Raw genomic sequence first — 230686 nt, 5'->3', positions numbered from 1 at the left:
CGCCGTACGCGCGCTCGCCCTGCACCCGCTCACCGGCTCGGTGCGCACCGCCTCCCGCATTCTGGACGCCTCGGGGTGGAGCGGCCGCGCTGTTTAGGGTGGCGGCATGATCCGTACAGCCGTACCGACCGACGTTCCCGCTCTGCACGCGATGATCCGCGAGCTCGCCGAGTACGAGAAGGCGCCGGAGGAGGCCAGGGCCACCGAGGAGCAGTTGCGCGAGGCGCTGTTCGGCCCGCGCCCGGCGGCGTACGCGCACATCGCGGAGGACGCGGAGGGGCACGCGGCGGGATTCGCGCTGTGGTTCCTGAACTTCTCGACCTGGCGCGGTGTGCACGGCATCTACCTGGAGGACCTGTACGTGCGGCCCGAGCACCGCGGCGGCGGGCTCGGCAAGGCCCTGCTCCGCGAGCTGGCCCGCATCTGCGCCGAGAACGGCTACGAGCGCCTGGAGTGGTCGGTCCTCGACTGGAACACCCCCTCCATCGCCTTCTACGAGTCCCTCGGCGCACGCCCCCAGGCCGGGTGGACGGTCTACCGCCTGACCGACGAGCCGCTGCGCGCGCTGGGGTCGTAGGGGCAGCCGCGCGCGCTGGTCCGTGACAACCGTCGCGCGCACCGGGTTCGCGGGAACGGGCCGCCCGGGGCCTCCGCCGCCCTAGGCTCGGCCGATGGACTGGAGCCTCGAAGTGGTGGCCGTTCCCGTGTCGGACGTGGACGCGGCCCGGGATTTCTACGCGCGGCGGCTGGGCTTCCGTGTCGACCACGACACCGGGGGCGAAGGAACGGGGGCCGTGCGCAGCGTGCGGCTCACCCCGCCGGGCTCGGCCTGCGCGATCGTGATCGGCGACGGGCTCTCGCCGCTGGAGCCCGGCGCGCTCAGCGGCCTCAGGCTCGTGGTGGAGGACCTGCGCGCCGCCCGCGCCCTGCTCCTCGAACACGGCGTCCCCGTCAGCGACTTCGAGCTGGCCGGCCCGGAGGGACTGCGCCCCGCGCGCGGCGACGAGAGCCATGCCGAGCTCGAGACCGTGGGCTTCCTGCACTTCGCCGACCCGGACGGCAACGTCTGGGCGGTGCAGCAGATCAGCACGGGGAGCTGAGCGGACGCTGTACGGGTCCCAAGCCCGGGCCCCGGGCCCCAGCTAGGGCCCCGTACCTCGGTGCCCCCGTGCGCGGCATCAGCCGTCGTGCGCGGCCTCAGCCGTGGCCGAGGGAGAAGATCAGGCCGAAGACGGCGAGCAGCACGCCTACCGCGGCGCCGCCGGTGCCCGGCCTGGTCCTGCGGACCAGGCAGCCGACGAGGATGCTCAGCAGGATGCCCCAGGCCACCGCGTACAGGCTCCAGCCGACGCCGTCAGCGACCCTGGGCAGCTTGAAGGAGATCCAGGCGGCGATGACGAGCGTGGCGGGAATCCCGTACAGGTTGTCGAGCGCCTTCTGGGCCCGGGTGTTCACCTGGTTCCCCCTGTGCGGAAGTCGTGCGTCGCGGTGCGCGCCTGCGGTCGGTCGTGGCGTACGCGCGCGCCGGGTGCGTGCGCGTACGGGCCCCGCCTGGTCGTGGCGGGCGTCCAGACCCTAGGCAGAGCACACCGGACGCGGCCAGCCAGGGCCTCGGCCTGTGAACTTCTTCACCGAGTTGATCACGCGGCGATCACGTTCGGGACAAGGCTTCGGGACGACGGCAACCGGAGCGGCAACCGCTGTGGGGCACACGGCTGTTGGGTCCCGCGCCCGCCTCCGCGCCGACGGGGCGTGCGCGTGCTCACGCCCCGGCGCTGCGCCAGGCCGGGCTCAGGGTGGGCAGCCGCAGGCCGTAGCGGATCGCGCAGAGCCGCAGCAGGAAGACCACTCCGGCCGAGGCGATGGTGGTGGGCGTGTCCGGGACGCCGAGCAGGTTCATGCACAGGAAGCAGAGCGCGCCGACGGCCGCGGCGGTCGCGTAGAAGTCCTCGCGGAGCAGCAGCGGCGGGCTCTCCCCGCACAGCAGGTCGCGCACGATCTCGCCGGTGACGCCGGTGAGCACCGCCAGGATGACCACGGCGGGCGGGGTGACCCCGGCCTCCAGCGCGGCCCGCGCGCCGATGACGGTCACGACCGAGAGGCCGAGCGCGTCCACCAGCAGCAGGGTGCGGTGCGGGAAGGAGCGGCGGTGCGCGAGGTAGAGGCCGGTGAGGACGGCGACGCCCGCGATCACCGCGAGCAGCACCCAGTCGTGGGTCCAGTAGAGGGGGCGGCGGTCCAGCAGCACGTCACGCAGCGTGCCCCCGGATATCGCGGCGGCGAAGCCGAGGACGAGGCCGCCGAAGGGGTCCATCCGCGCCTCGTGCGCGGCCAGCACGCCGCTGGCGGCGAACGCGGCGATGCCGATCAGGTAGAGGACATGCAGCACCAAGGCGGGGCTCCGGATTCTCGCGGGAACGGAAGCCGGGCATGCGGCGGCGACGCTCGGGGCGTTGCGGCATGCGCGGCGCGGTCGTTTCCCGCTCTGTCATGGAGCCTGAGAGTTTCACCGCCGCACCGTGCGCGTTCTCGCTGCGCGTGCGCGTGCTCGGCGGTTTGCCCCGTGGGCGCGGCATCGTCGTCGGTGCCGCTTTTCAGAGTCGCCTCGTCCGTACGGTAACCGGCCTGAGAGATTCCGGGAGTGTTGCTCCTTCGGCACCACGCGGCACTGGGCGCCCGCCGTGGTTCTCCCGCACGGGGTCATCGGCCTGTCTTCACTTGTCAGCCGATAAGGCTAACACGCGCCTCACCGGCACCATTCCGCACGGACGCCCCCGGTACCGGCGGCCGTCCGGTCCGGGGGCGTGCTCTGCTCACGGCGCTCAGCGAGCGGGGCTCAGCGCCGGTCGTTCAGCGCTCGGTGCTCGGCGCTCAGAAGGCGAAGACAGAGGACGTCTGCTTCTCCATCTCGCAGGTGTTGCCGAAGGTCTTGGTGTAGTGCACCAGACGCCCGTCCCAGGTGCCTTGGACGGTGACGGTCACCGGGCGCCAGTCGGTGGTGCAGGCCGTGCTCGGCTCGCCGACGGCGGCGGGCAGCGCCGCGGGGTCGCCCCCGGCCTTGTTCAGCGCGGAGCACGCGTCGGCCGCCACGGGGTGGTCGCCGCCGACGGGCAGACAGCGCAGCATCACGGCGCGCTCGACGGGGGCGTCGGCGCCCTGGCTCTTGGTGAGGACGAGCACCGACGGGGCGTACAGGCTCTTGGCCGAGGGGGCAGCAGAGCCGGCGGGCGGCGTCGCGGCGGTCGCGGCGGGAGCCAGCCCGATGGCCAGGCAGGCCGCGGCGGCCGTCCCCAGAACCAGGCTCTTGATGCGTAACACGGCAACTCCTCGGGTTGGAGGTTTCGGTTGACGCCCCAGAGCCTGCTGTGCCGACGTCCGGATTACACAATCGGCACATCGGATTGCGGACAGTATCGGAGGCCGCACTATGGCCAGTTGCCGCCTTCCGTCCCAGGAAACCCACCCCGCGCACACTCCGCCCCCTCGCCCCCGTACGGCCGTTGTGACTGCTGGGAGCGGAGGGGGATTCCGGAGCCAATCGGACGCTCCAGGCATCTACGACACGCTTTGCGAAGCAAGCGATGCAACCTGGCCATGCATGGTCAACTGAATTGCAGGGCCCAACCTCCAAAGTCATACGGTTGTTGTTCCTTTGATTACCTGACAAGTGCCGTCGGGGTCCAGGGGTGTGCAGCGGTGAGTCTTCAGAGCGCCAGGGCCGTGCGGGCCAACCCCTCGGCCCGCACGTGGAGTTCCTCCACCCACTCCTCGTGCTCGGGCTTCATCAGCACGCTGCGCAGGATGCGCCCGCCCTCCGCGTCCGCCTCGACGCGGTGCCCCCGTACGGCCAGGGCCTCGGGCGTCACCCCGTACGTGGCGAGGAAGACGGACTCCGCCGGCGGCGCCGACATCCCCGCCTCCATCACCGCGGCCGAGACGCGGTCGGCCTCGGAGAGCCGTGCCGTACGCGGGAGGAAGGCGACGATGTCCAGCTCGGGCCGCTGATAGGGCGTCAGCACCTCGGAGCGCTCCAGCAGTTCGGCCCACCGCAGCGCGGCGCGCCGCCCGGGGCGCAGCACCGCGCCGAGCCCGTCGGCGGTGAGCGGCAGCAGCCGCAGGGTGAGCCAGAGCGCGGCGGCGGCCGCTCCGGCGCGGGAGCACTCCAGGGAGATCTCGCCGAGGTGCAGTTCCTCGGAGGTGAAGTACGTGTAGGGCGAGTCGTGCTGGTAGAAGCGGCCCACCGAGGGGTCGGCGAACAGCACGGCGCCGCACCCGTAGGGCTGGAGCCCGTGCTTGTGCGGGTCGACCACGACGGAGTCGCAGGCGGCGATCGCCCGGTAGGGCGCGGCCGCGACGCCGTCCGCCGTGTCGTCGGCGATGAGCGTGAAGAAGCCGCCGTAGGCGGCGTCCACGTGCAGCCGCACGCCGTAGCGCTCGCGCAGTTCCAGCGCCTCGTGTACGGGGTCGAGCGCGCCGAGCCCGGTGGTGCCCGCGGTGAGCACCACGGTGCCGATCCGCCCCGTACGCAGCAGCTCTTCCAGGGCGTCGAGGTCCATGCGGCCCGCGGCGTCCACCGCCACCGCGTGCCCCTGCACGCCCAGCAGACGGCACATTCTCCCGTGGGTGTAGTGCGCGTCGGCACTGTAGGCGACGCCCTTGTCCGGGTGCAGCTCCCTGGCGACGAAGAGGGCCTCCAGGTTGGCCACGGTGCCGCTCGTGGTGAGGTGCCCGAGGTGCTGCGGCAGCCCGAACATCGCCGCGAGCCGGTCCACCGCCTCGCGCTCCATGCGCGCGGTGGCCGGACCGCCGTCGAGCGCGTGGTTGTTGGGGTTGATCAGCATCGCCGTCAGGTGCCCGACCACCGCCGCCGGGTGCGGGGGCTTGAGCATCTGGCCCGCGTAACGGGGGTGGAAGAAGGGGTAGTTGTCGCGCAGCCGGTCGCCCAGTTCGGCGAAGGCCGCGCCGAAGCGCTCGTCCCCGATCTCCAGCGCGGGGTGCCGCGCGAACTCCCCGTACTCCGCCTGCCACTTGCCGATCTCCTCGGCCGCCGCGCCGAGCCAGTGCCGCAGATCCATCGCGCCTCTCCCTCGCCTCGTGAGCGGTCATTCCAGCACGGGCGCGGCGCGGGGTCACGGGTCCGTACGCAGGTGGGAGGGCGGGGAACGGGCCACGCGTACACACGATGAGCCACGTACCTCACGGCGCACTCCGCACAAGCAGAGGGCGGGCCGGCCGTGCCCGGCCGCAGGGGCCTGGAGCGGTGCCGGGCACGGCGGGACCCACCCGGCGCGTGACCGTGCGGCCACGCGCCGAGGGCGTCTCCACGCTAGGGGCGGGCGGAAGCGCGGGGCATCCGACCCAGGTCGCACACGACCCCCCGCCGCCCGGCCCCCAGACCCGCTCCCGGCCGACTCCCCCGGGAGCTCCCGCACGCCGACACGCCATCGAGGGGGTCAGTGCACATTTGTCCCTATTTGTCTCTGTACTCTCGCTCACGCCCCGGTACAGGTTTCGTCACGTGCACACAGCTGAGAGGTGTCAACGGTGGTCACCAGGAGGGGTATCCGGCAGCCCTGGGGAGAGTCCCCTCCCGGCCGGGCGCGCGGCCTCGACGGACTGCGCGCCCTCGCCGTGCTGGCCGTGGTCGTCTTCCACGTCGATCCTGGGCTGCTGCCCGGCGGGTGGATCGGCGTGGACGTGTTCTTCGTGATCAGCGGCTATGTGATCACCAGCGTGCTCGACGAGGAGTACCGCCGCACCGGGCGCCTCGCGCTCGGCGCCTTCTGGCGGCGCCGCGCCAGGCGCCTGCTGCCCGCGCTGCTCACCGTCGCGCTGGCGGTCGCGGTGCTGGCCGGGATCTTCCGCGGGCGGCTGTGGTACGGGCTGCGCGGCGACCTGCTCGCCGCGGTCGGCTACGCCAGCAACTGGTGGGAAGTGGCCCGGCACAGCAGCCACTCCGCCGGCCACGGCGACCCCGCACCCCTGCTGCACCTGTGGTCACTGGCGGTGGAGGAACAGTTCTACCTGCTGTGGCCGTTCCTCGCCTGGGGGCTGCTCGCCGCGGTGCGGGCACGCCGCGGACACCGCGCGCGGGGCACGGCTGCGGCGCTCGCGGCGCTCGCCTCCTTCACCGCCATGGCCGTGCTCTACACCCCGCTGCAGGACCCCTCCCGCGTCTACTTCGGCACCGACACCCACGCGGGCGGCCTGCTCCTGGGCGCCGCGCTGGCCTTCGTCCTCCCGCTGGGCCGCGCCCGGCGCCCCGCGCGGACCGGGACGGCCAAGCGCGCGTCGCGCATCGCCGACCTCGCTGGCGCAGCGGGCCTGTGCGTACTGCTGGTCACCGCCTACGCGCTGCCCGGCGATTCACCGCTCCCCTACTGGGGTGGCCTCGTGCTGGTCAGCGCCGCGGCCACCGCCGTGCTCCCCGCCGCGCTCGCCGCGGACGGGCGGGTGCGCCGGGTGCTGTCCTTCCGGCCGGCGGTGTGGGTGGGGCGGCGTTCGTACGCGGTCTACCTCTGGCACTGGCCGCTGATCGCCGTCATCCGGCACCTGCGGCCGGAGTTCGCCGCGAGCACGGCGGGCCGCGCCTTCCTGGTCCTCTTCCCGCTGCTGCTCGCCTCCCTGTCCTGGCGGTACGTGGAACGCCCCGTCCTGCGCCACGGACTGCGCGGCGCGCTGAGCCGGATCGGCCCCGCCTTCCGCGGCATCTCCCGCCCCGCGGTGGGCGCGGCCTGGACGGCGGCCGCCGTGGTGGTGCTGGGCACGGCGGTGTTCGCGGTCGTGCTGTCACCCGCGTACAGCCCGCGCGAGCGCCAGCTCACCGAGGCGGCGGCCCAACGCCCGCAGGAGCAGCGCAAGTTCGTACCGGGAGCGCCGGGTGCGCCGGCGCCCTGGCTCGTACGGACCACGGGCTCGTCGGCGCTCCACGGGCCGGCGCAGGCGCCCGGCAGGCAACAGGCGGCGCGGCACCCGGCCCCGGACCCGGGCCCGGGCCACGGTCAGGCCGACGGGGACCAGCCAGGCCGGGGCCACATCGGCAAGGGCCACGCGGGCAAGCCCCAGGACGGCAAGCCCCCGAAGCCCGCCGCCAAGCGCGAGCCGGGCCGCCGCGTGACCGCCATCGGCGACTCGGTCCTGATGTCCGCGTCCGATCCGCTGCGCGACGCGCTGCCCGGCGTGGACGTGCAGGCCAGGGTCGGCCTCCAGATGGGCGCCGTCCCCTCGCTGCTGCGCGAACTCGACCGCACGGGACGGCTGCGCCGGACCGTGGTCATCGCGTGCGGCGCCAACGGCACCTTCGACGCGCCGGTGCTGCGCGAGGTGCGCGAGGCGGCGGGACCGCGCCGGACCCTCGCGTACGTGACCACGCACTCGCCGCGAGGCTGGCAGGACGAGGTCAACGGGATGCTCAAGCGGGCGGCCGCGCCGCGCGGCGGGAGCACCACGCTCATCGACTGGCACAAGGCGGTCGCCCGCACGCCGGGCCGCCTCTACTCCGACCGCACCCACCCCACCCCTACGGGGGCGCGCCAGTACGCACGCCTCATCGCCGGCGCCGTCGGCCGCACGGCCACCTGAGGGCCCGGTTCCCACCTGAGGGCCCGACTCGCGCCCGGCCGGGCCCGCCGCACCGCACGTTTCCCGCCGCACGCGCCGGGGACCCGCGGAGATGTACGCAGTACGGCGACCGTCCCGTGGCCGCTCCGCAGGGGTGCCGCCGCGTGGCACGGTCCCGTTGGCCGGGTGGCCGGACGGCCGTGAGGAGGTCGCGCCACATGACCGAGCACAAGCAGCAGCACGCGCAGGACAAGCCCCTGCCGCTGCCCGACTACGACCAGCTCCCGGCGGCGAGCCTGGAGCACCGCATCAGGCCGCTGGACCGCGACGGTGTGGAGCACCTGCTGGAACACGAGCGCGGGCACGCAGCGCGCACCCCGGTGCTGGAGCTCCTGGAGGCGCGCCTGCGCCAGCTCGACGCGGGCTCCGAGCCCTCCTCGGGCGATCCCACGGACACGGCGGACACTCCGGGGCACACCCGTAAGGGTTCTCCCGCCTCGCCGGACAGCGCGGCGCCGCCCTCGGCCCCGCTCCGGCACGGGGCCCACGACGTGAGCCCGCACGACGCGTGACCGCTGACTGACCACTGAACGACCGCAGACTGAGCGGCACACGGACGACGCGCCCCGTCGGGACGGAGGGACGGCCCGGCGGGGCGTGGTCACGCTCCTTTGTTCGACACTCGTCGATCGTCGATGTAATGCTGAAGCCCCCGGCCGGTCCCCGACCTCGACCCGGCAACGGCCCCGACTTCGGCCCCGTAAGGAGAACCCGATGGACTTCCTCGTCCGCATCGACACCACCCGCGTCCACGAACTGCCCGCGGACGAGCGCGACGACCTGATCCGGCGGGAACGCGTACGGGGCAACGAGCTCATGGACCAGGGCGTGCTGCGGCACTTCTGGCGGCTGCCCGGGGCCCGCTCCAACATCGGCATCTGGTCGGCGCCGGACGCGGACGCGCTGGTGGAGGCGCTGGACAGCCTGCCGGTCCGGCCGTACGCCGAATGCGACGTCACCGCGCTGGCCACCCATCCGATGGTCGCCGAGCGCGAGGCGGGAGCCGCCCGAGCCTGACGGCCGCCCCGCACCGCGCGTGCGGGACGCGCTCCGAGTGCGGCAGATCACAGACAGTCGTGCGGGCCTGTGGGAGCTTCAACTCCGTTACTCACCAGTAGAGTTGGGCCGGGCCCCCAGTGCGACGCTGTGCGCGGGCCGGCGCGTTCGAGCCGCATCGGAGGCACCCCATGAGCACGCTAGAGGCACCCGGCGCCGCACTCGGCGAGATGGTCAACACCTCCCGCTATCCACTGGCGGATCCGGACGGCGCCGAGGCGAAGGAGATCGTGGCGCAGGCGCGGCGCGGCCTGGAGGCCGACGGCTGCACCGTGTTGCCGGACTTCGTCCATCCCTCGCTGCGCGAGACCCTGCGCACCGAGTGCGCCGACTTCGCGCCCGCCGCCTACACCAGGACCGAGACGGTCAACGTCTACAACATGGCGGCCTCCCCCGACCTGCCGGCCGACCACCCGGGCCGCATCCCCTTCGAGCGCGGGAACTCCTTCGTGGCGCGCGACCGGATCCCCTCGAAGGCGCTGATCAGCAGGTTGTACGCGCATTCGGCCTTCCGCCGGTTCGTCGCCGACTGCTTCGGGCTGCAGGAGCTGCACGAACTGGCCGACCCGTTCTCCGCGTTGGTGCTCAACGTGGTGGAGCCGGGTATGGAGCACCCGTGGCACTTCGACACGAACGAGTTCACCGTCAGCCTGCTCACCCAGGAGGCCGAGGAGGGCGGCGTCTTCGAATACTGCCCCGGCATCAGGTCGGCGCAGGACGAGAACTTCGCCGATGTGCGCTCCGTCATCGAAGGCAGGGGCGACGGGCTGGTGAAGCGGCTGCCCCTGCACCCGGGTGACCTGCAGCTCTTCAAGGGCCGCTATGCGCTGCACCGGGTCTCCGCGGTGCGCGGCGGCACGCCCCGGCACTCGGCGATCTTCGCGTACAGCGAGCGCCCCGGGGTGGTCGGCAGCGTCTCGCGCACCCGCCAGCTCTTCGGCCGCGTACGGCCCGAACACCTGGCGGCCGAGGGCCGGGCGGTGCGCGGCGACCAGCTGCTGGACTGATCCTGACGGCTCCCGACTCGGCGTCGGCGGCGCCGCATCGACCCCCGCTCCCCCTCACATGAGAGGACCGAACCTCCCGTACGACCCGTACACGACAGGACGTTTTCCCCTACGGCGATCCACGGAGGAGCCCACCCCGTGCGTTTCGACACCACCGGAAAAGTCACGCTCGATCACATCTACACGCAGCCCGATCCGCGTGCGTACTTCCGCGAACTGCGGAAGCTGGACTACTGCGTGCCGCAGCTCGCCAAGCCGTACTTCGCCAAGATCATCCAGGACTACCGGGAGCAGCGGCGCGTTCCGGTGCCGCGCATCCTGGACCTCGGCTGCTCGTACGGCGTCAACGCGACGCTCCTGAAGTACGACGCGACCATGGACGAGCTGTACGCGCGCTACGAGGCGGCGGCCGACGCCTCGTCAGAGGCCCTGCTGGCCGCCGACCGCGAGCTGTCCCGCTCGCGGCGCCCCGCCGTCCCCACCCGCTTCGTGGGCCTGGACACCTCTCAGAGCGCGGTGCGCTACGCGCTGGAGGCCGGGTTCCTGGACGAGGGGGTGCACGCCGACCTGGAGAGCGCCGACCCGGACGCGGACCAGCGGCGCGCGCTGTCCGGCGCCGACCTGGTCATCTCCACCGGATGCCTGGGCTACGTCGGCGAGCGCACCCTCACGCGCGTGGTGGCGGCCCAGGACGGGCGGCTGCCGTGGATGGCCCACTTCGTGCTCCGGATGATCCCGTTCGGGCCCATGGAGCGGGCACTGGAAGGGCTGGGCTACCGCACGACGCCGGTGGACGGGGTGTTCCGGCAGCGCCGGTTCGCCTCGGACCGCGAGCAGGCGCAGGTGCTGGACACCATGGCGGCCGCCGACGTGGACGCCGCGGGGCTGGAGGCGGAGGGCTGGCTCTACGCGCAGCTCTACGTCTCGCGCCCCGCACAGAACGATCCGTACGACGAGCTGCACGACGAGCTCCACAACGAGCCGAATCGAGACCGGATTTGAACACCAGCCAAGCTCCAGGAAACACCAGGAACGGCGCGGACGTCCCCGTCGTTCCCACGTTCTCCCAGGAGGAGCAGCTTCCGCGGGTGCCGCTGCCCTCCCTGGAGGACAGTTGCGCGCGCTTCCTCGAATGGTGCTCCCCGCTGCTGACGGACGAGCAGCGGGCGCAGACCGAGGCGGAGGTGGCCGCCTTCCAGCGCCCGGGCGGGCCGGGACGGGTGCTGCACGCCGCGCTGGAGGAGTACGAGGCGAGCCCCGGCGTGCACAGCTGGCTCGACACCTTCTGGCCGTACCGCTATCTGGGCCGCAGGGACCGCATCGCGCTCAACGCCAACTTCTTCTTCCTCTTCCAGGACTCCGGTGAACCCCAGGTGGAGCGCGCCGCGGGCCTGATCGCGGGCGCCGTCGGGCACAAGCGGCTGCTGGACCTCCAGCTGCTGCCGCCCGTGGTGCAGCGCGGGGTGCCGCAGACGATGGAGCAGAACAAGTACCTGTTCTCCACCACCCGCATCCCGGGCGCCGAGCAGGACACCGTACGGGCCCCCTACACCGAGGAGTGGCCGGGTCCTTCGCAGGCGCGGCACATCATCGTCTTCCACGGGGGCGGGATGTTCCGGATGGAGGTGCTCGGCGAGGACGGCACGCCGCACAGCCTGGAGGACCTGGAGGCCGGGCTGCGCGCGGTGCTCAAGGCCGAACCCGCTGGCGCCGACGCGCCGGTGGGGCATCTGACCACCATGGCCCGCGCGGAGTGGGCCGCCACCCGGGAGGCGCTGAAGGCCGGGCATCCGGACAACGCGCGGGCCCTGGAGGACATCGAGACCGCGCTCTTCTGCGTGGCGCTGGAGGACGACAGCCCGGCCGACACCCAGGAGACCTGCGACCGGCTGCTGTACGGGGACCGCGGCAACCGGTGGTTCGACAAGGCGGTCACCTTCGTGGTCTTCGCCGACGGCCAGGCCGGCATCAACTGCGAGCACTGCGAGCTGGACGGCACCACGGTGCTGAGCTTCGTGGACGCGCTGATGGGCGCGAGCGCGCAGGAGCACGAGCACCACTCGGGGGCGCGCGGCCAGGGCCGGCCCGCGGTGGAGCCGGTGGTCTTCACGCTGGACGAGGCGCAGCGGGCCCAGGTGCACGACGCCGCGCGGGCGTTCGCGGAGTACGGCGAGGCCACCGCGACCACCACCGTGGCCTTCGAGGACTTCGGCGCGGACACCGCCAAGTCCCTCGGGGTGTCGCCCGACGCCTTCGTGCAGCTCGCGTACCAGCTCGCACACCGCCGCGCCAAGGGCCACCTCGGCGCGACCTACGAGTCCATCGCCACGCGCCAGTACCGCCACGGCCGTACAGAGGCGATGCGCGTGATCACGCCGCAGATGCAGGCGTTCGCGGAAGCGATGGAGGACCCGGCGGCCGGGGCGGAGACCCGGCGCGCCGCGGCACGCGAGGCGGCGGCCGCGCATGTGACCCGCGCCAAGGAGTGCCAGGCGATCCAGGCGCCCGAACAGCACCTGTGGGAACTGGAGTTGATCCAGCGCAGGCGGGGCGAGGAGCTGGGGGTGCACGAGCAGCCCGCGCTCTACCGCTCCCCCGGCTGGACGGTCATGCGCGACGACTACCTGAGCACGAGCTCGGCGCCGTCGGTCAACATCCAGTATTTCGGCTTCGGTTCGACCAGCAGCCGCTGCATCGGGGTGGCGTACGTCCTCCTGCCGGACCGCTTCAACCTGTACTTGAGCACACCGCAAACGGTGGCCCCGCAGATGCGCGCCTTCGCGGCACGCCTGCGGGAGGCGGTGGCCGAGCTGCGGGAGCTGCTGGGGGCCGGCGGACGCGCGGGGTGACACTCCGTACGACAGCCTGACTCCGTACGACAGCCTGAGCACGGCGACGGGCCGCATCGCCTCTCTGCGTCTGTGACGCGAGGGGGTGCGGCCCGTTCGTGCGCTTCGTACGCTGCGTGCGCTTCGTACGCGGGGCGCGGCCCTCCCGCGCAAAATCCGTGGTTGACCAGCGGTGCCGCGTGGCACTCTGCACGCCGTGACCATCGAACACTCCGGCACCGTGGAGATCATCCCGCTCTCCGAGCACCCCGAAGCTGGGACCGCGTATTGACCTGGGCGTTCGCGGATCTGCGCGTCGGGCGCGCACCGAGCGCCGTCAGCGCGTTGGAGATCACGATCGACACCGGCCACCTGGGCCGCGGGCTCTCGCACCGCATGCTGGGCGCGCTGTGCGAGGCCGCGCGGCGGCAGGGCCACGGCGTGCTGGTCGCCCCGGTCCGCCCGACGCGGAAGCACCGGGAGCCGCGCGTGCCGATGGAGGAGTACGTGCGCCGGGCGCGGCCCGACGGGCTCCCCGAGGACCCGTGGCTGCGCGTGCACGTCCGCGCAGGCGGCCGGATCGCCAAGATCGCGACCGCCTCGATGACCGTCGCCGCTTCGCTCGCCGAGTGGCGGCGGTGGACCGGGCTGCCCTTCGACAGCGACGGACGGATCGAGGTGCCCGGCGCCCTGGTGCCGGTGCACTGCGACACCGCGCACGGGCACGCGGTCTACACCGAGCCGAATGTGTGGGTCCGGCACGGACAGGACCCCGCTGCCAGGACTAGTCCAGGCCGATAACCCATCTCGTTCAACTCGCCCCGGCGCGCGGTGCGTTCACGTCGGCCGGCGCTCCGAGGGCAATCCATTACCGGGGCTTTCCCGGGGGCGAAAAGAGGTGCATACTTCAGGTGGCCGCCCCGCCAGCCCGGGATTCCCGGGCAGCTTTTCCTCCCACCGGCCACACGGCAGGCCAATTCCCCTCCCACGGGGCAAGAGCGGGAACCGGTCAATCATCGCGCGGCGAAGTCCCGCCAGCCTGGCCGGTATTGAGCACCGGCGACCACCTGGTACGACGGTCATCGGAAAAGGCGAAGGTGCTCGACTCCCGCGCGCCGGGGAGAGTTTCGCGCCATCTCCCGCGCATTCCCCTGCCCGCGCGCGAATGGGGAAACCCCTCACAGAATTGCCACGGCCGCGTACCAGGCACCCTGTTCACCCCGTATATCCGTCACCGGTGCCTGGTATTCCACATTGCGCGGGCGTGCAGAGGTGCGAATATTTCCGGACTCCACCGGAATATTGCCCCGTTGTGAACGGCGGCTCACCGGCCGAGCATTGGCGCGGTTTCCACTGAATCCGCCCGCGGCGGGTTCCGCGCCTCCGGCACTCCCGGGAGGGCGCGCGCCCGCGGGCGCACCGTCCCTGCGCGGCCGCACCGCGCAGCATCCGATGTGCCGAGGAGTCCCCCGTGAACGACCGCTTGAGCCTGAGTCCCGATGTCGCACGGCAGTTGGCCACCGCCACCAAGACCCGCCCGCAGATGCGCGCCATCACGCCGCGCTACCTGCTGCGCGCGCTGCCCTGGGTGGACGTCGAGGCCGGTGTCTACCGCGTCAACCGCCGCCGCACGTTCGAGCTGGGCGACGACCGCATCAGCACCTACGCGGACAACGACACGTATCGCGTGGTCACCGAGGACCTGCGCGAGATCCCCTATCTGCGGGAGGCCGACTCCGCGCTGCTCACCGAGCTCGCGGGCTCCTTCACCCAGGTGACCTTCGAGGCCGGTGAGACCCTGGCGACCGAGGGCGAGTCGGCGGGCCGGCTGTGCGTCATCGTCGAGGGCCGCGCCGAGAAGCGCGTGACCGGGCGGTACGGCGAGGACGCGATGCTCGAGGTGGTCGGCGACGGCCAGTTCTTCGACCTCGGCGCCTGGACCAGCAACGGCCAGATGCCCTACTCCGTCACCGCGCTGACCCGCGGCGTGATGCTCTGCGCCGAGCACAGCACGCTGGCCGGCCTGCGCGACCGCGACCAGGACCTGGCGACGGCCATGGACGCGTACCTCTCCGAGGACCGCGAGCACGGCGCCGAGATGGAGGTGGACCTGTCCGCCTGCCACGTCGGCGAGCCGGACCTGCCGGGCACGTACGTGGAGTACGAGGGCCAGCCCCGCGAGTACCACATGACCCTCGCGCAGACCGTGCTCCGCGTGCACAGCCGCGTATCGGACCTCTACAACGAGCCGATGGACCAGACGAAGCAGCAGGCCGACCTGACCGTGCACGCACTGCGTGAGCGGCAGGAGGCCATGATGCTCAACCACCGGGAGTTCGGGCTGTTCAACAACGTCGCGTCGGGTCAGCGCGTACAGCCCCGCACGGGCGCGCCGACCCCAGACGACCTGGACGAGCTGCTGTCCCGCGTGTGGAAGCAGCCCGGCTACTTCGTGGCGCACCCGCGCGCCATCGCCGCGTTCGGCCGTGAATGTACGCGCCGGGGCGTGCCCCCGGTGATGGACACCAGGTTCGGCAGCCCGCTGCTGACCTGGCGCGGCGTGCCGCTGCTGCCCTCGGACAAGGTGCGCTTCACCGGCCCGGCGGGCGCGGGAACCACCGAGATCCTGCTGATGCGCATCGGCGAGGCCGAGCAGGGCGTGGTCGGCCTGCGCCCGGCCAGCGTGCCGGACGAGGTCGAGCCCGGCCTGGCCATGCGGAACATGGGCATGGACCAGAAGGGCATCACCTCGCACCTGCTGACCGCGTACTTCAACACCGCGGTGCTGGTCGAGGACGCCCTGGCCGTGCTCCAGAACGTCGAGGTGTCCAACTACCATGACTACTCCTGAACGCAGCGGCCTGACCGGCCTCTCGGGCCTCTCCGGACTCACGGGCGACCCCGCGAAGACCGGCGCCGGCGCGAAGCGCGAGCCGACGCAGGAGGCGGCGCAGGAAGAGGCGGTGCAGTCGGCTCCGGCGGGTACCCCGGGTACGGGGATGCCCGGCGCGGGAATGTCAGGCGTCACCGGCGTACCGGGGCTCAACGGCGTACCGGGTGTCACCGGTGTACCGGGGGCCACGAGCGTTCCCGGCGCGGGCAGCGTTCCAGGGGCCGGCAGTGTCCCGGGGACGGGTGACGTTCCTGGCACCGGCAGCATGCCGGGCGTCAACGGCGTTCCTGGCATGGGTGGCAGCGGCGTACCGGGGCTCAACGGCACTGGCGGCGCGATGCCTTCGGGCTCCGCCGAGAGCGCCGCGGGCGGCGCGACCTCGGCCGCCTCCCCGCTCACCGCGGGCGGCGCGGCGCCGACCTCCGAACGGGCCGTCGTGGACCAGGGCCTGGGCATGACCCAGCCCGCCGGCCTCGGCTCCCCGGCGGGCATGGGCGTCCCCGCGGGGACGGGTGCGGCGACCGGCCTGGCGACCTCGGCCGGCCCCTCGACGGCCACCGGAGCAGGTGCCCCGCCGGGCATGAGCAGCGCGACGGGGCTCACCACGCCTGCCGGCCCCGACACCCCCGGCGGGCTCGGCGCCCCGGTCGGCCTCGGTGTCCCCGGCGCGCAGCAAGCCGACCCCGGAGCGAACCAACAGGGCATGCCCGGCGGCGACTTCCTCCAGGGCATGATGGCGGGGCTCATGCCCCAGGGCGCGGCCCAGCCCTCCGGCGGCTTCACTCCGGAGATGGCGCGCCGCGACTTCCCCATCCTGGCCCGGCCGGTGAACGGGCATCCCCTGGTCTGGCTCGACAACGGCGCCACCACCCAGAAGCCGCGCCAGGTCATCGAGGCGCTGACCGCCTACTACGGTGCGGCCAACTCCAACATCCACCGCGGCGCGCACACCCTGGCGCGGGAGGCCACCGAGGCGTACGAGCAGGGCAGGTCGGCCGTCGCCGGCTTCCTCGGCGCGCCCTCGTCCGACGGCGTGGTCTTCGTCCGCGGCACCACCGAGGCCGTCAACCTGGTGGCGCAGACCTGGGGCAGGGACAACATCGGGGTCGGCGACGACATCCTGGTGCCCGTCCTGGAGCACCACTCCAACATCGTCCCCTGGCAGCACCTCGCCAAGGAACGGCGGGCCCGCGTGGTGCCGGTGCCGCTGACCCCGGACGGGCGGATCGACCAGGACGCCTTCGCCGATCTGCTCTCCTTCCGCACCCAGTTGGTGGTCATCAGCCACGCGTCGAACGTGCTGGGAACGGTGCCCCCGGTCCGCGAGATGACGGCCCTCGCCCACAGGTACGGGGCGAAGGTGCTGGTGGACGGCGCGCAGGCGGTCGCCCACTTCCCGGTGGACGTCCAGCAGTTGGACGCCGACTTCTACGTCTTCTCCGGCCACAAGCTCTTCGGCCCCACCGGCATCGGCGCGCTGTGGGCCAAGCCGGAGATCCTGGAGGGCATGCGGCCGTGGCAGGGCGGCGGCAACATGATCGACTCGGTGTCCTTCGACCGCACCACCTATGCGCCGGTGCCGCACCGCTTCGAGGCGGGCACCGGCAACATCGGCGGCGTCGTCGGCATGCTGTCCGCGCTGAACTGGCTCACCTCCTTCGACCGTGAGGCCATCGCCGGGTACGAGGCGGCGCTGGCGCAGTACGCACAGCAGGCCCTCGCCACGGTGCCGGGCCTGGAGGTGATCGGCCCCGCGGCCGACCGGATCGCGGTGCTGACCTTCACCCTCGCCGGGACGGAGCCGGGGCAGATCGCCGACTGGCTGGACCGCGACGGCATCGCCATCCGCGCGGGCCACCACTGCGCCCAGCCGGCCCTGGCCCACTACGGGTTGGAGAGCGCGGCGCGCGCCTCGCTCGCGCTCTACAACACCGCGGAGGAGGTGGACCAGCTCACCGCCTCCCTGCGGAACCTCCAGGCCGCGACGTCATAGCGCGGACGTGGCCCCCGTGGGCGGTGCGCTCCGCGCGCACCGCCCACACGCACGCGCTGCCGGCACCCGCCCGGCCTCAGGCCGTGTCCAGCCCGCAGTCCATGAGCCAGCCCATGAGCCTCCCGGCGTCCGCGTTCAGCGTGGTGAAGTGTGCCTCCAGCGGTTTCTCCTCGTTCGTCACCTCGTCGAGCTCGTAGATCCTGGTGGTGATGTCGTTGCCTTCGTGGGCTTCGAGTTCCTCGATGAGGGCCTTGGTCCCCGGCAGCTCCAGCGGCGCCTCGTACTCGTACCGCACCCGCCTGTCGGCGCGCGCCTGCGCTATGCGCACGGGCACGGATATGGAGAGATCGGGGTTCATCTTGGCCAACTGCCTGTCGAACTCCCGCTGATCGTCGTTGGGGGCGGCGGGATAGCTGGGATAGACGGGATTCCGCCTGCGGAACTGCTCGTTGCCGCGCAGGCTGCCGAACGAGTCCTCCGCGTCGCCCAGTTCGGCCCGGCTCCTCTCCCACACCTGGGGCCAGAGCTCGAATCCCCTGGCCGAGAGCACCTGCTCCGGGTCGATGACCTTGATCCACTCCTCGGTCCCCCGGTCCGCGAGGGAACCGCCGATGGCGCCCGCCAGGAACAGCGGGGTGAACGCATACCCGTCGCTCCTGAGGATGTTCACCGGGTCGGCACCGGCGTGGACGATCTCCAGCGGGTGGTTGGCCGGAGCCGTCGCCGCCACCGCGACCAGCCCCTCCACCCGCCCCGGGGCATGGGCCGCGGCGAACAGCGCGGCCTGCCCGCCCTGCGAATGCCCCACGAGCGCGAACCGTTCTGACAGCTCGTCGGGGAACAGACGGCGCGCGGCCGACACGATGTCCAGCGCCGCACGCGCCTCGGACTCGCCGAGCATGTAGGGGTGGAGCTTGTCCGCCGTGCCGGTCCCCAGGGCCTCGTAGTCGGTCATGGCCACGGCCCAGCCCTCGTCCAGGAAACGGGCGAGCAGCGTCCTGGGATAGGCGTTCATGGGCGAGGCGCCCGTGCCCCCGTCGTCGCGGGAGGGCGCGACCCTGTTCGCCACGCCCACCGTGCCGTGGCACCAACTGACCAGCGGATAGCCGCCGTCCGGCACCGGGCGCTCGGCGCGGTTGGGCAGGACGATGATGCCGGAGGTCGCGACCGGGTCCGGATCCCTGCCGGCGCTCTCGGAGCGGTAGAGCACCAGCCAGATCTCCAGGCCCTCCGGGACCTGGGGCACCGCGTAGGCCCTGTCCAACCTGCGCAGGTGTATGGGGTCGCCGGGGACGCGGCCGGGCAGCGGGTCGGGCGGCGTGTAGAACGCGTGCCCTACCGGCGTGTTCTTGAGCAGGTCGTCGATCAGCGTGGCGTCGCTCATGGGCTTCCCCCCTCGGTCGGAGCCCTCGCACCATGTCCCGTCAACATAGCGCGGGGGTCTGACAACGGGCCGTCCCGAGACCGCCGCATGTGGCCTCACCTGCACACTTGCGGCTCACCTCCGCCGCTCGCCGCCTCCGCTCACCTCCTCACCACGCCAGCACCCCCTTCACCGTCGTCACCGCCGAGCCGGTCAGCGCCAGCCACAGCACCGCGCGCCGCGCCGCGGCCGCCGGAACGTGCCGCGCCAGCAGATGCCCACCGCCGATCCCGGCCGCCAACGCCGCGAAAGCCAGGGCCAGTTCGGGTCCGGGCAGGTCGGGCAGCCCCTTGGCGGTCACGGAGGCGGAGCCGACCAGCAGCAGGCACAGCTGCGTCGTGGGGACGAAGCGGCGGTGTTCCCAGCCGGTGCCCAGCGCGTACAGCGCGAGCGGCGATCCGCCCGCGCCGGCCGCCGCGTTCATGAAGCCCGACGCGCAGCCGGCTCCCACCGCCGTCCAGCGTCCGTCCGCCAGCCGCACCCTGCCGCCGAAGGCGACGGAGCACAGCGCCAGCACGGTGACCCCTCCGACGACCGTCATGAGCAGCGGTTCGGGCAGCGTACGGGCGGTGAACGCGCCCAGCGGCACCATCAGCAGCGCGGGCACGGCCAGCGAGAAAGCGCGCCGCAGGTCCACCTCGCGCCAGGTCGCGGCGAAGGTGCTCGCGGCCACCGCGAGGCTGAGCAGGTTCGCCAGCAGCACCCCGTCGTACGGCCCCACGACCAGCGCCATCAGCGGCGCGCTGACCAGCGCGAAGCCCAGCCCCGTCACGCGCTGGCTCCCCGCGCCCGCGAGGATGCCGAGCACCAGCAGCACAGGTCCGGCAACCGAAGAGGTCATGCGGGCTCCGTTCACGCGGGTTCGTGGGCGGGTCATATGCGTTCACAGAGCACTCAACTCGACGCCCGCGCGGGAGGGAACCCGTACGGGAGGGAAGAGCCGGCGGGAAACCCCTGTTGAGCGCGGTACGAGCACCACCGCAGGCCCGCCTGAGGGCAACACCGCACCGACGGCACAGCAGAACAACGCAGAACGACGGAGGCACCGACCGTGCGCCAGTACATGGAGATCGACGGCGAACCCGCAGGCCCAGAGGGACTCGGCACCGCGCTCTCGGGCTACGGCCACTTCACCTACATGCAGGTGCGCTCCCGCCGCGTACGCGGGCTCGACATGCATCTGGAGCGGCTCGACGGCGCCACCCGCGAACTGTTCGGACAGCCGCTGGAGGCCGCGCGCGTGCTGCCGCTGGTCCGGCACGCGCTGGAGGCCGCGGGCCGCGAGGACGCCTCGGTCCGCGTCCAGGTCTTCGCCGCCGACACCGCCGCGCTGCTGTCCGGCGCCCCGGCCGACACCCGCGTACTGGTGATGGTCCGACCCCCGGCCGACCCCGCGGAAACCCCGCTCCACCTGCGTACCGTCACCTTCGAACGCTTCCTGCCGCACCTCAAGCACCTCGACACCATGGGCCTCCTGCACGCGGGACGCACCGCGCGCCGGGACGGCTTCGACGACGCGCTGCTGACCGACCGCACGGGCCACGTCAGCGAGGCCTCCCTCGCCAATGTGGTGCTGTACGAGGGAGGCGCCGACGGCGGTACGGCGGCGGACGGCGACGGCGTCTTCGTGTGGCCCGACGCACCCGCGCTGCCGGGCATCATGCGCGGGCTGCTGCGCCGCGGCATGACCCGGCTCGGCCTCCCGTACGAGGACCGCCCCGTGCACCGCGACGCGCTGCCCCGCTTCCGCTCGGCGTTCCTCGTCAACTCCATCAGCCCTGCACAGCCGGTGACCTCGGTGGACGGCACCGGATTCGGTGCACCCGCCCCCGACGAGGCGGCGCGCCGACTGCTGTTGAAGGCGTACGAGGCCAACCCCTGGGAGGCGCTGGAGGGCTGAATCGGCCGTTGTCAGAGGCGCCGGTTAGCCTGAGATCAGTACGAGCAAGCGGGGGAAGAAACGGGGTGAGCCGGCGTGGCCAAGAGGGTGCGTGCCGCAATCGGTGACAGGTGGGTGACCTGCCAGGTGTGCGGCGCTGAGGAGTTCCGCGAGCGCGGGGTCAAACTCAACAGCACCGGCATGGAGTTCATGAGCCTGGCCTGGGCCGACGAGAGCGCGACCGGGCTCATATGCCTGACGTGCGGCTATGTGCACCTCTTCGCCGGCGGGGCGCTCACGGTGCAAAAAGTGAAGTGAGTCGGGGGGTGAGGGCCCCGGCTCAGGATCGCTCATGCGTCGGGCGTTCCGGGCGCTTCGGGTGGCCTCTCCGGCCCGCCCGCACCGCCTGGGGGATCCGTACCACCCGAGCCGCCTGCGCCACCCGAACCATCGGCCCCGGGAACACCCGGCACACCCGGCACACCCGGTCCGCCGGGCCCCTCAGGACCCGCCGACCCGCCCTCTTCCGGGCCGCCCGCCATGTGCCGTACCACCCGCAGGCAGATGTCCGGGAGCTCGGGCGCCGCGCGCAGCCAGTCGTCCGTGGTCAGGCCCGCGGCGGCGCCGGACGACCAGACGAGGGCCAACAGCCGTGCGGCGAGCCGCAGTTGCGGGTCCGACAGGTCGCCCGCGGTCCTGCGGCGTACGGCCACGGTGGCCTGCTCGGCGACGGAGGGCTCCAGCAGCCAGCGGATCTCCGCGCCCGACTCGGTGAGGAAGCCGGCGTATCCGGCGAGGAAGACCCTCGTGGCGTCGCTGTCCCTCTCCACGTCGGACCTGGCGCGCTCGGTGAGGCGTGCCACCAGCTCCAGGTGCCCGCCCAGCCGGCCCCGCGGCGTGCCCGGCCGCGCCGCGCCGCTCTCACTGTCCATGCCTGATCACCCAGTTCCCCCGTCGCTCCCCCGTACCGTTCCTGCCGCCGTCTCCGTCCCGTCTGTCACAGCGGCCGGCCTCCGCTCCTCAGGTTCCGGGCCCCGCGCCCCGACCGCCCCCGGCCGCGCCGGCGTCCGCCTCCAGCGCAGCAGCGAGGCTGTCGTACACGGGCAGCATTCCGTCCATGCCCACCAGTCGGAGCACCTTGCGCGGCAGGCAGCGGCCCGCCACCAGTCCGACCGGCACCCCGTACGCTTCCAGTTGTTCCCGGAAGTCCTCAAGGACCGCGACTCCTGCGCAGGTCAGCCAGGGTGCGGCCGACCAGTCCACGACCACGCCGCTGACCCTGTGTGGGCCCGCGGCGCCGAGTCGTTCGCGGCACAGGCTCCGCAGCTCCTGCCGCACCGCCTCGGCGTTGGCGATGTCCAGTTCGCCGGGCATGGTGACGATCAGACGGCCGCCCCGCTCAGCGACCCGAAGACCCATGACGCCCGCCCTTCTCCTCGGCCGGGGCGCCCGGCGCCCCGGAGCGCCGCGCCCCGCCGTCGCGCCGCGGCACGTCGCGCCCCGGCGAACCGGCCGCCGTCGGCCGTACATCGGCGCATCCCGCCCTTCACCGCCGCCGGTACGCGGGCCGGTCGCCCGGTACCCGGTACCCGGCGCCCCGGGATGCGGCCACCCGTCCAGAATCCCCGCCCCTCCCCTCCATGTCACCCTCCGCGACCGCCCTCCCCGAAGCGGGCGTTCCGCGGCGGGCGCCGGCAGTCAACTCCCGTGGTTCCGGGCGGCGTACGCGGCAGGATGCGTGTGCGGCCGCGCTCCCTTCGCGCTCCGTCTCCCGTGGCGCCGGACGGCGTTCGCTGCGCAGTCGCGCGCCGCCACGACGCAACGCGGACCCGGCCGCGCTCCAACTCCCGCTCCCCCAGGGAGATCGCCCCGGCAGCCGTCCCCGACGCTCACCTACGACACCCGCAGCGAATCCCCGACACAAACCCCGAAACGCCCGCTGACGAACCGTCTAGCAAACTAGGCTTCGCTACCCGGGGGCCGCCGACGGTGGGCGGCCCCCTCCTCCGGTGCCGCGCCCCGGTTCCCGCCGGCCGCGCCGCCGACCATCGCCGCCATGGAGGCGAGCACACCGGGCACGACGCGGTAATAGACCCAGCTCCCGCGGCGCTGGGACTCCACGAGCCCCGCGTCCCGCAGCTTCTTCAAGTGGTGCGAAACGGTCGGCTGCGACACCCCGAGGTCCCGTACGTCGCCGAGGTCGCAGACGCACGCCTCACCGCCCTCGTGCGAGGCGACCCGCGAGAACAGCCGCACCCGCACGGGGTCGGCCAGCGCCTTGAACATCCGCGCCATGGCCTCCGCGTCCTCGGCCGACAGCCCCGGCGCGGTGATGGCCCCGCCCCGCACCACACCTGCTCCCCCGTCACCCCGCCCGAACCACCGCTCCCTGGGTATCGCCATCCCGCGATATTCACATCCACCACTCCAGCAGCCAAGACATCAGCGAGGCCGCGGGGATCTCCGTACCGCTGATTCCGCCGGTGTCGCCAGTGCCACCGCAGGGGCATTCCGCGTACGGCCGTTCCGCGAGGTCCGGCGTAGGGTGCACGTCCCATGGCCGACTTCGCGACGCGCAGGTTCCCCGTCTCGATCAAGGGAGTGGTGACCGCGCCGGACGCGCGCGTCCTCCTGCTGAGGAACGACCGCGGCGAGTGGGAGCTCCCCGGCGGGCGGCCGGAACGCGGCGAGTCGCCGGAGCAGTGCGTCCGGCGCGAGATCCGCGAGGAGACCGGCTGGGAGGTCGCCGCCGTCCGGATCCTGGATGCGTGGATGTACGAGCCGCTGCCCGACGCGTTCGTGTTCGTCACCACGTACGGGTGCCGGCTCGTTTCCGGTGGTGCGCGGCCTGTCGTGAGCGACGAACACACCATGTTCGGCCTGTTCGCCGAGACAGAGGTCCCGGAGTTGAACATGCCGGACGGCTACAAGCGCTCCGTGCTGTCGTGGTTCGCAGGGCCCGCGGCGGCGCCTGACACTCGCGGCGGCGCAGCGTAGGGCCCGTTGTCAGTGGTGGTCTCTATCGTGACGGCATGGAAGAGACACGTACTGACGACGGCGGGTCCGCGGGGCGCGCCGTGGACTGGAATGCCGAGCTGCTCGACCAGTTGGAGTTCCACTGGGAGCACCAGCTGCGCCCGCGCCTCGACGGCCTCACCGACGAGGAGTACTTCTGGGAGCCGGTGGAGAACTGCTGGAGCCTTCGCCCGGCAGCGGAGAGCAGAACGCCCATGGCGGTCGGCGCGGGCACCCATCTGCTCGACTACGCCTATCCGCAGCCCGCCCCGGTGCCGGTGACCACCATCGCCTGGCGCATGGCCCACATCGAGATCGCCGTCTTCCGCAAACGCCTGGCGGGCCACTTCGGCGGTCCGCCCATCGACTACGACACCGCCGTCTACGCCACCACGGCAGCCCAGGCCCTGGAGCAGCTCGACGAGGCGTACGAGGCATGGCGCGCCGGCGTGCGCAGCCTCGGCGAAAAGGGCCTCGCGGAGCCCGCCGGCCCGGCCGAAGGCCCCTTCGCCCACCGGACGATGGCCACCCTGGTCCTGCACATCCACCGCGAGACGATCCACCACGGCGCGGAGATCTCCCTGCTCCGCGACCTGTACGAGAACCGCGGCTGAGAGGGGCCGCGACCAGACGCACCACCGGCCCGAATTGCGGGCGGCCCGGGCCCGGTTGGTCGTCGTGCCCGGAGATTCCCGGGGAGCCTCGCATGCGGTCCGCGCCCGCCGCAGTGGTTCACGGAAACGCAAGGTTGTACGGAATTCTGCCGATTGCCCTGGTGCGCGCGGTGCCCCTTTCATAAGGGAGCCCCGCGAGGGCGGGGTGAAGAGGGGATTTCCACCTGGGGGGAAAGATGGGGATGTCCATCCGCATGGCCGCTGTGACCACGGTGGCCTCCGCGTGCGCAGCCGCGCTCATGCTGCCCGGCACCGCAGCGCAGGCGGCCCACGCGCAGACGGCCGGCGCACAGACCGCCACCGCACAAACGGCCAAGCCCGCACCGCGCACCGTGCGCGTCAGCACCACCTCCGACGGTACGCAGGCCGACGGCGCCTCCAGCGGCGGGGCGATCAGCGCGGACGCCCGCTACGTCGCCTTCTGGTCCAAGGCTCCGAATCTCGGCGGGGACTTCTTCCACGCACTGCTGCTCAAGGACCTCACCACCGGGGAGGTGCGTCAGGTACCCAACGCCAAGTCGTACGGCGGCGGTTCCGCGGTCATCAGCAACGACGGCCGCTATGTGGGCTACAGCTCGGGCGCCCGGTACGAGAACGCCTGGGTCTACGACCGCGAAACGGGCCAGAGTACGCAGGTCAACCGCAGCCAGATCAGCGGCGTGGGATCGTTCAGCGCCGATGCACGGCTGGCGACGGTTTCCGTCGGAAACCGCACCCCTTCCCAACCGCACACGCTGTTCGTCCACGATATGCGTACCGGCGCCGACGAGCAGGTCGATCCCACGCAGACACCGAGCGGGTTCCGGTCCATAGGGGGCGGGGTGCTCAGCGGCGACGGAAATCTGGTCGCCTTCGCCACCGGCCCGTACGAAATGCGCGACGTCTTCGTCAAGAACCGGCACACCGGCCGCGTCGAACAGGTCGACGTACCTCTGGACGGCGTGCCCGACGAGGGCCGCACCTATGTGACCGACATGAGCGACGACGGCCGCTACGTGCTGTTCGAGTCCACCTCGGCCAACCTCGTTCCCGACCACACCGAGCCAGGCGGCAATTACAGCTATCTCCGCGACCGGCGCACCGAAAAGACCCGGCGCGTCGGCGCGGAAGGCGCGCCGGCCGAGGCGCTCAGCGGAAACGGGCGCAAGGTGCTGCTGCGCGAGAACGGCCGTTTCACCCTGCTGGACATCCACACCGGCAAGCGCACGGACGTGGCGCCCGGCACCTACGCCACCCGCGGTTCGGTCACCCCGCGCGGCGATGCGGTGGCCTTCACCTCCGCCGCCTCCGACCTGGTCCCCGACGACAGCAACAACGCCGAGGACGTCTTCGTACGCCACCTCCGCTGAGGAATTCGTACGCCGCCCCGGCTGAGGAGAACGCCGTCGCCCGGCCGAACCCCACCAGCCGGCGCCCGGCACCCGACGTCCGAGCACCCCACCCCCGACGATGCGATCATGGCCGTACCCGCAGGTCGCAGGCCCGAGGCCACCGCCCCGGGCCGCAGGATCCGTACGAGTCGAGGATGGGCAATGGACGTGCCGCCGCAACCCCCAGCACCCGCAGCACCCCCGCCATCGGTGCTGACGACGATGAGGGCGCAGCGGTGGTTCACCGGGGACCCGGTGCGCGAGGAGGAGCTGCGCCAGGTGCTGGAGGCCGGGCGCTGGACCGGTTCGGCGCGCAACCGGCAGCCGTGGCGCTTCGTCGTGGTGCGCAGCGGCGCGGTGCGGCGGCAGCTCGCGGGCCTCGGCGCCTACGCGGGGCACCTGGCCACGGCGCCCCTGGTAATCGCGCTTGCGGTGCACCAATCGGGCGGCGAGGACGCCCAGTTCGACGCGGGGCGGGCCGCGCAGAACATGATGCTCGCGGCCCACCTCCAAGGGCTCAGCAGTTGCCCGGCCTCGTTCTTCCCCTCGGAGAATGTCGACAAGGCGGGCGAGGTGTGCGGGGTGGAGAGCCCGTGGAGCGTGCGGACGGCGCTGTCTCTCGGGCACGCCGCCCCGACGCCTCGCGGCAAGTCCGCGATCCCCACGGGCCGCCTCCCCCTGAGCGAGCTCGTCATCGAGATCCCCGAGGCGGAGGAGCCGAGCCACGCGTGAGGTGGGGCCGTGACCACCACGGCCCCACCCCTCATTCCCCCGCAGGCACCGGAATCTCCGCCAGCACCGGCAGCAGCTCCCTCTCCTCGTACTCCAGGTGCGCCGTCAATTCCGCGCTCAACGCGTCAAGTTGTGCCAGGAATTCGACATCCTTCGCCGCCTCGATTGCCGAGAGCAGGTCGAGCAGCCGCGCTTGGAGGCGGGCGATCGTACGGTGTTCCGTACGCAGTCGTTCCAGCGCGCCGGCCAAGTGCGGGTGCGCCGTCGCGAGCGCGGGGAGCAGATGCGCGTCCTCGCTGCCGTGGTGGAACTCCAGCGACTGACAGAACGCCAGGCAGTGCTGCCGCAGTTGCAACCCGAGCCCGGGCGGCGAAGCAGATGCCCCGGCGCCTTCGCTTGCGGCGCGCGCCGCGAAGTACGCCTCCGCCTCCTCGCGTACATGACGCAGCTGACCACGCAGCCACGCGTGCACCTCCAGCAGCTTCCCGGCGAGCCCGCTGAACTGGCGGGACTCACCGGCCGCCGGTTCAGAGCGTTCCAGCACCACGACGGGCAGAGTGCGGGTGGTCCGCTGCTGGTAGTCGGCGTACCCGGGTGCCTCGCGCACCACCCGCGCGAACAGCCGCTCGCGGCGAGCGCCTTGAGCTGGCACCGCCACCGCACCGTAGGTCTCGGTGCCGGTCTCGACCCGCACCATGGGGTGGACGAGCAGATTGCGGTACCAGTCGGGATGCCGGGGCGCCCCGCCCGCCGAGGCGACGACCAGCAGTGCGTCACCGTCCCGCACCCGCCCCAGCGGAACGGTGTGCTCGGCCCCCGAAACGGCGCCGGCGGTGGTGAGAAGGATCAGCCGACTGCCCTCGAACGGGCCGCCGACCCTCCCCTGACGTGCGCGGAACTCCTCGATGATCGCTTGATTGAAGGATGCGGTCATGCAGTACGAGACCTCCTGGTCTTCGGGAACATGGCTGGCTTGCCTGGATGTGGCTGGACGAATACGGGAGGGATCCCGGCGAAGGGGACACAGAGCCGCGCGCACGCCGACGTACACCGCACACAGCCGTGCCATCGGCGGAATCGGAACAAGCCGCGCGGCTCAAAGACTCAAACGCTCACAAGCCGCTCGCGGCGAAGAAGGGCGCGCGGGCGCGCTCGGCTCAGGCGCCGGGTGCCGGGTTGATCGGCATGGCATCGCCCCCTGGTGAAAGGTGTCGCCCACTCACCGGCCTGCCCACTGCTCTCCGGCCGGTGCCACACGGCACGCGGGTCAGCCAAGACGACCGCCACCCGCATGTCAATACCCGGTCACGCGACGGCTCGGCCTGCATCATGTGGGCATGGACGGCCAGAGCGAGCTGTTGACCGAGAACGAGATGAACGAGCTGCTCCACGACGACGAGCGCGACGCCGGGTGGGGCGACGAGGACGACCCGGGATACGAGTGGACCTGCTGACCACGCTGCCGGGCACGCGGCGGAAGGCCCGGCGCATACGCACACGCACACGCAAATCCTGACGCCCGGCCCCGCCCCGATACGCCCCGCACACGAAGAAGCCCGTGGGGATCACCGCGATCCCCACGGGCGGATGCCGCCGAGCGCCGAGCCGTGCGCCGGCGCCGCTACGAGTTCAACGGCGGGTGCTCCAGCTGCACTTCGGGCACCGAGACGCTGACGCGCTGGCGCACCTCGGGCAGCTTCGCGTCGCCGAGCGCGCGGGGCAGATCCCCCGCGACACCCCCGACCGTGTCCCCGGCCATGTCGCGTACGCCGCTCAGCGTGGGCTGCTCGGCGGGCGCCGCATAGGCGGGAGCGGCCATTCCCGCGGTCAGGAGGGAGAGGGCCGCGGTCCCCAGTGCTGTGATCGTCTTCATGCCGGGACCAACGGTCAGGTGCCCGGGAGGATGCGAGGACCCGCCGAGTTCGCCACCGGATCGCCGCGAGTTCGCCCGTTCGGCAGACACCGGCAGTCGTACGTGGCAGTCGTACGTGGCAGCCGTACGCCATAGGCGCACACCACAGCCGTACGCGACGAAGGCGGCGGGTGGCCGTCCGCACCACCCACCGCCAACGACCGGACACCCGGCCCACATTCGCAAAAGCTACGCGTGCCGCCGCCCGTACGCCCGCTGCCGCCCGAAGGTCAGCGGTCGTTGCCCTTCGGCGTCTGGAGGGCGAAGGACTTGAAGCGCTCCCCGCCCGGCGCCTGCAGGTTGACCGGCACGGTCTTGCCCTTGCCGCAGGCGCGGCCGCTGCTGTTGAGCGTGCGGCCGCTGGCGAGCTTGCCCCGTACGGATGCGCACTTGCCGTCCACCTTGGGGTCGGTCACCGTGCCCGTGACCCGCTTGCCCTTGTTGCACACCCGCAGCACCGCGTTCACGGCCGGGTTCTTGAACTGCACCTTCGGGCCGCAGGCGCTCTTCGCCGCGGGCTGCGCGGCGGGCGCCTGCTGCGGCGCGGCCTGCAGGGCCGTGGCGGTGCCGGTGCTGCCGAGCAGGGAGACGACGGCCACCGTGGTGGCGGCGAAGGCAGTGCCAATCCGCATGCTGTTTCCTTCCGTTCACATTCGGAGTTTCGGAACAGAATCATCGGGAAGGCCGTACCGAATGCCATGAAACACGTGCGGTGTTCCGGCCAGACCACTCGTACGGACGACTCCGGGCCCCGGAGTGGACGGGCCCTCCCGCACTTCCCCGACCAGACCGCAATCAGGCTTCGGCCGCGTCCCGTCCACCGGTCGAATTTCCTGAGGAATGGCCGAAGTCAGCGTCGCACGGCGTGGGAAGAACGGCGACGACGCGACGCGGTGGGAACGTTCCCGGGAAATCGACTGTCCCGTTGAGAGCGGTTGGAGCGCTGCATGGCGTCTGTGGACACACCCTCGGCTGCGCCGGCGTACGAGGACGAGCCATCGGAGAGGAGGGTGCGGCGACCGGGTGCGGCCGTCGTGGACTGGGTCACCACCACCGACCACAAGAAGATCGGCACCCTCTATCTGACGACCTCGTTCGCCTTCTTCGTGCTCGGCGGCATCATGGCGCTGTTCATGCGCGCCGAACTCGCCCGCCCGGGGATGCAGATCCTCTCCAACGAGCAGTTCAACCAGGCGTTCACGATGCATGGCACGGTCATGCTCCTGATGTTCGCCACTCCGCTCTTCATCGGCTTCGCCAACTGGATCATGCCGCTGCAGATCGGCTCGCCCGATGTGGCCTTTCCTCGGCTGAACATGCTGTCCTACTGGCTGTTCCTCTTCGGTTCGCTGATCGTGATGAGCGGCTTCCTCTCCCCCAACGGGGCCGCGGACTTCGGGTGGTTCGCCTATTCGCCGCTCACCGACGCGACGCACTCGCCGAATGTGGGCGGCGATCTGTGGGTGATGGGACTCGCGCTCCAGGGATTCGGCACCATTCTCGGCAACGTCAACTTCATCACCACCATCATCTGCATGCGCGCGCCCGGGATGACCATGTTCCGCATGCCGATCTTCACCTGGAACGTGCTGCTCACCGGCGTCCTCGTACTGCTCGCCTTCCCCGTGCTGGCCGCCTCGCTGTTCGCGCTGGAGGCGGACCGGAAGTTCGGGGCGCACGTCTTCGACGCGGCGAACGGCGGGGCGCTGCTGTGGCAGCACCTCTTCTGGTTCTTCGGGCATCCCGAGGTCTACATCATCGCGCTGCCCTTCTTCGGGATCGTCTCCGAAGTGATTCCCGTCTTTTCACGCAAGCCCATCTTCGGATACATCGGCCTGGTGGCGGCCACCATCGCCATCGCCGGTCTGTCGGTGACGGTCTGGGCCCACCACATGTTCGTGACCGGCGGGGTGCTGCTGCCCTTCTTCTCGTTCATGACCTTCCTGATCGCGGTGCCGACGGGGGTGAAGTTCTTCAACTGGATCGGCACCATGTGGAAGGGCTCGCTGTCGATGGAGACGCCGATGCTGTGGACGGTCGGCTTTCTGGTGACCTTCCTCTTCGGAGGACTTACGGGCATCATCCTGGCCTCGCCGCCGATGGACTTCCACGTGTCCGACTCGTACTTCGTCGTGGCGCACTTCCACTACGTGGTATTCGGCACCGTCGTCTTCGCGATGTTCTCCGGATTCCACTTCTGGTGGCCGAAGTTCACAGGGAAGATGCTCGACGAGCGGCTGGGCAAAATGACCTTCTGGACGCTCTTCACCGGATTCCACGGCACGTTCCTGGTGCAGCACTGGCTCGGCGCCGAGGGAATGCCGCGGCGGTACGCCGACTATCTGGCGGCCGACGGCTTCACGGCGCTGAACACCGTGTCCTCGGTGAGCTCCTTCCTGTTGGGCCTTTCGATGCTGCCGTTCTTCTACAACGTCTGGAAGACGGCGAAGTACGGGAAGAAGGTCGGGGTCGACGACCCCTGGGGCTACGGCCGCTCGCTGGAGTGGGCGACCTCGTGCCCGCCCCCGCGGCACAACTTCGTGACCCTGCCCCGTATCCGTTCCGAATCCCCGGCGTTCGACCTCAACCACCCGAGCATCGCCGCGCTCGGGGCGGAGAACCACCACGCACAGCCGGCGGCCGTGGCCCCCGGCGACACGCACGGGTGACCGGTCCTCACGTACCGACAAACCGCGCATGACCAGGGAGTTGCGCATGGACGAGACACGCATGGACGCCGCACGCGCACGCAACGCACGGCCAACACAGAACGCACGCCCCACGCGAGACACACCACAGGACGCGCAAGCCGCACAGCCCGCACCGACCCCGCACGAAAACAGCGAGCAGCACACCGCCCACGGCATCGCCCAGTTGGAGGGCTATCTGCTGTGGAACGCGGAGGTCGCCGAAGCGCACCGCCAGGCGCGGGACTTCGCCGACCGGCTGCCGTGGCTGACCAGCACGCAGCGCGAGGAGGTCGAGCGGGTCTACGCCGACGACCGGATCACGGTGTCGCGCGGCGTCCTCACCCGCATCGCCGGGCGCGCCGGTGAGCTGCGGTCCGAATACTCGGCCGCGTACCGGCAGTTGAGGCTCCGCTGCGCGCTGAGCCTGGGCCTCACCGGCACCGCGCTGCTCAGTTTCGCCCTCACCCTGGTGGTGCTGGCCCGGCGCGGATAGCGGCGCCGGGACCGGATCCGGCCCGTACGGAACCGGACACCGGCCCCGCCGGGCAACTCGCTTCGATCTTGTTCCGTCAACCCCCTTTTCTGCGGCCGTACGGTGCGAAAAGCTGGGCGCAAAGGGGCGCTCGCCGCCCCGTCCGGTACCGCAGAACGGAGGGCACGAGGTGGCCAGCAACGGCCGGGCCGGAAACGGCCTCGCGGAGACCGACGAGAACCTGGGCCTCAACAGGCCCCACACGGCGCGGATGTACGACTACTTCCTCGGCGGCATGACCAATTACCGGGTCGACAGGGAGACCGCGGCCGAAGCCCTCCAGGCGTACCCCAACGCCACCGTGGCCGCACGGCAGAACCGCGCCTTCATGCACCGCGCGGTGCGGTACCTCAGTCAGGAGCGTGGGATAGGCCAGTTCCTCGACATCGGTACGGGGGTTCCGACCAGGCCGAATCTGCACCAGGTGGCGCAGGCGGTGCGGCCGGACGCCCGGGTCGTCTACACCGACAACGACCCGATCGTGCTGACGTATGCGCGGGCCCTGCTCACCAGCACCGAGGAAGGGGTCACCGACTACATCGAGGCGGATGTGCGGGACCCGGAGCAGATCCTCGAACACGCCCGGAAATACCTGGACTTCGAGCAGCCCGTTGCCCTGTCCGTGATCGCCCTCTTCCACTTCCTGGACGACTCGGACGACCCCATCGGGCTCACGAAGCGGCTGGTGGACGCGCTGCCCCCGGGTTCGGCGCTGGCACTCAGCCACGCGACAGGCGATCTGGACCCCGGCATGCACAAGCTCGCGGCGGCGTACAACGCGCGCGGCGTCGTCACGCGCATGCGCACAAGGGAAGAGGTGCGGGGCTTCTTCGACGGGCTGGAGCTCCTGGAGCCGGGCCTCGTACCCACCTGCGACTGGCGCCCCGAGCTGGCCGACGAGGAGACGGCGCAGCTCCCCGGCATGATCGACCCCTCCGAGGTCGGCGTGTGGGCGGGCGTCGGCATCAAGCACTGACCATCAGCACAGAGAAGCCCTGATCTTCGGCACGTCGACGCCAAGCCACGCCCGCGCCAAGCCACACCCGCGCCAAGCCCCGTGCACAATTCCAGTGCCCCGTGCACGCGTCTTGTGCCCCGCACGCGGCGTGCCGACGATGAGGGAATGCTGGGCGTACCCGTACCCCGTACCGTTGCGGTAGCCGGGGGTGGCCGATGAGCGCGGAGGCGCGGTCGCCGTACTCCTTCACCCCCGAAGACCCGCACATCCCGCTCCAGTTGAGACTGCTGGAGCAGCTCCTCGACCCGCTCACCGAGCAGCGCCTGGCGCGGCTCGACGTCCCGGACGGGGCGCGGTGCTGGGTCGCGGGGGCGGGCGGCGGTTCCGTCGCGCGGGCGCTCGCGCGCCGCGTCGGCCCCGGCGGCGGCACGGTCCTCGCCACCGATCTGGACACCGCGCATCTGTCCTGGCTTCTCCCCGAGGGACCGCGGCTCGCGGTGCGGCGGCACGACGTGGTGGAGGAGCCGGCGCCGCCGGGCGGCTTCGACCTGATCCACGCGCGGCTGCTGCTCCTCCATCTGCCCAGGCGGCGGCAGGTGTTGCAGGCGATGGCCGGGGCGCTGCGCCCCGGCGGGCTGCTGCTGGTCGAGGAGTGGGACTGCACGCGCCCGCCCCGCGCGCTGGCGGCGCCCGCGCCCGCCGACGCGCGGCTTTTCGCGCGCGTCGCCGACGGCATCCTCGCCGCGCTCAAGGCGAACGGCGCGGGCCTGGACTGGGCTGCGCAGGTGCCGGCGGCCATGCGCGACTGCGGGCTGAGCGGCATCCGTACGGTCGAGCACACCGAGACCTGGCGGGGCGGGGGCGCGGGGTGCCGGCTGCACCGCACCAACGCGCGCCAACTCGCACCCCGGCTGCGCGAGTCCGGCATCCCGGACGCCGATCTGGACCGCTACGCGGCGCTGACGGCCGAGCCCGCGCTGGTCACCCGGTCCTATCCGTTCCTGTCCACCTCCGCCGTGCGGGCGGCGGCGTAACCGGGCCTCCACGGCGACCGGACTCCACGGCGGAATGCCCGATTATCCCGCCTCGCCCGAGCCTCCCGGCTGTCCGGGATAACCGGCATGGCAGTAATACCCCTGCTGCCCCTGATACCCGTATTGGCCTTCTCCGTGCAGGTCACAGCGTTCCGCGGCCGTTGGGTACGTCACCTTGACTTGGTGCACAGCGGCTGAAATCCGCCCTGTCCTCCCCCTGTCGAACTTGCCCGACCCGCCCTTCGAACAGCAGAGTCCCCTACGGCTACCCTGTGCTGCCGCCCCGGCAACGGGGTCGTTCCCGTACCGAGGAGAGGATCGTCGTGAGCAACACCAGTACCGAACACCCGCCCATCTACAGCCAGCTCGTGGACGAGCACGGCGACGTGCCCGCGGAGACCGCCGCGACCGCCGCCACCGTGCTGCACGAGGCACAGCAGGCGATGGCGAGCTTCGGTCGGCGCGACGGCACCTCGGCGGCCGGCCCCGAGTCCGCCGGCTCCGAGTCCGGCGCCTCCGCCGGCGACGAGGACCTGCTGCCTTCGTGAGCGGCCGCCGCACCCGGAGGGCCGGGTGCGGCGCGCAATCGCCTCGCGTGGGCGTGCAGCCGCCTCGCGCACGAGGGCGCGCGTACGAGGCGTACGAGACGTGCCCCAGGCGTACGGGGCGCCGCCGCGCATCAGCCCCCTAGCCCAGCCGCTCCGCCGCGGCGTACAGCGCGCGGATCAGCCGGTCGTTCTCCGGCGCCGGGCCGCCGGGGAAGGCGAAGCGGCGGCGGGAGTATCCGTAGGCGATCCCGTTGCGCGGGTCGGCGAAGGCCTGCTGGCCGCCCGCTCCGCTGTGTCCGAAGGCGCCCTGGCCCAGTACCGGGTACACCTCGGCCGTGGCCGTGAAGCCGAGGCCGAAGCCCTTGTGCTGGCGGGCCACCAGGTCGTAGCCGAGCGAGTGGATCTGCGCGAAGGCCGCCGCGGTGTCCGGCTTCAGGAGCGGCGCCGCACCCTCCACCTCACTGGTCGCGACCGCATACATGCGAGCCATTCCGCGCGCCGAGGCCATGCCGCCGGCCGAAGCAGGACCCTTCGCTCGGATCAGGCGGAAGTTGGGCAGCTGCCACAGTTCCGGGTTCTCCGGGTGATTCCGGTTGAAGGCGATGCCGCTCAGGGAGCGCGGGCCCGTCGCCGCCTGCGCCATGGCCGCCAGCCGCTCCGGCGTCTCCACCATCGGCTGGGTGCTCAGAACCCGGTACTCCTGGTCCTCGGACAGGCCGAGATGGAAGTCCACCTGGCAGGCGTCCCGTACGCGCTCGGCGAAGTGCGCGTGCAGGGTACGGCCGGTGGCGCGGCGCACCACCTCGCCGGTCAGCGCCGCGATGCTCAGCGCGTGGTAGCCGAAGGCGGTGCCGGGCCGCCAGAAGGGGCGCTGCCCCGCGAGGCGTTCGGCGATGATCTGGTCGTCGGCCAGTTCCTCCAGCGTGAAGCCCTCGTCGGCGCCGACCACGCCGACCCGGTGCGCGAGCAGCTCGCGCAGGGTCACCTCGCCCTTGCCCTCGGCGGCGAACTCCGGCCAGTAGTGGCTGACCCGCTCATCCGGATCCAGGACGCCGTCCTGTACCAGCAGCGCGACCACCAGGTGCGCCGCTCCCTTGGTCGCGGAGAACACGCCGATCAGCGCGTCGGGGGTCATCTCGGGCCCCGTCCACAGGTCCACGACCCGCTCGCCGTGCCGGTACGCCGTCAACTGCGCGGCGTAGTCGCCCCCTTCGGCCGCCGCGACTGCGGCCAGCTCCTCCCTTACCGGCTCGAACCCCTCGGCCACGGTCCCCTGCACCGCGCTCTCCACCATCGTCGCCGCTCCCCTCTGCACGTTCGCCCTGGCACCTGATCACTCAGGACACTTGGCGGCGACCCTAACCATGCGGAGATCACCGCCCGCCCTGAGGTCGTACGCGGTGCCCTCCGTCACCGCGTACGCCATCGCGCCACGCCCCGTGCGGTTCACCTCGAAGAACCGGCTGTTCCAGCAGGCGCTGACGCGGTCTCTGGAGACCATGACGTCCCGGCAGCTCGCGGTGCTCGAGGACTCCGGGCGCACCCCCGCCGACCGCCTGCGCGACCTGCTGACCCTCGTGGTCGGCTCGGAGGAGGCGCACCGCGTCGAGGGCCGCCCTCCGGGGTGCCTCGCAGGGAACGCCACCGCGGAATTCGCCGAGAAGGACTCGGCCGTCGCCGCCCCCCTCGACCGCGACCGCGAGGCCAGGTTCGGGGCGCTGGAGGCGGTGCTCGCCGCCGGGCAGCGCGAGGGCACCATCGCCTCGGCCCCGGACACCACGGGAACTGGCTTCTCTCCCCGGCGCGCACAGCCATGTCCACGTCCGGCAGTACGGTCCCGCTGCTGTTGATCGCCTACGGCGCTGCCACCGTGATCGGCAACGCGCTCGTGGGGCGGCTGCCCACCGCCACGCCATCGGCGGCCCGGGTATCTCCGCCTTCGGTCTGCGCGCCCCGCTCCGGCTGGGGGCCGCGCTCGCCGTGTGCGGGCTGCTCACCCTCGTGCCCGAGCTGCGTGGGAAGCGCGCGCCCGCGCCCGTACCGGCCAGCGACGACGGCGTCGCCGATCCGGCACCCGCAGCACCGCAGATGAGCAGGTCGGCGGCCGGCCGCTGACCCGTCGGAAGCGGCGCGCACGGCCCTCGTTGACACCCCCTCACATGTCCAGCACCACTCGCTTCCCCCGGCACCGCGACACGCAGATCAGCATGGACTCGGCGCGTTCCGTGTCGGTGAGGAGGGCGTCGCGGTGGTCCGGGTCGCCCTCCAGCACCCGGGTGCGGCAGGTGCCGCAGAAGCCCTGGGTGCAGGAGTACGGAGTGTTGGGGTATTCGGCGCGGATGGTCTCCAGGGCTGTGCGGTCCGCCGGAACGGTCAACGTACGGCCGGTGCGCCGGAGTTCCACCTCGAACGGGTGGTTCTCCCCGGTCGCGGCGGGCGCGGCGGTGAAGCGTTCCAGGTGGAGGCCGCCCGCGGGGCGCCGGCCCGGCTCCTCGCACAGTGCGGTGACCGCGTCCATCAGGGGAGCAGGGCCGCAGCAGTGGACCGCCGCGCCCTGCGGTGCCTGCGCGAGGGCTGCGGCCAGGTCGGGGTGGCCCTCCTCGTCCTGCGGTACGAGGGTGACGCGGCCGTCTCGTGAGGCGACGGCCAGCTTCTCCAGTTCCCCGGCGAACGGCATGGCAGCGCGCGTACGGCCTCCGTACACCACCCTCCACGGCAGGCCCGCCGCCTCGGCCGCGTACACCATCGGCAGGATCGGGGTGATGCCGATGCCGCCGGCGAGAAAGAGGTACCCGGCGGCGTCCGCGCGCGGGAAGCGGTTGCGCGGACCGCGCACCGTCACGCCGGTGCCCTCGTGCAGCTCCCCGTGCACCTCGCGGGAGCCGCCGCGGCCGCCCTCTTCCTCGGGGATCAGGCGCGTGGCCAGCGTGTACGCGCCGCGGTCCGCGGGGTCGCCGCACAGCGAATACTGGCGTACGGCGCCGGAGGGGAGCTCCAGATCCACGTGCGCCCCGGGCTCCCAGGCGGGCAGCTCGCGCCCGTCCTCGGCGGCGAGCCTGAGCTGTACGACGCCCTGCGCTGGCTCGGTGCGTTCGGCTACCACCAGGCGCAGGCCGACGTCGGCGCGCCCCGAACGGCGTTCCCCCTGCCCCGAGATGGGCTTGTCCAGCGCGGGCATCGGCCACAGCGGCGAGCGCGCGATGCGGCGCCGCAGCCCGCGGCGCGCGAGGAGGGCAGCGCCCCCGGCGATCAGCAGCGTGCGGGTACGGGGCATGTCACGCGCCCCCGCTCGTACGGGCCTCGGCGGCCAGGGCCGCGGGCGAACCGGCCAGGTAGGACACCGCCTGCGCGGTGCTGCCCTCCTGCGTGGGGTGGTATTCGCGACTCAGATAGCGCGGGATGGAGCGCAGCATGTCGCCGGTGGTGGGCAGCACGCCCTGCCGCCCGCCGCGCAGGAATTCGCGGAAGCTGGCCTTGCCTTCGACGAGAGAAGGGTCGTTCTCCATGAAGTAGCGGGTGCCGCGCTGCCACAGGAACACCAGCGCCGAGAAGGCCAGGCCCCAGGTGCGCACGCGGCGCGCGTACGAGCCGTCGACGTGCATGAACAGTTCGAACGCGACCGAGCGGTGCTCGACCTCCTCGGCGCCGTGCCAGCGCAGCAGGTCCAGCATCACCGGGTCGGCGCCCTCGCGGTCCAGGGCCTCGGCGTTGAGCACCCAGTTGCCCAGGAAGGCGGTGTAGTGCTCGATCGCGGCGATCAGGGCGACGCGCTCCATCAGCCACCACTCGCGGGCCTTGCCGGGCGGCAGGGTGCGGTCGTTGAGCAGCTTCTCGAAGAACCAGTCGACCTGCGCGGTGTACGGGGTGGGATCCAGGCCCAACTCCCGCAGGTGCGGCAGCACATCGTCGTGCGCCTGCGCGTGCACGGCCTCCTGGCCGATGAAGCCGACCACGTCCTCGCGCAGCCGCTCGTCGCGTATCAGCGGCAGCACCTGCTTGTAGACGTGCACGAACCAGCGTTCTCCCGCGGGCAGCAGCAGGTGCAGCACATTGATCGTGTGGCTGGTGTCGGGGTCGCCCGGCACCCAGTGCAGGGGCGTGGCGGACCAGTCGAAGGCCACGTTGCGGGCCTTGAGCGGGGTGTGCTCCGCCGCGTCGGGGCGCGGCTGCTTCACGGCCTTCTTCGGCATGGCCTTCTTAGACATGGCGTCAATGTACTTATGGGTAAGCACGCGCGACAGGGTCCTGCACCACAATCCCGCCGAACTTTTCCCGTCGCGGTCCGGTCGCCGGTCCCGTCGCCGATGCCCCTCGCTGATCCCGTCGCCTCACCCGTACGCCGCGTCCGCGCTGCCCGCGCACCGGCCGCCGCTGTGCTGAGCTGGCCGGACCGTATGCCCGCACGGCATCGGCCCACATCGACCCACATAGACCCTGCGCATCCAAGGAGTGAAGTCCCGTGCGTATTCGCCTCGTCGCGGGCGCGGCCGCGCTCGCCGCCGCGGCCGTTCTCGGACACTGCGGCACCGCCGCTGCCGCACCCTCCGTGCCCAGCGGCCCGTGCAAGACGATCGACCTGGAGAAGCTCGGCTCGCACTCGGTCAACGACCCGGCCCTCAAGCCGGGCAACGCGAACGGCTGCGACTGGAACCCGCTGCACTGACCCCGGCAGGGACCGGGCCCGGACCGTCCCGTCGGCCGCGGGTGCGTGGCCGAAAGGGCCCGGGCCCGGTCCGCCTACCGCTCCATAGAATCGCCGGGTGTCCGGACCGGCCGCGGCAGGCGCCGCACCCGCGGGCAAAGCCCGCCCCCTCTCCCAGATCTACCGGGACCTCGGCGAGTCCGAGGCCGCCGAATCCTCGCCGCTGTACGGGCGGATCGCCGTCGCCCTCAGCGAATCCGCCGAGGCGCTGCGCGCCGTCGAGGCGGCCCCGGTACGCAAGCGGCACCCCGCGCTGATCCTCGCCGCGCTGCACGACCTCGCCCTCGCGGGACGCGCGCCCGCGCTCGCGGAGGCGTACGAAGCGGCAGTCAGCGCCGAGGTCGGGGAGGAAAGGGGGCGCGGCGAAGTGGCCGTCGCGACTGCCCTCGACACGCTCTGCCGCATGACCGACGAGGTCGTGGCCCTCGCCGTGCGGCGCAGGCTCCCGCCCCGGCACCGCGAGACCGGGCACTGCGCCGTGCTGTATCCGGCCATCGCCGAGGCGGCGCACCGTTGCGGCGCGCGGGCCGTCGGGCTGATCGACGTGGGGTGTTCCGCCGGGCTCAACCTCAATGTCGACCGCGTGGGCATCGCGTACAGCAACGGCCAGGCCCTGGGTGATCTCTCCTCTCCCGTACGGATATCGGCCTCGGTCGTAGGTGAACGTCCCCTGCCCACGCGGAAGTTCCCCCAGGTCGTCGCCCGTATCGGCATCGACCGCGAACCTCTCGATGTGACCGGGGCCGAGGACGCCCGGTGGTTGCGCGCCTGCCTTCCGCCGGACCAGCTCCGTCTGCCGGAGCGGGGCGGGCGGCTCGACGCGGAGATGGAGTTGGTGTCGACCGCCCCTCCCCTGCTGCTGCGCGGAGACCCCGTAACGCTGCTGTCCGACGCCTTGGCGCGGGTTCCTGCGGACGCCCTGCCCGTGGTGGTCTCGACATGGGAGCTGTCGCGCTTCTCCCATGAACGTCGGCTGCGCTTCGTACGCCGGCTCGAGGAAGCGGCGGCCGAACGGGCGGTGGCGTGGGTGCCGGTGGAGGGCGTCGGAGTCGCGCCGCACATCCCGACGCTGGGCGACCGGCCCGCGTCCGGGCACAGCACCATCGGCCTGGCGATGTTCGAGCGCTCGGTAGCGGACCCTCCCTACGTGTCGCCGACCGCCGAGGCTCTGGGCCGCTGCTGGTCGCGAGGGCGCCTGCTGTCGTGGCTGGTTGATTCCCGATGACCGCCTGTTCCCGATAATCACCTGCGTACGAGGGGATGTCGGCTTAAGCTCAGCGGATGTCTCTGGAATGGGAACAGGTAATCGTCGACGCCAAAGACCCGGTGACCTTGGGGCGGTGGTGGGCCGAGGCGCTGGACTGGGTCGTCGTCGACTCCGATGACGACGTGTTCGAGATCCGCCCGGAGCCGGAACGCGTGCCGGGCCTGCTCTTCGTACGGGTCGGCACGGGCAAGCCGGCGGAGAAGAACCGGCTGCACCTCGACTTCAGGCCCGACGACCAGGCGGCCGAGGTGGCCCGCTTCCTGGCGCACGGCGCACGCCGCGTCGACGTCGGCCAGGGCGAACAGTCCTGGGTCGTGCTGGCGGACCCCGAGGACAACGAGTTCTGCATCCTCGGCCAGCGCCGCGCCGCAGAGGGCTAGCCCGCGGGCGCCCGCCCTCGTTTGCGCTGGTCACCACATGACCGCCTCCACCTCCCTGTCCACCGAGCCGCCCCCGTACCTGCACTGCGGTCGCGGGTACGGGGCGGACGATCCCGTGGGTTGCCGGGGGCACCGCGTCCCGCGCCCACGGGCCGGGGGTGGGGCGGTTGTTGGGGCCGGTGAGGGCGGTGGGGCTGACGGGGCCGACGCCGAAATCGATGGCGCGTCGGAGACCGAGGCCGAGTCTGAGGCGCGGCTGTACGACGCCTGCCTGGCACATCTCGACGTCGCCGACCGCGACGCCTACCTGGATTCGTTGCGCCCCGGCAGCGCGTTGGACCACCGCGGCACGACCTTCGATTCCGCCCTGTGGAGGCGTCTGGCCGGTGCCGTACGCGATCCCGTCGGGCGGCAACCGCTGTTCGGCGGGGCCGACTTCGACGGGGCGGTCTTCGAGGGCGACGTCGCGTGCGTCGGGGCGACGTTCGCGGGGCACGTCTCGTTCGAGGGGGCGGTATTCCGCGGCAGCGCCCGCTTCGACGGCGTGACCTTCGGGGGCTACGCGCGGTTCGAGGACGTGATGTTCCAGGGCTACGCCGGCTTCTACCGGGCGGTGTTCGAGAGGGGCGCCGGGTTCGACGGTGCGGTCTTCGAGGACAAGGCCGGGTTCGACGCGGCGCGGTTCGAGGACGAAGCGCAGTTCGAGTCGGTGCGTTTCGCGCGCGGTGTGCGGTTCTCGCGGGTGCGGTGCGCGGGCGACGCCTGGTTCGACGGGGCGATGTTCGAGGATGCCGCGCTCTTTCTCCAGACGGTGTTCGAGGGCGTGGGCTGGTTCAGGTGGCGGAGTTCCACGGCCGGGCGGGCTTCGAGGAGACCCGGTTCGAGAAGGACGCGCGGCTCGGCGGCGCGCGCTTCCAAGGTTCCCCGCAGCTCGGCCCCCTGGTCTGCCGGGGGACGGTGGATCTCGCCTCCGCGGTGTTCTCCGTCGCGGTCACCCTGGAGCTCGCCGCGTACCGCGTCGACTGCCGCCACACCCGCTGGACCGCCAAGGCCGCGCTGCGGCTGCGGCACGCGGCGGTGAACCTCGGCGAGGCGATGCTGGAGTTCCCCGTGAGCGTCGCCGCCCATCCCCCGTTCACCGTCCAGGATTCCGCGACGGACGACGCCGCGCCACACGACTCCACGCTCGACGAATCCGGGCTCAGCGAATCCATACGCCACGGAAGCGGGCTCGACGAGGCCCCCGTACGCATGGCGTCGCTCCACGGCGTGGACGCCTCCCACCTCGTCCTCACCGACATCGACCTGCGCGAATGCCGCTTCGCCGGCACGATCCACCTCGACCAGCTACGCCTGTACGGACGCTGCACCTTCCCCGGCACGCCCACGGGGCTCCGCCGCCGGGGCCCACTCCCATTGCGCTGGACCTCACGCCAGACGCTGGCGGAGGAGCAGTACTGGCGCGCTTCCCGCGAAGGACCCGAATCCGGTTGGCTGGCCGATCCCGAGGGCCGCCCCGCCGTACGCCCCGAGGCCCTGGCACCGGTCTACCGGGACCTGCGCAAAGGATTCGAGGACGCCAAGAACGAGCCGGGCGCGGCCGACTTCTACTACGGCGAAATGGGTGCGGCCTGAAAGCCGCTCCGGAACCAGTGAAGGCAACCGAGAGGAAGGAGGCCTTCCCCGCCAAGTGACCGACATGGCGGGCCCCCAGCGAGGCGTGCAGGACCGGTAACGGACCTGTGCGAAGCCCTCGTCACCGAAGCTCCAAGGCCACGCAGGCTGCTGCGAGGCACAGGGCCAAGGGGGAGAGCTGAAGGGTGAACGCAAGTGAACCTCTGATGAGGTCCCGTAACCGTAGATGCCGGAGCAGTACAGAACGCCGGCACAGGGCTACTGCTGAGAAGCAAGCACGGCACGACGGTCCCATTTACGTCGCGCGTGGTCACCGTGGCCCCGGGATATAGGAGGCACCCGCCCCAGCTCGCATCTGGACGGAGCGGAACAGGACAATCCCGTAGAGGTCCGGCCGCATGACCGGTAGGCCGATGGCAACAGAAGCTCAACTCCTCTGCGGGCGGGCGAAGGAAGGCCCGAGAAGCAAAGGCCGCTGGGGCGAAAGCCCAGGGGAAAGGGCGGACGACGGCACCTCAGCCGCCGCCTATAACCCGGCGGATACCGGCCAATTGGCTGGGCGCGAAAGCGAGCTGACGCGGGCCTGGTGGACCTTTGAGGATGCCAACGCAATGAGACCGAAAGTCAGGGGACCGGAGTGGACGCGGAGGTGGTGGACGTGACCGTTTCGACGGAAACTGAGACAGCCGACGTGACGATGGCCCTGAGCGACGCCGAGCAATGGCGCAGTACCAACTGGGCCAAGGCGGAGGCGGACGTGCGGCGACTGAGGCAGGATCTTCAAGGCGGCACGCGAAGAAGACCCGAAGAGGGTCAGAAATCTGCAGAAGCTGATGCTGAGGTCACGAAGCAACACGATCGTTTCGATCCGCAGAGTGACCCAACTCAGCGCAGGACGCCGCACTCCCGGTGTCGACGGGGCGGTCGTGGTCGACGAACGGCAACGAGGTCAACTTCTGCGAGAGTTGACCGAGGAGCCGCGGTTTAGGCCACTACCGGTGCGGCGAGTGCACATCCCAAAGGCGAACGGCAAGAAGCGACCACTAGGCATCCCCGCGATCCGGGACCGAGTGGAGCAGGCCAGGGTGAAAAACGCCCTGGAGCCGGAATGGGAGGCACGCTTCGAAGGGCGAAGCTACGGTTTCCGACCCGGACGAGGGTGCCATGACGCGATCGGCGCGATCTTCCAGACACTGGCCCGCAAGGGCGCCAAGAAGCTCTGGATCCTGGATGCTGACCTGTCCAGCGCGTTCGACCGCATCGACCATGACCGCTTACTGGATGCCATCGGCGACTTCCCGGCCTGCCGGGAAGTCAGAGGATGGTTGAAGGCCGGGGTGATGGAGAACGGCAGGTTCGCTCCCACCGAGGAGGGGACGCCGCAAGGCGGGGTAATCAGCCCTCTGCTGCTCAACATCGCACTCCATGGCATGGAAATCGCTGCCGGATACGACCCGAGCCTCACGCAACTGCAGAGGTCGCGGAGAAATATCCCGACGCTGGTCCGCTACGCCGATGATTTCGTCGTCATGTGCGCGACGGAGGCGGAAGCGTGGCAGATCAAGGAGAAACTCACTGCCTGGCTGGAGCCGAGAGGGCTGACCTTCAACGACGAAAAGACCCAAGTGGTCCACGCGTCGGAGAGCTTCGACTTCCTCGGTTTCAACGTCAGGAGGTACGGCGAGAAGCTCCTGATCAAGCCCAGTAAGGCAGCGGTGCAGAAGGTCAAGAGGGAGATCACTGACCGGTGTCAGCGCATGGCAGCGGTCAAAACAACGGATCTGATCCGCAATGTGAACCCTCTGATCAAGGGATGGGCTACCTACTACCGAAGCGCCGTATCCAGTGAGACGTTCAACAAGCTGGATTGGTGGCTCTATAAGCGGGAGTACAGGTGGGCGAAGAGACGGCATGCACAGAAGTCGCGCAACTGGGTCAAGAGCGCGTACTTCGGCCGCTTCAATCCAACCCGGCAGGACAGCTGGGTCTTCGGCGACACGGAGACCGGTGCCTTTATGGGCAAGTTCGGATGGACGAGCATCCAACGCCACGTGATGGTCAAGGGTGCTGCGTCCAAGGACGACCCGGAACTGGCGGAGTACTGGCGGGAGCGAACGCGCAAGCGGAAACACCCGCAGGCGGACGGCAAGTTCGACGTCAATCTCGCAGCCAGGCAGAAGGGGCTCTGTCCGCTCTGCGGACTTGACCTGATCGACGGAGCGACATACGAACCGGACTCAGTCCGCGACTGGGCCAACTGGTTTCATGCTAGCTACCGAACGATTCACAAGCATCATCTGATCTACCGCTCACGCGGCGGATCGGATCAAATGTCCAACCAAGCCCTGGTCCACTCCGACTGTCATCGGAGGCATCACGCGTCCCATGACTACGGTCAAACGCAGAATCAAGTGCTGCCCGAGGGGTCTGCTTGAGCCGTGTGCCGCGACGAGTGGCACGCACGGTTCTGAGGGGGGCCTCGTCCCGAGAGGGACGGGGCCTACCCGACAGATGCGCCGCCACTCCCCGCTCACCCCGCGCCCCGAACGCGCGCTGCTCTGGCTGTACTGGGCCGCCTCCGGCTACGGCCTGCGCGCCTCCCGCGCCCTGGGCTGGCTGCTGTGCGCGATGACCGCGACCGTGCTGCTGATGATGGGCTTCGGCCTGCCGGACACCCCCGCCAGGCCGTTCCCGCCCGGAGCCGGGGTCATCGGACACCAGGACCCCCGGCTGCACGCCCGCTTCCCCGACCGCTTCACCGCGACCCGCGCGCACCAGGCCGCCGATGTCGTGGTCAACTCCGTGGTCTTCCGCTCCAGCGGCCGTGACCTGACCACCGCGGGCCGCTACACCGAGATGGCCTCCCGCTTCACCGAGCCGATCCTGCTGGCCCTGGCGCTGCTCGCCGTACGGGGGCGGGTCAAGCGGTGATCGCGACGGGCGCCGCGCGGGTACGGTTCACTCCCCTATCGGCGCCTCCAGCAGCCGCGTGACCAGGCCGTTCAACGTCACCAACTCCTCGGCCGACAGGGCGCGTACAGCCTGGGGCGGGGTCTCCTTGAGGCGGCGGGCGCGCTCGGCCTTGGCGCGCCCCTCCTCGGTGGCGTGCACCAGCTTGGAGCGCCGGTCGGCCGGATTCTCGGTGCGCTCCACCAGACCGCGCTTGACCAGGTCCTCGACCACGACCGAGGTGTACGGCGCGTCGGTCACCAGATAGGCGGACAACTCGCGCAGCGTGAGGGTGCCTTCGGCGATGCGGCTGAGCGCCTTGGCGCGGATGAAGCTCATGCCCAGCGCTTCGCTGACCTGTTTGCGCCGGTCGTACCGCTCCAGCACCAGCGACCGCAGGTTGTGCCAGACCCGCTCGGCGGCGTCGCTGTCCTCCGAGGTGGGCGGGGGTACGGACTCGGGGCCGGTCGCGCCCCGTTCGGTTTCGCTCATGGTGCGGTCACCGCGTTTCCGGTGGTTCCTGAATTGCCAGTGGTTCCTGACCTGCCGTGGGTGTTGCTCGTACTGCTGGTGGCGTTCGCACCATGCGTGCCGGTCCCCCCATGGGTGCCGGTCGTGTCACCGCTGGCGCTCGCACCATCCGTACCCGTACCGGCCATGCCGCCGGCGCCCGTCACCGCCTCGTCCTCGTGCTGCAACCTTGCCGCCGTGCGCACCGCCGTCCCGTGCGCCCAGCGCCCGGACGTGAGGATGCCGAGTATCAGGACGGCTGCGCCGCACCCTGCCACGATCCACCAGGCGATCCGGTCGCCGCCCGTGCCCTGCGCGTTGGACAGCGGCGTGCCGGAGGCGGCCGCGGCGGCGACCACCGCGCCGATGACCGCGACGCCGAGCGACTGGCCGACCTGGCGGCTGGTGGAGGCGACCGCCGAGGCGACGCCCGCCTGGGTGCGGGGCATGCCGGAGACCGCGGTGTTGGTGATCGGCGCATTCACGGTGCCGAAGCCGAGCCCGAATATCAGGAACGCGGTGAGCAGGAGCGCCACGGGGGTGTGCGACGTGGCGGTGGTGGCGAGCAGCACGGCGCCCGCCGCCATGGCCACGCCGGCGACTATCAGTGGTATGCGCGGCCCGCGCCGCCCGACCATACGCCCGGACAACGGCGGGCACACCAGGGTCATCAGCGCCATCGGCAGCATGAACAGGCCCGCGTGCAGGGCGCTCATCCCCCGTACGTCCTGAAGATACAGCGTCGTGAGGAACAGGAAGCCGCCCAGCGCGGCGAAGGCGCACACGGCTATCGCGGTGGCGCCGGCGAACGGCACGCTGCGGAAGAACCGCGGGTCGATCAGCGGCTCCTCGCGTCGGAGTTCGTACGCGAGGAAGGCGGCGAGTGCCACGAGTGCGAGCACTCCGCAGCCCAGGATCAGCGGCGAAGTCCAGCCCTTGCTGGGCGATTCGATGATCCCGAAGGTCAGCGAGGCGAGGAAGACGATCATCAGCAGCTGCCCGAACGGGTCGGCGCGGCGCGGCTTCGGCGCGCGGGACTCGGGGATGAAGCGGGCGGCGAGGACGAGGGCGATGATCCCGACCGGGACGTTCATCCAGAAGATCGCGCGCCAGCCCGTCGTCTCCACCAGCAGCCCTCCGGCCACCGGGCCCGCCGCCATGGACAGGCCCATCATCGCGCCCCAGGCGCCTATCGCCCGGGCCCGCTCGCGCGGCTCGGTGAAGGTGTTGGTGATGATCGACATCGCCACCGGGTTGAGCATCGAACCGCCCACCGCCTGGAGCGCGCGGAAGCCGATCAGCCACGGCAGGCTCGGCGCCAGGCTGCACAGCAGCGAGGCGAGGGTGAACAGCAGCAGCCCCGCCTGGAACGTGCGGCGCCGCCCGATGCGGTCGGCGGTGGAGCCGGACAGCATGAGCAGCGAGGCCAGGACCAGCGTGTACGCGTCGATGGTCCACTGCAGTCCGGAGACCTCGGCGTGCAGGTCGCGCCGGATCGAAGGCAGCGCGACATTCAGCACCGTGCTGTCCAGGCTGACGATCAGCAGGCTGAGGCAGCAGATGCCGAGCACGAACTGCCGGCGCCGGTAGGAGAGTTCGGGCACGGGGCGATTCCTCGGGTACGGGGGCGGGGCGGGGCAGCACGGGGGCGGCGCTCGCGCCCTTCCGAGCACGCCTGCCTTTGATTGTGCTTACACAACTATTTCGACCGTACAACAACCCCCTTAATGCCCCGGCAAAGCGGAGACCAACCACCCCCAAGGCGCCCTGAGGCGACCGGAGTTGACCCCGAAATCGCCGCCCCGCCAACGGGCCGGCTCCGCCTCGCGGACCGCCCCCGCACTCCCCTTATTCGCCACTGCCCAGCCGCTCCGTCTCCTTCTCCTGGCGCCGCGCCGCCGCCGTCAGGAAATCGGCCACCGTGGCGAGCTGCTCCTCGCTGTAGTCCTCGCACAGCTCGCGCAGGGAGCCGACCAGCCCGCCGAAGTAGGGCGCGACGGCCTCGGCGAACCCCTCGTCGAACTCGACCAGCACCTTCCGCCCGTCCCCGGGATGCGGCACCCGCCGGGCCGCCCCCTTCTCCTCCAGCCTGCCGATCAGCGCCGTCACCGAGGCGGGGACCAGGCCGGTGCGCCGGGCCAGCTCGCCCGCGGTGAGCGGTCCGCCGCGCTGGAGCAGGTCCAGCGCCTTGGTCTCGGTCGCGCTCAGCCCCTGGGTGGCGGCGAGTGCGCCGTGGAAGAGCACGGCGGCGGTACTCAGCTCCCTGCCGGCCAGCAGGACCCTGCCGACCAGTTCCTCTCTATCGCTGCTTGCCATGTCGCCAGTCTACGCTATTCTTTAGTTAGATCGAACGAAATAACTTTCCGTAGATCGTTCTCGATCCGCACGACTCCTTCCGTCACGGAGCGCATCGGAGGCGTTCATGAAGGCACTGATCATCGGGGGCGGCATCGCCGGACCCGCAACGGCCATGGCCCTCCAGCGGGTGGGCATCGACTCCACCGTCCACGAGGCGCACCCCACCGGCGCCGGCGGCGTCGGCGCGTTCCTCACCCTGGGGTCGAACGGCCTGGACGCCCTCGCCGCCCTCGGCGCCGAGGGCCCCGCGCTGGCCGCCGGCTTCCGCACGCCGGGCATCGCGATGTACAGCAGCACGGGCAAGCACCTCGGCACGACCGTCACCAGCCGCCCCGGCGGCGAGGAGCCGGTGAGCCGCACCCTCAAGCGCGCCGAGCTGTACGGACTGCTGAGCGAGGAGGCCTCGCGCCGCGGCATTGCGCTGGCCCACGGCAAGCGGCTGACCAGCGCGGAAGAGACCTCCGACGGGGTGCGCGCGCACTTCGCCGACGGCAGTGAGGAGACCGCCGACCTGCTCATCGGCTGCGACGGCATCCACTCCACGGTGCGCACCGTCATAGACCCGGCAGCACCCGCTCCCCGCTACACCGGCCTGATCGGGCTCGGTGGCTACACCCGGGGCATACGCGTGGACGCCGACCCCGGCACGTACGCCATGGTCTTCGGCCGCCGCGGGTTCTTCGGCCACGCGCTGGCGCCGGACGGCGAGGTGTGGTGGTTCGCCAATGTGCCGCGCCCGCGCGAGCCGGAGCGCGGCGAGGCCGAGGCGGTCGGCGCCGAGGAGTGGCGTGCCGTGCTGCGGGAGATGTTCGCGGACGACGCGGGGCCCGCCGCGCGGCTGGTGGAGGCGAGCGAGGAGATCCTTCCCGCGAGCCCCATGCACGCGATGCCCCCGCTGCCCCGCTGGCACTCGGATCGCATGATCGTGCTCGGCGACGCGGCGCACGCGCCCTCACCGAGCTCGGGCCAGGGAGCCTCGCTCTCCCTGGAGGACGCCGTCGAGCTGGCCCGCTGCCTGCGCGATCGCCCCTCCCCCGCCGCGGCGTTCACCGCGTACGAGGCGCTGCGCCGGCCCCGGGTGGAGCGCATAGCCCGCCAGGCTGCCCGCGTCAACAGCAACAAGGCCGCCGGTCCCGTCGCCCGCGTGCTCCGCGACGCGATGCTGCCCCTCGCCCTCAGGGCGACGGCCAACGGCAAGCAGATGCGGGAGACGTACGGCCACCACATCGAGTGGGAGGCCCGGACGGGAGAGGGGACGGGGGTGGCCGCCTGAGGCTCCTGCGCGCCCGTGCTCCGTGCGCTTCCGACGCCCGGCGGCCGAGGGCGCTTCCGGCGCCGGGATGCGGGGTACTCCGCGGCGACGGAACCTGGGCGTACGTGCGGGCCCAGGCACAGGAGAGAGCCATGACGACACAGCCGCAGTCACAGCCGCAGCAGGATCCACAGCAGGAGACGGAGCAAGGGCGGGGGCGCGAGCAGGAGAGGGGGACGGAGCGGGAGCGGAGGTACGAGGGGCCGGCCATTCTCGTGCTCGACGACGCCGAGACCGAGGTGACCGCCGAGCTCACCGCGTACGTCACCGAGGCGCCGGAGTCGCAGTGGAAATGGTGCGGCCTGGTGAAGACCGACAACCCGCTGGAGGACTTCGCGCACTTCGCGCAGCGCCCCACCGTCATCCGGCTGGCCGGGACGGGCCGCGAGAGCGAGGTGCTGCTGCACGGCTGGGGCAGCCAGTGGGTGCGCGTCGAGGGCAGCGGGGACGTGCCGTTCTGATCTGCGACGGCCCGCTGATGTACGAGGCGTATGAGCTCTTCGGGGTGTGCGAGGTGTCGCAGCGCGTGGGCGCCTCACATGCCCGGCAGCGTGTCCTGGTCGACCTCGTGCTGCGGCGGGCTCGGCGCCGTACGCAGGGACAGCTTGTGGCGGCAGTCGGGGCCCAGGCCCCACAGGCGCGAGGCGCGGTCGCGCAGGGGCTGGCCGCACATGCGGCACAGCACGCGGCGGCCCGTCACCGGGGCGCTGTCGGGGAGGAGTTCGCTCTCCGGCATGGGCACGGGGGCGTCACCGGCCGCGCCCTCGGGGCTCGTTCCGGGCGCGCTCCCGCTCGACGATCCGTCCGGCGTGCCGGGCACGACGCCGGTTGCCGGCCCGGGGGCCGGCTCGGGCGTCGTCTCGGGCTTCGCCTCGGCTCTCACCTGGGGCTTCGGCTCGGCCGTCACCTGGGGCGTCCCCTCAGGCGTCAAAGAGGCGTCGGAAGCTGTCGGTTGCGCGGGCTCGGTCATATGAGTGGTCTACCATCACCGGCCCGCCGGAGCCGACCCGGCGCCCGGGACCGGGGCCCGCACGCCGGGGTGTCCGCTGCGGGGTGTAGCCCGTGCGCAGGTGTACTCCGCCCGCGGTACGCGAAGCCGCGCCCGTCAGACGACGACGCCGCCGCGGCGCGGCGCCATCGTTGAGGACATGAGCCGGATGGCCACCACCCACCGGAGCCGGTCGTGAATCCCCTGGCCGCAGCCGCGCTGCTCCAGATCGTCTCCGCCGTGTGCTACGCCGCGGCCGCCATCGCCCAGGAACATCTGGCCACCACCGTCCGCGCCCAGCACCGCTGGACCCGGCTGCGGCACCTGCTCGCCTCCAGCCGCTGGTGGGTCGCGGTGGCCCTGCAGGGTCTCGGCGCGCTGCTGCACACGGTGGCGCTGGGCGTGGGCCCGCTCACCGTGGTCCAGCCGCTGGGCGTACTGACGCTGGTGCTGGCCGCGCCGATGGCCGCGGTCTTCGTCAAACGCCCGGTGGGCGCGGCCGGTTGGCGCGGCATCCTGCTCACCTCCACCGGGCTCGCCGGGATCCTCCTGCTGACCGGGGCGCAGTCCTCGATGCCCAACGTCCTCAGCGGCAGCGAGCAGGTGGGCCTCGCCGTGGGCGTCGCGATCGCCCTGACCGTACTGATCGCCGCGGGCGCCGCCGCGGGGTGGCGCCTGGTGGTGGTGCGTTCCCTGGCACTGGCCACGGCCTCGGGGATCGCGTACGGGTCGGCCTCGGTGTACGTGAAGACGCTCGCCGACACCTGGAAGAGCCTGGACGCCTTGGCGCTCCTGGCCCTGATCCTGCTGATCGTGGCGCTCGCGGTGACCGGCCTCGGCGCCTCCCAGGCGTCCTACCGCGGCGCGGGCCTGACCGTTCCGCTGGCCACCGCCACCGTGGTCAACCCCGTGATGGCCGCACTGGTCGGCACCCTGATGATGGGCGAGAGCTTCCGCTTCGGGCTCGCGGGCCAGCTGGGGGCGGTGGCCGCGGGGCTGGTGGCCGCGCTGGGCCTGACCCTGCTCGCGGCCAACAGCTCCCGCCCGCGCCGCGACGAGGCCACCCTCTCCCCCGTGGTGATCCACTCGCCGGGCGCGGAGCAGCGGGAACGGCAGGGTCACGCGGGACGCCGCCGCTACCACCCGCTGAGCCGCAGCAAGCCGTAGACCTGCTGCGGTCTTGCTGCGGTCCTGCTGCTGTCGGTCGTGGTGCGTTACGTACTAGGCGCCGCCCTGCCAGTCCGTGTACGGGATGCGGGCGATCTCCCACACCTCGCCGGTGCGGGCCCACTCGTTCTTGCCGAGCCGGGTGAGCGGCTTCATCCGGTGCACGTCCGGGTGCCCGTCCACCATGACCTCCTCGGACACGGCGGCGTGCACCACGCGGCCGAAGACCACGGTCGTGTTGCCGAGCTTGAGGGTGCTGTGGAGCTCGCACTCCAGGGCCACGGGCGACCCCGCGACCCGCGGCGGCTTCACGCGCAGCGCGTTCTCCCGCTCCAGTCCCACCGCGTCGAACTCGCTGACCCCGCGCGGAAAGTCCGTGGCCGTCGCGTTGATCTGCTCGAACAGCTCCTCGGGAGCGAGGTTCACCACGAACTCCCCCGTCTCCTCGACGTTCCGCAACGAGTCCTTCCGCCCCACGGAGGAGAACTGCACGATGGGCGGCTCCGTACAGGCGACGTTGAAGAAGGAGTGCGGGGCAAGGTTCTCCGTATCACTGTCTCGGCTCACCGTCGACACCCAGGCGATGGGCCGCGGCACCACGGTGGCCGTCAGCAGCTTGTAGAAGTCCCGGCCGGACATGGACTGAGGATCAAAGTCAACACGCATGATCCGCAGTATCCCCCGCGGGACAACCGCGCAGGCTAACCGGGGTTTCCCGGCTCCGCCCAACCGCGAAGTCCGACCGAAGGTGCCCGGTATCGGTACACGCCGAGCACCTGGAGCGACCGCCGTTAACACCCGCACCACCCACCGCTGTCTGGGAGGACTTCGAGGTCCCCACCCACGTACGAGGCGGACACGTCACCCTCAACCTGCACGACCACCTGGCCGCCTACGTCCCCCAGCGGCCAGCCGCGTACCTGCGCACCTCCTCCGACCGCTTCGGGCTGGAGGCCGGCGTCGACCGGCAGCTCGAAGACGCCGAGGACTGCCGCACCCGACCGCGCTGGGACGAGTTCGCCAAGGTCCACCGCGAGAACGACACCTCGGCCTTCAAAAAGAAGAAGGTCACCAAACCGGACGGCTCCACGGACTGGGTCGTCGTACAACCCGAGTTCCGCCAGCTCCTGGCTGACCCGCCTGGGCGTTGACTGCCTCGACTTGTGCTACCTCCACCGCATCGACCCCGCTGTACCTTTCCTGGACCAGGTCGGAACACTCGCCGAGCTCCACAGCGAAGGGAAGATCGCGCACATCGGGCTGTCGAAGGTGACCCCGGAGGAGATCGACGCGGCCTTCACCGTCATCAGGGTCGCGGCCGTGCAGAACAAGCTCAGCATGGCCGTCCCCGACGACCTCCCCACCGTCGAGCACTGCCGCAGGCTGGGCATTCCCTATGTGCCGTACGCCCCGCTCGGCGCAGGAGCCCTGACCGGGGACGTCGGCACAGCACTCCGCTGGCTGCTGGACCTCGGCAACCACGTGGCACCCATCCCGGCCACGAGCTCCACCCGACACCTGCACGAGCTGATGCAGGCAGGAGCGTCCGTCACTCGACGCACCGCACAGCCACCCAGGAACGCCCCCGCTGGCCCGCCGAGCACCCCGAAGACGACCACCCCGGTCGCTGGCACCTCGCCCCAGGCCGCCCGGACTTGACCGCTAACCGCGGACCGCACGGTCCCCGACCCCGCCCAGCCCGCGATAGGAGCGACCCTCCGTGACCCCCCATTTCTGCGCCCGCTGCGGCAGCGACCACCCGCACTACGTCGAGCAGAACTCAGGCCCCGGCCGCACCCTCTGGCTGTGCCATACCTGTGCCCCCGCCGTCCGCACGCGCACCTCCACCACCGCTTCGGAGAACGCCGCCTGACGCCGGGCGTTGCGGAGTCCCCCCCCCATCGTGGAAGCGCCGATTGGTGCACGGCGAGCTGCCCTTCGCACAGGTGTGGGTGGACCGGACCTCGGGGCTGGCCTGCTACCGCGATGCCCAGAGCGCGGTGCACCAGCTCGGTAGCGGCCGACTCCTGCACGCCCCCGGCTGCGAAGAGACCGATACCGGCGAAGACGACGGAGTAAGGCGCCGATGTTCGCGATTCCCCCGCCCTCGCAGCGGACCGGAACGGCATCGCCACGGTGGCTCGCGCTCGCAGGACGTGGCCGGGAGACCGGTCCCCGCCCAACTAACGGGCCATACCCGCCCTCAACGACAAGGAGGCGCAGTCCCTGCTGGGCGACACGACACAGCAGTTGAGGCGTCGGGGCCGGTTCACGAGCAAGTCGGCGGCGTAGGTGTGGACCACACGATGGTCGGTGGCGTCGCGACCTCCGACGACGGGGCGGCTCGCAGCAGGTTCTCATGGCGTCGGCTGACTGCGGGGTGGTCGGCGTGGTGTGGATGGGGCTGGCAGAAGCGATGAGGCTGTGGAGGTTAGACGCCCCCGGTGCGCGCTGGCAATGATGTCGTGCGCGGTCGTTGTGCTGCGGTCTTCCGGTGGCCGCGCCGATGCGCGGCGGTGGAAGGGGTAGCCACCGAAGTGCGGTTCTTCGCGCGGCAGCGCTTCGCGTGCGAGCGGATCCGCGTCGTACTCGAAGGCGGCGGCTGGAGGGGATGTGGCACGGTATGCGCCCAATCAGCGGCTGGCCGCGCTGCTTTTGGAGGCCGGATGGACAGCGGCCGAACTGGCCCGCGAGGTCAACGCGGTCGGACACGCGCAGGGGCGGCATCTGAGCTACACCCGGTCCTCCATCGCCCACTGGCTGCGCGGCTCCCGCCCCCGGGCCCCCGTACCCGAACTGGCCGCGCTGGCGTTCAGCCGCCGCCTGAACCGGCCTGTCACTGCCGAAGACACCGGCCTGAGTAAACTCCCCCCGGCTCAGGCGGCGCTGCCGCCCGATTCCACCGGGGAGCCGGCGCCCTTGGATCATCTGCTGTTGCTCACCCGCGGCGACACCGACCCCGCCACTCGTGTTCTGCTGCGCCACCTACCCTTCACCCCGCCTCGGGACGCCACGGCCCGGTGGCCCGTGCAAGCGGCGCCGCTGCCGGCGCCGGTCCGGCACGGCCGCGCGGCGGCCCCTTCGGACACCCATGCCCTCCAGGCCGTGATCCGCACCGTCGTCGACCTGGCCGCAGGCCACGGCGGCGCATACGCCCGGACCGCTGTGGCCGCCTACCTCGCCGACGACGCCTGCCCGCTGCTCATCCAGCGGGCCTCCCGACCGCTCCGGCGCGAGCTGTTCCTCCGTACCGCCCAACTCGCCCACATGCTCGGGGTCATGACCGACGACGCCGGGCACCATGAGCTGGCCCAACGCTATTTCACTGCTGTTCTGGGGCTCGCGCGGCAGGCCGGCGACCGTTCCACCTTCGCCATCGCCCTGCGCGCGATGAGTCTTCAGGCCCTACGCCTGGGCCACCCCCGCGACGCCCATGCCCTGGCAACCCTCGCGGCCGACACCGCGGGAGAGACCGCCGTCGACGCGGTACGGGCCTTCGTCCTCATCCAGCGGTCGCGCACCGCCGCTGGGCGACGGCAGCCGCGTCTGGCCCTGGCCCTCATGGACGAGGCCGTGGGCCATCACGAGCAGGCGAGCGGGACGTCGGACCCGTTCGCCACCTATCCGAGGGCCGGGCTGGACTACCAGCGCGCCGCCGTCCTCAGTGCCCTGGGGCGGCACGCCGACGCCGTGGCCGCGCTGGAGGACTCGACGAAGCACCGCGGCCCCCAGGAACACGCGCCTTCCGCCCTCACCCACGCCCGGCTGGCCGAAACCCACCTGCGCCTGGGGCACTTGGACGCAGCCTGCACCCACTGGCACCACTTTCTGGAGCTCTATCCCCGCCTGCACTCCCGCCGGGCCGACCAGGCCCTCATGGGCCTCCGCCAGGCCCTGCGCCCCTACAGCCTCAACGCCCATGCCCGTAGCGTCCTGCAGCAGGCTCGTCCCCTCGCACCCAGAGCGGGCTGAGAGCGGTCCGCCGTACTGAGGTCACTCCGCTATGGAGGTGCTGTAGGTCCACGTGTAGAGCGGAACATCGATGCCCGAGGCGGACGTCGTGGCATTCGCGGATTCGAAGTGCTGATGGCACCCGTAATGCGGCACTACCACCTTCTGGGCGGTATGCGTCGTACCGACGGTGAGCCGCATCAGGCCCTTGGGCCCGCGAGGAGCGCCGATGAGATAGACGAGGCAATGGTGAGCGTGGTCCTGGACGAGATCGATGACAGGTTCGGCGAATACGGACATCAGGACACTCCCCTCGCGACAGGCTGCATGCCCTCGCTTTGTGAAGTCACCGGTACGGGTGGGGGGGGCAACCGGCGCTCGGCCAGAATCCTCACCCCACCAGGTAGAGGGTCACGATCATGGCGCTGACCAGCGCACACCAGCAGGTGAACACCGCGCGCAGACGGCGGGCCGCCCACTGGATTTCCATGAAGACGTAGCCCACGATCAGCACCTTGACGCCGGTGAGCACGATGATGAGCACGGTGCTCGCCTCGGCCCCGAAACCCCCGTGACTCTCATCGGCCAGGTGCCACGACAGGGCCGTGATGGCCATGAGAGCCGCCCAGGCAAGGAGAATGATCCGAGGGCGCGTGGTGCGTACTGATACAGCCATCTCTCACCGGACCAGGTAGAAGAGCGTGAAGAGGACGATCCAGAGCGCGTCGGTCAAGTGCCAGAACGTGGCTCCGTTTTCGAAGAAGCGCATGTGCCGCGCGTCCGTCGTGCCGCCCGCTCGCATGCGGCGGGCCGTTCGCCACAGGTAGGCGAGCACGATCATCGCGATGATCACGTGCAGAAGATGGATTCCCGTGAGCATGTAGTACATCTGGAAGAAGACATTGGTCTGCGGGGTGTGGCCGGCTCCGGCCGCGCTGCTCCACTCGATTCCCTTGTTCACGATGAAGAGCGCTCCGCAGATCCCTGACCCCAGCAGGAGGCGCCGTACCGTGCGCTCGGCCGATTCCCGTACCGCATGGACCGCGAGGGCGATGCAGAGGGAGGCGGTGAGCATGAGGAAGGTGTTGAGGGCACCGAGGTCGGTGTTCAAGGCCGCGCGCCCCGAGGTGAATTCCCCTGCGTGGTGTGCGCGTTCGTTCAGGAGTGCCGCGAAGTAGGCGCTGAACATCATGAGGTCGGTGAAGACGAACACCCAGATACCCACTTCGCCGGGCAGCCACCGCGCCTGCGGACCGGTGTCGGGCTGTCGGCGCGGGACGAGGACCTTCTTCTCTGTTTTCTCTGCGAGGGTCGACGTGCTGTTCTCTGCGTCGTGCATGGCTCCTTGCCCTTTCTCGCCCGCGACGCGCGAGGCGTCGTCCTGGCTGCTGTCGGGGCGCGCCGTTCTCAGGCGGCCGGGACGCCGACGGTGCGATACACGCCGTCCGCGTCTTCCTCCCGGCACAGCCGCTCCTGGCGGGAGACCGCCTTGAATCCGAGGTAGGTCATCACATGCACCCACAGGGAGAAGGTGCCGAAGATGAGCCACATTCCGGTGAACCCGGAATACGTCCACTGGCCGCCCTTGAAGAAGACGATGACCACGTCCGTGCCCCAGTTCAGACACAGGGCGAGCGTCATGTAGGCGGACCAGCGCGGAAAGAGCTGATGGTCCGGAGGGTTCCAGAGAATTCCCAGTGCCAGCGACACCAACCAGGCGATGAACGGCGGGACGGCGAAGATGAACAGGAACCACCCCATGTCCCATAGCGCCTGAGTGACCTGCGCAGATGTCTGGCCCGCACGGTAGGCGGCAGCCGCCCAGAAGATGTTGACCAAAACGATGATGCACACCCCGCAGCCGAGTGAGATGAGCTGGGTGCCGTGGAGCAGGGGAAAGCGGCTCTCGGTCTTGCGGGTCCACACCGCCAGCGCGGCCCCCCACGGCGCGCAGAGCGTGGCGCCGAAAATCATCACCACGCACGCCAGTTGTACACCGAGCCGATGCTCGACGATCCACGCGCTCAGCCGCATCGCCGACCAGCCGGGACTGGGAGGCGGCAGGAATTCTGCCATCGGGAAGAAACCGATGACATAGGGGATGATCAGTCCAAGGCCCATCCACAGATAGAGCCGATGGGCTTTGGGGGAGAAGCGCTGTTCCATGATGACGGGTCCTTTGTCTTCCCGGGACCGGCTGGGTTCTTGTGGTTCGTGGGCCACGTACGGCGGCTGCGCATCAACGGCCATGCTCGGGTTCCGAGGTCGGTCCGCTGCCATCTGCGTGCGCCCTGCACGGCAGGTGGTCGAGGGCCCGCAGAAGGGGGCCGACGCGCCAGTTGAGGGAGTCCGGAGTGGTGGCCAGCGTCAGGTCGGGGAAATGGCCAAGAAGGGCCGGCAGGGCGATGGTCGCTTCCAGATATGCCAGAGAGCGGCCGGGGCAGACGTGGATGCTGTGTCCGAACGCCAGGAGATAGCCGGGGGTCCGGGTGATGTCGAAGACATCGGGGTCGGCGAATTCGCGCGGGTCGCGCTGAGCGCTGGAGATCATGACTTTCACATGGCTGCCGTCCCCGGGAATGGTGGTGGAACCGAGAGTCAGGTCTTCCTTGGCGAACCGCGGGAAGGGGCTCGGCGCAGGCGGTACGAAACGCAGCGTCTCCTGGACGGCCTGGCCCACCAGGTCCGGATTCCGGCGTAGGAGGCCGAGTTGCTCGGGGTGGGTGAGGAGGCACAGGACGGCGTTGGACAGGAGGCTGATGGTGGTCTCGTGTCCGGCGAGGAGCATCAGGAAGGCGGTGGCGCGCAGTTCCTCGTGGGAGAGCTGGTCGGCGTCCGCTGTCTGCAGCAGAGCGTCGAACAAGTCGGCGCCGGGGCTGCGGCGCTTGTCGCCGATCAGCTGGTCGAAGTACGGGATCAGCTCCTGGCGTGCGGTGATGGCGTCCTGGGGGGCATCGGGGAAGCTGACGCGGTCGGCCCATTCGCGGATGCGCCCGTGGTCGAGGCCGGGGACGCCCAGCACGGTGCAGATCATGCCGAGCGTGAGGGGCGCCGCGAAGTCGTCGATCACATCGAACGGCTCCTGCGGGGGAAGGGCACGGATTAGCCGGGCGGTGTGTTCTTCCACGGTCGTGCGCAGCGCCTCGATGCGGCGGGGCGTGAACGCCTGGGTGGTGGGCTTGCGCAGCCGGGTGTGCTCGGGCGGATCGGAGTTGAGCATGTTGCGGCCGTGTGGGAAGTCCGTGGCGTCGGGGTCCCCCAGGTAGTGGGCACGCCACTGGCGGTTGGCGTGCGCGAGGTCGCTGGAGAGCGCCGGATGGGCCAGTGCCTCCTTGGCCTCGGGGTAGCCCAGGACGAGCCAGGCTTCGGCGCCGTCGGGCTGGACCGCCCAGTGGACGGGGCTCTCCTTCAGGAGCCGGGCGTAGACACGATGCGGGTCGTGACGGAGTTCCTCGGCGTGTGGACGCAGGTCGACGGGCGCGGGCTTGCCGCTGCCAGGTGCGCGGGAGCTGTTCATCAGCGGGTCTCCAAAGGGCTGTCGGATGCGGGTGTGAGGACTTCGTGCAATCCGGGGTTCGTGCGGGCCGCGGTACGCGGCGGCCCGGCGGGCCCCTTCGCGGGGATCGGAGTGGCTCTCACCGCGAGGGGGGCTGCCGTTGTGCTCAGTTACCGTCGGGAAGGGAGTCGGGCCGGGAACCGTCGGGCTGCGGGCCTTGCTGCGGCGGCCCGTTGAGGAAGTCGAAGATTCCGCCGTTGTGCAGCGGCGAGGACCATTTGCGTGCGGTGCGGTAGAGCTCGGCCGCCTGCGCCGTGACCGGCAGCGGGCAGCCGTCGCTCCGTGCCGCGTCCAGCGCGGCGTCCAGATCCTTGAGCAGGTGGTCGCGCGAGCCGAAGTGGTGGGTGTCGCCGGGCTTCATGAGGGGTTGGAGCACGTGCAGGAGCCGCGAGTCGGCGAAGCCGCCTTCGAGGTACTCGGGGAGCCGGCCGTAGTCGATGCCCGAGGCGGCGGCCAGGAGCGTGGCCTCGGCCAGGGCCCAGCAGGTGGCTCCCACGATGACCTGGCTGCACAGCTTCGTCGCCTGGCCTGCGCCGGTGGGCCCGGTCAGGGTGCAGCGGCCCGCGTAGGCGTCCAGGAGGGGCCGCACGCGCTCGAAGTCCTTCTCGCTGCCGCCCGCGAGCACGGTGAGGTTTCCGGCCGCCGCGCCCTGCGGTCCTCCGGACACGGGCGCGTCGAGCCAGTGCGCGCCGGTCTCCTCGGCCAGCCGGGCTGCAAGGGCCCGGGTCTCCTGCGGGCTGATGCTGGAATGGTCGAGGATGATCTTGCCTGGTTCCGCCTCCTCCGCGAGTCCGCCGGGCCCGAAGGTGACCTCTTCCACTGCGTCGCCGTCGCTGACGCACACGACGACCACCGTGCTCTGGCGCATGAGGTCGGCGGGGTGGGCGGCCCGGTGTATTCCGGCCGCCTCCAGGGCCCTTGCCCGGTCCGGTGTCCTGTTCCACACCGCGTGCAGCCGGCCGGAGCCGGCCAGGCGGTGCGCGAGAGCGGAGCCCAGGATGCCCAGACCGGCGCAGCCGACCTCTTCCGCCGCCGGGCCGTTGGGGCTCGCCGCAGGGGACATGGCTGCCTCATGCCTCATGCGGCGCCTCGATCTGACGCAGGACGCTCGCCCTGTCCCAGTGGGACCTCTCCCACACGAACTGGTTCTGGTCGTTGAAGCGGAAGGCGCTCATCCCCTGCTTGGTGAACCGGCTGCCCGGCCGCACGTTGCTGCTCAACTCGGTGAACACGCCCTGGACCTCCGCCGACAGCTCCCACATGACGGCGGAGTGCCCCTCGCCCTCCAACTGCGCGAGCAGCGTGATCTTCTGGTCGACGATCACCTCGAACCAGCGCGCCGCGGCCTCCCGGATGTCGTGCACCCCGCGGGTCTCCATGCCCATGGCGACGTCCTCCACCACCGCATCCGGAGCGAAGCAGGAGACGTACGCCTCCACATCTCCGTTGATGATCGAGTCGGCCCACTTGCGGTACGTGGCCGCGTGCGCGTCGTAGGTCTGCTGGTACGACATGGCTGTCCTCTCGGTCGGTTGCGGGTCGGTACCGATGGCGGCGAGAAGCGGCTCGATGCGGGGAAGGTCCTTGGGCCTGCCCCGTGCCGCGACGTAGCCGTCCGGGCGGATCAGGAGGAACTCCCGGCGGCGCCGGGGCAGATGACGGTGGCTGAGTACGGCGGCGTGGCGCCGCGCCAGGGCCTCGCCGGCGCGGGGCAGGGCGGCGCCGGGCGGGCCGCAGGTGAGCAGGGTGAGCCGGTCGCGCTCGGCAGCGGACGGCGCCGCCCTGCCGGGTGCGGGCAGCCCCGTACCGCGGAATCCGGGCAGGCAGCCGAGCGCGGTCGCCGGGTAGCGGATGCGCTCTCCGGCCACCTTGGCGGCGTACCAGCGCTGGGCTGGCGCGGCCCGTTCGGCGGCTCGCAGGACGCCGTTGCGCAGGCGGCTCCAGGGCGGCCGGACGAGCGCGAGGCGGGTCACGGCGCCGGTGGCCTTGACGATCTGGCGTGCCGCGGCGAGGCGTTCGGGGCCGTAGGTGTCCAGGACGGCCTCGTCCAGCCTGCCGGAGAGGACGCCTGCCAGCTTCCAGGTCAGGTTCCGTACGTCCTGCAGGCCCAGATTCAGTCCCTGCCCGCCGACCGCTGAGTGGGTGTGGCCCGCGTCGCCCACCAGCAGGACCCGCCCGGAGCGCATGCGCTCGGCGAGGCGCTCGGAGGAGCTGAAGGTGGTGAGCGTCTGGATGCCGTCCATCCGCAGGCCGCCTGGGCCACGGGTGTCGAGCATGTCCTGGACGAACCGCGCGGTGGCCTCTTGCCCGTCGGCGGTGCTCCCGGCGACCCGGAAGCAGCCTTCCGGAAGGGGAGCGATGACCATGCCCCCGCGCGAAGTGAAGTAGTAGGCGGGGACGTCGGGCACGCACGCCCCGCTCAGCGGGCCTTCGGCGAGGACGAACGGGGTGGGCAGCTCGCTTCCGGTGAAGGGGATGCCGAGCAGTTCCCGCACCGTGCTGTGCACGCCGTCGGCGCCGATGACCCACGGGGCGCGCAGCCGTTGGTGCCGCCCGGCCGCGTCGCGCACGACGACCTCGACCGTCTCCCCGTGCTGGGTCAGGGACACCAGCCGCCAACCGCGTTCCACCGTGCCGCCCGCCTCGTGCACGGCGGCCTCCAGGAGGGCGTCGGTGCGGGACTGCGGCAGCACCAGCGGCGATTGCCGGGTACTGAGCCGGACGCTGACGAGGCGTCCGTGGTCGCCGTAGTAGTCGAGCCGACCGGGCCGGCGCGCCTGGCCCCTCGCCTCAGCCAGCACCTCCAGGTCGTCCAGGACCGCCTGGGCCGGCGGCCAGAGCATGATCGCGCGGCTGCCGTGGGAGGGCTCGGGGGAGGACTCGAAGAGCCTCACCCGCACGCCGCGGCGCAGGAGTTGGGCCGCGGTGGCCAGCCCGCAGGGACCGGCTCCGATGACCACTGCTTGCGTGTCCGTGTCCATGTGGCACCTCCCCCTGTCAGTCCCGCGCCGAGGCGTACGTCGCGGCATGCGCGTTGGTCGAGGTCTGTTCCTCCGTCGTGGCCTGTGTGTCAGTCGTCGTCTCCGCCTCCGTCGAGGGCTGGGTGTCGGCTAGCAGGCCCAGGAGGTATTCGGTGAGGGCCTCGACCGTGGGGTGGGTCCACATCGCGGTGGCCGCGAACTCCAGCCCGGTGTCACGTTGGATGCGGTTGCGAAGCTGCAGCGCGAGGAGGGAGTCCAGGCCGAGGGAGACCAGCGAGGTGTGGGTGTCGAACTGGTCCGCATCCAGGCGGAACATCTCGGTGAGGTGGTCGGTGACGCACTGGCGCAGCAGTTCGCGGCGCCGCTCGTCCTCGGCACAGGCGGTGAGAGTGGCCGCGAGGTCCGTGCCGCCGTCCCGCCCCTCGGCGCCGATGAGGGGGGCGAAGAAGGCCAGCGCGGCGGTCTCGGGGTGGGAGGCCGTGCGCAGCTCCAGATCCGCCACTCCGTATCCGGTGCGTGTCCTGCCGTGGGCGAGGATCTTCTCCAGCGCCGCGAGTCCCTCCTCGGGCCGAATCATGGTGTAGCCGAGCTGTTCGTTGTAGGCGCCCCGCCCGTGCTCTGCCCAGCCGCCCCAGTTGATGCTGACGGCGGGCAGTCCCTGGGCACGGCGCCAGGCGGCGAACTCGTCGAGCCAGGCGTTCGCCGCTGCGTAGCTGCCCTGCCCGGGACGGCCGAGGAGGGAGGACTCCGACGTGAACGCCACCCACCAGTCCAGCTCCGGCATCCCCGCCGTCGCCTCGTGCAGCCGCCAGGCGCCGGTGGCCTTCGGGGCCCATACGCGGTTCAGGAGGTCGGTGCCGATGTTCGTGGTGACGGCGTCCTCGACGACCGCGGCGGCGTGGATGACACCGCGCAGGGGGTGCCCGCACGACTTCGCCGCTGCGATGAGCCGCTCCGCGCATCCGGGCACGCTGAGGTCGCCGCTCACCACCTCCACCCTGGTGCCGGCAGCACGCAGCTCCTCGATGACCGCACGGGCGCTCTCGGTGGGGGCCGAGCGGCTGTTGAGGACGATGCCGGCCGCCCCGCGGCCGGCCAGCCACCTGGCGATGACGAGGCCGAGCCCACCCAGGCCGCCGGTGATGAGGTAGGAGCCGTCGGCCCGTACGACCTCGACGTCCTCGGGGTTGACGGGCAGGGTGGCGGTGCCCTGCGTGGGCCAGGTGAGGACGAGCTTTCCGGTGTGCTGGGCCGCGGCCATGGTGTGGAAGGCCTCGGCCGCCTCCGTCACCGGGTGGGTGGTGACGGGCAGCGGCGGCAGTTCGCCGCTGCCCAGCGCTTGCCCGAGTTCGCGCACGACGCGGGCGATGAGGGCTGGATCGGTCTGCCGGAGCAGCACCAGATCCACGCTGCTCATGGTGATGTTGCGGCGGAAGGGCAGGAGCCCGATGCGGGAGTCGGCGTAGATGTCACGCTTGCCCAGCTCGATGAAGCGTCCCTGGCGTGCCAGGACATCGAGTCCCGCGGCCTGCGCGGGCCCGGTCAGGGAGTTGAGCACCACATCCACGCCGCGGCCCCGGGTGATCTCGCGCACCTGGTCGGCGAAGTCGGGGTCGCGGGAGTCCAGGACGTGGGTGAGGTGCTGCTCGCGCAGAAAGGCGCGCTTGGCCTCGCTGCCCGCGGTGGCGATGACCTCGGCGCCGTACAGCCGGGCGATGTTCACGGCGGCCAGCCCGGTTCCGCCGCTCGCGCTGTGGATCAACACGGTCTCGCCCGCACGGAGTCGGGACAGGTGCCGCAGGGCGTACCAGGAGGTCATGTAGGCGACGGGTAGGCCGGCCGCGGTCTGCAGGTCCATGCCCTGGGGAACGGGGAGGGCCGCGTCCGCGCGTACGCACACGCGGCGGCTCATCAGCGGATCGAGCCGTCCGTCGTCGCGGTAGACGAGCGCGGCGACCCGGTCTCCCACCCGCACATCCCGTACGTGCCTCCCCACGGCGGCCACCGTGCCCGCGCCGTCGAAGAAGGTGGGCGGCGGCGCCCCGTCGGGCGTCGTGAAGCGGTCGAGGGTCCCCAGGGCCTGGAGGATGTTCCCGAAGTTGATGCTGGTCGCCTCGAAGGCGATCTCGATCTCGTCCGGTGCGGGGGTCTGTCGGGCGCCGGCGACCAGGTTGACGGCGCTGGTGGTCCGCACCTCGCCGCGCTCCAGGGTGACGGTGTCCCGGCTCCAGTCGACCGCGCGGAGCTGCCGCTCGTCCCCTGACATCGGTGTGTTGTGCAGCCGTGCCAGGTAGCGGGTGTGGGCGCGGTAGGCGATGTGGTCCTGCTCGGGCGGGCATGCCAGGAGTTCTTGTGCGAGTTCCCCGGCGGTGGTGGAGCGGTCGGTGTCGACCACGGTGGGCCGCAGTTCCGCGTGTTCGTAGCTGAGGATGCGCGCGAGCCCCTGGAGCCCGGACTGGCCGAGGGAGGGCCGCTCACCGGCCATGACTTCCTGCGCGGCGCACGTGATCGTCCACAGCCTCGTGGGGGTCGCTCCGGCTCGCTCGGGGTCTGCCAGCGACTGGGTCAGGCGGATGAGCCGCAGGGCCCGTTCGCGGGCCCGTGCCTCACTCTCGGAATCCACCGCGGTCTCCTGCGCGGGAAGGTAGACCACGTTCCGCGAGGCCATCTCCCCCTCCTGGAGGCCGTTCTCCACCTCTGGGAGGCCGTTCAGCAGCCGGGCGGCGAAGCCGTCGGTGTCGCCGGACACCTGCGTGGCCGGGTGCGGCAAGGGCAGGAGCGTGACGTGGGCGCCGTGGGCGCCCAGCGCTTCGGCCAAGGCGGCGGCCCGGTCGGCGGCTTCCGGCTCCGGGCACAGCGTCCACGCCGATGTCACCGCCCCCGCCTCGGTCCCCGTCTCCGTCTCCGGCGGGGCCTCCAGGGGAGACTCCTCCCAGAGGGTCTGCAACAGCCTGCTCTCGAAGCGCTCCTCGGGCGTGTGGGAGGGCACCTGGACGAACTCGATGCCGGCGGCCTCGGCCAGCACTTCGCCCGCCACGGTGAGCAGTTGGATGCGCGCGGAGCACCCACGCGCATCGGCGCGGTCGAGTCGTACGTGGCAATGGCTCGCATCGACCACATCGCCGTGGACCCTCAGGCGCCCGATGCGGCGGGGCACCATGCTGCCCGGCTCCACCTCGGTGGTGGCGAACCAGGTGGCGCCGACGGCCTGGAGGCCGACGTCCAGCAAGACCGGATGCCAGTGCAACCGCCGCGCGCCGATGCGCGCCGCAGCGGGCAGTTCCACCGTGGCCAGGGCCGTGACGGGCCTGGTTCCGCTGCGGAGGGCCAGCGCGGTGATGCCAGCGAAGGCGGGCCCGTGCTCGATGCCGCGCTCTTGGCGCATGTGGGCGTAGAGCCCTGAGGGGTCGACGGGCTGGTCGTGGCGGGAGGTCAGCTCCTCCATGTCCCAGCCTGCGGGGCGCTCCTGCCCCTGCTCCTGCTCGGCGAGGTGGAGCTGCGCGGTGGCGTGGCACAGGCCGGCGCCGTCCGGATCGGGCACGGTGAGCTTCCAGTCGCTGCGTCCGGGGCTCCGTGCGGCGGCGGTTGCCGTGACCGCGGTCTGGCCGCGCAGCGGCAGGAAGTGCCGCAGTTCCACGTCGGTGACCTCGACCCGTGTCACCTCGGCGGCGAAGGTATCGGCGGCGGCGCTCAGGGCCATCTCGCAGAAGGCCGCCCCGGGCAGGACCGGTACGGCGTTGATCCTGTGGTCCCCGAGCCAGGGCAGGGTGTCGGAGCCGAGGGTGGCCTGCCACAGGTGCCGGCCCTCACCGTCGGGGTCCAGCACGCACGGGCCGGTCAGGGGGTGGTGGGCCGGGGCCGGGCCCCCGGAGGCGGCGGCCCGTTGCGGGCGGTCGATCTGGTAGGTACGCCGTTCCCAGCTCGTGGGCGGCGCGTCCGTCAACTCGCCCGCGCCGTAGAGGTTCTGCCAGGTCACCGGGTGGCCCGCGCAGTGCACACCGGCCAGGTGGTTGAGGAAGGCGGACTTCTCCGGGGTGTCCCGCAGCAGCGAGGGTACGTAGGTGGTCCTGTTGTGCGTGCGCTCGGAGGCCGTGGAGCGTACGGCCTGTCCCAGGAGGGGGTGCGGGCTGATTTCCATGAACAGCCGGTAGCCATCGTCCACCGCCGCACCCACCGCACGGGCCAGTCGTACGGTGCTGCGCAAGTTGGTCGCCCAGTAGGCGGCGTCGCAGTGCACGGGCGTGCGCGGATCATCCAGAACGGTGCTGTAGAAGGGCAGGGTGGGCTTGTCGGGTTCCACGCCGGACAGCTCGGCCCGCAGTTCATCGAGGATCGGGTCCATCTGCGCCGTGTGCGAGGCGATCTCGACGCTGATCAGCGACGCCATGACGTCCCGCACCTTCCACTCCTCCACCAGGCGCTGGACCTGCGCGGTATCTCCGCCGATGACCGTGCTGTGCGGCGCGGCCTCCACGGCGACGGCCACGCCCTCGGCGCCGGAGCGCACCAGGTCCTCCTCGACCTCGGACCGGGTGAGGTCGACCGACGCCATCACCCCTTGGCCTGCCGTGCGTTCGACCAGCCGGGAGCGGCGGCAGATCACCCGTACCCCGTCCTCCAGGCACAGGGCACCGGCCGTGACGGCGGCGGCCACCTCGCCCATGGAGTGACCGATGACGGCGGAGGGCGTGACGCCGTGGGCGCGCCACACGGCTGCGAGGCCCAGTTGGACGGCGAAGATGACGGGCTGCACCGTGCCCATGCCGGAGATCTCCGCGCGGGAGGAGAGCGTCTCGCGCACGGAGAGACCCGCCTCCTCCTTGATGAGCGGCTCCAGCATGTCGATGACCTGGGTGAACGCGGCGTCGCTGTCCAGTAGTCCGGCGCACATTCCCGCCCACTGGGAACCGTGTCCGGAGAAGACCCACACCGGCCCTGGCCCCGCTTCGGCGACCACCTTGTCGGCCATGACGCCCTCCGCCGACGTCTCGGCCGCATACGACGTGAGGCGTTCGATCAGTTCGGAGCGCCGCTCGGCGACCACGCCGACCCGATGGCGCGCGTGGGAGCGGCGTGTGGCCAGCGTGTGCGCCACATCGGCCAGGGGCGCTGCTGCCCCCTCCCCCTCCAGCCAGTCGGCGAGCCGGCCGGCGGCGATGCGGGTGGCGGGACGGGTCCCGCCGGAGAGCAGGAAGACCCGCTCCCCGTCCGCGCTCCCGCTGTCTTGCGACCCGCCGCCCGCTTCGCGCCGCCCTCCTTCCCTCTCGTGTGCTTCCTCCCCGAATCCGGGTTCCGCCGACTGCTCCACGATCATGTGACAGTTGGTCCCGGAGACGCTGAATGAGGAGACCGCCGCCCGCCGCGGGCCGGGCGCGCCCCAGGCGTGTGGCTCCGTGGGCACGTACAGGCGGGTGTCCGCCGCGTCGATCTCCGGGTTCCAGTCCCGGAAGTGCAGGTTCGGAGCGATGGTCCCCTGGCGCAGACAGCAGACGGTCTTGAGCAGGCTGGCAAGCCCCGCCACCGGCTCGGTGTGACCGATGTTCGTCTTCACCGACCCGACCGCGCAGCTTCCCTCGCCCCGCCCGTACACGGAGGCGATGGCGGCGAACTCCTGCGGGTCGCCCACCGCCGTCCCCGGCCCGTGCGCCTCGACCAGGCCCACCTGTTCGGCCCGGACGCCGGCCCGCTCCAGGGCATGCCGGTAGACGTCGGCCTGGGCGCTCTGCGAGGTCGCCATCAGACGTGAACTGCGGCGCCCGTTCTGGTTCACCGCGGACCCACGTACGACGGCCAGGACCCGGTCCCCGTCGCGCCGCGCGTCTTGCAGCCTCTTGAGGACGACGACCGCGCAGCCCTCGCCGCGCACATACCCGTCCGCCGCCGCGTCGAAGGAGTGGCACTGGCCGGTGGGTGAGAAGAAGGACCACCGCGCGGGCAGCACCGTGCCCTCGGGATCCAGGGTCAGCGAAGCGGCGCCTGCCAGCGCCACCTCCGACTCGCCGCCAAGAAGGCTCTGACAGGCGGTGTGCACGGCCACGAGCCCGGAGGCGCAGCCGGTCTCCATGGTCAGTTGGGGACCCTGCAGGTCCAGCAGGAAGGCCAGCCGTCCGGCGGCCATGCTGTCGGTCCCGCTGTGAATCGCGTACGGGTCGGTGTCCTCCAACGGGCGCTGGGAGCGCAGCAGATAGTCCCTCGAATACAGGCCGAAGAAGGTTCCCACCCGTTCTCCGGCGAGGCTGGTGGGCGGAATTCCCGCGTTCTCGCAGGCTTCCCAGGCGACCTCCATCAGCAGGCGGTGCTGTGGATCCACCCAGGGTGCTTCGTGCTCGCTGATCCCGAAGAAATCGGGTTCATAGGAGAAGACATCGTCGAGGAACGAGCCCCAGCGCATGCGCGCCGCCACTTCGGGCGGGAGTTCCTTGAGGGTTTCGGGGGTCCAGCGGTCGGCGGGCACCGGGCCGATCGTCTGGTTCTTCGCTTCCAGCATCTTCCACAGATCGGAGAGCGAGCCGATGCCTCCGGGAAACCGGCAGCCCACGCCTACGACAGCGACCTGTCCCCGGGGCTGTGTGTCCTCTCGCTCAGGAGGGTGGGCTGCGGGTGTGTTCATGGCCAACTCCAGTTCTGCGCAGTCGGATTGGACAGTGGTCGGCGACTCGAAGGGAATCCGTCCAGCCGCGCCGCATCACACACAGCGGTGGCTGCGGTCGCAATCCAGTGCACCGGCCCTGACCCGAACGACACAAAGGGTTACGGCAGTCGATGCGCTGCAATCGATGCGACCTTGCGCACTTGTGAAAGTCTGCGGAACTCCGGAGGTAGCACACCCCCCGCGGCGTGTTCACAAGGGCACAAGCGATGTACGCGTTCACGCACGGCCCCGCCGAGCGGAGTTCGGGTCCGTCGGCTCAAGGAACGCGACAGTCAGCCGGCTCAGCCGACGGCTTCCAGCTCATCCAAGGAGGGACTCGTGCCCCAGACGCGCAACACCCGGCTTCAGGCACTGCTCCAGGAGGCTGAGTGGAATGGCGCCCAACTCGCCGCCGTCTTACGGACGTTAGCCGCAGAGCACGGACAATCCCTGGCCTGCGACCGCTCGATGGTCTCGCGCTGGCTCGCGGGCACCACTCCCCGGCCACCGGCACCGGCCCTGCTGCTGCAGGCGCTCTCGCGGCGCCTGCAGCGGCCCGTCAGCGCTGCCGAAGCGGGCCTGAGCGGCGCGCCGTCCACGGCCCTCGACCTTCCCTGGGAAACAGACCCGCTGCACCGGCTGACCGCGCTCACCCGCGCCGAGCTGGACCCCAGCAGCCGCCACACGCTCAGCGCCGGGACCTACAGCCTCGCCGTGCCCGAATTATGGCGGTCACCCCATGCGACGACCACCGGCCCACGCCCGAGCGCGGCCGGCATGACGCGCCGGGTCGGGCGGCCGGAGGCTGACGAGATGCACACCATGACCCGCGTCTTCTCCGAGACCTCCCAGCTCCACGGCCCCAGCCACGTCCGTTCCGCGCTGGCCGCCTACCTCCGCCACGACGTGACACGGCGCCTGCACGCCTCCGCCAGTGAGAACGTACGCCACCAGCTGCTCATCGGCGCCGCTCAACTGGCGCTGCTGCTCGCCAACATGAGCGCCGACGGCGGCGCGGACGGACTCGCCCAGCACTACCAGCACACCGCGGCCCAGCTCGCCGTCGAGTCCGGGGACGCGGCCACCTTCGCCATCGCCCTGCGCACCATGTCCACCCACGCGCACGACAAGGGCCACCACACCCCCGCGGTTCTCCACCTGGCCGAACGCGCCGCCGACAGCGCCCGCGATGCCCCCCGGACCGTTCGCGCGTACGCACAGGCTCAACTCGCCGTCATGCAGGCCCACCACAGCAGGCGCGCCGCGCTCGCGGCGCTGTCCGCCTCCGAACGCCTCCTCGAACAGGCCCCCGACGCCTCCCCGGACCCCTTCAGCCACTACCCGGCCGCCGCCCTGCACTACCAGCGGGCCCAGACGCTGGCCACCCTCGGTGACGCGCCGGGGGCCACCCGCGCCCTCACCACGTCCCTGCGCTTACGCTCCCCTGCCGAACGGCAGGCTGCCGCCCTCACCCGCGCCCGACTCGCCGAGAGCTGCCTCGCGCAAGGGCACCTCGAAGCTGCCCTCGGTCACTGGCAGGTGTTCCTCGACACCTACCCCGCCCTGCACTCCTCGCGCGTCGCCCGCCGGCTGAGTGTCATGCGCCGTCTCCTCCACCCTCACCGCCGCCACCCCGGCACGGGTCAACTCCTGACGCGCGCCGCCTCTCTCTGCTGAACAGCGGGCGGTACGGGCGTCACCGCCGCTTCCGCCCAGCGGCTCGCTGACGTCCTCAGCGGTGGCCACGGGAGCGGAAAGCGGCGAAGGGCGAAGAACAACCTCGAAGGGATCCTGCATGGCGCAAACGCTATCCGCCCCCGGGGAACGCGCCAGGGATGACACATGACAAAACCCCGCCCGCTCCACTCGATGCGAGATCAGCGACGTAGCTTCCCAACCCACCCGAAGATCGGCTGCCACAGTGAGGTGCAATGACTCTGGCAGCCCTGCCTGACGGACAAGTTGGGCGTGGTATAGAGGAGGTTGCCTCCCGATGCTCTATCTAGAAACTTGCGTTTGATGCCGTGATGCCGGGTCATGCCAGGAGGTGGCGGCCTCGCCGGTGAGGCGGCGAGCCATCAGAGCTGGCCTACCGGCCACGACGCTGAGCAAACCCATACCGAACGGCAGTGAGCCTGCCGCACCGTGGACTCCCCGACAGACCTTGCAAATGCCGTGACCAGTGAATATTTTCAATCGCCCGATACCGTCTTCGTCAGAACTTCGCAGGTGAAAGGTTGTCGCCATCGCCGTCTCGGCGCCCTGTCGAGACCCACGCGATGGGCCGCGGTACGACGGTGGCGGTCAAGAACTTGTAGAAGTCACGGCCGGACATAGCCTGAGGATCGAAGTCAACACGCATGATCCGCAGTATCCACCGTGCGGTACCTCCGCACGCTAACCGGGGATCCACGGCGCTACCCAACAGCGTCGCTACAAGGAACCCAATCAAGAGTGCCTGTGCCTTCGAGTAGGCGAAGGCCGCCTCGAACCTCCAGTCGCACAGTTCGGCTGTCACATCGTCATTCGTCAAGTTGCTGCAACGCCCGCCCTGCGGGGTGTCCGCACAAGGCCAGACCGTCAACGAGAGCCTGGTAATGGGGCCGTGCCGGTGCGCTCAACTCGGGACGGAGCATGTGCAACCACTCCACCAGCAAATACCCCGGTTCCTCGACCAATCCTTCGGCGTTCACCAGACGCTGCCGTACCCACCGCAGTCCAGGGTCGAGCTGGTGGTACAGGGGCTGAGATTTGAGTAGGCCGATCAGGTGATCCCCGGCGGAGCGACCCACTCCCTTGGCGGTGCTCCATGCTTCGAGGGCCTCCTGCAACGGCGCCAGTGCCAGCCATCGCTCACGCGCTGTGCGAAGAACGCCGTCCACGTTCTGCTCTGCTGCACACACAGTGGGGTTGGGCGCCAGTTCGTCTAGAAGGTTCTGCTCCTGCCACTCTCTCAGGCGGCGCTCTGCCCGACGTGTGGAAGCGTCGTTGTCCACGGGTGCGGAAGGCCGGGTGAGGACCGATTCCATCACCGTGGGCCAGACCTTCTCCAGGGCAGGGATGAGTTCGGTTTCATACGTCGCGGTCAGCTTCAGACCGTGCAGCAGGTGGCTGAGCGCCCCCGCCGAGGGAGCCAACTGCTCTACCAAAGCGGTCAGTACACTGGGCTCGATCGTGGTGGTTCTCAGCAGGGCTGCGCACAGCGCGCTGTCCTCCTCCGGCCGCCGCTCTCTATCCGCATCGCCGTGGAAGCATGCGCTGCGTGCGTAGACCTCCAGCAGCGGCGTTCGCAGGCGGCGCGCGTGGGGAGTGCGGCAATGTGAGGTGACAGCGGCCTCCAGCGCCACCGGCAGCACACTGACCAGCTCCTCCAACACATCCTCATCTCCGATCAGTTGGCTGCAATCCGTCACTGGTGGCCGCTGCGGCTCCTGGGTGCATCGGACCCTGTTGGCCTTTTGCACCGCCAACTCCACGCTTGCCTCAGCAGCCTGCCAGGCCACGGCGTGGTGGCACGTGCCGCCCGCTGCACAGGGAACCGACCACAGCGCGCGTGCCCCTTCCGCAAAGTGGTCGCGCACCGCGCGGGCTGGATCGGCTGCGCACCCGCGAATTACCTCGATGAGCGCCTCGCGCATCGGCGACGGGGCTGCTACTGCGGGCAGAAGTGCCAGCGGCACCGCCAGAGCAGCCAGCAGGCGCTCATCCCACGGCAGTACGACATCACCGGGCGTAGCATCCTCGGCCGCCACCGGTGCGGCGGCGGCAACTATTATCTCCAGCGCCCACCGCACGCCGTCTGTCGACGGCGTGCGACCGCTTGCCGCGACCACGACTACGGCCGCGGCCACCGCACAGACCGCCTCCTGGCCTTCCCCAGCGTGGGCGAGAGCCTGCGCCCTGGCGATGTCAGACTGCAGATGGTCGGAGTCGGCGAGCTCCGGCACCCGCACACGATGCAGCCCACGGGTGCTGAGCGCGTACCGGCTCAACAAGTCATACCGATGGGTCATGCGCGCCGCGCGGGCACGTCGTCTGCCCAGTTCTTCAGCGATTTCCGTCGATGGCTGCGGTGCGATCACCCGACGGTCACCTGCATAACCTGGCGCGTACTGGTCGGGATTCAAATGGTCGGCCCAGTTCCCCAGCGCTACCGGATCTACCGCCTTGCTGCCGACGGCACGCAGCTTCCGGGAGACCTCTTGCAGATGGGCCAAGCGCTCGGCATCTGCGCTCTGTAGCGCATCGGCGACCAACTGCGAGGTCACTCTCCCCGGCGAGGGAATTTCCGCGTCTCCTCCAGTACACAGGCGCGCGTTCTCCATCTCCCACACCTCCGGGAGGGCGAGGAAGTCCACCAATGCGCCGGGATCCTCTTTCCAGTGGCGCACCAGCAACCGGTAGGCCAGGCTGGCTCCGGCAATGGTGCCCACCCGCTCTACCGCCAAGCGCGCGACCGCGCAAACGGGCGCTCCCGCGCCGATGAGTTGCTCCAGCCACGCTTCGAGCGCCATGAGCGCGCTGATGCATGGCTGCGGCCCGTTGAGCGCGCCGTGACACCAGGACCAGGCGGCGGCGTGACCTGGATATTCCCGCAGTCCAGTGCCCAGAAAGTCACCGCAGACCACCAAGGCGGGAACCGCGGAGGAATAAGGCTCCAGCACCTGTTCCAGCAATCGCCGAATCAGCAGCAGACCTGCGTGCGGGGCGTGTTGGAGCAGGGCGAGGAACGGTCCCCGCACCTTGGACGCCCAGCCGTACAGCGGCGGCCCGAGCCGCTCGTGCCGCCGCACCCCCTCGGGGAACAACTTGCCGTAACGCTCTCGCTGCTCGGGAGCCACCAGGTAGTAGCCGAGGGTCAACTCCACCAGTACATCCGGGGCGGTCGCGGCCAGTGCGTACCCCGGGACGGTGCGCTCGATGGCCGGCAGCAGCTCCTGAGGCCTACCCCGCATCACCTCCCGCAGCGCTGCGACGGCCCCCTCGTCCCGGTCGGCGCCCAGCAGCGCCAGTGCCTCTACCCATATCTGCGAAGAGGAGCCGGTCCTTACCGCCTCCAACGCAACGGTGCGTACCGCCGCGCGCAGCGGGCGGTACGCACCTACCTCTCCGCCGCCCACCTCCAGCCACGAAACGCTGCGCAGCCACTCAAGCACCACCGCACTTGCGGCATCCTCCTGCGGTCCGTTCCGCAGGTACCCCTGTTCCACCAGCCATGCCACGACCGGGGCGAGAACCAGCGCGCCTTCCGCAGCATCGCGTGCACATCGCAGTGCGCAGCGCAGCAACTGCTCCACCAGCACCGGCTCGTGGCGCAACCGCATGGAGAGGGCCGAGAGCACCTGCTCGCACCAACCGGCGTGAAGTAGCGCTTCCCAGGGCACCTCCTGCCAACGTGGGCCGTATTCGGCAGCCAGCTCGCTGAACGCCCGGTATACCTCCTGCCAGTTTGCTTCCACACTGCCGCCGCGCGAGGGGTCCAGGCGGACCTGACAGTAGATGCGTCCCGCCCGCACCGCCGTACGTGGGGCACGCCGCCCCAGCAGCGCAATCCCGTCCTCCCACGCCAGCAGTCGGTGGGCGGTCGCGAAGTCCCGGTACACATCGTGGGCGAAGGGATGGCCACCGTGGCCAGCACGCGGCTGATCGAGCGGGGCGAGCAGGCCGTCCGAGCGCAGCGACATGCGTGCCGGCCCCGAGGGTGGCGTGGCGCGCTGGCCGGTCAGTCCTTCTTCCGCCAGGCATACCAGTGCCGCCTCCCGGTCATCCGGCACAGCTCCCTGCACACTCTCGCCCCGGTTGAGGACCAGCGTCTGCCATACGTGGAGGTAGACGTCAGCCTCGCTGACCAGCGTCTGCGGCAGTGCGGCCCCACGGCGTGCGGAGCGCAGCAGCAAGTCGATGAGCAGCACCCGGCGCAGCAGCCAACAGGAGCGATCCTGCCCGGCCAGGTGTGCCAACTGCGGTGCAGCCCGAAGCACTTCGCAGATCTCCGCGTCATCCAAAGGCGGGACGTGCACCTGTGTCACCTTGGCCGCAGCACTGTGCCCACACAGCTCGCTCACCGTCTCCGCGGCGTCGTCCCGGCACACCAGCACCGGCGTGAGGCCGACCGCCACCGCCGCGTCGATCGCCTCCGCACACAGCTCTTTCAACCCCTCCTGGACTGCTTCTGCCCCCTCCACCACCAACAGGCCAGGGCGCCCTTCCACCAGTGCCGCACGGTGTGGAGCCAGCGCCACCTCGAGTATCTGCGCGAGCGCCCCGGCCTGCGGCTGCATCGCATGCAACGCCCCGACCCATACCAGCGCCCCATCCTGTCGCAGCAGGTCGACGGCTCGCAGCACCAGCGCCGACTTGCCCACCCCCGGCTCGCCGCGCACCACCACAGCTGCCTCGCCAGCTTCCTGTACCGCTGCATACAGCGTGCGCAGGGCCTCGCTGCGCTCAAGGCGCAGCGTTTGCCCCTCAGCGATCTCGAGCTCTTGAGGCCGTCGCCGCAGAGACCGCTCCCATTGATCAAACCGGTCCTGCCCCGGTGATGTTGCGGCCTGATAGACGTTCAGGTCCCCGTACTGGACTGCGTAGACGGTGCCTCCGTCCTGCGCACGGTTATTCTGGGCCGCCCCGGGCGACGCCTTCTGCTCTTCGTCGCCGGAATGGCCTGCACTCATCGCTCGGTCGCTCCGGGCCCCAGGTTCAGGTCTCCGTGCTGCACTGCGTAGACGGTGCCCCCGGCCTGCGCGTGGTTGTGTTGCACTGCACCCCGCGCGTGCGACCGTGTCGCCGACGGGTCGTCCGCCACCTCGTTTTCCCCGTCCGCTGGGAGAGCAGCGAGGACCTCCAGACAGGCCGCCGCCGCGTGTCCGGCAGCCCGCTGCTGCCACCCGGCCGCATCAGCCGCCGCCTTGTGTTCGTCGGTGACATCACTGATCCCGCGGATCGCCATGACCTCCACTCCGCCCCGCGTACCTGCCGCGGCGAGGCCGGCACTCTCCATGTCGACCGCGACGGCATCGTTGTAATTACGTCGCAGCCGGTCCTTCAGCTCGGCACTGTGCGAACTGAGCACTGCTTCACCCGAGGCAATCGGTTTGAAGTGCACCTGAGGCGCTTCCCGGCCACCCGCTCGGGGAAGTCGCACCCACCAGGCGCCGCCTTGCAAAGCATGCCGCGCCGTCTGCTCCAGCGCCACGGGCGCTGCACCGCCGTCCGGCCGCACCAGCACTTCGTCACCGAGGTACTTGACCCCGTCGTAGGCATAGATCTTGGTTCCCACCACGACGTCTCCCAAGCGGACCTCAGCCTTGAGGCTGCCAGCCACCCCGACGAAGAAGACCGCACGGGGCGAGAACTGATCCTGGGCACGCTGAACACACAGCGCCGCCGCCAGATTCCCCGGCCCCGTCTGCGCCAATACGACCGGGCACTGCACACCGCGCACGCTGCCGACCAGGAAGCGGATCTCTTCCGCGGGCACCTCCCGCGGGTTCCCCAGATGCACCCTCACCGCCTCGTGTTCGAGGGGAAGGGCCGTCAGCACCACGACCGGTCTGGCACGCTCCAACTCGCCCTCTGCCACGGGACGTTCCTCCTCCTGTCGATACTCACATCTTAGCGGCGCACACCGGTAGAAACGGTTCGCACACCTCGTAAAACACCCGCTGCCAAGCACAACACCCCGGCTGCGCACAATGGCCGCACAGCGCGCACTCCGGTACGACAGGGGAGATACCATGGCAGCAGCGGAAGACATCACCCTCGGCAAGCTTCTCCTAGCCGAGTACGACCGCCTGAAAGAAGAGCAGAAAACCCGCATCGGTTTCCGAGACAACCTTCTCTACGTCACGATGGCCGCCATCGTCAGCGTCCTCATCGGCGCAGCCAACACCCGCCATCCCGTTCTGCTGGTGGTCCTCCCCGCCGCGGTCTGCGCCCTTGGTTGGACCTACCTAGTCAACGACGAGAAGATCAGCGCCATCGGCCGCTACATACGCACCGAACTAGGCCCCCGTCTCGGCACGTTGGTCGATGCAGGCCACAGCCCTTTCGGCTGGGAGGCTGCTCACCGCCAGGACTCGCGCCGCACCCAACGCAAGAGGATCCAGTGCGCCGTCGACCTTGCGGTATTCACCGCCACCCCCGCCACCGCCCTGATCGTCTACTGGGCCAGAGGCCCACTCGCTTCCATTCCCCTGGCTGTATCCGTCCTCGAAGCCATCGCTGTGCTCATCCTGGCGTTCCAGATCATCGCCCACGCCGACACCCGCCCTTGATCCGTATTCGGCGCGGTGCAACTCGCCACCTGAGTAGAAGCGTGGGACGGGCCGGACGGACATCAACCCGCCCGGCAGGATGCTGCACCGACTTACGGGCTGGCCTCGTCAAACTGATCCAGCAGGTCCTGCCCGACATCGGTGATCTTCTTGACATCATCCGCGACTGGTACGCCCCTCGAGGTGTCCGGCCGAGGAGGGAAACCCGCCCGACACAGTCACAGCAACACCGCACCCGGCAGACCAGCTCACGCCCCTCCGAGAGAGGCCCCTCCGGAGGCACTACTTGTTCGACGTCAACACCCCACTCAAAGATCACGCAGCTCCCTGGGTTCTGGCACAGCACCAGTGCCACGTGATATCCCGGCGCCACGCTCAAAGGTCCGTTCTCAACCAGAGGGCTACGACCTGCAGGAAGTAGCCACGCGGCACCACCACACGCGGCAAACTACCCAGATGACCGGTTACCTCCTCCCCGTACTGAAGATCGCCACCTTCCTGGGTGTCTTATATCTCTTTAAGGTGATCAAGCCGCGGATCCGCCATATAGGACGTGCGGGCACGCGCATCTTCCGCCGCAGAGTCGTCGAGCCTTGGAACGACCGCGCTGAGGAGAAGGCCAGACTGCACATACGCCATGCCGTCCTCCACCTGGAAACCCTGGTACCAGGGGTGCCTACACGATCATGGTCAGGCATGGTCACGGCCGTCACGCGCTGGTGCCGATATGCCGAGCTGACAGCCATCTGGCATGCCGTCGTGATGGGATTCTTCGCATGGTGCCTGTTCCAGATCGGGGAAGTCGGAACCGTCATCCGGTACGCAATGAACCACCCGCCCGGCAGCAACCCCCAGGCAGGGCCGGGCTGCTGGATGGCGGAGCATCCAGACGCAACCTCAACTGAACAGTGCAGAACGGACGAACTGGACCCTCTTGCTGCTCTGTGGCGAGCGATACGTGACCTAGTTGAGTGGATGCGAGACACAGCCGTTCCGTCGGCAAGCTCAGCAGTGACCAAACCGCTGGGCGACCCTGCCGGCACACTAACAATCCTCGCTGTAGCGGCCCTGGTGCTGACGCTCCTGAGCGCCCTACGTGCGGCTCTGCCGACCTTTCAAAGCCTCAACAAGAGCCCCCAGAACGCTAATAACCCCGCCAACCAGTGGAATTACAGGGCGGCGCCGCGTTCGCGCGACAAACCCCTCGAAGAGAGACAGTGGCGCCCAGTGGTGGAGTTGCTGTCTGTCTGCGGAACCGTGGGAACGGAGTACAAGAGGCAAGAGTCTCGCCGTCCCCTGGAGTGTCCGGACATCACCCTCAAGGCTGCCGAGCGAGTCGTATGGACCGCTTGGCGCGCTCGGCACGGCCGCGTACGGCGAGAGCGCCGACGGCAGTTGAAGCAGCACGCAGCACAGGTGGTCGGAGCGTTGCGTGCTATGGAAGACCGGCAGTACAGCAGTGCAGACCCGAGAAAGACCCTCGAAGACACCGCCGCCATGCTGTTGAAGATTGCCCAGCGGTACGCCGAGGGCCGCACCCTGGCCCTGCTGGACCCCGCTGATCTGGAGGACATAGAGGAAGCGGTGAATCGGGAGTGGATGCGCGCAACTGCCATGGGCGTGGGAGTAACCGTCATCGCCACCGGGTTCCTGGTATCAGACCTTCCAGAACCGGCAGCAACACCACTGATCGGCACGCTCTCCCTGCTCCTATGGATGGCGCTCTACGGAGGGCGAATCAAGGACTCCTCTCTCATCGACATCATGCGCGGCCAGAGCCGAACGTGATCTCAAGGGGTGTCTGCTCTCGATGCGGTCGTTCCAGGAAATAAGAACTACGGGACTCCATGGAGATCAGTTCTTGAGCAGGGTTCTGTTGACGCTTGATTGTCACCCTGACTCAGCCGAGCGTCATGGTCGACCGGCAAGAGGGGCGAAGCCACGCACACTTCAGCCCAGATTTCCTCAACAGAAATCGATCGTAGCGAGACGGTCTCCGTGTAACCGCTGTAAGCAAGACCGTTATCCAAAACTGGCAGCCAGCCACGGGCGCACCAAGACCCGACTATGGCCTTCTCGACTGATCGAGCGTCACGGCCAAGCGGGAAGCTCATCGTCTTGAGGACGGTCCACCCGTTACGACTGTGCTCGTACAGACGGCTGTTCGTCGGAACGAGTTCGCAGATACCGATCTTGGCTGCAGCCAGAGTCGTCTTAATGACTATGTACAGCAAGGCCGGTCGGTGGGGCTTGAAGCCATGATCGGCACACTCTGCACATGGACCGCCGCTGTACCGCGCGTTCAGGGACGGGTCGCAATAGTGGCCTTTAGCCAGACACCGGCCTGGCCATCTGGACGCATCGTTCGGGTAGGGGACCTCAGGGTCGGGCTCGTAGCCCCATGCACGCGCTATTCGACGGGCCTTGCCATCGGGAAACTTGGCTCTTCCGCCGCAGTGTTCACAACTGCCCTGACCTGAGCGGATGTTGTCCAGGCGAGGGCTGACGACGGTGAGGCGGGACCGACAGCTACCGGGTCACGTCGCGTCGCCTGTGTCGCATGGGCGCTTGGGACTCGGGCGACTGGCGAGCGTCTGCCTCACGCTCGCCGAGCCCGCCAAGCGTGGGGCACACCCCGAATCTATCGAGCAGGCCCATGCTGACCTCGCCGCCGCTCAGACCGGCGAACTCCCCGTGCCGCGGAGGGCGCAGGCAGCGCAGTCCACCCATGACAACCCGCCTGGGATCCTCACTCGCGTTCTCTCATGGACTACAGCTGCTGCGCGGTGCTTTTCGGCGATATCTACTGGAGCCCTTATCGCATGCCAACTGGCGGACGCTTGGCGGCATTCCGCTTTCCTGGGGCAAGTCCTTGCCCCAGGCGCGGGAGGCGGGTGTCATGGCGGGCGAACAGGTCACCTTCGGTCGCGGACGTGAAAAGCCGGGCTCACCGCGGTACTTGCCCCTGGATGCGGTGCGCGACGGCTTCGCGCTGCTGACATCCGGGCCTCGGCCGCTGACGCTGGATTGCCGACCGTTCCCCGCGCTGCCCGACGCGGACGTTCCCCTGGGTGAGCTGCGCGGGCTTCTGCTGCAGCGCAGGTGTCCGCCGCGGTCGCGGGATGCGGTGTGGGCGGCGATGGTGGGCCGCGCCCGGCTGCAGGGTGCGACGTGGACGCTGGCGTGTACGGGGATGGCGCTGCCCGGTCTGGCACGGGTGGTGCGCGCGCTGTCGGTGCGCTGCCCGCAGGAGGCGGGGGATGTGCATGCCGAGGTGCTGGCCGGCTACCTGGCGGCGCTGGCCGAGGCCGATGTGGAGGCGCCGCATGTGCTGGCGCGGTTGCTGCGCGCAGGCCACCGCCACGGGCTCGTTGCCTTGCGTGCGGCCGACTCCGCGCCGCTTCCGCTGCCGCCGGGGGTCGGCTCCACTCCCCCGCCCCGCCCCTGGGGGCACCCGGACTTGGTGCTGGCGCAGGCGGTCCGGGTCGGAGTCCTGACCCGGACCGAGGCAGACGTGATCGGGGCCACGCGGCTCGAGGAGCAGAGTCTTCAGCTGTGGGCGTCGCGGCACGAACGCTCGGCGGAGGCCGCCTACAAGGCGCGGCGCCGTGCTGAGCAGCGGCTGCTGGCTCATTTGGCCGAGTGCGCTCCCGAGTAGGGGGCGGGGCGTGCTCGTGAGGCGGGAGTGCTGCCGGGCAAGGGTTGAGCGGGGGCGCGCAGGGCGGGTGAGCGCGGCGGTTCCAGGGCCGGGGCGGTCTGGGGTGCGCTGCGGATCTGGGCGACCAGTCTGCGGGCGCGGGCCGCGCCGACTCCCAGGTGTTTGCGCAGGGTTTCGGCCGAGATGGGCCGGTGGTGCTCGGCCCAGTGCTGGGCATCAGCTGCACGTGCCTTCCTCACCAGCGTCTCGTCCAACAGCGGCGCGACGGTGGGCGGTTGCCCCGGTATCGGTGGGCGCGAGGAAGACATGGCGCGGGGGTGCTGGGCGGGGGCGTGGGGAGGGGCCGCTGGCTGCGCCCGGACGGCTGGGTCCGGGTCCGGTTCGGGACTGAGTCCGTGGAGGGCCTGGAGGAGTCCGGGTCCGGTCTCGCACCAGCCGATCAGCAGCAGCGGACCGACCGCGTCGAAGGCCGCCTTTCCCGGGTGCCCGGCCAGGAGGGGGTCGGCCACGTTCAGCGCCAGCGTCATCATTCCCGCCGCGCACAGCAGCACCCGCGCGGAGCGCAGCTGTCGGCGGCCCGCACCGTGCAGGGCCAGGCAGCGCACGCCCACCAGCAGTCCCAGCACCGACAGGTCCACCGCCGGTGCCACCAGCGGCGCCACCCACGCGGTCACCCCCAGGCGCAGTGCGAAGCTCCACACGTTGCCGAAGCCGAACAGGAACGACAGCGCGATCACCGTGACCATCACGGTCGTCACGAGGCGCACGGTGATGCGCTGTTGCCCTGGCGTCACCGGACCGCGCAGGTACGAGTTTGCAGGGGTCATCGCCACCACCTCCGGACGCGGGCCTGTCAGTGCCCCCTCACTGGAAAAAGGCCTCTGGGAGCGGCCGTTTTGGACACGGTGGGCGCTGTTCTCTGCCGTTGACTCCTTAGCCGGCGGTTACGGGGCTACTAACGCCCCAGCTCACACTGCCCGTTGCCGCCCCGTCGCGCCCTGCGCCCGGTGTGGGCCGAGTGATCTCTTCCTCGGCAGTGCGGCGCGGCGGCGGGAAATTTCCCCCTTCCTGTGGTGTCCAATTCCGGGGCTCTGGGCGCCCTTTTTGTAGTGAGGAGGTTTCTGGAGAGCCCTCCCGACCGCCTTCACCCAGGAGGTGCGTGATGCACCACCCGTCGACGCCGCGAAGCCACCTCCGCGCTGAGACCCGCCCCGGCCGCAGGGCCGGTCGGCTGTGTGTGCCGGTGCTGGCGACACTCCTCGCGGTGGGGCTCGCGGCGGCCGCCGTGCTGGGCGCGGCCTCGCCTTCCGCCGCGGCCTCGGCGGCCCGCGCGCTGGCGCTGGCAGGGTCGGTGGAGGAGGTGCTCAACAACATCCGCAACTGGATCATGGGCATCCTCGGTGCCCTGGCCACCGTGTTCCTGACCGTGGGCGGGGTGCGCTATGTGATGGCCGGTGGCGATCCGGGCGAGGTGGAGAAGGCCAAGTCCGCCTTCCGCAGCGCCGGTTGGGGGTACGGGCTGGCGGCCCTGGCCCCGCTGGTGGTGGAGATCCTCAAAGGGATCGTGGGCACGTGATGGCCCCCGCAGAGCTGGCCACCGGTCTCCTGCACCGGCGCTGGGTGGGGCTGGTGCTGGGCGCACTGCTGCTTGCCCTCCTTCTCCTGCACGGGGACAGCAGCGCGGCCTCCGCCTCAGGTCACGTCCCGGCCGCGTGGAGCGCCCCGCCGCCGTGCACCGGGCCGGACTGTCTCCCGCAGCCCGACCCCTCGCCCGCCCCGCCCGATGTCCAGGCTCTGGTGTCGCCTCAACTGCCCGACGGCGGCGGGCTCAGCGGGCCCGCGGGGGTGTCGGGCTGGGTGGCTCGGGGCGTGGCGGCAGCCATCGGCTCCTTCTTCCAAGGACTGATCAGCTCCGCCCTCAATCCACTGCTCGATCTGCTCGGCCACTCCCTGCTGGCAACACCGACTCCCTCCTCGCTGCCGCGGGTGGGGCAGCTGTGGGCCGGGTCGTGGCAAATCACGCTGGCCTGTTACGGGCTGCTGGTGATGCTGTCCGGCCTCGTGATGATGACGCACGGCAGCATCCAGAGCCGCTACTCGCTCCGGGAGCTGGGTCCGCGTATTCCGCTGGGATTCCTGGCCGCCGCGCTCTCCCTCTTCTTCGCGCAGAAGGCCGTGGAGCTGGCCAACGCCCTGACCCAGGCGGTGCTGGGCGAAGGACTGGAGAAGAAGTCCGCGGGAGCGGCGCTGCGGGACTTCGTGCTGGCCAACATCGGCGCCAACACCAACATCTTCATGCTGCTGCTCTGGGGCCTGGTGGCGCTGGGCCTGCTGGTGCTGCTGCTCACCTACGTCGTACGCATCGCCCTGACCGTGCTGCTGATCGCCGGGGCGCCGCTGGCGCTGATGTGTCATGCGCTGCCGCAGACCGATGGGGTGGCGCGCTGGTGGTGGCGGCTGTTCGGCGGGGTGCTGGCGATCCAGGTGGTGCAGTCCCTCGCTCTCGTCGTGGCACTGCGGGTCTTCCTCACCCCGGGCGGCTTCAGCCCCTTCGGGCCGACCCACAGTGCACTGATCAACGCGCTGGTGGCACTGGCGCTGCTGTACATCCTGGTCAAGATCCCGTTCTGGGTGCTGCGTTCGGTCCGCACCGGGCGCGGTCACTCCCTGGTGGGTCGGCTGGTGCGGGCGGTGGTCGCGTACAAGACCTTCGGGCTGCTGCGCGGCACGCCGTCGCACGCGCGCGGTCTGCACTCGGCCCCCGGCAGGCAGCCGCCCCCTCCCTCATCGCCCCGGCGTCGCGGCGGCAAGGCGCCCTGGCCGCCCAACCCCGCCCGCCCGGGCTCCGGCCCAGCCCCCGGCGCTGGCTCCGGGACTAGCTCCCGGCCCGGCTCGGGCTCAGGCGCAGGCCCTGGCACCGGCGCTGGCTCTCGGCCCCGCCCCGGCGCAGGCGCACGCCCCGGCTCGAGCTCTGGCTCTGGCGCTCGGCCTGGCGCAGGCCCGGGCTCTGGTCCGAGCAGCGGCAGCGGCAGCGGCAGCGGAGCTCAACGAGGACACGCCGCTTCCCGCTCCGGTCCGCCGCGGGGCCAGGCCACCGTTCAGCCGCCCCCGCCCCGCACCCACAGCCCGCACCCGGCAGGGCGCAGCCAGGCCGCGCCCGCCTCGCACCCGCCGGGACGGACGCCGGGCGGCCCCGGCGCGCCGGGCTTCCGGACCCCACGCGCCGTCCCCGCCCCAGCCCCCGTGGTGCGGCGGCGTCCGCCGGGCCCGCCCCGCTTCCAGGAACCGGTCGTGCGCCCGCCCGTCCGACCGGTACGTGCCAGCGGCCCGCCGCCGCCTGCCCCCTTCCTGGCCCCTCGGCCCCTGGTAACCCCTTCAGGTGGTGACGACCATGCGTGATCGTTTCTCTTCCGCCCGGCAGCCCGGCGCTCTTGGCCACCACAGCGGTGTGGTGGCGGCGTACGGCCTGCTGGCATCGCTGCTGCTGTGCAGCCGCCCTGCCGCCTGGGCCTCCCCGCCTTCCGTGCCCGCACAAGAGGCCGCTATCGGCCAGTTGCCGGCCGACGGGCAGGGCGATGCATCCACGACGTACCCCGGCGCCCGCGCGGACGACGACCACCACGACGGCACACCCCGTACGAGCACCAGCGACGAGCGCACATCAGCGCGCCAGGAGACGGACCGGCAGGCGGACCGCGAGGCGGAGGCGGGGCAGGAGGATGCCGCAGCCGCCTTCCTGCGCGCTCAGGGGCTGGATGCCGCCCAGTGGAGGGTGACCGGCGTGCGCGCCACGCAGTGGACACGGCCCGACGGAAGCCTGGGCACCTCCACCCGCTACACCATCACCCGCACTCCGCCGCCTGCCGCTGTCCCCGGCCTGGAGGAGCTGCTGGCGGCGGTCCGCACCCGCCCGCCGCGCCCCGAGCGGGCGGCGCCGCAGGGAGATCACAGCTTCGTGGTGGCGCTGGGCGACATGCACTTCGGCACCTGCGACGGCGATGCCGCCGAGGGCACCGCGCGGCGCACCCTGGCGTGTCTGGATGCGGCGGCCGACCGACTGGCCGCCTACCGGCAGCGCTTCGCCATCGGCCATGTGCACCTGGCCTGGCTGGGCGATCACATCGAGGGGTTCGTCGCCCAGGGCGGAGCGCAGGCGTGGCGTACGCCGCTGCCGTTGACCGAGCAGATCCGCCTGACCCGGCATGTGATGCTGCACGCGGCGCTGACCTTCGCGCCGCTGGCTCCACGGGTGACGCTGGCCGCGGTGCCGGGTAACCACGGCCAGGCGGTGCGCGTCTCGGGGCGGGGGCCCACCCGCTTCGATGACAATCACGACACCGAGGCGCTGGTGGCCGTGCACGAGGCCCTGGCCCTGGATGCGGAGGCCTTCGGGCATGTGACGGTGCACGTTCCCGCGTCCGATGAGCTGACGGTGGTCGTGGAGTGCTCGGGCACGGTGGTCGCCCACGCGCACGGCCACCAGTGGCCGGCCGGGCAGCACTTCGCCTGGTGGCGCGGGCAGGCCTTCAACGCCTCCTCGCCGCTGCAGCGCGCGGACGTGCTGCTGGCCGGGCACCGGCACCGCGAGTTCACCGACACCGAGGGGCCGCGCACCTTCATCCAGCCCCCGGCCCTGCGCGCGGAGTCGACCTGGCACCGCCACCGGCACGGCACCGCCGGCGCCCCCGGCCTGCTGGTGCTGGTGACCAAGGACGGGCAGGTGCCGGTCAAGGAGGTCGTGCGGTGAGCGCGGAAGCGGCGGGTGAGCGACGATGACGCAGCCGGTGCGCATCCCCGTCGATGTGGAGCGCGAGGACACGGTGGTGGCGAACCTGTCCGCCCGCCAGGTGCTGCTGCTGGCCGTGTCCGGCCTGGCGCTGTACGGGCTGTGGGGCGCGCTGCGCACCCTGGTGCCGCTCCCCTTCTTCCTCCTGCTCGCCCTCCCCCTGGGCGGGGCGGGCGCCGCCTTGGCGCTGGGGCGGCGGGAGGGGACGTCGCTGGATCGTCTGGCGCTCGCCGCGGCCCGCCACCTGCTGTCTTCCCGGGTGCGGCTGTGCGCGCCGGAAGGTCTCGCCCGGCCGCCGCTGTGGCTGGCGCGGCGCGCGCAGCACACGGCCACGGCCCGGGTGACGGCCGTGGCGGCGGAGGAGATGACGCCGGTGCGGCAGGTCTCGGAGGCGGGGCTGGTGGATCTGGGCGCCGAGGGCCTGGCGGTCATCGCGGTGTGCTCAAGTGTGAACTTCGCGCTGCGCTCCCCGGCCGAGCAGGAGGCGCTGGTGGGCGCGTTCGGCCGCTATCTGCACTCCCTGACCGCGCCGGTGCAGATCCTGGTGCGCGCCCAACGCCTGGATCTGCACGGGGAGCTGGCCGAGCTGCGCGAGCGGGCGTCCGCGCTGCCGAATGAGGCGCTGCGCTCGGCGGCGTACGAGCACGCCGGGCATGTCGAGGAGCTGGGCCGCGGCAGCGATCTGCTGCGCCGTCAGGTGCTGCTGGTGTGGCGGGAAGTCCCGCCCGCCCGTACCCGCCCGGGCCGGCGGGGGCGGGAGTGGGGGCGTCGGCGGGCGCAGGCGGCAGCGCCCGCCCTGTCACCGGTCTCGCTGCGCGCGGCCGAGGCGCGGCTCGTGCGCCGCATGGTCGAGGCGCAGGAGCTGCTGGCCCCCTCCGGCATCACCGTGACCCCGCTGGGCGCGGCCCCTGCGCACACCGTGCTCAAAGCCGCCTGCCGCCCCGATGCCTGCCTGCCGCCCTCCCCCGCGCTGGCCGCACCCGAGGAGGTGGTCACCGCCGGGGGCGGCGCACCGGAGACGCTCGGCCCGACCTCGCCCTCTGCCGCCCTCGCTTTCGCGCCCGATGCCCTGGCCGTGGGAAGCCGCCATGTGGAGGTGGGCGCGGACCACATCGCCGCCTTCGCCGTGAGCGGATATCCGCGCGAGGTGTACCCGGGCTGGCTGCAGCCGCTGCTCACTCATCCGGGGCGGCTGGATGTGGCGTTGCACATCGATCCCCTCGATCCCGTCACCGCGGCCTCCCGCCTCAAGCGGCAGCTGGCCCGTCTGGAGTCGGGGCGGCGCTACGCCCAGGACAGGGGACAGTTGCAGGACCCCTACGCCGAGGCGGCGGCCGAGGATGCCTATGAGCTCTCGGCGCGTGTGGCGCGTGGCGAGGGCAAGCTCTACCGGCTGGGGCTGTATCTGGCCGTGCATGCGGGCGGGCGCGAGGAGCTGGGCGAGGAGACGGCAGCCCTGCGCTCTCTGGCCGCCAGCCTGCTGCTGGACGCGCAGCCGCTCAGCTACCGCAGCCTGCAGGGGTGGACCAGCTGCCTGCCGCTGGGCCTGGACGCGGTACGCCTGCGCCGCACCTTCGACACCGAGGCGCTGGCCGCCGCCTTCCCCTTCGCCAGCCCCGACCTGCCACCCGCCGACCCGGTCTCCCTCGCCCCGGGCGGCGGGGTGCTCTACGGCTACAACGCGGGCAGTCAGGGGCTGGTGCACTGGGACCGCTTCGCCCAGGACAACCACAACGCCGTGCTGCTGGGCCGCTCCGGGGCGGGCAAGTCCTACCTGCTGAAGCTGGAGCTGCTGCGCTCGCTCTACCGCGGCGTGCACGCCCACATCATCGACCCGGAAGACGAGTACGTGCGCCTGGCTCGCGCGGTGGGCGGCACCTGCATCCGCCTGGGCGCGGAGGGCGTACGCCTCAACCCCCTGGACCTGCCCGTGCACACGCGCCCCGACGGGCGGCGCGCCGCGCCCAAAGACGCCCTGGTGCAGCGTTCGCTGTTCTTGCACACCCTCCTCGCCGTGCTGCTGGAGGCGCCGCTGGAGCCCGCGGCGCGGGCGGCCTTGGACCGCGCCGCCACCGCGGCCTACGCGCAGGCGGGCATCACCTGCGACCCGCGCAGCTGGAGGCGCCCGGCGCCGCTGCTGGCCGATGTGGCCGACGCCCTCGAGCGCGGCGGAGGGACGGCGGGCGCCGAGCTGGGCGCCCGGCTGCGTCCCTTCACCCACGGGTCCTTCCGCGGCCTGTTCGCCGGGGCCACCACCTCCCTGCCCGAGGGACATCTGGTGGTCTTCTCCCTGCGCGCGCTGCCCGCCGAAGTGAGGTCCGCGGGCACGCTGTTGGCCCTGGATGCGGTCTGGCGGCAGGTATCCAGTCCCGCTCTACGCCGTCCGCGCCTGGTGGCGGTGGATGAGGGGTGGCTGCTGATGCGCCAGCAGGCGGGCGCCGACTTCCTCTTCCGCATGGCCAAGGCCGGGCGCCGGCACTGGGCCGGGCTGACGGTGGCCACCCAGGACACCGCCGACCTGCTCGGCTCGCAGCTGGGGAAGGCGGTGGTAGCCAACGCGGCCACCCAGATCCTGCTGCGCCAGGCCCCGCAGGCCATCGACGAGGTCACCCGCGCCTTCTCCCTCTCCCAGGGCGAGCGGCAGTTCCTGCTCAGTGCCGAGCGGGGCCAAGGTCTGCTGGCCGCCGGGCAGCACCGGGTGGCCTTCACGGCCCTGGCCTCTCCCTCCGAACACCAGCTGATCACCACCGACCCGGCCGAACTGGCCGGCCACGCCGCCTCCCGGGCGCCCGCGCAGGCCCAGCCGGCCGCCCCGGACGGGGACTTCACCTCGCTGTCCGCCGACGCCGAGGGCCACTTCCTGCTCGGCCCCGAATAGGCCCCTGCATGCCCTCACTCGAGAAAGGCGGGGCCCTCATGGCACCGACCGCCCTCCTCCACTCCTCGCACACGGACTCGCCGCTGGAGGAGTTCGTGCGCGACCCGGGCGCCGCGCTGCACGCCACCGGCGCCCGCCTCGCCCACGGGGCCGCCTCCTGGGGGCTGCTCACCGCGGCCCTCCTCCTGTGCGCTGTGACCGCGCTCTTGGGGGTGCGCTGGGGATGCCACCGCCGCCTGCGGCGCACGATGAGCCAGAGCGCGCGGCTCATCGCCCTCCTGCCGCCGCCCGCGGTAGAGCCGGCCGGGGCCGCGGCGCTGTGGGCGAATCTGGTCGGGCTGCTGGGCCCGGCCTGGCGCAGGTGGTGGAGCGGCCAGCCGCATCTGGTGTGGGAGTACGTCTTCGACCGCGAGAGCGTCGCCCTGCGCCTGTGGGTGCCCGGCGGCATCCCCCCGGGCATGATCGAGCGGGCCGTGGAGTCGGCCTGGCCCGGCACCCACACCCGCACCCACCCGGCACCACCCCCGCTCCCCCGTCCCTCCCCTGGCGCGAAGGCGAGGAAGAAGGGGGCGGTGGTGTCGGGGGAGTTGCGGCTGGCGCGGGGCCACGCGCTGCCCGTGCGCGCGGAGTTCCCCACCGACCCGCTGCGCGCCCTGCTGGGGGTTCCGGCCGGGCTCGGCGCCCGCGAGCAGGCCCTCGTACAGGTCCTGGCCCGTCCCGCCACGGGGCGGCGCCTCCAGCGCGCCCGCCACACCGGCGACCGCTCCCAGTCCCCTCGCGCGCCCCGCCTCGTCTTCGCGCTGCTGGACGCCCTCACCCCGCGCCCCCGCAGCCGGCCCAAGGCCCCAACGGCCCCGCACCGCCTGGCGCTTGAGCACTCCGCGCAGGATCGTGCCGTGGTCGCCAAGCAGCGCGGCCCGGCCTATGAGACGCGCATCCGCTACGCCGTCACCGCCTCCCCCACCGCCAAAGACCTCGCCCACTCGCGGGAGCGGCTGCGCGGCACCGCCCACGGTCTGGCCAGCGCGTACGCCGCCTACAGCGACCACAACTACTACCGGCGCACCCACCCGTTCCGCCTCCGGGCCGATCTGGACGGGCGCCGTCTGCGCCGCGGCGATCTGCTCTCGGTGCCCGAACTGGCCGCCCTCGCCCACCTGCCCTGGGATGCGACGGTGAGGGGGCTGGAGCGGGCCGGGGCCCGGGCGATCCCCCCGCCGCCGGGCATGCCCTCCCCGGGCCGGTCGGTCAAGCCCATCGGGCGCGCCACCGCCGGGCGGGCGCGGCGCATCGGGGTGCGCGTGAGCGATGCCCGTCAGCACCTGCACATCCTGGGCGCCACGGGCTCGGGCAAGTCCGAGCTGATGGCGCGCATGATCCTCGCCGATGCGGCGGCCGGGCGCGGCCTGGTCGTCATCGACCCCAAGGGCGATCTGGTCACCGACGTCCTGGACCGGCTGCCCGTGGAGGCGGGCGAGCGCGTGGTGCTCTTCGATGCCGAGAGCACCTATCCCCCGCCCGTCCTCAACCCGCTGGAGGGCGCGGACGCCGCCCACAGCGTGGACAACCTGGTGACCATCTTCTCCCGCATCTACACCGCCTCCTGGGGACCGCGCACCGATGACATCCTGCGCGCCGGACTGCTCACCCTGTGCGCGCTGCCCGGCACCCCGCTGCTGACCGGCCTGCCCCAGCTGCTGGCGATCCCGGCCTTCCGCCACCGGGCCATCGGGCAGCTCAACGACGAGATCCTGCGCGGCTTCTGGGTCTGGTTCGAAGACCTCTCCCCCGCCGGGCGCTCCCAGGTGACCGCGCCGCTGATGAACAAGCTGCGCGGCGTGCTGCTGCGGCCCTTCGTGCGCGGCGCCATCGCCGCCGGGCCCTCCACCGTCGACATGGACCGCGTCCTGGACGGCGGAATCTGCCTGGTGCGCATCGCCCGCGACGCACTGGGCGCGGACACCGCAAACCTGCTGGGCTCGATCATCGTCGCCCGCACCTGGCAGGCCGCCACCCGCCGCGCCCGCCTCCCTCAGGCCCAGCGCCGCGACTGCGGGCTCTACATCGACGAGGCCCACAACTTCCTCCACCTGCCCTACCCCCTGGGGGACATGCTCGCCGAGGCCCGCGGCTACCGCCTCTCCCTCACTCTGGCCCACCAGTACCTGCGCCAGCTGCCCAGGGAGCTGGAGGAGGGCATCAGCACGAACGCCCGCACCAAGATCTTCTTCAACTCCTCGCCCGAGGACGCCCGCCAGCTCGCCCCTCACACCGAACCCCGCCTGGCCGCCCACGACCTGTCGAACCTGGACGCCTTCCACACCGCCGTACGCCCCGTCCTGCACGGCGCCGAGGCACCGGCCTTCACCGCGGTGACCGAACAGCTTCCTCCACCCGTCCACGGCCGTAACCAGCAGATACGAGCAGCGGCCCGACGCAACGCACAGCAGGGCGTCACGCCCGCCGTCGGAGCGCAGCGCAACAAGGGGCCAGACCCTCGCCGCGGCACCTGACGTCACGAAAGGAGTTCACCGTGACCAATGACTTCTCGGCAGCCCAACGCCCCCGTCGCGCTCGAAGGGGGCGGTCTCCAGAACAACGGGCTGCGGTCGGCGTGGAGTTCGTGGCCTTCCTGGCCCCACGGCTGACCGCCCGGGACCGCTGGCTGGCGCACATGCTGTACGAGCACAAGGTCTTCACCAGCACGCAGATCACCCAGCTCGCCTGGCCCTCACCGCGCGCGGCCAACCACCGGCTGCTCCAGCTCTACAAGTGGCGCGTGGTGGACCGCTTCGAGCCCTTCCGCGCTTTCGGCTCGGCCCCCATGCACTACGTCCTCGACACCGCCGGGGCCGCGGTGTTGGCCCGCGAATACGGCCTGGATGCCGGCGACTTGGGATACCGTCACCGGGACTCCCTCGGGATCGCCCACTCGCTGCGGCTCGCCCACGCCCTGGGCACGAACACCGTCTTCACCGGTCTCGTAGCCCTTACACGCCAACCGGGCGACGAGGGCCGGCTCACCAGATGGTGGTCCGAGGAGCGCTGCTTCCGGCACTTCGGCGACCTCGTACGGCCCGACGCGTACGGGCGCTGGTGCGAGGGGCGGCACGAGGTCGAATGGTTCCTGGAGTACGACACTGGCACGGAGCGCCCGAGCACGCGCGTGGCCGCCAAGCTGAACGACTACGCGAAGCTCGCGGCGGCCACCGCAATCACAACGCCCGTACTCTTCTGGACGCCTACTGCGCACCGCGAAGTCCGACTCCGGCATGCGCTGGATGACCAACTGGCTTCACTTAGTAGCCCGTTAAGCGTGCCCACAGCCACCACGTGCAGCGAGACCGCTGGCTCCGCCGCCACAGCACGCTGGCTCCCCCTCGCACCCGGCGGGCGCGGTGAACGGTTACGGCTGGCGGACCTGGCCGCAGCGTGGCCGCAACTCCAGCCGATCGCCCCCGTTCGAGCCGAGGAAACCTCCGGCACCACTGGCCTGCCGCCGCCTTCCCCTCACCCGCCCCCGCCGCAGACCTGGCATCAGAGGGGGTGACCTCCGGTGCTGAAGGCGATCGCCGCGCTCGCCGCCGCGCTGCTGCTGTTCATCGCCCTGGCCGTAGCCGCGGCCGGCGGCCTGTTCTCCATGCTGGCCGGCAGTCCCAGTCGCCCCAGCCACGCCGCGCTCGCCGACATCCCCGCCACCTACCTGCACTACTACGAGGAAGCCGCGGCCACCTGCCCGGGACTGGACTGGTCCGTCCTCGCCGCCATCGGCAAGGCCGAATCCGACCACGGCCGCTCCACCCAGCCCGGAGTCCGCTCCGGGGCGAACGCCGCCGGAGCGCGCGGCCCGATGCAGTTCCTCCCCGCCACCTTCACCGCCGTCACAGCCCGGCACCCCGCCCTCGCCGGACGGCCGTCCTCCCCGTACGCGCCACGAGACGCGATCCAGGCGGCTGCCTCCTACCTGTGCGACTCCGGCGCCCGCAACGGCCGCCACCTCCGGCAAGCGATCTACACCTACAACCGGGCCGACTGGTACGTCACCCAGGTCCTCTCCCAGGCACGCCGCTACCGCAACGCAGCCACCAGCGCTTCGACGCCAAGTGCCGCCGCCGCGCGGGCCGTTGCTTACGCCCGCAAGCAAGTGGGCCTGCCCTACCTGTGGGGCGGCGAAGGCCCACCCGCCGGAGACGCAGGCTTCGACTGCTCCGGTCTCACCCAGGCCGCCTACGCCGCCGCGGGCATCACACTGCCGCGCACTGCCCAGCAGCAGTACGTGGCCGGGCCCCGCATCCCGTCGCAACAGGCGCTCCGCGCAGGCGATTTGGTCTTCTACGGCAGCTCGGAGCGAAGCGTCGATCATGTGGGGCTGTACGTGGGCGGCGCCCGCATGATTGACGCACCGAGCCCCGGCAAGAAGATCCGCTTGGGTCCCTACCGTTATCCCGCAGACCACTTTCTCGCAGCGACACGGCCCACAGCTCACAGTGCCTCATCTGGTCTATGACGTACTGAGCTTGCCCGCCGCCCCGCTCAGCCGACCGGTATAGACGTCCCTGCGGTCGAATGTCTCGGCAGACTCGGGCAGCATCCGCCGAAGGCCGCCAGACCGAGCCACGCTGACGGCCCTGCCTCACCCCGGACGCGGGGCGAGAATTGAGACCTCGCGTTCCAGCGCAGTCCTGACAGCGCACGTCGGTATCGGTAGGCGAACCAGGCATGACGGTGGGCACCGGAGTTCCCCCGTTTGCGACGGCCGACGCTAATCCAACTCCGTGCCCCACAGGAACCGCTGTCGCTCAGACACCCACCAGGCCCTCCTCCCTTTCGGGGAGACGAGCTGTGCCGTTTTCGTGTTGTCCCTCGGACGTGGTGATTGCGGTGCGTGCCCCTGGGTAAGTGACCTCATCCTGATCCCCTCCATGAAGGGAGAGAGTTCCCACCCGCTGCGCTCTGGCGCGCGGAATACAGACAGTGAGGTGATGATCCTGGGTCAGTTCTCCAGCAACCGAACGGAATTCACTAATCCGCTCTCGGCCAGAGGAGGCAGGCATGAGCCAGGCAGACACGCTGAATCACCACTCCCGCCCCGCTACGGCGACGCAGACCGCGTACTTGCACAGCAGCGCCCAGTCCCGGCAGATCGCCCGCGGCTACCTCGCGGTGCTCTCCCCGCCACCCACGCCGGAGACCGTGGACCGGGTCCTGCTGGTGGTCTCCGAACTGGTCACCAATGCCCTCCAGCACACCGAGGGGGTCACCGGCTTCTCCCTCAGCACCTCCGCCCACGAACTGCACGTGGCCGTCAGCGATGCCAGCTCGGCCCTGCCGCACGAGCGCACCCCGGATCTGAGCAGCACTAGCGGGGAGACCGGCGGGTTCGGTTGGCCGCTGGTGCGGCACTTCGCCCGCGAGGTGACCATCCAGCTCGGGGCGGGCCACACCAAGACCATCCGGGCCACACTGCCGCTGTAGCAGCAGCCCGCGCCTGCCGTGCCCGGGGCAGCCCCGTACGTAATGACGCGGGCGTTTGGCCGAACGCCCGGAAAGCGGCCGTGACCGAAGGCCGGCCCCGCCGTTAGGCCCCGAGTGCCCGGCGCCGAAGACCGGCCACTCGGTATGCCTTGAGGAGGCCGACGATGGCCGTACTGGCCTGGTTGTTGATCCCCGTGGGAGCCGCGATAGCGGTCGGCACGTGGGGGTGGTGGGCCGCTCGGCGCGGAACGTGCGGGCCCGACCGGAAGGGCGCGGCCGGCTTCGCGCGCTTCTGCGAGGCCATGGAGCACGCCGAGCACGCCGGACTGGAGCAGAAGTACTCCACCTCCCCTGCGCCGGGGAGGGCGCATGCCACCCCGGCGTAAGGCACCGCGGCCGGCGGGCGGCGGCCGGAGCACGAGTGGCCCCTCACTCCCGCCGCACGCCACCGGTATGGGGGAACATGCCCGCGCCCGGGCCGGGCAGCCGAAGGCGATGCGAACCCTGACAGGCATCGAACGTGCCATGGAACGCTGGACCTCCACCCTGTGGACCGCGGTGCGCAGCCCGCGGCCCAAACCGATGGAGGTGGTGGCCGTCCTGCGCCGGGAGTGCGACGACAACGCGCTGATCATGGAGCGGGGCCGCACCCTGGTGCCCAACCACTTCACCATCGAGCTCCCCGCCGACAGCCACCGCCAACTCGCCGCCCATCACGGCCGGCTGGGGGCGGAGCTGGCCGCGCAGGTGCGCCGGCACGCCGCCGAGCAGCGCTACCGCTTCGCCGGGCCGGTCACCGTCGACCTCCACCCCGGCGAGGGACGGCGGCGCTACCGCGTACACAGCCGCCTGGCCCCGCACCAGGCCCCCACCGCATCCGCGGACCTGACCAAGGCGCTGCCCGTGATCGAAGCACCGCCCGCACCGCGCGTACAGGGCTCGGCGGCCGGGCTGCGCCCCTCCGAGCACCCCCAGACGGGGCGGCTGGCCCGGCTCACCCGCGCGACCGGGCAGGCGGGGGTACGGCCGGGCAGGCTGCCCGTGCCCGGACGAGAGATGTGGCGTACGGGATGGGGGCGCCGGTGAAGGCCAACCGCCGCAGCAGGCCCGGCTGCTGAGTCACCAGCACCAGATGCCCACCGCGCTCGAGAGCGCGGCGGTGGGCGCGGCGCAGCGCAGCCAGCCCAGCCAGGTCGCGGAAGGTCACCCACCGCATATCCACCATCGCCGCGCAGCCGCGGCCGGTGGTCGCCGGATCCAGGCAGTGCGGGGTGAGGCTCAGCGCGGCGTGCAGGTCGAGCTCCCCGGGCACGGTCACCAGGCAGCGGCCCTTCCAGCGGCGGAGGGTGCCGTGCGGGTGGCCGCAACAGGCCGCGGGCTGGATGGTCATGGCCGCATTCCTTCCGCTGCCGCAGGTGCGGGGCGGCGGGCCGCAGGGACAGCAGCACCGTAGCGGGCCCAGGGAAACCGGCGGGGCGCGGTGGAATTGCGGTGGCATCACGCCACCGGGCACGTCTCCCGTCGCGTCGGGGCGGGGCGCTGTGCGGGCAGCTGGGGCGAAAGTCCTGGCTGTGGGGTGGACGTACGGGGGTGGAAGGCGGCAGGCGGGGTATCACCGCTGCACCGTGATGCCACGAGCGGCATCGCCGGTACGGACGAAGGAGGCCGCCATGACCACCACGCCCGCCAGACGGCCCGAGGAGTCCACGGCCCCCACGGTGGAGGGCTATCTGGCGTGCGGGGTGCAGGCCGCCCGCATCGCCTCCGGCTTCCTGCTCACCCTTACTCCGACTCCGCCCCGTGCCTGCCGGATGGCCGTGGAACGGGCCGCCGGCGCACTGGTGGACCACGCCCTGGCGCACTCCCAGACCCCCGATCTGCACCTGAGCGCCACGAGCGAGGCGGTGCACCTGCGTGTCAGCGCCCGCGGCCAACTGCCGCTGCCCTCAGAGAAGTTGCTGCCGCCCGGCCTGGCCGGGACGGTAACCCTGGACCTGCCGCAGACGGGTGGCACCAGCCTGCACGCCTGCGTACCGCGCTGCTGAAGGCTCGCTGCCCGTGAGGCCGCTTCCTTGAGGAGGGGCGGGACGGCCGCCGCCGATTCGGGACGGCGGCGGCCGTCGGGCGCAAAGAGCGGTCCTCCCCTGGCTCGACTCCTCGCGCGGTGTCCTCACCGGCGGCGGAGGCACTGGATGTTCCTCCGCTCTGGAACTCGCCGAGAGGACACGCTGGAGCTGTCAGAACGACGTGCAGCTCCAGCGGGCTCACCGGGATGAAGGTGCCCGAAGGGGCCGATCCGCCCATGCCCGGACGTCATCTACCCCTGCTACCTCAGGGTAGGAACCGATCCCGGCGACCGGAACAGAGGAATTTGGGCCGTGATACCTGCCATTGCGCCTGTCACTCGTCCAGCACTGCGGAATGGCTTCATCCGCTTGTACTGGATAGGTGGAGGAGGTGGGCGTACCACCTGGTAGGGGGTTGCCTACGGCCCCGCCGGGAACGCCCCCATCAGCAGATCCATACCGCGCGACAGGCGCCTCGCGCAGGCCCGGCACGCAGGAAGCGCGCCGATCACATCCTTGGGGGGGGGGGGGGACGTGAGCCTCATGCGCGCGAAAAGAAAGACAGCGCACCATACCGCTCGGATCGAGTGCACCCTCCCGCCGCACCGCACCTCTGCGAGCTGGGCGCGCCGGTTGACCACCGGCTTCCTCACCAGCGACCGCACCCCCGACGCCGGAGCCGGATGCGCGGAAGCCGCCGCTCTGATCGTCTCCGAACTGGTCACCAACGCCGTCTGCCACACCGACAGCCGCTGCCGGCTGCGCCTGACCTTCGGCGGGAACGGGGTGACCGTGGAGGTCGATGACACCAGCCCGCACCGACCGCATCAGCCCGGCCCCAGCAGCGAACGGGAGAGCGGGCGCGGCATGCTGCTGGTCCACGCCCTGGCCCACCGGCTGCACACCACCCGCCACCCGCACGGCGGCAAGACGGTCTGCGCCATCCTGGCTCTGCCCTGACGGCACATCACGATGGGCGGCGTGCCTCGCAGACAGTCAGCCGCGCGTAACCCGAAAGCTCCAACACCCGTTGGAGAAAGCGCGCGCTTCGCCCGGATGCGCCTGCGCAGGTTGGAGACACGCCTGCACGGGCCCGGGGCCTGCGTCGGCAGTGGGCTGGGCGGAGCGCGCTTACGCGGGGGCTCATGGGGGTGCCGTGGGCCACGCGGGTCGGTGGGCAGGCGGGATCGCGCTGAGGGCGTGGCCGACGGTGGGGTAGCAGGAGAAGATCTCCTGTACCTGGACGAGCATCAGCAGGTGCAGCAGCCGGGAGCCGGGGGAGGCCAGAAGGAGCTGGCCGCTGAATTGACGGCAGAGCCACTCCAGCGCCAGCAGGCAGTTCAGGCCGCGCGAGTCGCAGAACCGCAGCGCCGTGACGTCCAGCACCAGGTACCGGTGCCCGCGGGTGACCATGTCCCCAGCCTGGGTGAGGAATTGGTGCTCGCTGCGCACATCCAACTCCCCGGCCAGCCGCATTACCGCACACTCGGGGCCATCGATGAGAGTGGTCAGCCGCAACGGCGGAGTGCTGCCAGGCATACCGCTGCCTTCACCTCCGCAATCTCACTGAGTCCTCTCTGTACGAAGGCCGCATACCCGTTATGCACGAGCTCGCCCGTGCTAAGCGAGTGGCATCTGGATGACATCAACATCAGCGTGGCCGCCAGTTCGGGCGCCGTGGCGCCTCGAACCGTACGCGCCGAGCCAGGTCACCAGCCCCGTTGTGCGGACCGCTCGTGGCCGGAATACCCCCGTACCTTCAACTGCCCCGGATTCCGGTCCTCGAAGTAAGGCCATCGCCCTCGCCCGCCGTGAGGCTGCTGAGCTGACCCCTCGTCCTCTGGGGAGCGGGGCGCCGCCCGAAGTGCAGCGGCAGTTGTCGGTGCAGTCTTCTGCTGTGCGGGAGTGAGATGGACTCCTTCGCCTGCTGGAGAAAATCTGTGATCGCGCGAGTAGACATGAGGCAGTGTCGGGGGTAATGTCTTCCTCGTACTCGCGGAGATCAGAAGGGCGGGGCAGATGACGGAACTGCCCCGCATGCAGGTCAAGGAAGTGAGGGGCCGGCGGTCGAGTGGTGTGGCCGGATGGTGAGGGCTCCACCGCTGACCGCCGGTCCAGGCGACTCCAGGGGTCGCTGGAAGTTCTGCAAGATCGAGCAGTGCACGACAGATCAGTAGAGAAGGAGGACGGCACCATCAGGATCGCCCGGGCAGGAAGGGTCCGCCCGGGAACCGCAGGCCCCGGATTGGAAGGTGGTCCCCGGTCACGCAGCCGCGATCCCCGCGCCTCGCCCTTCCTGGTAGTGGCGCGGACAACGGAACCCGGTGTACATAGCCGGTAGATGGTGTTAATCCCCCAGGGGCCCTGGCGTCGTACAGCGCCAGGGCCCCTCGACGCGCGAACCGAGAGGTGCCAGTGGCCCCAGACAACCCCACCACCTCGTCGAGCAACCTCGACGACGAGGATTACCCCGCCTACACCATGGGGCGGGCCGCCGAAATGCTCGGCACCACCCCCGCCTTCCTGCGGGCCATCGGCGAGGCGAAGCTGATCGTTCCCCTGCGCTCCGAAGGCGGGCACCGCCGCTACTCGCGCTACCAGCTCCGGCTCGCCTCCCGAGCCCGCGAACTCGTCGACCAGGGCACGTCCGTTGAGGCGGCCTGCCGCATCATCATCCTCGAAGACCAGCTCGAAGAGGCCCAGCGACTCAACGAACAGCTGCGCAACCCGGAGACCTCGCCGGACTCCACGGCAGACGCCTGACACTTCCCGATCCCTGCGACGCTCCGGCCTCCGGCTGCCGCCTGCGGGGCCCGGCCCCCGCTCCGCGCCGTGAGTCGCGACCGCGAAGTGACGATGCGCATCCGCTGGGAGGCGTTCCTGTGTGCCGTCCAGGAACGCGGTGAGCACCCCGCTCAGGGAGAGGAGCGGGGTGCTCACCCGCCGCGCTCGCGCTGCTGGGCGCCCACTATGGCGGCCGGGCGCGGGCCAAGGTGGCGGCCGGGCTCGCGGGGACTTCGCGCTGGCGCTGCTCGATCTGCCCAGGCCGCCGCCCTCCCCTCTTCCTCCGGGCGGTTCATCCGCGCCACCGCGGAATGGATTTAAGGGAGCCACCGAGAAGACCGCCGCCTGGGATGTCAGCGCGGTCCTCAGCGTGGTGGCCGACACGCCTGACGACACGCTGATGTGCCAGACCCTGCACCAGGTGCCCCCGGGCTACGACCTGCTCTTCGGCCGACCACAGCCAACCTGCCCCGGCCCTGCCGTCGCGGGCAGATGTACCCGTCGGCGCCGAGCCGGTGGTCAGTGCCGTGGCGTCGGCCCCGCGGGTTGATTCCAATAGCCGCCCGGTGCGGGAAAACTCTTTTCGCCGCTACAGAAGTACGAATAGTGCCCGAGGAGAAGTGTTGCCTTGGCGAATCCGAAACCAAGAAGCATCGCAATAGACGGGGTCACCGTGTTACGGTTACGACCAGTTGCAGTTGTGGTTCCCTAAAACTTCAAGCGCTCCTCCGGGATCCCCGGAAAGAGCCTTGGGTGTTTCCGTTTCGCGGAGGGTTATCATCGCGGCAACTCCGGCTCCCGCGCAGTGCGGGTTCCGGGTACCGCCTTGAAGGAGATGTATTTTGGTTACTGGCACCGTGAAGTGGTTCAACTCGGAAAAGGGCTTCGGCTTCATCGAGCAGGAGGGCGGCGGCGCTGACGTGTTCGCCCACTACTCGAACATCAACGCCACCGGATTCCGTGAGCTGCTCGAAGGCCAGAAGGTGAGCTTCGACGTCACGCAGGGCCAGAAGGGCCCGCAGGCGGAGAACATCGTTCCCGCCTGACGCTGACGCGCACGAGGAGCTGGGGCACGCACCTGCGTGCGGCCCCAGCTCCTCGCATTATTCCCACTCGCCCCCGCAGCAACGGAGACTCTTCCCCCCGGGGCGAGTGAATGGGGACAGGACTGCCTGTCGCACCCCCAGCCGCGGGACAACGTGCCCCCGGCTACCCGGCGCCCATTTATCGGCCAACTTCTCCGTTGATGGCCGGGTGCCTTTCATGACGACCCCGCCGCCTTTACGGCTCCGGAGTGTTTCGTCTTTTTCTTCGGCCCGATCTTGTGAATTTCCATGCGGCTGCGCAAGGCTGCGATGAATTCCTCGAATCGTGCCGCATCGAGGAAGGTTCTGCATGAACCACACCGCTCGCACCACCGCCGGCCCTTCACACCGCGCCCCCGCCGGTGCCAATCGCCGCCCGCACCAGACCAACCGACGTGGCGGGCCGACCCGTACGTCCCAAGGGGCGCGCGCCGGCAAGGGCCGCCCGACCGGCCCGCCGAGGGAGTTCGCCCTCCCCGTCACGCACACCCCGCCGCTGCCGGCCGTCGAGACATTCGCCGACCTGGAGATGCCCGACCGCCTGAAGACCACGCTCCGCGCGCACGGCATGAGCGCCCCCTTCCCGATCCAGGCCGCGACGCTGCCCAACGCGCTGGCCGGCCGGGACGTCCTGGGCCGCGGCCGGACCGGGTCGGGCAAGACCCTCGCCTTCGGTCTCGCACTGCTAGCCCGCACCGCGGGGCAGCGAGCCGAGCCCCGGCAACCGCTGTCCCTGGTCCTCGTCCCCACCCGGGAGCTGGCCCAGCAGGTCACGGCCGCCCTCACCCCGTACGCCCGCGCACTGCACCTGCGGCTCACCACCGTCGTCGGCGGCATGTCCATCGGCCGTCAGGCACGGGACCTGCAATCCGGCAGCGAGGTCGTAGTTGCCACCCCGGGCCGCCTCAAGGACCTGCTCCAGCGCGGCGACTGCCGCCTGGACCAGGTGGCCATCACGGTCCTGGACGAGGCCGACCAGATGGCCGACATGGGCTTCATGCCCCAGGTGACCCACCTCCTCGACCAGGTGCGTCCCGGCGGGCAACGGCTCTTGTTCTCCGCCACCTTGGACCGCAACGTCGACCTGCTGGTCCGCCGCTACCTGAGCGACCCGGTGGTCCACTCCGTCGACCCCTCCGCCGGCGCGGTCACCGCCATGGAACACCACCTCTTGCACGTACACGGGGGCGACAAGCAGGAGGCGACCACGCAGATCGCCGCCCGCGACGGCCGGGTGATCATGTTCCTGGACACCAAGCACGCCGTGGACCGCCTCACCCGGCACCTGCTCGCGGTCGGGGTGCGCGCCTCGGCCCTGCACGGCGGGAAGTCGCAGTCCCAACGCACCCGCACCCTCACGGCGTTCAAGTCCGGCCACGCGAACGTCCTGGTCGCGACCAACGTCGCCGCCCGCGGCCTCCACGTCGACAACCTCGACCTCGTCGTCAACGTCGACCCGCCCACCGACCACAAGGACTACCTGCACCGCGGCGGACGCACCGCACGCGCCAGCGAGTCCGGCACCGTCGTAACCCTCGTTCTGCCCGGACAGCGCCACAGCATAAACCGCATGATGTCGCACGCCTCCATCACGGCCGAGCAGACCCGAGTCCGCCCCGGCGAAGCCGACTTGGGACGCATCACTGGTGCGCAGATGCCTTCGGGCGTCCCGCTCACCGTCGCGGACACCGAGCCGCCCAAACCCGCGGTCCCTGCGCAGCGAACGCGGCGCAGCCGCTCTGCACGCCGGCGACGCCGCCCCTCCGTCAACACGGCCGCATAGCCCCGGCCCTGGCCGTTCCGCAGCCAGTCGGTCATGCATGCAGTCGACAGAAGGAAAGCCCCCGCGACACAGATCGACAGCCAGGCCCTCCCGAAGGCGAGTGCAGTCCTCACTGTCGCCGAGGCGATGGGCGCGCCCGGCCCGCAAGCGGACGAGCACATGATGGTCGACGTGGCCCTCTCCGTCGCGGTCAGCGCCCGTGTCCAGCACCTGGTGCTCCACGACGACGGCCGCTGCTCCGGCCTGGTCACCCACGCGGAACTCACCGCCCACCGCGGCGGCAACTGGTACACCGATCACACCCAGCTTCGCGACATCCCTTGCAACCGGGGACCGTTTCCCTCCACCACGGAACAGCTCAGCGACGTGGAAGCCGGAATGCGGCATCACGCCCTGCACCTATCCCCAGTGGTCGATGAGGACGGATACACCCTCGGCATTCTCGGGCTCATCCCCTGACCAGGAGTTCGACAGTCAGCCTCGGTCGGGTCGAGGTGCAACGCCAGTTGTACAGCGCTCACCGCGCGACCTCGTGTCGCACGGTGAGCGCTGCAGTTTGGCCGATCGGGGGCCGGGTCCTGAGCTGGCTCGTGGACCGACAGGGGTAGTGCCAGCGCCGGCATCGGAGCGACCCAGGATCGTGATGACTTCGGGATCGTAGAGGGGTCTGCACTCACAGAGCGGGCCCCTCTACGAAAGAGGGCGTCGTCATCACGCAAGAACGATGTTCTCGGCCGCAGGACCCTTCTCGCACATCACGATCTCGAAGCTGACTTTCTGGCCTTCGAGTAGCTCAAAACAGTCCTGGACGGCGATGTTCGAGAAGTGGGCGAACACGTCAGCACCGCCGTCCTCCTGCTCGATGAAGCCGAAACCCCTTGCTGCGTTGAACCACTTCACAGTGCCGGACGCCATGTCATGCCTCCTTCTGGTCAACGCGCCGGTATCCGCAATTGCAGATACTCGGTTGCCGAGATGGCGCCCCGCCCGGACGTCGCGACTGGAGACAGAGTTCACTTTCCGGCTACTGAAACACAGGCGACGGCCTTGGGGTTCGGGGACCACTACTGCAACTGGAAGCGACGCTAGCATGCACCAGTAGCCTTCGTATAACTGGTAGTTCCTACTCAACGCCTGGGACAAAAACTCTCGTCGGCCGCGACACCAAACTCTGACCTCGCGGCAACAAATATCAGCCGGTTGCAGTGCAGTATTTCTTGAAATCCCCGTCTGGTGCCCGGCTCCCGCGGAACTGCCCGTCGCATCAGCGTTCTTGTGATCGCGTCATCAGCCCGTCTGCCAGCCCCGGCAGTATGCCCTGGACCAGGTGGGTGCGCTGCGGACAGCGGAAGGCGATACCTCACTCAATACGAGCAGCTAAGGGCTGTCCCGTAAGTGATGTTCCAAGTCTCACGCCCTGACCCGGAAGGCCCATACACGGGTGTTGTGGACGCCAGCTCCCGTGGATCGGGTTGGGATAGGACGTTGTGTCTCGCGGGTTTTCCGCTGGCGGAGTGCCTGGATGGCAGGCATCGGAGTCACGGGGTTCGGTTTCACGCCTCACCTTCCACGCCGGATGCGTCAGGTGAGCAGACCGGCGCTGACCAGCCAGATGTGTTCGCAGGTCGAGGATGCCTTTTGCAACTCCTGGTGGGGCTCTTGCGAGGCGTGGTAGAAGGTCCGCTCGATCATCCAGCACAGGGCGCGTGCCATCGCCGATGCCTGCTGCGGTTCGGTGCCGGCCTCGACACCGGCTCGCTCCAGGACGGCGGTGATCGCCGTGATGAACAAGTCAGCTGTGTGGCTCCAGAGTTCACCGATCTCTGGCACGGTCAGCGAGAGGTCGATCGCGGTGCGCATGACCAGGCCGTGCTCGTTCCACAGTTCGACCGTGCGCCGCATGGCCACCGCGATGGCCTGACGCGGCTCCTCCGCCTCCGCGGTGACCCGGGACCGCTCCCACAGATGCTCGACGGTCCGGGCCACCAGCGCGGTGACCACTTCCTGCTTGGAGCCGAAGTAGAAGTACAGGGATCCGCGGGTGATGCCGGCGCCCTGCGCAATGTCGCCGACGGTCATGGCCTCGTAGCCCTTCTCCGCCAGCAGGGCCTCGCAGGTGTCGAGGATGGCCCGCTCCCGGACATCCCCTTTGCGCTCGGTGGTGCGGCGGCCGCGCCCGGAATGGTGCTCGGGCATCAGAGCTGAGCGCCTTCGGCGAAGTCAGTCGTACGCGAGAGCGCCTCCCACGCGCGGATGTCCTCGTCAACGGCCGTGCGGGCGGCGGCGACCAGCCGCAGCGCGTCCGAGCCCAGGACGAGGTGGGCCGGCGGCTGCTCGACCGAGGCGATGTGCACGACCGCCTCCCCGGCCCTGGCCGGGTCGCCCAGCTGGTTTCCGCTGGCCTTCTGCCGTGCCTCACGGATGGGGGTGAACAGCTCGTCGTAGTCGTCGACGGTCCGCCCGGCGCGCGTCATGGACCTTCCGGCCCAGTCGGTGCGGAAGGAGCCGGGCTCGATCGCCGTCACGTGGATCCCGAACTGTGCGACCTCCTTGCCCAGTGCCTCGAGGATGCCCTCCAGGGCGAACTTGCTGCCGCAGTAGGCGGACATTCCAGGCACGGCCATGAGCCCGCCCATGGAGGTGACGGCCATCAGGTGTCCGCGGCGGCGCCTGCGCATGTGCGGCAGCACCGCCTGCAGCGTGGCCACTGCTCCGAACACGTTGACCTCGAACTGCCGCCGCACCTCGGCCAGCGGGGTTTCCTCGAAGGTGCCCTCCAGGCCGTAGCCGGCATTGGCGACGGCAACATCGATAGGGCCGACGCTCCGCTCCACCTCGGCGACTACTCCGGAGACGGCGTCATCGTCCGTCACGTCCAGCAGGCGACCATGAGCATCACCGGGCCTGAGTTCTTCGAAGGCCCGCAGGTCCTTCTCGGAGCGGACGGTGCCGACGACGGTGTGACCTGCGGCCAGGGCGGCCTCGGCGAAGGCACGCCCGAGGCCCGTGCTGACGCCGGTGATAAGCCACTTCTGCTGCTGCACTACTCCTCCACAAAGGTCGCGTGAGGAGCCGGCCTGCCCCCCTCAACCAGAGAGTCTACACGTCGTCGTTTTTTATCAACGCAGTGTCGATTCTGTAGCCCCAACGGCATCATGCTCAGCCGAGGTCGGCCCCGGCCCCTCGCCGACCGCTCGCCACGGCTGAAACGATCACGGTGTGACTGGAGTGATCACGTCGTCAGTGCCGTCCTGGAGAGGTCCCTTTACGGGACTGAGCCCGCGCTGCTTCGGCAAGTTGGTAGCCGCAGTACGACGTGAGCGGGCCGCTGATCGACCGCGCGGCCGGCCCTGGAGTCTGTCGTTGGAGGATCGCGTCCTGCTGGTCACGGCGTGCTGGCGCACAAACTTGACGATGCGCCAGCTGGCGCCGCTGTTCGAGGGTTCGGGATCTCCAAGTCGGCTGCAGACCGCATCATTGACCACCTCGGTCCGCTGCTGGCACTCCGGCAACGGAGCCGGTTCCGCAGGGACACCGTCCTCATCGTCGACGGCACCCTGGTGCCCACCCGCGACCACTCGGTGGCCGAGCAGTCGAAGAACTATCGATACTCCACGGCCCATCAGGTTGTGATCGATGCCGATACCCGCCGGGTCGTAGTCGTCGGCCAGCCCGTGCCGGGTAACCGGCATGACTCCCGAGGCTGGAAGGAGTCCGGCGCCAAAGCCGCCGTCGGGAACACGATGACAATTGCCGACGGCGGCTATCAGGGCACTGGCCTGGTCATCGCGCACCGCCGCCGCACAGGCGAAGAACTGCCCTCCTGGAAGGAGCAACACAATCGAGAACACAAACAGATCAGGGCTCGCGTTGAGCACGTCTTCGCACGCATGAAGAGCTGGAAGATCCTTCGCGACTGTCGCCTCAAAGGCGACGGCGTCCATCACGCCATGCTCGGCATCGCCCACCTGCACAACCTCGCCCTCACAGGATGGAGGGCCCCAGAGTCGGTGAGCCGTGCCCGAACGCACTTACGGGACAGCCCTTAGTGCGCGTCCGGCGCCATGAGCACGTTCTCTGCGTACAGCTCGTCCGAGACGCGCTCGACGAGCATGCGGAAGTCATGCAGCGGGACGCCACGAATCTGCTTGATCTTCCCTTCAACCAGGAAGGAGGCCCCACACGCGATGCGGCGTGAGGTACCGTGCGCTGAGGGTCTTTGTGCTCCTCACCGCGGAACGGGCGACGGGTTGGCGGACCAGTCGGCAGGCAGGAAGCCACCGCGGCTCATCCACTCGTCCAGAGCCGCGAAGCGTTCGAGCACTTCGCTGAGCTCTCCACCCCAACTACCCTCAGGGTCGGCGTCTACAGCGTCGATTCGCGTAACAGCCGCTCGCAAGAGCTGGAGCCCAACGTCCGGGTCCATGGTGTGAACTCCCTTCACCGGAACGTGAGTTGTCCGCTACCGCGGACGGATGGTGCCCACCCAAATACGGTGACGAACTGCCACCGATTACCGACCACACGGGAGGAAATTCGAATTTCTCGCCACGACCACATGGAAACGGCCCCTGAAGCCACTCAACTTCAAGGCCCGCCCCAAGCCGTGCAGCTCTACCCGGTCACGCCCTCCGAGCACTCCGATACACCAGATCATCGCGCGCGCCGTCAAGCCTCCCCTTCAACGGGCGCCATTCCTTGACCGCAGCGTCATCCGCACGCTGCACTTTGGAGGACGAATTCCGGGGCCCGCCAAACAACCTCTGCGCAACCTGCCCCAGAACTCCGGCCCGCCCCAAGTCGGTTGCGCATGCACCGATTTCGAGCACCGTGCGGAGTACGGGGAAGTCCTCACCATCACCCCACGCCATCCGGAAGATCTCTTCGCTGTGGCTCGCCAGGTACGGCACCGTGGCGAGGGGATCCAGAAGTTCGGGATGATCTTCTCCGCCAGCGATCATATCCGAGGCGTCAGGACGGCCGCTCAGCCGGTAGCCGTTCCGCGCAGCGGCATCCCGCACAGCCCAGTAGCGCACCGTCGCCCGGCTGACCACGATCACTTCTCCGTCACGGCGAACGTACTGCCATGCCATCGGCTCTTGCGTGGCCAGCCAGACCGCTGCCACCTCAGAGGTGGCGATGATCTTCCCTAGGCGCCTGGCGAACAGGAACACGGAGTCCTGCGCCACGTCGTCACTCACGTCGTCCGTCCCGTACGGCGCCTGGCCGCTGTGGGCCACCGTGCCGCTGCCGTTCATACGCTTCCGAGACCGGGTCGCGTCAACGGCACGGCAGTAGCCGCGAGATATCTTGCGGAGTTCCGCGAAGTCCTCCGATGTCACCCGTAACATCTCCTGCCGGGAGACATCCATGATTGAATTGCCCACGATCATTCCCCGATCGCTCCCGATGCGCACCCTTTGCGCTGCATCTCGGCAATTCCATTGTCCCGCAATTCAGTGCCAATTCAATGGGGTTAACGAAAGCGGACGAACTTACGTGCGACTCATCGACACTCCCACCCAATAGATTCCGAAAATCACCATTCAATTTTCCCGCCACCCCTTTCAAGGAAAGAATTGAATGAGCCTCCAATTGAGTAAATCACCCGCTCGACTCAACCACTCTCTAGTTCACAACACCCTGCACCCTCCCAAACTGAGTACAGTGCCTCTACGTACTCGAGTTGCGTCACCCCTAAGAAGGGCGCAGACCGCCGTGGCCTGCAACAACACCGGGACGCCGCCCTTCCGCCCTAACGGGAAAAGAGATAGGTAATGGGGTTGGCATACGGATCGGCAAACGCGTAGGCGGAAGCTCCGCCAAGACGATCACTTCGAACTGGCCGTCACCGGCCGTCGGTTGCCGCCCGCGCCGCCAGAACCGGAATGGATGCGATCTTCGCCGGGTCCAGGTGCTCCCACACCAGCCCGGCCGGCCGGTGCGGCGCCGTACAGGTGATGATCTCGTCGGGGGTGACGATGAGGTCCACGCCAAAGTCGTGCTCGCCGGCCGGGAGTTCCTCCTCGAGGACCTGGAGCGCGTGCACCGTGGTCACCACCACGGTGTGCTCACCGATCAGACCCGCTTCCCGCAGGAAGGCGAGCTCCAGGTCCGAGTAGCCGGCGCCCTTCCCCAACCGGACCCCGGCGCGGTTCACCGCCACGCTGCCGACCACCACCAGGTCCACCGGGCGAAGCTGCTCCACACCGACGCGCGGTGCCACGGTGGCCGCCACCTTGCTGGAGGCGGCCTCCTGCGGCGGCACCGGAAGCTGGGCGGGGTCGAGCAAGTAGAACGGCTTCGGGTCGGCCAGCTTGGGCACCGCCATGAAGACGGTCTTGCCTTCGCTCAACGCCCGCGCCCGCACGGGGAGCTGCGCCTTGTCCGGCACGGCCTTGATGAACTCCGCTCGCGGCCAAAAAAACAGCCCGGCCAGGCGCTCCGCTGCTTGCTCCGCCCCTCGGAAGTTGGGGATGCGGCCATGGGCCGAGCCGGCCTGCACGACCTCGTGCATGTCGAGCAGGTCCCAGACGCGCTCGCGTACGCGCTGCTTGTCCTCGTCCACGGGTGTGGGCACGGTCGACTCCTTCATGCCGCGGTCACGTCGCTTCCATCAACGCCCTCAGACGGTCCTGCGCTTCCTGAACCGCCTGCTCGTTGCGCCAGGGACGCAGTTCCCGGGCCGCTCGGAAGACGAGGTTCATCCCGCCCCCTCCACGTGTGCCGCGCAGTTCGTCCGCGGCGTCGTTGAACGCGGCGAGCGCTGCTTCCAGCACGCATGGCGTTCGATGCCCGAGTCCGCGGCGTGGCCCCCGTGGCCCACCCCCACCTCGCCGGCGTCGACCACCGTTCCAAGGCCCCGCATGCGGAGGGAGGCGCGTCGGCCTGCCTCCCATAGCGACTCGACCGCATCGCACCAGATGTCCAGGTCTGGGGCGGCGCTCAGCTCCCTGGACCGGGCCTTGCCCCGATGGGAGGCGCGGGCCCAGTTCTGGGGGTCCTTGAGGGACATCAGGGCGGGAGTCCAGGCGCTCACGTCGTCGCGGTAGGCGAAGATCCCCGCCTCGCCCAGGGACTCGACGAGCCCGGGCGTCGGGTGAGCGATCACGGGGATGCCGGAGGCGAATGCCTCGATCGCCACCCGCCCCCAGGGCTCGTAGATGCTGGGCATCAGCATGACGCGCGAGCGGCTGTAGACGTGCTCGTGCATGCCCTTTCCCGATACGCCGTCGGCGACTTCGCAGTTGGGCAGCCGGGGCGGCGGCATGATCTGCTGCCCGTAGGCGCCGCGCACGCCGAGGAACTTCCACTTCGGCGTCCACGCGGCGATCTGACAGAACAGGTCGCCGCCCTTGTCTCCGTGCAGGTTCACCAAGGTCGCATGCTCGCCCGGCCCGGTGCGGTACTCCTCCGCGATCGCGGGAGGGCGCACGACGACCGTCCGCTTGGGCAGGAACTCCTGGGGGTAGCGGGCGTAGTAGATCTCGCCGTCCCGCCGGATCCACTCGCTGTTGTAGACCACGAGATCGGCCCCGGCCGCGTTGTGGAAGCTGGCGGCGAAGTTGTCGTGGCAGATCACGATCACGGGTATCCGGCGGGCGGAGGCCAGGCCCGACACGAGGGGCACGTTCTCGAAGTGGGACAGGAGCACATCCGCCTCCTGCACGTGGGCGGCGAAGTCGGCGCCCTCCTGATACGGGATGACGCGCACCCCGTCGATCTCGTAGGTCCTCTCGATGCTCACGAACAGGCACCGCAGGCACGACAGAGCAGGTCACCCCTGCCGCGCATTGCCCGCACAGACCACCCCTGCCGCCCAGGCGCAGGACACGCGGCCCGCCAGCCCCAGGCGCGGATCCGCTCCCGTGACCGGACCACTGCCGATCGCTGAAGTGCGCGGTGCCCGCTGTGGGGCGTGGAAGCTTGCCCTGACACGAACACAGCAGGGCAAGTAGCAGCAGCGCGAACCATCACAAGAACACGTCTTGTGACGATGCTCTACCTCTTCTTCAGTCATCGTTCAACTTCTCCAGCGTGCCATTGGCTCCGGGGACATAGACTCTCCGACTGTTCTTCTCGATCTTGCGGATGACCTCTCCGGCAAGGTCAAGGCCTTGCATTTCGGCGAGTGCGACGAGGTAGAGGAAGATGTCGGCGAGCTCTTCTCCTCTGTCGGGTAGCCCTTTGCGCCATGCGGTGAATGCCTCGCCGACCTCAGCGGTGAGAAGGCCGAACTCAAGCGGGATGTCGCTGGTGTTGAAGCCCTTGGCAGTCTTGTTTTCCCAGGCGAGTTTCTGGGCTTCCGCGATGTCCACTCGTGCTCCCCTCGACGGTGCTGGCGACGTTTCGGGGGAACCCTAGCGATGCTCGGGAGTCGGATGCGGTTTTTTGCGGTGTCCGTCATCCTCCGGTGGAAAGCGGGCGTGTGCTGGTGTCGTAGGTCAGGACCGGGGCGTAGTGGCTCAAGGTGGCGAACGCGCGCTGGTAGGCGCGGTAGAGCTCGGTGATTTCGTGCATGCCGGGGGCACGTCCGTCACGGAGCTGCAGCCGGTGCCGCAGCGTGGTGGAGGGCGCGGTGACGTGAAGGAATATCCCGCCGCGATACTCAACCAGTTGTGCAAGGTCCAGGACCTGACTCCAACTGAGACGGGAGTGGCCGCGATAGAGCGGGCCGTACACGAGTTCGCTGAGGAAGCAGCGGTCGAGCACCAGTCGGCCTGGCCTGGCGAGGAGGTCGCGATAGCGGCTCATCACGTCCTGATGGTCCGGAGTTCGGGGGGAGTGGACAGCCGCGAAGCGGTGGCGGTCCACGAGGACCGTGGCGAAGGTGCTCTTCCCTGCTCCGTCGCATCCGTCGAGCACGACGGTCCGGTGGGCGGCGACGTGCTCGATGGTCACTGGCGTAACCATGCTGCGGCTTCCCCGGTGCAGGTGAACGTCGCGGTGAGGCCGTATTGGACCATCAGGTTGCGGTGGTTGGGTTCGCGGCCAGCGGCGTGAGTGTATGTGGCTCGCGGCAGGTAAGCGGCGACGGGTCGCCCGGTGGCGCAGGCGGCGCCGATAAGCAGGGCGGCGCCGGGCGGCGTCTCGGCACCGCAGACGTCGATGACGATCCGGGGAGCGGTGCTTGCCCGCAGCCAGTCGGCTCGCGCCGCCGATGCGGCGTCAGGATGATTGAAGCGAGTTGGACCGTCTGCGCGGATGCCGTGGGCAGTGAGATCGGTGAGCAGGTTGTCTTCGGCTGCGGCATAGGGGGACGGCTCCACGTACACGGTGTCGTCGGCACGTGCGGGTGACTCGTGCACGCCAGTAGCGGAGGTGGGGAGGTGGAGAATCGCTTCGGTGCACGCACGTACGGCATGGTGAATCTGCAGTTGATTACGGGCGGCGAAAGCGGCGAACCGCGTGCTTCCTGCCGTCCCTGGCACGGGACCGAGTCGAGGCGTGCGGAGGATCTGGGTGGCCACGGCGTCCAGCAGCGGGTCGGGGAACGGGGTGTGCTGGCTGGCGGGTGCGGTGGAATAGTCCTGGAAATCGGTAGTCATCACGACGATGGGCACATGCAAGGCGGCGGCGTAGCCGATTTCCATGCAGACGCCGTCGTCCACGCTCGGGCCGTGCATGATGGCGATCAGGGCGCGGAGGCGGGGCAGCCGGTCACAGTCGAGCTCGAAGACACGTTTGCCTTTGACGTCGGCCACCAGGTCTTCTTCGGCCGTGTCGCAGAAGGGCAGGAAGATCTGGTCTTCGCCGATCTTGAGGGCGAGTTCGTGGGCGAGCTGGGCCGCAAGTGCCCGGTCGTGGGCGGCGAACAGCCGGTGGGCGATGTAGTACATCGGGCCTCCTGTCGTTCGGTCAGGATTGGGGTCGACGTGGAGTGGGCAAGGGCAGCGGCCTTTGGGTGGTGTACCGGGTGGCGGCGCGCACGGCCTGGTCGAGGGAGATCGCGGGTGTCTGGCCGCGGGCGCGCAGGGCCAGGTAGGTGCCGGCCAAGGTGTCTCCGGCGCCGGTGAGTTGCCGCAAGCGCACCGTCGGCGGGGTCACAAGGTGATGCAGGTGTCCGTGCAGGAGGACTCGTGCGGCGCGGGGGCCGTCGCTGACGATGACTTCGCGGCAGGTGCGCTCAGGGAGGGTGGCGGAGAGGATGCGGTGCTCCTCCGCGTTGGCGAAGATCGCGACGGCGTGGTGCAGCCACGCCGCGGCGGCGGGGATCATCTGTGGCGCGCTGGGCAGGTGGAAGTCGAGGCTGAAGGTGCGGCCTTGTGCGGTCAGCGCCTGAAGGATGGCGGGGACGTCGAGTGGCTTCCTGCAGCTGATGTGGAAGGCATCCGGCAGTCGCTGGTTGATGATCTTCAGGGCGTGTTCGGTGAGTTCGGCGCCGATGGCATAGTCCGCGTCCACCGAGCGGATGGTGCCGTGCTCGTCGTAGCGGATGGTGAAGGTGGTCGATGCTCGCGTGCCGCTGTGCACCAGGGACCAGTCCAGCCCGAAGAGGCGTGGGTCTGTGGGCAGATGGGATAGGTCGGGGCCGAGCGCGGCGACGGGCGCAGCTCGATGACCTGCGCGGACAGCGGCAATCGACAGGTGTAACGCGGCCCCACCGAGTTGCCTGCCGGGCAGCTGCCCCGGGCGGTGGATGTGGTCGCGGGAGATGTTGCCGATGACGGCGGTGCGCATCAGGTGCTCCCGGCTCGCGCTGCGGCGTGCTGGCAGTCGGTCACCGCGGCGCACAGGGGGCGGTGCGGACACAGCCGGCCCGGCGGGCGGTTGAGATAGAGCCGCTTGAAGTAGATGAGCGTCAGATGGGTCCACCATGTCGGGGTGACCGAGGCCGGGATGGTCACGCGCCTGCCGACAGCGAGTTGGCGCAGCGTGTCCGCGTGGCGGTCTGCGGCGTCCTCCAACAGTCGCCGGAACTCCTCGTGGGCGGTCGGTCCGGTGGACAGATCGAAGCCCAGCGCGGGTGCGAGCTTGGTGACCATCCCGGAGTCGACCGGGACGATACCGCAGTGGTATCCGCGGGCGTAGAGCACCGCGCACTGGGCTACTTTGAAGGAGGCGCCGTGCACCTGTTCGGCGAAGGCTGCGATCAGCTCGTCGGCCGGCATGGACGTCAGATCAGTGCCCTCGCGGTCCCACCGGGCCAGCGTCTCGGCGAGTGAACGCAGGTAGCTGATGCGGGCGTCAGGCAGGCCGAGCGGGGCGACGAGGTCGCGGGCGTGGTCGTCGTCGATCGTCGCGAGTGTGTCGAATCCGAGAGCCGCGGCGCGACGGAGAACGGTCGTGTAGGTGCCGACCATGCGGTAGTTGATGCGGGTCGACCAGCCGGCGGCCAGCATCCGCGTCCGCCAGTCCCTGATCGCGGTGGGCCACCAGGTGTTGTGATCGTGGTTGGCCTCGACCTCAGCCCGCACATCGGGCAATGCGTTGGCTCGGACGGCCAGGGCGAGGATCTTGTCGGCGGCGTGCTGGCCGGGTTGGGTCACGAGCACGAGCATGCTCCCTGATGGGCGGGAGCTGTGTAGGTGGCAAGGGCGAGATTCGAGGTGAGCACCGGCCGGGACAGTGCGTGGCTCAACAACCGCGCGGCGGCCAGCGTGCGCCATCCGGTACATGACAGCACCAAGGCGTCGCAGGCCTCGACGGCGCCGGGCGGGAAGCTGGCGCACAGCTCGAGAATCTGCCGCGGGGTGATGGACGGGTAGGCCTCCTCGAGGCCCAGACTGGTGTGGGCCAGTACCTGGATGCCGCGCGCCGTGATGGCGTGGGCCTCATGCACCGTGACGGGCTCCGGGTAAGGGGTGGCCAGCAAGATGCGGTGCAGTCGGCGTCCGTGCAGCTGGGAGGTGAGTGCGTCGAACGCCGTCACCACACCGGTGGGCAGGCTGGGGCCGCCGGTGAAGCCAGCGGATGTGCAGGCCAGGAGGGTGGTCTGCAGGGGTAGATGGCGCAGCGATTCGACGGCCTCCGCCGCGGCGGAGCGCAGTTCGTGCAGGAAGGTACGGTCGAGGATGGTGGTGCGGGAGGCTGGCACGAGCCGAGCGTAGTGAAACACCACGTCCTCCTCGGCGAGTTGCGGCAGTTCCTCCTCCACAACCCGGTTCGCCCAGGGCAGCAGCACCCCCACATGCCGAGTCACCCGTGGTTCGAGCAGACTCTCGTGCGCATCAAGCGGCATGATGGCTCCCGTAAAGCACGCGCGGGGCATGGCCGGTGACGGTGATGTTGGCCGGGGTGCCCACCGGGACAACCGCGCCCGGCTCGATGATCTGGATGGCATAGGAGCCCAGGCGGCGGAAGCAGGTGCCGCGCTCGTCGATGAAGTACGCGTGTACACCGGGGATGGCCAGCCCAGTCGGATAGACCCGCTCTTTCATCGGCCGGTCCCAGATCTGGTCGATGTCGGTCTTCCAGGTCTCGAAGTGCGTCGCTGATGGGAGGCCCTCCAAGCTCCCTTCGTCCTCAGCCAGCGGCGTGCCGGGGAAGGCGCGGGCCTGGCGCACGTTAGTGCGGTGGCACTGCAGCCCCGCGTCCAGGATCCGCTGCAGCGCCTTGAGGTTGGCCAGGTGCGTGGCGTGGCTCTCGCCGGGAAGACCGTAGATCAAGTTGAGGCCGGGCAGCAGCTTGGGGAGACCATCCGGGCCGCGCTCGGCGCCGGCCTCGTTCACGTGCTCCACCGCCCGCAGCAGGATCTCCTCGGTGCACGTGAGGTCGTTGCGGTTGATGACGACCGGGTCGAAGGACTCAATGCCCAGGGGTGCGCAGTTGCCTTCGGTGCACAGCTCGGCAACCGTGGCCGCTATGCGCTTGCCCACCGGAGCGGCCACGGCCAGAGGATCGGCGTTGTCGATGTGCAGCATCTCCAGCTCGCCGCACTGCTCACGGATGCCGCCCAGCAGCCGGCGGATCGCCTCCGCATCCCGGTTCTGGTAGGAGAAGAAGCAGGTCTGCTGCCCGATCCGGAAGTGCCGCACACCGGCTGCGTAAAGCTGCCAGACCTCTTCGAGCACGTCTTCCACCGGGCGGTGTACGACGGCTGGCGACTTCGCCGGCTCATTGCAGAAGCGGCAGAAGATCCGGCGGGTGCAGCCGCGGTACAGCTCCAGCTCCGCCACCGGCTGCCACGGAATCTGCTCGATCAGTCCGGCGAAGGACTGCCGGTCGGCGCGCAGTTGCTCGTACGCCGCAGGAACCTGGCTGCCCAGCGCCAGCGATCCGGAAGAGATGGTGTGAGTGTGCACGGCATCGAACAGCCCGGCCCAGGCGGCGGGTTCAGTCAGGGCGTAGGTGGCCATCGGGCCGAGCAGGTACCGGCGTCCGCGCACGCACGCCACCGCGCGGGCGATGTCCTCGGCGGAGCCGTTGACGGCATGCAGGTGCCTCGACGGCACCTTGTCGCCAGCCACCACGACCACCGCCGGGGCATTGCGCAGCAGCTCAATGGCTTTGTCCCGGTTGCCCGTGGTCGAGTACGTCATCCGGTCGCAAAGCGGCGGCTGCACCAGTGGCTCTCCGCCGGTCAGACACCAGCGGACATCGTCGATGGTCACATAGCGCACGTCCGCCGCGAGACGCAGCCGCGTAAGCACCGCGTACGCCTGCCGCACGTATGCCGAGAGGAAGGGCGGTACGCCCAGCCCGCTGGGTTCCACCGTGTAGCAGTCTAAGATCACCATGGGTGCGGTCACTGGGACTCCCTCCTACCGACACCAGCCGAAGCCCACGCGGCACCATGTGATGGGTCCTCACTTCTCAGTGTCCGCGCGGTGGGCGCCATTGAGCAGTGCGCGGAGGGGTGCTGAATGCACCGACCGCTCGTCGATCACGCCTACCACGAAGAAGGGCACCCCACTGTGCCCGTCCTCCGCTGGGAACCCACTGTCAGGGTCGCTGGCCTCCGGGTCCGGCATGGCTGTTGCCCCCTGTCGACGGCATGACCTGGGGGGGGTCACCGAGTCCGAGAGGCGCCGTTGGAGACGCTGATGAGAGCTCCGACTACCGCCTGGCCGGACGCAACGCCCGGCACCTGGTGGGCGGCAGGTCTGCATAACGTGGATGCGCGCACGACGCCAACGCCCCGGCCAGCACCACCCGCTCCCGCTGCGGAGGACGAAGTGAATGACCACGACGACGTAGGCGTCTTCCTGGGCCTGGACGTCGGCACGAGTACCCACCACGGACACGGCCTCACGCCGGCCGGCAAGAAGGTCTTCGACAAGCGACTGCCCAACACCGAACCGAAGTTGCGGGACGTCTTCACCAAGCTGAGGGACAAGTTCGGCACCGTCTTGGTGAGCGTGGACCAGCCGGCCTCGATCGGTGCCCTGCCGTTGGCCGTCACCCGGGCCGCGGGCTGTCAGGTCGCCTACCTGCCGGGACTTGCCATGCGGCGGATCGCGGACCTCTACCCGGGTGAGGCGAAGACGGATGCGAAGGACGCCAGCGGTGATCGCGGACGCCGCCCGCACCATGCCCCACACCCTGCGCTCGCTTGCGCTGACCGACGAGATCACGGCCGAGCTGACCGTGCTGGTCGGCTTCGACCAGGACCTGGCCGTCGAGGCCACCCGCACCTCCAACCGGATCCGCGGCCTGCTCGCCCAGTTCCACCCGTCGCTGGAGCGGGTCCTGGGGCCACGGCTCGACCATCAGGCGGTGACCTGGCTGCTGGAGCGCTACGGATCCCCGGCCGCGCGCTGCGCAAAGCCGGACGCCGCAGACTCGTTGAGGTGATCCGCCCCAGGGCGCCGCGGATGGCCACCCGGATGATCAACGAGGTCTTCGAGGCGCTCGATGAGCAGACCGTCGTGGTCCCGGGCACCGGCACCCTCGACATCGTCATCCCCTCGCTGGCCCGCTCGCTCGGCGCCGTCCACGAACATCGACGGGCGCTGGAAGACCAGATCACAGCCCTGCTGGAGGACCACCCTCTTGCCAAGGTCCTGACGTCGCTGCCCGGCGTCGGCGTCAGGACCGCTGCCACACTGCTGGTCACCGTCGGCGACGCAACCGGCTTCCCGACCTCCGCCCACCTCGCCTCTTATGCCGACCTCGCTCCGACAACGAAGTCCTCGGGCACCTCGATCCACGGCGAACATGCCCCATGCGGCGGCAACCGCCAGCTCAAACGCGCGGTGTTCCTCTCCGCCTTCGCTGCCCTGCACGATCCCGTATTCCGCACCTACTACGACAAATGCCAGGCACACGGAAAAACCCACACGCAAGCCCTCCTCTGCCTGGCCGCCAACGGACCAACGGGCTCTTCGCGATGCTCCGCGACGGCACCTTCTACCAACCCAGAACCCCACGCCTCACTTGACGAAAGACATAGAGGCACCCCCGGACTCACGACGTCGGTTCAGGCCCACACGAAGTGGCGGCACTACACCCTGCACCAACCTCAAGGACATGCCCGGCGGTTTCAACTTCCGCCTCTCCTGCGCCCGTCACGACTTCGGCTATCGCAACTACAAGCACCTGATCAGCAAGAAGGCGTTCCACGGTTCCGCCCATGAGCGCCGCGCAGACAGCGCCTTCCTCTCCGACATGCGCCACAAGTGCCGTACACAGCCGAACAAGACGCCCAAGGAACGCAAGCGCTGCCTGAAGGTCGCCAAGGCCTACTACAACGAGGGCAGCTGAACCCGCCACGCCGCAGTTGGGCCGACGTCGCCGCCAGCTCGGAGATGCCCGGGTCGGTGACGTGACGTCACCCGCAAGCGTGGCCGACCTTCACGGCGGAGCTATCGCAACGGCCGCCGCTCGTCGCAGAACGCGGTGGGAGCGGACAGGAACACATCCGCCTTCACCAGCCCGTAGGCGATGTTGAACGTGTCGAGCCAGTACGACCAGCCCCGGATCCCCGCCGCGCTGCTGAACCTGTAGTTCAGCTGCCAGCGCACCCACTGGCCAGGGAGAAGCCGTACCGCCGGGGGCCGTCGGGGCCGGGGCGGCAGGGCGAACAGCGGCCGTATCCGGGGCAGGACGCGCAGTCGCCCGTCGGCCTCACCGAGCTCGACGTCGACCGTCTGCAGGTCTTCCCAGCCGCCGTGAGGCTCGAAGAGGTCGCGCTCATGCATGCGGATCACATGCGCACCGGGGGCCTCGGCCTGCGGGAGGGCGAAGCCGACCGGGGCCGCGTTCCTGCGCGTGGCGGCCTCCCCGCCCCGGGACTCCTTCGTCCAGGACGTCCGGACCCATTGCACGGTGATCTCCACGGCGCTCCCCTGCCGACGCATCGAACACGTCATCCTATGTCCAGAGGCACGAAGCACCGCGGGAGACGCCAGGGAGTTCGGAAAGTCACGAAGACAACGCCAGCCGCGAGACCAGTTCCGTACGGGAGCCGATGCCGAACTTGGAGTAGGCGTTGCCCAGGCGGTATTCGATCGTCTTCACGCTGAGGACCAGCTCGCGGGCTATCTGCCGGTTCGTCAGGCCGCGGGAGGCCAGGCGCGCCACGGTCAGCTCCTGGGCCGTGAGGACCGGGTGCCGTGGCTCGGACGCGGGGTGGGCCGTGTGCCCGCGGGCCGTCAGTTCTGCGCCGCACCTCTCCAGCCGTGCGCTGACCAGGCGCTCGTGGCTGGCGGCGCGGGCAGCACGGTGGTGCCGAGTAGGCCCACTCTCCGGCCTTCCCGGCGCGCTGCGCCTCGGTGTCCTCCGGCCACTCCTCGTCCAGCTCCTCGTCGGCACCGGACATCGACAGATACCGCATGCTGCTGCGGTCTCCGCTGATGCGTGCCAGGAGTTCTTCCGGCTCGATGCCGTGCGCGAAGATCACGCTGTAGCCGGTGTCGAAAAGGCCGGCCATCCACGCGCCGGTTTCCTGCTCGTTGCTCATGCACGCCACTCTCCTCAGCCGCTCCGACCGGCGCCGCTCATGGCGGTGCCGGGCCCAGGCTTCTCCGGCCGCTGCCGCACGCGGGGGTGGTAGGCACGCATACCGGCCGCACCCTCGTCCTGGCGCTGATACCAGTAGCGGTGGTGGAGCCCGCGAACGCGGTCACCGCATCACGGGGAGCCACGCGGTATGCGGCTGCCCGGTTGGCGAGTTCTTCGGCCTCCGGCGGGGGGGGGTGCGGGCGGGCGAGGTGGTTGGTGAGGTTGGCCTCGTCCCAGTGCCGCGGGTACATCCAGACTGGGAAGATGCCGGCCTCGGATGTGGTTCCCGCGCCTGCGGGGTTGTGTCGTTCTCCTCGCCGGGTCGGGCAGGCCGAGGTCGTGGAGGGTGAGGAGACGGCCGAGGCGGCAGGAGAGGGCGAGGGTGCTGGCATCACGTGACGGCCCCGTCTCCTGGGCTGCTCTCGGCTGCCAGGGCGGCGCGCAGCCGCCCGGGTGGGGTGAGGTGGTGCGGGAAGTGCGGGCCACGCGCCCAGTGCAGGGCGGGCGGAGCCACCCGGTACTCGGCCGGCAGGGTCAGCCAGTCCCCCACCGCATACAGCCGCACCATGCTCGGCCACACCACACCGACGCGCGGGATGACGAGGAAGTACGCGTGCTTGGCTTGTGAGGTCTCGCGACTCTCTTGACCGTCTGGCCTCAGGACGCTCTTGACGCAGCGAAGATCTTTCGGCGTTTGCGGTCTCAGGAGTCGCTTGACGGCTTGGCCGGGTTGGAGTGCCGGGCGTGGACGTGCAGGTGCGTGATCGGTGCCGTGTCGCGGCGGGGTTTGGTGGCGAGTTCTTCTTCGCCGTGCAGGATGCGGAAGTAGGTGTCCTCGATGACGACCGTGACGATCTTCCCGGCGTTGGCTCGGCCGAGCTTCAACCGCTGGCCGCCGACCATGATGCGCCCGGTGGTGCCGACGCGGCGCTGGACGCGGATGGAGCCTGCGGGCAGCGGGGTGGAGACCGTGTGGGCTCCGCGCAGCGTGTGGAGCCGGTCGCTGGTGACGGGACAGGGCCAGGTGGCGGCCAGTACGCCTTGGCTGATGGCGTGTATGAGGTAGCCGTCCAGGCGGAGGGTGATGCGCTCTCCGGAGTGGTTCGGACCGAGGAGGTAGGGGCGTCCGGCCACCAGGACACAGCCGTCGCGGCGGACGTTGCGCTCGATCTCGACCGGTTCGCTGGTGGGCGCGAGTTGAAGACCGCCGCGACGGGGCAGTGCCGGAGGAGCCGACGGCGCGGCTGCGGGGCGGGCGCCGCGCATCGCCAACTGGTGCAGATGGTCGGTGGACAGTCGGGAGGCCACGGTCCGCAGGTGGCGGCCGTCGAGGGAGACATGGATGCTGCGCTGGTCGGCCCAGACGGTGACGATCCTTCCGGCCCATTCGCGGCCGATCCACACGTGCTGGCCGTCCGAGGCGAGTGTGGTCGAACCGCTCGGCGGCACGAGGAGCTCGAACTCGATCGCTCCCGCGGCGGCAGGTGGGGCCGGCGGGGGTTCGATCACCTCCAGAGCGCCGTCGTCCGAGGCGGTGGGGTACTCCTCCGCGGAATCCGCGCTGGGGATGTCGATGTCCGGGCTGGGTGTGTTGGGCCGGAACCGCTCGATGGGCCGGGCCATCTCCAGGGCCTGATGCGGGCGCCGATGGTTGTAGCAGCTCACCCACTCGTCGATCGCCTGCTGAGCCCCGTCGAAGGAGACAAACGGGGCCGCAGCATCCAGGAATTCCTGCCGCAGTGTCTTGTGAAACCGTTCGATTTTCCCCGTCGTGGTCGGAGAGCGAGGCTTGGTGAGCCGGGCGTTGATGCCGTTCTGCCGACAGATCCGCTCGAACATCACCTCCACCGGCAACGGCTTCACATAGCGGCCGGTGAACTGCTTGCCGTTGTCCGTGAGCACCTCGGATGGCACCCCGTAGCGGCGCATCGCGGCGACGAACGCCTCGCAGACCGCCCGGCCGCTAGGCACCGCCACCAGAGCGGAGACCACCACGAACCGGGAGTGATCGTCGATGCCGGTGACCAGCTTGCACTCCCGGCCGTCGGCGAGGAACACCCCGCCGACCAGGTCCAGTTGCCACAGAGACATCGGACCGGCCCGCTGCCAACGCTTGAACTGCCGCTTGTGCTCCTGCTGCTCGGCTGTCACCAGTCCGTTGCGCACCAGAATCCGGTGGACGGTTGCCCGCGAGGGCAGCGGGGCGGCTCCGCGCCGGCCCATCTCGTACCGCAGCCGACGCGCACCCCACCGCGGGTGACGACGCCGCAACTGGCAGACCAGGGCCTCGATGTCGGCGAAGGTTCGCCCCGGGCTACTGCGGGGACGCCGGGAACGATCCACAAGCCCGGTCATGCCCTCCCGCTCGAACCGCGTCCGCCAGGTATGCAGCGACTGCCGCGAGGTCCCGAAGCGGGCAGCCACCTCCCCGATCGGTGACCCCTCCAGCACCTCTCGGACCGCCCGATACCGGTACTCCTGAAGCTCACGCGGTTCCACGCCACCCACCCCCAGCCCGCGACACCTCCACCGCAAGGTACGAGCTGAGGCGGACAAGGATGCGCCGAGACCAGAACAGACCGAGATCCCGAAATCGGTCAAGCAACTACCGAGCACGAACGGTCAAGGAAGTACTGAGTCGTCACAAGCCACGGAGCCCTCCTCCCCGCGAACGCGACCTGCTGCGCACCGAGGTGGAGACCGAACTTGCCGATGCCGAGCAGGCACACGCTCGCGCCGAATACGCAGAGCAGCACATCGCGGCCGTACGCGCCGAGTGCGACGTCATCGAGCGCGAGCAGCACGGGCAGCACGACGAGGACGCCGACGGCATGCGCGAAGCCGTACGCCGCATCCGCGCCGTTCTCAACTGCCCGTCTTGCGCTGACAGGTTGGCGCACGACGGGCACTGCCCCTACCCCGAGACCCACAACACGAGCTGCGGCTGCACCCACGAAGCCGAGAGGAGCGACCGCTGATGCCGCTGACCACGCACACCTGCTTCGTCGTCACCTGCTGCGCATGCGGCACTCCGCTCGTCGTCGACGACGAATACGCGCCGCACTACGACAGTGCGGCGGAGGCGTACTCCGCCGCACGCGATCTCGGGTGGACCGTGCTCCGCCCAGCTTCACTCCCGCCCAGAGGACCACGTGATGCCCGAACAACTCGCGCTCGACGTGCCCGCATCGCCGCGCCCGGACCTGCGGCCCACGACGTACTTCGAGCACCGCGGCCCGCACAACTGTCGGCCCATCCGGCTCGTCACCCGCTACGGGCCCGGCCGCGGCGTCACCCCGCCGCCTTTCCCACTCGTGCGCACCCCGCGAGCACTGGCCGAAAACGTAACCATCCTCCGCGACGACTGCGCTTCTCGGCACTCGAGTTCCGTTCCCAGAGACACGCGGACGTTCGCCTGACGCATCACCACTCGCCTCGGCTTGCCGTCGCCCCGGCCACGGCATCGCTCGCGTGACGATCAGGGCAAGAAAATCTCATTAGTCGAAATCTGCAATTTCTGCGATTTCGGACCGAGTCTCCTCGGCCTCTTTCGTGCACCCGACTTCGTCGAGCATCATAACTTTCATGCCCAAAACGGTAGACATATATTCATTCAGGCTAGCACGCTCGGAGGGTGGAACCTTATAGTACTCCTGAGTTGATTCGCCTGCGAATTTTAGTGCCCTTCTGAGTCCTCCTCGCGCATACCACATCAAAGACAGGGCGGCCAGGGAGCGCATGACGTCTCTGCTATGGTTTGGATTCTCTTGCTCGAGTTCCGAGAAGGTAGCCAGCGCCTCACTCCCGGCGTTAAGCCCTTCATCATGTCGCCTCGATTGCGATAGATGTAGGCCGACTTCACGCAAGGAAGTCGCTACACTGAGGCCGAGAACGGATGAATCTTCCCCTGGCAAGCTCCGGAATATCGCAAGTGCTTCCAGATTGAGGGACAGCGCCTCACCCATCTCGCCAGCTTTCACCGCCAACCTCCCGACCCTATTAAGCACCACACCAAGAAGGAATCTGCGTGGCGAGTCATTCTCTTCTGTCAGCACTCGATACTTTTCCAGTGCTCTGCGTCCTTCTGTCAATGCCTTCTCCGGCTGCCCCGCGACGTCTAGCCAATAGCTAAGAAGGAAAAGCCTGTTGGCATAACTACCCAGAGCGGCCGCTGGGTCAATCAGGTAAGATTGGTTCCCGTCATCAGTGAAGGCCTTAAGGCCACTCTCGAGGAGTCGTACAGCGATATCTGATGCTCCACGAACGTCCTCGGTAGGACTTGACAACTCCTTGGTAACCGCCAAGTGGGTTTCCATGTGGAGACGACGGGGTCCGTTTAGAGCTGCCGTCAAATCGCGTTGGCCGCGTTTGCTCATATCAGACCGGCGGCTCTTCTCGTGGGCTAGAGTGGCCCGAGTTAGAACGGTGATAATCCGCTTCTCTTGTTCTCCAGAGGCGCGCTTCAGAAGGTTATCGAGAGTGGCTGAGTCGATCGTCGCAGTTGCGAGATATTCCGCCACCCTGTCAGGCTGGAAAGATCCCCAGTACTGATTATTTTCGGGCGGGTACAGCGCATGGAGCCACTCGGCGATTTTCACTGCCTCCTGGGATGTGACACCGTGTATTTCTTGTATTGTGGCCTCGGCCTCGGCTTGACTTTCCGCTCCGCACAAGACCGACACTGCGACTGCGTGACGCAACGTAGTGGTACGTACATCACCAAGTTGAAAGGCAGGAGTGGCTGCGGTGTTTTCCCAATAGCGCTGCTCATGGGCGAGGAGAGCTGCCTCGACTGGCTCACCCGGAGTTACGCAAACGGGAACTGAACCTCGCTGCAAGAGGTCCGTTAGGGCGGTCATCTGCAATGTGAGTGCAGAATCGTAGCGCACGTGCTCCAGGTCTTGCGGGGGCTGCACCCTCGCGGCGATAGCTGGCCAACCACCGTCTGGCCGACCTAGTCGGTCAGATAGGTTACTTTCCAGCAGGGATGCGAGATTTTCGGCTGCTCGAGCGAATGCGGCGGCGCGTGTATGAGTGAGCTCTTCACGCGAGTTGAGAGGCGATAGTTCGACGACAGGAGCTGTGCGCAAGATTTCACGCGCGCCAGCGGTGGCACTTAGGTTGTCAGTCCGCCATGCACCGTCAAAGCGGGCTACCAGAAGCATGCGAGTACGGTGTCGAGTGACACGTAGGTGTTCGATCAGTGTGCGGACCCAATAGGGACGCTCTTCGGCATAGTCGATTACCAGTAGAAGTGGGTACGCAGTTTTCAAACTACTCAAGTCTGGGAACTGAGCAGGGCTGTCTGGAAGATGAGAATGAAGGTGTCCGGCGACCCATCCCATGTTGCGGAGTATGCCAGTCAGGTGGCGCGCAAGCCGAGTCTTTCCTTGCCCACCGGGCCCCGTGAGAACCTGCAGCGAGAAAGTATCCGTTTCCTGAAGGCACCATTCCAACAATTCACGCTGCTCCTCCTCCCGGCCGTAGAAGGGGACGGCCTCGACGTCTGCACGCAGGAGCATGGCTGGGGACCGCAGGTCACGTTCCCGAGACGTTGAAGCAAGAAGGCCGGTTGCCTCTGCCGGTTCAAGATGGGGAACCCAACCTGTGTGCTCAGTGACCAAGTCACAGAACTTCTCATCGGTCAAAAGCTCACTTGCACGTGTTGCGGTGAGACGAGTCCCCTTGGTGGCTTGGCGATCTTGCCGAACGACTCCACACAGTAAGTCACCCCCGTTAGGGTCTTCACATATAACGGCAGCCCCGGAAATACCAGACCAAGGAGTTACCTTCCTCCCGGCCGACGGCGCTACAGGAATGAATGGCTCGCTACTGGAAATCTCATAGAGTCCGGCCAGGCCGCCGTCACCCGGGTCGATCTCTCCGGTGAGCTGTTCATCCAAACGGCGCCCCGTAGCTTCCTTTTGCATACGGGGGAAACCTGCAACGGACACAGGGTAGGGGCGTGTGCCAATAAGGTAGCCCCAGCGTTGCGGAGGTCGTATCCGCAGAGTTTCGAAAGATGACGGATCCCAGCCACCTCCTTCGTCCACTTCGATCAGCGCAGCATCGATGACGTCATCTATTCGGCGCCAAATAACTGAGCCTGTGTATTCCTGATCGCGCCTATCCGGTGGAGATACAGTAACCGTACCCCCTTTGAGTCCTGAGGTGTCACTCACTAGGTGGGCAGCAGTCAGCACCAGTCGCGGCGCTAGCAGGTACCCAGACCCAAAGTCCGGTCCTTCTTGTGGAGACGTATGGACGCGGATCCGTACACGTCGTTCGAACTCCATAGCTAGAATCTCTCCTATATCGCTGTGTTTTCTACACGTCTACCTCGACGATTTTATTCCTTGTCACTGACGTCGATGTCACCGCCATCAGGTCGATGCGGGTTCAGTTGCAACGTGACTTTGTGAGTGGCATTTACACTGCCCTCTTTCTTGCCTCCGAGGCTTGCTACGCTGAACCTGAGTCCACCATCGACGCCTTGCGTACGAGTCAACTCCATGCCGAGTTCTAGCGTTATCTCGCCCAGACCGAACAACACGCCTTCTTGATGGTTCTCATCACATTCGGTTGTTCGTGTCTGCGCTTCGATGATCTGCTCGCGCAACAGGGTGATTGCGTCTGCCAGATCCATCCAATCTCCGCCTGTTCCATTTGCCATGGCTATCCTCTGCTTGCACTGTGTCACGCTGATCATATACATCTGCGAGCAACGCGTGGGCCAGTTCGAACAGAAACGAGTATTACGGGCTATGGGTAGCCTCCTGATAAACGCTTCTACGGGCTTATATTCCGCCTCCGCTTCTCGATCTTCGACACCTCTCCGCCATCGAGGGCGACCTCGCCGCGCAGTGCAGAAAGGTCGCTGTTGCGGTGCAGCGCGGGTCGCCCCCGCGGACGCGGCCGACCCGCGCTGCTGTCGCTCCACCTTCAGCGGCCGCTCCGCCCCGCACGACGCAGCCTGGCTCACCGCCCGATTCTCCGGTGAGGCTGGCCCGTTCGCTCCACTGCCCGACCAACACCGGGCCCGCATCCTGCACGCGCTCGGCACCGGGGCCGTCACCGTGCCCATCCCCGACCGGCCGTGCCCCTGGTGCGCTGGGCAACTCATCCTCCGCGGGAGCCCGTTCGGCGACGCGGTCACCTGCACCACCGGGGCCGACTGCACCGCGCCCGTACGGCTCGACGAGGAGGGGCACCGCACATGGGCCGACGGCGAGGACATCGCGGCCCTGCACACCGCGCTTGCTGCGGCCGACCGCCGTCGGCGCCGCCGCGACGCCAAAAGGGAAGGGGTGCGGATCCTGGCTCATACAAGATTTTCGTAGACGTTGATCGTCCGGCTTCCTGAAGGGTGACGCTGGGCGGGGCGCTGGGGCTGTGTGACGAGACGCTGTTACTGCTGATGCCTCAACTGGAGCCGGTGGTGGTCGAGTCGGTCGAGGTGGCCGATGACGTGCTGGTCTGCACCGCGCATACGCGGGAGGCTCCGGTGGCCTGCCCGGGGTGTGGGGCGGTCGCGGACTGGGAGCACAGCCGGTACGTGCGGCATGTTGCGGACGAGGCGGTCGGTGGCCGTCCGGTGCGGATCGATCTCTCGGTGCGTCGGCTGTACTGCGAGAACCCGCAATGTGTGAAGGTCACGTTCGTCGAGCAGGTCGACGGGCTGACCGTGCGCTACCAGCGTCGCACCCCGGGGCTGCAGGCGATGGTGGTTGCCGTGGTCACGGTGTTGGCCGGTACGGCCGGCGCCCGGCTCCTGCACTGGCTGCATCAGAGCCTGAGCTGGGCGGCCCTGCTCGGCTGCCTGATGAGACTGCCCGACCCGCCGGTCCCGCCCGTGCGCGTGGTGGCCGTGGACGATTTCGCTCTGCGCCGCGCCCGCCGCTACGGCACTCTCATGGTCGACGTGGAGAGCCGACTGCCCCTGGACGCCTGGGACACCCGCGAGGGCGAGCCGGTGACCGACTGGCTGCGCGCGCACCCACAGGTCCATACCGCATGCCGGGACGGCTCGGCGGTCTACCGCGGTGCGATCACCGCCGCCTCCGAGCGCATTGTCCACGTCAGCGACCGCTTTCATCTGTGGCAGGGGCTCGGCCGCAATGTCTACGAGATCATCGCGGCCCACCGTGGGTGCCTGCCCGACCCCGCAGCACCAACTACCGCACCGCGCCGCCTCGGTGGCCGTGCGGCCGCCCGCGCCCGCCGCAACCATGCCGAGGTCCACCGGCTGCTGGAGCAGGGAATGGCACTGCGCGCCATCGCCCGCCACCTGGACCTGGACCGCAACGTGGTGCGCCGCATCGCCCGCGCGGCCACCTGGCAGCAGGCCGCTCCCACCTGGCCGCAGCGCGTCGGCATCCTCACTCCCTACCAGGGGCACCTGCACCGCCGGTGGAACCAGGGGCAGCACAACATCGCCGCGCTGTTCCGCAAGCTTGCCGCGCGCGGCTTCGGCGGCAGCGAGGCCACCGTCCGCCTCTACGTGACCGACCACCGCGAGACCCTCGATGAGGGCCTGCCGCCTCCCGCTCCGGCCCGCAGCGCCTTCGAGGTCTCCCGGCTGCTGATGAGCCGACCCGGCCATCTGGCCGAGGACCAGCGCGTCTTCGTCAAGGACCTGCTCCAACGCTGCCCGGAGCTGCATACAACCCACCAGCTCATCCGCGCCTTCGCGGCCGTCTTCGACAAGCGGCGCCCCGCACTGCTCGACGACTGGATCCGCCGGGCCCGCGCCTGCGGCATTCCCCAACTGCGCAGCTTCGCCGCCGGGTTGCTCGACGACCTCGACGCGGTCACCGCGGCCGCGACCCTGCCCTACAGCTCCGGCGTCGCCGAGGGAAGGATCACGGACCTGAAACTCATCAAGAGGCAGATGGCCGGCCACGCGGGCATCCGCCTCCTACGCAAGCGCGTCCCGCTCATGGCCCACGCCCGCCGCACCCCACCCCCGGACGTCACTGACGACCCATGGACGATCAACGCTCACGAAAATCTTGTATGAGCCAAGAACTACACCCAGCTCTTCGAGCAGACCAGCCTGTTCCGCTTCTACTCCTTCCGCATCATCCCCGGCGTTCTGCAAACCGAGGGCTACGCCAGGGCCCTGCTGCGCGCCATCGCCGCCTTCCACGAGGCTCCCGATGATGTGACCGCGGCCGCCGCCGCCCGCGTCCAGCGCTCCCAGATCATCCATCAGCCCGGCCACCGTTTCGTGCTCCTGGTCGAAGAGGCCGCCCTGCACTACCAGTTGGGCAGCGCCGAGGACATGGCCGCCCAACTGGGGCACCTGCTGACCGCCGGAGCCCTGCCGTCGGTATCCCTGGGCATCATCCCGGCCCACCTGCCCCAGCGACCCATCCGCCCGCTGGAAACCTTCCACATCTACGACGACACCCTCGTGGCCGTCGAGCTCCTGACGGCCCGCGTCACCGTCACCCAGCCCTCCGAGGTCGCCCAATATCTCAAAGGATTCGAGGAGTTGCGCCGCCTCGCGGTCCACGGCGCACAGGCACGAGCCCTCCTCGTGAAGGCCATCGACGCACTCCAGTGACAGCCAGCACACCATTCTTGCGGAGCGCTCCTAGAGGCGCCCGCAGAGTCGGGGCGCTCGGGACCGCAGAGCCGTCAGGGCGTACCCACAATGGCGCCCGCCGCGCAGAAACCTTGCCCAGCACGGCGCGGAGCTCCGATCGCGCTGGATGCGCACCTCAGTGCGGGGCCGCCCTCTGTTGTGGGTGAGCCACATCGCCCGAGGCGCGCCAGGTAGTTGGCAGCCGACGTTGAGGGGGCTCGGCATCGTGGGTTCCCGGATACGGACTTGGAGCATCGGGGAGGCCCTGATGGAGGACCAGGCGAGTGGTGGCACCGCCGAGGCGCAGCGATGGCTCATTGAACGGGCCGATGATGCCTTCACCGAGGTGCAGCGGGCCGACACGAAGGCAGCGGCGCTGTGCGGTGTGACCGGGGGACTCTTGGCCCTGGGGGCGACGGTGTTGGGGCAGTCGCAGGATCGCTCGCGGCCTGTGGCGTGGGGGCTGGCTGTAGTGGGTGCACTGCTGATGGGGGCGCTCGTTGCCGCCTTGAGGGCGCTGCGTCCCGCGCTGCCCCCTGCCGGCCTGCACGCAGCACTGACAGCTGAGGCGGGCGGCGAGGGGCTCGAGAGCGTGGCGCCCGCGGAGGCTGATCTTGGATTTTGAGAGGCAACGGCTGGTGAGGGCCAGCCCGCTGATCTTGTCCCGCGAATGATCCATGATCGTGGCCAGGTCAGTCCGCGGCGATCCCCGGATAACAATGCGCGTGGTACCAGTCCGGGGCCACCGGTAGCCACCGTGGCGGGTTGCGGCGCCGCTCGCACAGCCGCAGCCACGCGGTCGGTGCGTGCTGCGGGTCCTCGGGCAGCAGGCGGCACAGGGCACACAGGAGAACCTCCCAGCCGGGCCCGGAGTTGCCGGGGCAGTACACCAGGAGCAGGTCCTGCCCGGGGCCGCAGACCGCGCAGCGCCGCGGTGGTTCCGGCATCATCGCCCGCTCCCCTCGCCTTGACCGCTCTCGGCTGCCAGGGCCGCGCGCAGCCGCTGGGGTGGGGTGAGCCGGTGCGGAAAGTGCGGGCCGCACGCCCAGTGCAGGGCGGGCGGAGCGGTGCGGTACTCGGCGGGCAGGGTCAGCCAGTCCCCGGCTGTGTACCACCGCACCACGCCCGGCCAGGCCGTTCCGCCGCCGTCCATACTGGTCAGGAAGTAGGCGTGTTCGTCGTCGGCCGCCACATCCCCGCACTCTCCCCCGAGCCGCTTGAGCACTCGCCGCGCCAACTCCAGGGGCAGCCGCACCACCTCCCACTCCTCGCCCGCCGGACGCAACAGCATCAGAAGGTAGGCATCCGGCACGAGATACGCCCACTCCCCTACTGGTACCGCTCCCCAACGGCCGGTACAGACTCGTCCTCAACTCCCCCGACACCACTGGTCCTTCTCGACCCGCGCTCAGGCAGGCGGTCAGCGGTGGTGGAGCATCGAACGCACGCCTTTGTCACCGGCCGGGTAGGCCAGGCCGCGCAGCACGACGACGGGGGCGCCGCGTCCGCGCTGGCCGAGGATGAGCCCGGCCGCTGCGGCAATCATGTCGGTCAGGGTCTCTCCCTGCCGCTTGAGGCGGCCGTCGGGCTCGGCGTGCTCGGAGATGCGCAAGGGGGCGACTCCCGCTGCGCCGATGGAGATGACGGTGGCACCGCGGCGGTCGCCGCGGCCGTCGGAGTCGGCGATGACCACGGCAGGGGCGGCACCGGTGTGCTGGGTGACCGCCTCGCGCAGGGCGCGCGCGGAGGCGTCGGGGTCGGCGGGCAGCAGCCAGGCGCCCTCAGGACCGGCGCGGTCGACTCCGGCGGAGGTGAGCTCCAGACCCAGCCGGTGGCGGGCGATGATCGGGCCGGATTCGGTGGCCAGGACGTGGCTGTGGGACTCCTGGAGGATCAGCTCGACCAGTTCGGCGGGTTTGCCGGTGCGGGCGGACAGCTCCAGGGCTTGGGCGCTGGGGGTGATGGTGGCCAGGTCCACGTAGCGGCCCTCGGCGATGGAAACCGGTTTCGAGGCGACGATGAGGACGTCGCCGTCGTGCAGGCGTGTGCCGCTGGCGGACAGCGCTCCGGTGAGGGCGGCGGCGAGGTCGTCACCGGGTTCGATGGTGGGGAAGGGCTGCAGCGCGAAGAGGGAAACGGCGTCGGTGGCGGGCGCGTTCATGGGGCGGGGCTCCCGGAGACGGGTCGGGTCAGGGCGGTCGCCAGCTGGGTGTGGGCGTGGGCCAGGGTGGGGCCGCGCTGGCGGAGAGGGGCCGGTGGCGGTGAGCCAGGCGCGGACCCGGTAGAGGTAGTGCGGCCACAGGAGCTCGGCTGCCTGGTGTGGCGGGGTGCCGTCGGTGACGGTGTGCCAGGCGGCAGCGAGGGCGTGCGGCCACACCTCGTCAGCGTAGCGGGCGGCGGGCGGGGCGAGAGCGCGAGAGTGGAGAGCATCGCCGCGCGGCGGCACAGGCCGAGCCAGACCCCTCCAGTGCCCCGATTCGCTCCTGCTCTCCCTCACCATCCAGCTCATGGCAAAGAGGGGCTATTTGACCGCTATTGTGATCTGAGCCTCGCCAGATCTAGGTGAAGCCCAACGAGTCGCGAGGAGCGCCGTGACGTCCATATACCTGTCCTCCACCACGCCCCACTGGCAGCCCAAGACCGAGGGCGACATCCGGAACGCCGTCGACGGCGGGCTGCTGAGCGAGTCCAGTCGGCTCGACGCGAAGAAGGAGCTGCTGACCAAAGGCGACAACAAGGAGCTGGCCCGCGATCTCGCCAGCTTCGCCATCGACAGCGGCACTCTGATCATCGGCATCGGCGAGGACAAGGAGCAGCGCCGCTTCACCTTGGAACCGCAGAAGCTCGACGGCCTGGCCGAGAAGATCGACCAGGTCGCCCGCACGATCCCGGACCCGCCGCTGAGCATCATCACCGAGGAGATCCCCGCAGCGGACACGACTCTTGGGTACGTGCTGGTGCACATCCCGGCCAACCCGCAGGCCCCGCACATGGTCGACGGCCGCTACTACGGGCGCAACGACAAGACCAAGCACGTCCTCACAGACGCGGACGTGGCCCGCCTCCACGCACGCCGTCGCTCCGGGGAGCAGGACGCGCTCGCACTCCTCGCCCACGAGATGGGCAGCGACCCCATGCGCGGAGTTGGGGACCAGGCCCACCTGTTCCTTGTCGCGCAGCCGCTGGCCGGACAGGAGGACATGCTGCTGGACCTCACCAGTGGACAGGACTGGAACAGCCGCCTGTATCACTTCCTCACCCGGTCCGACACGTCCGAGTTGAGCAAGGTGTTGGACGGGGCCGGAATCGCCCCCGACCTCGGCGACGCCACCAACGGCTCGCGCAGGGCAGGCGGGGCCGCCAGGAGCAGTCCGTGTCTGGCGGACGGGCGGGTCTACAAGTCCGACGGCAGCCTCGCCGCGCAAGACGCAATCGAGGTGCAGGTCTTCGAGGATGGAGGGCTGCGTCTCTTCCAGAGTCGGTTGTCAGCGGCTGGCCACAGCGGCGAGCAAGTGATCCTCGACGCGGCTCCAGTGAATTTGCTCCGCCGGTTCCTCGCTCTGGTCACGGCCGCTGCCGACGAGAGCGGGTACCTCGGCAGTTGGGCGCTCGCAGTCGGCGCGACTGGCCTGCGCGGCAAAGTCGCCCACTCCACCACCAACGCAGCACGTTTCTTCGCGCAGTCCCCGATGTACGACCAGGATGTCTACCGGCGGGCGACGGCGGCGAGCTGGGAGGAACTGACGGCGAGCCCCGGGGGCATCTCCCGCCGACTCATCGGGCCGCTGCTGCGCACCCTCGGGTGCGAGGAGAGGTGGATGCAGGCCCTCACGGACTCCGAGCCATCTGCGTAACCGGGAAACACCGGCGAGGTGCATCATTCGAGGTCACGGCCCGGACCGACCGTCGGGGCCGTGACCTTGAGTGTGTGTATCATCCCTGTCCGCAGTCGGCCGTTCGGTGCGGTACGGCCGACCGCACGCTCCGGTGATCGTAAGCAGCACGCCCGTCTTCCTGACGAGAGGTCCAGGTGCAAATCCTGGCCGGCGCTCTCCCCGACACCCGTCTCAGGGGGCGCCACATGTTCCACGGATCTATCCCGGCTCCCCTTCGCTCGATCATCTACGAGCACGCGGGCGCCTGGCCGGAGACCGACATCTACGTCGGCTGCTCAGGCAACTTCACCATCGAGCGCGTGCTGCACTCGCGGTTCGACAACGCGCGGCCGGTGCACGACAACGACATCACCGCGTCCACCCGAAGATCCCCACCCGCGACCGGCGGGCACTCCTAGCGTGGTGGGCCGACATGCGAAGGACGTCCATCGTGAGGGACTGGCACGCGCTCGCCCAGGGCGACCCGCAGCCCACCGAAGGCGCTCTGGTGTCCGCCGAGTTGCTGCGCATGCTGCGGGACACGAGCACCCCCGTGGAGCCGCAGAAGACGGCCGTTTCGATCGACTCGTCCGGCGGCGGCCGGGACGTGGCCGGCGTCGTCGGCGGCTTCCTGGGCGATGACGGGCGGGGTGTGGGTCACCGACGACGTTTCCGCGGTGATGTCCTCGGCGGACTGGTCGATGGCCGACTGCCGTCTCGCACACCGTACGGAGGCAGCCGTCATCTTGGTGGAGTGGAACTACGGCAGGGACTTGTGTGAGCTGGCTGTCAGAACGTCGTGGGAGACGTTGCAGCGGCAGGGCGAGATTCCCGGCGATGCCCTCATGCCGCAGATCGCGCCGGTTCACGCGAAGCAGGGCAAACTGCAGCGCGCCGAGCCTGTCGCGCAACAGATGGTGCAGGACCGGGTGCGGCTGGCCCGGGTATTCACCGACCTTGAGCGCGAATGGGCGACGTAGATGCCCACCGACCCGGACTCACCGGGCCGGATCGACGCCTCAACGACCCTCGTCTACGGCCTGATCCCCGACGCGAATCAAGGCGCCGTCGTCCACGCCCCGCTGCCGCAGACACCGCAGCCCAGCACTCCCCCACAGCAGCCACAGGCTGCATCCGCGTACGAACGCCAGATCGGCCGTTGAGTGCCCGTGCCCCCCGGATGTGGGCCGGAGACCGTGTAAGTCACTGCGATCCATCGTTGATCCAAAGGTCAGGTTTCCAGTCGAAATTGAGTTCGGAGCGGATCAGCAAGCGGACTAGCTCCTTATTGAGCGCGCTCTCTCTAGACGTGGCATCCGCAAGTTTTCGAGCAAGCTCCGTCGGTGACGGCTGCTTCTCCCATGCCTCGGCGGGGATAGCGGAGAGGTCATCGCCCTCTGCCGGTTTGACGCCGACGCTGCGGAGCACGGCAAGGCTGGAGGTGCACTCACTGAAGGAGAGCAACACGCGCGTCTCCCACACAAAGGCCATCATCAGGCCGAGGTCGTCGGTCGCGACGATGAGCCAGCGAACGGTTGCTGTGGTCCATTCGCTCTCCCCGATGCGGTACGACTCAATGTCTTGGACTGTTCGGGGCCCGATCGTCGTTGCGTCTTCAAGCTTGATGAGACGGGCAAGCTGCCCCGCCCTCGTTGCGCCCACGTAACCGTTGAACGAGGAGGATTCGACCATTGCCGCAGCCTCCCCATCGAGGTCCGACAGGCTGTACTCCAAGGCCAAGGCCCGCTCGACTTCTGCCTCATCGACTTCAATGCGCTCGGTGAAGCGGGAGAAGACATCGTCCAGCGAGGTCAGGTGAACGAACCGGTCGCCCAGCTCGTTGATGTCTCCCCGCAGCGCGGCAGGGTAGGTCTCGCCGTCTCCGAAGTCCCTTGTATTGCCGCTCACGAAGTAGACGGTTTCGTCAGGGTGGTCGCGGGCGAACTCGACAGCCGACAACCAGATCGTGGCGTCTCGGGCCCCTGTCTTGACGTCCTTCTTGTCCCCGCAAGGGGCAATCTTGTTGGCCTCGCGATACAGCGCCTCGCGCATGACGGCCTCGCTGACCGGCAGGACGTCGACGATCTGCCGGTAGAGCCCGCGCCAGTGCTCGCGTACCTTCTCCGAGCGCAGCGGCGGCGGCCCGGCCACCTCCTGCCACGGGGTGGCTTCCGCAAGGGCCTTGGCAGCTTCCTGCGCCCTCTGGTGTTTCGTCTCGTAGGGGATCGTCTTCTGCGCGGCCAGTTCTTCGAGCACCATCCAGGGGACGGCGACTTGGTGTGCGCCGGCTTCCCGGAGTGCCCGGAGCAGGTCGGTGCTCGTGCCGAACCCGCAGCCGCGGAGCACGCACGTATCCAAGATGATCACAAGTCCCCCTCTGTGGAAGTGTGATCAATCGTGGCAGAGCGCCCCGGCCTCGTGTATCGAATATCCGATCATCGCAACCCCCTTGGTATGGGCGGCCCCCGGCGCCGCCCCTCAGAGGGCCCCGCACCCGTAGCGGCAGCCCGATACGGCCGCAAGGGCTGTCTCGGGCCCGAGCTCCCGCTCAGCTCCCAGGACTCGGTGCCGGTAACCGACCAGGCGTGCCTGGATCACCGCTGTGACGAATTAGGGCCCCCAGGGCGCCAACCAGCGCACCCACCTCACCGCATTCACGCGGAGGTGCCGAGCGGCTTACGAGCCGGCGCCCAGCCCATCACCTCGCTCACCTTCGGCTGCGAACTCATGCGCAACTGGACACGCGCGGATGCCGACCGCTGGCGGAACACGGGCTCCTGCCGGGCTTGAACGCCCGCCCATATCGGGGCTGAAAAGTCCGGATCGGCCCGATGAAATCGGCTGGCGCACCCTGTGCGCCGGTGGGCAAGATCGCGTGCAGGCGGATTCCAGGGGCCGTTGCAACACATGTTGGTCAGCTGGCTAGTTCCAGCAGCCTAGCGAGACGCTCGGCTGGGGTTTCCCAGTCGAGCGTTTTGCGTGGGCGGCTGTTGAGTTCGGCGGCCACGTCGTTGAGGTGGTCTCGGGTGTGGACCGTGAGGTCGGTGCCCTTGGGGAAGTACTGCCGCAGCAGGCCGTTCGTGTTCTCGTTGGAGCCGCGTTGCCATGGGCTTGCGGGGTCGCAGAAGTAGACCGGGATGTTGGTGGCGACGGTGAAGGCACCGTGGGCGGCCATTTCGGCGCCCTGGTCCCAGGTCAGAGAGCGCACCAGGTGAGTGGGCAGGGTCTGGACGGTGTCCATGAGGGTGTCGCGGACGTGTTCGGCTCTGCGGCCCTCAGGGAGATGCAGGAGCATGACGTAGCGAGTGGTGCGCTCGACGAGGGTGCCAATGACGGAGCTGCCGTCCTTGCCGACGATGAGGTCGCCTTCCCAGTGGCCGGGAACGGCCCGGTCGTCGGCCTCGGGCGGACGCTCGCTGATCATCACCATCGGGGTGGAGAACCGCGAGGTGCGTTGCTGGGCCTGGCGCCGGGGCTTGCGCCGTGTCCGGCCCGTGCGCAGTGCTCTGGCCAGCTCGCGGCGGAGTTCGCCCCGGCCTTGGACGTAGAGGGCCTGGTAGATGGTCTCGTGCGCCACGTGCATCTCCGGCCGGTCGGGGAAGCGGGCCCGTAGGGCCTGGCAGATCTGCTCGGGACTCCACCGTAGGTCCAGGCGATGCTGGATGAAGTCTCGCAGTTCAGGGTTCTGGCCGATCTTGCCGGGCTTGGGGCGGGGCCGGCGGGTGGTGGAGCGGGCATGGGCGGCATAGGGCCGGTAGGCCCAGCGGGAGTTGTCCTTGCGCAACGGCATCCCGTTGCGGCGGACCTCCCGGCTGAGCGTGGACGGGCTGCGGCCCAGCTCGGCCGCTATCTGCCGGATCGACGCCTTGTCCCGCAGCCGGTCGGCGATGTGGGTGCGGTCGGACTCCCGCAGATACCTCGACGGGCCGTCGGGGGCCGGTGCCGCGTTGATCGGGGCCGCTGCCTTGTCCTTCCCGGAGGCCGCCCGGCCGTTGCGCCACCGCTCAACACTGCCGAACCGGTCAGATCCGGGCGCGAGACGGCCCCGCCCGGGCTCACCATGAACGCGGACCCCTTCGACACCGAGCTTCTGGGCGTCCGATCCGAGGCGCCTCATACGCACTTGGACGTCAGCGGATGCCACCTCAGCCCAGAGACCGCGCATCGACAGTGGGGAAACGCAGACGGACCCCCGAACCGCGGCTCTCCGAATTGGCGGAAGCTAAGAGCTTGGCACTTGAAGCTCCTCGCACAGTCGAATGGTCTGGCTGCTGGGCTGCTCACCTACTTCGCTCAGGGCGCGGGTCAAGAGAGCCAGGGTGCGGGGGATGGCCTCGTGTTGGCCGAGGCGGGCCTGGAGGCGGGCGATGTCGCGGTAGAGGGCTTCGTTGTAGAGGTCCTTCTCGCGGGCCTGCTCCAGCAGCAGGAGGGCTTGCCGGGGCTCATCTCGACTCAGAGCGCGTACGAGTGTGCCGATCGCGTCTAGGTAGTCCCTGCGGAATGATTCGCGCGGGGTTTCTGCCCATTCGGCGGAGACGTCTTCGGCGAAGTCGCCCTCGTAGAGCGTCACGACGCGATGCAGGGCGGCGGCGCGGACCTCTGATCCCGCCCCTGAAGCCCGGGCCGCCGTGAGCGCTTCCTGGAAGTCGCGGACGTCCGAAACGAGTTGGCCGGGGTCGAGGGCGTACTGGGTCTCGAAGTGCTGAATCAGCTCGGTGACGGCATCCTGAGTGACCAGCCGGAGGGAGCGGCGCATCTGGCTGAGAGCGGCGTGGAAGCTGTTGTACGGGCGCTGAGTTGGAGCGTCGGGCCACAGGGTGGCGGCGAGGGCTTCGCGACGTACGCCGGTGGGGCGCAGGATGAGGTAGGCCAGCAGCTCGCGGTGCTTGGGGGCCAGGGCCGTGGTGATGTCCATGTGCGTGTCGGTGTCGGCCGGGCGGTAGGTCAGGCGGACGCGGCCGAAGGCCGAGAGGCGTAGCGGGCGGTCGTCGGCGGGCGAGGGGGCTTCGGGGCGCCCGCCGTGCGGCGGCGTATCCCCTTCTGCGGCGGGTTGTTCTCCAGGGGCCGTGCTCGTGTCGGGCGGGAGGAGTGGCTCCTCCTCTTCGGACTCTGTGGGCTCGGTGGCTGTCGGGGCTGCTTCGGCCAGGAGGCGGAGGAGGTCTTGGGCGTCGTCGGTCGGGAGTTGGAAGAGGCGGGCGTTCTCGAAGGCCTCCGCGTGGGTGGGGCTGGTGGCGGCCACCGTGCCGTCCTCGCGGATGCGCAGGGTGGCGCCGGGGCGCCACTGGCCCAGGAGGATGCCGGCCAGGCCCAGGGTGGAGCCGTTGTCGAGGATGGCCTGCAGTTGGCCTTCCGTGTCCGGGGTGGGGGTCGCGAGCAGGACGACGGGGGCGAAGGGGCCCTCGGTGTCGTCGTCTTCCGCACGGGCGGTGGTTCGGCCCAGGAGCTCGGCTTGGAAGGCGGTGAGGGCCTCGTTGAGGTCTGCTGCGACGCGGATCTGCGGTGGGAGCAGGTCGGCGGTGATGTGTTTGCCCAGCAGGTGGCGCAGGTCCGCGGCCGGGACGACGAGTTGGATGCTCTGTTGTGTGGAGGGTTCGGCGAGCAGGTGGAGGATCAGCGCGCGGGCGGCGGCAGCGGCTCCGGGGCCGAGCAGGCCGAGGCCGCGGCTGCGGGCGAGATCCCAGGCGAGGGGGCGGCCGTCCTTGACGCCGACCGGTGTGGCCGTGGTGGCGTCTGCGCCCCGTTGTTCCGCCTCCGGGGCCGGCGCCTCGGTGGTTGTCCGCGCAGGAGATGCGCTCGTGGCTTCGGTGGCCGGTTGCTCGGTGGTGGCTTGGTCGTGGGCGATGCGCAGTGCCCGTACGACGGGGGCGATGTGGATGTCGTCGCGGTGTCTGCTGCCGGGGCGGTAGCGGATGCGGCGGCGGTGGCGCACGGTCAGGAGGGCGGCGGTGATGGCGGTGGCGAGGCCCAGGCCGACGAACGCTCCGCTGGGCAGGTCGACGCCGGGGCCGTGGCGCTGGTTCTCCTCGTGCGGAGAGGGCGCCGGTGTCTGTGCGGGTGGGGTGGCCGGGGGTGCAGGGGGCTGCGAGGGCCGATCGGGCGGTCGGGGCTTCTTCGGTTCGCGGTCGTTGTCACCGGGTTCCGGGCACGGCTTGGGGAGGCGCAGTGTCCAGCCCGGTTTGATGATGCCGGGGTGGGTGAGGGACTCGCCGTGGGGTTGGGGGCGTCCGCGGTTGAGGGCGTAGATCTCCGGCCAGCGGTGCCCGTCGTTCAGGTGTCGCTGGGCGATGCGCCACAGGCTGTCGTGGATGCCGTGCCGGGGTGGTTGGACGGTGACGACGCGGTCCTGCTGCTTGGGCCGTGCCCGGTCTCTGTCGGGGTCGGTGGGCTGGTGTGGCTTGTCGGTCGGCTCGTGTGGGAGGAGGGCGGTTGCCGCGGCCGGTTTCGCCGGCGGGTTCGCGGTGGGGTGGCGGGTGGAGAGCAGGGCCAGGAGGACGGCGCCGACCAGCCCGGCGGTGAGGGTGCGCAGCGGGCTCGTGGTACGGAGGTGCAACTCCCGTACGCGGGCGAGGCCTTGCACCGCTGTACGGCCGACGTCGAGGACGAAGGCGCCCCACAGGGCCCACAGGATGCAGGCGAGCGTGTTCAGCAGCAGTTCGGTGCGCAGCGGTGAGGTGAGGGCCACGGAGACCTCGGCCCCGGTGGGCAGTTCGTCCGGGAGCGGCCAGCCGATGAAGTGGGCCAGCGCCCAGGGCGTACCCGCCAGGAGCGCGCTCAGGGCGAGAGCCGCGACGGTGCCACGTACGGCCATGCCCGTGCGGCGCAGGCGGGGCACGCGGTGACGCGGCCTGGATGCAGGGTGCGGTCGTACGGCCATGGCCCCGCCTCCTTAGGGCTCGGGGGCTTGCGCGTCACGGACGGGGTGGGCACTGCCGGTGGCGGAGACGGTGAGGGTCTCGAGGCCCAGCAGGCCCAGGAGCTGGGTGGGTTGGCGTGCGGTGACGGTCACGGTGATGGAGTTCGTGCTCGCGCGTATGCGACCGGTGTCGGGTGTGGCGGTGAGGTAAGCGTGGGCTCTCTGGCGGGCCTCGGCGGGCAGGAGTTGCAGGGTGCCGTCGCGGCGGTAGGCGGCCAGGTCGAGGGCCTGGGCTCCGTTCCGTGCGGCCTCTTGAGCTTCGCCAATGGCGCGGACCTTGGCGGCCAGGGCGAGCCCGCCGTCCAGGACGAGCCCGGCGAAGAGCAGGACCGCGGCGGCCAGGACCACAACGAAGGCCGTGACCTGCCCCTCCTCGCCCCGGCCGCGCAGGCGCCGGGAAAGCGTGTGCTCGGCCCGCCTCATGGCGCCGCCTTCCCGCTCTTCTCGGTGGCCGTGCCGCGGTAGGCGTCGACCGGGGAGGTGAAGTGGGCGGTGAGGTTCATGGAGCCGGGGACCTGGAGTGCGGCGAGGTCGTGCAGGCCGACTGCGCAGGTGAGGTGGATGCCGACCGTGGTGCCGGGCTGGATGGTGCCGTCGGTGGTGACCGAGAGGGTGCGGCAGGTGAGGCCCGCATCCCGCAGCGCGGCGGCGGCCGTGGTACGGGCGCCGCTGGCCGCGGCTGCGTTGCTGCGTTGTTGGCTGGCCGCGCGGGCGGCCTGGTGGGCTGCGTCTTCGACGCGCAACCGCGCCTCGGACAGCCGCCCGCAGTAGACGAGGAACCACAGCATCAGCACCAACAGCGGGGCGAGCAGGATGAGTTCCACGGTCACCGAGCCGCGCTCGGCACTGGCGCCGGCCCTCATTGCCCCTCCCGGTCCTCGACTCGGAAGGCCTCGACGGGGCCTGCGGCGCGGGCGCTGACGGTGAGGTGGAGGAAGGGCACCACGCTGCTCGCCGTCCCGGTGATGCGGACCTCGGCGCGCTGGGCGTCGCGGTCGACGGCGAGGTGGGGCCGGCGCAGGGGCCCGCGCCCCAACTGCTGTAGCACGCGCTGGCCTTCGCGCTGTCCGGTCGCTGCGGTGCCGCGTTCGACGCGTGCGGCGGAGAGTGCGTGGGCCGCGGTGGCCTGGGCGATGTGGGTGGCATGGAACCACATGGCCGCCTGTGCGAGCAGCAGGACCAGGAGGAGGGCCAGGGGCAGGACGAGCACCATCTCGGTGGTGGCACTCCCCCGCTCCCCCATCTCCGCCTCCCGGGCCGCTATTTGAACTTCACGCTGTGGGCCGCGGCGAGGATCTGCGGTCCGAAGTAGGCGGTCACGGCCAGGGCGGTGGCGGCCAGGAAGGCGATCCAGATGACCTGTTCGGTGGTCACACCGCGGTCGTCGTGGGCGATGCGGCGTGCGAAGGCCTTCAGGCGGGCCATCAGGATGCGGCGGCGCGGAGACACGGCGGGCGTCCTCTCGGAGCGGTGGGGTGGTCACAGTGAGGCGCTGATCTGGGAGAGGGCCGGGTAGAAGACGAAGAGCACGAAGCCGATGGCCATGAGCATCGCGGGCAGGGCCATGCGTTCGGTGGCCGCATTCGCCCGCCCTTCGGCTTCGGAACCTTCTTTCGCGCGCATGGCGGCGGCCTTGGCCGCCAGAGAGGCGCGGATCTTGGAGCCTTCGGTCCCGGCAAGGGAGAGCGCGGCCGACAGCTCGGTCAGCTCGTGGATGTCGAGTTCCTCGCCGAGCTGTTCCAGGCTGGCCCAGGGGGAGGTGCGGGTCAGGCGGGCGGTGGTCAGGGCGCGGCGCAGCTGCTGGAAGGCCCAGCCGCGGCCGGTAGCCGCGGCGTCGTGGAGGGCCGCGTCCACGCCGGCGCCGCCCGCGAGCAGGATGTGGATCAGGTTGAGGTAGCCGCTGAGAGCGTGCCGGAAGGCGGTGCGGCGCTGCTGCGCGGCAGTACGTACGGTGATGCCGGGCAGCAGGAAGCCGCCCAGTGCGAAGGCGAGGGCCACGGCGGTGGGCACGGGCCACGGGAGGGGCCGTCCACCGAGGACGAGGGCGAGTTCGACGAGTGTGGGCAGCAGCAGCCCGGTGAGGGCGAGGACGGCCATCTCCGCCAGGTGCGTCTCGATCGAGCGCCCCGTGACAGCCAGGTCCTTGCGCATCGCCTTCCCCGGGAGACCGAGGGCGCGGAGCAGGCCGGTGAAGGGGGCCCCGATGCGTACCGACCAGCCGCCTTCGTCCGCGAGGGCGATGGGCGGGCGCGAGGGTACGGCGTGCAGGCGGGCGACCATCTCCGACAGGGGCGCACGGGGCGGGAAGAGGTAGACCACCAGCGCCCACAGTCCGGCCCCGGCACCCGCCGCCAGCAACATCACGGCGATCACGACGTCGCCCCCTCACGCGGCCCGCCGACTCCCACCGCCGGCTCGGTGTCTTCTTCTGTCAGGCTCAGGAAGCGTTCGGGCTCCTCCAGCCGGGCCATGCGCCGCAGCCAGTGGAAGGCCAGCGTGAACAGCGCGCCGATGCACAGCAGCACGAACTGTCCGGCAAGGCTGTCGTAGGGCGCGAGGAAAGCGGGGTTGAGGACGATCAGTCCTCCGGCAAACGACAGCGTCGTCACCACGACCACCCGCAGCGTGGTCCGCGTACGGGCCCGACTGGCATCCACCCGCTGGCGCATCTCCACCTGCGCCCGCGCCGTCGCCGCCAACTCACCCAGCAGCGGCGCGACCTGGCGGGCCTGCTGTTCGGCGGCGAGCACGAGGGCCGCGAGGACGAGGTCGGCACTCGGGTCCTCCAGTTCGTCCGCCAGCTGCCGCAGCGCCGGGGCAAGGCGCTCGCCGTGTTCCAGCCGTTCGGCCAGAGCTTGGATGTGGGGGCGCACCGGCTTCGGCGCGGTGCGGGCGGTGGCGATGACGGCCTGCTCCAGCCCGGCCGCCGCCGCGAGGGTGTCGCGCAGCATCTCCGTCCACCCGGCGATGCCCTCCACCAGCTCCACGCGGCGCTGGTCCGCCGCGCCGATGCCCAGCAGCCGCGGGAGACTCCACACCGCCATGGCCGCCAGCACGCCGCCCACCACCCAGCCGGTGAACGCCCCGGCCACCAGACCGGAAGCGATTGCGGCGGCGAGCCAGCGTCCCTGGTGCTCGCGTCGATGCCGGTTCCGCTGGCGCGCCGAAGCAGCAGCGCCCCGATCTCGTACGGCCCGTACGAGCAGCAGCAGCCCAAGCCCCACGCCCAGGCCGCATAAGCCCGCCAGCGCCACCCACGGGCTCATCCCGCCCACCCCTGCTGCTCTGGCGCCAGCCGGCCCTCGGCGTGGAAGCCCGCCGCCACCAGCTCCTCCAGCGTCTGCGTACGCAACGGCACTCCGGGAACGGCCCGCAGGTCGGGGCCGGGGCGGAAGACCTCGTTGGAGACGACCTGCTTGTCGTCCGCGTCGATGACCTCGCGTACGGAGGAGACCACCCGGCGGCTGTGTTCCCCTCGCGGCTTGTCCAGGTGGACGACGAAGTCGAGGGCGGAGGCGACCAGGAGGTTTGTGGCCTCCAACGGGAGGCGTTCAGGGCCCTGGACGGCGTAAGCGGCCAGGCGGATGAAGGCACCCTGGCTGGTAGAAGCGTGCAGCGTGCCCATGGAACCGTCGTTGCCCTGCGACATCGCGTTGCACATCGGGATCACCTCGGGCCCGCGCACCTCCCCCACGATCACCCGGTCCGGGGACATGCGCAGCGCCCAGCGCACCAGCTCCGCCTGGCTCACGGCGCCCTGTCCCTCGATGTTGGCCTCGCGGGCCTGCATCGCCACCACGTCCGGGTGGGCGCGGGCGTCGGCGTCGAGGCCGAGTTCGAAGACGTCCTCGATGGTCACCAGCCGCTCCCAGGACGGAATCTCCGCAGCGAGCGCGCGCAGCAGCGTGGTCTTGCCCATCGCGGTGCCGCCGGTGACCAGGATGTTCTTACGGGCGCGAACGGCCGCGGACAGGAAGTCCACCAGGAGGCGGTCCAGTGTGCCCACCTTGCGCAGGGTGGAGAGCGGAACGGTCTGGTAGCGGTGACGGCGAATCGACATCGAGGGGCGGGCGGTGACCGCCATGACCGCGAACACCCGCTCCCCTCCGGGCAGTTGGAAGGAGACGCCGGGACTGCCGCGGTCGAAGCGCCGCTCCTCCACACCCGAGCGGGCGGCCAGATCCCGGATGAGGTGGACCAGCTCGGTGTCCGAACCGACCACCGGCGGCAACTGCTCCCGGCGCCCGTCGGCGTAGCGGACGAAGACCCGGTCCCCGGTGATGTTGATGTTCTCGATGTCGCGGTTGCGCAGCAGGGGCTCCAGCCCTGCCAGGCCGAAGACCTCATTGAGCACGGCCGTGACTACGCTCTGCTCCACCGGCGCGGGTACCACCTGCCCGCCGCTGCCCAGGCGTTCGCGGGCGAACTGCTCGGCCGCCTCGGCCACGATCACCTCGGCGTGCGCGCGGCGCTCCTCCTCACTCCACGGACCCCCGCCACTCTGCTCGCTGACCCGGATGCGCTCCGACAGCTGCCGGGCCAGCTCCGCGCGCAGGCGCTGGCGCAGTGCTTCCGCTCCGGCATCCGCGTACATGCCCATCGCCGGCACGGCGGCAGGGTCCGCGGCGGCCGGGCCCAGCGCGGGGTACGACACCGCGGGCCGCGTACCCGCTACCCCTGTCACGGCTCTGCCGTGTGCCTGCTTGCTCATTGCGGCGCTCCGTTGCGGGACTGGGCCACGCCGTACGGCCGAGGCTCTGCGGGCACGCGGAAATGCACGGCCGGTGCGGCCAGTTCGTTGCGGCCGACCGCGGCGTGGGCCCGGGCGGCGGCGCCGTGCTGCAGGTGTGCAGCGAGGGCGGCCAGGGCGCGTCCCAGGGGTGAGCGGGCGGGGGCGGTGCGGCGCCCTACCGCGCCGTTGAGCGTGGCGGCGCCACGTGCGTCCTCCGGGAGGCGGGCAGTCACCTCGATGCCCAGCGCCTGCTCCACCTCGGCGGTGGGGTAACCCTCCCCCACCAGCACGAAGCACGGCCACGCGGACCAGCGCGCCACAGCCTGGACCGTGGTCGCCACATGCGAGAGGGCGTCGTCGCGGGCCCGGGCCAGCACCAGGAGGACGTCGGCCTCCCGTACGACGGAGGCTGCCGGTGAACTCGCCTCCAGACGCCCGCAGTCCGCCACGACCACCGTCCCCGCACGGTCCGCCGCCTGCCGCAGCACCGAGTTCTGCCCGGACACCAGTTGCTCCAGCGCGACGCGCGCCTGCTCCGCGCCGGGCGGGCCGGCCACCACCGACAGGCCGCCGGGCAGGCGCTGAGTGTGCTGCCACACCAGGCCCGGGGTGTTCGGGCGCCGGGTGGCCGCGGCGAAGCCCACCAATCCCGGAGAGGTCTCCAGCCGGAAGCGGGCCAGCAGATCCCCGCCCGCCGCATCGCACTCGACCACCACCGGCTGATGCCCCGCAGGCCAGCCGCTGGCCAGCCCGAGGGCCGCGGTCGTCGCCCCCGGCGACCCCTTCACACCGCACACCGCCACCAGCGTCATCGCGCACCTCCGTGGACGATGACGAGGCGCAGCGCGCCGTCCGGCGCCGCGGCGAGCTCCTCGGCATCCGCGTCGGCCAGCTGCAAGGTCACGGCAGTGAGCTGCTCATCCGGGGGCCGTTGGAGATCGGTGACGGTGGCCTCCCAGGTGGAGGCGGGCTCCTCGCGCTGCTTCGCGCCGGGCTCGGCCTCCTGCGGCGCCGCCACGACCCGTACGCGGTTGCCCGCCTTCAGTCCCGTGGGGAACTGCCCCGTCTTCAGCCCCACCGCCGCCACCGCCATCCCCGCGGGCGGCACCGCCGCCGGACCCAGCACGCTCTTCGTCAGCAACGCCCCGCTGGGGAGGCTGTAGGCCACCGGCCGCCCCACGACCGCCTCGCGAAAGCGCACGGGCAGCGCCGCCAGGTCGCCGTCGCGGGAGATGCTGGCCTCCCGCACATCCCCGGCCTCCAGCCGCTGCCCCACCGACACCGGCCGGTTGAGCACCAACACGCTCTCCCGCTGCCCCAACTGGGAGGCAACGACCACGCCCCCGGCCGCGCAGCCGAGCACCAGCAGGCCGCCCACCAGCAGATACGGCACCCGCCGGCGCCGTGGCGCGCCCGTCATCCGGGCCGGCGCCTTCGCCGCGCCGCTTCCGTGGGCCACATGCGGACCCCCACGCGTAGGCACTCGCGCGCTCATCCCATCCCCTCCCCCGTCACTCGGTGTTCAGCGCCTGGCTCTCACGCACCAGGAAGCCGGCGGTCGCCGTGGTGGTCATCCCGGGAAACGTGCCGCTCTCCCCCGCACCGGACCAGCTGACCGTCCAGTGCACCGTCGCCGAGACCGCGTACGCGCCACCCGGCTGACCAGCCGAGGAAGAACGGTAGGTGTGCCCGCAATCCGGCGACGGCCGCTTCGCGCTCACCGCCGACTTGCCCCCGTACGGCGTGCCCGGCCCCTTACACGTGACCGGGCTGCCATCCCCCAACTTCCACACGACCTTCTGCGGCCGGGCCACCGCCGTCACCGACACCCCCGGCACCGACGCAATCGCCGACCTGCTCCCCCAACTGCCCCGCGCCAGCCACAACCACGTCGGCAGGTGCACGAGTTGCTCCCTCGCCGGACTGGCCCGGATGACCGGAGACGGCAGCCGTAACTGCTCCCGCGCCTGCTGAGCCAACTGCGCCGGTGAAGGCGGAGGCGGCGCGGCCTCGGCAAGCGCGTCCTCGTCGTCAGGGATCCACACCGGAGGCCGGTAGAGCGCATCGCGGGCGGCATTTCCCGAGCACTGGTACTCATACCAAGAGCCCTTCTCCCCGGGGCGAGGAGAGGCGGCAGTGGGCACAGCGGGGACGGTGCGGAACTCAGCCTGCATGACCGGCGGCCTTCCGGTGCTTCCCTTGTCCAGGTAGGACGCCTTGATCGCACCGGCAGGAGGTCGGAAGGTACTTCGCTGGTAGGAGCAGCGCAGCTTCGTCGGGTACTTCACGGCGCCGCCCGCACCGCCGCCGCGGCCTCGGTCAGAAGGTTCTCCGCGCTCGGGCTGCTGCCGGGGGCTGGGATCACCGCGCTCCCTACCACCTTTCCCCGCGCCCAACTCGCAGCCGGGGTAGGGGTTCTGCCCGCACTTCAGCGTTCCCCAGCCGTCATCCGCCACAGCCGGCAGCGCCGCGGTTCCCAGCAAGACCACCGCGGCCCCGGTAGTCGCGAGAGCCTGTCTCAGCATGACCCGACCTCCGCCACCGCGAAGCGGGTGACCTTCCACTGTCCGTTTTCCTGCTTCGTCACCTCGGCTTGGATCGAGTGGCGCCCGCCCGGCTCGGTGTCAGCGAGCTTTCCGGTCTTCTTCCGGTACTTGAGCCAAGCCGTCGAGTCGCCGCAGTCATCGATGCGTACGGTGCTCGGACCCTCGGCAGGTCGTGCCGACGTGACCTTCGGGTAGTTCTTCGGGCTCCCCTTGGTGATCAGGCCGTTGCGGTGATCGGCGTACATGCCCCGGGACATCGCCAGCAGTGCGTCACCGGTGGCGTGCCGTCCCAGCAGTGGGGAGTTCCAGTCCGAGGTCTCGGCCGCTTGCGCCATGTCCTGCCACATTGCCGAATAGGCCTTCGCAGCCTGCTGCTTGGCCACCTCTCGCGCCGAGTCCGGCGAAGGCGGAGACGGGGTGGCAGGCGCGGAGTGCTGAGCGCTGTTGTCGGGCGCTGCACCATCACCATCGGATGAGCCAGCCATCTGACAGCCGACCACGCTCATCATCGCGGCAGCCACAACCGTCCGCCCGAAGCGGCTTCCGCTGCATTTGGCAACTCTGCTTGCCACTACCTCACTCCCCGCCGCTCGATCGGCTCCGCAGGAGCCCGTGTGTGCCGGTCTTTGCACAGAGCCGCGCCTTGCTTCGTCTACTCGGAAGAAGTGGCCGGCTCCTCAGCGCTCTTGGCCACGGGGACAGGTCTGTGCTGAATGTCCTCCGGCATGCCAGGCACAGACGCCGTGCCCGTTCCCAGACGTGAGGTGAACTCGGAAACCCCGATTCCCCGATGCGAATCGCCCGGAGCCGCTGGCGGAGCGGCATGCCCTGCTGCACTCAGCAACGCGAAGGCGCAGAGGCCGGCACCCCAACTCACCACATACCGTCTGCCAGTTCCTCCGCTCCCCACCACGTACTCCTCACCGGTACCGTTGATCCCCCGTACCGGACCTGAGAACTGATCACGAAGCTGCGCCAGCCTGCTACTGCACACCGGCGTTCGCGGCACTTGTTCGGTGCTCGCGCCCAACGTTCTGGCAGCGCTCAGCTTTCGCACACCCTGACGCGCTGTCAACCACAGAAGCGTCCGCTCTCGGAAACTCCCAGCTCAGCGCCACAATATTTACGCGCCGCCTGAAACTATAGTTTCAGCCCTATGGGCAAAGAACCCTCTGCTTGCTAGCGTTCAGCGCTATGCCGAGCCCAGAGCGCACCACTGCCCCGGCGACATCGCCGGATGCCGCCGCTCGCTTCGGTGAGCGCCTGACCCGCCTGATCGAGCACATTTACCCTCCCGATCAGAAGGCCCCGTACACCAATACGCAGATCGCCGCGGCCACCGGCCTGACATCCCAGTACGTCGGGCTGCTTCGCCGCGGCCAGAGGGCGCCCTCCGTCGACAAGGCCATCGCCCTTGCCGACGTGTTCGAAGTCCGCGTGGAGTACTTCGTACGGCCCGCCGAGCACCAGATCGTGCAGGCCATCGATCGCGACCTGGAGCGGCTGGCGTTACAGCGTGCCGGCAAGCCGCAGAAGGTCTGGCACCGCTGCGCAGGGGCCCACGCGGATGCGGAGCTGCTGACCGACGATGAAGTGCGCGGCATCGCCGAGGGAACGGCTGAACTGCCGCGTGATCTGCGTGGCCCTATCCGCTCGCTGGTGGATGCTCTGCGCCGCACCGTGGGTTTGCCGGTGCGGCCTGCACATGAGGAAGAAGGGTGCTGATGAGCGCAGTCGGCGCTGTTGTTTCCTGGAGACTCCCAGAAGGCACGAAGGAGATCATGACCACCGCCCGCCTGCGTCGCAGATGCCGCAGAGTCCTCAAAGACTTAGCCGTACCGCACCACGTCCCGTTATCCGGCCTCATCGAGTACCTGGCCGAGCAGCGGGAGCGACCCATCCGGCTCATCCCATGCGATGTGCAGCCAGAACTGCCGAGCGGCAGATCCGAGCAGTACCTGGACGTAGATCTCATCTACTACCCGCAGCAGACCAGCCCCGCGCACCAAGCCCACATCATCTGCCACGAGTTGGCGCACCTCCTGCGCGCGCATGTGCCGCAGTTCGAGGAACTCAAAAGCGGTCAGGCCCCGGCAACGCTGTGCCGCACCTCCCACTACACAGACCCGGCCGAGGCCGAGGCGGAAGTGCTCGGAACCATGCTGTGGCAACGGCTCCAACTCGCCCCCGTCGACCAGGACGCCGAAGTGATCTCCCTGTTCGATCACCGGGGCAGCCGCCATGTCTGACCCGTCCCGCGCCCCCTTCAACATCATCTACCTGCTGCTCGGTGGGCTGCTGCTCGTCATCGCGGTCGCGAAGTTCCGTGCCTTCCGCAGGAACCGGTACCCCGGGCTCGCCGTGATGGGGGTGGCCTTCGCGGTCATCGCCGCCGCCCTGGTCCTGGCCGCACCGGTGGTGGCGCTGGCCCTGGCGTCCGCGACCGGCATCACGCACCTGTCCACGCTGATCGTGTACTCGGCCGTCACCGTCTTCGCCGCCTGCCTGGTGGCGCTGTCGCTGATGTGGACGCCACCGCACCAGCGGGCCCCCGGGACGAGCGCCTGGGCGTCGTCGGATGCTGCCTCCCGCTGGCGGGAGGTACGGCGCAAGGTGGTGGCCGTCTACGGGCCGCTGCTGGTGGTACTCGCCGCCCTGTTCGTCGCGTTCGCGCCGTCGGAGGGCCGGGACAAGCCGTTCGACACCAGCTTCACCCACATTCCCGGTGTGCTGGCCTACCTGCTGCTGTACCAGGCGGGCTTCTCCTGGGCCCTGGTCATGCTGGGGCGGATGGCGGCCCGGCGTGCGGCCGTTATGCCACACGAGCACCGGGCTACCCGTACCAGCCTGCGTCTGACCACGGTCGCATGTGCCGTCGCCGGCGGCTACACCGTGTGCAAGGTGGCCAGCATCGTCAGCGCCGCGGCGGGCACTGACGTGCTGCTCGGCATCGGCACCGTGGTCGGACCGCTGTGTGCCTGCGCAGGCGCGGTGTTGCTCGCCGCAGCCTGGGGGAATGCTGCCTTGGGCAGTTGGCGACAGCGTCGGGACGACTACCGCACCCTCTATCCGCTCTGGGCACGGGCGTTGGCCGTGGACGGCAAACTCGCCCTAGACACCGCGCAGCGCGGCCTCGCCGAGCAACTGGCCGCCCGCGACCTGGAGTGGCGCATCACCCGCCGCACCCGCGAAATCCGCGACGCCCAGCTCACCCTCGCCCGCTGGGTACGGCCAGAGGCCTTGAAAGAGGCGGCCCAACGCGCCACCGCCGCCGGCCTCTCGGGCCCTGAACACGACGCTGCAGTCGCCGCCCTGGCCTTCCTCGCCGCGCTCAAGGGTCGCGACGAAAAGCAGCCCGCCGCGTCCCAGAGCATCGCCGTACCGGGTGTTCACATCGCCCCGGAACTCGAACGAGCCCACCTGGTCGCGATGGCCCGGCACCTTTCCGGGCCACTCGCCCAGCAGCCTTTGGAGACCAGCACATGAGCCGCCCGATAGAGACGGACCCTGAACTCGCCTACCGGAATCTGGCCATGGGCGAGTTGGGCGGACAGTTGCTGATGGGCATGAACATCGGCTTCTACCGCACCTTCGCCATCCCTTCCATCGCCCGCACCCTCGTGGCCGCAGGCGGGCTGACCGATTCCCCGGCGCTGCGGGCAAAGACCACCGGCGACATGATGTACGGCCTCATCCAACACGGCCTCGACAGCGACCGCGGGAAGCGCATCATCGCCGCGATCAACGCCATGCACGCGGCGTGGGACATCAGCAATCACGAATTCCTGTACGTGCTGGCCTGCTTCGAGATCGCTCCACTGCGCTGGTGCGATGCACACGGCAGGCGGGCCACCACCGACGCCGAGAAGCAGGCGACACACGCCTTCTACCAGGCGCTGGCCAAGCGCATGGGCATCGAGGCCGTTCCCAGGAGCTGGGAGGAATTCGCGGTCTGGATGGACGAGTTCGAGAAGCAGCACTACTGCTACACCCCAGAAGCCCACCGCCTGTGGACCTCCACCCGCGAAGTGCTCACCAACCGCGCTCCGCGCCCGCTCGCCCCTCTGGTCCGCATGGCCGCCGACGCGCTACTCGACGAGCCGCTTCGACGCGCCGTCGGCGCCAGCAAGCCCACCGCTCTCGCCCACCTGCTGGCTCGGCTGCTGCTAAGGCTGACCGTGCCACCTGCGGTACAACGATGAACGCGGCCCCGAAACACCGCTGAGGGGAACCAGGGGGCTATTCCCCGCGCGTGCGGGAGCGACGTACAACCAACCGGATTGCCCGTTTCCTACCCCTGCACCAGCTTCAGCAGCCCCTCGGTATCGGTGAGGTCCGGGAGCGCTGTCTCGGCACCAGCGTCCCGCAGCACCTTCTCGTCGCTGCGCCCGGAGGCGACCGCGATGACGCGGACGCCGCACGCGTGACCGGCTTGAACGTCGGACGGCGTGTCGCCGATCAGCACAGCCTCGGACGCCGGCACGCATGCACCGCTCTCTGCTTGCGCGCGGTCCAGAGCGGTGCGCACCAACTCGGCGCGCTCGTCGTTGTCCTCACCGAACGCCCCAATACCCCAGTTGATATAAGAGTCCAGGCCGAATACGTGCAGCTTGACCTCGGCGGCGGTACGGATATTGCCAGTGACGACTGTCTGTACTGTGTCCGTGAAGGAGGCGATCCCGCTCAGTGCAGCCGCAGCACCGGGGAGCGCGTGTCCACGCTCTCGCAGTGCCGGTGCGTGTCGCACGTGTTCCTCGCCGAGCGCTGCAGCAAAGCGCTCGAAGTCCTCGCGGCTGGTGACGATCCCATGCAACCTCGCGGTCTCGTGGAAGATGACCGGGTCGGTCATGCCGTCGATGCGCGCCTGCCGTTTCATTTCACGACCGGTCACGTGTTGAAACGCGAGGGCGAACAGCTGGGTACCGACGCCGCGTGTGGCGACGAGGGTGTGGTCGATATCCCACAGCACGAGTCGCACCATGACCTCCGCTCTGTAACCCGTTCGGTCAGCACAGCATCCCACCGGAACGCGCCCTTCTACTCTGAGCTCTGAGTCGAAGTCGACGGGGAGGCTGTGGAGATGGGCACGTCGAAACGCTCCGTGGGGGCACGTGTGCAACATGCCCGGCAACGATCCGGTCGCACTCAAGCGGCGGTGGCGGGACTGTGCGGCATCACCGAGGAATACCTGTCACAGATTGAGCGAGGTCTGAAGATGCCGTCCGTCGATGTGCTGTTGGCACTCGCGCACGAGCTGGACACCTCGGTCTCCCTCCTTCTCGACGGCGAGCTACAGGATCACGGCCTCCCCTCAAGTTCAGCCGCTTCGGTCACGCAGGCCCTGATGAGCACTCCCGCCGACGGGCCTCCGCCCCTGGGCCCGGAGGAGCTGCGCGAGCGCGTGGAATCGGTCTGGCGCATCTGGCAAACCTCCCCAACCCGGTTCACCGACGCCGCCGCTGTCCTCCCCGGCCTCATCACCGACGTCGAGCGGGCGGTCCGCGCGCACCGCGCCGCGGATGTCGACGGGCGCCGCGAGACGCTACGCTGCGCCGCCGATCTGTACGGCATGCTGCGCTCCTACTGCCGCCGCACCGGACGCGTTGACCTGGCGTTGATGGTGGCCGACCGGGCGCGCCGAGCAGCCGAGGACGCCGACGATCCCATTCGCATCGCCGCAGCCCAATGGAACATGGGGCACGTGCTACTGAGCAGCGGCGAGCCCGAGGGAGCCGAAGGCGTGGCCCATGAGGCAGCGCAGCAGCTTCGTCGTGAACCTTCCTCCCCCGAGTCGGTGGCCATGACCGGTGCGCTGGAGCTGGTTCTCGCCACAAGCGCGATGCGCCGCAAACGCTGGTGGGAGGCACGTGAGCGGTTGGAACAGGAAGCAAAACCACTCGCGTACCAGATCGGCGACGACCTCAACACGCAGTGGACGGTGTTCGGGCCCACCAACGTCCACCTCCACCAGCTGAGCGTGGAGATGGAATCCGGAGAGGCCTCCGAGGCACTGCGGATCGCCGACCGCATCGACACAGACCACCTGCCATCGCGCGAGCGGCACTTCACGTTCAACCTGGAAGTCGCCCGCTGCTGCGCGCAGCGCCGCGACGATGCCGCAGCCTTGGTGCTGCTGTTGGAACTGGAAGAGCTGGCCCCGGAGGACCTTATGCACAGCCCGGAGGCACGACAGCTCATCACGGAACTGCGCGCCCGGGTTCGGCCCACATACCGGCGCCAAGTGGTTGGTCTAGCTGCCCGGTTAGGCCTCCCGTAAACTCCCCGAGCCCGTGGTCTACCCGAGCTAAGAGTTCGGGTAACCGCGACCCGACGCTCCTAGCGTGCGGAACATGCACAGAATCTACGGGGAGACGCCCGGAGGGCTGGGAACCCGGCTGGTGCCGACAGGGCGGCAGTTCGACGCGATTCGCGTGCCCCGCTTCCTGGGCCTGGTCGCGCTGTCCGGACTTCGCCGAACAGGCGCGGTGATCGTAGACCCGCGCGAGCGTGCGCTGTACTTCCTCGTCCCCGCAGGCGCCGCAGACACATGGGCGGTGCCAGAAACCCGCGCATTGGGAACAGCGGAATATCTGATCGTGCCGCCGCCCGCGCGGACTGCCCCACCTGGTCCGTACTGGTTGGGCAGCCACTCCGCAGCCACATGGTCGTTGGCAAGTGCGGCAGAGATCCACAGCGCGCTCATGAACCTCCTCACCCACGGTGCGAGGGAGGGAGCGGCATGACATCTGCGCCTCAGTTCCCTCTGACGCAACCGCTGGAGCCAACCTCGGCCGGGCGCCTCGCCACCTGGCTCACCAGCGCGAGTGCCACTGCCGACCGGCACCTCCTGAAAAGCGGCGTACAGCGACTGCGCAAGGCGACGTGCCTACCCGCGCCGCCGCTCACTCGGGTCGAGGGCCCGTGGACACACGGGCGCGGTCCTACCGCCCCAGACGTGGTGCGCAAGGCGCTGTCGGGCGTGCTGGCCGGGGAGCGCTGCAGGCCCGGTGGGGAGGCACGGTGACCGGTACGCACAATGCCGACGGCGCCGACACCGGGACGAAGGCACTGTCCACCGCGCGGCGCCTCTCGAAGCGCCCGGAGGTTGTTCCGTACGTGGCCGCGCGCGAGGGCGAGTACGGCGAGCGCGAGGCCATGCTGGGGATCCGCATCGCCCGCACAGGCAACCCTGCCGGGCTGCGCTACCTGAACGAAGAGCCACGCGATCGCTACCGGGGCATGCTGTGGGCCCGCCGCTCCCAGAACCCCGGGCATGACCGGATGCCCACCGGACGACCGCAGTTCGCCATGGTGCATCCCTCCCGGCAACGGGAGTCGATGGACACGATGCTCTGCCAGGTATGCATCGCCGCCCGCGCCTCCCATAGCGCGCAGGGCTGGCTATTCGTACTGCCCACCGCACCCGACCTCCCCGACAGTTGGCCGGAAGGCGAACTCACCCAGCACCCACCGCTGTGCCTCCGCTGCGCTCGCCTCGCGGTCAAGCTCTGCCCCGCACTGGCCGAAGGCCACCTGACAGTACGAGTACGACGGCCACGCCTGTGGGGCGGCGTCGGCGCCCTCTACCGGACGGGCGACGGATGGCGGCCCGAACTGGCCGCCGAGGGCGATATTCCGGTCGCCTTCCAGGACAAGGCCGCTCCCTGGCTGCTGGCCAGCCAGCTCGTACGGCGGCTGTGCGCCTGCACGCCCATCGACCTCAAGACCGAACCTGACCCAGGGGCCGTCCCGTGACGGGCCAGCCCCGCGTGTGCGCGGCCTGCCAGCTGGGCGAGCACGGCTTCTGCGAAGGCCGCGAGGACGTCGTGATCGCCGGGATGGGCGTGCCTGCCGTACCGCTCAACTGCTCCTGCCTCCACGGCCCGTCCTCCGCCCGCCACCGGTGCCGGAGCAACGGTCCTGGCACCTCACTCGACCAGTCTCAGGTCAGTGACTCGTGACTGCGGGTCTCACGTACACACGCGGCGAAGTTCTCGGCGATGTCGCCATAGTGGTCGAACAGGTCGGCTCCGTCACACTTTGACCTTCGTGCAGGGCGACGCCTCTGGCGCCGTTGCCGGTGATGGGTTCTGGGCTGACGCGCCGGCTCACTCGCCGCTCTCGGCCTTACCCTCGCCCCCACCCCCGGTCCTGGTCATTCTCACCGTCATCGCCGGGACGGTGCGCGACAACCGCGCCCTGCTCTTATCCACCATCATCAGCGGCCGGTAGGACCCCAAGTACGGCCGCCTCTCCGGCGTCCTACCCCCGCCATAAGGCACGAGCGGTCGTCAGCGGCCCGTCTACATGTCTCACTGCCCAGCCGGTCCGCAACCTGCGCTTGGGCTACTCCAGCGGTGCGTGAGGCCGTGCTCCTCGGCCCCACGCAGTCTCAAGAGGCTGGAGCAGCGACAGCGCCGGCAGAAGCAAATAACGACTGCAGGTATGGGAATATTAGGATGTGAGTGCTACCTCGCCTCAAAAGAGGATTCAGCCCTGTGCTGAGCTGGACTGCCCTCAGCCAGCCGCATACCGAACGCGTTCGCGCCCTGCCTGGTGCGATTCCCACATCACGGCGATTCTGCGAAAGGGCGGCCTGGAGCCTCTGGAGCCTTTCACCAAACCGACAGGCTGGCGTCTGACACGTTGTCTGGTCTGCGGTTGCGAGGCGCACTACCGGTTCGAGTACACCCTGGACAAGAACGAGTCCGCGGAGGCGACGTGCCGGGCGTGCTACTGGCGACAGTGGGCGCAGGATGCCCGCCGGCTCCAGGGCCCGCGCGCGGACATGGTTCCAACCCTGGCCACGGAGGCGCGAGAGCACGCCGAGAAGAATGGTTATGACTACCTCGGGCCGCTGACTGACCCATCACTGGCCGATGACCCGCACCATGTGCGCTGCCGGTACTGCGCACGTCTGAGCGCGGAGCGGCTGGGAGACATCGGGTGGGGATGCAGGTGTCAGACCAACCCCAACCGGGCACGTCAAACATCGCGCCCCCCAGCATCGAAGCAGCGGGATCTCTTCAAGGACAGCGGACTGCCAGTCGTCGATTGGTGGGACCAAGAGAGGAACGAGTCCACTGCATGGGAGACAGCCACGGTGAGGGCCCGACGTGACGCTTCATGGCGCTGTCCCGAGTGCGGGTTGCGGTTCTTGCGGAGAGTATGCGACATGGTCTCCGCACCGCAGTGCCCCGAGTGCGAACCCAAACACCGCGCAGCCTGGCAGGCGGAGCTCGAGCGTTACCAGATGACCCCGGTCTCCGACGTGCCGGAGTTGCTTGCAGCATGGGCGGATGACGCGGACCCACGCACCGTGAACGTTGCGGACCACGGTCCCCTGCGACGTCTTCGCTGTCCGCAAGGGCACTACCCACGCCTGTCACCGCTCACATATCTGCACTCAGGCTGCCCGTCTTGCCGCGGCCAGGAAACGCTCGCCAAGCGTCTCGCCGTTGTCGAAGTCGACCCAGCTGCATTCGGATTCGACGCAGAGATAGCCGCTCAGTGGCACCCGACCAGAAACGGGAGAACCGAGATGACGACAGTGTCTCCCGAATCGCGCAAGGTTGCGTGGTGGCGCGATCCCAATTGCGGACATGAGTGGCAGGACACACCCGGGCAACGGAACAAGGGGCAACGCCTCCGGTGTCCCGTCTGCCGCACGATCTTGGACTCGCTCGCCTATCACTTTCCGGAACTGGCACTCGAGTGGTCTGCAGCGAACCCGATCTCCGCATGGCACGTCCGTCCCACAGGTCAGACGCCGTTCATCCCGAGCTGGGTGTGTGCTGCGAACCCTGAGCACCAGTGGCAAGCATCCTTGGCGTCCAGGACCAACGGCAACGTCTGCCCTGAGTGTCGGGGACACGGCAAGTCACGGATCGAGCTGGATCACCACGCGGCCGCGGAGCGGGCCTTCGGCAAGGCCGCCTCTGGCCAATCGCTCCGCCACGACGCCTTCACGCGGCGTGCCTCCTGGCTCGTCGACATCACGGTTGCTCTGGCCAACGGCCAGAAGCTCGCCATCGAGTACGACGGCTCCTACTGGCACGCGGACAAGGGCAACGTAGATTTTGAAAAGTCCCGTGACCTGCTTGCTGCCGGATACCTCGTGGCTCGCCTTCGCGAGCACCCTTTGCCTGCTCTGCCGGTTCATGATCCGCACTACGTGGAGTTCGTCGTCTACTCAACTGCACCCCAACCGGACACCACCATCGATCGCGTCAAACAGTGGGCGCTCAAACACGAACCCCCACTCCCAGTTGACTCCAAGACTGTTCCATCCCAAGCAGCGGGTGCGGATGAACAGCTCACTCAGCCCTAACTGCGCCGTAGCAGCAAACGTGTCAAGAGCTTGCGACCGAGAGACACTCACGTCTGTGCAGCTCTGACCAGGAACAACGTTCCTCGGACCGATACCGTCCTCGTCAGAACCTCGCAGGCGGTCAGGAACTTGTAGAGGTGCGTCTCGTGGGCAGCCCGCGTCCCTCAGCACGTGGGGAGATGCGGCATGCGCCCAGGGCGCCAGGCGACGCGGAGGCGTGTGTTCCGGCTTAGCCGTTGACCTGGTGGTGGATGTCCAGGGTGAGCTGGAGGGCGTCCAGCACGGTCTGCGGTGCGATCTCGTTGGCGGCCTCGCCGCGCAGGCAGGCCAGGACGTGGTCGAGCATGTCGGCGTACTGGTCGGCGGGCGGCAACTCCAGCTCGCGTGGGCCGTCTTGGGTGTAGGCAGTGACGGTGCCGGCCGGCTTGCCGTCGAAGCCCATCGAGGAGGAGGCGTCCAGCACGCCGTGCTCGAAGGTGGCGGTGTACCCGCCGCGTGCGCCCCACGCCCGCGGCATCAGCCAAGAGACCGAGGCGCGGGCGAACGTGCCGTCGAAGCGCAGTGTGGCATCGACCGCCGCCGCGTCTTCGTTGCGCGCGACGGTGGTGGCCTCGACGCTCTCGGGGGTGCCGAGGGTGCGGGTGACCAGGTCCATGTCGCAGTGCATCGCCTCGATCGGCAACGTCTTCAGGCCGAGGGAGACCCCTGGCCACAGAAGGCCGTCAGGTTCCACAGGCTGAGCTGGTCCAGGCGGCCGTAGGTGCCGAGCCGGACGGCGTCGAGCAGTGCCCGGTTGGCGGGGATGAAGCGGTTGAACATGTCGACGAAGACCTGCCGGTCGCTTGCCTCGGCGGCCCGTACCACGCGCCGGGCGTCGTCCATGCGGTCTGCCAGCGGGAGTTCGACCAAGGCGTGCTTGCCCTCCTCCAGGGCGCGCAGCGCGTACGGCGCGTGCAGCGTGACCGGCAGGCAGATGTCCACCAGGTCGAAGTCGCCCTCGAACGCCTCGTCCGTGTGCGTGGAGGAGGCGAACCCGAACTGCCCGGCGGTCTTCGCGGTCTTCTCGGCGTCCCGGCCGAACATCACCACCTCGACGTCGCCGCGTTGGGCGTAGACCGCGGCGTGTGCCTGGCCGAAGTTCGTACCCAGCAGAGCGATCTTCATCGTGCCGTCTCCTTCGTGTCGTGGGCGGGAGCGGAGAGCAGGCCGAAGCGGTGGCCGCGCGGGTCGATGAGCCGGGCGGAAAGGCGGTCGTCGGGCTTGTGCTCGGGGCCGGACTCCAGCTTCCCACCCAGCCGTTGGGCCTGGGAGGCGACGGCGGGGACGTCGGTGGCCAGGAAGAGGGGCATGAAGTAGTCCGCCTCGCCTGCGCCCAGCTCGCGCATGCCACCGGAGGGCCGCTCGTTCACGGTGCGGATTTCGGCGTACGGCCCGCCGCCCGTGGGCTGGTCGGAGGCGATCGTCCAGCCGAAGCCTCGGGAGTAGAAGTTCCGGGTCCTGGAGGCGTCACTGGTACCGATCTCGAAGCCGGCGTAGGATCGTGCCCGATCTCGCCGAGCGCTTCCCCGCGGCACACTGGGTGCAGAGCGGCATGCCGACGCCGTTGCCGGAGGAGGAGTCCGTGCCGTATCTCGAGTGGAGCGCCCGGCGCAGCTTCCAGGACGGCCTGGTCATGCTGCTCGACAGCATCGAGTCCACGGCTGCGACGGCGGCATCCGCCCCGGCCGATCCGGCGGACCGGTAATCGGGGTACTCGCGATGGACATTGGGTTTCCCGGCACCGCCCAACCGCGAAGTCCGACCGAAGGCGCCCGGAATCGGCACACACTGAGCGCCAGAAGCACACCGCGATATTGGGAACCACCTCAACAGGCCTGTCGGCATGAAGGACAAGTACAAGGAGACAGCCCGGGGCGGGCTCGCGGTGAACGTCATCGAGTGCTGAGCGCAACTTCTCTGACCAGGTGGTTCACGTCTTTCAGCTCAGTCACAGGCCCACCTTCTGTACGGCGAAATGTCCCTCAGAAGTCCCTGTGACAGAGCTGAAAGTCCCTCAAAAGTCCCTGGGACACCCCTACGCGTGACGAGCGCTCCGATCCCGGCTCTCGGGTCGGTCGGTCATCGGGCGGCGCGGGGCGGTCCCGGCAACGGGATGGCGTGGAAGACGGCGTCGGGGTCGAAGCGGCGCTTGGCGCCGAGCAGGCGGGCGCCGTTGGCGCCGTAGGCGTGCGCGGCCTGGTCGGCCGCGTCGGGCGGGAGCATGTTCGCGTAACCGCCCGGCAGCGCGTGGGGCGCCAGCGTCCGCGACACCTCGCGCGCCCAAGACCGATGCGTCGCGGGCGCGGGGTCGTCCGGCTCCCAGACGGCGACGATCTCGACCATGAGGTGCGCGGCACGCTCGCCGAACGCCGTGTCCGCCGCGGGGACCCGGGTGGCGGCGCCGTGCAGGCTGTGCAGGCTGAGCGCCGACAGCGGCGAGGGCAGCCCGCTTCCGCCGGTGGCGAGCGCACCGCGGATCTCGGGGGTGAGTCCGGCGAACGTACGGGTGGTGATCTCGACGTGCCGGCCGGCGGGGAACATGGCGTCCGTCCCTGCCAGCGACTCGGCGAGCGTGGTGGGGCCGAACTGCGCCACCAACGGGTCCCCGAGGCGGCTGAGCGGCGCCATGGCGCGTTCACCCTCCGCTGCTTCACCGCACCAGGTCGGGGCGACGAAGACCACGGGCGTCCCGTTCGGCCCGGCGACGAATCCGCTCTGCACGGTCAGTTCGTCAGGCCCGCCCGCCGGCACGTGTTCGGCGAGCCCGGCCAGCACCGAATCGGCCTGCGCGGCGGGGTACATGACCATGCCGGACAGCAGAGCCGGAATCTCGTGCAGCCGCAGGCGCATGCCGGTGACCGCGCCGAAATTGCCGCCACCGCCACGCACCGCCCAGAACAGCTCGGGCTCGTGCTCGGCGTCGGCGGTGACCGACGAACCGTCGGCCAGCACGACATCGACGGACAGCACGCTGTCCACCGCGAGCCCGAGACGGCCCGAGAGCGGGCCGTAGCCACCGCCGAGCGCCAGCCCCGCCATCCCGACCGTGCCGACGGTGCCGACCGCCGCGACCAGGCCGTACGCCTGCGCGGCGCCGACGACATCGGCGGCGGTCGCACCACCGGCGACGCGCGCCGTCCGGGACCGCGGGTCCACCTCCACGTGACGCATGCCGGACAGGTCCAGGGTCAGGCCGCCGTCGGCCAGCGCGCTCCCGGTCCAGCCATGCCCGCCACCGCGCACCGACAGCGGCACGCCCGCCTCGCGCGCGGCGCGTATCCCCGCCTGTACGTCGGCCGGGCCGAGGCAGTGCACGATCACGCGCGGCCGAGCTGTCACCGCCCCGTTCCACAGGGCACGGGCGGATTCGTAACCGGGGCCGGCGGTCCGCACCCGGTCGGCGGGAATCGCGCGCCGCAGGGCTGCGGTCAGCGCGGTGGTCGGGTCAGCGGTCGATGCGTTCATGGGCACCTCGGTACGGATCTCGGCCGCCGGGAGGGGCGACACCACGGTGGGGCAGAGCAGTCGTACATTCATCAGAGCCTACCTCTGACGAGTGGGTGGCAGCTCTATCGATCGTTGGACAACTACGATGAGGAACTGTGACCGAACCTCCCAAGACCCGTCGGGCCGAATACGCCGAAGCGACCCAGAGCGCGATCGTCGCCGCGGCCCGTGAGCTCTACGCACGTCAGGGCTACTTCGCGACCACGGTCGAGGAGATCGCCAAGCAGGCACGGGTGGCACCCGCGACCGTCTACGCCGTCGGCGGCGGCAAGCAGGGGCTGCTGCGCACGCTGGCGGACCTGTGGAGCCAGGCGCCCGTCGTCGCGGAGGCGTTGGAGCGGCAGTCCCGGATGACGGACCCGGAAGAGATCCTGCGGTACACGGCCGGGGTGGTCCGGTCGATGCGGCAGGACTACGGCGACATCATGCGCGTCGTGCTGTCCACCGCCCCCCACAACCCCGCGGCGAGCGAGGCACTGCGCCTCGGGACGCACCGCTACCGGGACGCGGTCGCCACCGTCGCGGCCCATCTCAGCCAAGAGGGTGGCCTGCACCCGGACATGACCGTCCAGCAGGCCACCGACATCCTGTGGTTCTACTTCGGCTACGCTGGCTTCACCACCCTCGTCGAGGACAACGGCTGGACCTTCGAACGGTCTGAACACTGGCTCGTCCAACAAGCCCTCGCCGCTCTTCGCACGGCTCCCTGAGCCCCCTGACGGCGCGCGCTGCCGACCTCACCCAGAGACAGTTCGGCGAGGCGGTCGGCGTCAGCGACGCCACCGTGGCCGGCTGGGACACCGGGCGGTCGGTGCCGGACCAGGAGCGGCCTCCGGCCATCGCGCAGGCACTGTGCCGTGATCTGGATGCGCTCTTCCCGGGGAGTGGACACCGCGTCAGCTGGTTCGGTGCCTCCGTCGGCAGGGGACGGTCTCTCGCTGTCGCAGGCAGGCTACGTCGAATCGCGGTGCTTTCCCGAGGTGGACCTACGCCTATCGTCGGAAGCGGCCACGGACAGCGCCGCTTAGCCTCAACTTCCCGGTGAACCAGCCATCACAGGCAAGGGGAAGGCAGTGAACGCAGTTTCGGCACCCCGTAACGTCGTCCTCGTGCACGGTGGGTTCGTCGACGGATCCGGTGGGCAGGCGGTGCATGACCGGCTGGTGCGCGAGGGGTACGGCGTCAGTGTGGTGCAGAACCCGGCGCTGTCGCTGGAGGGCGACGCGACGTACACCCGGCGGGTCGTGGCAGCGCGGGACGGGCCGGTCGTGCTGGTGGGCCACTCCTCCGGCGGTGCCTTCGCCCGTGATCTGCCGCCGGAGCGGGCCCGATTCATGGCCGACCCTCAGATCCCCTAGGGCGAGGATGCGCTCAACGGCGCGGTCTGCCAGGCCGCCTGGCAGACCAAGCCCGGCTGATATCTGGTGACGACCGACGACCGGATGATTCCCCCGCCCGCGCAGCGGATGATGGCCGAGCGGGCGCGAACGACCACCACGGAAGTCGCGGCGAGCCATTCCGTGTACCTCTCGCAGCCGGACGCCGTCGCCGAGCTCATCATGAGGGCCGCCAACTCCTGACCCCACCCCACCCACACCCCTGCACGGTGAGGGGCGTCGTCGGAGACGCCGGTATTCACGCCCTGCCTGGACCCGAGAAAGTAACAGGCATCCACTGCACAGACTTCCGGTGATTCCCCTTTGCATCAGGACCTCACATCGGTTCTCGTCACCGGGAGCGTCGGGGGCCTCGCTGTTCTGTACGAGGTGCCCCTGTTGACCGCGCTGCCCGGAACATTGGAATGAGGGAATGACCACGGTCGCCATCATCGGATTCGGGGATATGGGCGAGGAGATGGCTCCCCATCTGCTGTCTGCGGGATATCAGGTGCGTGTCTCCGACACCGATCCCGGCAAGCGCGAGCGCGCCGCCGCACTCGGCGCGACCGTCCTTGCCACCGCGGCCGAGGCGGCCCGCGGAGCGGAAGTCACGTTGGGCCTGGTGATGTCCGACGACATCACCACCGCCTACCTGGGCGAGGACGGCATCCTCGCCGGAGCCACCGTCGGCTCTGCGGTCCTGATGTGCTCCACGACCACGCCCGCGATGCTGGGCTCGGTGGTCGCCGCGGCTCCAGAGGGGGTGAGCGTGGTGGATGCGCCGATCGTCGGCGGGGTGAAGTACGCGCGCGAGCGCGGCATCACCTTCCTCGTCGGCGCGCCGGACGGCGTATACGCGCGCGTGCGCCCGGTGCTGGACACGCTCGGCGCCTCACGGTGGGTCGGCGACGTCGGTTCCGGCGTGGCCTACAAACTCATCACCAACGTCGCCGTCATGGCCGCGGAGGCGGGCATCCGCGAGGCCCTCGACCTGGCCGACTACCTGGGCAAGGACTACGGGACGGCACTGGAACTGATGTCGGTGGGGCCCATGGCCCCCGTCGTCGCCCGCGCCCTGGACACCACCAACCCGCGCCCCCTGCGCCGCTCGGCAGAGGACGACGAGACCCTGCTGGCCGCCGTCGAGGATCCGGCCCGGCAGCTGCCCATCTCCTACGCCAGTGCGGAGCGGCTGTGGGAGGCCGTGAACACACGAGAAGGATTCGAACCGGACTTCGTCGACCTGACCCGGCGACCACGGCCCGCCCGCAGTACCGCAGTTCCTGAAACCCGCTCCCTCACACCTGCCCGCCCCGAGAGGACAACGTCATGACCTTCGATGCCGCACACCCCAAGACAGCTCCCGAACCCGTGCGGGACCCGCAGACCGACCACCTGCTCACCCCGGGCAACTGCGCCGTGGTGCTCATCGACTACCAGGAGGGGCAGTACGCCACGGTGGGCTCCACCAGCCGCGAGGAGATCGACCTGGGCGCGGTCACACTGGCCAAGCTGGCCCACGCCTACGAGGTCCCCACGGTGCTGAGCACCGTCGCCGTGGGCATGGGCGTCAACCAGGGCACCGTCACCACGCTCACCAAGGAACTGCCCGGCGTACCGGAGATCGACCGCACCGGGGTCAACTCCTGGGAGGACGCCGACTTCCGGGCCGCCATCGAGGCCACGGGCCGCAGAAAGATCGTCATGGCCGGCCTGTGGACCGAGGTCTGCCTCGCCTTCCCCACCCTGGACATGCTGCGAGAGGGGTACGAGGTCTACCCGGTCATCGACGCGGTGGGCGGGGTTTCCCCGGTCACCCACGCCTCGGCGATCGAGCGCATGACACAGGCCGGAGCGCAGCCGATCACCTCGTTGGCGTTCGGCTGCGAACTCATGCGCAACTGGGCCCGCGCAGACGCGGACCTCTACCGCGCCATCATCAACGACTACTTCCGCCGCAAGCGCGAGACCGGGCAGGAGACCGGCAGCCTGTTCCACTGAGCGCCAGGCCCCTGAGGGGCGTCGCCGCGAGCGGCACCTCCAACGCGCCCTGAGCGACCAGCGACACCAGCTCCTCCCCGACCTGGGCGCGGGCCGCCGCGGCACTGCCCTCGGCCTTCACCCCGTACTCCTGGACGGCCGCGAGGTCGGCGACCGTGTCGGTGCGCGACGGGTCCACTCCCAGCGCGACGGCGAGCTTCACACAGCCCTCGCTGCGCTGCGTCGGCGTGCGGCCAGGGGACCGCGTGGGCATCAGCGGCGGCCGGGGGCTGGAGGCGCTTATCGCGGTGACCGGCATGGTTGGCGACCTGTTCGAACTCTCCCGCATCCAGGCCGGATCCCTCGCGCTCTCGCCGACCCGCATCTCCGCGTACGACCTGGTCGGCGACGCGCTGGCAGGCGCCGACGCGCTGGCGGCCGAGCGCGGCGTGCGCCTGAGGGGCGAGGAACTGGCGCCGCTGCCCCTGCACGTGGACGGCAAGGAGATGCCCCGTGTACTCGCCAACCTCCTGATCAACGCCATCCACCGCACCCCTGCCGACGGCACGGTCGCGGTGGGCGCGCAGCGCGGAGGCGGCTCGGTGGTGCTCTCGGTCACCGACGGCTGCGGCGGCATCCCCGCCGAGGACCTGCCGCGCGTCTTCGACACCGGCTGGCGCGGCACGGACGCGCGTACGCCGTCGGCCGGTGCCGGTCTGGGGCTGGCCATCGTGCGCGGCATCGTGGAGGCGCACCAGGGCTCGACCACGGTACGCAACGTCCCCGGCGGCTGCCGCTTCGAGGTCACCCTGCCCCTAGCCCCGGCCGCTCCCTCCTCCTCCACGGCCTGAGGAGCCGTGCCACGCCCTTGACCGCTGGCGGACGGGCATTCCGTGCGCACGCTCCAGCGCTCAACTGAGCGGCGCACACTGCACTTTCCCCGGCTCGGAGAGGGGCGCATGCTACTCCGCCGGCTGCCGGCCGGTGGCGGCCCCCGTGCGGCCGCGGCATCTGAGCAGCATGTTTGGATGTGTTGGTGATTGTTAATGCACAGCAGATATCTGAGCCGCGGACGTACTTGGACCGCATTCTGGAGCACTGGCACAAGGATGAGGACGCCGAGGCCCTCGTCCAGGGCGCGCAGCGGCTGACGAGGGGAGAAGCCCGGCGGCGACTTTTCAGGCTGGGGCATGCGCTGCGCGGGCAGGGACTCGCGCCCGGTGACGGAGTGGGGCTGTTCCTGGCCAACCGCGTGGACTCCGTGCTGGTGCAGCTCGCCGTCCATCTCATCGGCTGCCGCGTCGTGTTCCTGCCGCCCGAGCCGGGGCCCGGCGAGCTCGCCGCACTGGTCGAACAGTCCCGGGCACGCGCCGTGGTCACCGACCCGCTCTTCGCGCAACGGGCCGCCGACGCGGCCGAGCGCAGCGTTCACTCCCCCATACTGCTCAGCCTCGGGCCCTGTGAGCAGCAGTGCGCAGACCTGCTGGCCCTGGCGGACGGGTGCCCGGATGTGCAGCCCGACGTCGTGCACGCGCCGGAAGCCGACGAAGCGGTCACCATCCTCTACACCGGCGGAACCCTGGGCCGCCCCAAGCTCGCCGCGCACAGCCACCGGCTCTACAACGCGCTGATGGAGCTGGCGGAAGTCGCCCCGCACGACTCCGGCCCCACGCCGTTCCCGACGATGGATCAGGGCACGGACAGGGTGCTCGCCTCCACGCTGCTCACGCACGGCAGCGGCCACCTCACCGCGATCCAGGCGCTGGTGACGGGGTCCGTCCTCGTCGTGCTGCCCGAGTTCGAGGCGGACGCGGCGCTGACAGTGCTGCGTGAGGAGCGGATCACCGCCACCATGTTCGTACCGCCCATGCTGTACGCGGTTCTCGACCATCCTGACTGCAAGCCGGGCGCCCTGCCCGCGCTGCGGCGGATCGTCGTGGGCGGCGCTGCCACGTCGCCCAGTCGGCTGCAGCAGGCGGTCGAGGTGTTCGGGCCCGTGCTCAGCCAGGGCTACGGGCAGTCGGAGGCGCTCGGCATCACCGCGTTCGGCGCGGATCTCGCCTCGGAGGCGGCACGGCGCCCCGAGCTCTGGCGCAGCTGCGGCCGCGCGATAGCCGACGCCGAGATCGAGATCCGCGAGGAAGACGGCACGGCGGCACTGCCCGCCCGGCAGGTCGGCGAAGTGTGCGTCCGCGGCGAGACAGTGATGCTCGGCTACTACGAAGACCCCGAGCGCACCGCGGCGGCGCTGCACGACGGCTGGCTGCGCACCGGGGACATGGGCTACCTCGACGCCGAGGGGTACCTCTACCTCGTCGACCGCGCCAAGGACATCATCGTCACCGGCGCCACCAGCGACAACGTCTACTCGCGGGTCCTGGAGGACTTCCTGCTCACGCTGCCCGGTGTGCGCAACGCGGCGGCGCTGGGTGTGCCGGACGAGGAGTACGGGGAGGCCGTGCAGATCTTCTTGGCCACGGCCGGGGACGGCGCCGACGTCGACCCGGAGGCCGTCGGCGCGGCGGTGACCGCCGAGTTGGGAGAGCTGTACACGCCTCGCAAGACGGTACTGCTGGACCGTCTGCCGACGACCAAGGTGGGCAAGGTGGACAAGAAGGCGCTGCGTGCCGCGTGGACGAGCGGGGCCTCGGACACGCCGTAGAGCCCGTTGCCGTGGCGCCCCCGGTCGATGCGGGATCGACCGCGCCGGCGTGACGGGGCCTTTGCTGCGGCCCTTGACCGGCTGCCCCTCCCCCGTAAGAGGACAGAAGTGCGGCGCTGTCGTCCTTGCTGCCGTCCTTACTGCCGTCCTTTGGGCCCCCGGCCGGGAGGCCGGGGGCCGTTCCCGTTCCCGTGCCCGTTCCTGAGCCTGTTCCCGTGCCCGTCGCCGCGTCCGACTCCGTGCCTTGCGGGTCAGGCGACCGGGTTCTCCAGCAGAGTGATCCGATTGCCGTCGGGGTCGTCCACGGCGGCGAACCGGGCCCGCTCACCTCCGGCCTGTACGGGGCCCGCCGCCAAGCCGCGCTCCACGAGCCCGGCCAGGGCCTCGTCCAGACCGGGCACCTCCAGGTTGAGCAGCGTCGAACCGGCATGCCCGGGGTCTTCGAAGACCTGGAGCCAACCGCCCGAAGTGAGGTGCCAGTCAGCCAACGACGGCATGGGCCGGGTATCCGCCGGACGCCCCAGCAGCCGTTCGTACCAGGTCACCGCGGCATCGATGTCCCGTACCGGCGCGACCATCAGCACACGCGCGATGTCCATGGAGTCCACCAGCCTCCCATGCATGATCTCGGCGCTTCTCCCTGTACTGACTTCCAGAACTCCCGGAACTCATCGCTCACGCTCTACCGAGCCGAGCCGCGCCGCGCCGCGCCGCCTTCACGACTACAGCAGAAACCTGACCTGCGCGAGCCTGTGCCTCATGCCGACGTAGAGCCCCCATGGCGGCGCGGCCCTCCGTGCCCTCAATTCCCGTCGGCCAAGGGTGCCTTGGCGAACTCCGCCATCCCCTCCTCGAAGCCGGTCCGCGCTCGCCAGCCCAGCTCGTGCGCGATGCGCTCGGAGGAGGCGGTGATATGCCGTACGTCCCCCAGCCGGTACTCGCCGGTGACCGTCGGCTCGGGCCCGCCATACGCGTGTGCCAGCGCCTGCGCCATCTCCCCCACCGTGCACGACCGTCCGCTTCCGGTGTTGTACGCACGCAGCCCGCCCGCCGACGTTCCCGCACCGGCCTCCAGCGCCTCCAGCGCCACGCGGTTGGCCTCGGCCACATCCGCGACGTGCACGAAGTCGCGCCGCTGGGCGCCGTCCTCGAAGACCCGCGGCGCCTCGCCCCGTTCGAGGGCCGAGCGGAAGAAGGAGGCCACGCCCGCGTACGGGGTATCGCGCGGCATCCGCGGCCCGTACACGTTGTGATAGCGCAGGCTGAGGGCTGCCCCGCCCGTCGCCCGGGCCCAGGAGGAGGCCAGGTGCTCCTGGGCGAGCTTGGTGGTGGCGTACACGTTGCGCGGGTCCGCCGGCGCCTCCTCCCCCACCGGTTCCGGGCTCAGCGCGGCGCCGCACTCAGGGCACGGCGGCTCGAAGCGCCCCGCGTCCAATGCGCCCACCGCGCGCGGCAGGGGACGGACCACTCCGTGCCGGGCGCACCGGTAGCGCCCCTCGCCGTAGACCACCATCGAACCGGCCAGCACCAGGCGCCCCACCCCGGCTTCGGCCATGGCCTCCACCAGCACGGCCGTTCCCAGGTCGTTGCTGCTCACATAGGCGGACGCGTCCTCAACTCCCTTGCCCAGGCCCACCATGGCAGCCTGATGGCACACCGCATCCGCCCCGCGCAGCGCGCGGCGCACCGCCTCAGGGTCGCGTACATCTCCCCTCACGCCGCGCCCCGCGGCCACCCGATCGAGGATCACCGGCTCATGGCCGCCGTCCTCCAGCGCCTGCACGATGTGGGACCCGATGAAACCGGCAGCGCCGGTGACCAGAACTCGCATGCGCGCACGCTAGCCGCGCCGCGGCCCGCACCGACCTTGCGCACGCGACACGTCAGCGAACGGTAAGAACCGCCCCAAGAGGTGGGTGGTCGCGCCGACGCTCACTCGGCTCATCCGAGCTCGCAGGAACGTGGGGGCTCCGAACGCCTCTCGCCGCACATCGAGGCGCATCATGGCTGGGCGTCGATCACCCTGATGATCTACCACCCGACCCGTCCCCTTTGCCGGAAGGGCCCGATCAGCCCGGCTCGGTAGCATGCGCCGCATGGCCATCAAGCTTGAGAACGTCGGCATCGCCGTGCGCGACCTCGAAGCAGCGATCTCCTTCTTCACCGACCTCGGCCTCACGCTCGTCGGCCGCGACACCGTCAGCGGCGGGTGGACCGACACAGCCGTGGGCCTCGACGGCAATCACGCCGACATCGCGATGCTCCAGACACCGGACGGCCACGGCCGCTTGGAGCTCTTCGCGTACATCCACCCCGAAGCGATCGAGTCGGAGCCCACCCGCCCCAACGAGATCGGCATGCACCGCGTCGCCTTTTCGGTCGACGACATCGACGAGGCCCTGGAGACAGCGGCGAAGCATGGATGCCGTCCACTGCGCGGCGTGGCCACTTACGAGGACGTCTACAAACTCACGTACGTACGCGGTCCCAGCGGCATCCTCGTGATGCTCGCCGAGGAGCTGAAGAAGAACTGACGGCCGGTCGGTCCGCCACTGCCGAGAAAGAACCAGCTCAGGCGACAGTTCCTGACGGACAGGAGACCGCCGGTCGTGGCCAGCGGCCTGTCGGGCGAGGCAACGTCGGCATCGGGGCCCTACGCGAGCGAACATCATCGACACTCTCCACATCGACAACGCGGCTCAGGCACACCCCGACGCCCTCAACCGGCTCCGGTCCGGGGCGCCTTGCGCGGTACTCTCGGCGGTTCGACACCGTCCTCGTCAGAACTTCGCAGGTGACAAGTTCGGAACACCATCACCGCCGGAGATCGTCGACACCCAGGCGATCGGCCTGGGCACCACGGTGGCCGTCAGCAGCTTGTAGAAGTCCCGGCCAGTCATGGACTGGGGATCAAAGTCAACACGCATGATCCGCAGTATCCACCGTTCGGCACCCCCGCACGCTAACCGGGGATCCGCGGCACGACCAACCGCGACGTACAACAGGTGGTGCCCGGCGTCGGGAAGCGACGGCACCTACGGTGCACCCACCGGCGAGAGGTTCCGAATCCCTACCGTCCGCACCCTCGTTGGCTCCGGGCCCCCGCCTCGTGAGGAGATTGCCTGACATGTATGGCTCGGGGTCGGCCTGTGCCCTCGATACAGAACACGACTGCGACCTGATCACGGTAGCCCTACGAACCATCCATCTGATCGACGCGCACGAGCGCGCTCGTCAACGAGTACCCCGAAACGATAATGATTTCCGGGTGGATAGATATCAGCCGCGGATAAAGAAAACAAGAGATATGTGCCTGTGACTCGGGGGGGGGGCTGATTGGCAGGGCTGGGCTGCCCAAAAGGCGTCTTACACCGGGGGGCAGGAGCGACATGTACTGGTGAACAGAGGCGAGAGCGGGGACTGTTCAGCCACGCCGCGCAGCAACGACGAAGCTCGCTGTTAAGGGGCTGGCTCCGCGGTCCAGGAAAACGATGACTTACTAACGCTGCCTTTGTGCGGTAGCGATGCGCGCTTTACTGCGGGCCGCATGTCTGCGATGGATAAAGAAGCGCGAGATGACCCAGACCGGAGACCGCACCCGTCGGCTTTGCAGGTCCTCTGTCAGTGCGCTGCGGAATTCGCTGCATGCCGCGACGAGGGAATCATAGATATCTTCGGAGAAGGGCTCATTGTCTTCTTCGACTCCATCGAGGTAGGCGAACAGGAGCTCCTGGACACCTCCGTACCGGGCGCGTGCGTTTTCCGATAGATACATGCCCCCTACTGCGGGGGCGGTGAAGTACCACTGGCGCATCCCCCTGTGCCACTCGGCTGCCGCGCGATGAGTCAGTTGCTTGCGGGGCCAGCGCGGTACCGCAGAAGTCAGTTCCCACACCAGGGGATACGACGACATCCGTCCGGAGCGGACGTCTTCGCCGGCCTTGGAACGGCTGACGAGCGCCCCGTTGATGATTGCGGCTGTCACTGCCGAAACAACGCCGATCAGCGCCACGACGACTGTCGGGTTCATGGTGGTCCTTGAGATTCTCGCGGGACGGCCCGGCTCGCATGTTTCTGCCTGTCAGGCGCGGGTGAGGGGCTTGATGAGTGAACGGAGGTCTTCCACGCTGCCGTCGGCCTCCACCCGGGCGAGCGGCGCCAAGTGGTAGTCGATGCCGTACGGGGGCCGCTGCTCGGGTTCCTTGCCGGCGTGGGGCCATTCGACATCGCCCGTGGCGACGCGGGCGGGGATCAGCCAGTAGTCGCCGGAGCGGTAGTCGCCGCCCGGACCGAATCGGATCTGGACGCCGTCCTCCAGGTCGAGCCAGGTCTCCTCGACGATCTGTTGTGCCGGTCCCTGCTGATCCCAGCGGCGTAGATACGCACCTTCGCCGTCGGTGACCGCGATCGGCGGAGCCACCTCGATGGTGCACTCCTCCCGCAACACCTCCTTCACCTCGCTCAGTTCGTGCGGCTCGGCCCGCCAGGGAGCGCCCTCGTCGACGGGTTCGACCCGGTCGCCGGGCGTGAGCGTGCGGGCGTCATCGCGGCCGAGCGTGCCCAGGACGACACGGGTGCCGCCGCTTCCCTGCACCAGGGGGAAGATGACGCTGCCGTTGTCCCGTGACCACTTGTATGCCGCCTTCTTCGTCCCGCCGTCCCGGTGGATCTCCACGCGGTAGAGCTGGTTCTCCACCCCGCGGTAGCGGGCGTCCGGGTCCACCGGGCACGGTTCCCGGTCGCCGGGCGGGGTGAGCGCGCGGGCGGCCAGGCGAGCTGTGGGCCGCCATGTCTGCTGCCACTCCGGCCATTTCGCGAGGATGGTTTTCCCGTCGGGCACCGGATCCTGGGTGCCGGGGACGGTCTGTGTGGCCAGCACCTGCCACACCACACGCAGGCGTGCGGCGGTGTCGGGGCCGTGGGCGCCGAGGGCCACCTCGCGCAGCCAGGGGTCCTCGAGGTGGGTGACGAGGCGCTCATGAACACGCAGGTAGACCAGGTACGGCCGGTTCGGGAGCTCCTGGACGTGCGGCGACTGGCCGGTGTAAGCGGCTTGGGCGAGATCGTTCTCGCACGGGATACCGGCCACGTAATAGCGACCGGTGCCGATGGCCAGATCCTTGTCCCCGACGGTGGTGATCTTGAAGGCGTCGTCGGTGCCGCCGTAGGGGCCGATCAGATCGGCGGCGAGCCTGCGCAGGAAGTGGTTGACGAGCGCGCTCTGTTCGTTGGCGTCGGCGTCCAGCTGGACGCGGCCCTGCTGGACGAGGACAGCGGAGTAGTGGCGGGCCGGGGCAAAGGTCAGGCGGGAGAAATCTCCGTGCATGGCGCAGCTCCTCAGGTGACGAAGAAGATCCCGGTCTCCATGCCGGCCGGGGTGAACTGGTCGATGCGGGCGCGCAGTCCGTCCGTGCGCTGCGGCTCGAACAGGTCGTGGTAGACGCCCATCTGGGAGGCGTCGGAGGCTCCTCGAGTGATCTCGGGCGGGCATTCGGCAGCGAGTTGGGCGTAGCCGGGGTGTCCGTAGCGGACGCTGGTGAAGCGCGGCCTGAGCGAGGCGAGCGGGCAGTGGTATCGCGCCGGGGTGTGCGAGCCCGGCGGCACGTAGCAGAACCGCACACAGCCGGTGGCCCTTCTGGCCGCCTCGAGGGGGCCGGTGAACAGCGTGTCCTCGGCGAGGTCGAGTGCGTGTGCGCGCACAGCTCCGAAGACCGTGGCGCGCCGCATCGACACGCATGCGTGCGCGGTTCTGTTCTCCGGTGCGTCCAGGGCGGGGCAGTCGTCGGCACGGGCGTCCAGGACACTGTCCGCAACGGTGATCGCGAGCGGCTCTGTGCGGGTTTCGTCGAGGTTGACGCGTACCGGCCCGAGAATGCAGTGGTGGACCTCGACCGTCGCCTGGGTGTCGCGGAGATCCAGGCTGGGCCGCCCGGCGCCGTGCCGCTGCGGTTCGCAGCCCGCCGTCCAGCCGGGCACCAGGGTGCAGTGCCGCAGCACGATCCGCCCGAGCGCACCGGTGGCCTGGATCCCGCGCCCGGTGACGAGCAGTCCTTCAAGGGTCAGCGAGGGGGCGCGCTCGTCCTCGGGGTCGTAGCCGCCGCGTGGCGGCCCTGGTCCAGTCACCCGTAGCCCGTCGGGCCTGTTGCTGGACCAGTTGAGCAGCCTGATCACGGGGCGGGTGCCTGCTGCGGCCCGCATCTCGAGGTGTTCGCCGGGGTACATGCGGATCTCGATGGGTTCCTCGTACACCCCGTTGTCGGTGAACTCGATGACCGCATCGCGCTGTCCGGGCCCGGCCGCCTTCCATGCCTCTACGGCCGCCATCACGGTGCGGTAGCCGTGCGGCCCCACCCGGAAGACGGCGCGCTCCCCGAGTCCGGCCTGCTGGCGAGGGTACTCACCTCCGCCCAGCGGGCCGGGCATCCCGTAGGCGTAGCTGACCCATACGCCCGTCTCGGAGGCGCTGCGGGGCGAGAAGGCGATCCTGCCGAGTTCCGGGTCGACGGCCACCTGGTCCTCCACGGGCCGGTATGCCCAGTGGCTCAGGTCGGCGGGCACGATCTGTTCGAGCGGTACGGCGCGTCGGTCCGTGCCGAGCAGGACGACGAGGCTGCGTCCGGGCCCGTAGTAGTCGGGGGTGCGTTCGGCGAAGGTGCGGCGGTCGATGGGCCCCGGCAGGTTCAACTCCTCAGCGATGTGAGTGGGATGGGGTTCGGGGATCGGCCGGGTGTGCAGGGGGACGTCATCTCCGAGGATGCTGAACGTGTAGAGGTTTCCGGCCCGGTCGATGCAGAACGCGGGTGCCTGGGTGAGGGTGAAGCCGGACCGCCGCCACACGAACAGGCCCAGGTGGGGAATGTTGTAACGACCGCGGCTGCGGAGGGAGTTGACGCCCCGTACATCCACGGTGTGGGCGGAGTGGTCGAAGGGGCCATCGATCACGCCACGTCCGCCGGCCCGCCGCACATCCAGCAGACGGCCCCGGGCCGTCGGGGTCGCGCGCAGGCCGAGGTGCGGGGTGCGGCCGAGGAGCGCGGCGAACTCGACGATGCGGGAGGGCCATCCGGCCACGTCGGAGGCGAGTTCCTCGAGCAGGGCCAGGCTTCCCTTGCGGCGCCGGTTGGCGATGGCGTCCGCGACGTCACGGCGCGGGGACAGGATCCGGGCCGGGGCCAAGGAGCCGGGCGCGGACAGGGGCTGCTGTCCGACGAGATCGCCGAGATAGGGCAGCACCCAGTCGGCGCAGGTCTCCACGAACCAGTTGGCGTAGAGGCCGTCGATATCGTCCTCCAGCACGCGCACCTGCTGCTCGATCACGCTCAGCAGGGCCTTCAGCGGTTCGCCTTCCTCCGCATCCCGTCGGCGGTACACGGAGGGCAGCAGGTCGTAGAGCCGGTCACGGCGATGTTCCACGGCGCTCAGACCTCCCTCAGGATCAGCGTGTCGGGCACCTCGCGGGAGAGCACGGCGAGCTGTGCGGGGTGCAGGCCCGTGGCATCGCGACGAGCCAGGGCGACGGGCAGGCGCGGCGGCGGGGCGCCCGCCAGCCCCTGCGCAACCGTGGACAGTTGCTCCGGTGTCAGGTCTCCGGGAATCAGTCCGAAGGTGGCGACGTCGAAGCGCAGCACGCCGGGAACGGCCTGCGCAGTGGCGATGACCCGGCTCAGCACCACGTCCTCGCCGAGGTCGCGGGCGTCCGGCCCGAACCGGTCGAGGAGGGTCTGGCGCACCCGGGCCTCGACCAGGTCCCAGCGGTGTTCGGCGTCCACGCTCACTCCCGCGGCCACGACGATCAGGGACAGCTCCCGGTCGGCGACGGTCACCGGCAGCGCCGGATCGCCGAGTTGGGCCAGGGCGCGTCGCAGGGCGGCCATCAGCTCGGAGGCCGGACCGACCGGGCCGCCGTCGGTGCCGGCCACGGTGACGTGTACGAGTGCGCCGTCGGGTCTCGCGAGCCGGCGTGCCGAGGCCTTGCCGATACCGGACCTGGCCCGGCTGAAGTCGGCGTAGTCGGAGACGGAGACGAGGCGGTCCAGTGCGATCACGGCCGGCGGGATGCCGGTGCGGATCTGCTCCGGCCGGTCGGGGTCCGCTCCTCCGGAGGCGCGTACGGGGTTGGTGACGGAGCTGACGCCGAGCGGCCGGGTGAGGGGCTGGGTGATCTGCCAGGGCCGCACGTTGCCCGCGCGGCCGAGTCCCGCCCGGTAGTCGGCGGTGACGTTCTCCGCTCCGGTCGGCAGCCGGGCGCCGTGTTCGCCGTCGCCGAACGCGAGGGTCGTGGTGCCCTCGGCGTCCTGCCGGGTGGTGTAGGCGCGGTCGCGGGGGCCGAGCAGTTGGGGTGCATCGCCCTCGTGCCATCGCAGCCCGTCGGCCCGTACGGCGAGTGTGCTCTGCGCACCGGAGGGGGTGGGTGCGGGCAGATACGTCAAGGGAGTGCGGTGCAGGGTGAACGTCTGGCCCGCGATGGCCGCGTCCCCGCTGCCCAGAACCTCGGAGACGGTCTCGCCCTGGGTCGCGGCGACGACGTTGCCCCAGATCCGGACGGTGTGCCGGCGGTAGGTGTAGGACAGGCAGGAGGCGAGGGCGAGGGTGGTGTGCGGGGTGTCGCCGGGCCGTGTGGGCTCGGCGCCCTGGGTCACCTCGCTGACCATGACCAGTTCCGCGCCCTCCACCCCGCCGGGCACGTCGGTGCGTTCGCCTGTCACCACCAGCCGGCGCCCCGGGCGCAGGCCCTCGTACAGGCCGTCCAGCGGAATGGCGCATCCGGTCAGGTCGGACTGCCAGGGCTCGGCGGCGAGTTCGAGGCGTTCGCCCTGGGCGTGGACGGTGACGCGGCGGATGTCGGAGAGCAGGACGTCCTCTCTCCGCAACCAGGGGTGAGCGAGTACGAGCCGTGTCACGAGGGCGGACATGCCGTACCGGGCGATGGCCGCCGTGCCGGCATCGACGACCCGGGTCACCAGCGGCGGACGCCCTCCGCCGTAGTCGATCAGAAGGGGTGTGCCGGGCAGAATCCGTTCGTGGACCGCGTCCAGGTGCACGACCGACGGCTCGGGCGAGGGCAGCAGCAGGCCGTAGCCGATGTCGAGGGTCTTGGGGCGTGCGGTGGCGCCGACGGATATGCGCCGTGCGCCGCCGGAGGCGCGCAGCGTCTGGCCGTCGGCGGGCCGCCACACCGCCTCCGGCTCGTCGTCGAAGGTGACCGGCAGGCGCCCGGAACCGTAGACGGCCGACGGTTGCGCCGCAGCGGCCAGGGCGGGGTGCGGCTCCGGCTCACCGACGGTGATCTTCCTGGTGAGCCCGGTGTCCGCCCGCACTTCGAGGGTCAGTTCGCCGGCGCCCGCGACGCTGGTGCCGCCCTCGACGGTCACGCTGCCCAGACCGGGCAGCGGGAGTTCGGTGCGGGTCGTCGCAGGCAGCTTCACCGAGACCGTACGGGCGTCGTGCCCGTCGTCGAGGCCGATCTCGACCGAGGCGGCGGCGCTGGAGGCGAAGGAGACGACGGCGCGCAGCGCCTGGATGCCCTCCAGGGGCCATTCCTCCGTGGCGACGGTCGCCCCGTTCTGGTTGAGCACGGGCTTCATGGGCGCGGTCGCGCCGAAGGGCGCCGCGCGCACGCGCAGCACGGCGGCCCGGTCGGGCGCGAGGCCCGTGGAGAGGCGCGCACCGGCCCAGGCCCGGTAGAGGGCCGCGGTGTCCAGGCCGGGTGTCACGGCGGCCAAAAGCTGCGGGCCCAAGTCGGAGCCGGGACCGTACAGTTCCTCGAGCGTGCGACGCGGGCGGGCCGGAGTGCGGGTCGGCGGCTTGCGCAGCGCCGTGATCAACTGGCCCAGGCCGGGGCCGGTGCCAGGGAGAGATACTGGTGGCGGAGGGGGCGGCGGGCCGAGGGGCATCACCTCTACGCTCGTGCGCTGGGCGTCGGCGTCGGCGCGCACCGCGGTCGCCAGATACGGCTTAGGCGGCTGCTTCTCCTCCACGGCCAACAACAGCCGGTCTCCCGCCTGGAGTGCGGAGTCGATGCCTTGTACGTACACGCGGGTGGTGTCGGGACGGAGCACCTGAGGCAGGCTCAGCCGAGGGCGCAGGGTGTTCCACGCGGTGCGGCACAGCACGTCGCCGGAGGTCTCGTAGGTCTGGGGCAGCTCGCCAGGCAGGGGCACGCTCTGGGCCCGGCTGCCGCGCGGCACGGTCGCGGTGACCTCGCTGCCGCCCGCTTCCTCCAGCAGGTAGGCGAGGTAGGTAGACGCGGCCAAGCCGGGCCGGGGACGGTAGCCCAGCAGGCGGCCCAGCTCGATCAAGGAGCGGTGCTCCGCCGCTGTGCGCAGGTAGCCCTCGTTGGCGATCCGTTCGGTGTAGAAGCTCAGCACGTCCGCCACGAGGGACCAGGCGTCCAGGAGGGCGATGGCCGGGTCGTCGGTGGACCGGGTGTGCAGAGCGGCGAGCCGGGGATCATGGGAGAGCGCTGCGCGCATGGTGTCCAGGAAGGTCCCGTGTGTGCCCACCCGGTAGGCCAGGGTAGGCAGACCCGGCGGGTTCTCCGTGGAGAGCGGGGTGTGCGGGGGCGGTTTCGTTGCACAGCGTTTCATCGTCCGCCTCCTGTTCGCAGTTCCAGAACGCCGTTCTCGGGAGCGGCGGGGTCATCGTCGAGGCGCGGAATCTCAAGCCCTCGCAGCATCACGTGTTTCTGGGGGGCCGAGGCCGTATCGCTCTCCCCCAGCCGTTTCAGCCACAGGAGTTCGACGCTCTCCACACCGGGGACGGACTGGGCGAGCGCCACGAGGGGAGACGCTTCGATCCGGGTGCCGAAGGTGAGGTTGTCCGGGTGGAAGTGGCGGGCGAACGCGGATCGCACGGCGCCCGCCACGTCATCCCGCACATAGTGCGGTAGCACACATACCTGGAGTGCCACGGACAGCGGCACATAGAGGGCTTGCTGGACGTGCAGCTCGTGCCCCGCGCGCCGGTAGCGGAAGAGCAACTCACGTACCTGTTCCTGCAGTTCCGGTACGGCTTCCTCGGTGCCCAGAGGGTCGACGGCCACCTGCACCTCGTACCAACTGCCGTTCCAGCGCAGCCGGGCGTCGGCCCGCTGGACACCCGGCATGTCTGCGGCGAGCGTGGCGTAGTCCGCCGCGGTCACGGCGCGCTTCAGCTCGTGCCGGTAGCTCCCGGGCGCGAACTGTCGGACGCGGGCGGAGGTTTCCGGGTCGGTCCCGCCGGCGGCCGGCAGCGGGTTCCCGACGCTGCGCACCTCCGGCAGATCCGATGTGCGGGAGGTGAGGCGCGTGATGGTCCCGGCCCCCAGGTTTCCCGCGGTGCCGTTGCCGGTGCGCCGGAGACCGTCGAGCGCGGTACCCGGCGGCAGGGCGCGGCCCAGCCTGCCGTCGCCGAAGCGGGGGTGTACTACGCCGTCGTCGTCGGTCTCGGCGACGAAGTGGCGGTCCTCGGGGCCGCTGTCGAGCAGGTCGTGCTGGGCGGTCCAGGCGCCTTCCGCGCTGTCGATGCGCAGTGCGGGCAGTGCCTCACGAGGATCCTGGAGCAGCGCCTCGCATGCCGGTCCGGCGTGCATGGGGTCCTCGGCGGCAAGGCCGTCGGTGTAGTCCTCTCCCCACGCCTCCCGGATCTCCGTCAGCTCGCGGTCGCCGAGCACGAGCCCTGCCCTGGCACGGCGGGCGAGCCCACGCAGCCAGCGGATCTTCGTGGAGAGCAGACGCGGCCAGGCGTCGAGGAGGCCCTTCAGCGCCCTCTCCTGCTCGGCTGCGGTGGGCTGCCTGTGGGAGCCGGGGCGGGCTTGGGGGAAGTGGCGGCGCTGGAGCGTGCTGGCGCCGAACAGAGCCCGGAGTTCGGCGAGTTCACCCTGGCTGAGTGGCCGACCGTCGTCGGTTCGGGTGTGCAGGTCGCGTACGCGGTGTCGGGCCCGCTCGGGTATGGCGCGCAGGAGACGGGCTTGGCTGCGGCTCACCGTGGCCGGGCGGGGGAAGGCGACACTGCGGGTGAGGGGGCCGTCCCACGGCGGCGGGCCCGCCGTGCCGGTCACGCCGTGGTCGACGAGCACGGCGTTGCCACGGGCCGCCGCGCACGTGAGGGTGCCACCGTGCTTGTCCGGGACGGCGATGACGAGGGGGCGGGCCAGCGCGTCCTCGGGCTCCCAGGTGACCTCGACGACGGCTTGGCCGTACAGCTCGTCCTGAGCGCGGTGCACGGTGGTCAGGCGGACGGCCTGCCGGTGCGCCGGATCGGCGTCCTCCGATACGCCGGTCGCCGGGTCGCGGGTCTCCTCCAGGATCAGCACGTCGCCGGGGCGCAGCCCGAGGTGGTCGTCGGTCAAGGTGGCAGACGTCGCACCGGTCGGCAGGCAGCAGGTGTCGCCTCCCCAGGTCCAGAAGCGAAGGGTGTTGTGCGCGGGCAGCAAGCGCACAGGGCGGCGCGACACCGGCTCGAACACGACGGCGCCGTCGGCGGTGGAGAAGTGGACGTCCCCCGGCGCCAGCGTGAGGGCCCGGTCCACCGCGACGCAGACCCAGGCACGGGCGTTGCAGCCCTCGTGCATTCGGTAGTCGACCAGGCGCACGTGCCGTCGTATCGACACACGGCGCCGGGCCGTGCCCAGGTATGCCTCGGTCGCCACTGCATCTTGCCGGTAGCTGAGCTGGTCACCGGCGTAAGCGAGCAGTTCGACGAGCGTGACGCCCAGGTCGGGTGCGTGCCGCTCGGTCCACTCCGGCATGAGCAGGGAGAGCCGGTCGAACAACAGTCGGCGGAAGCTGGCGTAGTCCTTGGCGAGGTAGTCGATGTCCGGCTGGGTCGGTGGGGCCGCCTCGGCTCCCTCCCGAACACAGTCGGTCCCCGCCGGACACAGGGCGGCGTAGGTGAACGGTGCGCTGCCGAGACGGGAGTCGGTGCCCGGGACGTCCTGGAGGTGGAGCGTGTACGTGGACAGGTCGCCGATGCGGTCCGTGGTGACCAGGACGCGGTCCTGGGTCTCCGGGGCCTGTTCGGCAGGCAGGCCCAGATGCATCACTCTGAGCCCCGTGACCCGGCGGCCGCCCTCGATACGGAAGTTGGCTTCATTGAGACCGTCGGGAGCCTTGCCGAGGAACGTAACGACCAGGGTGCGCGGGTCGTCAGGGTCGACATCCACACCGTCGAGGCCGTACCAGCCCTCGCGGCGGACACGGGCGCGCCGTGCATTGTGCGTCATGGCGCACCAGGCCCTTCGAAGACGCCACTGCGCAGGGTGCCTGTGCGCTTGATGGAGTATTGCAGGGCGACGCGCAACCTACCGCCGTCGCTCTCGACCTCCAGTGCCGGTACGTCGATCAGGTCGCCGAGCCACTGCTGGAGGGTGGCCTGGACGCCGTACCGCAGCGTGGCGGCGAGTTCCGGTCCTGCCGGTTCGAAGACGAGGTCGAGCAGTCCGCTGCCGAAGCCGGGGCGGTTGACGCGTTCGCCGGGGCTGGTGAAGAGGAGCTGCTCGATCATGTCGTGGATGTGGTCGTTCTCGTCCGTGAGCGCCGTGCGCCCCCGGGCGTCGAAGCTCAGGGGAAAGTCCACATTCATGAGGCGCTCACTTTCGTCTGCGTGGAGCCGACCCGGAGTGGAGTGCCGGTGGGCAGGCACGTCGCGCGGCCGTCGGAGAGCAGCACAGGCAGCCCGCCCGCGCGCACCCAGGTGGCGGACGTCGTCCACTGGGCGGTGGCGCAGGGCCCGTTGCCCGCGGTGGGCGGTGGTTGCCCGCAGCCGGTGACCGTCCAGGGCTCGCGGAGCACGGCCACCGCCTGGCCGCTCACCCTGACCTTGGCGTCAGTGCCCGTGGGCGTGGCCCGCCCGCCGTGCGTGCAGGTCACCGTGGCGCCGGTGTGGAGGACCTGTGCGGGCATGGCTCATCCGTTCACGGTCAGAGAGTTTCCGTTGATGCGCACGAGCTGCCCGCTCAGTTCCACGGTTGCGCCCTTCCCGGTGGAGAGCGTGATGCTGGTGGAAGTGACCACGATCCGGGGGCCCTGAGCGCCGGCGGAGGTCTCCAGCGTGAACGCCTCTCCGGGGACGCTGGAGATGACCAGCTGGTTCTGGCTCTGCCCCTGGAGGACGATCGGTGGGTTGCCCGGCGGGGCCTGAGCTGCAGCCTGCGGGAGGTCGGAGGTTGAGGCCCGCCAGGTACCGGTCCACACGGGGTAGTTGGGGTCGCCCTGCTCGAACTCGACCCACACCCCCGTGTTGACCGGGGGGATGCAGGAGATGCCCATGCCGGGCCCGGCCAGCAAAGCGGCCGGGACCGCCCACACGCAGGTCTCGTCACCGAGAACGTCGGGGACGACGACCTTCAATCGCCCCAGCCCCTTGGGGTCGTTGTTGTCGCCGACGGTGCCGCGGTAGCAGCCGGCGTATCGCTTGGCCTGGTTCATGGGCGCACCACCGGTGTCTGGGAGACGAGTCCGTCGCGGGCGAGGGTGAAGCTCTGCTTGTACGTCCCGCGGCTGATGTCGTGGGTGACGCTGCGGACGTAGAAGAGCCCGTCGTAGGTGAGGCCGGCGCCGCGCACCCCGACCAGGGCACGGGCCTTGAGGATGTGTCCGTACCGCAGCACATCGAGGCTGCCCTGTCCGGTGACAGCGTCATTTGCCTCCGCCGTCATGGACAGCCCCATCAAGGCTGCGCCGATGGGGGTGAGTTTCGCGGTATCGGGCACCGGCACCTGGCGCAGGGCCACGGCCCGGCGGGCCGCGAGCGGCGGGCGCAGGAGGCCGACGTCGGGGATGGGGACGGGGATCTGCTGCCGGGTGAACGGTTCCGTAATCGTCACCGTCATCTGGGCGCGCGACCTGCCGTCGTAGGAGAAGCTGAGGGACTCCACGTTGCTGGCCGTGTCCATGTTGACGCTGAGGGCGGGCTGTGGAACACCGACGCGTATCTCGGGTCCCCAGTAGGCGATGCTCACGCCGGGGGCGGGACCCGGCTCCAGGTAGAAGACGTAACCGGCGTCGTCCGCGAGCGCCTTGATGTAGGCGAGGTCGGTTTCGGTCTGCACCTGGATCCGGTCGGCGGGGCTGGGGACCTCCCGCAGGACGGGCGGCACGGCGGCCGGGATGATCCCGTACTCGGCGTAGTGCCGGCAGATGGCCTTGACCTGGTCGTCGCTGGACATGGCGGGGTAGCAGGCGGTCCGCTCGGCCAGGTCCATGACGGCGGTGAGGTCCTCCCCGGTGACAGTGAGCGTCGAGGCTCCGGGAGTGCCGCTGGGAGCGACGTCCTGACGCATCACGATGCCGTCCATGAGCACCTGCGGCCGGCCGTTGAGGATCACCATGACGATCACTCGGGTCTCCGGGTCGAGGAGCCCGGTGGGCAGCAGGACCCGGTCGATGACCGAGGGTTTGCTCACGGCGAAGGTCAGCTGGAAGCCGCTGGCCTGCCCGGCCGTGGTGGTCACCTGAACCGATCGCAGCGCGTCGGTGATCGGCGCCGGCACGGGCACCGCGATCTTCCGTCCCATCAGCAGCGTGAGGAGCAGCGGGCCTTCAGCCATCGAAGGTCACCTCCGGCACCCCGTCCGGCAGCGTGATGCGCAGCCGCCTGCCCACCACGCGGGTCAACTCCCCCGGGTCGAGCGCGCGGTTGGCGTCAGCGATGCGCCAGAACTGCTCCGGGTCGCCGAGATACCGAGCGCTGATGTTGTCGAGCCGGTCGCCCTCGGCCACGACGTGCTCGCCCAGCGAGGCGAGGGGCTCCGGCTGGGGACAGAACCTGCGCAGCAGATACCTCACCGAGCGGCCGTCCGGGACGGGCTCCCATATGGCCGTCCCGACCTGCGCGTACCTGCTCGTCGGCTCCAACATGCCCTCACCCGCCCGGAATCGCGGTGATGCCGAGCGCACCCGGCGTGCCGGCGGTGTTCATCCGCGCGAAGCGCTCCTTCTGCTGCTGGTGGAGCAGGAAGAGAACGCCGCCGCGGTGGGTGAAGCCCAGGTCGTCGACGCTGAGGACGCGCATGCCCAGGGTCACCTTCGCCCGGATCGGATGCAGGGAGGTGTCGAACGCCTCCTCCGTAACACTGAATTCGGTGACCCTGACCGGCAGGATCCTGCTGCTGCTCCACACGAACAGCGACAGCGGAGCCTCCACCGGCGCGATCTCGATCATCCCCAGCCGGGCCAGCTGATCACCGAACAGCAGCTGCCCGCTCGGCGGGTACAGCAGCCCCTCCAGCGCGGCGAGAGCTGGTAAGAGCCCGAACTCCGCGACCACCGGATGCTGTCGCGGAAACTCCAGTTGGTCGGTGGCGTCCAGCTCCGCCTCGATCCGCAGGGTCTCCTGCGGCGGCCCCTTCAGCCGCAACGCCTCCAGCCGGTCCCCCGCCTCGTCACCGACGCCCTGGGCCTGGAGGGTACGGGTGAGAGTGTCGGGGTTGTACTGGAGCACGATGATGCGCAGCACCCGGGAGGTGTCGGGGTCGAGGAGGACGATGCCCGCGCGTGTGGGGCGGATGGAGGCGGGAGAGGTGGTCATGGCGTTCCCCCCGTCGGCTTCGAGCCGGCATCCCCTGCAAGCGGCGTGAGGAGTTCGACCGACAGACGGCCGAGGCCTACCCGCAAGACGACCTCGAACAACCCACGCCACCAGCTGTCCAGGAACTCGATGTCCTCCTGCATAGCCGCTTGCAGAACCTCCAGCCCCTCGACGCTCGATCGCAAATGAGAGCGGATGCGCAGGAAGTCTTGCGAAGCAGCGAATATTTCTGCCGCCGGTGCGGTAGACATGTGGGCGGTGCTTATCGCGGCCAGGGCGATGGGATCCTCGAGAATACTCAACGCTGCACGTTCCTTCGCCTCAACCTCCTTCAACGCCTCACGCATGCTGGCCAGTCGCGTGGAGACCTCCGACTGCACCGCCGCAATCTGGTTGCGCACCCCCGTGAGGTCGGTCATGGCACGGACGACAAGGTCCGGGTTGGGCCCCAGTTTGAGCAACTGGTACTGGAGCGCCACGACCTTCTCCGAGAATTTGGCGTAGCCGAGCCGCAGTTCATCTATATCCAGTTCCATTTGACGGAACTGGGCGATCTCGCGCCGCAGGATGAATCCTTCGCCCGCAAGGCCGCCACGGGCCATGCTCAAGAATGATGCGAAGTCGAGAAACGCACCGATAACTTGCATCACTCTCAGCGTCGTGCTCAGGATCCAGGCGACCTTCAGCATGCGCAGCGTGGTGCGAAGGTTTCTCCCGGTTTCGGCCGCTATGGCTCGTGCTTCGGAGGAAGTCACCTGCGATACAGTGCGCGCCACTTGCCCGACGCCCCCGAGCGGCGCGGAAGAAGGGAGCGGCTTCGCGGCTGGTCCCGACCTCGGCTTCACCGGCGTTACGGTGCTCGTCGGCCCGGGAGGTGAGCCAGTCCCACCAGGGGCAGGGGCCGGTGGCTGACTGCCCCCTGCTGCGGGAGGCGTGCCCGCGGTGCCAAGCGTGGGCACAGGGTCGGCCGCCCCGATGAACCGTACTCCGCGCCCTTCGAGGGCCTTGGTCACGCCCGTCGAGCGGCCGCCGTGACTCGTGACGACCAGGTGCACCTCTGCGGGCAGCTTTGCCTTGCTGAGCACCGCGGCGTGAGCCTTCATCAGACTGGACCGCACCTGGCCGATGCGTGGCACGGCATCGTACTCGGCGCCATTGGCGACCTTGATGAGATCGTCCAGATTCTTGAGGAGGTTGTCGGTCAAGGCACTGGCGCTGCCCACGTTTCCGGTGCGAGCCCATGACTTGTTGTCGATGATGTGGATCTCGAACGCGCCCTCCGTGCGAAAGGCCACTCCATCGAATCCGGGATCATTCCACCGGTGTCCCCCAGAGCCACCCGGCCCGGCCAAAAAGCCCCAGCCCCGCTCGCGACGGTAGGCGAATCCCATGGATAGTTCACCGGCGGTTCCGCGAGCCTCACGGGCGCCGACGCCCGGTGTCTGGCGCATGAGCGTCGGTTGCGCGATCCGGACGACGGGCACCGTTGCCACGACGCCACCCGCCGCGGCCGCCGTCGCTTCCCGCTCCGCCGCATCGTGGGGGCGGCTGACGGCAAGGCCGGACGTCGGGAGGCCGACGCCCTGATGCTGGCTGGTGTGCACCAGTTCATGTGCAAGAAGGCGGCGACCATGCGCACTCTGAGGGGCGTATGCGCCCCGAGCAAACACGATGTCATTGCCCACCGTGTACGCCTCGGCATACACAGCACGGGCCGACTCGGCAGCGGCGGAGTCAGTGTGCACGCGAACAGCGCTGAAGTCCCGCCCGAACCGGGACTCGAAGAAGCCGCGCGTGGGCCCCGGCAGGGGCTGTCCGGCAGAGCTCAGGACGTCGAGAACCGAGCAGGGACCGACGGCTGGATCAACAGCGGGAGTCACCGCACTTTGGTGGAGAGTCACGGGGTGGTGAGACTCGCTCCCGGCGTTGTCACGGGAGGAGTCGACTCGTCCGCACAGGGCACGGCCGCTCGGTGTGCTGGGGCTCGGAGCGGACCTCACCGGGTCACCCCCTGATGGACCGCGGCCGCGATCTGGCCGCCGAGTGCCGTCGGAGAAGCGGCGGGGGCGGGCATGCGGGTCCGGATGCGGGCCGTGTCCGTCACTGTTGCGGGCTGTGCGGCGAGCAAGCCGGTCAGCGCGGCCACCACGGCATCGTGGAGCGCCGGGAGTTGGCTGCGATCGAGGGGCGGGCCGTCCAGGACGATCTCGTCGATATGCAACCTGATCCTCATGCCCTCACCTCGAAGTCACGCTCACGGGCCGGTATTTCGAGTTTGCGGAATTCGGTGCGCGCGGCGGCCAGTACGTGCGGCATGGTCACGGCGCTCTCGTCTGCGGCGGCGGCGAAGGCCGCGTTGAGGGCGATGTTGCGGATCGTGCCACCGGTGACCGCGAAGTCGGCGAGGCGGTCGAGGTCGAGGCCGTCGGTGGGGGTCTGTTGCGGGAAGACACCTGCCCAGATGGCCCGGCGCTGCGGTGCCGCGGGGAACGGGAAGGTGACCACGAAGCGCAGTCTGCGCAGGAATGCGGGGTCCAGCGCACTGCGCATGTTGGTGGCGAGGACGGCCACACCCCGGTAGCCCTCCATGCGCTGGAGCAGGTAGTTGACCTCGATGTTGGCGTACCGGTCGTGGCTGTCCCTGACCTCGCTGCGCTTGCCGAACAGCGCGTCCGCCTCGTCGAAGAACAGCAGCGCGCCGCCCTCCTCGGCGGCGTCGAAGAGGCGGCGCAGGTTCTTCTCGGTCTCGCCGATGTACTTGCTGACCACCGCGGACAGGTCGATCCGGTAGAGGTTGAGGTGCAGTTCGCGGGCGAGTATCTCCGCCGACATGCTCTTCCCCGTTCCGCTGGGTCCGGTGAACAGCGCGCTCACGCCCAGGCCGCGGCTCGTCGATGCGCCCAGGCCCCAGTCCTCGTACACCTTGCTGCGCAGACCCGTCTGGGCGGCGATGGCGTGCAGCAAGGCGAGTTCGTCGTCGGGCAGGACCAGTTGAGGCCATTCGGCCTTCGCGTCGATGCGCTGGGCCAGTGCGTCGAGCCGGGGGCGGGTGTGCGCGAGGCAGGCCGCCCAGAGGGCGTCGGGGGCCGTGCCGGGGACGGTGTGTGCGATGCGGGCGATGGCGGCGAGGTTCAGGTCGAACTGCCCCGCGAGGATGCCGGCGGTCTCCGGTGTGAGCGCACCGGCCCAGGCGTCGCGCTGTTCGGAGCGTGTGGGCCGCGCGATGTCGATGACCGCACAGGGGTGGTCCAAGTCGGTGCGGTATTCCCGGGTTCCGAGGAACAGTCGGCCCCCGGCGCGGCGCAGGAAGCGGGTGACGCTCTCGGCCGCCTCGCACTCGTCAGCATCGATGTACAGGGCGGCATCGAGCAGCAGCGCCTCGCGCGACCACAGCCGGGCCAGCGCCTCCAGCTCGGCGGCATCGGCGGGGAGAGCGTCGGCGGGTACGCGGTACAGGACGTCCGCGGCGGCGGCCGCGAACAGGTGCTTTCCCGTGCTGTCGGGGCCGAGCAGTTGGACCACGACGGCGGGGTCCCAGGTCTCGTGCAAGGCCAGCGCCTCCGGCAGCTGACCGGCGGGCAGCAGCGAGGGTGCGGCGGCGAGAGGGGTCAGCAACGACTCGAAGCGGCTGTCGAGTTCGTTGAGCCCCTTGAGATAGTTCACGATTCGCTCGTCGGCCCGCAGCGGGCTGGTGACCAGCGGCCGGCCCGGCGCCTGTGCGATCTCGATCAGCCGCCAGCGGCGCAGTCCCCGATGCGGAGACACCACGTCCCACGCCGGCTCGGGGAGCGTGGCCAGGGCGAGTGCGAAGGTCGGGTACGCCAGGCCCGGATCGCCTTGCGCGGTGGCGCAGCGCGCCGCCGTTCCGGGGTCGAGTTCCATGGCCGCGCACAGCAGCAGCACATGCCGCTCGAAGCGGCTCAGTCCGAGCAGGTCGCCGAGGCGGACCAGGGACGGTGCCGGGGTGCTGCGCTCGGCTTCGCGCATGGCCTGCTCGGCGGCGGCCAGTTCGGTCTCCTCCCCAGACGGGGAGCCGCGCGGGAGTTCCGAGCGCGCGGGGGCCTGGCGGCGCCACCAACCGTTGGCGCGCGTGGTCTCGGGCTCCTTCGCGAGCGCGACCGGGGGCGCCGCGAGCCGCAGGCGCAGCCAGTGCAGGGCCGCTGCCAGGTACTCGTCGTCGGCGCTCATGCGATCGTCACCTTCTGAGTGCCGTCGAAGGCGGGCGGGGAGACGCTGTGGTCGATCAGCGGACTGTCGACGCCGTCTATGCGCACCCGCACCAGGTACTCCCCCGGTTCCGCGCGCTCGACCGTGAACGCGGTCCCAGGACCGGGGGCGCCCGGACCCGCACCCTGGGGTTCCGCGGCGATCTGCCGCTCGCCGAGCAGCAGGGATACCTGTTGCCCTGTCACGGGGGCGGGCAGGCAGGTCAGTTCGACGCGTACGGAGCCTGTGGCGGTCCGGATCACTTGAGCGGGCAGCCCGTTGACGACCCGTGGCGCCAGCGGCACCGGCAGCTCGTTGCTCGCTCGGTCCCCGTCGAAGAGCACCTCGGCTGTGCACAGTCCGGCGGGCAGGGTCTGCGGCACGGTGACCCGTACGGAATCGGCGGAGACGGTGGTGGGCACCACCGTCTCCGGTGCGGCCAGGCGGTGCCGGAAGCGCACCGTGCGCGCGTCCGCGAGATGGTGGCCGGCCAGCGTCACCTGGTCGCCGGTCAGTACGGCAGGGCGCCCTGACGGTGTGCGGTAGGAATCCACCGCCGGGAAGGGCGCCACCACACCAGTCTGCGCGGTGACACCGCCGTCGTTCTCACCCCTGGCGAGTACCGGCAGAGGGGTCCGGTGAGGGCGAGTGCTGTCGATCAGGATCACCGAAACCTCGTACGCGGCAGAGATCCGGTATTGGGTCTGGAAAGCCATCCACAGCCGGTACATCTCCTCGACGCCGAGCGGCTGCGGCGTGACGCGCACACGTTCCACCTGAAGGTCGAGGTCCGTCTCCCCGACCAGCGCGGTGAACTCGACAGGCCCCAGAATTGGATGGTCGTGCAGCACGCTCATGGCCCGGCCCAGCAGCCGGTGGGCCTCGATGTCGTCGTTGTTCTCCCCGTACGCGCTGATGACGTAGTGCAGGGCGAGGGGCAGCGACGGTAAGCCGCTCTCGCCCGGCAGCAGGCCGGACGGGTTCATGGTGCGCAGGGCCGGGTCGACGCTCACGTGGTACAGGAAGACGTTGAGCTGGTTGTTGTCGAAACGCCGGGCCTTGTCAGGCGGCCGGGCTGTGACCTCGCCGGTGATGGCGAAGTGCCGCAGACCGGCGGTGAGCAGGTGCTGGAGAGCGGCCGTCACGGTCGCCACCGCGTGGGCGTTGCTCATCGGCCCCCCTCGCGTGCCCGCAGGTACTCGGCGAGGCTGGGGCCCGCGCGCCGTGCCGGGGTGCGGCGCGGCGCAGAGGCGGGCGCCGGCGGCGGAGCGGCACGCACCTCGATCCGTCCTATGGTCACCTGGACCGTAGGAGATTCATCCGCTGTGGATGCCAAGGGAGTTGGCTTCGAAGTCGGCCTCGGAGCCCCCGGCACCGGGAGGAGGGTCGGCGTCTCCGGCGGGGGCGTCAGCGATTCCGCGGAAATTGCGGCCGCGCGCTCCTCAAGGCAAACGGACGCGCCGCCTCCCGCGCTGCCTGTGGCCGCCGCGGCGGGGACCTGCGGTTCCGGGTGCGCCCGCTGACCGGTCGAACGCTCGGCGGCGGCTGGCAAGTCGCCCTGTCCCCCCGCGGGCATGGCTTCCGTGAGCATAGCGTCCGTGGGCGGATCCGGCGCGATGGAAGGCGCTGCGGTCCCACTGGGGCCACTGCCGTTGCGGGTCACTCCAGTGTCACCACCCGGGCTGCGGGCCCCGCGCGGTGGGTCCGTCTCCTGCTGCCGGGTCCCAACCCCGTTAGTCTCACGGGGAGTTGAGCACCGGTCCTGTCGAAGAGGCGACGGCGCACGGTCGGCGGAGTCGGGCGGCGACTCTTCGGGCACCACCTGCTCCACCGCACCGGGTCGGACAGGTCGCGATGGTGACGGCACTGGTGGCAGATGTGGAGTCGTGATCGCTGCGGCGCGGCTTCGGGGGCCCGTGCCGTCTGTTCCGGCCGACAGCTCATCCGGCTCGGGAGGGCTTGCGCCTGCGGCCGGGTCCGGGGTCGGGTGCGGCGGCGGACTCTCAAGCAGGGCACCAGAATTGGGCACCGGTGGCGCCCCGAGTGTCTGGGGCCCCCGATGCTCCTGAGGCATCGCCCCGTCCTCGGGCCAGTCGGCCGCTTCGTCGTACGCCGAGGTGTCGTACGCCGCCTCCGGGGCGTACCAGGTGGCCGTGGCAGGCCGCAGCAGTCCTGGCGCGCCCGGTCCACCGTCCGCATCGGCGCCGGGGCCGAGGCTACGTACGGCGAGGCCGGTCAAATAGCCGCTCACGAAGTCACCGCCTCCAGGTAGAAGCGCCTGCGGGCGGGGCTCATCGCAAGGACGTCCTGCTCACTCCACGCATATGAGGACGCCAGCAGATGTACGTCCCACAGCGTGCGGCGGGCCCAGGCATGCACCTCGCTCCACAGATGCGCCGCGATGTCGAACATCTGCTCAGTAACGGCCCCGCAGTCGGGGCACACGAACGAGAGCCGGACATCGGCCTGCGGGTCGAGCTCGGCCATGCGCGCTTCGAGGCGCTCGACGACAGCCGCGGGCAGCGCCCCGGGAGGTACGGCCCGCTGCCCGCGATGGGCCGCCAGTACGCAGCGCCGCAGGAGGTGGGTGCGGGTGGCGGCGGGGTCGCTGGGACACAGCGCGGCCATCAGATCCCGGGAGTCGGGAAGCCGGAACCGCAGGAGGTATCCGTCGGCCTCCAGCTCCTCGCCCTCCGGGAGGGGTTCCTCAGGGGCGACCACCCCGTCCCCAGCTGCTTCTCCTTCCGAGACCCGGACATCGGCCAGTGAAAAGGCCAGCTCGAGATTCGCTCCGCACGCACCGCACCGGGCCACCGCGACCACACGGTGGCCGAACAGCCGCATCCGCAGGTCCAACAGGGCTGCGTCCCGGCGGCCCGGACTCAGCAGCGCCAAGTCATCGGCCCGCTCGCCAGGACGCGACAGGCACAGCAGCGCGAGCGCGCGGGCAGGTTGCGGGCGGTCTGCCGCGTACTCCCAGGAGCGCAGAATCTCGGCGGGCGCGGGCGGGGTGGTCATGGGTCACGCCCTACGCCGGGTCTTCGAAGACCGGTTCCTTGGGCTCTGGCACGTCAGTGAGGCGCTGCCAGCCCTCGTTCTCCAGCTTGATGTGCTGGATGGCGACGGCGTTCGCATTGCCATCCAGGTCGGAGAGGACCTGGTACTCGGAGACCCAGCACTTGTAGATTTCGTACCTCAGGGCGACCTGGCCGGCCTCGTTCAGAACCTCGATCTGGATGGTCTTACGGAAGTCCTCAAGGGACATCTCCTGGGTACGCTCGGTGTCGGGCCCCCGTGCATTGTTGTAGTCCCAGACCTTGTTGGCCCATCGGTCGAAGTCCGGGTCGTGGGTCACGCCCCGTTCCAGCGTGATCGCCTCGTACTCCGTCCGGCCCGGGTTCTTCCTGCTGGTACTCGCATCAGCGCCGTTTCGGTGCGGGACCACCTCGGTGGTCCGCTTGAGCGGGCTCACCTTGCTGATCCCGGCGACATAGTGGCTGTCCCACATCACCCGGAATTTGAAGTTCTTGTACGGATCGACCCGGGTCGCGTTGACCGTGAACTGTGCCATGACACCTGCCCCCTCACACCTGTCACACCTGGAGCGCCGGCGATATCTGCTGGATGTGAACGATCACGAACTCCGCCGGCTTGAGCGGGGCGAAGCCGACGAGGATGTTGACGATCCCGCGGTCGATGTCGTTCTGCGGGTTGTTCTCCCCGTCGCACTTGACGAGGTACGCCTGCTGGGGCGTGCTTCCCTTGAACAGGCCCTGCCGGAAAAGGGTGTTCATGAAGGCCCCCACATTGAGCCTGATCGCCGCCCACAGGGGTTCGTCGTTCGGCTCGAAGACCACCCACTGAGTGCCCCGGTACAGGCTCTCCTCGATGAACAGCGCGGTGCGGCGCACCGGCAGGTACTTCCACTGGTCGGCGAGCCGGTCGGCACCGCGCAGTGTGCGGCTGCCCCAGGCGACCGTGCCTGCGCCGGGAAGCGTCCGCAGGCAGTTGACGGCGAGCGGGTTGAGCCGGCCGTTCTCGCTGTCGGTCATCTTGACCGCCAACTCGGCCACGCCGTTCAGGGATGCCTCCGTGCCCGCTGGGGCCTTGGCGACGTTGCGCTCACCGTCGGTGCGGGCCCACACCCCGGCGAGGACTCCGCAGGGCGGGAAGTCCGTGAGGCCGCCGTGCGCGTCCTCCATCCTGAGCCAAGGGAAGTACACAGCGGTGTTACGGGCATGGGAGCCGACGGCGTTGCGGAGGGCGCCGACACCCGCTGCCGCGTCATCGACGCTGGTCCACTTGTACGGGGCGTCGATGAGGAGGACGGCCCGCCGCTCGGTGCACAGGGCGGCCGCCTCGAGGAGCAAGTCGTCCGAGAGCGCTGCGTCCCGGGCGACCGGGGGCACGCAGAGCATGGTGAACAGATCGGTCTCGCGCAGCAGGGGGATGCCGCTGCGGGCCACTCCGTCGCTGCCCCTCAAGTCCGTGTCGTCAACGGCCGGTCCGTCGCTCCCGCCCGTCGCCTTGACCGGGTTCTCCTTTGTCTCATCCGGCCGCACAAAAAGGTCCTCCTTGGCTCCTACGGCGGACGCGGCCGCGACAAGCTGGGACGCCTCCAGCGCACGGACGGGGCTGCGCGGGGATTCCCTGTCGGCGACGATGTTGCGGAAGATCTCCTCTGCTCCGGTGGCGTCATCACGGACGGTGAGGTTGTAGAGCTTGCCGGCCTCGCCGGGCCCCGGGTCGCCGGTCGCGTGGTCGACTTCGGCGGTCAGCTCGTTGCCCCACGCACCGGGGTCGCGGGCCCGCAGCGGAAGGTACTTCGTCTTGCCCGCCTCCCCCGGGGCCTGCGGGTCCACCATGGGAAGACGCAGCGACGCCTTCTCGGCGCCGTCCCGGCCGCCCACGCCCTTGTGCACATCGGCCACGCCGAACTCGTCGCCCGCTGCCGCCGGCTGCGAGGTTTCCGGAGGCTTGCCCGGCTGGTTGCCGGAAGCCGGCACGACCGGGGCCTGGTCGTCCGCCGCCAGTACTTTCCAGAGGCTGCCGTCCTCATCGGCCTTCGCATCGGCCTTGACGGTGTACTCCGAGGGCGTGCCGTCGCTCTTCTTGATCCTCAGGACGTACATTTTCGGGTCGGCGGGGTAATTCACCCGCGCGCGAAGCTTGTTGCCCTCCGCGCCGACAGCGCGTGCCCGCAGCTTGATCTTGTCCGTCAGTTCGATCACCGCGGCGCGCGCCGTGGGCGCGACACGGACGATCTCGGCCGCGGAGCCGCCGTTCTGGAAGTAGTGCAGCACGGCGTAGCTCATCAGGCTCCGGTCTGAGCGGTCGCCGTAGATCCGGACGAAATCCGACCAGTTGGTGATGGCCCGCGGACGGTCGACGGGCCCGCGTATCGCCGGGCCGACGAAGGCGGCCACGGCCGTGCTCACCCCGGTGATGGTGCGGACCGAGCTGGGCAGTTCATCGATGTACACGCCCGGATAGGACACGTTCACTGCCATGGCCTGCTCCCCTGCCTGGCTTTCCCGTCCGCTCATCGTGCGAGGAGCACGTCACCATCGCATCAATCGGCTGTCACCATCGCCGCTGGGACGTACAGCCTGGAACCGCAGGCAGCGGCTTCAGTCCGGCCGGTGACAGGGCGTTGACGCCCCGCTGACAGGCGCCGCCTAAGGTGACCGCCGGAACAAGGGGGCGGGTCATGCAGCAACTCCGGCAGAACACTTGGCGCTTCTGGCCCTTCGGCCCCGGATCGGCCCTGCTCACGAGCGCGGTCCTGCTCATCATCCAGGTCACCGGCTTCTTCCTCCTCCGGGCGTTCGCCGACTGGCCCGATGAAGGGCTGCAGCCCGGTGTCCTGATCGGCCTCGTGGCCATCTCCTCCCTGCCGGTGCTGCTGATGCTCTTGGAGAACGTCGCGGCCGGGGGCGGATCCCTGGGCGGCTTCGGGTTCACGCTCAACTTCGGCGCCGTCGCCGAATCCGCAGCCGAGCAGGCGCCAAGCGGCGATATTCCACGCAACATGGGCGCTTCCGAGGGGCTGGACATCCAGCCCGGCGGCCCCCACGTGCTCATGGCAGTCGAGGCGTTCGCCAAGAACGACCTTGCCGTCATCGATCTGGAGGACGGTACTGCGTGGTGGGAGACCCGCCTCGCCGTCGTCTGCGCCGGCGCGCAGCGCCGCGGAAGACCTCGGGCGATCGCCTTCGTCGCCACGGACGCGGGCCACCCCCGAGTCTTCCAGGGCTGGGCTCAACCTGGACTCATGCTGGGCGCGTTGACCGCCTCCGACAGCGCGCTGCGCAATGCCCTCGACACAGCCGCTGTCACCACGGCCCGGTGGAACTTGGCACTCCCGCCGTGCTCACCGACCGAACCACCGCGAACGGCGGCGGAACTCCGGCCCCTGGACCCGAGGCTGGCTTTCACCGGCACCGTACGCAGACCCGATGCTGCCGAACAGGTTCTCCTCCAGGAAATGAGCGAACTCGAGAGGCAGCACGGCCCGAAGACCGTCAGCATCACCAGACTGAACGATCTGTTCCGTGCTTTCCTGCACAGAGAGGCTCTGGATGAGTCCCTTTCCGAACAGGAGAGGCTGCGGTCAATCTTCTGCACCGACACGGAATACATCGCCGTGACCCGGAGCGGACGCTACATGGGTCTCGTGCCACGAAACACAATGATCACCAATCTGTTCAGGGAAACCCTCTTCCCGGAATTGAACTGCGACAACTGCCCGTCCACGTACGGCAAACGACGTTCGCCGCGGTTCCGGTGACGCTGCCGTGACGCAGGAACAGAAGGATGGCGCCGTGAACGCATCCCGGGGCGGGAGCGCCAACGTCCTGATCCTGCGCGCGTGGCGAGAGGCAGGACACGTGAACGGATTACGCGTCAGGATCATCGAAGTCAGCGACCGGCAGGATCAGTCGGTCGCCATGGCTGCAAGCACCGACGAGGTATGCGAAGTGGTGCGCGGTTGGCTCGACCGACTGCCGCCTCCGGATGCCCTATTCCCCCAGCGCCCGGTGACGGAGCAGTGACGCGCGGCTGATAGCCGGTTCACAACGGCACCCCTATCCTGCGGTCGATGCATCGCATCTCCGGGGGGAGGCACGATGGGCGCACAACTAGCCCGCAGCATAAGCGTTCACCTGCTGCGAGGATGCACCGTCACCGTCGACGACACCTTGGTTCCGATGATCAGTAGCGCCCAACGGCTGCTCGCCTTCCTGGCAGTTCAACGGCGCCCCCTCACCCGCTCCCACGTGGCGGAATCCCTGTGGCCTGATACTCCTCCGGCCAAGGCGGCGGCAAATCTGCGGTCGGCACTTTGGCGCGTTCACAAGTCGTGCGAGTGCGCCGTGAAGGGCTCGGCGCCCCAGTTGCAGCTCGCCCCGGGGGTGACGGTGGACCTCTTCGGTGTACAGGAAAGGGCTCACCGGCTCCTCGACCGACATACGCCGTGCGACGAACTCCTCACCCCGCAGGTGTGTGCCGAGCTCTCCGCCGACCTGCTCCCCGACTGGTACGACGACTGGCTGATCGCGGATCGTGAGCGCCATCACCATTTGCGATTACACGCGCTGGAATCGCTCTGCGATCGCCTTTCCTGCGCGGGTCGGTATGGGGAATCGATCGAGGCCGGACTGGCCGCGGTACAGGCCGAACCACTCCGAGAGAGCGCGCACGCCACCCTCATCAGGGCGCACATCGCCGCCGGAAACAGGTGCGAGGCTGCAAGGCAATACGAACGGTGCCGCAGCATCCTTCTGCAGGAGATCGCGTTGGAGCCGACGCCCGAACTGCGAAGCTTGCTCCCCGCCTCACTCATCCGATGCTGAAGCACTGTCAGGGCGGCGCAGCGCCGCACCGGACGACACCGACCAAGAGCTGCACCGCCCTTGCGTGCTTTCCTTGATCAGCGAGAGCGGGACGGTCGCCTCGCCTTTCATCCAGAAATCCTTAGCGAACCCGAGGTTCTTCATCTCAACAAACGCGGCGTGGAGACAGTTCGTCTCTCGCGGCACGTCACCAGAAAATACGCTGAAGAACTCGTAGAACGGGTGCCATTCGTAGCGGTCCTGGAACCAGGCGTGCACCGTTCCCGCGGAGAAGTCAACCTCCACATCCAGTCGGTCGATAGCACCGAACGCAAAGCGCAGGTCTTGGTCAGTGTAGAGGCTCTGCGTGATGGTGATGTGGAACGAGGTGACTCCGCTGCTTCGTCCGGGCGGGATCCTTTTCAGGATTTCGTGCTGCACATTGACGTCTCGGGTGAGCAGTGCAGAAAGGTTGGCATCCTCGTTGTAGTCGTTGCCGTACCCGTCGCGCAGGTACCAGTCGACGTGCTTGCGGGCGATCGGCTTGTCGCCGAGTTCCTCACTGACCGCGATCGCGATCACGTCCTGTGGATCGAACTGCCCACAAACCAGGCCTATCAGGAAACCGCTCTTAGGATCCTGCCTCACATCACGCCATCTGCCGCTGGGCTGATGTTCGTGCATTACTCCCGGATGAAACACTGCCGGCGGCGTTGTCGGTGGTTTCGGCGCGACGCCCTGGGCCTGCACCGGAACCGCAGAGAAGTTCCACGACACCCATCCCCGCTGCTGTTGCGAGAGACCGGGCGTAGCCAGTCCCGACACTTGTCCATCGAGGCCCACACGATCCGTCGCGGCGAGCCCCGGCACATGGCGTCGCTCCGACTGACGGTTCGCTCTCTGGTTTCGCATCCGCTGCCGTTGAGGGTCCATCCCCCTATATGACCGCCGACCCGTCAACCAAACGTCACCGAACCTTGTGGCGCCCTTCCTTCATGTCCCCCGGACGTGCGCGGAGCCGACGCCGCCCGCCAGACGTGCGCTCGTTATGCCATGCGGGACAGAAAGTCCTCCAGCCAGTCGACCGACGACGCGACCTCACGTGCGGTGGAGGCAGACAGAAGCGGTCCGGCCAACCGCAGCAGGCTCGTCAGCTCCACGGCATCGGCCGAGCCGCACCACTGACGGGCGATGAGCTCTCGCAACTCGTCACGGGCTCCGACACACATCAGCGCCTCTGCGACGGTCCCGGCACAGTATCTGGTGCTCCTCGGGCTCTCGCGCATCTCACCGAACAGCTTTGCCGCTCGGATCGCCGCGTCGCGTGCACGGTCGTCGCCCGCACCAATCTTCTTGGCAAGCGCGGCATACCCCAGCAGCTGATCGAACTTAGAGTCGATCCGCTCCAACTGCGCCAAAGAATCCTCGTACTGTCCAAGTGCCGTGAAAGCCGAAGCGATTGCCACGAGCACTCGGTCTTCGGGCCGGTCGCTCTCCCCGTACAGAGCAAGAGCCACGGCCGGACGTCCCGCTTCCGTCAGCGCCCTGGCTTTTCCAGCCCGCACTTCCTCGCGAGAACCGGCCGACAGGTCGCCCTCAGGCGGAGATGCCGACTCCGCGCCCAGAATGCCCAACAGGCCTGACACCATCCCGAACATCTCTGTTCGGGAGGAATAATCCCAGGACTCGGTGAACTCCCCTGGACGGACCGCGCACACGGCGCGGTGGAGTCTGTCCACAGCTCCCGCCCGGTCCCCCTGATCATCGAGTGCCTTCGCGATGGCGACCCAGAAGTGCGCTCGATCCACGAGCAGCCACGAGTCGGGGAGCCGGTCGGCGAGTGCGTCGGCCTCGACCACGAGACCCACACGTGCCAAGGCTCCTGCCAGCCGACTCCCGTAGGACGGGACTATGTTCTCTGCGGGGTCCTTCCGCCACGCCGTCTCCGCTGCGCGCAGTGCCGATTGAGCTGCCGGGATCTTGTCGAGGTCCGCGAGGGCGATGCCGGCACGGTAGAGGACACCTCGCCGATCGGCGGCCGAAAGCCCTCTCACCAGGTTCTGCGCTTCTACCAGCGCATGTACGGCGTCATCCGCATTGTCATCTGCGTTCGCGCCCCAGTACACCAAGGCGTCGGCATGCTGTAGAGGGTCCGCAATCCCAGCGATGACCGGAGAGGCCGCAGCGGACTGGCTCGAGTCGACGAGGATACGAGCGAGCAGGTTCGTTGTCTCGTACCCTCCGTGAAGGTCCGCGTCCTCGGCCCTCTGCCGCGCCGTGCCCACGTCCCCGTGTCGGACCAGCAGTTCGAGAACGTCGCCGGTGAAATGGTGCCTGATCGGCGTAGTGCTCGTGAGGCGCAGGTTTTGTTCGTCCTCGGCCAGGAGAGCTTTGGCAGCCTCCTGGCTGCCGGCAGCGATCTCGTGCAGAGCGATCGCCCCGGTGATGTGGGACCGTGCATCGGCAGTGTCGGCGCTCGGAGCCACCTCGTATGCGCGTTCCACGGCACCGGAGCCGAGCAGCCCTGTGACGACGACAAGGAGAGCATCGTCGGCTCCCCCGATCGATTCGGCGGAGTGCCACGGTGGCAGGACGGAGAACTGGACAGCGCTTGTCTCTGCGTCCCGCATCACCTCAACGACGGCCAGGGCCTCGTTGAAGCGGCCCTGTCGGACGAACGCGGCAGCCACGGCCTTGCCCGGGGCAGCCCGCTGCACCGGGTCCATTTCGCGCATGACCGCGAGAGCCAGTTCCGGCCGGTCGGCATTCGCCAGAGCCAGTGCCGCCCACAAGGGGTAGGCAGGGGAGGTGGCAACAACACGGGGGCTGCGCTCGTTCGCCATGGCCGCGTCGTGGAGCTGGACGGCGAGCCGCTGAGCCTCGTCGGGCATGCCGAGGTGGTCCAGCAGGAGAACCAGATCGTGAGTGGTCCTGTCGGAGGGCAGCTCTTCGCCGTCCACGTCTCCAACAGCCGCTCGGGTCAGCGCCGTGGCCCGGGCAGTGTCACCGAGGGTCAGCCAACCGCTTGCCACGTTCACGCGGGCCGACGCTCTTGTACCGAAGTCGAGTTGAACGGAGGACAGTGCTGCCTCTGCGGCTTCCAGACGGCTTCGTGCCCCGTCAAGATTCCCCCGTCGCACCTCTGCTTCCGCCAAGTGGGCCGTCACTGCTGTGCGGAGAGCAGGGTTGTGGAGTCGTCGGCTCGTCGCCTCCGCATCGGCCAACTGCCCCACGACGGAGTAAGCCACAGCTAACGGCCCCCAGATGGTGTCGAGTTGCTCAACGGGTACGGAACGCGCGACACATGACGCGTGCTGTCCGGTCCGGTCCAGCAGTTGCCGTGCCGCCTGCTCGTCGACGCCCCACAGGAAGACCGCGGCAGCGGCCAGCACGCGCACGTGCTCCGTCGAGGGAACCGCTGTGTCAGCAAGGCCCAGGGACTTGGTCACCAGCCCTTCGTCGGTCTCGACTCCGAGGTCCGAGAGCCGCTGCCATACGGCAAGGAGGTCGTCGAGCACGCCCAGTGCCGTGTCCTCGTCAGCGATGTCGATGAGCGCGGAAACCGCGGCCCGGGCGGCCGTGGCGCCCGCGTCTGTCCAGTCATCACCAGGTTCCGTGCCGGCCTCGCCCAGCAGCGCCATGGCAGCATCGGCGAGCGTCTTCGCCCGCAGGCGTGGATCCGGAATCGTTTCGTTGAGCTTCGGAAGGCGTCTGTCGTCCCCCAGCAGCAGCCACGCGGCATGGACCGTGGGGGCCCGTGTGGTTTCGATGCTCGACAACATGTGGGACAGCAGCGGGTAACGGAATAGCCGCGGCAATGCGGCCGCCGACGAGTCCACCGTGGCTTCGTGCCTCGCGGCAGCGATACCGAGCGCCAGATCGGCCAGGTAGGCGGCTGGTGTGAGGCCGGCACGGGGCTTGGCCGCTCCGTAGTCTCCCGCGTCGAGAAGCTCGAACAGCTCCTTCCACAGATGCCCCTCGTACAGATGGCTCGCACAGTGCGTCAGGGCGTACCGGTACACCGACGGGGCCACTTGCTCATGCGGATGGGTCCACGATTCGGCGAAGAGGTGCCGAAGACGCCGCGCCACCTGGGAGTGGGTGCCGACCACGTCGACATGGAGCTCCGGTTCCGTGCGGAGCTCCGGCGCCGTCACAAACTCGGCCAGGGTGGCGTGGTAGAAGCGATGACGCCCCTTCTCCTCGGCGAGGAACTGACCCAGTCGCCGCAGAGCTGTGGCCAAGTCCGACGGGTCGGCGATGATGCCACCGAGGGCCCGCAATTCGTCGAGGCCGACCGGTTCGGACGCGATGCTGAGCACTTCGAGAAGCGGGCGGTAGACGGCGGCCCAGGCGTCGAGGAGCCCGGTCCGTCCCGTCAGGGGGTCGACGATGCGCACATCGCGGGCGCCTGCGGTGCTGCGTATCTGCCGCAGGAAGAACCTGTACAGGCCGGTGATGTGCTGTGGGAGTTCACGCAAGGCGAGCAGGTCGCCCAGCGCAGCCGCGGCCTCGATGGAGATCCCGGCTTCGTCGACTGCCCGTGCGAGTGCGTCCAGGTAGCCGATGTTGCCGTTCGCCTTGAGCATCGCTTCCCGCACAAAGTCCCCCGGGTCGCGGCCGGCTTCAGCCAGAGTCCGTGCGGCCGGCGGCAGAGTGGACAGGTGCCGTGTGTACCGACGTAAGTCCCCAGCGACCCGGTCATCGTGCGCTGCTATGCCCACGTGCGCGAGCACATGGGACTGCCTCTCCAGCAGGGCTGTCACGTCGAGGCTGGGCCGCGAAGCGACGACGAGACGCAGGTTGGGCGGCAACTCCGGCAGGTGTGCCAGCCACTCCAGAAGGCTCTGCTCTCCGCCGATTGCCGCCGACTCGTCGAGTGCGTCGATGAGTACGACGAGTTGGACGCCAGGCTTCATCCGTTGCAACGCATGGGCCGGATCGAAGAGGGCCATGCGCTGGAGATCGGCCGACTCGACGAGCAGCGGGTCGCTGACCCATTCGCCGATCTGCAGCCCGGTGGCCTTACCCCTGGCGCGTTCGACGTCCTGGGTGATGTGCATGACCGTTTGGTGGAACGGCGAGGTGAGCAGTCGTTTCACCTCCGCGCCGACCGCGTGGCCCCCGTCCGCAACTTCTCCGAACCGCTGCGTCACCTCGATGCGAATCTGTTCCGTCGTGAAAAGCTCCGGAAAAACGGAAGCCAGCTGAAACCCCACCCGTAGCAGAAGTCCGCGTGCGGTCGGATCGGCCAGCGGGGCGCGCTGGTCACGCCGGATGAAATACCGTGGCCATGTCTGGTGGTCATGGGCGAGTTGGGCGAGACAGGCACTCTTGCCTGCTCCGGGTACCGCGGTGAGCAGCACGATACGGACGTCATCACGGTCCAACTGTCGCTGGATGTCCTCGGCCAGCCAGTCACGGCGCAGGAAGTGCAAGGATTCCACATGCGAGTCGACAACGGACTCGAAGAAGAGATCACTCCTCCGCATGAGATACGCCGGTTCCCACTCGGAACGGGCCTAGCCGATCTCGTCGATTTCCACGGCGGCACCGGAGACGGCCCGGTCGGCTTCCTGGGTCACATTCACATCGCCCTTGGTCATCTTCTTTGCTCTCAGGCCGACTTGCGATTCCATCTGGTTCACCTTCTGGACGATCGCGATGTGCGGGCCTGCTCGTTTCACCTCGCTCAGCACGCGCTCGATTTCCGCACGCAGGGCGTCGTCCCGCTCGCACTCGGATGCCAGCAGCGCCGTCATCTCCTCGGTGTGGAGCTCCGGCCCTTCGGCGAAATCCCGGACTGTCTCCTCGTGTTCGGTTCCAGTGAAGCGCGTCCGCAGCCGGGAGAAGAGTTCCTGCGTCTTGAGCCACACGCTATTGCCTGCAGCTCCGGCAAAGTCCTCCGCCGCTCTGGCCAGGAAGGGGGCCAGGAGGGTGACGGCGCCGGCAGCCAGCGTGAACGGATCCATGTGGATTCCCCCCTTCCGCCGCGTAGAGGCACTGCCTCCCCACGTAAAAGCTTCCGCGGGAAAAGTAACGCGACCGCGAACAGAGGTCAATGCAATCTTCCCGATTTCGAGCAAACTCCCAAAGGATCATATCTTCTGGGTTGAGCTGTATCCACTGTCGACTGATCAGCCTTTCCCGTGGCCGCACTTCAGATTCAGCGGAAACGCGCGATGAGCATAATCAGCCCCTCTCCCATCGATGCCACCGTCACGCTGCAGAACCGACCCATGAGGTCCATTCGCGACTCGCGCCAGCCTCGGCTTTGTCTACCTCACCGGCCTCAGACGCATGCGTATTCCCAGGGTCACGTGAGTGGTTGGCGCCACGACTCCCTGCTCTGCTTTCCCTAGAGGGACGAGGTAGTCGTCGACTGGTTCTTGCTGAATCCGAGAAGAATTCGAGAAGAAGCTGCAGGCGGCTCGGAGAGAGAGCCGACGACCTGTTACGAGTGTCGGCGCCGTGACGGACATCTGATGCCCGTGGGCCGAGTGCCCACAGAAGGATACCGTGGGATGTTCGAGCTGTGTTCGAGCCCATTCGGCCTATGGAACGGCCCGCTGTGACGGCCTCACACTGGCCCCCGCTGGTGCAACAACGGCGGGGAGAAACCCATGGGGGACCAATTCCTGGCTGGAAAGCTGGAGAGGCTCGCGGCAAGCCTGGAGGGGCTTCGCGGAGCCGGTACGTCGGCCGTTTTCGTTGACCGTATCACGCAGTTGCAGCAAGTCCTGGACCGTATGCGGTACGTCAGCGCCGGCGAGGTGCGCATCGTTGCGCTGGGGGCCAACTCCTCGCTGAAGTCCACGGCGCTGCGGCTGTTACTGGGTCGTACCGATGACGTACTCGCGGTGGCTCCGGGGGCTGTCCGCGCGACGGCGGCAACGGAGCTGCGGCTCGTCCAAGGCGACGGGACCGGCGGGCCGCCCACGGTCGAGGCGACGACGCTCACGGAAGAAGGCGCGCTGCGCCGGGCCCGCCGCCTGCTTGACGTCGAGGACGACACGTCGCGGACGCTGACGGAGCTGAGCGAAATGCCGCACCAGAACGCCCCGTTGGTGCGGGAGATGGTCGAGAGTGCGAACCTGCTCGATTACGGCAAGCGGATGCCCCTCGAAGACCTGTTCGCCCGTACGCGGTCGATCACCTTCAGCGCGAGCCCGAGCTGTCCGCTCATCGCGCGGATACGGGCGACGGTGCGCGTATCGCCTGACGTGTGGCCTCTCGACTGGGCCGGGGGCCGGTCCGTTGTCGTTGTCGACACGCCCGGCTGGCGCCCGGGCGGGGCCCTGGAGGACGCTGTCGTCGCCGAGATGCAGAGCCGCGCGCACATCGCTCTGCTCACCGTGGCCTGCAGCGGCGGTACGGAGTTCGGCACGCCGCGCACCGCGCCCGAGCCGCACTGCGTATTCGTGGCGACCCGCCTCGACGCGGTCGACAATCCGCGCGACGGCAACTCGCTGAGTGCCCTGGAGACCTCGGTTGCCGCCCTGTTGCGGGACCTTCACGCGCACGGGCGGCCGGGGCGGGATGTGCGCGTCGCTGCCGTCAGCGGACCGTGGGCGGCGGCCGACGAGTCCGCGTGGCACGCCTTCGACCCGAAGAACCCGGACCTGTGGGCCAGTACACAGCCGGCGCGGGAGGCATGGCGTGAGGCCGCGTGGGACACGTACGCGGCGACCGGCGACCGACTGCGCAGCGCCGTCGAGGGCGCGTTGGAGGACGGAGGAGTCAAACGCCTGCGCGGCCTGGTCGAGGAGTTGGCCAAGAAGGACGCCGCGCGGGTCGACTCGTTGGAGCTGGAGCAGCTGATCGAGGACGGGCAGCGGCTGCTCGGAGAGGTGGGCGCGCATGTCCCCGCCACCGCGCAGATCGAGCTGCGTGAGCAGGCGGCGCGTGACGACGCACGTCCCATCGCCGAGCTGCGGCGTATCGCCCGGGACCAGGCGGACGCGGCGGTCTACGCGGCGGACGCGTGGTCGGAGGTGCGGCTCGCTCTGGAGCGGAACGGCACCGGCGGCTCGACGCCGTCCGACGTCCTGGAGCCCCTGCGGCGGCTCGACGTCGCTCAACTCGCCACGCAGGCATTCACCGGGACGAGGGCCGAGCTGTCTCACGTTCTGGCCCAGTGGTGGGCCGCACACACAACGGAGGAGTTCCTCGCGGGCTCCGCTCAGCAGCAGACGGACGCGGACCATGCCGAGGCGGACAGCGAAGCGGCCGCGCAGATCGACGCGATGGCCGAACGGCTGCTTCATCAACTTGCGGGCCGTCCGGCAGCCGACGGCCTGCCGCGCACTGCCACGAGGCTGCATTTCCGGCAGGTCGCCCGAGTCCGCGAGGAGTTGGCCCGGCTCATGGAACGGCGTCTGATCGACAAGTTCGAGTCCGACGTCGTCCTGACGCAGAAGGCACTCGGTGAACTCCTGGTCCAGCAGCGGTTGGACCTGGAGAAACCCGCAGGGCCGATTGCGGTGCTTCACCAGGTCCGCGCCGAACTCCACGGCCTGTCGATGGCGAGGGCGGGCAGTGTCCGTTGACCGGCCGTCGCTGGAGCTGTACGGCCAGGCGGACGGCGTCGGACTGGTGCTGCGCCGGGGCACGGTCCCGGGGCGCATAGAGCGCGTCGATGTGCTCGACGGCTCGGCCGTCATCAGCACGACGTCCTTCACCCCGCCTGTCAATGGCGCCGCGGGCGACGCGGCTCTCGCCCTCACACCGTGGCGGCGCCGTCCCGCACAGCCGACCGTGGTGGTCCACTACCGCCGCCATCAACCCGAATCCCGCGTTCCCGCCCCCCGGGCGCGTAGCAGCTTCCGGTTCGACGCGGACCAGATCGGAGACCGACCCATGGCCCAGGCCACACCCGAGGGCGTTCCCGCGCCCACCGCGGGCCCCGATGTCATCAGCGCATTCTTCGACTTCGGCACCAGCCGCGCAGTGTGCGGGGTGTTCGACCACCGCCAGGTCGGCGGCAGCTACGCGGCGCTGCCCGCCGAGGGCGTGGAGCGGGCTCGCGGCCTGCTGCCGGCGCCGCTCTTCGACACCGGCCCGTCCACGGACCCCGTGCGGGAGATCGAGCACCGCACGATCGGTATCCCGCAGGCCCGGGCCGCGGCCTGGCGCGAGATCTTCGCCTGCGCGCCGCTGAGGGTGCACCACCTCAGCCACACCCGTACGCGCACCAGCGATCTCGTCGTCACCGGGGAAAGCGTCGACTTCGCCGGCGACGTCCCGGGCAAACGGCTGCGAGGCGTCAAACGCTACCTGGCAGATCTCGACAGTGAGGTGCCGGGCACGGGGCTCCAGGGACGCGAGCTCTTCTGGCGGGTCTACGCGCGGTTTGCCGAGCTGGTGGTCGAGGAGCTGCACCTGCCGCGGAACATAGGCTCGTTGAGCGTGGCCTTTCCCACCAAGCTTCCGCCGGACAAGCGGGACGAGTTACTCAAGGTGTTGCGCCCGCTTGCCACGAAAGTGGAGATGAACACCGACGAGGCGGTGGCCGCCGCCGGATTCTCGATGATGAAACGGCTGGGCGCTGACACCCTGCTCGGCGTCGAGGCGTTCACCCTGCACGCCCGTTGCCCTGAGGGCGGCCGCGCCTGGGAGCAGCCGGCGGTCTGGAAGAAGGCACGCGCCTGGCATGAAAATCTCCTGGTCATCGACGTGGGCGGGGGCACCACGGACTGCGCTCTCATCAAGGTGGCCGTCGTCGACGCCACCCCGGCCGCCGCTGGGGAGAGTCCCGGCAGGTTCTACAAGCTCCAGCCCCAGGTCCTCGCCTCGGGCGGGCGGCTCCATCTGGGCGGGGACCGGCTTACCGCCGAACTCTTCACGCTGCTGCGGGACAAGTTCGGCTTCCGGCGCGGCGACACCCGATTCGACCGCGTGGAGAAGGCCACGCCCCGCAAGGAGCTGTTCGACGCCCTGTGGGAAGCGGCGGAGGCAGTGAAAACGCGGGGGCTGCACGCAGAGACCCCCACGCCAGTCCGCGTCGCCCCCTCAGCCCTGCCCGGTGACGGGCAGGGGCCGGGGGACGTGTCGGTGCGGTGGCCGGATTCGCTGGGCGGCGGAGGGGCCACGCAGCCGTCGGAAACGGCGACGGTTGACGGCGATGAACTCGCCGAGCGTGTCCGCACCATGGTCGCCGAGATCGCCTGGCTGGCGGGCGGCATCGCGCGCGGCGGACTCGATGTAGCTGACGGTGAGAACGAGAGCGTGGACCGGGTGCTGTTGTCCGGGGGCTCGATGCATTCCGGGGTGCTGCGCCGGGGAATCGAGGAGGAACTGCGCCGGCGCTTCGAGCGCGACGGCCTCGCCCCCACCTTCGAGGTCGAGTTCGATCCGCTGTTCGTCAAGACGGGCACCGCGGTGGGCGGTGTCTACCTCGACGCCGTCTCCAGCTTGAGCCCGGACGCCGAGGACGCGGAAATCCTCCCCGAGCTGCGGAGCGGCATCTCCTACCTGGACGTGGACGTCAGCCGGCTGCATGTGAACCTGGCGGCCGACTTTCATCTGCGGATGGGCGTTCAGGAAGCCTATGCGGTACCTCTGTTCCGGCGTGGGCAGCGCCTGGAGCTGGAACCGGGCGGCAGGGCGTTCGCGGAAGGAATGCGCACCTACCCCGTGCGCGCCGTGCTCGAGGTGCACCGTTACGACGTGCCCAGCGAGGGCCTGGATTCTCCCGACTCGCTATGGGCCACCCATCTGATGCTCGATGAGGAGGCGGACCGGCTCGGCGCGGCAGGGGTGCATGCCCGCTTCGAGATCAACCAGGAGGAACGGGTCAGGCTTCTGCTGTGCAAGGGGGAGCCCGGATGGGTTCTCACCGGTGAGCCGGTGGAAACCGGGCACGTACCGGAGGGTCTCGTCCTGCCGCCGGGCCCGCTCGCGGCAGAGGCGACACCGACACTGCGGTACTCCCTCTACCAGGACGTGTACCAAGTCGGAGTGGGTCTTGTTGAGCGGACACCCCTGGCGTTCGCGGGCGATCCGGTGCCGCAGGGTGGGCTGTTGCTGCATGTGGCCTCGCGGCGGATCCCCCTGTACTGGGGGAAGCCCGAAGCGCCGGCCGGACCGGATGCGGCACCCGGCAACGAGAGCGCCGAGGACGGAGCACGCCGTGACTTCGGGACGCTGACCAACGTGCCCGAGGGCGATGTGTGGGTGTCCATCGACGCCGAAGGCGCGCTTCGCACCCACCGGAAACGCCCCGAGCGCCGACAGGTGAAGGGAGGGCCGCTCGACCTCATCGATGCCGAACCCGGATCCGTTTATCAGGCGGATCTGACGTCCGGCCAGACCTACGACGAGACCAAGGACCCGTTCAGTGGAAAGCTCTGACACCGTACCCGTCGGCGAGGCCGCCCCGGTGGGTGCGGCACCGCAGGCGTCGCCCACATCCGACTCCGGTGGTGGCGGCCTCGCCGAGGCGTTGTGCGCGGATCTGAGCACCGTCCTGAGCACCCCGGTCACCCCAGTGGACCTGACGCCCCGTCACGATGGTGCGGCGGCACCGCTGCTCGGGCTCATCGGCCTGGCCGAAGCCGGCCGCTGCCAAGTCGCCTGCCGGCTGCTCGCGGAGTGGGTACGCGCCGACACGGTGCAACGTGGCGAGGAACCCGAGCTCTGGGGGCCGTCACAGGTGGAGATCGCCACCTTGCTCGCCCGCGGGCAACGGCTGCTGGCCGGGCTGCGGCTCATTCCCCTGCCCGCCGGCCTGCCGCCGCATCGGGCACTCGAGGACCTGCTCCCCACGGTGGCCGAACTCCTCGGCGCCATGCGCAGGGTGGCACTCGTCGAGCACGCGCAGGCGGTCTGCGTACCGGGCTGGAGCGCACGGCTGCGCCTGCTCGCCGAACGCGACGCACTCGGCCGGGCGGAGCAGGCGACCGCAGATCCCGGCGGGTGGGTGATCGCGGCCCACGGGCTGGCTGCTTCGGCGTTCGTGCCCGATGCGGCGGAGGGGAGCGTCTGGTCGCAGCTCATGGCCGTGATCCAGGATCAGGCGCTGCGGGCGCTGGCCGACCTGGGCGAGGCACAGGAGGGCGAGGGCGAACTGGACCGCCGCGGCTCGGCGGACTTCAGCACGCTCGTCGACATGGAGGGCAGTGCGACCTTGGACGAGCATCCCACGCGGACCGGCAACGTCCTGCAGATCGTCCGCTTGCCGCGCCGGTACGCGGGACGGGTGGAGAAGGCACTGGTACTGCTCGCCCCCCGGAGCGGCGGATGAAGATACTGCCCCTTTACGTCCTCGCCGACCGTTCGGCGTCCATGGTCGCCCCGGTCGGCTCCGGTCTCGCGATCGACGTGGTCAACACCGTGCTGCGCCAGCTCGTCTCCCAGCTGGCGAAGGACCCCACGATCCGGCGGGCCGTACGGCTGTCGATCATCTCCTTCGCCGATGACGCACGCGTCGATCTGCCGCTGACCCGGCTGTCGTCGACGACGACGGTGCCGAAGCTGGTCGCCTCGGGAGCGACGTCGTTCGCTGTGGTCTTCGAGACCGCCGCACGGACACTCGCCCACGACCTGGCTGGGCTCGGTCCTACGCGCCCGCCACTGGTCTTCCTTCTCACCGACGGCCGTCCCTCCGCGCGGCGCGACCACGACGCGGGCTGGCACGCCGAGCACCAGGAGCTGCTCGCGAGCGCGGGGGCCAGCCGCCGGGTCCTGCTCGTCCCCTACGGCTACGGCGACATCGACCCCCGCACCCTCGCGTCGATCGCCACCGATCCCAGCGCCGCCTACCTCGCGGGCCGCAGCGACTCTCCCGCGCAGGCCATCGAGCGCTTCGCCGAACTCGTCTTCGGCTCGGTGGCGCGCAGCGTGGCATTGGACTCGGAGCAGGTGGTGCCGCCGCCGGGGACCGTGCACTCCTACGAAGAGGACTACTGAGGACTGTTGAGGATCGCCGATGTCGGACTTCCCGGCCGTGGACGCCATGGACCGTCCTTGGTACGAGCCCCCGCTGTTCACGGGTGACGCCGAAGCCGCCCTTCCGCTGCTCGCGTACGACGGAGGGCAGGTGGGCGCGGTCACCGTGCGCGCGGGCTCCGTCGCCGCGGAGACCTGCCGCCCCTACGACAACTGCAACGACACCTTCGCGCTGTGGTCGCACAGGGCAACAGACCTCTGTTTCATGGCGGTTGCCGACGGCGTGGGCCGTTCCGAGGACGCCGGACGTGCCGCGCGCGCCGCGGCCCGCGTAGCGGTCACGGCGTTCCGGGCGAAGTGCGGCGGGCTGCTGGATCCGCGCGGAAGCCACCTCGCGGACCGGGTGCGCGAGGCGATCGCCGACGTGGCGGTCACGCTCGACGAGCTCGCACGACGGCGCCTGGCGAGCAAGGGAGGACAGGGCGGCCCGAAAGTGGCAGGCGGCCACGGCGACTACCGCACCACGCTCGTTGTCGCGGCACTGGTGACGCGCGTGCCCCCCGGTGGGAGGGTTCCCGCTGTCGTGGCCCGTGTCGGCGACTCCACCGCGTGGCGGTTGCACTCCGGCTCCCTCGCGCCCGTTTTCCCCGGCCGGGCCGAGGAGTCGGCGCCCACGGCGGCTCTGCCCGGCAATTTCGCAGCGCTGGAGACTCAGACCCTGCACCTCGGGGACGGCGAAGTCCTTGCCCTGACGACGGACGGCCTGGCCAGGGATGGTCGAGACGAGCATGTACGGGCTTTCGTCGGACGGTTGTGGGCGGCACCACCGACACCGCTGGAGTTCCTCGCCTCGCTAGCCGTACGGCGCAACGACCGTGACGACGACCGGGCGGCGGCGGTCGCTTGGCTCGGACACTGGGAATCCGAGCCCGAGCAGAGCGCGCATGAGGGGCCGGGGTGAGCGCGGTTGGACACTGTACCGTGGTGGTGGCTGCTGATCGCCCTTGCTGTCGTACAGGGCCTCGCCGAGCTGCCGTACCGGCGGCTGCACAATGCGACCTCCGAGGCGGAGCGGTACCGGGCGGCGGTCGCAGAACTGCACCGGCGCCTGCGCGCACTCGGGAACAGCACCCCCGCGCGCCGCACGGCGTTGAACGCGGGCCTGCAGCGCCTGCGCGGCCGACGGCGCACGGCGCTGCTCCGGCAGGCCGCATGGGGGGCCGCCCTCGCCGTGGGCTGGGCGTGCGCCCAGGCGGTGTGCTGGCAGGGGCAGGTGAACGCGCGGTGGTCGGCGCCGCACATCCTCGCCGGCAGGATCGCGGTACTGCCGATCGTGGCTGCGGTCGTCTTCCTCCTGCTGCTGTGGCTGGCCCGATGGATCGCGGGCGAACCCGCGCCCTTCGACCGGTCGTTGGCGTACGTCGTGCGGTTGACCGCCGGCGCACTGCTGGTGGCGCAGCTGGCGCGGGGTGAGGCAGCGGTCGGCACACAACTGAGTGTGGCCATCGTCGCCGCGGCCCCGATGGTCCGGCGGATCATCGCGACGCTGTCGCGGCATGCGCCACAGCTGTCGTCGAATACACAGGCCACAGCCCTGGTGGACGAGATCGACCCGCCGCCGCGCACTGCCGCACGGCCGGTGCCCCCGCAGAGCGCGCCCCCTCGCAGACCCTCCTCACCGGGCAGGACCCGCGATTCACCCGGCAGAACCCGCAGCTCGCCCGACAGAACCCGCGGCTACCCGATGATCGACGTCTTCCCCCTGACCGACATCGAGTTCGCGGAGCGGAGGGCCGGCGTGCTGCCGGCACACATCCGCCCCGCACGGCCGCCGATGTCCGAACCGGGCCTCGTCAAACTCTTCGGCCCGAACGGCGCGGTCGAGACCGGCACACAGGGTGAACGGCCGCGCAACCCCGTACGGGCCCTCGCCCCCTACCGCGAACTCCTCTCCAGGGTCAGCTCCTTGGCGACAGCCGAACGCGCCACCGCCGACCGGGTGCTGCTGTGGCCCCGCGCCGTTGTAAGCGAGGGAGAGGAGGCGGTGGGCGTCCTGTACGCGCCACTCGCGACGCCATTCGTCCTGGCCCGCAGTGGTAGTGCCCAGACCGGTGACTACTTGCTCGACGAGGAACCGGAGTACACCGGTGCTCAGGTGCCCACCTCCCGCCAGCGTGCCGAACTCCTGCGGGATGTCGTCCTCGCCCATGGCCTGCTCCATCGCATCGGTCTCGCCCACGGTGACACCAACTGGAAGAACTTCGTCTACGGTGTCGCGGCCGGGCGGGGACGTGGCCGACTCATCGACATCGACAGCGTCACCTCGGTGGACGATCCGCGCCCGCCTCTGATGCACCAGCCGGGCTGGGGCGACGACCGACGGATGGCTCCCGTGGTACGCGACATTCACCGGGTCGCCTTACTGGTGGCCCGCCTTGCCGGACCCACGCCGGACTGGGACCGGGAGGAGCCCCCCACTCATGCGGAGCCCTGGTTCACGCCGCCGCTCCGCTCGCTGACCACACGCGCTCTGGCCGGCCCCGAAGACGTCACTGTCGCGGAGTTCGTAACAACGCTGACGGCCGCGCTTCGCACATGACCCTGCACCAGCGGGCGGGACAACGCCCCTTCACAACACCTCCTAGCGCGTGATGCCCAGGAACTCCGCCACTTCACCGAGCACATCGCCAGAACCGGTGGAGCGGAGGAGGGCTACCCGCTCATGGAGACGAACTCATGCCGCAGATCGGCACCCGTTCTCGCCCGGCGCGCCCGGGTTGCAACGTCAGCTGTCCCGGCTGTCGTTGCCGTCCAACATCCGCTGGTAGCCCTTTCGCCGGCCCTGGACGAGCCGGTCGAGTTCAGCCACAAGCTGGGCCGCCCGCTTCTCCCCCAGTCTGCGCCGTGCCACGGCGTGGAACTCCTCGTCCCCCAGACCGGCGCGTTGATCGTTGATCCACGACAAATCCACGGTCGGGAGTTCGCCCGGCAGCATGCCCGCGCCGATGAGCGCGGCCAGTGTGTGGTCGGCCGCCTCGGCGTATCGCCGCTGCCCGCTGAGCGCCCTCGCGAGTCTTTCGTGCGCTGCCTTGCGCAATCGCGGTTCGAGGGTCCGGTCGGCGTGAGTGACGCACAGGGCGAGTAGATGGGCGGCTTCGTCGGGCCGTCGGCTCGCAACGATCTCGCTGAGCCGCATCAGCGCCTTCGCCTGCCCGGTCTCCTGGCCCGCCTCCTCGAAGCGGAGCAAGGCCTGACGGACCTGGCGCTCCGCACGGTCGTCATCGCCGTGCTCGTGCGCCAAGCGTGCCAGCTCGTTGTGGCAGTTCCCCCTTTGCTCCGGGTCCCGCAGTCCGTTGCGGGTCTGCAGGGCCTCGGTGAACAGTTCCTCGGCCCGTCGCGAATCGCCGAGCCGCCGGACGACCATTCCCAGTTGGTACCGGCTCGACGAGGCCGCCTCGTCGTCCCCCGCCCGATCGAAGCCGTCGACCGCCCGCTCGAACCACCGTCGCGCCTCGTTGAGCTTGTCCTGATCCTGTGCCAGGCGGCCAAGTTGGTGGTGTGACTGCGCGCGCCAGCCAGCTTCGCTCCGCAGATTGAGCGCCGATCGGTAGTGCCGACTGGCGTCATCGAACCGGCTCTGCCGCTGCGCGATCAGGCCGAGTTGCTGCTCGGCTCCCGCTGCCAGATCGTTGTCTCCCAGGAACCGGGCCTCACGCAGAGCGGCCTCGTACTGCCGCGCCGCCTCGTCGAGGCGCCAGGCGTCCAACAGGCAGTGCGCCTTGAGATCCATCCCGCACGCCAGTGCCTCCCGATCGGGAGGCAGTTCGCCGTCGGACGCTGCGTCGATGATGTGGTCGGCCAGCTCCGGCAGCTCGGCCGTTCTGCCGGTGCGCCTGCGGACGTCGGTGACAACTGCCAGACATCCCTTCCACCATTGTTCACGTTCCCTGAGGGCGGTTAACAACGCCGCCGTGACATTGGCCTCTTCGCGGACCGCAATGTTGCGGGCGGTTCGCCGGTTGCCCAATTCCTTCCCGGTCATCACCGGCCACAACGATGTCTCGCCGAACAGCCGGGCGTGGGCCCGGCAGAGCGCTCGCCACTCCGGTTCAGCCAGCTGCTGGCGGGCGATTTCGAGGAGGAACGGGTGAAGGGTGGCGAAGCCGCTGTCACGGGTGCACGGCCGTCCGGTGCCCGTTTGTTCCAGCTCCCGCAGGGCGGGAGTCGCGAACAGGGCGGTGTCCACCCCTTCGGCTGCGACCAGCGCAGCGTACGGCTCCACCAACGGGAAGGGGACGCTGCCCTGGAAGGGGGCCAGAATTTCGACGGTGCGCCGGGTTTCCGGCTCAAACTGCTCCCAAGCCAGGGCCACAGCCTTCCGCCACGGTGCCGCAGACTCTGTGGAACCGTGGCCAGAAGCCAGGGCGAGGGCGGCCGCGGGAAGCCCGAGCAGGCTTGCCGTCCTCTGGGGTGACAGTTCGTCCTGGTCAAGATTGAAGAGCTGTGCGAGATCATCCGTGCCGAGCGGGGCGAGTTCGTGCCTCACGACGTGCTCGCCCAGGAGCCAGACCGCGTCGCCGCGCGCCGCCACCAGACACCGACAGCCCCGCTCGGCCAAACCTGCGACGAAGTCCCGGAACTCGCGCAGAGACGTCATCGGCCAGGAGGCAGCGCCGTGCCGGGCGGCGTCGACGTGGTCGAAGAGTACGACCGCAGAAGGACCGCCGTCGTCCAGGGCGTTCCACGCGGGATGCGCCGTCATCCGGCGTAGTCCCTCGACCGCGGTGTCCCACGTGGCCAGGTCGACGCGGTGCAGGCGGCTCGCGAAACCGGTCGCCGTCCACCACTGTTCGAGGTGATCGAGGAGCGCGGTCTTGCCCGCACCGATCATGCCGCGCAGCAAGACCCTGGGCGTCTCCCCGAGCAGCCGCTCGATCCTGGCAATGTCACTCTCCCGCCCCAGCAGCGGCGGAAGCCGCGGCATCACGGAGGACGAGGGCTTCGGCTCGACAGCGGGCCGAGGCCGTGAGCGGGGCGCCCACCGCTCCAGGACAATCGGAATCATCCAGTCGTCCAGCTCTGCCGTGCCGCCACGGCCGGTTCGCCGTAGGCGCTCTCCGTGCAGCGCCTGACGGGCGGCGAGCAGTCCGCGGCTCGCGCAGCCGCCTCGCAGTAGCCTGCTGTAGAGGGCAGGGAGGACAAGGTCGACCGCGGATTCGGTGACCTTGTACGTCATCGCCACCACCGTCGGAGTCACCGTGGAGGCGAGGTCGTACGCCAGCGAGGCCCCTGCCGCCGCCGACTCGCACGCGTTCAGCACGATCACGGCGGGGCAAGGCGACCGCTCCAGTAGACCGACCACGGCTGTGTCGGGCACGGGGTGGGCTCCGCGTTCACCCGACGACTCGAAGAGCAGGTACGCCACCGTGCGGTTCGTTTCGTCGCCGTCCGGTGTGGGCGCGCCCCGGTAGATCCCACGTCGTACACCCTGGACGATCTCCTTGGAGGTGGCCACGATTCCATGGACGTCGAAGTGCACGGCGAAGCGCGCTCCCTCGCTCAGCCGGTCGCGCGCCCGACTCAGATGGTCCTCCAGTGCCCGGAACGTCCCGGGACGGACCACGGACAGTCGGCAGTGCGCTGCCTGGTCCGCGATCAAAGCGGCCAGCGGCCCGGCCACGCTACGGTGCCCGATGTCGGCAGAGCCGAAGGGGCGGGCAACACACAGCACAATCTCCTGGAGCGGCCCAACAGCCCCGGGTTCTCCGGCGGTGTCCCCGGCAGCCAACTGGCGGGTGACCGGGACGGATAGAGCGAAAGGCCGGGAGGAGACGGAGGCCCGCAACAGTTCCCATGGCAGATCCTGGAACTCCCGTGGTCCGACGACCACTACCTCGTCCACACCGGCACAGGCGTCCTCGGTGCAGTCGCTCCACCCCGACGAGCCGACCGGCGGAAGGATGAGCTGCCGGTGAAGATCGACCCCCACCTGCTCGATGGCGGCGAGGACGCTGGCCACCCGGTCACTGTCAAGCTGCGGAAACGCCGTGTGCTCCGAGAAGTACCACTTCATATGGGCCCGAAGCCCGGGAAGGTCCAGTGACTCCGGATCCACCACTGCCTTCCAACTGGCCCGCCCCCGGCGGACTCGCACTGTGAAGGGCCCTGTTCCCCCGGTCCAGATGATCCTGGTCCTCATTCGACGACCCTTACTGTGACCTGCAGCCGACCGTCGTCGTCCGTGGTGTCCTCGTCGACCACCAGCACCTGTGTGCCCGGGCGTACCTTCCGTAACAGGAGCTTGATCATCTCAAAGGCGCCACTGGCGCCGATGCCCACGCTGAAGTCCACCGCCACCTGGGCGAGGTCCGCACCGGGGCCGTAATCGGACTTGGATTCGCTGTCGGTGACCGAGGCCACACCCATGGCGCGGGACCGCTCATCGGCTGCCCAAGCGGCCACGAAGTCCTTAGCAGCGTCGTTCAGTTGCGGGTCGAGAAGCAGAACGAGAGAAATCGCCATTCATACATCATGGCCTGGAAACATCGGATTTCACAGGATGGCATGTAAACCGATGCCCGAACTGCTGCCATTAGGGCCGCAACGGTATTCGGAAGATCGTCATCACGCTGCTGCAGCAACGACAAGCTCTGCTGTGCCACATATCCGAATCTACCTCTCCCCCAACAACATCTTTCGAAGCGTTACCTTGTACGGTCGGAACCGATTGTTTGACGCATAGCGAACGCCCCACGCTCCTAACGCTGCAATTGGCGTACAGAGACTTGGGGGCGGTGACCGTGAGAGCTCCGGGGCTTCAGTTGCCTCAGCTTCTACTGGGCACGGGCCTGGGCTCGTGACGAACAGTCGGAAAGAATTTCAGCTTCACGGCCGCTTGCTCCGTCGGCGGTAGCCCGGCTCCCCATCACGCCCGCAGAAGATGCCCTCAGTGCGGCGGCGCCCCACAACATCCCCCGGCTGCGTGGTGGTCAACGGCATCGGCGGCTGCTTCACCGCCCAGTCCAATATGCGCATGCGGCTCTCTCATCCCAACCTTGATCAGCTTGATCCACGTGAGGAGGGAGGAGTGCGCACAGGTCTTTAACGCGTGAAAGTTGAACTCTGGTGAGACGGCCCGCCTCGGAAAGGGTCTGGGCAGTGGATTGGGGAAGTCGTGCGCAATGGGTTCGCACCAAGGGGGGCCACGGTCGGCCGGGCTCGAATGATCCAGTGCTGACCGAATCCCGCGAGCAAACCCCTGCGGGTGGCGCTCACCGGCGGCCGCACGATGTCACCCATCTGCTATCACTGATCGATGCGGTGCCACCGATGCACGGCAGGAGGGTCACCCGCGGCTCCGACCGCGATAACAATCTGTCGACCGGCCTGTAGCGCAACCGCTACCGGCGCGGACTGCGCCCCGCGGTGCCACCTGCTATCCCTTGCTGCGCGCTCCAACCAGCGGACAACTTCGATCACTCGATACCGTCTTCGTGAGAACTTCGCAACCGCGAAATTCGACCAAAGGTGCGCGATATCGGGAAGCGACGAGCGCCTGGAGTCGAAACCGGTGATACCTGCCCCACCCGCCACCGCCTGGGAGGACTTCGAAGTCCCCGCCCACGTACGAGGCGGCCACGATACCCTCAACCTGCACGGCCACTTGGCCGCCTACGTACCGCAGAAGCCGGCCGCGTACCTGCGCACCTCCTCCGACCGGTTCGGGCTGGAGGCCGGCGTCGACCGGCAGCTCGAAGACGCCGAGGACTGCCGCTCCCGATTGGGCTGGGGCGAGTTCGCCAAGGTCCACCGCGAGAACGAGACCTCGGCCTTCAAAAAGAAGGTCACCAAGCACAAGGGCGGGCGGCCGAGTCCTCGCCCAGCTCGGCGACGAGAACGGCGCCGTGATCCGCGACCCATACGCGCACGGCGTCACATGGCTCATCACCCCTGACGCGACTGCCAGCTGGGAACTGCCAACGGGCGTAGGTGTACAACTCCTCAGTACTGCCGCGTGCCTTGACATGCCGCCAGCCGCCCGCGTCCGCTCACGGATGCTGCATTCGTCCCGTCCATAAGGACCGGCGCGCGGACTCACCGACGCATCTCTGCTGCTTACTGTCCTAAGCGAGGTCGTCGCGCGGGCTGTGTGTGAGGGGGCTGGGCCATCAGCGGACCGTGCATGCGCTGCGGAGTGACGGGCTGTATCCACTGCCTGGAGCGATCACCGACCTCGGTGTGTTGGCGGAGCGGCGTGCTTCGTTCGCTGGTGAGGCCTTCGAGGCGGCGCGCGCCGGGGTGCTGCGCGTCAGCCGCAGTACCAGCCGCACAGTCGGCCGCGTCGGCGGAGCTGCGGGGCTCCGTACGACTTCGCGCAGGGCAATGAGGGCGGGGAGGAGGCGATCGCGGGGAGAAAGCGCCATTCCGGTGGACACCCCGAGTGGCGGCCCGGAACACTTCCCTGATGAACAGTGGAGGCTTCCTTGACTCCTGAAGAGACGTCAGGAGCGGTCCTCGTGGATCAGACCATGATCGCCGACGCCGCCCGTCTGCTGCAGAACCTTCCCCACGGCAGCACGACCTACATGGTGAACAACGGGTTCGACCCGATACTGGTCGCGCAACTGAAAGCCCGACGACGCAGTGCGCCGGGTAGGAATGCCTCACGTCTCGCCGATCTCTCCGCTCTCTGCGACGCGTTGCTGCTCTACGACAAGCTGTACGTGCTCACCTGCGAGACCCCGCCGGACGCCGAGGCCCTCGAACTCCGCAAGGCCCTCATCGACCTCGGCATCGTCGAGGAGATCGACGTCTCCGCGCACGGCCCGGCCATCGCCGACGAACTCGTGGCGTACCTGGGCACGACGAACGGCGAGGCCGTGTCGCCGCTGCTGGAGGAGATCGCGGCGGCCGTGCGGGGCAGCCTCGCCGGCGGGGACGAACCCGCGATGTACAGCAGGACGAGCAGCATCGTCGACGCGTTCCGCGACGGTATGGAGAGCCCCTCCCTCCCCGGCGGCCATCGCGCGGAGGACTCGCTGACGGCGATCATGGGCCCGATCGTCCGTGACGTCCGCTACTTCGGCAGCGGCGCCATGTTCAGCGCGGTGTCGAACATCCGTACCTTCGTCTACTGGCGGCTGGCCACGCGACTGGGCCTGCCGATGTATCCGTCGAGCCGCAGGCTCCCGTCGTACCGGGCGCTCACCCAGTACGTCGACCGGTCGCTGCGCGAGCAGGCGTACGGTGCGGTCGCGGAGGCGTTCCGAACCACCGTGTCCGAGGTGTACGAGACCGAGACCACCGTGTCGGTCTATCTGCCGCCCGGCGCCACGATCTTCCTGGACACCCTGCGTGAACGGAGGTCCGTGCCGGACACCTTGGTCTCCGTCCGTAAGCGCTACGAGGGCTTACGGGCCGCCTTCCGCAAGCTTCAGGAGGACTCCGCGGCCTCGCGGACCCTCGGCGAACTCCACCGCAACCGGCAGCGCTTCACCGCGGTCCTCGAAGAGCTCCGCACCCCGGACGGCGCCACACCCGGCACTCTGGAGACCTCGATCGAGCTGCTGCCGGACGTCGTGAAGGCGGCGGCGAACCCGCTCGACGTGGCGGGCTACGGCGAGAGCCTGCTCCGCAAGCCCGCGACCTGGGTCCAGGACTGGTGGCGCAAACGGCCGTACCGGCTGGCCTTCCAGCTCCGGGACCAACTGCTGGACGTCACGAACTACCAGGACCTGCTGCACGGTGCGACAGGGGTGCGCATCTCGGAAGCGGAGATCCAGGAGTACGCCGAGCTCCTGGAGGAAGAGAGGCACTACCCGGCGGCACGCCGCCCTGGCCCCATCTCACAGGTGGAGGACGCCACATGATGGGCCGTCGGGAGGCCGGGCCCGTCCGGCGACCGCGCCGGAAGCGGACCCTCTTCCCTCCCGGTGAGGCCGTCCGGCTGAGCGAGCTGAGTCTGGTGCAACGCGACTTTCCCGCGTTCAGCGCGGGTCACAGCGTCGCCGTCATCCACAGCACCGGGCTGGTCCACGGCGACCTGCACGGTGAGCACATGCGCTTCGACTCGTCCACCGGCAGGACAGAACTCATCGACCTTGCTGACGGCAGCCTCGGCGACGTCGACCCGGACCGCATGTTCCAGGACATCGTCATGGTCCGCATGGCGAAGGGAGAGTCCTGGGCCCGTGGCTTCCTTGGCGGGTACGCGAGAACCAGCTCTCTGACGGTCGACCCGAAGCACCCCGGGTACACCGACGCCCTGCTGGCCCGGGCCGCCGACGGGATCGCCTCGGTGGCCAGGCCGGCCGAGCCCGTGTTCACGGAAGCCGTCTGCGAGGCCCTGCTCGCTCCCGTCCTCGACCTGAGCAGCGGCACACCCCGGCTCACCGCCGACCTTCCCGACGGGGTGTTGTCCCCCGACGAGCTGACCGTCGTCGCCTGCGCGCTACTCGCGGGCGGGGTCACGGGGGCGGACCGCCTGTGCTCCCGCAAGCCGCCCGAGAGCGCCGCCGAACGACTGCTGTTCGGTGCGCTCACAGAGGGTGCGCGCCAAGAGGATCCGAGCGGCCTGCTGGTCCCCGGCGTCGCCGCCCTGCGGGTGTTCGACGAGATGTCCGGCGATTCGGCGGTCCTGCGGTGCCTGGCCGGGATGACCGACGTCTACGACTGGCTGGCGCTGCGCCTGAACCGCCCGGGCGGCGACCCGAACGAGCCGGCCTTCATCAACTGCGTCCGCGCCGCCCAGCTCTCCCTGCTCCTGCTCCAGCTCCCCTACTGGCCGCTCAGCGAGCTGGAGACCCAGGAACTGAAGGTCACGGCACGACACCGGCGACTCGGCTGGTACGCACCGATGCTGGCGGCGGAGCCGAGCGACGAGCGTTACCTCCAGCTGCTGACCTATCTGGGGTCGCGGATCAGTCTCTACGGGAGGATGTTCACCGAGCCGTCGCTCACGGAGCCCGACGTGACCAACCTCCTCTGGTCGGCCAACTGGCGGGCGCTGCTCCTGTCGAGAAGGACGCTGCACACCCTCCTCTCCGCCCTGCGAGACGGCACCGCCGTTGAGGCGCCCGAGGAGACGACCCTCCGTATGGTGGAGTACCTGGCGGCCGGGTATCAGCTGACTGTACGTCACAACATCGCCGCGACGTTGGGCATGCGCCGATCCGCTCGCCCGCTGGATCTCGGGGCCGTGTTCATCAATGATCGGTTCGGCGACGAACTTGAGGAATCCAGTGAACTCTGCAATCTGGTCAGGACCGAGCGGCCCGCTCTCGTCCGGCTGGCGGCGAGCCGACAGGTCTCCGCCGTGCTCGCCCGAAACGCCGAGCCGATCGGTTACGACTTCGACTGGGCCGTGTCCCCGTGTCGCGACCTCGGCTGAGTGAGGCGATGAGCGCGAGGACGCAGGTGGCTCCGAGGGTGAGCAGGGCCCAGCGGTAGCCGTTGGTGAACAGGTCCATGGTGTGCGGGGAGAGGCTGGAGACGCTGCCCGCGTAGGCGGCCTCCTTGGTCGCGGCGGGCAGTCCGCTGGTGACGACGGCCAGGGCGAGGGCGGTGCTGACCGCGTACCCGGCGTTCTGGGCGGTCTGGCGTACGCCGTTGGCGATGCCGCGCCGCTGCGCGGGGACCGACTCCATGATGGAGCTGGTGTTGGGCGTCATGAACAGTCCGACGCCGGCGCCGACGGCCACCAGGCAGGCGGTGAGCGCGGCGCTGTTCATGGAGGGGGCGATGAGCACCGAGAGCGCGAACAGGCCGGCCGCTGACACCAGCAGCCCGCTGCTGGAGAGCGCTCGTGCGCTGAAGCGGTCACGCAGCCTGCCGGCGATGGGGGACGCGATGGCCATGGCGAGTGCCACGTACAGGACGTGGAGTCCGGCCTGGTAGGGCGGCATTCCGGAGGCGGCCTGCAGGTAGAGCGACATCAGCAGGACGACGGCGAAGTAGGCCATCGCCATCAGGAAGAGGGCGAGGTAGGCCATGGCGCGGGCGCGGTCGGCGAACAGGCTCAGGTCGATCAGCGGATGGCGCCGGCGGGCCTGCGCCATCAGGAAGAGCGGCGTGAAGAGGACGAAGAGCAGCAGGCCGGCGAGGACGGGAGCGCTGGTCCAGCCCTGGGCGCCGCCTTCGGACAGGGCGAGTACGAGGCCGCCGAGCGCGAGGGTGGACAGGGCGGCGCCGAGGTAGTCGAAGGACTCGCCGCGCGAACGGTGTGCGGTGCCGGGGCGCAGGATCAGAGCGGCCCAGATCAGACCGGTCACCCCGATGGGCACGTTGAACCAGAACACCGCGCGCCAGCCCAGCCCCGAGGCCAGGACGCCGCCGAGGGCCGGGCCGAGTACCTGTGCCATCGCCGCGACGGTGACGTTGATACCCAGGGCTGTGGGCAGGCGGCGGGCGGGGAAGGCGTCGGTGAGCAGCGCGGTAATGTTGCACAGCAGGGCCGCGGCGCCGACGGCCTGCAGGCAGCGGAAGGCGATCAGCCAGCCGATGCCGGGAGCCAGGCCGCACAGCAGGCTGCCGACGGTGAGCAGCGCGGTTCCGGCCAGGTACATGCGGCGGCGGCCGATCATGTCGGCGACCCGGCCGAAGGGGAAGAGCAGCACCGTGGTGACCAGCATGTAGGACAGCAGGGTCCAGGAGGCGGCCGAGGCCGAGGCGCCGAAGTGGCTGCTGACGGTGGGCAGCGCGACGTCCATGGTGGAGGTGTTGACCCCGGCGAGGAAGCCGCCGAGTCCGGCGACGACCTGTATCTGCCACAGACGGGGCGCGGTGCCGCTCGCGGGCGTGGGGGCTCGGAACGGAGTGCGGGTGGGCGTGATCAAGAACTTCCTTCCTTGTCTGCGGCGCCGGGGAGCGCCTCCGGGTCGAGGTGGGCGAGGAGCGTTTCGCCGATGGCGGTGAGCTGATCGCGCGCCTCGCCGGTCAGCGGCCCCAGGACGTGGTCGCGCACGCTGCGGGCGTAGACGGGGGCGACCTCTTCGGCCCGCGCGAGTCCTTCGTCGGTCAGCACCGCCAGCCAGCCCCGCTTGTCGCCCTCGGGCACTTCGCGGCGCACCAGCCCGGCCGCCTCCAGGCGGCCGACGGCGTGCGTGATCCGGCTGGCCTTGGAGTGCGTGATCTCCGCGAGCCGGCTCATGCGCAGGGCGCGGTCCGGCGCGCGGCGCAGCCGCCACAGGATGTCGAAGTAGGTGCGCGGAAGACCTGTCTCGCGCTCCAGGTCGGCGTCCAGGCGGGCCGAGGCCGCCTCCCACGCGCGGTTGAAGGCCCGGAAGATCCGGAGCTCGTCGGGGCTGAGCCAGCCGAGTCGTTCGTCGCTCGTCATGTTTACTACACTACTGGATTATCCAGCGCTGGAGTAAAAGCCCTAGAACACATCGCGCCGCTGCGGCCACGCCGACGACGCCACATCGACGGAGGACCCCCTTTGATCAGCCGGAACACCGCCCTGGCGCCCGAACGGACGGCGCTGCTGCTGATGGATCTCCAGCCCGTCCTGCTGGACGGGCTCACCGAGCAGGACCGCGTACTGGAGCACGCCGAGCGCGCCCGGAAGGCGGCCCTGGCTGCCGGCATCCGCGAGGTCCACGTCCGTGTCGCCTTCGACCCCGAAGACCACGCGGCCGTCCCCGCCCACAACAAGGTCTTCGCGCCCCTCGCCGCGGCCGGCGCCCTGGCCGCGGCCGAGCCCGCCACCGCCGTGCACCCCCGGCTGCGCGCGGACGGGCAGGCGCACACGGTCACCAAGACCCGCGTCGGCGCCTTCAGCACCACCGCGCTCGATGGGTTCCTGCGCGAGCAGGGCATCGACACCCTGGTACTCGGCGGCATCCACACCAGCGGCGTGGTCCTGTCCACCGTGCGCGAGGCCGCCGACCGCGACTACCGCCTGCTCGTACTGAGCGACGTCTGCGCCGACCCCGACGCGCGGCTCCACCGGACACTTCTGGACTCCGTCCTGCCCATGCAGGCGGACCTCCTCGACACCGCCGCCTTCGAGGCAACTGCGGAAGCGCGCTGACCGGGACGCCGGCCGGTCAGCGAGCCGCTGCGGATACCCCGTTTCAGGGCGCCGTTCGGTGCCCCAGCAGGCCAGCCCCGGCACCAACCTGGGCACCGGCCCGGGCACCGACCCGCACGCCGTCCGACGTCAGCGGGCGGCACTTGAGCCGATCATGCGCGTCATGGCCCGCATGCCCGACCGCCCCAGGACGGCGAAGGGCGCCCGCCGCCATCAGCCGCATGGAGGGGCCGGATCCCCGGAATTCGCCGACAAGCCCTGGCCGCGTGAACGTCCCGTCTCAGCTCCGGGCGCTGAGAGCCCGCGAGAGCCCGAGTGCCGCGGTGCGCACGGCCGGGGCCAGGCGGGTGGGGCGGAAGCGCTTCTGGGCGACGGCGACGGAGAGCGCGGCGACCACGGTCCCGTCGCGGCCGAACACGGGCGCGGCGATGCAGTTCACGCCCAGCGCTGCCTCCTGCCCCTCGGAGGCGGTCCCGGAGGAGCGGGTGCGCGCGAGGGCGGCGCGCAGCCGTGCCGGGTCGGTGAGGGAGAACCGGGTCAGGCTGGGGAGGGGCTCTGCGAGCACCTCCTCCACGGCCGCGTCTCCGGAGAAGGCCAGGAGCGCCTTGCCCACGCCGGTGCAGGTGAGGGGCAGGCGGCCGCCGATGCGGGAGGGCAGAGGCAGCACGTCGTGGCCGTGGATGCGTTCCAGGTAGACGACTTCACGGCCGTCGCGCACGCCCAGGTGCACCGTCTCGCGGGTGGCCTCGAACAGGTCCTGCAGGAAGGGCAGCGCGATCTCGCGCAGATCCTGGCGGCGCGGGACGAGGGAGCCGAGTTCGAACAGCTTTCCTCCGAGCCGGTACCGGTCCCCCTCGCGTTCCAGCAGGCCGAGCCGTACGAGGTCGCCGGCGAGCCGGAAGGCGGTGGTCTTGGTGAGACCCGAGCGGACGGCCAGGTCGGTCAGGCGGAGCACGTCCTCGCCGGGGTGGAAACAGTCCAGGACGAGGACGGCCTTGTCGAGCATGTTGCCCTGGTGGGGGCGGCATGCGCTGCGCGTCCTCGACGCACTGGGCATCGACAAGACCTGGATCGTCGGCAACTCGCTCGGCGGCTGGATCGCCCTGCAGCTCGCCCTCGACGCCCCGGAGCGTGTCCTGGGCGTCGTCTCGATGGGCACCGGCGGTGCGAAGAAGACCGCGGCGCTGGCCGGCCACGCCAAGCCCGAACTGTCACAGGACGGCATCCGCCGCACCCTGGAACAGTTCGTCGTCGACACGGACTTGATCACCGACGAACTGGTCGAACAGCGCTATCGGGCGGCCTTGAACGACACCGCGTCCAGCAGACTCGAAGAGGTCGTGGCAGCCCGCGACCGCGACCGCGACGCGCTGCCACTCGACCTCGACGCGCTCGCGGACCTGGACATCCCGCTGCTGTTGATCCACGGAATGCAGGACGTGGTCATCCCGGTCTCGCGGACCTGGGAGCTGGTGAACACCCTCCCGAACGCCGACGCGCACCTCTTCAGCCAGTGCGGTCACTGGTCCCAGGTCGAACGCGCCGAGGAGTTCAACGAGGTGGTCAGCCAGTATCTCCGCAGGCGCGCAGACCGCTGACCGCTGACCGCTGACCGCTGACCGCACACGGGAACATCGCCGAGAAGTCCGCGTCACCCCCGGCCGAAAGACGGCGCCCGCATCCGTGCCACAAGCCGACGAGCGTCAGGAGCCCGGTGGCGCCGTGCTCTTGCGGACGACGAGGCTGGTGGACAGTTCGAGGCGGGTGGTCACCGGTTCCCGGTCGCGCAACCGCATGATCATCTGCACCGCCTCCTCGGCCATCTCCCGCAGCGGCTGGTGCACCGTCGTCAGGGCCGGGCTCGACCAGCGCGCCACCGGCACATCGTCGTAGCCGACCACCGAGAGGTCCTGCGGCACCCGCGCACCGCGGACCCGGGCCGCCTCCAGGACGCCGAGCGCCTGCAGGTCGCTGCCCGCGAAGACGGCCGTGGGCGGCTCGGGCAGGTCGAGGAGTTCGAGGGCCTGCTCGAAGCCGCCCTCGACGTGGAAGTCGCCGTAGCGGACGAGGCCGGGATCGGCTTCGATGCCCGCCATGGTGAGCGCGGAGCGGTAGCCGTCGAGGCGGGCGTGGGAGCAGAGCATGTCGTCGGGCCCCGTGATGATCCCGATGCGGCTGTGGCCCAGCTCCACCAGGTGCCGGGTGGCCATCAGCCCGCCGTTCCAGTTCGCCGACCCGACCGAGGGCACGTCCGCGTCGGGGTCGCCGGCCGGGTCGATGATGACGAACGGGATGGAGCGCGAGCGCAGCCGCTGCTTGACCTCGGCGGGCAGCGCCGAGAAGACGAGCACCACGCCGCGCGGCCTGCGCCGCATGACGCCGTCGATCCAGTCGGGGCCGGGCGCATGCCGGGTGCCGCTCTCCGTCAGCACCACACTGGCCCGGTGGGCCTTGGCCACGTTCTCCACGCCGCGGATCAGCTCCATCGCCCAGATGCTCTCCAGCTCGTGGAAGACCAGCTCGATGAGCGGCGCCTCGCGGGCGGCCCGTGCCGTCCGCCGGTAGGAGTGCGTCTCCAGGAGGCGCTCCACCTTGACCCGGGTCGGGTCGGCCACATCATGCCGTCCGTTGAGCACCTTCGAAACTGTCGAAATGGAGACGCCTGCCTCTTGGGCCACTTCGGCCAGGGTGATGCGGCCCAAGTCCTCATCCTCACGCATGTCTTGGAGCATAAGGCAGGGCCGGGACCGGGCCCCTCGACGTCGTAACGCTTCGATAACTCGGCGAAGCGGCCTTGACCGCCCACCCACCCGGTTCTAGCGTCACGACTCGCCAACTTTCGGAAAAGAAGCCGAAAGAGTTTCGAGGAGGGGCGATGACTCCACGCACACGATTACTGAGAACGGTCGCGACGGGCGGCGCGGCGCTGGCCCTGCTGCTCGCCCTGTCCGGGTGCGGAGGCGGCGCCGGCGCGGAGGGCGACGACGGGAAGATCCACGTCCTGGTCTACGGGGACGCGGGGAACAAGGTCGAGAAGCAGATCATCGCCACCTTCAACAAGAAGTCGAGGGTGAAGGCGGTGCTGGACACCATCCCCGGTGCGGACTACCAGGCGAAGCTGCAGACGATCATCAACAGCGAGCAGGCGCCCGACGTGTTCTTCAACTGGGGCGGCGGCAGCATCAAGCCGTTCGTCGACGCGGGCCTGCTGAAGCCCTTGGACGACTTCATCGCCAAGGATCCGAAACTGAAGTCGCGGTTCCTGCCCTCGGTGTTCAACAGCGCGGTGATCGACGGCCATCCGTACGGCGTACCCATGCGCGGCAGCCAGCCGGTGCTGCTCTTCCACAACAAGAAGGTCCTCGCCGACGCCGGAGTGAAGCCGCCGAAGACCTGGGACCAACTCCTGGGTGCGGTCAAGGCGTTGAAGGCGAAGGGCGTCACGCCCATCGCGCTGGGCGGCGGCGACCGGTGGCCGACCCTGATGTGGTTCGAGTACCTCTACGACCGCGTCGCCGGTCCCGGCCTGTTCCGTAAGGCCCTCGCCGGGGACAAGTCCGCCTGGGAGAGCGCCGGCAGCAAGAAGGCGCTCGGCATGGTCCGGGATCTGGTGGACTCCGGAGCCTTCGGCTCCAATTTCGACTCCGTGAAGTTCACCGACCAGGGCTCCCCCACGCTGCTCGCCACCGGCAAGGCCGGGTTCGAGCTGATGGGTTCGTGGGAGTACTCGACGCAGCAGGACTCCCACCCGAAGTTCGCCAAGGAGGACTTGGGCTACACCGCCTTCCCCGCCGTCGCGGGCGGCAAGGGGAACGCGGACAACCTCTACGGCAACACCAACAACTTCTACTCGGTCCTCAAGAAGACCCGCCACCCCGACGCCGTCGCCGACTTCCTGAAGCTCCAGTACTCCGACGAGTTCGTGAAGGCGCAGCTCTCCTTCGGCAACCTGCCCACCACGACCAACACCCCGCAGCACCTGAGCGAGGCCGCCAGCCCCGGCTTTGCGAAATTCCAGTACGACCTGGTGAAGAAGGCGCCCTCGTTCCAGTTGTCGTGGGACCAGGCCTACCCGCAGTCCGCTGCGACTTCGATGTACCAGGCGATCCAGCAGTTCTTCAACGGGAAGCTGGACGAGGGCGGGTTCATCAAGGCGATGCAGGCCCTGCCGTCATGAGCACCGAGACCCTGGCCATGAGCGAACAGGCCGCCGCCCCGCAGGCCGCACCCGCGGGCCGCGGCGGCGGCGGTGCCGGCGTGGGCCGTCCCGGCGTCGGCTGGGCCGCCCCCGCCGCGGTCTTCTTCGGCCTGTTCGCCCTGGTCCCCCTCGTCCTGGTCGCCGTTCTCTCGTTCGCGACGTGGAACGGCCTGAGCGACCCGGAGTTCACCGGGCTCGACAACTGGAAGAAGCTCTTCGACGACCCGGTCCTGCTCAAGAGCCTGTGGCTGAGCGTCCTGCTGACCGTGCTCGGCGTCGCCGTCCAGACCCCGCTGAGCATCCTCCTCGGCGTCTGGGCGGCCGGTCACCAGCGCAACCGGGCCATCCTGTCCGCCATCTACTTCGTACCGCTGCTGCTGTCCGTCGCCGCCGTCTCCGTGCTGTGGCGCGCGGTCCTCGACCCGAACTTCGGCATACCGCCACAGGCATCCTGGCTGTTCGGCGACGGCAACCTGTTCGGCCACCAGGCCGGGGCCATCGGCGTCCTGGTCTTCGTCAGCGCCTGGCAGTTCACACCGCTGCACACGCTGATCTACCAGGGTGCAGCCCGCGCCGTGCCCGCCGTCCTCTACCAGGCCGCGCAGATCGACGGCGCGGGCACGGTCCGGCAGTTCTTCCACATCACCCTGCCGCAGCTGCGCAACAGCATCGTCACCTCGACGATCCTGATGGTGGTCGGCGGCCTGACCACGTTCGACACCGTCCTGATCCTCACCCAGGGCGGCCCCGGCACGGACACCACCATCAGCGCGTACTACATGTACCAGAAGGCCTTCAAGAGCTTCGACTACGGGACGGCCTCCGCCGTCGGACTGCTGCTGGTCCTGGTCGCCACGGTCATCTCGCTGGTCATGGTGCGGCTGTCGGGCTACGGCAAGATGCGCAGCACGCTGGAGGGCCTGTGACATACGCCGAGACCCGGGCTCGGACCCGGACCGGCCGCCGGGAGCGGCCCAACTACCTCGCCGGATTCGGGTCGTTGATCTGGCTGTTCCTGGTGGGGCTGCCGCTGTACGCGATGCTGGTCGCCACGTTCCAGTCGCGCTCCGACTACGCGGCGAACGGCCCGCTGTCCCTCCCGGAGCACTTCACTCTCGACAACTACCTCGACAGCGGCTTCGGCCGGTACTTCCTCAACACGCTCGTCGTCACCGTCTGCGTGGTCGGCATCGTCCTGCTGCTCGTGCCGCCGCTCGTGTACGCGATCGTGCGCGGCCGCGGCCGGCTCACGGGCGGCGTGTTCCGGCTGTTCCTGCTCGGCCTCGCGATCCCCGCCCAGGCCGTCGTCGTCCCGATGTTCTACGTCATCAGCGAGGCGGGCCTCTACGACAACCTCATCGGCGTCATCCTGCCGACGGCGGCCTTCGCCATGCCCGTGTGCACGCTCGTCCTGACCGGGTCGATGCGCGACATCACCCCGGAGCTGTACGAGGCGATGACGATGGACGGCGCCTCGCCGCGGCGGGCCTTCTTCCGCCTGGCCCTTCCGCTGTCCCGCGGCGGCCTCTCGACGATCATCGTGTTCTCGGCGCTGCAGGCGTGGAACGGCTTCCTCTTCCCGCTGGTCCTCACCCAGTCAGCGAGCACCAAGGTCATCACCCTGGGGCTCTACGACTTCCAGACGGAACACGGCGTCGACATCCCCGGCCTCCTGGCCGCCGTGGTGCTCTCCATGCTCCCCATCCTGATCGTCTACCTGTTCGCCCGTCGGGCCCTGGTCCAGGGGCTGATGGGAGTCGGAGGAAAGTGACCGCCCACATGGCCGTTCCCGACGGAGAGACCCCGGACGAAGAGACCGGTGCGGCGCGCGTCACGCCATGGCGTGACGCGCGCCGCACCGCCCAGGCCCGCGCCGACGCGCTGCTCGCCGAGATGACGCTCGAGGAGAAGACTGCCCAGCTCTTCGGGGTGTGGGTGGGTGCCTCGGCCGAGGGCGGCGACGTCGCCCCGCACCAGCACGACATGGAGGAGCCGGTCGACCTCGACGCACTGCTCCCGTACGGGCTCGGGCAGTTGACCCGGCCGTTCGGCACGGCTCCCGTCGACCCCGCGCTCGGCGCCCTCTCCCTCGCCCGCACCCAGCGCCGCATCATGGCCGCCAACCGCTTCGGCATTCCGGCGCTGGCCCACGAGGAATGCCTGGCCGGCTTCGCCGCGTGGGGTGCCACGGCCTACCCCGTTCCGCTGGCGTGGGGCGCCACCTTCGACCCTGACCTGATACGCCGGATGGCCGCGGCGATCGGCCGCGACCTGCGCTCGGTCGGCGTGCACCAGGGGCTCGCCCCGGTGCTGGACGTGGTGCGCGACGCCCGGTGGGGGCGGGTCGAGGAGACCATCGGCGAGGACCCCTACCTCGTCGGCACCGTCGGCACCGCGTATGTGCAGGGCCTGGAGTCGGCCGGGGTCGTCGCCACGCTCAAGCACTTCGCCGGGTACTCGGCCTCCCGCGCGGGCCGCAATCTCGCGCCGGTGTCCATGGGCGGACGGGAGTTCGCCGATGTGATCCTTCCGCCGTTCGAGATGGCCGTGCGCGAGAGCGGCGTACGGTCCGTCATGCACGCCTACACGGACATCGACGGCATTCCCTCCGCCACCGACGAGCGGCTCCTGACCGGCCTGCTCCGCGACACCTGGGGCTTCGAAGGGACCGTCGTCGCCGACTACTTCGGCATCGCGTTTCTCCACACGCTGCACGGGGTGGCCGGTTCGTTCGGCGAGGCGGCGGGCGCCGCGCTCGCGGCGGGCGTCGACGTCGAACTGCCCACGGTGAAGACGTTCGGCGAACCGCTGCGCAAGGCCCTCGCCGACGGGTCCGTTCCCGAAGCCCTGGTGGACCGCGCGGCCCGCCGGGTCCTGGTCCAGAAGGCCGAGCTGGGCCTGCTCGACGAGGGCTGGGACCCGACTCCGCACGCCCTGGCGGGAGTTCCCGCCGACCGCGCCCGTGCGAGCGTCGACCTGGACCGCGCGCCCCATCGCGAACTGGCCCGCCGCGTCGCCGAGGAGTCGGTGGTCCTGCTGTCCAACGACGGCACGCTGCCGCTCGCGCACGACGCCCCGGCCCGGATCGCCGTGATCGGCCCCAACGCCGAGACGCCCACCGCCGTCCTCGGCTGCTACTCCTTCCCCGTGCACGTCGGCAGCCGTACGCCCGGCACCCCGGCAGGAATCGAACTGCCCACGCTGCGCGAGGCGTTGGCGGCGGAGTTCCCGCGCGCCGAGGTCGTCGCGGCCGCCGGCCTCGCCGAGGCGGACACCACCGTGCCCGAGGGCTTCGCCGCGGCCGTCGCCCTGGCCCGCGGGGCCGACCTGGTCATCGCCGCGCTCGGCGACCGCGCGGGGCTCTTCGGGCGCGGCACCAGCGGCGAGGGCTGCGACGCCGCGTCCCTCGCGCTGCCCGGCGCTCAGCAGCAGCTCCTCGACGCGCTCCTCGACACGGGCACGCCGGTCATCGTGACGCTGCTCGCGGGACGGCCGTACGCGCTGGGCCGCGCGGTCCGGGAGTGCGCGGCGCTCGTGCAGACCTTCTTTCCCGGCGAGGAGGGCACAGGCGCCCTTGCCGGAGTGCTCAGCGGACGTGTGCGTCCCTCGGGGCGACTGCCCGTCAGCGTGCCCCGCCATCCGGGCGCGCAGCCGTCCACGTATCACGCGCCCCGCCTGGGCCAGGGCACCGAGGTCTCCCACCTCGACCCGGCCCCGGCTTTCGGCTTCGGCCACGGTCTGACCTACACGACCTTCGAGTGGAGCGCGCTGGAGGCCGGCAGCGAACTCGCCGCCACCGACGGCGAGTTCGAGCTCGCCTGCACCGTACGCAACACCGGCGCGCTGCCCGGGACCGAGGTCGTCCAGCTCTACCTCCATGACCCGGTCGCGTCCCTGGTGCAGCCGGTGCAGCGGCTCGTCGGTTACCTGCGCCTGCCGGAACTGGCGCCGCGGGCTGCCGTACGGGTGCGGGTGCGGGTGCCCGCCGACCTCGCGTCGTTCACCGGGCGCGACGGGCGGCGGATCGTCGAGCCCGGCGAGTTGGAGTTGCGACTGAGCGCATCGAGTACCGAGCCGCGGCTGACGGCGCGAGTCGCTCTCACCGGACCGGTCCGGGAAGTCGATCACCGGCGCCGCCTGCATGCGCACTTCACGACGGAGCCGGTGACCGAAGCTTCGCCACCGGAATAGCGAAACGGCACGCCGAAAGCTTTTCGCCTATCGCTCCGAAAACATTGACCTACCCGAACCCCGCCGCAACCATGTGGCGCACCGACCCCGGCCACGCATCACCCCCGAGCGCCGGGGCGGCCTTCACCTTCGCAGGAGGACACGTGCACGAGGACCACATCCGCCCCCGGATCAGCCGCAGGGGCGTCATCGGCGGCTTCGGCGCGTTAGCGCTCGGCGCCACCTCCGGCCTGCTGCTCCCCGCCTCCGCCCAGGCGGACACGACCATCACGAGGAACCAGACCGGCACCGACAACGGGTTCTACTACTCGTTCTGGACCGACGGCGGCGGCGCCGTCTCCATGACGCTGGCATCAGGCGGCAACTACCGCACGTCCTGGACCAATTGCGGCAACTTCGTCTGCGGCAAGGGCTGGGCCAACGGCAGCCGCAGGACCGTCCGGTACTCGGGCAGCTTCAACCCCTCCGGCAACGGCTATCTGGCCCTCTACGGCTGGACCTCGAACCCGCTCGTCGAGTACTACATCGTCGACAACTGGGGCACCTACCGGCCCACCGGCACCTACAAGGGCACGGTGACCAGCGACGGAGGCACCTACGACATCTACCGGACGACGCGGTACAACGCGCCGTCCGTCGAGGGCGTCAAGACCTTCGACCAGTACTGGAGCGTGCGCCAGTCGAAGCGCACCGGCGGCGCCATCACCACCGGAAACCACTTCGACGCGTGGGCGCGCGCCGGCATGCCCCTCGGCAGCTTCCGCTACTACATGATGCTGGCGACCGAGGGCTACCAGAGCAGCGGCAGCTCCAACATCACCGTGTACGGCTGATCCGGCCTCGCGCCCGTCGCGCGCCCGGACTCGCCTTCGGTCCTTCATGGACCACCGATGCGCACCACCAACCCCCCCCACCTCCTGCGAGGAGAAGCATGAACCCGCTCAGACGCTTAGGCCGATGCCGCGCCTCGGTCCTGTGCCTGCTGGCCGCGACCGTCCTGGTGACCGCCGGGACCGCGTCCGCCGTACCCGAAACCGCCTCCCGCGCGACCGACA

At 69.9% G+C, this 230686-nt stretch carries 201 protein-coding genes, 8 pseudogenes and 1 riboswitch (1 of these 210 cut by a window edge); of the genes and pseudogenes, 106 read left to right on the top strand and 103 right to left on the bottom strand.

The window, feature by feature from the left end; translation table 11 throughout:
- From ABEE00_RS07005 to ABEE00_RS06995, 3 genes are all read left to right on the top strand, one after another.
- Window positions 1-97, top strand: the 3' end of a protein-coding gene (locus tag ABEE00_RS07005; RefSeq protein ID WP_345744378.1) for a family 4 glycosyl hydrolase. 1262 nt of this gene lie to the left of the window's left edge; 97 of the gene's 1359 nt are visible here — the last part of the coding sequence; its start codon lies off the left edge, out of view; its stop codon occupies window positions 95-97.
- A gap of 9 nt (window positions 98-106) precedes the next feature.
- Complete coding sequence (locus tag ABEE00_RS07000; RefSeq protein ID WP_345744377.1) at window positions 107-577, top strand: GNAT family N-acetyltransferase; 471 nt, start codon at window positions 107-109, stop codon at window positions 575-577.
- Between the two features lie 94 nt (window positions 578-671).
- On the top strand, window positions 672-1100 hold the full coding sequence (locus ABEE00_RS06995; protein ID WP_345744376.1) for a VOC family protein: 429 nt from the start codon (window positions 672-674) through the stop codon (window positions 1098-1100).
- Window positions 1101-1197: 97 nt separating this feature from the next.
- Here the strand turns inward: ABEE00_RS06995 and ABEE00_RS06990 are convergent, their stop codons facing one another.
- From ABEE00_RS06990 to ABEE00_RS06975, 4 genes are all read right to left on the bottom strand, one after another.
- Window positions 1198-1455 (bottom strand): hypothetical protein, encoded by a 258-nt coding sequence (locus ABEE00_RS06990; RefSeq protein ID WP_345744375.1) that lies wholly within the window; start codon window positions 1453-1455, stop codon window positions 1198-1200.
- Between the two features lie 307 nt (window positions 1456-1762).
- Window positions 1763-2389, bottom strand: a complete 627-nt coding sequence (locus tag ABEE00_RS06985) for a trimeric intracellular cation channel family protein (protein WP_345744534.1) — start codon at window positions 2387-2389, stop codon at window positions 1763-1765.
- A gap of 215 nt (window positions 2390-2604) precedes the next feature.
- Window positions 2605-2703, bottom strand: a riboswitch (glycine riboswitch).
- A 168-nt stretch (window positions 2704-2871) separates the two neighbouring features.
- Entirely contained in the window at window positions 2872-3318 is a 447-nt protein-coding gene (locus ABEE00_RS06980; protein WP_345744374.1) for a subtilase-type protease inhibitor, read from the bottom strand.
- A 386-nt stretch (window positions 3319-3704) separates the two neighbouring features.
- Entirely contained in the window at window positions 3705-5075 is a 1371-nt protein-coding gene (locus ABEE00_RS06975) for a pyridoxal phosphate-dependent decarboxylase family protein (protein WP_345744373.1), read from the bottom strand.
- Between the two features lie 469 nt (window positions 5076-5544).
- Between ABEE00_RS06975 and ABEE00_RS06970 the strand changes: the two genes are divergently transcribed.
- From ABEE00_RS06970 to ABEE00_RS06930, 9 genes and pseudogenes are all read left to right on the top strand, one after another.
- Window positions 5545-7581, top strand: a complete 2037-nt coding sequence (locus ABEE00_RS06970; protein WP_345744372.1) for an acyltransferase family protein — start codon at window positions 5545-5547, stop codon at window positions 7579-7581.
- Between the two features lie 197 nt (window positions 7582-7778).
- Window positions 7779-8132: a DUF8129 domain-containing protein gene (locus ABEE00_RS06965; RefSeq protein ID WP_345744371.1), complete on the top strand. Its 354-nt coding sequence runs from the start codon at window positions 7779-7781 to the stop codon at window positions 8130-8132.
- A gap of 202 nt (window positions 8133-8334) precedes the next feature.
- Window positions 8335-8637: a muconolactone Delta-isomerase family protein gene (locus ABEE00_RS06960; protein ID WP_345744370.1), complete on the top strand. Its 303-nt coding sequence runs from the start codon at window positions 8335-8337 to the stop codon at window positions 8635-8637.
- Between the two features lie 170 nt (window positions 8638-8807).
- Window positions 8808-9683 (top strand): HalD/BesD family halogenase, encoded by an 876-nt coding sequence (locus tag ABEE00_RS06955; RefSeq protein ID WP_345744369.1) that lies wholly within the window; start codon window positions 8808-8810, stop codon window positions 9681-9683.
- A gap of 138 nt (window positions 9684-9821) precedes the next feature.
- Window positions 9822-10685, top strand: a complete 864-nt coding sequence (locus ABEE00_RS06950; RefSeq protein WP_345744368.1) for a class I SAM-dependent methyltransferase — start codon at window positions 9822-9824, stop codon at window positions 10683-10685.
- On the top strand, window positions 10682-12532 hold the full coding sequence (locus tag ABEE00_RS06945) for a choline/carnitine O-acyltransferase (RefSeq protein WP_345744367.1): 1851 nt from the start codon (window positions 10682-10684) through the stop codon (window positions 12530-12532). The genes ABEE00_RS06950 and ABEE00_RS06945 overlap by 4 nt, the downstream gene beginning before the upstream one ends.
- Window positions 12533-12787: 255 nt before the next feature.
- Window positions 12788-13312: pseudogene (locus ABEE00_RS06940) on the top strand (N-acetyltransferase); the annotation flags it as partial.
- A gap of 670 nt (window positions 13313-13982) precedes the next feature.
- On the top strand, window positions 13983-15362 hold the full coding sequence (locus ABEE00_RS06935; protein WP_345744366.1) for a family 2B encapsulin nanocompartment shell protein: 1380 nt from the start codon (window positions 13983-13985) through the stop codon (window positions 15360-15362).
- Window positions 15349-17397 carry a SufS family cysteine desulfurase gene (locus tag ABEE00_RS06930; RefSeq protein ID WP_345744365.1) on the top strand — a complete coding sequence of 683 codons (2049 nt, stop codon included), beginning with the start codon at window positions 15349-15351 and terminating at the stop codon, window positions 17395-17397. The genes ABEE00_RS06935 and ABEE00_RS06930 overlap by 14 nt, the downstream gene beginning before the upstream one ends.
- A gap of 76 nt (window positions 17398-17473) precedes the next feature.
- Here ABEE00_RS06930 and ABEE00_RS06925 read toward each other — a convergent pair whose 3' ends face one another.
- Together ABEE00_RS06925 and ABEE00_RS06920 are read right to left on the bottom strand one after the other, a co-directional pair.
- A complete protein-coding gene (locus tag ABEE00_RS06925; RefSeq protein WP_345744364.1) occupies window positions 17474-18781 on the bottom strand; it encodes an alpha/beta hydrolase family protein in 1308 nt (435 codons plus the stop codon).
- Window positions 18782-18929: 148 nt separating this feature from the next.
- A complete protein-coding gene (locus tag ABEE00_RS06920; protein WP_345744363.1) occupies window positions 18930-19661 on the bottom strand; it encodes a sulfite exporter TauE/SafE family protein in 732 nt (243 codons plus the stop codon).
- 210 nt (window positions 19662-19871) lie between these two features.
- Here ABEE00_RS06920 and ABEE00_RS06915 point away from each other — a divergent pair, with 210 nt between their 5' ends.
- Both ABEE00_RS06915 and ABEE00_RS06910 read left to right on the top strand, forming a co-directional pair.
- A complete protein-coding gene (locus ABEE00_RS06915) occupies window positions 19872-20720 on the top strand; it encodes an aminotransferase class IV (RefSeq protein ID WP_345744362.1) in 849 nt (282 codons plus the stop codon).
- Window positions 20721-20795: 75 nt separating this feature from the next.
- Window positions 20796-21017 carry a hypothetical protein gene (locus tag ABEE00_RS06910; RefSeq protein WP_345744361.1) on the top strand — a complete coding sequence of 74 codons (222 nt, stop codon included), beginning with the start codon at window positions 20796-20798 and terminating at the stop codon, window positions 21015-21017.
- Window positions 21018-21049: 32 nt separating this feature from the next.
- Here the strand turns inward: ABEE00_RS06910 and ABEE00_RS06905 are convergent, their stop codons facing one another.
- The 3 genes from ABEE00_RS06905 to ABEE00_RS06895 all read right to left on the bottom strand — a co-directional run bounded on the left by ABEE00_RS06905 (window position 21050) and on the right by ABEE00_RS06895 (window position 23102).
- Window positions 21050-21631: a hypothetical protein gene (locus tag ABEE00_RS06905; RefSeq protein ID WP_345744360.1), complete on the bottom strand. Its 582-nt coding sequence runs from the start codon at window positions 21629-21631 to the stop codon at window positions 21050-21052.
- Window positions 21632-21719: 88 nt separating this feature from the next.
- The gene (locus ABEE00_RS06900) at window positions 21720-22118 is read right to left on the bottom strand and encodes an STAS domain-containing protein (protein ID WP_345744359.1); all 399 of its coding nucleotides are present in this window, start codon (window positions 22116-22118) and stop codon (window positions 21720-21722) included.
- A gap of 540 nt (window positions 22119-22658) precedes the next feature.
- A complete protein-coding gene (locus tag ABEE00_RS06895; RefSeq protein ID WP_345744358.1) occupies window positions 22659-23102 on the bottom strand; it encodes an ArsR/SmtB family transcription factor in 444 nt (147 codons plus the stop codon).
- Window positions 23103-23255: 153 nt separating this feature from the next.
- Here ABEE00_RS06895 and ABEE00_RS06890 point away from each other — a divergent pair, with 153 nt between their 5' ends.
- From ABEE00_RS06890 to ABEE00_RS06875, 4 genes are all read left to right on the top strand, one after another.
- On the top strand, window positions 23256-23696 hold the full coding sequence (locus ABEE00_RS06890) for an NUDIX hydrolase (protein ID WP_345744357.1): 441 nt from the start codon (window positions 23256-23258) through the stop codon (window positions 23694-23696).
- 35 nt (window positions 23697-23731) lie between these two features.
- Entirely contained in the window at window positions 23732-24328 is a 597-nt protein-coding gene (locus ABEE00_RS06885; protein ID WP_345744356.1) for a DinB family protein, read from the top strand.
- 254 nt (window positions 24329-24582) lie between these two features.
- Window positions 24583-25737, top strand: a complete 1155-nt coding sequence (locus tag ABEE00_RS06880) for a TolB family protein (RefSeq protein ID WP_345744355.1) — start codon at window positions 24583-24585, stop codon at window positions 25735-25737.
- A gap of 183 nt (window positions 25738-25920) precedes the next feature.
- A complete protein-coding gene (locus ABEE00_RS06875) occupies window positions 25921-26490 on the top strand; it encodes a nitroreductase family protein (protein ID WP_345744354.1) in 570 nt (189 codons plus the stop codon).
- Between the two features lie 31 nt (window positions 26491-26521).
- Here ABEE00_RS06875 and ABEE00_RS06870 read toward each other — a convergent pair whose 3' ends face one another.
- The 3 genes from ABEE00_RS06870 to ABEE00_RS06860 form a co-directional block, all read right to left on the bottom strand.
- A complete protein-coding gene (locus ABEE00_RS06870; RefSeq protein WP_345744353.1) occupies window positions 26522-27424 on the bottom strand; it encodes a nitroreductase/quinone reductase family protein in 903 nt (300 codons plus the stop codon).
- A gap of 687 nt (window positions 27425-28111) precedes the next feature.
- Entirely contained in the window at window positions 28112-28363 is a 252-nt protein-coding gene (locus ABEE00_RS06865) for a hypothetical protein (protein WP_345744352.1), read from the bottom strand.
- Window positions 28364-28632: 269 nt separating this feature from the next.
- Window positions 28633-29034 (bottom strand): hypothetical protein, encoded by a 402-nt coding sequence (locus ABEE00_RS06860; protein WP_345744351.1) that lies wholly within the window; start codon window positions 29032-29034, stop codon window positions 28633-28635.
- A gap of 315 nt (window positions 29035-29349) precedes the next feature.
- Between ABEE00_RS06860 and ctaD the strand changes: the two genes are divergently transcribed.
- From ctaD to ABEE00_RS06835, 5 genes are all read left to right on the top strand, one after another.
- Window positions 29350-31071: an aa3-type cytochrome oxidase subunit I gene (gene ctaD / locus ABEE00_RS06855; protein ID WP_345744350.1), complete on the top strand. Its 1722-nt coding sequence runs from the start codon at window positions 29350-29352 to the stop codon at window positions 31069-31071.
- Window positions 31072-31267: 196 nt separating this feature from the next.
- Window positions 31268-31585 (top strand): hypothetical protein, encoded by a 318-nt coding sequence (locus ABEE00_RS06850; protein WP_345744533.1) that lies wholly within the window; start codon window positions 31268-31270, stop codon window positions 31583-31585.
- A 169-nt stretch (window positions 31586-31754) separates the two neighbouring features.
- A complete protein-coding gene (locus tag ABEE00_RS06845) occupies window positions 31755-32600 on the top strand; it encodes an SAM-dependent methyltransferase (RefSeq protein WP_345744349.1) in 846 nt (281 codons plus the stop codon).
- A gap of 197 nt (window positions 32601-32797) precedes the next feature.
- Window positions 32798-33616, top strand: coding sequence for a class I SAM-dependent methyltransferase (locus tag ABEE00_RS06840; protein ID WP_345744348.1), 819 nt, complete (start codon window positions 32798-32800; stop codon window positions 33614-33616).
- A 323-nt stretch (window positions 33617-33939) separates the two neighbouring features.
- Window positions 33940-34164 carry a hypothetical protein gene (locus tag ABEE00_RS06835; RefSeq protein ID WP_345744347.1) on the top strand — a complete coding sequence of 75 codons (225 nt, stop codon included), beginning with the start codon at window positions 33940-33942 and terminating at the stop codon, window positions 34162-34164.
- Between the two features lie 139 nt (window positions 34165-34303).
- Here ABEE00_RS06835 and ABEE00_RS06830 read toward each other — a convergent pair whose 3' ends face one another.
- The gene (locus tag ABEE00_RS06830) at window positions 34304-35458 is read right to left on the bottom strand and encodes a serine hydrolase domain-containing protein (protein ID WP_345744346.1); all 1155 of its coding nucleotides are present in this window, start codon (window positions 35456-35458) and stop codon (window positions 34304-34306) included.
- Window positions 35459-35528: 70 nt separating this feature from the next.
- Here ABEE00_RS06830 and ABEE00_RS06825 point away from each other — a divergent pair, with 70 nt between their 5' ends.
- Window positions 35529-36014 carry a hypothetical protein gene (locus tag ABEE00_RS06825; RefSeq protein WP_345744345.1) on the top strand — a complete coding sequence of 162 codons (486 nt, stop codon included), beginning with the start codon at window positions 35529-35531 and terminating at the stop codon, window positions 36012-36014.
- A gap of 305 nt (window positions 36015-36319) precedes the next feature.
- Here the strand turns inward: ABEE00_RS06825 and ABEE00_RS06820 are convergent, their stop codons facing one another.
- Both ABEE00_RS06820 and ABEE00_RS06815 read right to left on the bottom strand, forming a co-directional pair.
- Window positions 36320-37438 carry a PDR/VanB family oxidoreductase gene (locus tag ABEE00_RS06820; RefSeq protein WP_345744344.1) on the bottom strand — a complete coding sequence of 373 codons (1119 nt, stop codon included), beginning with the start codon at window positions 37436-37438 and terminating at the stop codon, window positions 36320-36322.
- A 1-nt stretch (window position 37439) separates the two neighbouring features.
- Complete coding sequence (locus ABEE00_RS06815) at window positions 37440-38369, bottom strand: metal-dependent hydrolase (protein WP_451918508.1); 930 nt, start codon at window positions 38367-38369, stop codon at window positions 37440-37442.
- 254 nt (window positions 38370-38623) lie between these two features.
- Between ABEE00_RS06815 and ABEE00_RS06810 the strand changes: the two genes are divergently transcribed.
- From ABEE00_RS06810 to ABEE00_RS06785, 7 genes and pseudogenes are all read left to right on the top strand, one after another.
- The gene (locus ABEE00_RS06810; protein WP_345744343.1) at window positions 38624-38827 is read left to right on the top strand and encodes a hypothetical protein; all 204 of its coding nucleotides are present in this window, start codon (window positions 38624-38626) and stop codon (window positions 38825-38827) included.
- A 97-nt stretch (window positions 38828-38924) separates the two neighbouring features.
- A complete protein-coding gene (locus tag ABEE00_RS06805; protein ID WP_345744342.1) occupies window positions 38925-40091 on the top strand; it encodes a DUF2332 domain-containing protein in 1167 nt (388 codons plus the stop codon).
- Window positions 40092-40147: 56 nt separating this feature from the next.
- A complete protein-coding gene (locus ABEE00_RS06800; protein WP_345744341.1) occupies window positions 40148-40513 on the top strand; it encodes a VOC family protein in 366 nt (121 codons plus the stop codon).
- A gap of 37 nt (window positions 40514-40550) precedes the next feature.
- A pseudogene (locus ABEE00_RS35785) lies at window positions 40551-41279 on the top strand (pentapeptide repeat-containing protein); the annotation flags it as partial.
- Between the two features lie 71 nt (window positions 41280-41350).
- On the top strand, window positions 41351-42148 hold the full coding sequence (locus tag ABEE00_RS06795) for a hypothetical protein (RefSeq protein ID WP_345744340.1): 798 nt from the start codon (window positions 41351-41353) through the stop codon (window positions 42146-42148).
- Between the two features lie 833 nt (window positions 42149-42981).
- Complete coding sequence (gene ltrA / locus ABEE00_RS06790) at window positions 42982-44583, top strand: group II intron reverse transcriptase/maturase (protein ID WP_345744339.1); 1602 nt, start codon at window positions 42982-42984, stop codon at window positions 44581-44583.
- Between the two features lie 73 nt (window positions 44584-44656).
- Window positions 44657-45079, top strand: a pseudogene (locus ABEE00_RS06785) (pentapeptide repeat-containing protein); the annotation flags it as partial.
- 27 nt (window positions 45080-45106) lie between these two features.
- Here the strand turns inward: ABEE00_RS06785 and ABEE00_RS06780 are convergent.
- The 3 genes from ABEE00_RS06780 to ABEE00_RS06770 all read right to left on the bottom strand — a co-directional run bounded on the left by ABEE00_RS06780 (window position 45107) and on the right by ABEE00_RS06770 (window position 47923).
- Window positions 45107-45589, bottom strand: coding sequence for a MarR family winged helix-turn-helix transcriptional regulator (locus ABEE00_RS06780; RefSeq protein ID WP_345744337.1), 483 nt, complete (start codon window positions 45587-45589; stop codon window positions 45107-45109).
- On the bottom strand, window positions 45586-47211 hold the full coding sequence (locus ABEE00_RS06775; protein WP_345744336.1) for an MFS transporter: 1626 nt from the start codon (window positions 47209-47211) through the stop codon (window positions 45586-45588). The genes ABEE00_RS06780 and ABEE00_RS06775 overlap by 4 nt, the downstream gene beginning before the upstream one ends.
- A 244-nt stretch (window positions 47212-47455) precedes the next feature.
- Window positions 47456-47923: a MarR family winged helix-turn-helix transcriptional regulator gene (locus ABEE00_RS06770; protein WP_345744335.1), complete on the bottom strand. Its 468-nt coding sequence runs from the start codon at window positions 47921-47923 to the stop codon at window positions 47456-47458.
- Window positions 47924-48029: 106 nt separating this feature from the next.
- Here ABEE00_RS06770 and ABEE00_RS06765 point away from each other — a divergent pair, with 106 nt between their 5' ends.
- Both ABEE00_RS06765 and ABEE00_RS06760 read left to right on the top strand, forming a co-directional pair.
- A complete protein-coding gene (locus ABEE00_RS06765) occupies window positions 48030-49238 on the top strand; it encodes an FAD-dependent oxidoreductase (protein WP_345744334.1) in 1209 nt (402 codons plus the stop codon).
- A gap of 131 nt (window positions 49239-49369) precedes the next feature.
- Window positions 49370-49738 (top strand): DUF4873 domain-containing protein, encoded by a 369-nt coding sequence (locus ABEE00_RS06760; protein WP_345744333.1) that lies wholly within the window; start codon window positions 49370-49372, stop codon window positions 49736-49738.
- A gap of 74 nt (window positions 49739-49812) precedes the next feature.
- Here ABEE00_RS06760 and ABEE00_RS35780 read toward each other — a convergent pair whose 3' ends face one another.
- Window positions 49813-50184: a DUF6011 domain-containing protein gene (locus tag ABEE00_RS35780; protein ID WP_451918507.1), complete on the bottom strand. Its 372-nt coding sequence runs from the start codon at window positions 50182-50184 to the stop codon at window positions 49813-49815.
- Between the two features lie 276 nt (window positions 50185-50460).
- Here ABEE00_RS35780 and ABEE00_RS06750 point away from each other — a divergent pair, with 276 nt between their 5' ends.
- Entirely contained in the window at window positions 50461-51432 is a 972-nt protein-coding gene (locus ABEE00_RS06750) for a DMT family protein (protein ID WP_345744332.1), read from the top strand.
- Window positions 51433-51486: 54 nt separating this feature from the next.
- Here ABEE00_RS06750 and ABEE00_RS06745 read toward each other — a convergent pair whose 3' ends face one another.
- Window positions 51487-52098 (bottom strand): flavin reductase family protein, encoded by a 612-nt coding sequence (locus ABEE00_RS06745; RefSeq protein ID WP_345744331.1) that lies wholly within the window; start codon window positions 52096-52098, stop codon window positions 51487-51489.
- A 147-nt stretch (window positions 52099-52245) separates the two neighbouring features.
- Here ABEE00_RS06745 and ABEE00_RS06740 point away from each other — a divergent pair, with 147 nt between their 5' ends.
- The 3 genes from ABEE00_RS06740 to ABEE00_RS06730 all read left to right on the top strand — a co-directional run bounded on the left by ABEE00_RS06740 (window position 52246) and on the right by ABEE00_RS06730 (window position 55404).
- Window positions 52246-53091 (top strand): aldo/keto reductase, encoded by an 846-nt coding sequence (locus ABEE00_RS06740; protein ID WP_345744530.1) that lies wholly within the window; start codon window positions 52246-52248, stop codon window positions 53089-53091.
- Window positions 53092-53152: 61 nt separating this feature from the next.
- A complete protein-coding gene (locus ABEE00_RS06735; RefSeq protein ID WP_345744330.1) occupies window positions 53153-53305 on the top strand; it encodes a hypothetical protein in 153 nt (50 codons plus the stop codon).
- Window positions 53306-54045: 740 nt separating this feature from the next.
- Entirely contained in the window at window positions 54046-55404 is a 1359-nt protein-coding gene (locus tag ABEE00_RS06730; protein WP_345744329.1) for an NsdA family TPR-like regulatory protein, read from the top strand.
- A gap of 21 nt (window positions 55405-55425) precedes the next feature.
- Here ABEE00_RS06730 and ABEE00_RS06725 read toward each other — a convergent pair whose 3' ends face one another.
- The 8 genes from ABEE00_RS06725 to ABEE00_RS06690 all read right to left on the bottom strand — a co-directional run bounded on the left by ABEE00_RS06725 (window position 55426) and on the right by ABEE00_RS06690 (window position 68530).
- Window positions 55426-55683, bottom strand: a complete 258-nt coding sequence (locus ABEE00_RS06725; protein WP_345744328.1) for a DUF5988 family protein — start codon at window positions 55681-55683, stop codon at window positions 55426-55428.
- Between the two features lie 91 nt (window positions 55684-55774).
- Window positions 55775-56059 carry a cytochrome C oxidase subunit IV family protein gene (locus tag ABEE00_RS06720; protein ID WP_345744327.1) on the bottom strand — a complete coding sequence of 95 codons (285 nt, stop codon included), beginning with the start codon at window positions 56057-56059 and terminating at the stop codon, window positions 55775-55777.
- Between the two features lie 3 nt (window positions 56060-56062).
- On the bottom strand, window positions 56063-56722 hold the full coding sequence (locus ABEE00_RS06715; RefSeq protein WP_345744326.1) for a cytochrome c oxidase subunit 3: 660 nt from the start codon (window positions 56720-56722) through the stop codon (window positions 56063-56065).
- A 68-nt stretch (window positions 56723-56790) separates the two neighbouring features.
- Window positions 56791-57549, bottom strand: a complete 759-nt coding sequence (locus tag ABEE00_RS06710; protein ID WP_345744325.1) for a hypothetical protein — start codon at window positions 57547-57549, stop codon at window positions 56791-56793.
- A 73-nt stretch (window positions 57550-57622) separates the two neighbouring features.
- Window positions 57623-58900 (bottom strand): cytochrome P450 family protein, encoded by a 1278-nt coding sequence (locus ABEE00_RS06705; protein WP_345744324.1) that lies wholly within the window; start codon window positions 58898-58900, stop codon window positions 57623-57625.
- 145 nt (window positions 58901-59045) lie between these two features.
- Window positions 59046-60002, bottom strand: a complete 957-nt coding sequence (locus tag ABEE00_RS06700) for an NAD(P)-dependent oxidoreductase (protein ID WP_345744323.1) — start codon at window positions 60000-60002, stop codon at window positions 59046-59048.
- Between the two features lie 7 nt (window positions 60003-60009).
- Window positions 60010-61920: an FAD-dependent monooxygenase gene (locus tag ABEE00_RS06695; RefSeq protein ID WP_345744322.1), complete on the bottom strand. Its 1911-nt coding sequence runs from the start codon at window positions 61918-61920 to the stop codon at window positions 60010-60012.
- A gap of 16 nt (window positions 61921-61936) precedes the next feature.
- The gene (locus ABEE00_RS06690) at window positions 61937-68530 is read right to left on the bottom strand and encodes a type I polyketide synthase (protein WP_345744321.1); all 6594 of its coding nucleotides are present in this window, start codon (window positions 68528-68530) and stop codon (window positions 61937-61939) included.
- Between the two features lie 360 nt (window positions 68531-68890).
- On the opposite strand from ABEE00_RS06690, the gene ABEE00_RS06685 reads away from it, so the two are divergent.
- Entirely contained in the window at window positions 68891-70228 is a 1338-nt protein-coding gene (locus tag ABEE00_RS06685; RefSeq protein ID WP_345744320.1) for an NsdA family TPR-like regulatory protein, read from the top strand.
- Window positions 70229-71073: 845 nt separating this feature from the next.
- Here the strand turns inward: ABEE00_RS06685 and ABEE00_RS06675 are convergent.
- Entirely contained in the window at window positions 71074-75225 is a 4152-nt protein-coding gene (locus ABEE00_RS06675) for an ATP-binding protein (RefSeq protein WP_345744319.1), read from the bottom strand.
- On the bottom strand, window positions 75222-76133 hold the full coding sequence (locus ABEE00_RS06670) for a 5'-methylthioadenosine/S-adenosylhomocysteine nucleosidase family protein (protein ID WP_345744318.1): 912 nt from the start codon (window positions 76131-76133) through the stop codon (window positions 75222-75224). The genes ABEE00_RS06675 and ABEE00_RS06670 overlap by 4 nt, the downstream gene beginning before the upstream one ends.
- A 154-nt stretch (window positions 76134-76287) precedes the next feature.
- On the opposite strand from ABEE00_RS06670, the gene ABEE00_RS06665 reads away from it, so the two are divergent.
- The 3 genes from ABEE00_RS06665 (at window position 76288) to ABEE00_RS06655 (ending at window position 80485) form a co-directional block, all read left to right on the top strand.
- Entirely contained in the window at window positions 76288-76827 is a 540-nt protein-coding gene (locus tag ABEE00_RS06665) for a hypothetical protein (protein WP_345744317.1), read from the top strand.
- Window positions 76828-77283: 456 nt separating this feature from the next.
- Window positions 77284-78615 (top strand): hypothetical protein, encoded by a 1332-nt coding sequence (locus ABEE00_RS06660; RefSeq protein WP_345744316.1) that lies wholly within the window; start codon window positions 77284-77286, stop codon window positions 78613-78615.
- Between the two features lie 1111 nt (window positions 78616-79726).
- Complete coding sequence (locus ABEE00_RS06655) at window positions 79727-80485, top strand: hypothetical protein (RefSeq protein WP_345744315.1); 759 nt, start codon at window positions 79727-79729, stop codon at window positions 80483-80485.
- On the opposite strand, the gene ABEE00_RS06650 is transcribed toward ABEE00_RS06655, so the two are convergent.
- Complete coding sequence (locus tag ABEE00_RS06650) at window positions 80458-81312, bottom strand: SpdA protein (RefSeq protein ID WP_345744314.1); 855 nt, start codon at window positions 81310-81312, stop codon at window positions 80458-80460. The genes ABEE00_RS06655 and ABEE00_RS06650 overlap by 28 nt on opposite strands.
- Window positions 81313-81728: 416 nt before the next feature.
- Between ABEE00_RS06650 and ABEE00_RS06645 the strand changes: the two genes are divergently transcribed.
- The 10 genes from ABEE00_RS06645 (at window position 81729) to ABEE00_RS06600 (ending at window position 94710) form a co-directional block, all read left to right on the top strand.
- On the top strand, window positions 81729-82061 hold the full coding sequence (locus ABEE00_RS06645; RefSeq protein WP_345744313.1) for a pilin: 333 nt from the start codon (window positions 81729-81731) through the stop codon (window positions 82059-82061).
- Window positions 82061-83884, top strand: a complete 1824-nt coding sequence (locus ABEE00_RS06640; RefSeq protein WP_474775248.1) for a TrbL/VirB6 family protein — start codon at window positions 82061-82063, stop codon at window positions 83882-83884. Before ABEE00_RS06645 ends, ABEE00_RS06640 begins: the two co-directional genes overlap by 1 nt.
- Window positions 83877-85232, top strand: a complete 1356-nt coding sequence (locus ABEE00_RS06635; RefSeq protein ID WP_345744311.1) for a hypothetical protein — start codon at window positions 83877-83879, stop codon at window positions 85230-85232. Before ABEE00_RS06640 ends, ABEE00_RS06635 begins: the two co-directional genes overlap by 8 nt.
- A gap of 25 nt (window positions 85233-85257) precedes the next feature.
- A complete protein-coding gene (locus tag ABEE00_RS06630; RefSeq protein WP_345744310.1) occupies window positions 85258-88149 on the top strand; it encodes a TraG/VirB4 family ATPase in 2892 nt (963 codons plus the stop codon).
- Between the two features lie 38 nt (window positions 88150-88187).
- Window positions 88188-90662, top strand: coding sequence for a helicase HerA domain-containing protein (locus tag ABEE00_RS06625; RefSeq protein ID WP_345744309.1), 2475 nt, complete (start codon window positions 88188-88190; stop codon window positions 90660-90662).
- Between the two features lie 20 nt (window positions 90663-90682).
- A complete protein-coding gene (locus ABEE00_RS06620) occupies window positions 90683-91699 on the top strand; it encodes a replication-relaxation family protein (protein WP_345744308.1) in 1017 nt (338 codons plus the stop codon).
- A gap of 6 nt (window positions 91700-91705) precedes the next feature.
- Window positions 91706-92656: a C40 family peptidase gene (locus ABEE00_RS06615; protein WP_345744307.1), complete on the top strand. Its 951-nt coding sequence runs from the start codon at window positions 91706-91708 to the stop codon at window positions 92654-92656.
- A gap of 545 nt (window positions 92657-93201) precedes the next feature.
- Window positions 93202-93624 carry an ATP-binding protein gene (locus ABEE00_RS06610; RefSeq protein ID WP_345744306.1) on the top strand — a complete coding sequence of 141 codons (423 nt, stop codon included), beginning with the start codon at window positions 93202-93204 and terminating at the stop codon, window positions 93622-93624.
- Window positions 93625-93788: 164 nt separating this feature from the next.
- On the top strand, window positions 93789-94010 hold the full coding sequence (locus tag ABEE00_RS06605; RefSeq protein ID WP_345744305.1) for a hypothetical protein: 222 nt from the start codon (window positions 93789-93791) through the stop codon (window positions 94008-94010).
- Window positions 93994-94710, top strand: a complete 717-nt coding sequence (locus ABEE00_RS06600) for a DUF3662 domain-containing protein (protein WP_345744304.1) — start codon at window positions 93994-93996, stop codon at window positions 94708-94710. The genes ABEE00_RS06605 and ABEE00_RS06600 overlap by 17 nt, the downstream gene beginning before the upstream one ends.
- On the opposite strand, the gene ABEE00_RS06595 is transcribed toward ABEE00_RS06600, so the two are convergent.
- Window positions 94619-95014 (bottom strand): STAS domain-containing protein, encoded by a 396-nt coding sequence (locus tag ABEE00_RS06595; protein ID WP_345744303.1) that lies wholly within the window; start codon window positions 95012-95014, stop codon window positions 94619-94621. The genes ABEE00_RS06600 and ABEE00_RS06595 overlap by 92 nt on opposite strands.
- A 280-nt stretch (window positions 95015-95294) precedes the next feature.
- Between ABEE00_RS06595 and ABEE00_RS06590 the strand changes: the two genes are divergently transcribed.
- A complete protein-coding gene (locus tag ABEE00_RS06590) occupies window positions 95295-95669 on the top strand; it encodes a hypothetical protein (protein ID WP_345744302.1) in 375 nt (124 codons plus the stop codon).
- Between the two features lie 654 nt (window positions 95670-96323).
- Entirely contained in the window at window positions 96324-96650 is a 327-nt protein-coding gene (locus tag ABEE00_RS06585) for an ATP-binding protein (RefSeq protein ID WP_345744301.1), read from the top strand.
- A 183-nt stretch (window positions 96651-96833) separates the two neighbouring features.
- Here the strand turns inward: ABEE00_RS06585 and ABEE00_RS06580 are convergent, their stop codons facing one another.
- On the bottom strand, window positions 96834-97229 hold the full coding sequence (locus ABEE00_RS06580; protein WP_345744300.1) for an STAS domain-containing protein: 396 nt from the start codon (window positions 97227-97229) through the stop codon (window positions 96834-96836).
- Window positions 97230-98105: 876 nt separating this feature from the next.
- Here ABEE00_RS06580 and ABEE00_RS06575 point away from each other — a divergent pair.
- The 4 genes from ABEE00_RS06575 (at window position 98106) to ABEE00_RS06560 (ending at window position 101801) form a co-directional block, all read left to right on the top strand.
- Window positions 98106-98453 (top strand): MerR family transcriptional regulator, encoded by a 348-nt coding sequence (locus ABEE00_RS06575; RefSeq protein WP_451918506.1) that lies wholly within the window; start codon window positions 98106-98108, stop codon window positions 98451-98453.
- 863 nt (window positions 98454-99316) lie between these two features.
- Window positions 99317-99520: a cold-shock protein gene (locus ABEE00_RS06570; protein WP_345744299.1), complete on the top strand. Its 204-nt coding sequence runs from the start codon at window positions 99317-99319 to the stop codon at window positions 99518-99520.
- 349 nt (window positions 99521-99869) lie between these two features.
- Window positions 99870-101342 (top strand): DEAD/DEAH box helicase, encoded by a 1473-nt coding sequence (locus ABEE00_RS06565; RefSeq protein ID WP_345744298.1) that lies wholly within the window; start codon window positions 99870-99872, stop codon window positions 101340-101342.
- A 33-nt stretch (window positions 101343-101375) separates the two neighbouring features.
- Window positions 101376-101801 (top strand): CBS domain-containing protein, encoded by a 426-nt coding sequence (locus ABEE00_RS06560; protein WP_345744297.1) that lies wholly within the window; start codon window positions 101376-101378, stop codon window positions 101799-101801.
- Window positions 101802-102053: 252 nt separating this feature from the next.
- On the opposite strand, the gene ABEE00_RS06555 is transcribed toward ABEE00_RS06560, so the two are convergent.
- The 3 genes from ABEE00_RS06555 to ABEE00_RS06545 all read right to left on the bottom strand — a co-directional run bounded on the left by ABEE00_RS06555 (window position 102054) and on the right by ABEE00_RS06545 (window position 104386).
- A complete protein-coding gene (locus ABEE00_RS06555; RefSeq protein ID WP_345744296.1) occupies window positions 102054-102257 on the bottom strand; it encodes a cold-shock protein in 204 nt (67 codons plus the stop codon).
- Window positions 102258-102923: 666 nt separating this feature from the next.
- Entirely contained in the window at window positions 102924-103538 is a 615-nt protein-coding gene (locus tag ABEE00_RS06550; protein WP_345744295.1) for a TetR/AcrR family transcriptional regulator, read from the bottom strand.
- Complete coding sequence (locus ABEE00_RS06545) at window positions 103538-104386, bottom strand: oxidoreductase (RefSeq protein WP_345744294.1); 849 nt, start codon at window positions 104384-104386, stop codon at window positions 103538-103540. The genes ABEE00_RS06550 and ABEE00_RS06545 overlap by 1 nt, the downstream gene beginning before the upstream one ends.
- A gap of 175 nt (window positions 104387-104561) precedes the next feature.
- On the opposite strand from ABEE00_RS06545, the pseudogene ABEE00_RS06540 reads away from it, so the two are divergent.
- Window positions 104562-105391 (top strand): annotated as a pseudogene (locus ABEE00_RS06540) (transposase).
- A gap of 573 nt (window positions 105392-105964) precedes the next feature.
- On the opposite strand, the gene ABEE00_RS06535 reads toward ABEE00_RS06540, so the two are convergent.
- The 10 genes from ABEE00_RS06535 to ABEE00_RS06490 all read right to left on the bottom strand — a co-directional run bounded on the left by ABEE00_RS06535 (window position 105965) and on the right by ABEE00_RS06490 (window position 115033).
- Complete coding sequence (locus ABEE00_RS06535) at window positions 105965-106735, bottom strand: hypothetical protein (protein WP_345744293.1); 771 nt, start codon at window positions 106733-106735, stop codon at window positions 105965-105967.
- A 455-nt stretch (window positions 106736-107190) separates the two neighbouring features.
- Window positions 107191-107922 carry a 5-formyltetrahydrofolate cyclo-ligase gene (locus tag ABEE00_RS06530; RefSeq protein WP_345744292.1) on the bottom strand — a complete coding sequence of 244 codons (732 nt, stop codon included), beginning with the start codon at window positions 107920-107922 and terminating at the stop codon, window positions 107191-107193.
- 123 nt (window positions 107923-108045) lie between these two features.
- A complete protein-coding gene (locus ABEE00_RS06525) occupies window positions 108046-109089 on the bottom strand; it encodes a glycosyltransferase family 4 protein (protein ID WP_345744291.1) in 1044 nt (347 codons plus the stop codon).
- Window positions 109090-109354: 265 nt separating this feature from the next.
- Window positions 109355-109660, bottom strand: coding sequence for a nucleoside triphosphate pyrophosphohydrolase family protein (locus ABEE00_RS06520; protein ID WP_345744290.1), 306 nt, complete (start codon window positions 109658-109660; stop codon window positions 109355-109357).
- A gap of 85 nt (window positions 109661-109745) precedes the next feature.
- Complete coding sequence (locus ABEE00_RS06515) at window positions 109746-110243, bottom strand: hypothetical protein (RefSeq protein WP_345744289.1); 498 nt, start codon at window positions 110241-110243, stop codon at window positions 109746-109748.
- Complete coding sequence (locus ABEE00_RS06510; RefSeq protein WP_345744288.1) at window positions 110240-111181, bottom strand: nucleoside 2-deoxyribosyltransferase; 942 nt, start codon at window positions 111179-111181, stop codon at window positions 110240-110242. The genes ABEE00_RS06515 and ABEE00_RS06510 overlap by 4 nt, the downstream gene beginning before the upstream one ends.
- Window positions 111182-111200: 19 nt before the next feature.
- Window positions 111201-112022 carry a carbohydrate kinase family protein gene (locus tag ABEE00_RS06505; RefSeq protein WP_345744287.1) on the bottom strand — a complete coding sequence of 274 codons (822 nt, stop codon included), beginning with the start codon at window positions 112020-112022 and terminating at the stop codon, window positions 111201-111203.
- Window positions 112022-112831: a hypothetical protein gene (locus ABEE00_RS06500; RefSeq protein ID WP_345744286.1), complete on the bottom strand. Its 810-nt coding sequence runs from the start codon at window positions 112829-112831 to the stop codon at window positions 112022-112024. Before ABEE00_RS06500 ends, ABEE00_RS06505 begins: the two co-directional genes overlap by 1 nt.
- The gene (locus ABEE00_RS06495; RefSeq protein ID WP_345744285.1) at window positions 112828-113523 is read right to left on the bottom strand and encodes an aspartate racemase/maleate isomerase family protein; all 696 of its coding nucleotides are present in this window, start codon (window positions 113521-113523) and stop codon (window positions 112828-112830) included. Before ABEE00_RS06495 ends, ABEE00_RS06500 begins: the two co-directional genes overlap by 4 nt.
- Window positions 113513-115033, bottom strand: coding sequence for a radical SAM protein (locus ABEE00_RS06490; RefSeq protein WP_345744284.1), 1521 nt, complete (start codon window positions 115031-115033; stop codon window positions 113513-113515). The genes ABEE00_RS06495 and ABEE00_RS06490 overlap by 11 nt, the downstream gene beginning before the upstream one ends.
- Window positions 115034-115459: 426 nt before the next feature.
- Between ABEE00_RS06490 and ABEE00_RS06485 the strand changes: the two are divergent.
- Both ABEE00_RS06485 and ABEE00_RS06480 read left to right on the top strand, forming a co-directional pair.
- Window positions 115460-116664, top strand: a pseudogene (locus ABEE00_RS06485) (IS110 family RNA-guided transposase).
- A gap of 89 nt (window positions 116665-116753) precedes the next feature.
- Window positions 116754-116987, top strand: a complete 234-nt coding sequence (locus ABEE00_RS06480; protein WP_345744283.1) for a phospholipase A2 — start codon at window positions 116754-116756, stop codon at window positions 116985-116987.
- 101 nt (window positions 116988-117088) lie between these two features.
- Here the strand turns inward: ABEE00_RS06480 and ABEE00_RS06475 are convergent, their stop codons facing one another.
- The 4 genes from ABEE00_RS06475 to ABEE00_RS06460 form a co-directional block, all read right to left on the bottom strand.
- Window positions 117089-117562 carry a hypothetical protein gene (locus ABEE00_RS06475; protein WP_345744528.1) on the bottom strand — a complete coding sequence of 158 codons (474 nt, stop codon included), beginning with the start codon at window positions 117560-117562 and terminating at the stop codon, window positions 117089-117091.
- Window positions 117563-117647: 85 nt separating this feature from the next.
- Window positions 117648-117806, bottom strand: a complete 159-nt coding sequence (locus tag ABEE00_RS35775) for a response regulator transcription factor (protein WP_451918505.1) — start codon at window positions 117804-117806, stop codon at window positions 117648-117650.
- A gap of 811 nt (window positions 117807-118617) precedes the next feature.
- The gene (locus tag ABEE00_RS06465) at window positions 118618-118794 is read right to left on the bottom strand and encodes a hypothetical protein (protein ID WP_345744281.1); all 177 of its coding nucleotides are present in this window, start codon (window positions 118792-118794) and stop codon (window positions 118618-118620) included.
- A gap of 134 nt (window positions 118795-118928) precedes the next feature.
- Window positions 118929-120740, bottom strand: a complete 1812-nt coding sequence (locus tag ABEE00_RS06460) for an IS481 family transposase (RefSeq protein WP_451918515.1) — start codon at window positions 120738-120740, stop codon at window positions 118929-118931.
- 179 nt (window positions 120741-120919) lie between these two features.
- Here ABEE00_RS06460 and ABEE00_RS06455 point away from each other — a divergent pair, with 179 nt between their 5' ends.
- Window positions 120920-121204 (top strand): YwdI family protein, encoded by a 285-nt coding sequence (locus ABEE00_RS06455; protein ID WP_345744279.1) that lies wholly within the window; start codon window positions 120920-120922, stop codon window positions 121202-121204.
- Window positions 121205-121723: 519 nt separating this feature from the next.
- Here ABEE00_RS06455 and ABEE00_RS06450 read toward each other — a convergent pair.
- Window positions 121724-122824: a tetratricopeptide repeat protein gene (locus ABEE00_RS06450; RefSeq protein WP_345744278.1), complete on the bottom strand. Its 1101-nt coding sequence runs from the start codon at window positions 122822-122824 to the stop codon at window positions 121724-121726.
- Window positions 122825-124575: 1751 nt separating this feature from the next.
- Entirely contained in the window at window positions 124576-124872 is a 297-nt protein-coding gene (locus ABEE00_RS06445) for a trypco2 family protein (protein WP_345744277.1), read from the bottom strand.
- 771 nt (window positions 124873-125643) lie between these two features.
- Between ABEE00_RS06445 and ABEE00_RS06440 the strand changes: the two genes are divergently transcribed.
- The 3 genes and pseudogenes from ABEE00_RS06440 to ABEE00_RS06430 all read left to right on the top strand — a co-directional run bounded on the left by ABEE00_RS06440 (window position 125644) and on the right by ABEE00_RS06430 (window position 128440).
- The gene (locus tag ABEE00_RS06440) at window positions 125644-127245 is read left to right on the top strand and encodes an ISL3 family transposase (protein ID WP_345744276.1); all 1602 of its coding nucleotides are present in this window, start codon (window positions 125644-125646) and stop codon (window positions 127243-127245) included.
- A 6-nt stretch (window positions 127246-127251) separates the two neighbouring features.
- Window positions 127252-127794: pseudogene (locus ABEE00_RS06435) on the top strand (DUF5753 domain-containing protein); the annotation flags it as partial.
- Between the two features lie 289 nt (window positions 127795-128083).
- Window positions 128084-128440, top strand: coding sequence for a Pycsar system effector family protein (locus ABEE00_RS06430; protein ID WP_345744275.1), 357 nt, complete (start codon window positions 128084-128086; stop codon window positions 128438-128440).
- Window positions 128441-128507: 67 nt separating this feature from the next.
- On the opposite strand, the gene ABEE00_RS06425 is transcribed toward ABEE00_RS06430, so the two are convergent.
- The 3 genes from ABEE00_RS06425 to ABEE00_RS06415 all read right to left on the bottom strand — a co-directional run bounded on the left by ABEE00_RS06425 (window position 128508) and on the right by ABEE00_RS06415 (window position 129976).
- Window positions 128508-128765 (bottom strand): hypothetical protein, encoded by a 258-nt coding sequence (locus ABEE00_RS06425; RefSeq protein WP_345744274.1) that lies wholly within the window; start codon window positions 128763-128765, stop codon window positions 128508-128510.
- Window positions 128762-129127, bottom strand: a complete 366-nt coding sequence (locus ABEE00_RS06420) for a hypothetical protein (protein WP_345744273.1) — start codon at window positions 129125-129127, stop codon at window positions 128762-128764. The genes ABEE00_RS06425 and ABEE00_RS06420 overlap by 4 nt, the downstream gene beginning before the upstream one ends.
- Before the next feature lie 108 nt (window positions 129128-129235).
- Window positions 129236-129976, bottom strand: coding sequence for a coenzyme F420-0:L-glutamate ligase (locus tag ABEE00_RS06415; protein WP_345744272.1), 741 nt, complete (start codon window positions 129974-129976; stop codon window positions 129236-129238).
- Between the two features lie 430 nt (window positions 129977-130406).
- On the opposite strand from ABEE00_RS06415, the gene ABEE00_RS06410 reads away from it, so the two are divergent.
- From ABEE00_RS06410 to ABEE00_RS06395, 4 genes are all read left to right on the top strand, one after another.
- A complete protein-coding gene (locus ABEE00_RS06410; protein WP_345744271.1) occupies window positions 130407-131669 on the top strand; it encodes an AlbA family DNA-binding domain-containing protein in 1263 nt (420 codons plus the stop codon).
- Between the two features lie 227 nt (window positions 131670-131896).
- Window positions 131897-132109, top strand: coding sequence for a putative antirestriction adenine methyltransferase (locus ABEE00_RS06405; protein WP_345744270.1), 213 nt, complete (start codon window positions 131897-131899; stop codon window positions 132107-132109).
- Window positions 132110-132340: 231 nt separating this feature from the next.
- Window positions 132341-132670, top strand: coding sequence for a hypothetical protein (locus ABEE00_RS06400; RefSeq protein ID WP_345744269.1), 330 nt, complete (start codon window positions 132341-132343; stop codon window positions 132668-132670).
- Window positions 132671-132853: a hypothetical protein gene (locus tag ABEE00_RS06395; RefSeq protein WP_345744268.1), complete on the top strand. Its 183-nt coding sequence runs from the start codon at window positions 132671-132673 to the stop codon at window positions 132851-132853.
- A 40-nt stretch (window positions 132854-132893) separates the two neighbouring features.
- On the opposite strand, the gene ABEE00_RS06390 is transcribed toward ABEE00_RS06395, so the two are convergent.
- The 12 genes from ABEE00_RS06390 to ABEE00_RS06335 all read right to left on the bottom strand — a co-directional run bounded on the left by ABEE00_RS06390 (window position 132894) and on the right by ABEE00_RS06335 (window position 144755).
- The gene (locus ABEE00_RS06390; RefSeq protein ID WP_345744267.1) at window positions 132894-134057 is read right to left on the bottom strand and encodes a PIN domain-containing protein; all 1164 of its coding nucleotides are present in this window, start codon (window positions 134055-134057) and stop codon (window positions 132894-132896) included.
- A gap of 547 nt (window positions 134058-134604) precedes the next feature.
- Complete coding sequence (locus ABEE00_RS06385; RefSeq protein ID WP_451918504.1) at window positions 134605-135807, bottom strand: IS30 family transposase; 1203 nt, start codon at window positions 135805-135807, stop codon at window positions 134605-134607.
- Window positions 135808-135912: 105 nt separating this feature from the next.
- Window positions 135913-138564, bottom strand: a complete 2652-nt coding sequence (locus tag ABEE00_RS06380; RefSeq protein WP_345744266.1) for an AfsR/SARP family transcriptional regulator — start codon at window positions 138562-138564, stop codon at window positions 135913-135915.
- Window positions 138565-138576: 12 nt separating this feature from the next.
- Window positions 138577-139026: a TadG family pilus assembly protein gene (locus tag ABEE00_RS06375; RefSeq protein WP_345744265.1), complete on the bottom strand. Its 450-nt coding sequence runs from the start codon at window positions 139024-139026 to the stop codon at window positions 138577-138579.
- Window positions 139023-139466, bottom strand: a complete 444-nt coding sequence (locus tag ABEE00_RS06370) for a TadE/TadG family type IV pilus assembly protein (protein ID WP_345744264.1) — start codon at window positions 139464-139466, stop codon at window positions 139023-139025. The genes ABEE00_RS06375 and ABEE00_RS06370 overlap by 4 nt, the downstream gene beginning before the upstream one ends.
- A complete protein-coding gene (locus ABEE00_RS06365) occupies window positions 139463-139846 on the bottom strand; it encodes a TadE/TadG family type IV pilus assembly protein (RefSeq protein WP_345744263.1) in 384 nt (127 codons plus the stop codon). Before ABEE00_RS06365 ends, ABEE00_RS06370 begins: the two co-directional genes overlap by 4 nt.
- Window positions 139847-139863: 17 nt before the next feature.
- A complete protein-coding gene (locus ABEE00_RS06360; protein ID WP_345744262.1) occupies window positions 139864-140052 on the bottom strand; it encodes a hypothetical protein in 189 nt (62 codons plus the stop codon).
- A 30-nt stretch (window positions 140053-140082) separates the two neighbouring features.
- Window positions 140083-140976: a type II secretion system F family protein gene (locus tag ABEE00_RS06355; protein WP_345744261.1), complete on the bottom strand. Its 894-nt coding sequence runs from the start codon at window positions 140974-140976 to the stop codon at window positions 140083-140085.
- On the bottom strand, window positions 140973-141869 hold the full coding sequence (locus ABEE00_RS06350; RefSeq protein ID WP_345744260.1) for a type II secretion system F family protein: 897 nt from the start codon (window positions 141867-141869) through the stop codon (window positions 140973-140975). The genes ABEE00_RS06355 and ABEE00_RS06350 overlap by 4 nt, the downstream gene beginning before the upstream one ends.
- The gene (locus tag ABEE00_RS06345; protein ID WP_345744259.1) at window positions 141866-143314 is read right to left on the bottom strand and encodes a TadA family conjugal transfer-associated ATPase; all 1449 of its coding nucleotides are present in this window, start codon (window positions 143312-143314) and stop codon (window positions 141866-141868) included. Before ABEE00_RS06345 ends, ABEE00_RS06350 begins: the two co-directional genes overlap by 4 nt.
- Window positions 143311-144147 (bottom strand): CpaE/TadZ family protein, encoded by an 837-nt coding sequence (locus ABEE00_RS06340; protein WP_345744258.1) that lies wholly within the window; start codon window positions 144145-144147, stop codon window positions 143311-143313. Before ABEE00_RS06340 ends, ABEE00_RS06345 begins: the two co-directional genes overlap by 4 nt.
- The gene (locus tag ABEE00_RS06335; protein WP_345744257.1) at window positions 144144-144755 is read right to left on the bottom strand and encodes an SAF domain-containing protein; all 612 of its coding nucleotides are present in this window, start codon (window positions 144753-144755) and stop codon (window positions 144144-144146) included. Before ABEE00_RS06335 ends, ABEE00_RS06340 begins: the two co-directional genes overlap by 4 nt.
- Window positions 144756-144853: 98 nt before the next feature.
- Between ABEE00_RS06335 and ABEE00_RS06330 the strand changes: the two genes are divergently transcribed.
- Entirely contained in the window at window positions 144854-144997 is a 144-nt protein-coding gene (locus ABEE00_RS06330; RefSeq protein ID WP_345744256.1) for a hypothetical protein, read from the top strand.
- 21 nt (window positions 144998-145018) lie between these two features.
- The gene (locus ABEE00_RS06325) at window positions 145019-145309 is read left to right on the top strand and encodes a hypothetical protein (RefSeq protein WP_345744255.1); all 291 of its coding nucleotides are present in this window, start codon (window positions 145019-145021) and stop codon (window positions 145307-145309) included.
- A 544-nt stretch (window positions 145310-145853) separates the two neighbouring features.
- On the opposite strand, the gene ABEE00_RS06320 is transcribed toward ABEE00_RS06325, so the two are convergent.
- Window positions 145854-146264: a hypothetical protein gene (locus ABEE00_RS06320; protein ID WP_345744254.1), complete on the bottom strand. Its 411-nt coding sequence runs from the start codon at window positions 146262-146264 to the stop codon at window positions 145854-145856.
- An 811-nt stretch (window positions 146265-147075) separates the two neighbouring features.
- On the opposite strand from ABEE00_RS06320, the gene ABEE00_RS06315 reads away from it, so the two are divergent.
- From ABEE00_RS06315 to ABEE00_RS06300, 4 genes are read left to right on the top strand one after another with little or no spacing between them, the layout of a single operon-like run.
- On the top strand, window positions 147076-147606 hold the full coding sequence (locus ABEE00_RS06315) for a helix-turn-helix domain-containing protein (protein ID WP_345744253.1): 531 nt from the start codon (window positions 147076-147078) through the stop codon (window positions 147604-147606).
- Window positions 147606-148130: a hypothetical protein gene (locus ABEE00_RS06310; RefSeq protein WP_345744252.1), complete on the top strand. Its 525-nt coding sequence runs from the start codon at window positions 147606-147608 to the stop codon at window positions 148128-148130. Before ABEE00_RS06315 ends, ABEE00_RS06310 begins: the two co-directional genes overlap by 1 nt.
- On the top strand, window positions 148123-149367 hold the full coding sequence (locus ABEE00_RS06305; protein WP_345744251.1) for a DUF6545 domain-containing protein: 1245 nt from the start codon (window positions 148123-148125) through the stop codon (window positions 149365-149367). The genes ABEE00_RS06310 and ABEE00_RS06305 overlap by 8 nt, the downstream gene beginning before the upstream one ends.
- On the top strand, window positions 149364-150083 hold the full coding sequence (locus tag ABEE00_RS06300) for an oxygenase MpaB family protein (RefSeq protein WP_345744250.1): 720 nt from the start codon (window positions 149364-149366) through the stop codon (window positions 150081-150083). The genes ABEE00_RS06305 and ABEE00_RS06300 overlap by 4 nt, the downstream gene beginning before the upstream one ends.
- 89 nt (window positions 150084-150172) lie before the next feature.
- Here the strand turns inward: ABEE00_RS06300 and ABEE00_RS06295 are convergent, their stop codons facing one another.
- Window positions 150173-150862 (bottom strand): HAD family hydrolase, encoded by a 690-nt coding sequence (locus ABEE00_RS06295; protein ID WP_345744249.1) that lies wholly within the window; start codon window positions 150860-150862, stop codon window positions 150173-150175.
- 99 nt (window positions 150863-150961) lie between these two features.
- Here ABEE00_RS06295 and ABEE00_RS06290 point away from each other — a divergent pair, with 99 nt between their 5' ends.
- From ABEE00_RS06290 to ABEE00_RS06275, 5 genes and pseudogenes are all read left to right on the top strand, one after another.
- Window positions 150962-152158 (top strand): helix-turn-helix domain-containing protein, encoded by a 1197-nt coding sequence (locus ABEE00_RS06290; protein ID WP_345744248.1) that lies wholly within the window; start codon window positions 150962-150964, stop codon window positions 152156-152158.
- A gap of 73 nt (window positions 152159-152231) precedes the next feature.
- Window positions 152232-152624, top strand: a complete 393-nt coding sequence (locus ABEE00_RS06285; protein ID WP_345744247.1) for a hypothetical protein — start codon at window positions 152232-152234, stop codon at window positions 152622-152624.
- 277 nt (window positions 152625-152901) lie between these two features.
- Window positions 152902-153636 carry a hypothetical protein gene (locus ABEE00_RS06280; protein ID WP_345744246.1) on the top strand — a complete coding sequence of 245 codons (735 nt, stop codon included), beginning with the start codon at window positions 152902-152904 and terminating at the stop codon, window positions 153634-153636.
- A gap of 1033 nt (window positions 153637-154669) precedes the next feature.
- Window positions 154670-155536: pseudogene (locus tag ABEE00_RS35770) on the top strand (zinc-ribbon domain-containing protein); the annotation flags it as partial.
- A gap of 18 nt (window positions 155537-155554) precedes the next feature.
- Window positions 155555-156211: a zinc-ribbon domain-containing protein gene (locus ABEE00_RS06275; protein WP_345744245.1), complete on the top strand. Its 657-nt coding sequence runs from the start codon at window positions 155555-155557 to the stop codon at window positions 156209-156211.
- Window positions 156212-156440: 229 nt separating this feature from the next.
- Here the strand turns inward: ABEE00_RS06275 and ABEE00_RS06270 are convergent, their stop codons facing one another.
- Genes ABEE00_RS06270 through ABEE00_RS06260 form a run of 3 tightly spaced genes read right to left on the bottom strand, consistent with a single transcriptional unit; the run spans window position 156441 to window position 157785 of the window.
- Entirely contained in the window at window positions 156441-156893 is a 453-nt protein-coding gene (locus tag ABEE00_RS06270; RefSeq protein ID WP_345744244.1) for a hypothetical protein, read from the bottom strand.
- Between the two features lie 5 nt (window positions 156894-156898).
- Window positions 156899-157375 carry a Gfo/Idh/MocA family protein gene (locus ABEE00_RS06265; protein WP_345744243.1) on the bottom strand — a complete coding sequence of 159 codons (477 nt, stop codon included), beginning with the start codon at window positions 157373-157375 and terminating at the stop codon, window positions 156899-156901.
- Complete coding sequence (locus tag ABEE00_RS06260) at window positions 157372-157785, bottom strand: VOC family protein (RefSeq protein WP_345744242.1); 414 nt, start codon at window positions 157783-157785, stop codon at window positions 157372-157374. Before ABEE00_RS06260 ends, ABEE00_RS06265 begins: the two co-directional genes overlap by 4 nt.
- Here ABEE00_RS06260 and ABEE00_RS06255 point away from each other — a divergent pair.
- Window positions 157752-157955, top strand: coding sequence for a hypothetical protein (locus tag ABEE00_RS06255; protein WP_345744542.1), 204 nt, complete (start codon window positions 157752-157754; stop codon window positions 157953-157955). The genes ABEE00_RS06260 and ABEE00_RS06255 overlap by 34 nt on opposite strands.
- Before the next feature lie 374 nt (window positions 157956-158329).
- Here the strand turns inward: ABEE00_RS06255 and ABEE00_RS06250 are convergent, their stop codons facing one another.
- Window positions 158330-159787, bottom strand: a complete 1458-nt coding sequence (locus ABEE00_RS06250) for an FAD-binding oxidoreductase (RefSeq protein ID WP_345744241.1) — start codon at window positions 159785-159787, stop codon at window positions 158330-158332.
- Between the two features lie 65 nt (window positions 159788-159852).
- Between ABEE00_RS06250 and ABEE00_RS06245 the strand changes: the two genes are divergently transcribed.
- From ABEE00_RS06245 to ABEE00_RS06215, 7 genes and pseudogenes are all read left to right on the top strand, one after another.
- A complete protein-coding gene (locus ABEE00_RS06245) occupies window positions 159853-160467 on the top strand; it encodes a TetR/AcrR family transcriptional regulator (protein ID WP_345744240.1) in 615 nt (204 codons plus the stop codon).
- 399 nt (window positions 160468-160866) lie between these two features.
- On the top strand, window positions 160867-161115 hold the full coding sequence (locus ABEE00_RS06240; RefSeq protein ID WP_345744239.1) for a hypothetical protein: 249 nt from the start codon (window positions 160867-160869) through the stop codon (window positions 161113-161115).
- 66 nt (window positions 161116-161181) lie between these two features.
- Entirely contained in the window at window positions 161182-161337 is a 156-nt protein-coding gene (locus ABEE00_RS06235) for an alpha/beta fold hydrolase (protein WP_345744238.1), read from the top strand.
- Window positions 161338-161566: 229 nt separating this feature from the next.
- Entirely contained in the window at window positions 161567-162469 is a 903-nt protein-coding gene (locus ABEE00_RS06230; protein ID WP_345744237.1) for an NAD(P)-dependent oxidoreductase, read from the top strand.
- Entirely contained in the window at window positions 162466-163137 is a 672-nt protein-coding gene (locus ABEE00_RS06225) for a hydrolase (RefSeq protein ID WP_345744236.1), read from the top strand. The genes ABEE00_RS06230 and ABEE00_RS06225 overlap by 4 nt, the downstream gene beginning before the upstream one ends.
- Window positions 163138-163433: 296 nt before the next feature.
- Window positions 163434-163967 (top strand): annotated as a pseudogene (locus tag ABEE00_RS06220) (sensor histidine kinase); the annotation flags it as partial.
- A 227-nt stretch (window positions 163968-164194) separates the two neighbouring features.
- Window positions 164195-165778: a class I adenylate-forming enzyme family protein gene (locus ABEE00_RS06215; RefSeq protein WP_345744235.1), complete on the top strand. Its 1584-nt coding sequence runs from the start codon at window positions 164195-164197 to the stop codon at window positions 165776-165778.
- Window positions 165779-166029: 251 nt separating this feature from the next.
- On the opposite strand, the gene ABEE00_RS06210 is transcribed toward ABEE00_RS06215, so the two are convergent.
- On the bottom strand, window positions 166030-166377 hold the full coding sequence (locus ABEE00_RS06210; RefSeq protein ID WP_451918514.1) for a VOC family protein: 348 nt from the start codon (window positions 166375-166377) through the stop codon (window positions 166030-166032).
- A gap of 203 nt (window positions 166378-166580) precedes the next feature.
- The gene (locus ABEE00_RS06205; RefSeq protein WP_345744233.1) at window positions 166581-167609 is read right to left on the bottom strand and encodes an NAD-dependent epimerase/dehydratase family protein; all 1029 of its coding nucleotides are present in this window, start codon (window positions 167607-167609) and stop codon (window positions 166581-166583) included.
- 265 nt (window positions 167610-167874) lie between these two features.
- Here ABEE00_RS06205 and ABEE00_RS06200 point away from each other — a divergent pair, with 265 nt between their 5' ends.
- Window positions 167875-168312, top strand: coding sequence for a VOC family protein (locus ABEE00_RS06200; protein WP_345744232.1), 438 nt, complete (start codon window positions 167875-167877; stop codon window positions 168310-168312).
- A gap of 246 nt (window positions 168313-168558) precedes the next feature.
- On the opposite strand, the gene ABEE00_RS06195 is transcribed toward ABEE00_RS06200, so the two are convergent.
- The 19 genes from ABEE00_RS06195 to ABEE00_RS06105 form a co-directional block, all read right to left on the bottom strand.
- A complete protein-coding gene (locus ABEE00_RS06195) occupies window positions 168559-168705 on the bottom strand; it encodes a hypothetical protein (RefSeq protein ID WP_451918503.1) in 147 nt (48 codons plus the stop codon).
- A gap of 572 nt (window positions 168706-169277) precedes the next feature.
- Window positions 169278-169808: a hypothetical protein gene (locus ABEE00_RS06190; RefSeq protein WP_345744231.1), complete on the bottom strand. Its 531-nt coding sequence runs from the start codon at window positions 169806-169808 to the stop codon at window positions 169278-169280.
- Between the two features lie 51 nt (window positions 169809-169859).
- Entirely contained in the window at window positions 169860-171104 is a 1245-nt protein-coding gene (locus ABEE00_RS06185; protein ID WP_345744230.1) for a DUF6519 domain-containing protein, read from the bottom strand.
- Between the two features lie 11 nt (window positions 171105-171115).
- Window positions 171116-173191: a hypothetical protein gene (locus ABEE00_RS06180; protein ID WP_345744229.1), complete on the bottom strand. Its 2076-nt coding sequence runs from the start codon at window positions 173189-173191 to the stop codon at window positions 171116-171118.
- A gap of 5 nt (window positions 173192-173196) precedes the next feature.
- Entirely contained in the window at window positions 173197-176280 is a 3084-nt protein-coding gene (locus tag ABEE00_RS06175) for a putative baseplate assembly protein (protein WP_345744228.1), read from the bottom strand.
- A gap of 80 nt (window positions 176281-176360) precedes the next feature.
- Window positions 176361-178979 (bottom strand): putative baseplate assembly protein, encoded by a 2619-nt coding sequence (locus ABEE00_RS06170; RefSeq protein WP_345744227.1) that lies wholly within the window; start codon window positions 178977-178979, stop codon window positions 176361-176363.
- Complete coding sequence (locus ABEE00_RS06165) at window positions 178976-179338, bottom strand: GPW/gp25 family protein (RefSeq protein WP_345744226.1); 363 nt, start codon at window positions 179336-179338, stop codon at window positions 178976-178978. The genes ABEE00_RS06170 and ABEE00_RS06165 overlap by 4 nt, the downstream gene beginning before the upstream one ends.
- The gene (locus tag ABEE00_RS06160; RefSeq protein WP_345744225.1) at window positions 179335-179658 is read right to left on the bottom strand and encodes a hypothetical protein; all 324 of its coding nucleotides are present in this window, start codon (window positions 179656-179658) and stop codon (window positions 179335-179337) included. The genes ABEE00_RS06165 and ABEE00_RS06160 overlap by 4 nt, the downstream gene beginning before the upstream one ends.
- Window positions 179659-179661: 3 nt before the next feature.
- Window positions 179662-180183, bottom strand: a complete 522-nt coding sequence (locus ABEE00_RS06155; protein WP_345744224.1) for a phage baseplate assembly protein V — start codon at window positions 180181-180183, stop codon at window positions 179662-179664.
- A complete protein-coding gene (locus ABEE00_RS06150) occupies window positions 180180-181304 on the bottom strand; it encodes a hypothetical protein (RefSeq protein ID WP_345744223.1) in 1125 nt (374 codons plus the stop codon). The genes ABEE00_RS06155 and ABEE00_RS06150 overlap by 4 nt, the downstream gene beginning before the upstream one ends.
- A complete protein-coding gene (locus tag ABEE00_RS06145; protein WP_345744222.1) occupies window positions 181297-181614 on the bottom strand; it encodes a LysM peptidoglycan-binding domain-containing protein in 318 nt (105 codons plus the stop codon). Before ABEE00_RS06145 ends, ABEE00_RS06150 begins: the two co-directional genes overlap by 8 nt.
- 4 nt (window positions 181615-181618) lie before the next feature.
- Entirely contained in the window at window positions 181619-182284 is a 666-nt protein-coding gene (locus tag ABEE00_RS06140; RefSeq protein ID WP_345744221.1) for a hypothetical protein, read from the bottom strand.
- On the bottom strand, window positions 182281-184164 hold the full coding sequence (locus ABEE00_RS06135; protein ID WP_345744220.1) for an eCIS core domain-containing protein: 1884 nt from the start codon (window positions 184162-184164) through the stop codon (window positions 182281-182283). The genes ABEE00_RS06140 and ABEE00_RS06135 overlap by 4 nt, the downstream gene beginning before the upstream one ends.
- A gap of 116 nt (window positions 184165-184280) precedes the next feature.
- Entirely contained in the window at window positions 184281-184517 is a 237-nt protein-coding gene (locus tag ABEE00_RS06130; protein ID WP_345744219.1) for a hypothetical protein, read from the bottom strand.
- Window positions 184514-186472, bottom strand: coding sequence for an ATP-binding protein (locus ABEE00_RS06125; RefSeq protein WP_345744218.1), 1959 nt, complete (start codon window positions 186470-186472; stop codon window positions 184514-184516). The genes ABEE00_RS06130 and ABEE00_RS06125 overlap by 4 nt, the downstream gene beginning before the upstream one ends.
- Window positions 186469-187662: a Pvc16 family protein gene (locus tag ABEE00_RS06120; RefSeq protein WP_345744217.1), complete on the bottom strand. Its 1194-nt coding sequence runs from the start codon at window positions 187660-187662 to the stop codon at window positions 186469-186471. Before ABEE00_RS06120 ends, ABEE00_RS06125 begins: the two co-directional genes overlap by 4 nt.
- A gap of 1075 nt (window positions 187663-188737) precedes the next feature.
- A complete protein-coding gene (locus ABEE00_RS06115; protein ID WP_345744216.1) occupies window positions 188738-189508 on the bottom strand; it encodes a T4 family baseplate hub assembly chaperone in 771 nt (256 codons plus the stop codon).
- A gap of 10 nt (window positions 189509-189518) precedes the next feature.
- Window positions 189519-190061, bottom strand: a complete 543-nt coding sequence (locus ABEE00_RS06110; protein ID WP_345744215.1) for a phage tail protein — start codon at window positions 190059-190061, stop codon at window positions 189519-189521.
- Window positions 190062-190083: 22 nt separating this feature from the next.
- On the bottom strand, window positions 190084-192000 hold the full coding sequence (locus tag ABEE00_RS06105) for a phage tail sheath C-terminal domain-containing protein (protein ID WP_345744214.1): 1917 nt from the start codon (window positions 191998-192000) through the stop codon (window positions 190084-190086).
- Window positions 192001-192200: 200 nt separating this feature from the next.
- On the opposite strand from ABEE00_RS06105, the gene ABEE00_RS06100 reads away from it, so the two are divergent.
- The 3 genes from ABEE00_RS06100 to ABEE00_RS06090 all read left to right on the top strand — a co-directional run bounded on the left by ABEE00_RS06100 (window position 192201) and on the right by ABEE00_RS06090 (window position 194346).
- Window positions 192201-193280: a hypothetical protein gene (locus tag ABEE00_RS06100; protein WP_345744213.1), complete on the top strand. Its 1080-nt coding sequence runs from the start codon at window positions 192201-192203 to the stop codon at window positions 193278-193280.
- Between the two features lie 7 nt (window positions 193281-193287).
- The gene (locus ABEE00_RS06095) at window positions 193288-193545 is read left to right on the top strand and encodes a hypothetical protein (protein ID WP_345744212.1); all 258 of its coding nucleotides are present in this window, start codon (window positions 193288-193290) and stop codon (window positions 193543-193545) included.
- A 156-nt stretch (window positions 193546-193701) separates the two neighbouring features.
- Window positions 193702-194346 carry an AfsR/SARP family transcriptional regulator gene (locus ABEE00_RS06090; protein WP_345744211.1) on the top strand — a complete coding sequence of 215 codons (645 nt, stop codon included), beginning with the start codon at window positions 193702-193704 and terminating at the stop codon, window positions 194344-194346.
- Here the strand turns inward: ABEE00_RS06090 and ABEE00_RS06085 are convergent.
- The 3 genes from ABEE00_RS06085 to ABEE00_RS06075 form a co-directional block, all read right to left on the bottom strand.
- A complete protein-coding gene (locus ABEE00_RS06085; RefSeq protein WP_345744210.1) occupies window positions 194329-195102 on the bottom strand; it encodes a hypothetical protein in 774 nt (257 codons plus the stop codon). The two genes, ABEE00_RS06090 and ABEE00_RS06085, sit on opposite strands and share 18 nt — an antisense overlap.
- A 269-nt stretch (window positions 195103-195371) precedes the next feature.
- A complete protein-coding gene (locus ABEE00_RS06080) occupies window positions 195372-199772 on the bottom strand; it encodes an NACHT domain-containing protein (protein WP_345744209.1) in 4401 nt (1466 codons plus the stop codon).
- Window positions 199773-199847: 75 nt separating this feature from the next.
- Complete coding sequence (locus ABEE00_RS06075; RefSeq protein WP_345744208.1) at window positions 199848-200297, bottom strand: hypothetical protein; 450 nt, start codon at window positions 200295-200297, stop codon at window positions 199848-199850.
- 651 nt (window positions 200298-200948) lie between these two features.
- On the opposite strand from ABEE00_RS06075, the gene ABEE00_RS06070 reads away from it, so the two are divergent.
- The 6 genes from ABEE00_RS06070 to ABEE00_RS06045 are packed head-to-tail and all read left to right on the top strand — an operon-like array spanning window position 200949 to window position 209812.
- Complete coding sequence (locus tag ABEE00_RS06070) at window positions 200949-202874, top strand: hypothetical protein (RefSeq protein WP_345744207.1); 1926 nt, start codon at window positions 200949-200951, stop codon at window positions 202872-202874.
- The gene (locus ABEE00_RS06065; protein ID WP_345744206.1) at window positions 202864-205677 is read left to right on the top strand and encodes an Hsp70 family protein; all 2814 of its coding nucleotides are present in this window, start codon (window positions 202864-202866) and stop codon (window positions 205675-205677) included. Before ABEE00_RS06070 ends, ABEE00_RS06065 begins: the two co-directional genes overlap by 11 nt.
- Window positions 205664-206569: a serine/threonine-protein kinase gene (locus ABEE00_RS06060; RefSeq protein ID WP_345744205.1), complete on the top strand. Its 906-nt coding sequence runs from the start codon at window positions 205664-205666 to the stop codon at window positions 206567-206569. The genes ABEE00_RS06065 and ABEE00_RS06060 overlap by 14 nt, the downstream gene beginning before the upstream one ends.
- Entirely contained in the window at window positions 206566-207234 is a 669-nt protein-coding gene (locus ABEE00_RS06055) for a vWA domain-containing protein (protein ID WP_345744204.1), read from the top strand. The genes ABEE00_RS06060 and ABEE00_RS06055 overlap by 4 nt, the downstream gene beginning before the upstream one ends.
- Before the next feature lie 19 nt (window positions 207235-207253).
- Entirely contained in the window at window positions 207254-208174 is a 921-nt protein-coding gene (locus ABEE00_RS06050) for a protein phosphatase 2C domain-containing protein (RefSeq protein ID WP_345744203.1), read from the top strand.
- A gap of 6 nt (window positions 208175-208180) precedes the next feature.
- Complete coding sequence (locus ABEE00_RS06045; protein WP_345744202.1) at window positions 208181-209812, top strand: hypothetical protein; 1632 nt, start codon at window positions 208181-208183, stop codon at window positions 209810-209812.
- A 186-nt stretch (window positions 209813-209998) separates the two neighbouring features.
- Here ABEE00_RS06045 and ABEE00_RS06040 read toward each other — a convergent pair whose 3' ends face one another.
- Together ABEE00_RS06040 and ABEE00_RS06035 are read right to left on the bottom strand one after the other, a co-directional pair.
- Window positions 209999-213232, bottom strand: a complete 3234-nt coding sequence (locus ABEE00_RS06040; RefSeq protein ID WP_345744201.1) for a tetratricopeptide repeat protein — start codon at window positions 213230-213232, stop codon at window positions 209999-210001.
- 176 nt (window positions 213233-213408) lie between these two features.
- Window positions 213409-213735, bottom strand: coding sequence for a hypothetical protein (locus tag ABEE00_RS06035; RefSeq protein WP_345744200.1), 327 nt, complete (start codon window positions 213733-213735; stop codon window positions 213409-213411).
- Between the two features lie 1048 nt (window positions 213736-214783).
- Between ABEE00_RS06035 and ABEE00_RS06030 the strand changes: the two genes are divergently transcribed.
- Window positions 214784-215167, top strand: coding sequence for a recombinase family protein (locus ABEE00_RS06030; protein ID WP_345744199.1), 384 nt, complete (start codon window positions 214784-214786; stop codon window positions 215165-215167).
- A 562-nt stretch (window positions 215168-215729) separates the two neighbouring features.
- Entirely contained in the window at window positions 215730-217082 is a 1353-nt protein-coding gene (locus ABEE00_RS06025) for a hypothetical protein (RefSeq protein WP_345744198.1), read from the top strand.
- A 1389-nt stretch (window positions 217083-218471) separates the two neighbouring features.
- Here ABEE00_RS06025 and ABEE00_RS06020 read toward each other — a convergent pair.
- Entirely contained in the window at window positions 218472-220046 is a 1575-nt protein-coding gene (locus ABEE00_RS06020; RefSeq protein WP_345744197.1) for a DHA2 family efflux MFS transporter permease subunit, read from the bottom strand.
- Window positions 220043-220546: a MarR family winged helix-turn-helix transcriptional regulator gene (locus ABEE00_RS06015; protein WP_345744196.1), complete on the bottom strand. Its 504-nt coding sequence runs from the start codon at window positions 220544-220546 to the stop codon at window positions 220043-220045. The genes ABEE00_RS06020 and ABEE00_RS06015 overlap by 4 nt, the downstream gene beginning before the upstream one ends.
- Window positions 220547-220648: 102 nt before the next feature.
- On the opposite strand from ABEE00_RS06015, the gene ABEE00_RS06010 reads away from it, so the two are divergent.
- Window positions 220649-221242 carry a cysteine hydrolase family protein gene (locus ABEE00_RS06010; RefSeq protein WP_345744195.1) on the top strand — a complete coding sequence of 198 codons (594 nt, stop codon included), beginning with the start codon at window positions 220649-220651 and terminating at the stop codon, window positions 221240-221242.
- Window positions 221243-221522: 280 nt separating this feature from the next.
- Here ABEE00_RS06010 and ABEE00_RS06005 read toward each other — a convergent pair whose 3' ends face one another.
- The gene (locus ABEE00_RS06005) at window positions 221523-222248 is read right to left on the bottom strand and encodes an IclR family transcriptional regulator (protein WP_345744194.1); all 726 of its coding nucleotides are present in this window, start codon (window positions 222246-222248) and stop codon (window positions 221523-221525) included.
- On the opposite strand from ABEE00_RS06005, the gene ABEE00_RS06000 reads away from it, so the two are divergent.
- Entirely contained in the window at window positions 222247-222840 is a 594-nt protein-coding gene (locus tag ABEE00_RS06000; protein ID WP_345744526.1) for an alpha/beta fold hydrolase, read from the top strand. The two genes, ABEE00_RS06005 and ABEE00_RS06000, sit on opposite strands and share 2 nt — an antisense overlap.
- A gap of 105 nt (window positions 222841-222945) precedes the next feature.
- Here ABEE00_RS06000 and ABEE00_RS05995 read toward each other — a convergent pair whose 3' ends face one another.
- On the bottom strand, window positions 222946-223974 hold the full coding sequence (locus ABEE00_RS05995) for a LacI family DNA-binding transcriptional regulator (protein WP_345744193.1): 1029 nt from the start codon (window positions 223972-223974) through the stop codon (window positions 222946-222948).
- Between the two features lie 143 nt (window positions 223975-224117).
- Between ABEE00_RS05995 and ABEE00_RS05990 the strand changes: the two genes are divergently transcribed.
- The 5 genes from ABEE00_RS05990 (at window position 224118) to ABEE00_RS05970 (ending at window position 230464) form a co-directional block, all read left to right on the top strand.
- The gene (locus tag ABEE00_RS05990; RefSeq protein ID WP_345744192.1) at window positions 224118-225419 is read left to right on the top strand and encodes an ABC transporter substrate-binding protein; all 1302 of its coding nucleotides are present in this window, start codon (window positions 224118-224120) and stop codon (window positions 225417-225419) included.
- Between the two features lie 17 nt (window positions 225420-225436).
- Window positions 225437-226366 (top strand): carbohydrate ABC transporter permease, encoded by a 930-nt coding sequence (locus tag ABEE00_RS05985; protein ID WP_345744525.1) that lies wholly within the window; start codon window positions 225437-225439, stop codon window positions 226364-226366.
- A complete protein-coding gene (locus ABEE00_RS05980; protein WP_345744191.1) occupies window positions 226363-227211 on the top strand; it encodes a carbohydrate ABC transporter permease in 849 nt (282 codons plus the stop codon). The genes ABEE00_RS05985 and ABEE00_RS05980 overlap by 4 nt, the downstream gene beginning before the upstream one ends.
- 8 nt (window positions 227212-227219) lie before the next feature.
- The gene (locus tag ABEE00_RS05975) at window positions 227220-229631 is read left to right on the top strand and encodes a beta-xylosidase/alpha-l-arabinosidase (protein WP_345744190.1); all 2412 of its coding nucleotides are present in this window, start codon (window positions 227220-227222) and stop codon (window positions 229629-229631) included.
- Between the two features lie 143 nt (window positions 229632-229774).
- Window positions 229775-230464 carry a glycoside hydrolase family 11 protein gene (locus ABEE00_RS05970; RefSeq protein ID WP_451918502.1) on the top strand — a complete coding sequence of 230 codons (690 nt, stop codon included), beginning with the start codon at window positions 229775-229777 and terminating at the stop codon, window positions 230462-230464.
- Window positions 230465-230686 lie beyond the last annotated feature (222 nt).

Origin of the sequence: Streptomyces odontomachicola (assembly GCF_039605595.1) — a bacterium.
GTDB lineage: Bacteria > Actinomycetota > Actinomycetes > Streptomycetales > Streptomycetaceae > Streptomyces.
The sequence above is the reverse complement of the archived record's forward strand: the minus strand, read 5'-3'. Positions and strand labels throughout refer to the sequence as shown.

What these genes read in the sequence shown, in the direction of transcription:
- ABEE00_RS06975 (WP_345744373.1), bottom strand. Translation starts at nt 5,075, where the DNA reads ATGGATCTGCGGCACTGGCTCGGCGCGGCGGCCGAGGAGATCGGCAAG.
- ABEE00_RS06580 (WP_345744300.1), bottom strand. Translation starts at nt 97,229, where the DNA reads ATGCCTGGCAGCACTCCGCCGTTGCGGCTGACCACTCTCATCGATGGC.
- ABEE00_RS06895 (WP_345744358.1), bottom strand. Translation starts at nt 23,102, where the DNA reads ATGGCGATACCCAGGGAGCGGTGGTTCGGGCGGGGTGACGGGGGAGCA.
- ABEE00_RS06960 (WP_345744370.1), top strand. Translation starts at nt 8,335, where the DNA reads ATGGACTTCCTCGTCCGCATCGACACCACCCGCGTCCACGAACTGCCC.
- ABEE00_RS06825 (WP_345744345.1), top strand. Translation starts at nt 35,529, where the DNA reads ATGCGGAGATCACCGCCCGCCCTGAGGTCGTACGCGGTGCCCTCCGTC.
- ABEE00_RS05975 (WP_345744190.1), top strand. Translation starts at nt 227,220, where the DNA reads ATGGCCGTTCCCGACGGAGAGACCCCGGACGAAGAGACCGGTGCGGCG.
- ABEE00_RS06640 (WP_474775248.1), top strand. Translation starts at nt 82,061, where the DNA reads ATGGCCCCCGCAGAGCTGGCCACCGGTCTCCTGCACCGGCGCTGGGTG.
- ABEE00_RS06145 (WP_345744222.1), bottom strand. Translation starts at nt 181,614, where the DNA reads ATGTTGGAGCCGACGAGCAGGTACGCGCAGGTCGGGACGGCCATATGG.
- ABEE00_RS06345 (WP_345744259.1), bottom strand. Translation starts at nt 143,314, where the DNA reads ATGAGCAAGCAGGCACACGGCAGAGCCGTGACAGGGGTAGCGGGTACG.
- ABEE00_RS06405 (WP_345744270.1), top strand. Translation starts at nt 131,897, where the DNA reads ATGTTCCACGGATCTATCCCGGCTCCCCTTCGCTCGATCATCTACGAG.
- ABEE00_RS06815 (WP_451918508.1), bottom strand. Translation starts at nt 38,369, where the DNA reads ATGTCTAAGAAGGCCATGCCGAAGAAGGCCGTGAAGCAGCCGCGCCCC.
- ABEE00_RS06495 (WP_345744285.1), bottom strand. Translation starts at nt 113,523, where the DNA reads ATGCCGCTTGATGCGCACGAGAGTCTGCTCGAACCACGGGTGACTCGG.
- ABEE00_RS06110 (WP_345744215.1), bottom strand. Translation starts at nt 190,061, where the DNA reads ATGGCACAGTTCACGGTCAACGCGACCCGGGTCGATCCGTACAAGAAC.
- ABEE00_RS06195 (WP_451918503.1), bottom strand. Translation starts at nt 168,705, where the DNA reads ATGCGTGTTGACTTTGATCCCCAGTCCATGACTGGCCGGGACTTCTAC.
- ABEE00_RS06365 (WP_345744263.1), bottom strand. Translation starts at nt 139,846, where the DNA reads ATGGGGGAGCGGGGGAGTGCCACCACCGAGATGGTGCTCGTCCTGCCC.
- ABEE00_RS05990 (WP_345744192.1), top strand. Translation starts at nt 224,118, where the DNA reads ATGACTCCACGCACACGATTACTGAGAACGGTCGCGACGGGCGGCGCG.
- ABEE00_RS06165 (WP_345744226.1), bottom strand. Translation starts at nt 179,338, where the DNA reads ATGAATGTGGACTTTCCCCTGAGCTTCGACGCCCGGGGGCGCACGGCG.
- ABEE00_RS06660 (WP_345744316.1), top strand. Translation starts at nt 77,284, where the DNA reads ATGACCGGTTACCTCCTCCCCGTACTGAAGATCGCCACCTTCCTGGGT.
- ABEE00_RS06595 (WP_345744303.1), bottom strand. Translation starts at nt 95,014, where the DNA reads ATGACCATCCAGCCCGCGGCCTGTTGCGGCCACCCGCACGGCACCCTC.
- ABEE00_RS06830 (WP_345744346.1), bottom strand. Translation starts at nt 35,458, where the DNA reads ATGGTGGAGAGCGCGGTGCAGGGGACCGTGGCCGAGGGGTTCGAGCCG.
- ABEE00_RS06465 (WP_345744281.1), bottom strand. Translation starts at nt 118,794, where the DNA reads ATGGTGCGGCTGTATGCGGTGGGGGACTGGCTGACCCTGCCGGCCGAG.
- ABEE00_RS06965 (WP_345744371.1), top strand. Translation starts at nt 7,779, where the DNA reads ATGACCGAGCACAAGCAGCAGCACGCGCAGGACAAGCCCCTGCCGCTG.
- ABEE00_RS06160 (WP_345744225.1), bottom strand. Translation starts at nt 179,658, where the DNA reads ATGCCCGCACAGGTCCTCCACACCGGCGCCACGGTGACCTGCACGCAC.
- ABEE00_RS06655 (WP_345744315.1), top strand. Translation starts at nt 79,727, where the DNA reads ATGGCGGGCGAACAGGTCACCTTCGGTCGCGGACGTGAAAAGCCGGGC.
- ABEE00_RS06100 (WP_345744213.1), top strand. Translation starts at nt 192,201, where the DNA reads ATGCAGCAACTCCGGCAGAACACTTGGCGCTTCTGGCCCTTCGGCCCC.
- ABEE00_RS06650 (WP_345744314.1), bottom strand. Translation starts at nt 81,312, where the DNA reads ATGACCCCTGCAAACTCGTACCTGCGCGGTCCGGTGACGCCAGGGCAA.
- ABEE00_RS06505 (WP_345744287.1), bottom strand. Translation starts at nt 112,022, where the DNA reads ATGCGCACCGCCGTCATCGGCAACATCTCCCGCGACCACATCCACCGC.
- ABEE00_RS06075 (WP_345744208.1), bottom strand. Translation starts at nt 200,297, where the DNA reads ATGGATCCGTTCACGCTGGCTGCCGGCGCCGTCACCCTCCTGGCCCCC.
- ABEE00_RS06415 (WP_345744272.1), bottom strand. Translation starts at nt 129,976, where the DNA reads ATGAACGCGCCCGCCACCGACGCCGTTTCCCTCTTCGCGCTGCAGCCC.
- ABEE00_RS06230 (WP_345744237.1), top strand. Translation starts at nt 161,567, where the DNA reads ATGACCACGGTCGCCATCATCGGATTCGGGGATATGGGCGAGGAGATG.
- ABEE00_RS06335 (WP_345744257.1), bottom strand. Translation starts at nt 144,755, where the DNA reads ATGACGGGCGCGCCACGGCGCCGGCGGGTGCCGTATCTGCTGGTGGGC.
- ABEE00_RS06630 (WP_345744310.1), top strand. Translation starts at nt 85,258, where the DNA reads ATGACGCAGCCGGTGCGCATCCCCGTCGATGTGGAGCGCGAGGACACG.
- ABEE00_RS06690 (WP_345744321.1), bottom strand. Translation starts at nt 68,530, where the DNA reads ATGAACACACCCGCAGCCCACCCTCCTGAGCGAGAGGACACACAGCCC.
- ABEE00_RS06200 (WP_345744232.1), top strand. Translation starts at nt 167,875, where the DNA reads ATGGCCATCAAGCTTGAGAACGTCGGCATCGCCGTGCGCGACCTCGAA.
- ABEE00_RS06370 (WP_345744264.1), bottom strand. Translation starts at nt 139,466, where the DNA reads ATGAGGGCCGGCGCCAGTGCCGAGCGCGGCTCGGTGACCGTGGAACTC.
- ABEE00_RS06120 (WP_345744217.1), bottom strand. Translation starts at nt 187,662, where the DNA reads ATGAGCAACGCCCACGCGGTGGCGACCGTGACGGCCGCTCTCCAGCAC.
- ABEE00_RS06885 (WP_345744356.1), top strand. Translation starts at nt 23,732, where the DNA reads ATGGAAGAGACACGTACTGACGACGGCGGGTCCGCGGGGCGCGCCGTG.
- ABEE00_RS06385 (WP_451918504.1), bottom strand. Translation starts at nt 135,807, where the DNA reads ATGAGGCGCCTCGGATCGGACGCCCAGAAGCTCGGTGTCGAAGGGGTC.
- ABEE00_RS05985 (WP_345744525.1), top strand. Translation starts at nt 225,437, where the DNA reads ATGAGCGAACAGGCCGCCGCCCCGCAGGCCGCACCCGCGGGCCGCGGC.
- ABEE00_RS06125 (WP_345744218.1), bottom strand. Translation starts at nt 186,472, where the DNA reads ATGAGCGCCGACGACGAGTACCTGGCAGCGGCCCTGCACTGGCTGCGC.
- ABEE00_RS06705 (WP_345744324.1), bottom strand. Translation starts at nt 58,900, where the DNA reads ATGAACAGCTCCCGCGCACCTGGCAGCGGCAAGCCCGCGCCCGTCGAC.
- ABEE00_RS06905 (WP_345744360.1), bottom strand. Translation starts at nt 21,631, where the DNA reads ATGGACAGTGAGAGCGGCGCGGCGCGGCCGGGCACGCCGCGGGGCCGG.
- ABEE00_RS06395 (WP_345744268.1), top strand. Translation starts at nt 132,671, where the DNA reads ATGCCCACCGACCCGGACTCACCGGGCCGGATCGACGCCTCAACGACC.
- ABEE00_RS06900 (WP_345744359.1), bottom strand. Translation starts at nt 22,118, where the DNA reads ATGGGTCTTCGGGTCGCTGAGCGGGGCGGCCGTCTGATCGTCACCATG.
- ABEE00_RS06310 (WP_345744252.1), top strand. Translation starts at nt 147,606, where the DNA reads ATGAGCGCAGTCGGCGCTGTTGTTTCCTGGAGACTCCCAGAAGGCACG.
- ABEE00_RS06440 (WP_345744276.1), top strand. Translation starts at nt 125,644, where the DNA reads ATGCCTCAACTGGAGCCGGTGGTGGTCGAGTCGGTCGAGGTGGCCGAT.
- ABEE00_RS07000 (WP_345744377.1), top strand. Translation starts at nt 107, where the DNA reads ATGATCCGTACAGCCGTACCGACCGACGTTCCCGCTCTGCACGCGATG.
- ABEE00_RS06340 (WP_345744258.1), bottom strand. Translation starts at nt 144,147, where the DNA reads ATGACGCTGGTGGCGGTGTGCGGTGTGAAGGGGTCGCCGGGGGCGACG.
- ABEE00_RS06170 (WP_345744227.1), bottom strand. Translation starts at nt 178,979, where the DNA reads ATGACGCACAATGCACGGCGCGCCCGTGTCCGCCGCGAGGGCTGGTAC.
- ABEE00_RS06350 (WP_345744260.1), bottom strand. Translation starts at nt 141,869, where the DNA reads ATGAGCCCGTGGGTGGCGCTGGCGGGCTTATGCGGCCTGGGCGTGGGG.
- ABEE00_RS06115 (WP_345744216.1), bottom strand. Translation starts at nt 189,508, where the DNA reads ATGACCACCCCGCCCGCGCCCGCCGAGATTCTGCGCTCCTGGGAGTAC.
- ltrA (WP_345744339.1), top strand. Translation starts at nt 42,982, where the DNA reads ATGCTGAGGTCACGAAGCAACACGATCGTTTCGATCCGCAGAGTGACC.
- ABEE00_RS06565 (WP_345744298.1), top strand. Translation starts at nt 99,870, where the DNA reads ATGAACCACACCGCTCGCACCACCGCCGGCCCTTCACACCGCGCCCCC.
- ABEE00_RS06285 (WP_345744247.1), top strand. Translation starts at nt 152,232, where the DNA reads ATGCACAGAATCTACGGGGAGACGCCCGGAGGGCTGGGAACCCGGCTG.
- ABEE00_RS06445 (WP_345744277.1), bottom strand. Translation starts at nt 124,872, where the DNA reads ATGGATCTGGCAGACGCAATCACCCTGTTGCGCGAGCAGATCATCGAA.
- ABEE00_RS06055 (WP_345744204.1), top strand. Translation starts at nt 206,566, where the DNA reads ATGAAGATACTGCCCCTTTACGTCCTCGCCGACCGTTCGGCGTCCATG.
- ABEE00_RS06005 (WP_345744194.1), bottom strand. Translation starts at nt 222,248, where the DNA reads ATGCTCGACAAGGCCGTCCTCGTCCTGGACTGTTTCCACCCCGGCGAG.
- ABEE00_RS06675 (WP_345744319.1), bottom strand. Translation starts at nt 75,225, where the DNA reads ATGAGTGCAGGCCATTCCGGCGACGAAGAGCAGAAGGCGTCGCCCGGG.
- ABEE00_RS06375 (WP_345744265.1), bottom strand. Translation starts at nt 139,026, where the DNA reads ATGAGGCGGGCCGAGCACACGCTTTCCCGGCGCCTGCGCGGCCGGGGC.
- ABEE00_RS06015 (WP_345744196.1), bottom strand. Translation starts at nt 220,546, where the DNA reads ATGACGAGCGACGAACGACTCGGCTGGCTCAGCCCCGACGAGCTCCGG.
- ABEE00_RS06955 (WP_345744369.1), top strand. Translation starts at nt 8,808, where the DNA reads ATGAGCACGCTAGAGGCACCCGGCGCCGCACTCGGCGAGATGGTCAAC.
- ABEE00_RS06635 (WP_345744311.1), top strand. Translation starts at nt 83,877, where the DNA reads ATGCGTGATCGTTTCTCTTCCGCCCGGCAGCCCGGCGCTCTTGGCCAC.
- ABEE00_RS06610 (WP_345744306.1), top strand. Translation starts at nt 93,202, where the DNA reads ATGAGCCAGGCAGACACGCTGAATCACCACTCCCGCCCCGCTACGGCG.
- ABEE00_RS06000 (WP_345744526.1), top strand. Translation starts at nt 222,247, where the DNA reads ATGTTGCCCTGGTGGGGGCGGCATGCGCTGCGCGTCCTCGACGCACTG.
- ABEE00_RS06760 (WP_345744333.1), top strand. Translation starts at nt 49,370, where the DNA reads ATGACGACACAGCCGCAGTCACAGCCGCAGCAGGATCCACAGCAGGAG.
- ABEE00_RS06555 (WP_345744296.1), bottom strand. Translation starts at nt 102,257, where the DNA reads ATGGCGTCCGGCACTGTGAAGTGGTTCAACGCAGCAAGGGGTTTCGGC.
- ABEE00_RS06875 (WP_345744354.1), top strand. Translation starts at nt 25,921, where the DNA reads ATGGACGTGCCGCCGCAACCCCCAGCACCCGCAGCACCCCCGCCATCG.
- ABEE00_RS06155 (WP_345744224.1), bottom strand. Translation starts at nt 180,183, where the DNA reads ATGAACCAGGCCAAGCGATACGCCGGCTGCTACCGCGGCACCGTCGGC.
- ABEE00_RS06840 (WP_345744348.1), top strand. Translation starts at nt 32,798, where the DNA reads ATGAGCGCGGAGGCGCGGTCGCCGTACTCCTTCACCCCCGAAGACCCG.
- ABEE00_RS06190 (WP_345744231.1), bottom strand. Translation starts at nt 169,808, where the DNA reads ATGAACCCGACAGTCGTCGTGGCGCTGATCGGCGTTGTTTCGGCAGTG.
- ABEE00_RS06715 (WP_345744326.1), bottom strand. Translation starts at nt 56,722, where the DNA reads ATGCACGACGCAGAGAACAGCACGTCGACCCTCGCAGAGAAAACAGAG.
- ABEE00_RS06050 (WP_345744203.1), top strand. Translation starts at nt 207,254, where the DNA reads ATGTCGGACTTCCCGGCCGTGGACGCCATGGACCGTCCTTGGTACGAG.
- ABEE00_RS06205 (WP_345744233.1), bottom strand. Translation starts at nt 167,609, where the DNA reads ATGCGAGTTCTGGTCACCGGCGCTGCCGGTTTCATCGGGTCCCACATC.
- ABEE00_RS06305 (WP_345744251.1), top strand. Translation starts at nt 148,123, where the DNA reads ATGTCTGACCCGTCCCGCGCCCCCTTCAACATCATCTACCTGCTGCTC.
- ABEE00_RS06665 (WP_345744317.1), top strand. Translation starts at nt 76,288, where the DNA reads ATGGCAGCAGCGGAAGACATCACCCTCGGCAAGCTTCTCCTAGCCGAG.
- ABEE00_RS06185 (WP_345744230.1), bottom strand. Translation starts at nt 171,104, where the DNA reads ATGCACGGAGATTTCTCCCGCCTGACCTTTGCCCCGGCCCGCCACTAC.
- ABEE00_RS06090 (WP_345744211.1), top strand. Translation starts at nt 193,702, where the DNA reads ATGATCAGTAGCGCCCAACGGCTGCTCGCCTTCCTGGCAGTTCAACGG.
- ABEE00_RS06720 (WP_345744327.1), bottom strand. Translation starts at nt 56,059, where the DNA reads ATGGCTGTATCAGTACGCACCACGCGCCCTCGGATCATTCTCCTTGCC.
- ABEE00_RS06700 (WP_345744323.1), bottom strand. Translation starts at nt 60,002, where the DNA reads ATGTCCCCTGCGGCGAGCCCCAACGGCCCGGCGGCGGAAGAGGTCGGC.
- ABEE00_RS06800 (WP_345744341.1), top strand. Translation starts at nt 40,148, where the DNA reads ATGTCTCTGGAATGGGAACAGGTAATCGTCGACGCCAAAGACCCGGTG.
- ABEE00_RS06600 (WP_345744304.1), top strand. Translation starts at nt 93,994, where the DNA reads ATGCCACCCCGGCGTAAGGCACCGCGGCCGGCGGGCGGCGGCCGGAGC.
- ABEE00_RS06265 (WP_345744243.1), bottom strand. Translation starts at nt 157,375, where the DNA reads ATGAAGATCGCTCTGCTGGGTACGAACTTCGGCCAGGCACACGCCGCG.
- ABEE00_RS06925 (WP_345744364.1), bottom strand. Translation starts at nt 18,781, where the DNA reads ATGAGCGACGCCACGCTGATCGACGACCTGCTCAAGAACACGCCGGTA.
- ABEE00_RS06590 (WP_345744302.1), top strand. Translation starts at nt 95,295, where the DNA reads ATGACCACCACGCCCGCCAGACGGCCCGAGGAGTCCACGGCCCCCACG.
- ABEE00_RS06695 (WP_345744322.1), bottom strand. Translation starts at nt 61,920, where the DNA reads ATGGACACGGACACGCAAGCAGTGGTCATCGGAGCCGGTCCCTGCGGG.
- ABEE00_RS06425 (WP_345744274.1), bottom strand. Translation starts at nt 128,765, where the DNA reads ATGATGCCGGAACCACCGCGGCGCTGCGCGGTCTGCGGCCCCGGGCAG.
- ABEE00_RS06890 (WP_345744357.1), top strand. Translation starts at nt 23,256, where the DNA reads ATGGCCGACTTCGCGACGCGCAGGTTCCCCGTCTCGATCAAGGGAGTG.
- ABEE00_RS06725 (WP_345744328.1), bottom strand. Translation starts at nt 55,683, where the DNA reads ATGTCCGTATTCGCCGAACCTGTCATCGATCTCGTCCAGGACCACGCT.
- ABEE00_RS06870 (WP_345744353.1), bottom strand. Translation starts at nt 27,424, where the DNA reads ATGACCGCATCCTTCAATCAAGCGATCATCGAGGAGTTCCGCGCACGT.
- ABEE00_RS06765 (WP_345744334.1), top strand. Translation starts at nt 48,030, where the DNA reads ATGAAGGCACTGATCATCGGGGGCGGCATCGCCGGACCCGCAACGGCC.
- ABEE00_RS06865 (WP_345744352.1), bottom strand. Translation starts at nt 28,363, where the DNA reads ATGAAGACGATCACAGCACTGGGGACCGCGGCCCTCTCCCTCCTGACC.
- ABEE00_RS06710 (WP_345744325.1), bottom strand. Translation starts at nt 57,549, where the DNA reads ATGGAACAGCGCTTCTCCCCCAAAGCCCATCGGCTCTATCTGTGGATG.
- ABEE00_RS06510 (WP_345744288.1), bottom strand. Translation starts at nt 111,181, where the DNA reads ATGTACTACATCGCCCACCGGCTGTTCGCCGCCCACGACCGGGCACTT.
- ABEE00_RS06430 (WP_345744275.1), top strand. Translation starts at nt 128,084, where the DNA reads ATGGAGGACCAGGCGAGTGGTGGCACCGCCGAGGCGCAGCGATGGCTC.
- ABEE00_RS06605 (WP_345744305.1), top strand. Translation starts at nt 93,789, where the DNA reads ATGGCCGTACTGGCCTGGTTGTTGATCCCCGTGGGAGCCGCGATAGCG.
- ABEE00_RS06140 (WP_345744221.1), bottom strand. Translation starts at nt 182,284, where the DNA reads ATGACCACCTCTCCCGCCTCCATCCGCCCCACACGCGCGGGCATCGTC.
- ABEE00_RS06295 (WP_345744249.1), bottom strand. Translation starts at nt 150,862, where the DNA reads ATGGTGCGACTCGTGCTGTGGGATATCGACCACACCCTCGTCGCCACA.
- ABEE00_RS06300 (WP_345744250.1), top strand. Translation starts at nt 149,364, where the DNA reads ATGAGCCGCCCGATAGAGACGGACCCTGAACTCGCCTACCGGAATCTG.
- ABEE00_RS06625 (WP_345744309.1), top strand. Translation starts at nt 88,188, where the DNA reads ATGGCACCGACCGCCCTCCTCCACTCCTCGCACACGGACTCGCCGCTG.
- ABEE00_RS06480 (WP_345744283.1), top strand. Translation starts at nt 116,754, where the DNA reads ATGCCCGGCGGTTTCAACTTCCGCCTCTCCTGCGCCCGTCACGACTTC.
- ABEE00_RS06770 (WP_345744335.1), bottom strand. Translation starts at nt 47,923, where the DNA reads ATGGCAAGCAGCGATAGAGAGGAACTGGTCGGCAGGGTCCTGCTGGCC.
- ABEE00_RS06210 (WP_451918514.1), bottom strand. Translation starts at nt 166,377, where the DNA reads ATGGACATCGCGCGTGTGCTGATGGTCGCGCCGGTACGGGACATCGAT.
- ABEE00_RS05995 (WP_345744193.1), bottom strand. Translation starts at nt 223,974, where the DNA reads ATGCTCCAAGACATGCGTGAGGATGAGGACTTGGGCCGCATCACCCTG.
- ABEE00_RS06380 (WP_345744266.1), bottom strand. Translation starts at nt 138,564, where the DNA reads ATGGCCGTACGACCGCACCCTGCATCCAGGCCGCGTCACCGCGTGCCC.
- ABEE00_RS06105 (WP_345744214.1), bottom strand. Translation starts at nt 192,000, where the DNA reads ATGGCAGTGAACGTGTCCTATCCGGGCGTGTACATCGATGAACTGCCC.
- ABEE00_RS06780 (WP_345744337.1), bottom strand. Translation starts at nt 45,589, where the DNA reads ATGAGCGAAACCGAACGGGGCGCGACCGGCCCCGAGTCCGTACCCCCG.
- ABEE00_RS06130 (WP_345744219.1), bottom strand. Translation starts at nt 184,517, where the DNA reads ATGAGGATCAGGTTGCATATCGACGAGATCGTCCTGGACGGCCCGCCC.
- ABEE00_RS06150 (WP_345744223.1), bottom strand. Translation starts at nt 181,304, where the DNA reads ATGGCTGAAGGCCCGCTGCTCCTCACGCTGCTGATGGGACGGAAGATC.
- ABEE00_RS06225 (WP_345744236.1), top strand. Translation starts at nt 162,466, where the DNA reads ATGACCTTCGATGCCGCACACCCCAAGACAGCTCCCGAACCCGTGCGG.
- ABEE00_RS06250 (WP_345744241.1), bottom strand. Translation starts at nt 159,787, where the DNA reads ATGAATGTACGACTGCTCTGCCCCACCGTGGTGTCGCCCCTCCCGGCG.
- ABEE00_RS06820 (WP_345744344.1), bottom strand. Translation starts at nt 37,438, where the DNA reads ATGCCCCGTACCCGCACGCTGCTGATCGCCGGGGGCGCTGCCCTCCTC.
- ABEE00_RS06535 (WP_345744293.1), bottom strand. Translation starts at nt 106,735, where the DNA reads ATGATCGTGGGCAATTCAATCATGGATGTCTCCCGGCAGGAGATGTTA.
- ABEE00_RS06035 (WP_345744200.1), bottom strand. Translation starts at nt 213,735, where the DNA reads ATGGCGATTTCTCTCGTTCTGCTTCTCGACCCGCAACTGAACGACGCT.
- ABEE00_RS06860 (WP_345744351.1), bottom strand. Translation starts at nt 29,034, where the DNA reads ATGCGGATTGGCACTGCCTTCGCCGCCACCACGGTGGCCGTCGTCTCC.
- ABEE00_RS06930 (WP_345744365.1), top strand. Translation starts at nt 15,349, where the DNA reads ATGACTACTCCTGAACGCAGCGGCCTGACCGGCCTCTCGGGCCTCTCC.
- ABEE00_RS06550 (WP_345744295.1), bottom strand. Translation starts at nt 103,538, where the DNA reads ATGCCCGAGCACCATTCCGGGCGCGGCCGCCGCACCACCGAGCGCAAA.
- ABEE00_RS06920 (WP_345744363.1), bottom strand. Translation starts at nt 19,661, where the DNA reads ATGACCTCTTCGGTTGCCGGACCTGTGCTGCTGGTGCTCGGCATCCTC.
- ctaD (WP_345744350.1), top strand. Translation starts at nt 29,350, where the DNA reads ATGGCGTCTGTGGACACACCCTCGGCTGCGCCGGCGTACGAGGACGAG.
- ABEE00_RS06315 (WP_345744253.1), top strand. Translation starts at nt 147,076, where the DNA reads ATGCCGAGCCCAGAGCGCACCACTGCCCCGGCGACATCGCCGGATGCC.
- ABEE00_RS06745 (WP_345744331.1), bottom strand. Translation starts at nt 52,098, where the DNA reads ATGCGTGTTGACTTTGATCCTCAGTCCATGTCCGGCCGGGACTTCTAC.
- ABEE00_RS06070 (WP_345744207.1), top strand. Translation starts at nt 200,949, where the DNA reads ATGGGGGACCAATTCCTGGCTGGAAAGCTGGAGAGGCTCGCGGCAAGC.
- ABEE00_RS06560 (WP_345744297.1), top strand. Translation starts at nt 101,376, where the DNA reads ATGCATGCAGTCGACAGAAGGAAAGCCCCCGCGACACAGATCGACAGC.
- ABEE00_RS06290 (WP_345744248.1), top strand. Translation starts at nt 150,962, where the DNA reads ATGGGCACGTCGAAACGCTCCGTGGGGGCACGTGTGCAACATGCCCGG.
- ABEE00_RS06995 (WP_345744376.1), top strand. Translation starts at nt 672, where the DNA reads ATGGACTGGAGCCTCGAAGTGGTGGCCGTTCCCGTGTCGGACGTGGAC.
- ABEE00_RS06880 (WP_345744355.1), top strand. Translation starts at nt 24,583, where the DNA reads ATGGCCGCTGTGACCACGGTGGCCTCCGCGTGCGCAGCCGCGCTCATG.